Genomic DNA, 227921 nt, shown 5'->3' with positions numbered 1-227921 from the left:
CTCGTCGGCCCCGACGGCCTGCTCACGCTCACCTACAGCGAACTGGTCCACTTCGTCCGGCCCTCCGCCGACCTGCTCTTCGAATCGGTCGCGGGGGCGTACGGGGCGCGTGCCATCGCCTGCGTCCTCACCGGGACCGGGCGGGACGGCGCGATGGGCGTGGACGCGGTGAAGTCGCGCGGCGGCACCGTCATCGTCCAAGATCCGGCGACCGCCGAATTCAGAGGCATGCCGGAGGCAGCTCTGGGTACGGGCACAGTGGACTTCGTGCCACCTCTGGAGGAGATCGCCGCTGTGATCAGCGGGTCGGCCGAGACCAAGAGGCAGTGGCAGGGAAGCGGCGGCAGCAATGGCGGACCGGCAGCCTGACGTGGAGACGGATGAGGAGCTCGAGGAACTCCTCGGTTTCCTCAGGGACGCTCGTGGCTTCGACTTCACCGGGTACAAGAGATCCTCGCTCGGTCGGCGCATCCGCAAGCGCATGGCGGACGCGCAGGTGACCTCATACGCCGACTACCGCGACCGCCTGGAGACGAACGCGGAAGAGTTCGACGCCCTGTTCAACACCATCCTGATCAACGTCACGTCCTTCTTCCGTGACATGGAGGCCTGGACCTTCCTCCAGCGCGAGGTGCTGCCCGAGCTCCTCGCGCAGAGCGGTGCCGACGAGGAGATCAGGGTGTGGAGCGCGGGCTGTTCCAGTGGCGAGGAGGCCTACTCGCTCGCGATCATGTTCGCCGAGTCGCTCGGCCTGGACGAGACCCTGGAGCGGGCGGGTCAAGATCTACGGCACGGACGTCGACGACGAGGCGCTGCGCGACGCCCGCACCGGCCTGTACCCGGCCAAGACCCTCGCGCCGCTCGCCCCCGAGCTGCGCGACAGGTACTTCGAGCAGAACGGCTCCCGCTTCGGCTTCCGCTCCGACCTGCGCCGCCGGGTCATCTTCGGCCGCCACGACATCACCCGCGACGCCCCCATCTCCCGTCTCGACCTGCTGACCTGCCGCAACACGCTGATGTACTTCAACGTCGAGGCGCAGACCCACATCATCGACCGGTTCCACTTCGCGTTGCGCGAGGGCGGATTCCTGTTCCTCGGCAAGGCCGAGATGCTGCTCAACGACGCCGACCGGTTCGAGGTCCTGAGCATGCGGCAGCGGATCTTCCGGCGGCGACCGGGCGAGGCCGCTTCGCCGTACCAGCCCTCACTCGTGAAGACCAGGGTGGGCATGGCCTCCGAACTGCAGACCGTGGCCCGGCACCGGCAGCTGCGCGATCTCATCCTCGACGCGACGCCCGGCGCGGCCCTGGCCGTCGACTCCGACGGCACGGTCATCCTCGTCAACAGCCACGCGCGCGTGCAGTTCGGCCTTGGCGCGAACGACATCGGGCGCCCCTTCCAGGACCTGGAGATCTCCTACCGGCCGGTCGAACTGCGTTCCCTGATCGAGCAGGCCAACCACGAACGGCGCACCCTGCGGGTCAACGGCGTCGAGCGCCGGGTAGGCGAGGACGTCCAGTTCTTCGACATCCTCATCCAGCCGCTCTACGGCACCGACGGTTTCGCGGTCGCCACCAACATCACCCTCACCGACGTCACCGTCGCCACCCAGCTCAAGTCGGAGGTCGAGCGCGTCCGCGAGGACCTGGAGACCGCGTACGAGGAATTCCAGTCCACGAACGAGGAGTTGGAGACGACGAACGAGGAACTCCAGTCCACCAACGAGGAGCTGGAGACGACCAACGAGGAACTCCAGTCCGGCAACGAGGACCTGGAGACCATGAACGAGGAGATGCGGGTCCGCACCGAGGAACTCGACGAGGCCCGCACCTTCCTGGAGGCCGTACTGACCTCCATCGCCGCCGGAGTCGTGGTCCTCGACCAGGGCCTGAAGGTCAAGAGCTGGAACCGAGGCGCCGTCGACCTGTGGGGCCTGCGCCCCGACGAGGTCCTCGACCAGCCCTTCTACGGCCTCGACTTCGGGCTGCCCGCCGAGAAGCTGCGCGAGACCATCCAGCGCTGCGTCGAGACCGGCAGGCGGGCCGACCCGCTGCCCGTGTCGGCCGTCAACCGCCTGGGCAGGTCGATCACCTGCCTGGTGCAGTGCAGCCCTTTCGACGGGCACAACGGCGGGGTCGTCCTGCTCATGGAAGAAGGCCGGACAAACGGTTCCGAGTAACCGGGCGGGGCGTACGCTTCCGGTATGCCCGCCGGGAATGGGGCCGAGGAGGCCACGGCATCCGCGGGGCGGAATGCCGCTGTGGCGCGTGCCCGCGCGGCATGCGAGATCACGTGTGCCGAGCACCACGAGAAGCTCGCCGGGGAGACGGCCGCCGAGGTGGTCCAGGATATGCACCTGCGGATCGCCTCCGTCCACCGCTCGACGGCGTCCTGCCACCTGACCGCGGCCCGGCTCCAGCAGACCTACGCGGCCCGGCTCACCACCTGGTCGGGGAATCGCGGTGCCCCGCGCCCCCTGTTCATGACCGGCGTCGCGGAGGCCTGCGGCACCGACAGCGCGGCCCTGACCCTGGTCGGGGGGACCCTCGACCAACTCGCGCTGGCCGCCTCGGACGAACCGGCCCGGGCCGCCCAGGAACTGGAGTTCCTGCTCAGTGAGGGCCCGGCCAGGGATGCGACCCACCTGATCCTGCCGGTGTCGGCGGCCGGTCCCGGGCTGCGCGACCGCTGGCCCGGATACGGTCCAGCGGTGGGCGAACTCGGCATCGGAGCGGTGGCCGCCGTACCGCTCAGTCTCTCGGGGACCTGCGTCGGGGCCCTCGCGGTCTTCGACCCCGCTCCCGGCATCGCCGACTCGCCCGCCTTCGCCGAGATCGCCGAGGCCATCACCCGCTCCATGATCCTGGGCGCGGACGGTGACTCCGGCCTGTACGACGACCTCGACCTGCGGGCACTCGTGCATCAGGCGGCCGGCATGGTCTCCGTACAGCTCGACTGTTCGGTGACCGACGCACTGGAAATGATCAAGGCGCACGCCTTCGCCGAGGGCATCTCCGCACAGTCTGTTGCGGACCGCATCGTGCGGGGTCGGCTGAGCCTCGGCTGAGCGTCGGTGGAGACAGAGGTGAAGGGGAGCTCATGACCAAGCCCGTGTCACAGCGGCGGCTGGCGAAGGCGTTCGTCGACCTTGCCGCGAGCGCGGTCACGGACGCCGACGACCCGACCGGGCTCCTCCAGGCCCTCGCGAACCAGGGCTCCGAGCTGCTCGACGGCTGCGCGGTCATCGTCCTGTACGCCCCGGACGAGCGCACCCCGGCCCAGGTGGCCGGCACCGGCGAGGAGCTGATGGGCCTGGCCCACGACGCCCTCGCCTGGGACGAGGGACCCGGACCGGAGGCTCGCCGCAGCGGCCGGGCCGTACCCGACACTCCCCTCGACGGCGAGCGGGCCCGGCGGGACTGGCCGCGCTACACCCCGCGGGCACTGGCCCTCGGCTACGGCCGGGCCGCCGCCCTGCCGCTGCACGCCGACCAGGACACCGTGGGCGCCCTGGTGCTGCTGGGCCGGGGCACCGCACCACTGCCCGCCGAGCTGCTGGAGCTGGGCCAGTCCCTCACCGACGCGGCCGGCTGGAACCTGGCCCAGGACCGGCTGCTACGGGAGAGCCGCGCCCTCGCCGACCAGCTGGGCCAGGCCCTGACCAGCCGTATCGTCATCGAACAGGCCAAGGGCTCGCTCGCGGCCCGGCACTCCATCTCGGTCGACGAGGCCTTCCACCTGCTGCGCTCCCACGCCCGCTCCCAGCGCCGCCGACTGACGGAGGTGGCCCGCGAGGTGGTGGAGCGGCGGCTGGAACTGCGGGTGAAGTAGCGGGTCCGCGCCGGAGGCCTCTCCCGTCGTCGCGCCGTTCGACTCCAGGGCGGCGAAAAAGGAGATGCACACCGAGTGATCGCGTCCGTACTCTGGACACACGTTGCGGAGCCGCCCACCACCGGTTACGGCAGGACAGGCATCGCCTGCCGGACTCGGGGCTACTCTCTACGCACCGACGGGCGGACGCTCATCCCCCAGCGCCCCGTCGGGATGCTCGAAAACCACCGCTCGTACACACCCACGCCCACGGAGGCCCGTCATGGGCACCATCTTGATATCCGGGACCGTCGTCCTGGCCCTCCTAGGATTCGGAAACCACGTCTGGTGGCTGGCCGCGGCCGGCGTCCTCTTCCTGTACCTGCAGTACGGGCGGGACGGCTCCGCCTCGCGGTCCTCGTCTTCCGGGGGATCCTCGTCGTCCTCGTCGGGGTCCATGCCCGCGTCGTACCAGGCCTACCGCAAGCGCCGTGACCAGCAGGCGAAGTGGGAGCGCCGGTACCGCCGCGAGCGCCCCCTGGAGACCCGCCGCCAGGAGCGCGAGAAGAGCAAGTAGGACAAACAGGACAAGCAGGCCTACAGGCCGGGGGCGCCCCATACCGGGAACCACCGGCTGAGGTCCTGCTCCAGCTTCAGGTCGCCGGCGAGAGCCGCCTTCACCTGTAGTTCCAGCGCGTTGTCGCGCCGCTGTCCCTCACCGGGCAGCGGCGCGAACGGATAGAACGTGCCGCGTTTGTAGAGATAGACCAGCGCGAGCCGCCGCCCGCCCTCGCCCTCGAACCCGGCCAGCGAGCACAGCAGCTGAGGTCCAAAACCATTGACCTCCATCGAACTGTTCACCGCGTGCAGGTCGTTGACCAGGTCGGACAGCTGCTCGGGGGAGCGGCGGGAGACCAGCCAGGAGTACCCGAAGGTGTCCTGGCTGAGCTCGACCGGGGGGCCGTCCCGGTCGGCGTCCGCGTCCAGCAGGGCCTGGACCTCCCGGTGCGTCTGCTCGAAGGCGGCGCCCTCGACCGTGGCGAAGCACACCGCCCCCGTGCCGGTCGGTGTGAAACCGGCCGCGGCCTCCAGGGTCACGGCCGCCGACGGCAGTCCGAAGAGCTGGTCCAGATCGGGCAGCGCCGGCTTGGTACGGCCGAGCAGGATGTCCAAGAGCCCCATGCATCACGCCTTTCCGGGGTTTTCCGGGGTTGCCGCCTCACCCAACTCGGCGGAGATCCGGCCCAGTTGGTCGAGGCGCTGTTCGAGAGTCGGGTGGGTCGAGAAGTACCGCTCGACGCCGGGCTCCTTGCCGGTGGCCGGCGTGAAGTAGAACGCGTTGAAGGCCTGCGCGGTACGCAGGTCCTTGGTCGGGATCCGGGCGATGTCGCCGGAGACCTTGGTCAGCGCGGAGGCGAGCGCCGAGGGGCGCCCGGTGAGCAGCGCGGCGGCCCGGTCGGCGGCCAGCTCCCGGTACCGGGACAGGGCCCTGATCAGCAGGAAGCTGATGGCGTAGACGGCCGCGGACACGCCCATCACGGCGGCGAAGACCACCGCGGTGTTCTGGTCCCGCCGGCCCCCGCCGAAGAGCTGCGAGTAGAAGGCGAACCGCACGATCAGGCCCGCGATCACCCCGAGGAACGAGGCGATGGTGATCACGGCGACGTCCTTGTGCGCCACGTGCGACAGCTCGTGCGCGAGCACGCCCTCCAGCTCGGCCGGCTCCAGCCGGCGCAGCAGCCCCGTGGTCACGCACACCACCGCGTGATCCGCGTTCCGCCCGGTGGCGAACGCGTTCGGCATGTCCATCTCGGACACGGCGACCACCGGCTTCGGCATGTCGGCGATGGCACACAGCCGGTCCACCACCGCATGCAGCTCGGGATACTCCTCGCGCTCCACGACCCGCCCGCGCATGGCGAACATCGCGATCCGGTCGGAGAACCAGAACTGCGCGACGAACATCGCCGCCATCAGTACGACGACCAGCAGCCAGGACTTCAGCAACACGATCAGCGCGGCCACGAAGGCCACGTAAAGCAACCCGAGCAGGAACATCGTGACCGTCATCCGCACGGTCAACCGCCGGTCGCTCCGGAAGCGGCTCTGCATCTGCCATCACCCCGCAGTCAGGCACTCGTCCCGCTGTCCAGTGTGCACCAGGCCACCCCCATGAAGTGGTCCCGATCGGCCCTAGTAGCAGCAAAAGGTCCTAGTGAGGTCCCTAGTAGGGAGCCCTGAAATTGCTGTACCCGAGCAGCAGGATGATCGCCGCGACGCTCCCCAGCACGATCGCCGTGGACACCCACGACGACCGCCCCGCCCGCACCGGCTCCGGATCGGCCCGGAACGGCTGTGGCTCAGGCGGGTTCCGCTTCCACCGGGCGGCCAGCATCCGCGCCCGCGCCGACGGCTCCTGGTGCTCGGCCCCGTCGGCCCACTTGATGTCGAACTCCCGCTCGTCATCGTCCTGTTGGGACATCCCCGTGTCTCCCCGTCACCCCGTGCGGTCCCTGTCGAACAGCAGTGCCAGAAACCATACGACGGCACCCCCGGCCCGGGAAACCGGAACGGGGGCGCCGTCGACAGACCGTGAACTACAGGTCGATCACACGTCGAAGTAGAGCTCGAACTCGTGCGGGTGCGGACGCAGCTGCAGCGGGGCGATCTCGTTCGTGCGCTTGAAGTCGATCCACGTCTCGATCAGGTCGGCCGTGAAGACGTCACCGGCGAGCAGGAACTCGTGGTCGCGCTCCAGGGAGTCGAGGACGGCCGGGAGCGAGGTCGGGACCTGGGCGACGCCCGCGTGCTCCTCGGGAGCCAGCTCGTAGAGGTCCTTGTCGATCGGCTCGGCCGGCTCGATCTTGTTCTTGATGCCGTCCAGACCCGCGAGGAGCAGGGCGGAGAAGGCGAGGTACGGGTTGCCGGAGGAGTCGGGCGCGCGGAACTCGACGCGCTTGGCCTTCGGGTTGGAGCCCGTGATCGGGATACGCATGGCCGCGGAGCGGTTGCGCTGCGAGTACACCAGGTTGATCGGCGCCTCGAAGCCCGGCACCAGACGGTGGTACGAGTTCACCGTCGGGTTGGTGAAGGCGAGCAGCGACGGGGCGTGCTTGAGGATGCCGCCGATGTAGTAGCGGGCGGTGTCCGACAGGCCCGCGTAACCGGCCTCGTCGTAGAAGAGCGGGGAGCCGCCGGCCCACAGGGACTGGTGGACGTGCATGCCCGAGCCGTTGTCACCGAAGATCGGCTTCGGCATGAAGGTCGCGGTCTTGCCGTTGCGCCAGGCCACGTTCTTCACGATGTACTTGAAGAGCTGGAGGTCGTCGGCCGCGGCGAGCAGCGTGTTGAACTTGTAGTTGATCTCGGCCTGGCCGGCGGTGCCCACCTCGTGGTGCTGGCGCTCGACCTGGAGGCCGGACTTGGCCAGCTCCAGGGAGATCTCCGCACGCAGGTCGGCGAAGTGGTCGACCGGCGGGGTCGGGAAGTAGCCGCCCTTGTAGCGGACCTTGTAGCCGCGGTTGTTCTCCACCGCACCGGTGTTCCAGGCGCCGGCCTCGGAGTCGATGTGGTAGAAGGACTCGTTCGACGAGGTGGCGAACCGCACGCTGTCGAACACGTAGAACTCGGCCTCGGGGCCGAAGTACGCGGTGTCGGCGATACCGGTGGAGGCGAGGTAGGCCTCGGCCTTCTTCGCCACGTTCCGCGGGTCACGGCTGTACTGCTCGCCGGTGATCGGGTCGTGGATGAAGAAGTTGATGTTCAGCGTCTTGTCGCGGCGGAAGGAGTCGACCCGGGCGGTCGACAGGTCCGCGCGCAGCGCCATGTCGGACTCGTGGATGGCCTGGAAACCGCGGATCGACGAGCCGTCGAACGCCAGCTCCTCGTCCGGGTCGAACGCCTCGACGGGCAGCGTGAAGTGCTGCATGACGCCCGGCAGGTCGCAGAAACGGACGTCGACGAACTTGACGTCCTCGTCCGCGATGAACTTCTTGGCCTCGTCGGCGTTCTGGAACATCCAGCTCCTCCTACTCCCGACCGTTCCCGTGCCGGGGTGGTAGTTCGTTGTGCGGCCAGTGCGGTGGCACACGCTGACCTCGACCCTAGGGACGCGTGATTTCTCGGGCGTGACCCATTTGTTTCGCACAAGTTAACCGGACCCGGCCCGGTTGACCCCACCTGTCCGTATCCCGAAACGGTGGCAGTACGGTGGACGGGTGGACAAGAGGGAAGCAGTTGGGTCGTGGCTCTCGGGCCCGCGCGCGGCCGCGGAAGAAGCCGGTGTCGACTTCGGATACCGCGGGGAGCGGCTGGGGCTGCCGGAGGAGGGACCCGGCTCGATCGCCCGCCCGGGCCGACGGTTCGCGGCCCTGGCCGTCGACTGGGGCCTGTGCCTCTTGATCGCATACGGCCTCATCACGCACGGCTACGACCAGGCGACCGGCAACTGGGCCCTGCTCCTCTTCTTCGTGCTCGGCGTCCTGACCGTCGGCACGATCGGCTTCACCCCGGGCAAGCGCCTCTTCGGCCTGCGCGTGGTCGCCCTGGCCACCGGCCGCCCGAGCCCCCTGCGTGCCCTGCTGCGCACGGCCCTGCTGTGCATCGCCATCCCCGCCCTCGTCTGGGACCGCGACGGCCGCGGCCTGCACGACCAGCTGGCCCGCACGGTCGAACTCCGCGGCTGAACCCCCGTACACAGGACGAAGGGGCGCCCGGATCACCGGGCGCCCCTTATTTCGTACGAGGATTCAGCGGGATTTCGTACGAGGATTCAGCGGGCCTTTCCGCCGCCCTTGGGCAGCTTCATGCCCTTCGGCATCGGCCCCTTCGGCAGCGGCATGTTGCTCATCAGGTCGCCGAGTGCGCGCAGCCGGTCGTTGGTGGCCGTCACCTGCGGGCCGGTCAGGACCCGCGGCAGCTTCAGCATGGTGGTGCGCACCTTCTTCAGCTCCACCTGGCCCTCGCCCGTGCCGACGATGATGTCGTGCACCGGCACGTCCGCGACGATGCGGGTCATCTTCTTCTTCTCGGCGGCCACCAGGGTCTTCACCCGGTTCGGGTTGCCCTCGGCGACCAGGACGATGCCGGCCTTGCCGACGGCCCGGTGCACCACGTCCTGGCTGCGGTTCATCGCCACCGCCGGAGTCGTGGTCCAGCCCCGGCCGATGTTGTCGAGCACGGCCGCGGCGGCGCCCGGCTGGCCCTCCATCTGCCCGAAGGCCGCCCGCTCGGCCCGGCGCCCGAACACGATCGCCGTCGCGAGGAAGGCGAGGAACAGGCCCAGGATGCCGAGATAGATGGGGTGACCGATCAAGAAACCGATCGCGAGAAAGACACCCAAGGTGATGATGCCGACAGCCGCGAGTACAAGACCGATCTTCTTGTCGGCCTTGCGGGTCATCTTGTACGTCAGGGCGATCTGCTTCAGTCGCCCGGGGTTAGCGGCGTCCGCCGCGTTGTCCTTCCTCGCCATGCCCCGCAGTCTACGTGGCCCCGGGAGTGCCGACGACGGCAGTGCCCGACGGGGATGGGGAGGGGCCGGTCAGTGGCGGACGGTGGTGACCTGCTCGAGGACGCGCTGCGCCTCGACCCGGTCCTTGGCGCGGCGGCGGTCCTCCAGGACGGAGGTCCAGGCGTTGCGGCGAGCGGTGCGCTGGCCGCCGCTCATGAGCAGCGACTCGACTGCACGCAGTGCATCGGTGAACGACGGGATGGCGGTGGCGCGAACGGGCGCGGCCTGCATAGTGGGGGTCCCCCCTCGGGACGGCTCTGGACGGGAGTGCACGTGGTGTGATTCCAGGGTCACTGTTTGGTGTTACCAGGGCGTGACCGACCGGTCAAACACCAATGAAACCTTGATACGAGGGCCGGAAACGCTGACGCGGCCCTGATGTCCGCCCTCATCTGCGAGGACGTTCAGGACCGCGTCGAACTGGCCGTTACCGGCCGGTAGTTACTTGTGCTCGGATTCACACGCACCGGGTGGCACTGCGTGCCATCAGACGGCCTGCGAGGCGACGTAGGTTCCTCCCCGCTGCGGAGCAGCTGATTGGCGCAGCTCGATGGCCATCTGGTAGAGTCGGCCGGCCCGGTACGAGGACCGGACCAGCGGGCCGGACATCACGCCGGAGAAGCCGATCTGCTCGGCCTCCTCCTTCAGCTCCACGAACTCGTGCGGCTTCACCCAGCGTTCGACGGGGTGGTGGCGCACGGACGGGCGCAGGTACTGCGTGATGGTGACCAGCTCGCAGCCGGCCTCGTGCAGCTGCCGCAGCGCGTCGCTGACCTCCTCGCGGGTCTCGCCCATGCCGAGGATGAGGTTCGACTTGGTGACGAGGCCGTAGTCGCGGGCGGCCGTGATGACCTTCAGCGAACGGTCGTAGCGGAAGCCGGGGCGGATGCGCTTGAAGATCCGCGGCACCGTCTCGACGTTGTGCGCGAAGACCTCGGGGCGGGAGGAGAAGACCTCTTCGAGCTGCTCGGGAACGGCGTTGAAGTCGGGGGCGAGCAGCTCCACCTTCGTACGGCCGGCCTCGCGCTCCGCCGTCTGCTGGTGGATCTGACGGACCGTCTCCGCGTACAGCCAGGCGCCGCCGTCCGCCAGGTCGTCGCGGGCGACGCCGGTGATGGTGGCGTAGTTCAGGTCCATGGTGACCACGGACTCGCCGACCCGGCGCGGCTCGTCACGGTCGAGCGCCTCGGGCTTGCCGGTGTCGATCTGGCAGAAGTCGCAGCGCCGGGTGCACTGGTCGCCGCCGATGAGGAAGGTTGCCTCGCGGTCCTCCCAGCACTCGTAGATGTTCGGGCAGCCGGCTTCCTGGCAGACCGTGTGCAGGCCCTCGCTCTTCACGAGGTTCTGCATCTTCGTGTACTCGGGGCCCATTTTCGCCCGCGTCTTGATCCACTCGGGCTTGCGCTCGATGGGGGTCTGAGCGTTGCGGACCTCCAGGCGCAGCATCTTGCGTCCGTCGGGTGCGACTGCGGACACGACCGGCTCCCTAGCGATTGATTCTTCGGCGTGCTCAAGGGTACGCCCGTGGATTTGAAAGCCTGCGGCGGTGTTCAGGCCGCCGGTGTCTTCTCGATCACCCTCGGCCGGAGGTCCGCGTTCTCGAGTACGTCCGTCAGGTGCCGCTCCACCACCGGCAGCACCTCGGCGATCGTCACGTCCCGGCCCAGCTCGTCGGCGAGCGAGGCGACGCCCGCGTCGCGGATGCCGCACGGGATGATGCGGTCGAACCACTTGTTGTCCGGGTTCACGTTCAGCGCGAAGCCGTGCATCGTGACGCCCTTGGCCACCCGGATGCCGATCGCCGCGATCTTCCGGTCCTCACGGCGCTGGCCGGCGTTGGACGGGGCGTACTCCGGGCCGTTCATCCGCGGGTCGAACTCCTCGTCGTGCAGACGGGGGTCGAAGTCGAGGGAGAGACCGCCGAGCGACGGACGCTGCTCGACCGGATCGCCGAGGATCCACACCCCGCTGCGGCCCTCGACCCGGGTGGTCTCCACGCCGAACTCCGCGCAGGTGCGGATCAGCGCCTCCTCCAGGCGTCGTACGTGCGCGACGACGTCCACCGGACGCGGGAGCTGCTGGATCGGGTAGCCCACCAGCTGGCCCGGGCCGTGCCAGGTGATCTTGCCGCCGCGGTCCACGTCGATGACCGGGGTGCCGTCCAGGGGCCGCTCGCTGTCCGCCGTGCGCCGTCCGGCCGTATACACCGGAGGGTGTTCCAGGAGCAGCACGGTGTCCGGGATCTCGTCCGCGAAGCGCGCCGCGTGCACCCGGCGCTGCTCGTCCCACGCCACCTGGTAGTCCACGGCCTCGGCACCGAATCCCATACGGACGAACCGCAGCTCACTCACGGCAAGCGCCTCCCTAGAAGGTCGTAAGGCACGAAACGTGCCTACGCCACTGTACGACTGCCCCGCTGGCGTCAGCCTCGCGGGCAATCCTCACACGATCGGATGAACGAGCGTCGAAGTGTGCGATCGACTGCTCACTCTCCGCTACATTCGCGCCGTTCACAGAGGCCATAAGGGCTGCTCACAGGCAATCCGGGCGCCAGGAGGCCGGCTCGGCCCCAGGACGGCCCGAAAGGCAGGAGACCGCACCGCAGATGACGGAACGACCCGCGCAGCGCACTCCCAACCGCCAGCTCGCCGCGCTCATCGCAGAAGCGGGGTTCTCCAACGCGGGGCTCGCCCGTCGCGTGGACCAACTCGGTCTCGAACACGGGCTTGATCTGAGATACGACAAGACCTCCGTGACCCGCTGGCTGCGTGGTCAGCAGCCGCGCGGCACCACCCCCGCCCTCATCGCCGAGGTCTTCACGCGGCGCCTCGGCCGCCGCCTCACCGCCCAGGACCTGGGGCTCGACGCCTGCGCCCCGGTGTACGCCGGGCTGGAGTTCGCCGCCACCCCGGAGGAGGCCGTCGACATCGTCGGCGGGCTGTGGCGCAAGGACTCCGGCAGCCACGCCGAGCTCCGCAAGATCGCGTTCACCCCGGCCGGGCTCGTGGTGCCCAGCCGGGACTGGCTGATCGGCCGCGCCGACGACAAGGTGGCCCGCGGCGACCAGCCAGTGAAGGTCCCGGCCCAGGGCCGCCCGGTGGTCCCGCGCCAGCGTGGGGGCAGCGAGCGCGGACCCGGCCAGAAGGTCACCGGCGGCGACATCGCCGCGCTGCGCTCGGTCGGCGAGCTGTTCCGCACCCTCGACAACATGTACGGCGGCGGCCACGCCCGCCAGGCCCTGGTGCGCTACCTGGAGCACGAGTGCGAGCCGATGCTGCGCGGCACCTACGGCGAGCAGACCGGCCGCAAGCTGTTCGCCGCGGCCGCCGACCTGACCAGGCTCGCCGGCTGGACGTCGTACGACATCGCGGCGCACGGCCTCGCGCAGCGGTACTTCGTGCAGGCGCTGCGGCTCTCGCAGGCCGCCGGCGACCGGGCCTACGGCTCCTATGTGCTCGTCACCATGAGCCGGCAGGCCGTCTATCTCGGCCACGGGCGGGAGGCCGTGCAGCTCGCGCGGGTGGCACAGCAGGGGGTGGGGACCAACGCGCCGCCGGTCGTGCAGGCGCTGCTGCACTCGGCCGAGGCGCGCGGGCACGGGGTGCTCGGGGAGGTGCGCAACTGCACGGGCTCGCTGGTGCGGGCGGAGCGCGCCCTGGAGGCGGCGCGCTCCGGGGACGAGGTCCCGCACTGGGCGCGGTTCTTCGACGAGGCGCAGCTGGCCGACGAGTTCGGGCACGCGCACCGGGATCTTCAGCAGTTCCGGGCGGCCGCGCAGCATGCGGAGCGGTCGCTTCAGTTGCGTGCGCCGGCGTACGCGCGCAGTCGGTTGTTCTGCCGGGTTGTGCTGGCCTCCGCCCGGCTGGGGCTGGGGGAGTTGGATCAGGCCTGTGCGCTTGGGGCGGAGGCGGCGGGGGCGGCTGCGGAGATGCGGTCGGTGCGGGCTGTCGAGTATGTGCGGGATTTTGAGCGGCGGTTGGAGCCGTACAAGGATTCGGCGCCGGTGAGGGGGTATCGGGACAAGGTGGCGGCGTTGGGGTAGGGGCGAACCTCTACGCGGCCTGCGTTGTCGGGACAGGGTCCGCGCTGTGCATCGAGCCGGACGCCTCCAAGTCCGTCAGGATCGCTGACGCCGCCCGGTGGGCCGAATGCAGCGCTCCCTGGACCGTGCTGGTGTCCCGGTGGTCGCCGCAGACGTACAGGCCCGCCAGGAGGCGTACCGGGCGGCGGAGGTCGTGCGGTGGGCGCATGGCTGGGACCGCCTCCGGGGTGTGGTGGACGGCCAGGGTCTCCCAGCGGGTCGTCGACGTGCCGTAGAGGCGGGACAGGTGGATGCGGACGGCGGTGTCCAGTTCCGGTGGCGGCGGGCCGAGGATCGTCGAGGAGATCAGGGCGCGGCCCTCGGGGGCGCGGGTCGGGTCGACCCCGCTGATCACCGCGGTGTGGGCCACCGGGCCGCCCCGGTCGGCGTCCAGGAGCAGGGCCGCCCCCGTCTGAGGCGGCTCGTCGGTGGTGTGGTGGACCACCGTCAGCCGGTGGAAGTCCGGGACGCGCAGGCCGGGCAGCAGGGCCGCCGCGGCCCGGGCGTCGGTCGCCAGCAGCACGGCCCGGCAGCCGATCTCGCCGTGCTCCGCCGTCGTCACCGAGTTGGTCGAGACCGAGGTGACGCGGACGCCGGTGTGCACCGTGCCCGGCGGCAGCGTGCGGGCCAGCAGCTCCGGCACTGCCTCGGCGCCGCCCTCCGGCAGGCACAGCCGCCCGCCCGCGAAGGCGCGCAGCGCGAGGTCCGCGCACCGGCTGGACGTCGTCAGCTCGGGGTCGCAGAGCAGCGCGGCGAGGAGCGGGCGCAGGAAGCCGTCGACGGTACGGGCGGGGACTCCGCGTGCGGCGAGCGCCTGTCCGGCGGGCAACTCCGGCCGGGCCAGCAGCCGTTCGACCGGCATCCCTGCGAGCCGGGCCAGCGCCGCGCCGAGCCGGGCCTGGTCGACGGCGCTGCCGAGCGGGGCGCTCGCCCGGGGCGCGTTCTTCGCGGGGGCGCTCGCCAGGGCGCGTACGGCGTGGAGTGCGCCCCTCGCGCTCCCCGCGCCCTGGGCGCCCGCCCGGTGGTGCCGCCCGTCGCTGTGCAGCAGGACGCCGGGGGAGAAGGGGCGTAGTGACAGCCCTTCGAGGCCTGGTGTCAGGCGTTGGTCCGGATACTCCATGAAAGGCGCTGTGAGGAGCTGCCCGATGCGGTCGAGCCGGAATCCGTCGACCTTCTCCGTCGACATCCGGCCCCCGACCCAAGGGGCGGCCTCCAGGACCATGGTTGTCACTCCTGCGCTGGTCAGCCGATGCGCCGCCGACAGGCCGGCCACCCCGGCCCCCACGACGACCACTTCCGCCTGGTACGCGGGCTCAAGCACGTGCCCCTCCTCGAGGTTGCGCGGCCGGTGGAGACGTCATGCCCCCAACAGGCTCCGGGGATACCCGAGTTCGGGTCGAGGTTAGGGCCGTGATCGGTCAAGAACAGTCGCGCATGCACAGAGCACGGTCGCACAACGGTCGCATACGGTCGTTGGTACGTCCGGCTCTTGACGCCCGGCGTCAGGCCTCCGCGCCCGGGGCCACCGCTACGCCGCCCGGATCGCCGCCTCGATGTCCGGGAACGCGAACGTGAACCCGGACTCCAGCAGCCGCTTCGGCACCACCCGCGCGCTGCCCAGCACATCCCCGGCCATCTCGCCGAGCACCGTCCGCAGCACCGGCGCCGGCACCGTGAACAGCGTCGGCCGGTGCAGCACGCGCCCCATCGCCGCGGTGATCTCACGGTTCGTCAGCGGGGTCGGCGCGGTCACGTTGAACGGCCCGGACAGCCCGTCGGTGTCGATGAGATGCCGGATCGCGGCCACCTCGTCGTGCAGCGAGACATACGACCAGTACTGGCATCCGTCGCCCATCCGCCCCCCGAGCCCGGCCTTGAACAGCGGGAACAGCTTCCCCCAGGCGCCGCCCCCGCGGGCGACCACGAGCCCCGTGCGCACGAACGCGGTCCGTACGCCCGCCGCCTGCGCGGGCGCCGCCGCGCCCTCCCACTCGACGCACACCTCGGGCAGGAAGCCGCTGCCGGCCGGCGCGTCCTCGTCGACGACCCGGTCGCCGGTCTCGCCGTAGTACCCCATCGCGCTGCCGTTCACGAACACCCGCGGCCTCTCGTCCAGGGCGGCGATCGCCTCGGCCAGGGCCGTGGTGCCGAGCACCCGGCTGGAGCGGATCCGCGCCTTGTAGGTGTCCGTCCAGCGGCGGTCGCCGACGCCCGCGCCCGCGAGGTTGACCACGGCGTCGCAGCCGGCCAGCCCGGCCGCGTCCACCCGCTTGCCCTCCGGGTCCCAGCGGACCTCGTTCTTCGACCGGGGCTCGTGGCGCACCAGGCGCACCACCTCGTGCCCGTCGCCGGTCAGGGACCGCACCAGGGCGCCGCCGATCAGTCCGGACGCACCGGCCACCGCGATTCGGGATCGTTCCATGCGGGTCATTCTGCTCCGTACCTGCGTAAAAACGCCGTCGGGTACCGGCCGCGCGCCCCTTAGGCTGGCGCTCATGCAAGCTCCGCACATACGTCACGCCGGCCTCGACGACGAGGAGGCGCTGGGCCGCCTCGACCGCGTCACCTGGTCCCCGCTGCACTCCGTACAGCCGCGGCCCCAGCCGCCGTACGAGCCCTTCTACAACGAGCGGTTCGGGCCCCGGGACCACATGGTCGCCGAGCTCGACGGTGCGGTCGTCGGCTACATCCGGCTGGGCTATCCGACGCCGCTCGTCTGCAACGCCCATGTCCGGCAGATCCAGGGGCTCGTCGTCGCCGAGGAGGCGCGTGGCGCCGGGGTCGGGCGGGCGCTGCTGCGGGCCGTGCGGGACGAGGCCCGCCGCCAGGGCGCACGCCGGCTCACCCTGCGCGTCCTGGGCCACAACACCCCGGCCCGGCGGCTCTACGAGGCCGAGGGGTTCGTGGTGGAGGGCATCCTGCCCGGCGAGTTCCTGCTGGAGGGCGAGTACGTGGACGACGTCCTCATGGGGTGCAGCCTCTGACCCGCCCGGCGGGGCCTACGACGTGACCAGATCGCCCGTGTCCACCGCCGCCGTGGCGTTCGCCGCGCGGGTGGCGTCGGAGGAGACCTCGGCGGCGGTCAGGACGTAACCGGTCTCGTTGTCGGAGGTCGAGCGGGCGAAGACGACGCCGTAGACCTTGCCGGAGGTGGTGAGGAGCGGGCCGCCGGAGTTGCCGGGGCGGACCGTGGAGCGGATCGAGTAGATCTCGCGGGTCACCGTGGAGTCGCTGTAGATGTTCTGGCCGTTCGCCCGGACCCGGTTGGCGACGGTCGCCGCCTGGAGGTTGAGGTCGCCGTCCTGCGGATAGCCGGCGACCACCGCGGAGTCGCCGCGCTCGGCGCTGCCGTCGAACTTCAGGATCGGCGCGTCAAGGCCGGGCACGTACAGCACGGCCACGTCCTTGTCCGGGTCGAAGAGCACCACCCGTGCCTCGTACGACCGTCCGACCCCGCCGATGCGCACGGTGGGGGCGTCGATGCCGGCCACCACGTGCGCGTTGGTCATCACATGCTCGCGCGCGTACACGAACCCGCTGCCCTCGCGGCCCTGGTTGCCCGAGACGCCCTCGATCTTCACGGTGCTCAGCTTGGCGGCGTTCGTCGCCCTCGCGGTGACGCTGTCGCCGGTGGGCTTGGCGACCTCGGCCGTCGACTCGTTCTCGAACGGGTTGAAGACCTGCGGGAAGCCCGCCTGGGTGAGCGCGGAGGTGGCCCGCGAGAACCAGGTCGGTGTGGTGTCCGGCATGAGGTTCTGCACGGAGCGCAGCAGCGTCGAGTCCTGGATGGAGTTGGTCACCAGCGGGGACGAGGAGGCGCCGAGGACGCTCGCGGCGACCCAGGCCACGATCAGCACGGCGATCGAGTTGGCCGCGGCCCCGCCGATGCCGTCGGCGACCCTGAGCGGTCCCTGGTCCAGCTCCCGCCGCAGCCTGAGCGCCAGCCGCCCGGCCAGCTCGTGCCCCACCACCGCCGGGACCAGCACGGTCAGCACCGCGGTGACCGTCGCGCTCGTGGTGCCCGCCGTCACCAGGTCCATCATCCAGGGCAGCACCCACACACCGATGACCGCGCCGCCCACGAACCCGGCGAGCGAGACACACCCGGCGACCAGTCCGCGCCGGTAGCCGGATGCCGCGTAGGCCAGAACCACCAGCATCAGCAGGATGTCGAGCAGGTCCACGGAGCCGCCTCTCTCTCAGATCCCCTAATACGCGTGGGACGGGCCCAGTGATCAGCCACGCGCGCGTGGTTTCCACCGGAGCGGGCCACGCGTGCGTGCACCCGGAAAAACGTCTCGGACCAGGACGATGGTTCCACCGGGTGGCACAGCACACATCGCGGGCGGAGGGGATACGGCCGAGAGTGGAGCCATGCGTGTCCGAAGAGTGCGGGGGGCACGAAGACGGAGTGCGGCGCGAATACGGCGGCGCGCGGGGCTGGTGCCCCGTGCGGTGCGGATACGGCGGGCCGGGCGCCGCCCGCGTCCACGGCGGCCGGTGCCCCGTGCCGTGCGGGTGCTGGTCGCCTGTCTGCCGGGGCTCGCCGCAGTCGTCGGCCTGGTGCTGTGCGTGGACGGGGTCGAGCACTCCACCGCTTCCCGGGCCGCCGCGCCGGCCGTCGTGGCCCGGCCCGCGGTCGCCCGGCACGCCGCCACCAAGCCCCGTATCGTGCCCCGCTCGGTCTGGCTGGACGACCTCGCCCGGCACGTCCAGCCGCCACCGCGCTACGACGACAAGGTCGTCGCGGTCTTCGTCCACCACACCGACTCGCCCAACGGGTACGCCTGCGCCGACGCGCCCCGCATCATCCGCTACCTCTACGCCGGCCAGACCGGCGCCCGGAACTGGGACGACATCGGCTACAACTTCCTCGTCGACAGGTGCGGCACCATCTACGAGGGCCGGGCCGGCGGCGTCGACCGCCCCGTCACCGGCGCCCACACCCAGGGCTTCAACCACCGCACGGCCGGCATCGCCGCCCTCGGCACCTTCACGGCGGGCGTCCCGGTCCCCAAGGCGATGACCGACGCGATCGCCGCGCTGGCCGCCTGGAAGCTGGGCCTGGCCGACGTCGACCCGCGCACCAAGGTCCGCCTGACCTCCAGCAACAACCTCAGCCGCTACCACTCCGGCACGACGGCGACCCTGCCCGCCCTGGCCGGCCACAACGACGGCTACATGACCAGCTGCCCGGGCGCCGCCCTCACGGCCCGCCTGCCGGAGATCAGGGAACTGGCGGCGCGGCTCCAGGGCAGGACCCCGTGACCGCGGGCGTCCTCACCTGCGCCCGAGATAGATCCCCAACGCCCGCTGAAGCGTCTTCCCCTGGCTGCCCACCGGCCGTTCCCACTCGCCGAGGTACTCCACCGCCCGGCCGCCCGCCCCCGTCTTGAAGGTCAGCCGCCCCAGCAGCCGGGCCTCGGTGAGATGGGGCGTGATCGAGCGCAGGTCGTAGGTGTCGGCGCCGGACGACCGCGCGTCGCACAGCATCCGCCACAACAGGGCGCTGCTGGGCCGCAGTTCACGCCCCCGGCGGCCGGAGGCGGCGTACGAGTGCCAGGACCGGTTGCCGACGTTGATCATGAGCGCGGCGGAGAGGACCTCGCCGTCGTGCTCGGCGAGATACAGCCGCAGCCGGTCGTCGTCCTCCGCGTTCAGCGCCCGCCACATGCGCTGGAAGTAGTCCAGCGGACGGGCCTTGAAGCCGTCGCGGGCGGCGGTCGCGGTGTAGAGGCGGTGGAAGTCGGGGAGGTCGGCGCCCGAGCCCCAGCCGACCCGCACCCCCGACATCTCGGACGTCCGCAACGCCTTCTCCCAGTGCGGCGCGAGGCCGTCGCTCAGGTCGTCCACCGACCGCCCGGCCAGCGGTACATGACACCCGTACCGCGGCTGCCCCAGCCCGAACCCGCTGTCCTCCTCGTCCTCCGCACACCGCCGCCACCCGAGCCGCCCCAGCCGCTCGGCCGCGTCCAGCGCGTACCCGTCGAGGCCGTCGGTGGCCAGATCGTGCAGATGGCGTACGTCGGGGTCGGCGATCCCCGCCGTCACGGTCGCCGCCTCCCAGTGCCGGACCACCAGCGGCGGCCCGATCCGCAGCGAGAACGCCCCGCGCTCCTCCACGTGCGCGACGAGCGGATCCAGCCACCGCTCGAGGCGCGGCGCCCGCCAGTCGATCGCGGGCCCGTCCGGGACGTAGGCCAGATGGCGCCGGGTGCCGGGCAGTTGCCGGTACAGCACCAGCGCCACCGCGAGCAGCAGCTTCCCCTCGAACCAGCCGACGCTCTCCGCCCGCCAGCCCGGCTTCACATCGGCCCACTCGGGTATCTGGAGATGGCTCGCGTCCGGATACAGCCGCAGCTGGGCCAGATGTTCCTCGCGCGTGATCTCCTGTACGGACAGGCTGGTCATGGGCAGGGTGCTCCTGTTCGGGGCGGCCACCGTAAGCCGGGGATCTCGGGGCCGGTCAAGAGTCCACGGCTGTGAACTGCACCCACGCCTGCGCCCAGGTGAACGCCCGCCGACGCGCGGGCGGCTTTCGTCCCCCGGTGCACCCTTCCGGGTGCGCCGACCGTGCCCCGTACCTCTGCTTCCGTGAGCCCCCGAACGGCGCACACGTGCCGGACCGCGCGCGGCCGGTCGGCCGTCATCCTTGAGCCCATGACGACCGATTCGCGCGGTTCCGCGGCATTCCTCATCGACGAGTCACTCGGTTTCCTCTTCCCGGCCGCGCTGCGGGCGGCGGCGGCCGTCGGGGTCGCGGACCACCTCGCCGACGGCCCCCGCTCACCCCGCGAACTGGCCGCCGCCACCGGCACGGACGCGCGCAACCTGCACCGGGTGCTACGGCTGCTCGCCACCCGCGGGGTCTTCGAGGAGGACGGGGAGGGCCGCTTCGGTCTGACGGCGGCCGGCGACGCGCTGCGCACCGACGCCCCGTTCTCGGTGCGTTCGGCGGTCCTCATGAACACCGACCGCACCATGTGGTGGCCGGCCGCCGAGATGGCCCGCTGCCTGACCGAGGGGACCTCGGCCTTCGAGGGCATCTTCGGGGTGCCGTTCTTCGACCACTTCGCCCGGGACGAGGAGACCGCGGCCGTCTTCCACAACGGCATGGCCGCGATGTCCGACCCGGAGAACGAACCCGTCGCCGCCGCCTGCGAACTCCCCGCCACCGGCACCGTCGTCGACGTCGGCGGCGGCCACGGCGGCCTGCTCCTCGAAGTGCTGCGCCGGCACCCGGGCCTGAAGGGCGTCCTGTACGACCAGCCGCACGTCCTCGCCGGACACCGCCTCGACACCGACGACACCACCGGCCGCTGGAGCCTCGCCGAGGGCGACTTCTTCACCGGCGCGCCCGCCGGGGACGCCTACCTCCTCAAGCGCATCCTGCACGACTGGGAGGACGACCGGTGCGTCACGATCCTGGACCACTGCCGACGGGCCATGGCACCGGGCGGCCGGATCCTGGTCGTCGACGCGGTGGTGCCCCGGGACAACGCACCCCACCAGGCCAAGACGCTCGACCTGCTGCTGATGGCCTCCCTGGTGGGCCGCGAGCGCACCGAGGCCGACTTCACGGACCTGTTCACCGCGGCCGGCCTGCGCCTCACCCACGTGCTGCCGACGCCGACCGTACTGTCGGTGGTCGAGGCGGTGACCGCGTGAGCGGTTGATCCGCGCTCACAGGTTTCTCGTAGGCGCCTCACCGGACTCCCCTTGGTCGCCTCCCTATCGTCATGCACACGCACTGACTGGAGGTGGGGAAGATGAACAGCAGTCACACCAACACCACGGAGAAGCAGACCGGTTGGGTCCGCACGACCTACGGCCCCTGGGCGGCTCTCTGCGCGGCAGCCGCGGTCGTCCTGGGCCCGGCCGCGGTCACCGCGACCGCCCTCGACCAGGCCAACGCGGCACCGATGCACCACGCGGTGAAGGCCGACCAGACGCAGGCGTACATCCCGTCGGACCAGACCCGCAGGCGTACGGCAGCGGCCTGAGCGTCAGTCCCTGAACCGTTCCCACAGCTTGGGATACCGCTCGGCCAGCGCCCCGTCGTTCTCGAAGTCGACCGGGGTGCCCTCCGGTTCGGAGGCGGCCGGGGGGATGCCCAGGTCGGGGGCGACGGCGCCGGTGAGCTGTTCGTAGGCCTCGTCGGCGGAGTAGCCCAGCTCCTCGCCGTCGCCGTCCAGCTCCTCGTCGAAGTCGTCGAGCAGGTCGGCCAGCGTGTCCGGCTGGTGCACCGCACCCTCGTACACCTCACGCCCCTGCCCGATCAGCCAGCACCGGAAGAAGTCGAAGGCGTCGTCGCTGGCCCCGTCGAGCAGCACCCAGGCGGCGCCCCACAGGTCCCAGGTGTACGCGCGGTTGTAGCGGGCCTCGAAGTGACGGGCGAAGTCGAGCACCATGTCCGGGTCCAGCTGAAGCAGCCGGTCCACGAGCAGGTCGGCCTGCTCCTCGGGGTCGCCCTCGGCGGCCTCGCGGGTGGCGTCCACCAGCTCCCAGAACTCCGTCTCGTCCATCACGGGTCCAGCATCGGCCCTGGGCGGGTGGGGCGCACGTGGAGTGCGGCGGATTGTTATGTCCCGTACAGGCGGCCCAGTCGTATCGCGTCCTCGGCGAAACGCGCCCGCAGGCTCTCCGGAGCCAGCACCTCCACTTCGGGGCCGAGCCCCGCGAGCTGCGAGTGGGCGACCTTCTCGGACTCCACCGGAAGTGTCAGGGTCAGCCACCCGTCCCCGTCCGGCTCGTCCGCCACTGCCAGCGCCTCCCGGGCGGACGCCGGATCGACGGCGTACGGCAGTCTCCGCACCCCGTCCTCGGAGAGCCGCACCACGACCTCGGCCTGCAGGATCGACCGCGCGAACTGCTCGGCCCGCTCCTCCCAGAAACCGGGCAGGTCGAACTCCTCGTCCCGTACGAACCGGTCGGCGGAGGCCTCCACCGCCGTGAACCGGTCGATCCGGTACACCCGGAAGGAACCGCCCTCGACGACCCGCGCGCACACGTACCAGACGCCCGCCTTGAGCACGAGCCCGTACGGCTCCAGCTCCCGCTCCACCTCGGCCTCCCGGCTCCGGTAGCGCGCGGTGACCCGGCGGTCGTCCCACACCGCGTCCGCGACGGCGGGCAGCAGCTCGGGTGCCTTGGGTTCCGTGAACCAGTTGGGCGCGTCCAGATGGAAGCGCTGGGCCGCCGTACGGGAGGCGTCCCGCAGGGACGGCAGAAGCGCCGCCGACACCTTCAGCCGGGCGGCCGAGGCGGCATCCTCCAGCCCCATCTCGCGCAGCGCCCCCGGCACCCCGCTCAGGAACAACGCCTCGGCCTCACCGCGCGCCAGCCCCGTCAGCCGGGTCCGATACCCGCCGACCAGCCGATACCCCCCGGCCCGCCCCCGATCCGCGTACACCGGAACCCCCGCCTCCGACAACGCCTGCGCATCCCGGGTGACGGTCCGCTCGGACACCTCCAACTCCCCGGCCAGCTCGGCGGCGGTCATGGAGGGCCGGGACTGGAGCAGGAGCACCATCTTGATGAGGCGGGCAGCGCGCATACGGCCATGATGCCGGGGCCCACTGACAACGCGAGGGCTACGGCATACCGGTGGCCATCTCCCGGCAGACCTGCTCGGCGCGCGCCCGCAGTGAGGCCGTGCCCGCGCGCTGCCAGTCCCTGTCCTCGCCGACGCACAGATCGACGATCACCGAGGTCAGATCGTCGTCCGGGCCCAGTTTCCAGCTTGCCCACCGGATGACAGGCAGCGACCCCTGACTGCAGTCCCTGATACAGGCACCCGTCTGCCGACCGGAGACCTGGATCGCGGCCCCCGTGACGGTGTCCCGCGGACAGGATCGGTAGCCCAGCCCGCGGAATGCCCCGCTGCGCATGTCGAGTTCATATCGAAACGTGAATACGCGCCCCGGGATCTGCCGCACCACGACCACGACGTAGGTCTCGAACCGTCTGACCCGGTCCGTGCCGAGGCGGCTGCGGCCGTGGGCGCCGTAGTCGATTCCATGGACCCGAAAGGTTTCCGGGACCGGAACCGCATCGGCCTGCGAACCCCGGCGCACGGGCGGAGCGGCTGTCGCGAGGACGGCGTCGAGCGACTGCTCCAGCCAGCGGTCCAGCTGCCTCTCGACGGCCGGCCGGGTCCAGCGTCGCAGTGCGAGATCGTGGGTGCAGGTGGCGAAGGCGCTCAACGCGACCGGCAGCCCCAGCCAGCCGGCCAAGGCGAGCAGCGGGTTGAGCCACAAGGGGAGGCTGCCCCAGGTGAACATCAGAGAGGCGATGACCGCGCCGCTGAAGAAGAAGCTGCCGACCACCGGTCGCGTGATCGCAAGCCTGTAGCGCACCGCCGGCGACGTGAAGTACCGCGCCACGACGTACCGCCGTCGCCTCGTCTCGGACGCCCACACGGCCTGCCCCCGTCCACAGGTCCCCGACCCAGTGCAGCACAGCGCGGCCCGCCGGCCCATACGCCGAACGGCCCGGTCGGTGGATGTCCACCGACCGGGCCGTTCGGGCGAGCGTCGGGCCTACAGGCCGTACTTCTCCCGCGCCTCCTTCACCGCCGTCGCCTTGACCTCGCCGCGGCGGGCCAGCTGGGCCAAGGCAGCCACGACGATCGACTGGGCGTCGACGCCGAAGTGGCGGCGGGCCGCCTCGCGGGTGTCGGAGAGGCCGAAGCCGTCGGCGCCCAGGGAGGAGTAGTCCTGCTCGACCCACTGCGCGATCTGGTCGGGGACCTGGCGCATGTAGTCGGAGACCGCGAGCACCGGGCCCTCGGCGCCGTGCAGCGCCTGGCGGACGTACGGCACCCGCTCCTCGCCGCGCAGCAGGGCCGCGTCGGCGTCCAGGGCGTCCCGGCGCAGCTCCGTCCAGGAGGTCGCCGACCAGACGTCGGCGGCCACGCCCCACTCCTCGGCGAGCAGCCGCTGCGCCTCGATCGTCCAGTGGATCGCCGTGCCGGAGCCCAGCAGCTGGATGCGCGGGGCGTTGGCGGCGGCCACGTTCAGGCCCGCCGACTCCGCCGTGCTGAAGCGGTACAGGCCCTTGACGATGCCCTCGTCGATGCCGAGGCCGGTGGGCTTCGCGGGCTGCGGGAGCGGCTCGTTGTAGACGGTGAGGTAGTAGAAGACGTTCGGGTCCTCGCCCGGCGCCGCCTCGCCGTACATACGGCGCAGACCGTCCTTGACGATCGTCGCCACTTCGTACGCGAACGCGGGGTCGTACGTCAGCGCCGCCGGGTTGGTCGCGGCGATGACGGGGGAGTGGCCGTCGGCGTGCTGGAGGCCCTCACCGGTGAGGGTCGTACGACCGGCCGTCGCGCCCACCAGGAAGCCGCGGCCCAGCTGGTCGCCGAGCTGCCACATCTGGTCGGCCGTGCGCTGCCAGCCGAACATCGAGTAGAAGATGTAGAACGGGATCATCGCTTCGCCGTGCGTGGAGTACGCGGTCGACACGGCGATGAAGTCGGCCATCGAACCGGCCTCGGTGATCCCCTCGTTGAGGATCTGGCCGTTCTTGGCCTCCTTGTAGTACATCAGCTGGTCGCGGTCGACCGGCTCGTACGTCTGGCCCTTGGGGGAGTAGATCCCGAGGGACGGGAAGAGCGACTCCATGCCGAAGGTGCGCGCCTCGTCGGGGACGATCGGCACCCAGCGCTTCCCCGTCTCCTTGTCGCGGACCAGGTCCTTGACCAGGCGGACGAAGGCCATGGTGGTGGCCAGGTTCTGGGTGCCCGAGCCCTTGTCGAAGGACGCGAACGTCTTGTCGGCCGGGGCGGGGAGGGGCGCCAGGGCGTGCGTCCGGCGCGCGGGGGCCGGGCCGCCGAGGGCCGCGCGGCGCTCCTGGAGGTAGCGGACCTCGGGGGAGTCGGCGCCCGGGTGGCCGTAGGGGACCACGCCGTCGACGAAGTCGCTGTCCTTGATGGGGAGTTCGAGCAGGTCACGCATCTGCTTGAACTCGTCCGTCGTCAGCTTCTTCATCTGGTGGTTGGCGTTCTTCGACGCGAAGCCCTCACCCAGCGTGAAGCCCTTGACGGTCTGCGCCAGGATCACGGTCGGGGCGCCCTTGTGGTCGAGCGCGGCCTTGTAGGCGGCGTACACCTTGCGCGCCTCGTGACCACCGCGGGAGAGGTGGAAGCACTCGAGGATCTTGTCGTCGCTCAGCAGCTTCGCCATCTCGGCCAGCGCGGGGTCGGCCCCGAAGAAGTCCTGGCGGATGTAGGCCGCGTCGCGCGTCTGGTACGTCTGCACCTGGGCGTCCGGCACCTGGCGCAGCCGTCGTACCAGCGCACCCGTGGTGTCGAGCTGGAACAGCTCGTCCCACGCCGTACCCCACAGCGACTTCACGACGTTCCAGCCGGCGCCGCGGAACTGGGCCTCCAGCTCCTGCACGATCTTGAAGTTCGCGCGGACCGGGCCGTCGAGGCGCTGGAGGTTGCAGTTGATGACGAAGGTGAGGTTGTCGAGGCCCTCGCGGCTCGCGAGTGCGAGTGCGGCCGTCGACTCCGGCTCGTCCATCTCGCCGTCGCCCAGGAAGGCCCAGACGTGGGAGGACGAGACGTCCTTGATGTTGCGCGCCGTGAGATAGCGGTTGAAACGCGCCTGGTAGATCGCCGACAGCGGGCCGAGGCCCATGCTCACCGTCGGGAACTCCCACAGCCAGGGCAGCCGCCGCGGGTGCGGGTACGACGGGAGGCCGCCCCCGCCCGCCTCCTGGCGGAAGTTGTCGAGGTGCGCCTCGGTCAGGCGGCCGTCGAGGAAGGCGCGGGCGTAGATGCCGGGGGAGGCGTGGCCCTGGATGTAGAGCTGGTCGCCGGACCCGTCGGCCTCCTTGCCCTTGAAGAAGTGGTTGAAGCCGGTCTCGTAGAGCCAGGCCGCGGAGGCGAAGGTGGCGATGTGGCCGCCGACGCCGTGTTTGCTGCCCCGGGAGACCATCGCGGCCGCGTTCCAGCGGTTCCACGCGGTGATCCGGCGCTCCATCTCCTCGTCACCGGGCACGCCCGGCTCGGCGGCGGTGGGGATGGTGTTGACGTAGTTGGTCTCGAGGAGCTTCGGCAGCGCGATGCCGTTGCCCTCCGCCCTCTCCAGCGTGCGGCGCATCAGGTACGCGGCACGGTGCGGGCCGGCCGCCTTGGCGACCGCGTCCAGGGAGGCCTGCCATTCGGCGGTCTCCTCGGGGTCCCGGTCGGGGAGCTGGTCGAGCTCGCTCGGCTGGATGGCGATGGGGTCGGTCATGTCGCCGCCTTCCTCAGTCGAAGGGGGTTCCCTCAATCAGGCAGGGTTTCGGGGTTGCCCTTTGTCTTTGGCAGGACAGGGCGGAGGGCCCGGGTGCAGGCCCGTCGGCGACAATAACTCGCTGATCGATGATCGATCAAAGGGTTCAAGGGCAAAACTTCTCGATTACGAGAAAGTAGGCACGGGGTGTCTTTCGGGCAGGCACCCGGTGCCGCGTTTTCCGCGGGTTTCCGCAGGTGAGCGAGGTTGCGCTCAGGCTCGCGGCGCGCAGCCCAGGACGTGCGCCTTCACCAGTTCCGGGATCCTCGGGTCCCGCCTGCGGAACGCCTGCACCAGCTCCTCGTGCTCCTCCGCGTACGACTGCTGAACGGTCCCCAGCCAGCGGATCGACAGTGCCGTGAAGACCTCGATGCCCAGGCCCTCCCAGGTGTGCAGCAGCACGGAGTTGCCCGCGGCCCGCACCAGTTCGCGGTGGAAGCCGACGGTGTGCCGCACCTGGCCCGTGCCGTCCGCCGCGCGGTCGGCCTCGTACAGGGCGGCGACATGCGGCTCCAGCGCCGAGCAGTCCTGCGCGAGCCGCTCGGCCGCCAGCTCGGCGGCGATGGCCTCGAGCCCGGCCCGGACCGGGTAGCTCTCCTCCAGGTCGGCCGCGGTCAGGTTCCGCACCCGCACGCCCTTGTTCGGCGCGGACTCGATCAGCCGTAGCGACTCCAGCTCGCGCAACGCCTCCCGCACCGGCGTCTGGCTGACCTCCAGCTCGGTCGCGATCCGCCGCTCCACGATCCGCTCGCCCGGCTTCCAGCGCCCGCTGACGATCCCCTCCACGATGTGCTCGCGGATCTGTTCGCGCAGCGAGTGGACGACGGGCGCGGTCATGAGAGCTCCTTAAGGGCGTTTGACGTTTAGACAATAAGGCCGCGGGCCCGTCCAGGAGGGGCGCACGGGGGCGCTTTCATGCAGGTGAGACGAGACTTACACGCCCTGCAGATCCGGGCCCCCTGTAAAGACCCGTACCGGGTACGGCCCGGAGGCGTCACCGCCGTGTCACAGGGAGAACCCGTTGCCCTGCCCCTGCCGTCGGGGTCGGCAGGAAGTTCCCGAGCGGGGAGCTTCTGCAACGCCAGGGGGATGGCATGAACACTCGGCAGCGGAGCAACCAGCGGGCCTGGATGATCTCGACGGTGGTGATCGGCGCGGGCGTCGGCCTGGCCCTGGCGCTCGCGGGGTGCGACCCGAAGATGCCGTGGTCGGCGGGCGACGACGGCAAACCGACGGTCACCGCGAGCCCGGCCACCGACACGGAGACGAACACCGGCACGGAGACGAACACCGGCACGGAGACCAACAGCGGTACGGAGATCAAGGGCATGTCCGGCGCGCTCACGTCCGCCGCCAGGCAGCCCGCCGGCCCCGGCGGCGCCTGCGTCTTCGTCAAGCCGGACGGCGCGCAGAAGTTCGGCCACGTGGGCTGGGGCTTCCGGATCACGGGGACGAACAAGTGGGTGTACGGCGCCGTCGAGAACCCCTCAAACAAGCTCTACACCCCGCCCGGCGGCTACATCGGCGCCTGGCACGCGCAGGGGTCGTACGACCGCATGCTCAGCGAGATGTCCCGGGACGCGCACTACCCCGGCAAGTCGACGCACCCGTACAGCCGTTACCGCTGTGTCTCGTCCTCGACCAGTGACGTGAACAACGCCTGGAAGATGATCCGCACCGTCGAGAACCGCGGCTTCCTGGTCGGCGTCGACCCGAAGACCGGCGACCTCACCTCCCGCGACTGCCTCGACGCCACCTACGACGTCCTGCACGCCTACCGCACCCGCCACCTGACGTACGCACCCCACCTGGACATCCCGAACGTGTGGGTGGAGACGCTGTGGGCGTGGAGCGACCACACGCTCAGGCCGCACTGACCGACCCGTCGTACGACTGCGCCCCCGTCCGGAAGTTCCGGACGGGGGCGCATCGTTACGAGCCCTACGGGTCGTTACGAGTCCTACAGGCCGAGCTCGACCTCGAACTCGCCCGCCTCCAGGATCGCCTTGACCGCCGTCAGGTAACGGGCCGCGTCGGCGCCGTCCACCAGCCGGTGGTCGTAGGAGAGGGTCAGGTAGGTCATGTCGCGAACGGCGATGACCGTGCCCTCTTCCGTCTCCAGGACGGCCGGGCGCTTGACCGTGGCGCCGATGCCGAGGATCGCGACCTGGCCCGGCGGCACGATGATCGTGTCGAAGAGCGCACCGCGCGATCCGGTGTTGGAGATGGTGAAGGTCGCGCCGGACAGCTCGTCCGGCGTGATCTTGTTGGCGCGGACCTTGCCGGCCAGCTCCGCCGTGGCCTTCGCGATGCCGGCGAGGTTGAGGTCGCCCGCGTGCTTGATGACCGGGGTCATCAGGCCCTTCTCGGAGTCCACCGCGATACCGATGTTCTCGGTGTCGAAGTAGGTGATCGTGCCTTCGCCCTCGTTGATCTTGGCGTTGATCGGCGCGTGCGCCTTCAGCGCCTGGGCCGCGGCCTTGACGAAGAACGGCATCGGGGAGAGCTTGACGCCCTCACGGGACGCGAACGCGTCCTTGGCCCGGGCACGCAGCTTCATCAGACGCGTGACGTCGACCTCGACGACCGAGGACAGCTGCGCCTGCTCGTGCAGCGCCTTGACCATGTTGTCGCCGATGACCTTGCGGATGCGCGGCATCTTGACGGTCTGGCCACGGAGGGGGGAGGCCTCCAGGGTCGGCGCCTTCTTCGCGGCCGGGGCGGCAGCGGCGGCCGCGGGGCCGGAGCCGCGGCGGCGGCCTTCGCGGCCTCGGCGGCGGCGATGACGTCCTGCTTGCGGACGCGGCCGCCGACGCCGGTGCCCTTGACGGTGGACAGGTCGACGCCGTTCTCGGCGGCGAGCTTGCGCACCAGCGGGGTGACGTAGGCGCCCTCGTCGGTGGCACCCGCGGCGGGAGCGGCCGGGGCGACCGGAGCCGGGGCGACCGGCGCGGGGGCCGGGGCGGCGGCGACCGGGGCGGGCGCGGCGACCGGAGCGGCAGGCGCCGGAGCCGGGGCCGGCGGCGCCACGGGGGCGGCCGGAGCCGGGGCAGCGGCGGCGGGCGCCGGAGCCGCGGGGGCCGGAGCCGGAGCGGCCGGGGCCGGGGCAGCCGCCGGAGCGGCACCCGGGGCGCCGATGACGGCGAGCTTGGCGCCGACCTCGGCGGTCTCGTCCTCGCCGACCACGATCTCCAGCAGGACACCGGCGACGGGCGCCGGGATCTCGGTGTCGACCTTGTCCGTGGAGACCTCGAGCAGGGGCTCGTCCTCGGAGACCTCCTCGCCGACCTGCTTCAGCCAGCGGGTCACGGTGCCCTCGGTGACGGACTCGCCGAGCGCCGGGAGGACCACGTCGGTGCCGGACGCGCCACCGGCCGGGGCCGCGGCGGGGGCGGCCGGAGCCGCAGGGGCGGGGGCCGGGGCGGCCGGGGCCTCGGCGACCGGTGCCGGGGCAGCGGCCGGAGCCGGCTCGGCAGCAGGGGCCGGAGCGGCAGCGGGCGCGCCCGTGCCGTCGTCGATGACGGCCAGCTCGGCGCCGACCTCAACGGTCTCGTCCTCGGCGACCTTGATGGACGCGAGGACACCGGCGGCGGGCGAGGGGATCTCGGTGTCGACCTTGTCGGTCGAAACCTCGAGCAGCGGCTCGTCGGCCTCGACGCGCTCTCCCTCGGCCTTCAGCCAGCGGGTGACAGTGCCCTCGGTGACGCTCTCGCCGAGCGCCGGAAGGGTTACGGAAACCGCCATGGTTTCGGTTGCTCCTTACGAATTGCGGAAGTCTGTGTCGTCGCGAAGTAGCGAACGGGGTCGCTTCGTCGACCGAGGGTCAGTCGTGCGAGTGCAGCGGCTTGCCGGCCAGGGCCAGGTGGGCCTCGCCCATCGCCTCGTTCTGCGTCGGGTGGGCGTGGATGAGCTGGGCGACCTCGGCGGGCAGCGCCTCCCAGTTGTAGATCAGCTGGGCTTCGCCAACCTGCTCGCCCATGCGGTCGCCGACCATGTGGACGCCGACCACGGCACCGTCCTTGACCTGGACGAGCTTGATCTCGCCCGCGGTGTTCAGGATCTTGCTCTTGCCGTTGCCCGCGAGGTTGTACTTCAGCGCGACGACCTTGTCCGCACCGTAGATCTCCTTGGCCTTGGCCTCGGTGATACCGACGGAGGCGACCTCCGGGTGGCAGTAGGTCACGCGGGGGACACCGTCGTAGTCGATCGGGACGGTCTTGAGACCGGCCAGTCGCTCCGCCACCAGGATGCCCTCGGCGAAGCCGACGTGCGCGAGCTGGAGGGTCGGGACGAGGTCGCCGACGGCGGAGATGGTGGGCACGTTGGTGCGCATGTACTCGTCGACCAGGACGTAGCCGCGGTCCATCGCGACGCCCTGCTCCTCGTAGCCGAGACCGGCGGAGACGGGTCCGCGGCCCACCGCGACCAGCAGGAGCTCGGCCTCGAACTCCTTGCCGTCGACGAGGGTGACCTTGACGCCGTCGGCGGTGTACTCGGCCTTCTGGAAGAAGGTGCCCAGGTTGAACTTGATGCCGCGCTTGCGGAAGGCGCGCTCAAGAAGCTTGGAGGAGTTCTCGTCCTCGAGGGGGGCCAGGTGCTTGAGGCCCTCGATGATCGTGATGTCGGTCCCGAAGGACTTCCAGGCGGAGGCGAACTCGACGCCGATGACACCGCCGCCGAGGACGATCGCCGACTTCGGCACGCGGTCCAGGACGAGGGCGTGGTCCGAGGAGATGATGCGGTTGCCGTCGATCTCCAGGCCCGGCAGCGACTTCGGCACCGAGCCGGTCGCCAGCAGGACGTGGCGGCCCTGGACGCGCTGGCCGTTCACGTCGACGGAGGTGGGGGAGGACAGCCGGCCCTCACCCTCGATGTACGTCACCTTGCGGGAGGCGATGAGACCCTGCAGGCCCTTGTACAGGCCGGCGATCACACCGTCCTTGTACTTGTGGACCGCGGGTACGTCGATGCCCTCGAAGGTGGCCTTCACACCGAACTGCTCGCTCTCGCGGGCCTGGTCGGCGATCTCGCCCGCGTGCAGCAGGGCCTTGGTGGGGATGCACCCGCGGTGCAGGCAGGTACCGCCGACCTTGTCCTTCTCGATCAGGGCGACGTCCAGGCCCAGCTGGGCCCCGCGCAGCGCCGCGGCGTAACCACCGCTACCACCGCCGAGGATCACTAGGTCGAAAACGGTGCTGGCGTCGTTCGCCACGTCACGTCCTCCATGCATGTGCGCCTACGCCGGACCCCTTTGTCCCCTACGGGAGGTTGACCGGTCGGTCGGCTGGTGTCCGGCCGCTCTTTCTCGGCCCTGTGGTGGGGGCCCTGTCCTGCCGTGCCCCATCTTCGCACTTGTCGGGGGTGAACGAGACGCCGGGCCGGTGTGTGAGACGTCCCACGTTCAGTCGAGCGGACACGGCGGCGGACATGGCGGACATGGCAGAGGGGGCTCCGCCCTACCCGCGCGCGGAGCCCCCTCCTACTCAGGGCGATATCAGCCCAGGTCGCCCGCCGCGGTCAGCTCGGCCAGCCGCACCAGCGTCCGTACCGCCGTACCCGTACCGCCCTTGGGGGTGTACCCGAAGGGGCCGCCCTCGTTGAAGGCCGGTCCGGCGATGTCCAGGTGGGCCCAGGTGATGCCCTCCCCGACGAACTCCTTCAGGAACAGGCCGGCGACCAGGCCGCCGCCCATCCGCTCGCCCATGTTGGCGATGTCGGCGGTGGGGGAGTCCATGCCCTTGCGCAGGTGGTCCGGGAGCGGCATCGGCCAGGCCGGCTCGCCGACCTCCTCGGCGGCCTCGTGCACGGCCGTGCGGAAGGCGTCGTCGTTGGCCATGATCCCGAAGGTCCGGCTGCCCAGCGCCAGCATCATCGCGCCGGTGAGGGTCGCCACGTCGACGATGGCGTCCGGCTTCTCCTGGGAGGCGGCCCACAGGGCGTCGGCCAGGACCAGCCGGCCCTCGGCGTCGGTGTTGAGCACCTCGACCGTCTTGCCGCTGTACATGCGCAGCACGTCACCGGGACGGGTCGCGGAGCCGGACGGCATGTTCTCGGCGAGCGCCAGCCAGCCGGTGACGTTCACCTCCAGGCCGAGGCGCGCGGCGGCGACCACGGCGGCGAAGACGGCGGCCGCCCCGCTCATGTCGCACTTCATCGTCTCGTTGTGACCGGCCGGCTTGAGCGAGATGCCGCCCGAGTCGTAGGTGATGCCCTTGCCGACGAGGGCGAGGTGCTTCTTCGCCTTCGAGGAGGTGTACGACAGCTTCACCAGCCGCGGTCCGGCCGCGGAGCCCGCGCCGACGCCGAGGATGCCGCCGTAGCCGCCCTTCTCCAGCGCCTTCTCGTCGAGCACCTGCACCTTGATGCCGTGCTCCTTGGCCGCGGCCGTCGCGACGGCGGCGAAGGCCTCCGGGTCGAGGTCGTTCGGCGGGGTGTTGATCAGGTCGCGGGCGCGGTTGAGCTCCTCGGCGACGGCGGTGGCGCGCTCGACGGCCGCCTTGTGCTCCTTGTCGCGGGGCTTGGCGCCGAGCAGCGCGGCCTCGGCGAGCGGGGCCTTGCCGTTCTTGGCCTTGTCGGCGCTCGTCGCGGGCGCGTTGTTCTTGTAGGCGTCGAAGGAGTACGCGCCCAGGAGCACGCCCTCGCCGATCGCGCCGACGTCCGAGGCGTCCACGACCGGCAGGGCGAAGGCGGCCTTCTTGGCGCCGGCGAGGGCGCGGGCCGCGGCGCCGGCGGCCCTGCGGAGGGCTTCCGCGTCGTAGCCGGAGTCCTCCTTGGGCTCGGCGCCGAGGCCGACCGCCAGTACCAGCGGGGTCTTGAAGCCGGACGGGGCCGGCAGCTTCGTCACCTCGCCCTCGGCGCCCGCGGCACCGAGGGTTTCCAGGACGCCGGCGAGGTTGCCGCCGTAGGCCTTGTCGACGGCCTCGGCGCCGGGGGCGACTACCGGGCCCTTGGCGCCCTTGGCGACACCGACGACGATCGCGTCGGCCCGCAGGCCGGGCGCCGCGGCGGTGCTGAGAGTGAGAGCAGTCACGGTGGTGAAATCTCGCTTCCGATGTGAAGTTCCAGTGGTCGATCGGTGTGGGTCGACCGGGCCCGACGGCCGACCCTAAGTCGAACCTCTGGCGGCGGTTCCAGCGGGGCCTTCCCCGGTACGGCGAACACTCCGGCTGAGCCTACGCGCGCGCGTGCCCCGGCTCATTCCCACTGCCATTCACCTGTGAGTTGCGCCATGGCCATGCGGATATCCCGACGGGGCCTTGCCGGACGGTGCCCGGCATCGGAGATCATCCTGGGAGAACCCTGTACGACACCCTGGAGCTCACCCCTTGAAACGCCCCGCCCTGCTGCTCGTCGCCCTCGCCCTCCTGCTGGCGGGATGCAGCTCCGTGTCCGACTCCGGGTCGTCCGGCAAGCGCTGGCAGCCGCGCCCCGGCGTCGCCTGGCAGTGGCAGCTCAGCGGCAAGAAGGTCGACACCTCCGTCGACGTGCCGGTCTACGACATCGACGGCTTCGACCAGCCCAGGTCGACGGTGACCGCGCTGCACCGCAAGGGCCGCAAGGTCATCTGCTACCTCTCGACCGGCGCCTACGAGGACTGGCGGCCGGACGCGAAGAAGTTCCCCAGGTCGGTGATCGGCAAGGGCAACGGCTGGGAAGGCGAGAGCTGGCTGGACATCCGGAAGACGAGCGTCCTGGCACCCCTGATGGCGGCCCGCTTCGACATGTGCCGCAAGAAGGGCTTCGACGCGGTGGAGCCGGACAACATGGACGGCTACAAGAACACCACCGGCTTCCCGCTCACCGCCGCCGACCAGCTCCGCTACAACCGCCTGATCGCCAAGCTGGCCCACGACCGGGGCATGGCCGTCGGCCTGAAGAACGACCTCGACCAAATCCCGGACCTGGTGGGGGACTTCGACTTCGCGGTCAACGAACAGTGCGCCCAGTACGACGAGTGCGCGGCCATGAAGCCGTTCATCAGGGCGGACAAGGCCGTCTTCCACGTCGAGTACGAGCTGCCGACGAGCCGCTTCTGCCCGGAGGTCCGGCGCCTGAAGTTCAGCTCGATGCTCAAGAAGTACGAACTGGGGGCATGGCGCCGGGCGTGCTGACGCCGAGCCCGGTGACCGTCGTACCGGCGACCCGGTCGGCGAGCGAGCGGCGGGTGGGGGCGAGCACCGGCAGCGCGTTGAACAGGAAGACGAACACCGCCAGCGCCCACACCAGCACCGACAGCAGGAACTGCCGCTCGACCAGCAGCACGCAGGCGACGGCGTAGACGGCGATGTCGGCGGCCGTGGTGACCAGCGCACGCACGGCGGCCCGTCGAGGCGCGCTCGGGGTGACCTTCAGGCCGAGCAGACCCTTGCCGATGGTGCGGCCGGCGAAGGTGAGGCAGCCCCACTGGTAGAGGAAGGTGGCCACGACCAGCGCGCCGATGGCCTCCTCGGTGGCGCGGACCGCCGTGCGCCACATCGAGAGCCCGAGGTCCGCCGAGGCGCCGATCACGTCACCGTGCGAGAACAGCAGGTCGAGGCCGCCACGGGTGGCGATCTCGGGCATGTCGGTGACGAGCCCGGCTATCCGGTGGAAGGTGAGCACGGCCAGCCCGGCGGCCAGCGTCAGCACCAGCGCGAAGTCGATGAACCAGGCCATGGCACGACGCAGCTTCGGCACGAACATCCCCCGATCGACCAACACTTGTCCGTGTACGGTGAACGAGACTAGTGCCCCAGGGACAACACCAGCAGCGAAACCGTCGCAGCCGTCTCGGCGAGCCCGCCGAACACATCGCCGGTGACCCCGCCGAACCGGCGGGTGCAGTGCCGCAGGAGGAGTTCGGCGACCCCCGCCGACACGACGACCGCGAGCGCCGTACGGACGATGTCGTACGACGACACGAGCGCCCCCGCGCCCGCCGCCACCGCGGTCACCACCACGGCCGCGGCCACCGCGCCCCGTACCGGCACCACCCCCGCGACCGCCGCCCCCAGCCCCTCGGGGCGTGCGGCCGGCACACCCGCCCTGGCCGCCAGGGTGAGCGCCAGCCGGGCCGCGGTCGCCGAGACCACGGCCGCCAGCGCGCCCCGGCCCCACGAGCCGCCGTAGGCCTGGGCGAGCGCGGCCACTTGGGCGAACAGCACGAAGACGAGGGTGATGACCCCGAACGGCCCGATGTCCGACTGCTTCATGATCCGCAGCGCGTCCTCGGCGGGCTTCCCGCTGCCGAGCCCGTCCGCGGTGTCCGCGAGCCCGTCCAGGTGCAGACCCCGGGTGAGCGCGGCGGGTACGGCCACGGAGGCGACGGCGGCGAGCAGCGGGCCCGCGCCGAGAGCCAGCAGGAGTACGCCGAGCAGGGCCGCGGAGCCGCCCACGACCAGCCCGGCCAGCGGGGCGCAGAGCATGCCGCCGCGGGCCGCGTCCCGGTCCCAGCGGGTCACCTTCACCGGCAGCACGGTGAGCGTGCCGAAGGCGAAACGGAGGCCGTCCGGCCAGGGGGTCTTGGAGGGTTCGGGCACCGGCGCAGGTTACCCGGCGGTCCGCGGGAGGCACGCGGCGGCCGTGGATACAGTGCGCATATGGGACATTGGCTACAGCGCAACATCATCGAGCCCGGCAAGCTGCCGCTGCTCCTCGCCCTCACCGCGTTCGTGCTGACGTTCCTGATCACCCGGGTCATCACCCGTCTCATCCGGGCGGGCAAGGGGCCCTTCGGCAACGTCAAGGCGGGCGGGCTGCACATCCATCACGTGGTGCCGGGCGTCATCCTGACCGTCGTCGGCGGCTTCGGGGCGGTGGCCAGCGGCCGGCACGGCTTCGGCGCGGCCGTCTGCGCGGTGATCTTCGGGGTCGGCGCCGGTCTGGTCCTCGACGAGTTCGCGCTGATCCTGCACCTCGACGACGTCTACTGGACCGAGGAGGGCCGCAAGAGCGTCGAGGTCGTGGTGCTGACGGCGGCTCTGGTCGGCCTGATGCTCGCCGGCTTCTCGCCGTTCGGCGTCAACGACATGAGTGCGGAGGAACTCCAGGACCGCGGCAGCGTGATCTCGACCGTCGCGATCAACTTCCTCTTCTCCCTGGTCGTCCTGAGCAAGGGCAAGGCCCGGATGGCGATCTTCAGCGTGATCGTCCCGCTGGTCGGCCTGATCGGCATGGTCCGGCTGGCCCGGCCCGCCTCCCCGTGGGCCCGCCGCTTCTACGGCCGCCGCCCGCGCGCCCGCGCCAAGTCCATCCTGCGCGCCTACCACCACGACCGCCGCTGGGCCGGACCCCGCCGCAGGATTCAGGACCTGATCGGCGGAAAGCCGGACCCCGACCCCGTCCTGGAGCGCCGGTGACGGTGCCGCAGCGCCGAGATCCCGATCAGCAGCACCACCGCCCCGATCGCCGCCAGGTGCTCCTTGCCGGCGAGGTTCCCCTTCAGCATCACCTCGACCACCATCGCCGCGGCCACCACACCCGCCGTGACGTGGGCGCCGTACCGCCATCCGACGAAGACGGCCAGGCCCACCACGGCCGCCGACGGGCCGGTGTCCACGACCAGGGCGTCCGAGGCGGGCAGGCCGAGGAGGTTGTCGAAGCCGAGCCGGATGCCCACGCGCGCGTACAGCGTCCCGGCGAGGGTGGCGGTGTACGCGATGACGAGGGTGCGCCACTGGCCGAGGCAGATCTCCGCGATACCGAACACGAACAGGATCTGTGCGAGGGCGCCCCAGACCGGCAGGTCGAGGGCGGGCACGAACAGCGACACGGGAGTACGGAGCAGGGCCGACCACAGCGGATCCTCGGCCCGCACTCCCCCCACGTCCTGCACGAACCGGTAGCCCCATGACTGGTTCTGCACGAGCTGTATGGCCGCCGTCAGCGCCACCGCCGCGAGCGTCATCGGGATCGCCCGCCACCGCCGCTTGACCAGCGGTTCGCGCACCGTGACGTACAGGAGCCCCCATTCGGCACGGGCCCAGCGGGCGAGGGTGTTCATCCGGCGGTCCTCGTCTGTGCGGTTCCGGGTCCTGTGCCGACTGCTCTAGCGGTGCGTCTCGAGGTGCTTGCGGTGCAGCCACTTGGGCAGGCCGGGCGCCTCCAGGAAGCCCTCCGCGCGGGCCGACGCGATGCCGATGCGCGGGAGGTCCGCGCTCTTCTCGAAGAGCAGGAACCGCGGCTCCCAGATGGGCCGGTACTTGGCGTTGGCGCGGTACAGCGACTCGATCTGCCACCAGCGCGAGAAGAAGCTCAGCAGCGAGCGCCACAGCCGCAGCACCGGCCCGGCGCCGAGCCGGGCACCGCGTTCGAAGACCGAGCGGAACATGGCGAAGTTGAGCGAGACCTGGGTGATGCCGATCTCCCCGGCGCGGCGCAGGAGTTCGAGCACCATGAACTCCATCAGCCCGTTGTCGGAGTCCCGGTCGCGCCGCATGAGGTCGAGGGAGAGCCCGTGCGGCCCCCAGGGCACGAAGGACAGCACGGCCTTCAACTCGCCCTGCCCGTCCGAGCATTCGAGCATCACGCACTGCCCGTCCTCGGGGTCCCCGAGCCGCCCGAGTGCCATGCTGAAACCGCGCTCGGTCGCCCCGTCCCGCCAGTCGTCGGCCCGCTTGAGCAGATACGCCATCTCGTCCGCCGGGATGTCCTCGTGCCGCCGGATCCGCACCGTGTACCCGGCCCGCTTCACCCGGTTGTAGGCCTGCCGCACGGTCCGCATGGCCCGCCCCTCCAGGGTGAACTCGGCGACCTCCACCAGGGCTTCGTCGCCGAGCTCCAGCGCGTCCAGACCATGCCGCGCGTACACGGTCCCGGCCTCCTCGCTCGCGCCCATCACCGCCGGGATCCACCCGTGCGCCCGCGCCTCGGCCAGCCACGGGTCGATGGCACCCGGCCAGGCCTCCGGATCGCCGATCGGATCGCCGGAGGCCAGCGAGACGCCGCCCACCACCCGGTAGGCGACGGCGGCCTTCCCGGTCGGCGACCACACCACGCTCTTCTCCCGGCGCAGCGAGAAGTAGCCGAGGGAGTCCCGCTCGCCGTTCCTGTCGAGCAGCACCCGCAGCCGCTTCTCGTCGTCCTCGGTGATCGGGTCGACGGCGCGCCGGGAGCGGAAGGCGGCGTAGAAGACGGCGAGGACGAGGGCGGTGCTGAGCGCGTTGATGGCGACGTTGACCCAGTTCGGCGCGTCGACGCCGGGGAAGCGGGACTCGTCCACGGCGACCGACACCAGCCGGAAGGTGCCGTAGCGCCAGCGCTCCAGGAAGGTCGAACTCGCCGCGTCCGGCGCCTGGTTGGTGACGGTCACCAGCAGGCCGGCCAGCAGCGAGGCGACCAGTGTGCCGCCGACCGCGACGGCGGCGGCGAGTCTCGGGTTGGAGCGGTCGCCCTTGGCGTAGAACTCCCTGCGACCGACGAGCAGCGCGGCCACGAAGGCGGCGGTGAGGGCCAGCGAGATCCAGTTCTGGGCGTACTGCCGGATCTCCGGGAAGGACAGGGCGAAGCCGAACAGGGCGAGGAAGGGGCCGGCCAGCGCGAGGTTGAGGATCCACGCGGCCCGTTTGCGGCGCCTCATGGTGATGGCGAGGAACGCCGTGAACACGCCGGAGGCGAAGCCCGCGGTCAGCAGGTACGGCGTGAAGAAGTTCTCCTGGTTGTGCCGGCGCACGTCCTGCCCCAGGGAGAGCCATACGGCACTGAGGAAGTTGACGAACGCGACGGCCCGCAGGTACCAGACGGCGAAAGCGGCGGCCCGCCGCGAGGCGGTGGTGGACCGGCGGGCCCGCTCGCCCGGCCTGGCCGGGACACGTTCCTGCGGTACGTCAATTCGGGCATCTCCCATGAGAAGGGATCATATGGTGGATGCCCCGGCCAACCCCTCCATCTTTCGGCTGGGGTCGGTCGACTTCCGGCTCTTCTCAGACCGGGTCGGTCTCTTCTTTCTCCGGTTCCTCGGAAACCGCAGGCTCTTCGTCGACCGTCGGCTTCTCCGGCAGCTCCGCGGCCAGCGCCGCCGCGGCCTGTACGAGGGGCAGCGCCAGCAGCGCCCCCGCGCCCTCGCCCACCGTCACGCCGTGCGACAGCAGCGGTTCCAGCGCCATCCGGTCCAGGGCCTTCGCCTGCCCCGGCTCCCCGCTGTCGTGCGCCGCCAGCCACCAGTCCGGCGCCCGGAACGCGATCCGCTGCGCCACCAGCGCACACGCGGCCGCGACGACGCCGTCCAGAATCACCGGCGTCTTGCGCACCGCGCTCTGGAGCAGGAACCCGGTCATCGCCGTGAGGTCGGCCCCGCCCACGGTCGCGAGCAGCTGCAACTGGTCCCCGAGCACCGGCCGGGCCCGCCGCAGCGCGTCCCGGATCGCCGCGCACTTGCGCATCCACGCCAGGTCGTCGATCGCGAGCCCGCCCCGCCCGGTCACCACCGACGCGTCGGTCCCGCACAGCGCGGCGACCAGCACACCGGCCGCCGTCGTCCCGCCCACGCTCACATCGCCGAGCACCACCAGATCCGTACCGGCGTCGGCCTCCTCGTCGGCCACCGTGACCCCGGCCCGGAACGCCGCCTCGGCCTCCTCGGCCGTCAGCGCGTCCTCGACGTCGATACGGCCGCTGCCGCGCCGCACCCGGTGCCGTACCACCTCGTCGGGCAGCGAGTCCGGGTCGCAGTCCAGGGCCAGGTCGACGATCCGCACCGGGACGCCGAGCCGGCGGGCCAGCACCGAGACCGGACGGCCGCCCTCCAGGATCTCCCGCACGAGCTCGCCGGCGCTGCCCGCGGGCCGTGCCGAGACGCCCAGTTCGGCGATGCCGTGGTCGCCGGCGAAGAGCACCACCCGGGGCTGTTCGATCGGCCGTACCGGCACCGAGGCCTGTGCCGCGGACAGCCACTCACCCAGGTCGTCGAGGCGGCCCAGCGATCCGGGCGGCACGATCTGACGCTCCCGGCGCGCCTCCGCGTCGCGGCGCACCCCGCCGTCGGGGCGCTCGATCAGATCGGTGAAGTCGTCGAGATTAAGCGAGCTCATTCGCCGAACAGTACCGGCACCGATCGAACGTCATCGCGCCACATCGCCACCACGCGCCCCGGACGTCGTTGCTCCCAAGATCAAGATCCCATACTTTCCGTTTTGCAGTGGATTGTCCTACGTCCCCGGGAGCCGTCCATGAACTCCGTGAACCGTCTGCGCACCCGCGTCCGCGACCTCGACCGACAACGCCGCCACCGCTCAACCGCCCGCGCGGTCCTGAGAGTTCTCCCCGAACCGGAGAGCTGGCTGGACGTCGGCACGGGCGACGCGCACTTCCCCGAGACCGCCCGCGAGCTCTTCCCGTACACGTCCTTCGACGGCACGGACACCACCACCCGCGTGACACGGGCCCGCGAGGCCGAACGCATCGAGGAGGCCCACGTCGGCACCCTCGCGGACCTGGCGACGGCCCTGCGCGCCCGCTACGACGTCGTCACCCTGCTCCGCCCCCCGGCCACCGCCGAGGAACTCGACGCGGCCGTGGCGGCCCTGCGCCCCGCCGGCATCCTGCTTCTGGAGTTCCCCCAGTCCCACGCGGACGCCCTCCGCACCGAGCTGGACCCCCGCCCCTGCACGATCCTCACCACGACCCGCCTAGTCCTCGACCGCTTCGCCACCAACACCCACCGCGTCGTCGCGCGCCGGGACCCCTCACCCTCGTAGCACCGAGGCCTGACCCGCCACCACCAGCACCACCTGCTCGCACTCGTCCGCGAACGCGGCGTTCAGCCGCCCGAGTTCGTCCCGGTACCGCCGCCCCGACACCGTGGCCGGCACGATCCCCGACCCCACCTCGTTCGATACGGCGACCACGGTCCGCCGGGACGCGCGCACCGCCTCCGTCAGCTCGCGCACCCGGTCCCGCAGAGCCCGTTCGCCGCCGTCCGCCCACACCGCGTCGTCCCACGCCCCGACGGAGTCCATCGCGTCCGTCAGCCACAGGGAGAGACAGTCGATCAGCAACGGCGCCCCGTCCTCGGCCAGCAGCGGTACGAGGTCGCAGGTCTCCGTCGTACGCCAGGAGCCCGGTCGCCGCTCGCGGTGCGCGGCGACCCGCGTGGCCCACTCGGTGTCGCCGCCGCGCCGACCGCCGGTCGCCACGTACAGCACGTCCGGGAAGGCCTCCAGGCGGCGCTCGGCCTCCACCGACTTCCCGGACCGCGCCCCGCCGAGCACCAGTGTCCGCCGCGGCACGTCGGGCACGTCCTCGTAGACGCCCACGGTCAGCGTCGCCCCGTCCGGCACGGCCCGCGCCCCGGCCGCCGCGAGCCGCCGCCGCAACTCGGCACCCGGCGGCACGTCATGGTCCAGATGTACGGCGATGACATCGGTGGTCGGCCCGACGGCACCGGACGCTCGCAGCTTGGCGAGGGCGTCCGGGCGGCCTACTACGTCGGATAGTAGTATGTCACATACCATTGAGCCGTTGGTCTCCAGCCCGGCCGGCGCCGCCCCCGGCGGCAGATACAGCAGCCGCTGCCCGTTCGGGCCGGTCACCGCGTACCCCGTGCCCGGCGCGTCCATCGCCACCGCCCGGACCCGATGCCCCGTCAGCAGCGCCAGCTCCCGCCCGTCCGGCACCCGCCCCGGCTGCGGCAGCCCGGCCGGCACCTCCACGGCCGGTCCATCGTGCGGATGGGTCAGCAGCACCTGCCGTACACCGCCCAGCGAATGGCCCGCCCGCGCGGCCGCGAACGCCGCGCCCGGCGTCAGGTCCAGCAGCAGGGTCCCGTCCACCAGCAGCGCGGTCGCCGCGCGCGCGTCCTGGCCGAGCGCGACCGCGCACGCCGCGCAGGGGCAGTCGGGGCGGGGGAGTCCCGCGGGGGCACCGGTACCGAGCAGAGTCACTTCCACAGGAATGATTTTCGCCGCTCACCTTTGGTACTGCGCCACGGGATACGCCCTAAGGGGCGCGGGACGTATCGATATGCGGCCACCGCCGCGGGTGCGCGACCAACCCCCACCGGCCGGTACGCGATCAACTACCGTAGGTTGCTCACGGCTCAACTCAGCGGAGGCGACATGGCGGCATGGACGTGGCGGTTCGAGAAGGCCGACGGCGGGGAGGTCCAGCCCGCGGTGCAGCCCGAGGAGTTCACCACGCAGGGCGATGCCGAGTCGTGGATCGGGGAGCACTGGAAGGCCCTCCTCGAAGGCGGCGCCGAGCAGGTGCGGCTGTTCGAGGACGCCGCGGAGATCTACGGGCCGATGAGCCTGCGTTCCGCGGAGGCGTAGGACGCCAAGGGGGCGGCCCGACTGCTCGCAGGCCGCCCCCCGCCTCACTGCTCGCCCAGCGTCACGTCGGTCTTCTTCTCGTCCCCGTTGCGGGTGTACGTCACCGACGTCCTGTCACCGGGCTTGTCCGCCGCCAGCGCCTCGGACAGGGACGTGATGGTGGTGATGTCCGTGTCACCGAGCCGGGTGATGACGTCCCCGGCCTCGATCCCGGCCTGGTCGGCCGCCCCGCCGCTCTTCACCTCGACCACCGCGACGCCGGCGGCCTTGAATTCGTCGTCCACGACCGTACGGCCCGTGATGCCGAGCGCGGCCCGGCCCGAGTCGGTGACCTTGCCGTCCTTGATGATCTGGTCGGCGACCGTCCGCACCATCGACGCCGGGATCGCGAACCCGATGCCGGGCGCGGCGCTGTTGCCCATGTTGGGGTCGATGGCGGCGAGCGTCGGGATGCCGATGACCTGCCCGTCCAGGTCGACCAGGGCGCCGCCGCTGTTGCCGGGGTTGATGGCCGCGGAGGTCTGGATCATGTTCGGGATCGTCGCCCCCGTGCTCCCGTCCGAGCCGCCCTCGCTCACCGTCCGCCCGGTGGCCGACACGATTCCCTGCGTCACGCTGGACGACAGCCCCAGCGGCGAGCCCATCGCCAGCACGATCTGCCCGACCTGGACCTTCGCGGAGTCCCCGAACATGGCCGCCTTCAGCCCGTCCGGCACCTTGTCCAGCTTGATGACGGCGAGGTCCTGCTCCGGGTACGAGTAGACGAGCTTCGCGGTCAGCGTGTCCTCGCTGTTGGCGGTCGTCACCTCGAAGGTCTTCTCGTCCCCGACGACGTGCGCGTTGGTGACGATGTGCCCCTTGTCGTCATACACGACCCCCGACCCGAGATCACTGCTCGCCTGGATCTGCACGACCGACGGCAGAACGTCCTTGATCACCTTCTGGTAGTCGCTCTGCAGATCGTTGCCCGACGCGGGTACGGCGGCCTGCGCGGCCTGCTTGGTCGACGCGTCCGACTTCCCGGCGGAACCGGAGTCCGAGCAGGCGGTCAGCAGCGCGAGCGCGGCGAGGGGAGCGAGCAGACGGAGGGCACGGGTGCGGGAGACGTCCATGCCCCGAGTCTCACTTCGGGGTGATCGTCCGGCTTGTACTGCTCCCCCGAACGAGCGCATCCGCGGATGCCCCGGGCCGCTAGCCGCGCACTCCGCACAGGTGCAGCAGTGCCGCCACCGACCGGTACGGATCCGTCCGCCCGGCCCGCTCCTCCGCCGCCAGCAGTGTCTCCACGTCGGCCGGGGCCTCCGCGTCGTCCGTCGCCGTGTCCGTGAACACCCGCACCCCGTACCAGGCGTGCAGCGGCGCGCCGATGCCGGCGAGCGCGTTCGTCAGCGTCTCCAGCCGGTCGGCCCGGACATCGAGGCCCAGCCGGTTCGTGTACGACACGGTGTCGAAGGAGGCCAGGGCGCCGGCCCAGTCGCCGTACAGCCCGGGCCGCATCGCGAGCGCGTCCGCGTTGCGCACCAGCAGCGACAGCAGGCCCCCGGGGCCAGCATCCGCGCCAGCCCCGCCAGCAGGGCGTCCGGCTCCTCGACGTACATGAGCACGCCGTGGCAGAGCACCACGTCGAAGCTGCCCGGCAGGAAGTGCACCCCGGTGTCCCGGCCGTCGCCCTGCACGATCCGCACCCGCTCCCGGATGCCCTCGGGCTCGGCCGCCAGGGCCTCCCGCGCGGCCGCGACCATGGTGGCGTCCTGCTCGACGCCGGTCACCTGGTGTCCGGCCCGGGCCAGCCGCAGTGCCTGCGTGCCCTGGCCCATCCCCACGTCGAGCACCCGCAGCCGCTGCCCGACCGGGTACCGCCCGGCTATCTGCTCGTCGAGCTGCCGGGCCACCAACTCCTGCCGTACGGCGTTCCGCAGCCCACCCAGCTTCGCCAGCCAGGATTCCGCCGCGCCCCCGGAGAACGACGTAGTGCTCAGGGCCGCTCTCCGCGCTTGACCTGCGGCTTCGGCAGCCGGAGCCGACGCATCTGGAGCGAGCGCATCAGGGCGTACCGAGTCGCGCCCTTGGTGCTCTGGCCGGGGAAGCGCGCGGCGAGCGCCTTGCGCAGCCGGAAGACGCTGACGATCGCGTCGACCACGATCAGCACGATCACGACCAGCCACAGCAGCAGCGCGATGTTCTGCAGCGAGGCCACCCGCACCACGCTCAGCACCAGGATGACCACGGCCATCGGCAGGAAGAACTCCGCCACGTTCAACCGCGAGTCGACCCAGTCGCGGGCGAACTTGCGCACCGGGCCCTTGTCGCGGGCGGGCAGATACCGCTCGTCACCGCCGGCCAGCGCCTGGCGCTGCCGCTCCAGGGCGGCACGGCGGTCCTCGCGCTGCCGCTTGGCCGCGTCCTTGCGCGTCAGCGAGGTGTTGGCCACGCTGCGGCGCTGGGACTGGGCCTCACTGCGCTTGGGCGTGGGGCGGCCCTTGGGGGCCTGCGGGTCACGGGTCTGCTTGGAGTCGGTCAAGCCCGCCTTGTCGGCGGGGGCCTTCTCTTCCTTGGCACGGCTACGGAACACAAAACCCAAGGGTAAGGGGTCCCGGGGTTGGACCCCAGCCCCGCGGGGAACGATCCGGCAACACCAGTCGTCATGTAAGGGACAGAGGGGGCGGTTTTCCAGGGGGATCCCGGCAGGGATCTCTGCAAGACACCTGGGGGGCCACCTACTCCCTACGCCGGAGCGGCAGCGCGTGCAGTCGTCCTTGGGGATGAGCGCATCCGTCCCGGAACAGTGCGTCAATGGATGCAGGGCCCGTACTGTGGGTTCTGTCGCAGAGCTGGAGCTGGAAGTCCGTCAGAAGGGGGCGCGCGAAGCCCATGAGCGGTGTCATGAAGCGTATGGGGATGATCTTCCGCGCGAAGGCGAACAAGGCCCTTGACCGGGCCGAGGACCCGCGCGAAACCCTCGATTACTCGTACCAGAAGCAGCTGGAGCTGCTCCAGAAGGTGCGCCGCGGAGTGGCCGACGTGGCCACCTCCCGCAAGCGTCTGGAACTGCAGCTCAACCAGCTCCAGTCCCAGTCCTCCAAGCTGGAGGACCAGGGCCGCAAGGCGCTCGCGCTGGGCCGCGAGGACCTGGCCCGCGAGGCGCTCTCCCGCCGCGCCGCGCTCCAGCAGCAGGTCACCGACCTCGAGACGCAGCACGCGACGCTCCAGGGCGAGGAGGAGAAGCTCACCCTTGCGGCCCAGCGGCTCCAGGCCAAGGTCGACGCCTTCCGCACCAAGAAGGAGACGATCAAGGCCACGTACACCGCGGCGCAGGCCCAGACCCGCATCGGCGAGGCCTTCTCCGGCATCTCGGATGAGATGGGCGACGTCGGTCTCGCGATCCAGCGTGCCGAGGACAAGACGGCGCAGCTCCAGGCCCGCGCCGGCGCGATCGACGAGCTGCTCGCCTCGGGCGCCCTGGACGACCAGTCCGGCATGCACAAGGACGAGATCCAGGCCGAGCTGGACCGGATCTCCGGCGGTTCGGACGTGGAGCTGGAACTGCAGCGCATGAAGGCGGAGCTGGCCGGCGGCTCGCCCCAGCAGGCGATCGAGGGCGGCACAGGGCAGGCTCAGTCCCAGCAGCAGCCGCAGGACACCCCGCGCTTCGACAAGCAGTGACGAACGCCGGGGGCCACGCCTAGGAGGGCCGACATGGGCGACATGGTCGTACGGATCATGGGGGAGGGGCAGGTGAGGCTGGCCGACAGCCACCTCACCGAACTCAACAAGCTGGACGACGAACTCCTGAGGGAGATGGAGAAAGGCGACGGCCCGGGCTTCCGCCGCACCCTCGCCGCCCTCCTGACCAAGGTCCGCGAACTGGGCACCCCCCTCCCGGACGACGCCCTCGAACCCTCCGACCTGATCCTCCCGTCCCCGGACGCGACCCTCCAGGAGGTCCGCGACCTGCTCAGCGACGACGGCCTGATCCCGGGCTGACGGTTTTTTGGGGCGGCAGCCCCCAAGGGCGGCAAGGCAAGGTACGGCTACCAGCAGTTCCGGCCCACACCGACGCCCCGTAATGTTCAAACGTGAGCGGCACCCTGGAACGCAGCAGACGGCACCTGAAGGCGCACCCCCTCGCCCTGGACGCGACCCTCGCGGCCGGCGTCCTCGTCTGCATGGTGGCCGGCTCCTTCGTGGACCCGCACGGCGCCGACGGCGTCACCTGGGGCGTCCGCACCCCCGACCCCCTCGCCCTGGTGCTCATGACCCTCGGCGCCCTCGCCCTGGTCTTCCGCCGCCGCGCCCCCAGAACCGTCCTCGCCCTCACCGGCACCGTCTCCGTCGTCGAATGCGTGATCGGCGACCCCCGCGCCCCCGTCGCCATGTCGGCCGTCATCGCCCTCTTCACCGTCGCCGCCAGCACCGACCGCCCCACCACCTGGCGCCTCGGCCTGCTCACGATGACCGTCCTGACCGGCGCCGCGATGCTCGGCGGCCCCCTCCCGTGGTACGCCCAGGAGAACCTCGCGATCTTCGCCTGGACCGGCATCGGCGCCACCGCGGGCGATGCCGTACGAAGCCGTAGAGCCGTCGTACAGGCCATCCGCGAGCGGGCCGAACGAGCCGAGCGCACCCGCGAGGAGGAGGCCCGGCGCCGGGTCGCCGAGGAACGCCTCCGCATCGCCCGCGACCTGCACGACGTCGTCGCCCATCACATCGCCCTCGTCAACGTCCAGGCCGGAGTCGCCGCGCACGTCATGGACAAGCGCCCCGACCAGGCCAAGGAAGCCCTCGCCCACGTCCGAGAGGCCAGCCGCTCCGCGCTCAACGAACTCCGGGCCACCGTCGGCCTGCTCCGACAGTCCGGCGACCCCGAGGCCCCCACCGAACCCGCCCCGGGCCTCAGCCGCCTCGACGAACTCGTCGGCACCTTCCGCAGTGCGGGCCTGCACGTTGAGGTCGCCCGCGCCGACCATGGCACCACCCTCCCCGCCGCCGTCGACCTGGCCGCCTACCGCGTCATCCAGGAAGCCCTCACCAACGTCCAGAAACACGCGGGTACGGAGGCGAAGGCCGAGGTCAGCGTCGTACGCGTCGGCCCGAACGTCGAGATCACCGTCCTGGACAACGGCGCCGGCGAGGACGACGACCCCGACAGCGGCGGCGGTCACGGCCTGCTCGGCATGCGCGAGCGCGTCACCGCCCTGCGCGGCACCCTCACCACCGGCCCCCGCTACGGCGGCGGCTTCCGCGTCCATGCGATCCTGCCCGTCAAGACCCGTACGGCCACCACCGGGGGAAGCGTATGACCATCCGTGTCCTGCTCGCCGACGACCAGGCCCTGCTGCGCAGCGCCTTCCGCGTCCTGGTCGACTCCGAGCCCGACATGGAGGTGGTGGGCGAGGCCTCCGACGGCGCCGAGGCGGTACGGCTGGCCAAGCAGGAGCGGGCCGACGTCGTCCTCATGGACATCCGGATGCCGGGCACGGACGGCCTCGCCGCCACCCGCATGATCAGCACCGACCCCACCCTGGCGCATGTCCGGATCGTCATCCTCACCACCTTCGAGGTCGACGACTACGTCGTGCAGTCCCTGCGGGCCGGCGCCTCCGGCTTCCTCGGCAAGGGCAGCGAACCGGACGAGCTGCTCAACGCCATCCGGGTCGCGGCCGGCGGCGAGGCGCTGCTCTCGCCGACCGCCACCAAGGGCCTGATCGCCCGCTTCCTCGCCCAGGGCGACGCCTCCGACGACGACCGTGACCCCGGCCGCGCCGAACGCCTCGAAGCGCTCACCGTCCGCGAGCGCGAGGTCCTCGTCCAGGTGGCCGGCGGCCACTCCAACGACGAGATCGCCGAGCGCCTGGAGGTCAGCCCGCTGACCGTGAAGACGCACGTCAACCGGGCCATGGCCAAGCTGGGCGCCCGCGACCGGGCGCAGCTGGTGGTGATCGCTTACGAGTCCGGGCTGGTACGTCCGAGGGTGGAGTGAGCTCAACCCGTCCGTACTGCGCCGGGAGTAGGCGCCGTATAAGGAAATGGACCTGGGGGCTACGGATCGCCTCACATGGATGGCACAGGGTTTAGGGGCCACCGCTTCTGCCGCTCACAGAGACGAGAACCCTCACCCATGTCCTGGCTGTCCCGATTCAGCCTCGCGCAACGGGCCCTGATCGGCCTGATGTCCGTCATCGCACTCGCCTTCGGGGCGATCGCGATACCCCAGCTGAAACAGCAACTCCTGCCCACCATCGAACTGCCCGTGGTCTCCGTCCTCGCGCCCTACCAGGGCGCGTCCCCGGACGTCGTGGAGAAGCAGGTCGTCGAGCCCATCGAGGACAACCTCGAAGCCGTCGACGGCATTTCGGGCGTCACCTCCACGGCGAGCGAGGGCAACGCCGTGATCATGGCGTCCTTCGACTACGGCCCCGACACCAAGCAGCTGGTCGCCGACGTCCAGCAGGCCGTCAACCGGGCCCGCGCCCAGCTCCCGGACGCCGTCGACCCGCAGGTCGTCGCCGGTTCCACGGACGACATGCCGACGGTCACCCTCGCCGTCACCTCCGACAAGGACCAGCAGGCCCTCGCCGACCAGCTCGACCGGACGGTCGTACCGGCCCTGAAGGACATCGACGGCACCGGCCAGGTCACCGTCAACGGTGTCCGTGACCTCCAGGTCGCCGTCACGCCGGACGAGAAGAGGCTGGCACAGGCGGGCCTCACCAGTGCTTCGCTGAGCCAGGCCCTGCAGGCGGGCGGCGCGACCGTCCCGGCGGGCTCCTTCGACGAGGACGGCAACAACCGTACGGTCCAAGTGGGCGGCGGATTCACCTCGTTGAAGCAGATCCAGGACCTGATGGTCACGGCCCAGGGCACTTCGGCGAAGAAGCCGGTACGGCTGTCGGATGTGGCGTCCGTCGAGCAGGAGCAGGCCCCCGCCGACTCCATCACCCGCACCGACGGCAAGCCCTCCCTCGCCGTGACGGTCACCATGGACCACGACGGCTCCGCGGTCGCCATCTCCAACGCGGTCGAGGACGAACTCCCGGCGCTGCGCAAGGACTTGGGCTCCGGCGCGACGATCACCGTCGTCAGCGACCAGGGCCCGGCGGTCTCGAAGTCCATCAGCGGCCTGACCACGGAGGGCGGCCTCGGCCTGCTCTTCGCGGTCCTGGTCATCCTGGTCTTCCTGGCGTCGGTCCGCTCCACGCTCGTCACGGCGGTGTCCATCCCGCTCTCGATCGTGCTGGCCCTGATCGTCCTGTGGACCCGCGACCTCTCGCTCAACATGCTCACGCTCGGCGCGCTGACCATCGCCATCGGCCGGGTCGTCGACGACTCGATCGTGGTCCTGGAGAACATCAAACGGCACCTGGGCTACGGCGAGGAACGTCAGGAGGCCATCCTCAAGGCGGTCCGCGAGGTCGCGGGCGCGGTCACCTCCTCGACCCTCACCACGGTCGCCGTCTTCCTGCCGGTCGGCCTGGTCGGCGGCATGGTGGGCCAGCTGTTCGGCCCGTTCAGCCTGACGGTGACGGCGGCCCTGCTGGCCTCGCTCCTGGTGTCGCTGACGGTCGTACCGGTCCTGTCGTACTGGTTCCTGCGCGCCCCCAAGAACACGCCCGAGGACGCTGAGGAAGCCCGCCGCCAGGCCGAGGAGAAGGAGGCGAGCAGCCGCCTCCAGCGCCTCTACGTCCCCGTCCTCCGCTTCGCGACCCGCCGCCGGCTTACGAGCGTCCTGCTGGCGGCCGTGATCCTCATCGGCACCTTCGGCATGGCGCCCCTCCTGAAGACCAACTTCTTCGACCAGGGCGACCAGGAAGTCCTCACCGTCAAGCAGGAGTTGAAGCCGGGCACCAGCCTGGCGGCCACCGACGAGCAGGCGAAGAAGGTCGAGAACCTGCTCGCCGGGGTCAAGGGCGTCAAGGACTACCAGGTGACCGTCGGCTCGTCCGGTTTCATGGCGGCCTTCGGCGGCGGTACGGACACCAACCAGGCGTCGTATCAAGTGATGTTGAAGGACGACGCGTCCTCCGACGACGTGACCGACGCCATCGAGGCGGGACTGAAGAAGCTCTCCGGGATCGGCACGACCACCGTGTCCGCCGGTGACGGCTTCGGCAGCCAGGACCTGAGCGTGGTCGTGAAGTCGGCCGACGCGGGCGTCCTGCGCACGGCCTCGGAGCAGGTGCGGGCCGCGGTGGCGAGCCTCGACGACGTCACGGACGTGACCAGCGACCTCTCGCAGAGCGTGCCGCGCATCACGGTGAGGGCCAACTCCAAGGCGGCCGCGGCCGGTTACGACGACCAGACGCTCGGCGCGGTGGTGGCCGAGGCGGTCAAGGGCACGACGGCGGCGAAGGCGACCCTGGACGACACGGAACGCGACGTCGTCATCAAGTCGCCGAAGCCGGCGCAAACCCTCGGCCGGCTCCGTGACTTGAACCTCGGCCGGGTCAAGCTGGGTGACATCGCCACCGTCCAACTGGTCGACGGCCCGGTCGCGATGACCCGCATCGACGGCCAACGCGCCGCTACCATCACGGCGAAGCCGACCGGCGACAACACGGGAGCGGTGAGCAACGCCCTCACCTCGAAGCTCGACTCCCTGAAGCTCCCGGCAGGCGCCACGGCGCAGATCGGCGGCGTCACCTCCGACCAGGACAGCGCGTTCAAGAACCTCGGTCTGGCGATGCTGGCGGCGATCGCGATCGTCTTCATGCTCCTGGTGGCGACCTTCCGCTCCCTGGCCCAGCCCCTGATCCTCCTGGTCTCCATCCCGTTCGCGGCGACGGGAGCGATCGGCCTCCTGGTGCTGACGGGCACCCCGATGGGCGTCCCCGCGATGATCGGCATGCTGATGCTGATCGGCATCGTGGTGACGAACGCGATCGTCCTGATCGACCTGATCAACCAGTACAGGCAGCAGGGTTACGGCGTAGTGGAGGCCGTGGTGGAGGGTGGCCGCCACCGTCTGCGCCCCATCCTGATGACCGCACTGGCGACCATCTTCGCCCTGCTGCCCATGGCCCTGGGTGTCACGGGAGAGGGCGGCTTCATCGCCCAGCCGCTCGCGGTGGTGGTGATCGGCGGCCTGATCACGTCGACACTGCTGACACTGCTGCTCGTACCGACGCTGTACGCGATGCTCGAACTCCGCAAGGAGCGGCGGGCGAGGAAGCGGGCGGCGAGGAAGGGCGGGCTGCCTTCGCAGCAGCCGACCCCGGCCGCCGAAGAAGAACCGGAGCCGGCCGGAGTCTGACCGCACTGATTCCCACCATGCCCGTCCCGGGAGAAGTCCCGGGGCGGGCACGGCTGTTGTGCCCATTGGGCGGAACGGGCCCTGGAACGTGGGCTTGTGCGTGCATAGGCTGCATGTCCGGGTGATCATGACTTGAGTTGGCGGTGCGGGAGGTCAATGAGGCCGGCGGGATCGAGGGACGGCCACTCGAACTGTTGGTCCGGGACACCGCGGCCGACCCGGACCGGGCCGCGGCGGCCGTGGAGGAGTTGGCCGGCCTGGGCGTGGCCGCGCTGGCGGGGGAGTACCACAGCGTGGTCGCGCGCGCCGCCACCGCGAGGGCGGACGCCCTCGGCGTTCCCTTCCTCTGCTCATCGGCGGTGCTGGACGAGCTCACCGACCAGCCGACGAACTGGGTCGCGCGCATAGCTCCAGCACAATCCCGTGGCTGGCGGCTCTACGCCGACTTCCTCCTCGGCGCGGGTCACCCCCACATCGCCGTAGCAACCCAACCGAGCGTCTACTGGGCCTCCGGAACCCGCGTCCTCCGCGACCACCTCGCGCCACACGGCGGCACGGTCACCGAACTCGACATGCGCACGCTCACCCCCAAGACCCTCTGCGACGAACTGGCCGCCAACGGCGCGACAGCCCTCCTCCTCCTGGTCGGTCACCCGGAGCCGACGGTGCCGATCGTGAAGTCCGTCCGCGGTGACGAGCGCCTCGCCGAGGTCCTGATCGGCGCACCGGCGGGACAGCCGGAGTTCGCGGAATGGGCGGCGCTGCTGGGTGCGGACGGCACCCTCCTTCGTCGCCTTCGAGGGCTACGACACGGTCACCGCCCTGGCCGAAGCACTGCGCGCCGGCGGCGCGGACCGGGCGCGAACTGCCGGATCCTGGCCGCGCGTTGAGGTCGAGGGCACCCGCGGACAGATCCGGTTCTCCCGCACGCCGGGCATCGGCGTCCGGCAGTGGGCCTGGCCGCCGGTCCAGGTCGTGGATCGAGATCCGGCAAATCCCGATCGCTTTCGAATCCTTCACGTCGGCTGAGAATTGGCGCAACGGTTTGACGAATCAGGGCAAACTGCGATGTCTATATGTCCTGCACCATGTGCAGCCCATCCAGCGTGGAGGCGGCGTATACGACTGGTGGATCGGGCGCTTGCTCATCGCCCCATCGAGTTGTAGTCGCAGCCGGCTCGCCATCGGTCTCAGCAGACTCTCCACCCGCACCCACCTCCCCCGTCACCCTCGTTACATATGCTGACCCCTCGAACAGCCGCGCGCAGAGAGGGGATTCGGGCGTGCCCTTGCACAAGGACGACCCGAAGTCGGTCGGCGGGTACCGGCTGGTCGATCGGCTGGGGGCCGGTGGGATGGGGATCGTGTACCGGGGGCGGGCCCGCTCCGGGCGTGAGGTCGCCGTCAAGGTGGTGCATGCGCAGTACGCCGAGGACCAGGTCTTCCGCGCTCGGTTCCGGCAGGAGATCGACGCCGTCCGCAAAGTGAGCGGCGCCTTCACCGCACCCGTCGTCGACGCCGACCCGGAGGCCGTACGGCCCTGGATGGCCACCCAGTACGTGCCGGCACGCTCCCTCGCCGAGCAGATACGCGAGTTCGGGGCCCTCCGCCCGGCCCAACTGCGGCAACTGGCCCTCGGATTGGTCGAGGCCCTGCGCGACATCCACCGGGCCGGCGTCGTGCACCGGGACCTCAAGCCGGCCAATGTACTCATGGCCGAGGACGGCCCCCGCGTCATCGACTTCGGCATCTCCCGCGCCGCCGAGAGCGGCAACGGCAACACCCTCACCGAGACAGGGCAGTTGATCGGCACCCCGCCCTTCATGTCCCCGGAGCAGTTCACCGACGCCCGCTCCGTCGGCCCCGCCTCCGACGTCTTCTCGCTCGGCGCGCTGCTCGTGTTCTCGGCCACCGGGAGCGGCCCGTTCGACGCCGACAGTCCCTATATGACCGCCTTCCGGGTCGTGCACGAAGCGCCCGTACTGGACGGCGTGGCCCAGCCGCTCCGCGCGATCCTGGAGCGCTGTCTCACCAAGGACGTCACCGACCGGCCCGGACTCGACGTACTGGCAAAGGAGTTCGCCGACGCCCTGCCCGAACCGGACCCCGCCGACCCGCCCACCATGACCCTCCGCTCGGACGGGCTGCTCGGCGCGGGCACGTTCCCCGGCAACGCCACCGACCGCACGGCAGCGACCGGTTCGGGCCGCAGGGGCGGCGGCCGCGCAGGATCGGGTACGAGCGGATCGGGTGCGAGCGGATCGGGTACGGCCGGATCGGGCCGCCGTGGCCTGGCCCGCCCCCTCTGGGCGGCCGTCGGGACCGTCGGCGCGGTGGGGCTCGGACTGCTCGCCTACATCACCTACGGCCCCGGCTTCCCGCAGAGCTGGAGCGGCGGATCGAGCCCCGCGCCCGCCTCCTCCCGCTGGGCCGCCGTGCCCACCGGCTGGACGCCCTGGCGGACCACGGTGTTCAAGGAGGCGCGGTGGGGCGAGGTCAACGCGCTCGGCGCGGCCGACGGTCCGCCGTCGGGCAGCCAGTCGGAGTGTCTGAGCCAGGGGGACGCCGTCTACTGCGGAGGCGACGGCGTGCTGCCGGTGCGGCTGGACGGGCGGACCGGGAAGACGGTCTGGCGCGCCGCTCTCGCCGCACCGGGCGACGACCCCACCGGGTACAACTCCTCGGTCGTCGGTGTGTACGACGGAGTGGTCCTCGTCCGGCAGGCCGTCGCCAAGGAGGGCTCCGCGACCAACCCGACCGCGGTCGTCGCCCTCGACGCGAAGGACGGCAACGAGCTGTGGCAGCGCAAGGTCGACGGCGACGTCGACCCGGTCATGTCCGGCAGCCTGGTCCTGACGCCCGAGACCGGCGGCCGTACCATGACCGCCCGCAACCCCCGTACCGGCGCGGCCCGTTGGGTGATGCAGCTGCCCGCCCGCGACTACTGCACCTTCCTGTCCGCCGGCAGCGGCCTGTACGCCCAGTGCTACCCGACGGAGCAGAACGCGAAGTACTCCGCGCTCCTGGAGGTGAACACCGGCGACGGAACCGTCACCGCTCGCCAGCAGGTCCCCTTCGAGAGCGGTCTCATCGGAGTCGTGGACAGCCACCCGGCGCTGCTCCTGGCCGAGGGCGAGAGCGGCTCGGTGTCCCTGGAGGACTCCACGTTCGGCAGGATCCTGCTGACCGACCCGACGACCGGGGGCCAGGTGACGACGAAGCTTGCGAAGACGTACGACGGCTCCGCGACGCTGGCGGTCGGCACCCTGTGGATCACGGGCTCGAACGGCCAGGTGACCGCGGTGTCCGCGCTGACCGGCAAGGCCCTCTGGCAGACCCGCACCAGCGTGGAGTACTCCGGCCCGCCGACCTACGACTCCCGCACCCACACCCTCTACCTGGCCAGCCCCAGCGGCCGGGTGGCGGCCCTGGACACCCGCAAGGGCACCCTCCTGTGGGAGACCGCCGCCCGGACCGACGGAGGATCGCCGGACGACGCGGCCAGTCCCAAGGTCCTCCTGTACGGCGGCGCCGTGACCGTCATGACCCCCGACGGCACCCTCTTCAGCCTCGACCCCGCCCACCCCGACCGGACGTCCGAGTCGGGGTGAGACGAGGCCCTGCGGCTACGGCAGCGCCAGCATCCGCTCCAGCGCCAGCTTCGCGAACGCCTCGGTCTCCCGGTCGACCTCGATGCGGTTGACCAGCTTGCCCTCCGCAAGGGTCTCCAGGGCCCAGACCAGGTGCGGGAGGTCGATGCGGTTCATCGTCGAGCAGAAGCAGACCGTCTTGTCGAGGAAGACGATCTCCTTGCCCTCCGGCGCGAAACGGTTCGCGAGGCGGCGGACCAGGTTCAGCTCCGTGCCGATGGCCCACTTGGAGCCGGCCGGGGCCGCCTCCAGCGCCTTGATGATGTACTCCGTCGAGCCGACGTAGTCCGCCGCGGCCACGACCTCGTGCCGGCACTCGGGGTGCACCAGGACGTTCACCCCGGGGATACGGGCGCGGACGTCCTCGACCGATTCGAGGGAGAAGCGGCCGTGCACCGAGCAGTGGCCGCGCCACAGGATCATCTTCGCGTCCCGCAGCTGCTCGGCGGTCAGGCCGCCGTTCGGCTTGTGCGGGTTGTAGAGGACGCAGTCCTCCAGGGACATGCCCATGTCGCGGACGGCGGTGTTGCGGCCCAGGTGCTGGTCGGGCAGGAAGAGCACCTTGTCGCCCTGCTCGAAGGCCCACTCCAGGGCCCGCTGGGCGTTGGAGGAGGTGCAGATCGTGCCGCCGTGCTTGCCGGTGAACGCCTTGATGTCCGCGGACGAGTTCATGTACGAGACGGGCACGACCTGCTCGGCTATGCCGGCCTCGGTCAGCACGTCCCAGCACTCGGCGACCTGCTCGGCCGTCGCCATGTCGGCCATCGAGCAGCCGGCGGCGAGGTCGGGCAGGACCACCTTCTGGTCGTCCGACGTCAGGATGTCGGCGGACTCGGCCATGAAGTGCACACCGCAGAAGACGATGTACTCGGCCTCCGGGCGGGCGGCCGCGTCCCGGGCCAGCTTGAAGGAGTCGCCCGTGACGTCCGCGAACTGGATGACCTCGTCGCGCTGGTAGTGGTGGCCGAGCACGAACACCTTGTCGCCGAGCTTCGCCTTGGCGGCACGGGCGCGCTCGACCAGGTCCGGGTCGGAGGGCGAGGGCAGGTCGCCGGGGCACTCGACACCCCGCTCACTCCTCGGGTCGGCCTCGCGGCCGAGCAGCAGCAGGGCGAGCGGAGACGGCTGTACGTCGAGCTCCGGGGTCTGGGCGGTGGTCACGACACGCACCCTTTCTTTTCGTCGAACTGACGTTATCTATCATAACCCGCTTCACGTCACCTTGACGATGGTCATTGCGTCGATGTGACGTGAATCCCGCCATCGTGCCGCCGGGCCCCATTGGGCCGCTGTTCGCTTCGGCTCGCGTGTGCGAGCATGAAAGGCAGGCGAAAGACAAAGACAAGTGCTCGGCCCGGAATGAATCCGCGGCCCCGGCGGTTGGAACCGTCGGCAAGCAGTCTCCGTACAACCCGGGAGAGATGTAGATGTCCGTATCGGACGAGACCAGCACCGTCACCGACGGCATCATCCTGTCCGACGCCGCCGCGGCGAAGGTCAAGGCCCTGCTCGACCAGGAAGGCCGTGACGACCTGGCCCTGCGTGTCGCCGTCCAGCCCGGTGGCTGCTCCGGCCTGCGCTACCAGCTCTTCTTCGACGAGCGTTCCCTCGACGGCGACGTGGTCAAGGACTTCGGCGGCGTCAAGGTCGTCACCGACCGCATGAGCGCCCCGTACCTGGGCGGCGCGTCCATCGACTTCGTCGACACCATCGAGAAGCAGGGCTTCACGATCGACAACCCGAACGCGACGGGCTCCTGCGCCTGCGGCGACAGCTTCAGCTAAGCCCCGCAGTCCTGAACACGCCGAAGGCGGCGGCCCCCTCCGACAGGGCCGCCGCCTTCGCGCACGTCCGGGGCTGCTGCGGGTTACTGCACCTCGGCCGTCGTCCGCGGCAGCCGCGCCCCCGGCTTCACCTGCGGAATCTCCTTGCCGTCCGAGCCGACGACCGTCCGGTCGCCGAGCGGCTCGTCCAGCTGCACCGTCTTCGTCATCTCCTTGGCGATCATGATGCAGACCTTGCCCTGCCAGGGCGTCTCGGTCACCGTCACGGTCACCTGGGCCGAGCCCTCGGTCGCCTTCGCGTCGTAGTCGCCGCAGACCCCGCCCGTGAAGGTGACGGTCAGCGCGTTGCCGTCGGCCGTGTAGCCGTCCACCTTGATGTCCCGGGTGGCCGGCGCCGAGGTCGGCTGGTCGCTCGGGCCGGTCGCCGACGGGGTGGGCTCACCGGAGGGTGTGTTCGAGGCCAGGTACTTCGGGTCGATCGCGGGATACGTCACCGTGAAGGGGTCCTGCGCGCCCGACGCCCGCACCTCGAACAGCCAGGACGGCACCAGCGCGGCCCGCCCGCCGACGGTGTGCGAGGCCAGCCCGAACACCGCCTTCTCGACGGTGACCGTGTTCTGCGCGGGCGTCGCCGTCGCCGTCGCGGCCGAGGTCCCCTGACCGCACGGCTGCTCGAGACGGTCCTTCAGCGGTACGGGGGTGGCGCAGCCGCCGATGCCCATGCGGTGGTCGACGGTCGGCGCCGCGTTCAGCAGCTCCAGCGTCTTCTTCGCGCCCAGCACAGGGTACGTGTCGCCCTTCACCGGCGCCTTCAACTGCCCGCTGCCGCCGACCACTTCGCCCTGCGCGCTCACGGTCAGCCCGGTCGTCCAGCCGTAAGTGGGCAGTCCGCCCACCACCGGATCGGCGTTCACGGCCCGCTGCGCGCCCATGACCTGGCTCGCGTCGACCTTCGCGTCGTCCTGACCCACCGCCTTGAGAACCGGCGCGGCGGCCTTCTTGGCTGCCTCCTCGCTGACGGTGTCGCCGGCCGGGTTGGCCGGATCCTTCTGGCACACGATCGTGCTCTGACAGGCGTCGGTCCCGGCGGCGTACCGGTGGAAGGTCCAGGCCCCCGGCGCCTGCTTGTTCACGACGAGACTCGGCCCGGATCCGTCCTTGCTCGGCCCCACCTGCCAGGCCTGCCCCTGAGCCACGGGCGTCCCGTCCAGCCCGAGCGCCTTGGCCAGCCGCGCGACCTCGTCCTTGGTGACCTCGCCGGAGGCCTTGTAGACGGCCGCCGACGAGGGCCCACCGGGAAGACCGCCGTCTGCCTCGTACGTCACCCCGTACGGATTCGGCTCCCCGGGCGCGACGCCGTTGCCCCCGCTGTATCCGTCGAGCGCGAGCGGCGGGGGAGTCCCGTCATCCCCGGACGCCCCGGAACTCGTACCCCCACCGGACCCGCCGGAAGCGGAGGCGGCGAGGTACGCACCCCCACCACCGACGAGGAGCACGGCGGCGGCGACGGAGGCGATGAGCGCGGGGGAGCGCCGCCGGGGCGGGCGGGGGGTGTCGGCGGGAGTTTCATGGGGGCCGGGGACTTCGGCGGGGGCGACCTCCGGAGACCCGGCCGCTTCGGCAGCGCCCGCCTGAGCGGCTTCCGGCTCTTCGACAGCGGTGGCTTCGGCGGCGGACTTCGCGAGGGCCGATGCCTCCGGGCGGAGGCTCTCGGTGTCGGTGTCGGTGTCGGTGTCGGTGTCGGCGGTGGCGGCCTCGTCGGCGGCACCAGCCCCTCCGGCGGCACCGTCCCGCGCGGCTCCGGGCTTGTCCATCGGAGTGAGCTCGGCCGTCTCGGCGTCGGTCGTCGTGGCCTGCGCCGCACCGGCCTCCTCGGCGTCAGCCGCGGTGGCCTCCGTCGCATCGGCCGTCTCGGCGTCAGCCGCCGTGGCCTCCGCCGCGCCCGCCCTCTCGCCGTCGCCCTCCGTCTCCGCGCTCACCCGGCCCGCGTCGGCCTCCGCGTCCGCGGCCCGCTCAGGAGCGCCTGCGTCGGCCTCCGTACCCTCGGGAGTCCCCGCGCCCGTGGCGCGCCGCTCCTCCCCGTCGCCCCGCTCCTCGGCGGAGCCGGCGGCGTCGTTGTCGGGTCGCTCGGTGTTCACCGCATCGCTCCTTCACGTGCACAGCTGTCCATGACCCTGACCCGACCCTGTCAAAACGGGCGGAGTGGGGTCGTATCGCGCATCCCCTTTCCGGGGGACGGCGATGGGACGCACCGGGGGAGCGCACGGTTCCCTCGCACGCGCCGATACGGGCCACGGACGCCGTTCCGGCCGCCGTGGCCCGGTACCGGGCGGTGGCGGCGCCGTCAGTCGCCGTAGTCCGACATCGCGTCCAGGAGCCTCGCCGACCTCGGCGGCACGGTCACGCCGTGGATGAGCGACGGGGAGACCGGCCGGGCGGTGATCCGGTCGGGCACGGCCCAGTGGGGAACCATCCGGGCGCAGTCGCCCCGCAGCGACGCGAGGTCGCCTTCGAGGTCGACCGGGGCCGGAACGGGGACCTTCAGCTTCGTCATGACGGAACCGTATGCACGCCGAACCCCGCGAAGAAAGATCTACTATCGGGTAGTTTTGGCCACTTCCGCGTCCCACCACGGCTCCGCCCCGACCGCTTCAGCCTGCCGCCTACGACCGGGTAGCGTGAACTGTCAATCCGTCTCCCCACAGGAGAGTCCTCGCCGTGCGCATCGCAGTCACCGGCTCCATCGCCACCGACCACCTCATGACCTTCCCCGGCCGCTTCGCCGACCAGCTCGTAGCGGACCAACTGCACACGGTCTCGCTCTCCTTCCTGGTCGACAACCTCGACGTACGCCGTGGCGGCGTCGGCGCGAACATCGCCTTCGGCATGGGCCAGCTCGGCACCCAGCCGATCCTGGTCGGCGCGGCCGGCTTCGACTTCGACGAGTACCGCGCCTGGCTGGAGCGGCACGGCGTCGACACCGACTCGGTCCGTATCTCGGAGACCCTGCACACCGCCCGCTTCGTGTGCACCACCGACGCCGACCACAACCAGATCGGCTCCTTCTACACGGGCGCGATGAGCGAGGCCCGCCAGATCGAGCTGAAGACGGTCGCCGACCGGGTGGGCGGCCTCGACCTGGTCCTGATCGGCGCCGACGACCCGGAGGCGATGCTCCGCCACACCGAGGAGTGCCGCTCCCGGTCCATTCCCTTCGCCGCCGACTTCTCCCAGCAGATCGCCCGGATGAACGGCGACGAGATCCGGATACTGCTGGAGGGTGCCACGTACCTCTTCTCGAACGAGTACGAGAAGGGGCTCATCGAGTCCAAGACCGGCTGGAGCGACGCCGAGATCCTCGCGAAGGTCGGCCACCGCGTCACCACCCTCGGCTCGCAGGGCGTCCGGATCGAGCGGGTCGGCGAGGACCCGATCGAGGTCGGCTGCGCGGAGGAGGAGCGCAAGGCCGACCCCACCGGCGTCGGCGACGCCTTCCGCGCCGGGTTCCTGTCGGGGCTGGCCTGGGGCGTCTCCCTGGAGCGCGCGGCCCAGGTCGGCTGCATGCTCGCGACCCTCGTCATCGAGACGGTCGGCACCCAGGAGTACCAGCTCCGCCGGGTCCACTTCATGGACCGCTTCACCAAGGCGTACGGCGACGAGGCCGCCGCCGAGGTCCAGAAGCACCTGGTCTAGTCAGGAGACCCGGCGGACCACATAGGCAGAGCCGTGGTCCGCCGGCTCCTCACCGACGTACTCCTGTCCCCGCATCTCGCACCACGCCGGAATGTCCAGCCGCGCCGCCTCGTCGTCGGCCAGCACCCGTACCGTCCCGCCCACCGGCACGTCCCCGATCACCTTCGCCAGCTCGATGACGGGCAGCGGGCACAGCTTCCCCAGCGCGTCCACGACCAGCGCGTCCTCCTGCCGCACCGTCACGGGAACCGGCGCCCCCAGCTTCTCCCGCACCCCCGCCACGGCCCCCGGCAGTACCTCCAGGAACCGCTCGACATCGGCCTCGGGCGTCCCCGGCGGCAGAGAAACCCGCACATTCCCCTCACTCAGCACCCCCATCGCCTTGAGCACATGGCTGGGCGTCAGAGTGCTGCTGGTGCAGGACGATCCGGAGGAAACGGAGAAACCCTGCCGATCCAGCTCGTGCAGCAGGGTCTCCCCGTCGACATAGAGACAGGAGAAGGTGACGGTCCCCGGCAGCCGCCGCTCGGCATCGCCCACCACCTCCACGTCCGGCACCAGCCGCGGCACCCGTACCCGGATCCGCTCCGTCAGCTCCCGCAGCCGTACCGCCTCTTGCTCCGCCTCGGCCCGCACGGCCCGCAGCGAAGCCGCGGCGGCGACGATCCCCGGCAGGTTCTCGAACCCGGCCGCCCGCCCGGACTCCCGCTCGTCGGCGGGCCCTTGCGCGGCGAATCGCACCCCTTTCCGTACGACGAGCACCCCGACCCCGGCGGGCCCGCCCCACTTGTGCGCACTGCCGGTGAGCAACGACCAGTCCCCGTCGACCGGCCCCCACCCCAGCGATTGAGCCGCGTCCACCAGCAACGGCACCCCGGCCGCCCGGCACGCGTCGGCCACGGCGGCCACCGGCTGCTCGGTCCCCACCTCGTGATTGGCCGACTGGAGACAGGCGAGAGCGGTGTCCTCCCGGAGGGTGGCCGCGTAGCCCGACGCATCCACCGCGCCCGATCGGCCCACACCCACTTGGGTGACTGTTCCGCCCCCGGCCTCATGCGCGTCGGCGGCATGCAGCACCGAGGAATGTTCGACGGCAGACACGATCAGGTGACGCCCGACGCGCCGCCGCCCGGCCAACGCGCCCGCAACACCGGTGTGTACGGCCGCGGTCCCGGAGGAGGTGAAGCTCAGCTCGTCCGCCCGACACCCCACGGCCTCGGCAGCGGCCTCCCGGGCGGCGTCCAGCAGCATCCGGGCCCGCCGCCCCTCGCGATACAGGCGGGAAGGGTCGGCCCACCCTTCGTCCAGGGAGGCCAACAGCGCCTGACGGGCTACGGGATGGAGGGGAGCACTGGACGCAGCGTCGAAGTAAGACACAGGTCAACGCTAACGCCGCAGGGGCGCGGGGAACTGCGCGACCAGCCACAACCCACCCGCAGCCGCCAATCCAGCGAACCCCCACCCCACTAGGCCCCCCTCCCCGCGAACCCCCGGAGGGCGTCGGCTAGGGTTTGGTCCGCATAAACATCCAAACCCCTGCCCGACGCAGGACGGCGACCGACCACCGAGAAGGCCAGGCCGCAGCCATACCGCGCGGGCGAGACTCTCGGGAAGGCGCTACGTGAGTCCCAACGGCTCCGACCGCTCGCCGCGGCGCCCGATGCGGCGGAAGCTGCTGCAGGCAATGACCGCGGGCCTGGTCCTGGCGACCGCCACCGGTTGCACATACAAGGACTTCCCCCGCCTTGGTATGCCCACCCCCACCACCGAAGAGGCTCCGCGGATCCTCTCGTTGTGGCAGGGCTCCTGGGCTGCCGCGCTGGCCACCGGCGTGCTGGTGTGGGGCCTGATCATCTGGAGCACGATCTTCCACCGGCGCAGCCGCACCAAGGTCGAGGTACCTCCGCAGACCCGGTACAACATGCCGATCGAGGCGCTGTACACGGTCGTTCCGCTCGTCATCGTCTCGGTGCTCTTCTACTTCACGGCCCGCGACGAGTCGAAGCTCCTCAGCCTCACGGACAAGAAGCCGGACGTCACGGTGAACGTCGTGGGCTTCCAGTGGAGCTGGGGCTTCAACTACATCACGCCCGTCGAGGGCGTGACCGGCGACGCGAAGACCGACAAGAACCTGGACGCCATTCCGGACCGGTTCAAGAACGCGTTCCCGGCGAACGCCGGCGGTGTCTACGACGTCGGCACGCCCGGCACGAAGAACCCGCAGACCGGCAACCCGGGTCCGACGCTGTGGCTGCCCAAGGGCAAGACGGTCCGCTTCGTCCTCACCTCGCGTGACGTCATCCACTCCTTCTGGGTGGTGCCGTTCCTGATGAAGATGGACGTCATCCCCGGCCACACCAACTCCTTCCAGGTGACTCCCAACAAGGAAGGCACCTTCCTTGGCAAGTGCGCCGAGCTGTGCGGCACGGACCACTCCCGGATGCTGTTCAACGTGAAGGTCGTCTCCGAGGCCCGCTACGAGGCGCACCTCAAGGAACTGGCCAAGAAGGGGCAGACCGGTTACGTTCCCGCCGGCATCGCGCAGACGAGCCACGAGAAGAACCGGGAGACGAACAACCTGTGAGCATCCTCAACGAACCCCAGGGTGCCGCGGCAGCAGGGTCCCACTACGCGGACGAGCTGCCGGTCAGGCGCAAGCAGCCCGGCAACGTCGTGATCAAGTGGCTGACGACCACTGACCACAAGACGATCGGGACGCTGTACCTCGTCACGTCGTTCGCGTTCTTCCTGATCGGCGGCGTCATGGCGCTGCTGATGCGCGCCGAGCTCGCCCGCCCTGGTCTGCAGATCATGTCGAACGAGCAGTTCAACCAGGCGTTCACGATGCACGGCACGATCATGCTGCTGATGTTCGCGACGCCGCTGTTCGCCGGCTTCACGAACTGGATCATGCCGCTCCAGATCGGCGCGCCGGACGTGGCCTTCCCGCGGCTGAACATGTTCGCCTACTGGCTCTACCTGTTCGGCTCCACCATCGCGGTCGGCGGCTTCCTCACCCCGCAGGGTGCGGCCGACTTCGGCTGGTTCGCCTACAGCCCGCTGTCGGACGCGGTCCGCTCGCCGGGCATCGGCGCCGACATGTGGATCATGGGTCTGGCCTTCTCCGGCTTCGGCACGATCCTCGGTGCGGTCAACTTCATCACCACCATCATCTGCATGCGCGCGCCGGGCATGACCATGTTCCGCATGCCGATCTTCGTGTGGAACGTGCTGCTGACGGCCGTGCTGGTCCTGCTCGCCTTCCCCGTCCTCGCCGCCGCGCTGTTCGCGCTGGAGGCGGATCGGAAATTCGGGGCACATGTCTTCGACTCGGCCAACGGCGGAGCGTTGCTGTGGCAACACCTCTTCTGGTTCTTCGGCCATCCAGAGGTGTACATCATCGCGCTGCCGTTCTTCGGCATCATCTCCGAGGTCATCCCGGTCTTCTCCCGCAAGCCGATGTTCGGCTACATGGGCCTGATCGGCGCGACCATCGCGATCGCGGGTCTGTCCGTGACGGTGTGGGCGCACCACATGTACGTCACCGGCGGTGTGCTGCTGCCGTTCTTCTCCTTCATGACGTTCCTCATCGCCGTACCGACCGGCGTGAAGTTCTTCAACTGGATCGGAACGATGTGGAAGGGGTCGTTGTCCTTCGAGACACCGATGCTCTGGGCGACCGGCTTCCTCGTCACCTTCACCTTCGGTGGTCTGACCGGCGTCATCCTGGCCTCGCCGCCGCTGGACTTCCACGTCTCCGACTCGTACTTCGTGGTGGCGCACTTCCACTACGTCGTCTTCGGCACCGTGGTGTTCGCGATGTTCTCCGGCTTCCACTTCTGGTGGCCGAAGATGACCGGCAAGATGCTCGACGAGCGGCTCGGGAAGATCACCTTCTGGACGCTGTTCATCGGCTTCCACACCACGTTCCTGGTGCAGCACTGGCTGGGTGCCGAGGGCATGCCGCGTCGTTACGCGGACTACCTCGCGGCCGACGGCTTCACCGCGCTGAACACGGTCTCGACGATCGGTTCCTTCCTGCTCGGCCTGTCGATCCTGCCGTTCCTCTACAACGTGTGGAAGACGGCCAAGTACGGCAAGCCGGTCGGCGTCGACGACCCGTGGGGCTACGGCCGCTCGCTCGAGTGGGCGACGTCCTGCCCGCCGCCGCGGCACAACTTCCTCACCCTGCCGCGGATCCGCAGCGAATCCCCGGCGTTCGACCTGCATCACCCTGAGATCGCGGCCCTCGACCAGCTCGAGAACGCGCCTCACGGTGAGAAGGCTCTGGCTGGTGGCAAGGAGGCCGGCAAGTGAAGGTTCAGGGCAAGATGTTCATGTGGCTGAGCGTCTTCGTCCTCGCCATGGCTGTCGTCTATGGCGTGTGGTCGAAGGAGGCGGCCGGTACCACGGCGCTCTTCATGGCCTTCGGTCTGTGCATCATGATCGGCTTCTACCTGGGCTTCACCGCCCGGCGGGTCGACGCGGGCGCGCAGGACAACAAGGAGGCCGACGTCGCGGACGACGCCGGCGAGGTCGGGTTCTTCAGCCCGCACAGCTGGCAGCCGCTCGCCCTCGGCGTCGGTGGCGCGCTGGCCTTCCTGGCCATCGCCATCGGCTGGTGGCTGCTGTACTTCTCGGCGCCGATCATCATGATCGGCCTGTACGGCTGGGTCTTCGAGTACTACCGCGGTGAGAACCGCACCCAGTAGCACACGCTGAGCTCACAGGAGCCCGGACACTCCGTCAGGAGGGTCCGGGCTCCTGCTTTTGCACCAGCACGGGTCGCTCGTACGAGTTACTCCGCGCGCCGTCCTTGACGAACGTCCATAGCGTGATGGTCATGAACCACACTCCGCGCACCCGCACCGTCGTCAGCTGCACGCTGCTGGTGATCGCCCTCGGCGCGGGCGGCACCGCTTGCGGCAGCGGCGGCAACCCGCTGACCGCCAAGCCGTACGACGCGTCGGACCAGATCTCCTTCAACGGCCCCTCGGGCAACGGGAAGAAGGCCGACCCGGACAAGCCCCTGGAGGTCACCGCCGAGGACGACGACGGCCGCATCACGGACGTCACCGCCACGGACGCCACAGGCCGCTATGTGACGGGCGAACTCAACGCCGACGGCACCCGGTGGCACAGCACCTCCCCGCTCGCCGCCAACGCCCACTACACGGTGCGGGTGAGCACCGAGGACGAGGACGGGGCGCCCGGCCGCAAGACGCTCGCCTTCGACACCAGCAGGCCCACCGCCAAGAAGCCCCTGAAGGTGACGTTCGGGCCCAAGTCCGGCACCTACGGCGTCGGTCAGCCCATCACCGCCGAGCTGAACAAGCCGGTCAAGGACAAGGCGCAGCGCGCCATCATCGAGCGGGGCCTCAGGGTCGACTCGGTGCCCGCCGTGGACGGCGCCTGGCACTGGGTGGACGACAAGGAGCTCCACTACCGGCCCAAGGACTACTGGCCCGCCCACGCCACCGTCACGGTCCACAGCAACCTGGACGGCGTCAAGATCAGCGACCGTCTGTGGGGCGCCGAGTCCAAGCCCCTGAAGATCGGCATCGGCGACCGGGTCATCGCCCTCACCGACGCCTCCTCGCACTCCATGACGGTCTACAAGAACGGCGAGGAGATCAACGAGATCCCCGTCACCACCGGCAAGCCCGGCTTCGAGACCCGCAACGGCGTCAAAGTGGTGCTGGGCAAGGAGTACTTCGTACGCATGCGCGGCACCACGGTCGGCATCTCCGAGGGTTCCGCGGACTCGTACGACCTCCCGGTCTACTACGCCACCCGCGTCACCTGGAGCGGCGAGTACGTGCACGCCGCGCCCTGGTCGGTCGGCTCACAGGGCTACGAGAACGTCAGCCACGGCTGCACCGGTATGAGCACCTCCAACGCCGAGTGGTTCTTCGACCACATCAACGAGGGCGACGTGGTGAAGGTCGTCAACTCCTACGGCGACACCATGGAGACCTTCGGCAACGGCTTCGGCGACTGGAACATGGGCTGGAAGAAGTGGCGCACGGGCAGTGCGCTGGTCGCCGGGACACCCGACGGCCCGAGCCCCGCCCAGGTGGCGAGGCTCAGGCCGGAAAGCGTCTAGGCGCTTTGCTGAAGCCGCTTCTGCCGCAGCAGGGAGGCCAGGGCCGAGGCGAACTCCACCGGGTCCACCGGATGGGTCACCGCCGCGTCCGCACGGCTCCAGGTCGCGAGCCACGCGTCCTGGGGCCGGCCGATCAGCAGCAGCACCGGCGGGCAGTTGAAGACCTCGTCCTTGATCTGCCGGCACACACCCATGCCGCCCATGGGCACGGCCTCGCCGTCCAGGACGCAGACGTCGATACCTCCCTTGTCCAGCTCCTTGAGTACGGCGGCGGGTGTCGCGCACTCCACGAACTCGACGACGGGGACGTCCGGCGCAGGCCTGCGTCCGGTCGCCAGCCGGACCTGTTCGCGGGTGTTGGAGTCATCGCTGTAGACCAGCACCGTGGCGGTCGCCTGCATCGTTCCTCCGCATCGTTGGTCGGGAACATCGGTTGCCGATGGGGCGGATGCTACTCCCATGAACACCGCGTCAACACCTGTTGGAACACGGCTTCGATGGGCCATCCGGGCAGTACACACGGTGCGGACACTCCGAACGGCACCCCCCGGAGTGAGGGCGGGATAAGCGACCGACATAATGTCGGTCGTGGCGACAGCAACGACAGTAGAAACCGGGCACGCGCACCCGTCGGTCAACCGGCCGAACCTCACCAGCGTCGGAACCATCATCTGGCTGAGTTCCGAGCTGATGTTCTTCGCGGCCCTCTTCGCGATGTACTTCACCCTGCGATCGGTGACCGGTCCGGATCACTGGAAGGAAATGGCGAGCAGCCTCAACCTTCCGTTCTCCGCGACCAACACCACGATCCTGGTGCTCTCCTCCCTCACCTGCCAGCTCGGCGTCTTCGCCGCCGAGCGCGGGGACGTGAAGAAGCTCCGGGGCTGGTTCATCGTCACCTTCGTGATGGGTGCGATCTTCATCGGCGGTCAGATCTTCGAGTACACGGAGCTGGTGAAGAAGGACGGGCTCTCCCTGTCCTCCGACCCGTACGGCTCGGTGTTCTACCTGACCACCGGCTTCCACGGCATGCACGTGACGGGCGGCCTCATCGCCTTCCTGTTCGTTCTCGGCCGCACCTACGCGGCCAAGAGGTTCACTCACGAGCAGGCGACCGCGGCCATCGTCGTGTCCTACTACTGGCACTTCGTCGATGTCGTGTGGATCGGCCTCTTCGCCACGATCTACCTGATCAAGTAGCCGGGCCCGTTCCCGCGTGCGCCTGGCGGGCGCACATCCCAGAAGCATCGACGCTGAAGATCCTGACACCGGGGTAATCCGTGAAAAAGCTCTCCGCACGACGACGCCATCCGCTGGCGGCGGTCGTCGTCCTACTCCTCGCGCTGGCGGCCACTGGGGGGCTGTACGCCGCGTTCGCGCCCGCGAGCAAGGCGCAGGCCGATGAAACCTCCCAGTCTCTCGCCATCGACGAGGGCAAGAAGCTCTATTCCGTGGGCTGCGCAACGTGCCACGGAACCGGCGGTCAGGGCACCTCCGACGGTCCGAGCCTCGTGGGCGTGGGCAGCGCGGCCGTCGACTTCCAGGTCGGCACCGGCCGTATGCCGGCCCAGCAGCCGGGCGCGCAGATCCCGAAGAAGAAGGTCATCTACACGCAGGCCGAGATCGACCAGCTCGCGGCGTACATCGCCTCCCTGGGTGCCGGCCCGACCGTCCCCACCAAGGCGCAGTACGGCCCCGACGGTGCCGACATCGCCAAGGGCGGCGAGCTGTTCCGCACCAACTGCGCGCAGTGCCACAACTTCACCGGCAAGGGCGGTGCGCTGACGCACGGCAAGTTCGCGCCGGACCTCGAGGGCGTCGACCCGAAGCACGTCTACGAGGCCATGCTGACCGGCCCGCAGAACATGCCGTCGTTCCCCGACACCACGCTGTCGGAGCAGAACAAGAAGGACATCATCGCGTACCTGAACGCGGTCAACGGTGACGACACCGAGAGCCCCGGCGGCCTTGAGCTGGGCGGTCTCGGCCCGGTCTCCGAGGGCCTGTTCGCCTGGATCTTCGGACTCGGCGCGCTGATCGCGGTCGCCGTCTGGGTCGCCGCTCGGACCGCAAAGGCCAAGAAGTCATGAGTAGCCAAGACATTCCAGAAGAGAACCTGCCCGCTGAGCAGGACGCGCACGGCGCCGTAAGCGTCGCGGACGAGCAGGACCCGTTCGCCGACCCCGGACTGCCGCCCCACGAGCACCGGGTGCAGGACATCGACGAGCGGGCCGCCAAGCGGTCCGAGCGTGTGGTGGCCATGCTGTTCACGGTCTCGATGCTGGCCACGGTCGGCTTCATCGCCTCCTACGTGGCGATCCCGCACGACAAGGCGATCTACGTCTTCCCGATCGGGCACATCAACGCGCTGAACTTCGCGCTGGGCCTGACCCTCGGTCTGGCACTGTTCGCGATCGGCGCGGGCGCGGTCCACTGGGCCCGCACCCTGATGTCCGACGAGGAGATCGCCGACGAGCGTCACCCGATCGAGGCGTCGCCCGAGGTCAAGGCCAAGGTCATGGCCGACTTCAAGCAGGGCGCCAAGGAGTCCGCGCTCGGCCGCCGCAAGCTCATCCGCAACACCATGTTCGGTGCGCTGGCCCTGTTCCCGCTCTCCGGCGTCATGCTGCTGCGCGACCTCGGTCCGCTGCCGGGCACCAAGCTCCGCCACACGCTGTGGTCCAAGGGCAAGCTGCTCGTCAACATGAACACGAACGAGCCGCTGCGTCCCTCCGACGTCGCGGTCGGCTCGCTCACCTTCGCCAAGCCCGAGGGCCTGGAGGAGCACGACGAGGACTTCCAGACCGAGATCGCCAAGGCGGCCCTGATGATCGTCCGGTTGCAGCCGGACAACATCAAGGACAAGCGCGAGCTCGAGTGGTCGCACGAGGGCATCGTCGCCTTCTCGAAGATCTGCACCCACGTCGGTTGCCCGATCTCGCTGTACGAGCAGCAGACGCACCACGTGCTGTGCCCTTGCCACCAGTCCACCTTCGACCTCTCCGACGGTGCCCGAGTGATCTTCGGCCCCGCCGGTCACGCCCTGCCGCAGCTGCGGATCAGCGTGAACGACGAGGGCTACCTCGAGGCGCTCGGCGACTTCGAAGAGCCCGTCGGTCCTGCATTCTGGGAGCGCGGATGAGCACCAACACCAGCACCGAGGCCCGGCGCGGCAAAGCGCCGGCCGGCGAGCGCGTCGCCGACTGGGCGGACGGGCGGCTGGGGATCTACTCCCTGGCCAAGAGCAACATGCGCAAGATCTTCCCCGACCACTGGTCGTTCATGTTGGGTGAAGTGTGCCTGTACAGCTTCATCATCCTCATCCTCACGGGTGTGTACCTGACGCTGTTCTTCCACCCGTCGATGAACGAGGTGGAGTACCACGGCAGCTACATCCCGCTGCAGGGCCAGATGATGTCCGAGGCCTTCAGCTCGACCCTGCACATCTCCTTCGACGTGCGCGGTGGTCTGCTGATCCGGCAGATCCACCACTGGGCCGCGCTGATCTTCCTCGCGGGCATGTTCGTGCACATGATGCGCGTGTTCTTCACGGGCGCGTTCCGCAAGCCGCGTGAGGTCAACTGGCTGTTCGGCTTCCTGCTGCTCGTCCTGGGCATGTTCACCGGCTTCACCGGCTACTCGCTCCCGGACGACCTGCTCTCCGGCACCGGTGTCCGCTTCATGGAGGGCGCGGTCCTGTCCGTGCCGGTCGTCGGCACGTACCTGTCGATGTTCCTCTTCGGCGGCGAGTTCCCGGGCGGCGACTTCGTGGCCCGGTTCTACTCGGTCCACATCCTGCTGCTGCCGGGCATCATGCTCGGTCTGCTGGTGGGCCACCTGATCCTGGTCTTCTACCACAAGCACACGCAGTTCGCGGGCCCCGGAAAGACCAACAACAACGTCGTCGGCATGCCGCTGCTGCCCGTGTACATGGCGAAGGCCGGAGGCTTCTTCTTCCTGGTCTTCGGCGTCATCGCGGCCATCGCGGCGATCGCCTCGATCAACCCGATCTGGGCCATGGGCCCCTACCGACCGGACCAGGTGTCGACCGGCGCCCAGCCCGACTGGTACATGGGCTTCTCCGAGGGCCTGATCCGTACGATGCCGGGCTGGGAGATCAACCTCTGGGGCCACACGCTCGTCCTGGGCGTGTTCATCCCGCTGGTGATCTTCCCGCTGGTCCTGGTCGCGATCGCGGTCTACCCGTTCATCGAGTCCTGGGTCACCGGCGACAAGCGCGAGCACCACATCCTGGACCGTCCGCGCAACGCCCCGACGCGTACCGCGTTCGGTGCCGCGTGGATCTCCTGGTACTTCGTGCTGATGATCGGTGGCGGCAACGACCTGTGGGCCACGCACTTCCACCTGTCGATCAACGCGATCACCTGGTTCGTGCGTGTCGCCTTCTTCGTGATGCCGGTCCTGGTCTTCATCGCCACCAAGCGGATCTGCCTCGGCCTGCAGCGCCGCGACAAGGACAAGGTGCTGCACGGCCGCGAGTCCGGCATCATCAAGCGCCTGCCGCACGGTGAGTTCATCGAGGTGCACGAGCCGCTCAGCCAGGACGCGCTGCACACCCTCACCGCGCACGAGCAGTACAAGCCGGCCGAGATCGGCCCGACGGTCGACGAGAACGGCGTCGAGCGCAAGGTCAAGGGCTCCGAGAAGCTGCGCGCCAAGCTCAGCGAGGCGTACTACGGCGAGGAGTCGCAGATCGCCAAGCCGACCGTCGAGGAGTACAAGGAGATCACGAGCGGCCACGGCCACCACTGATCACTGCTTGTCATTGCGCTCGCCACAGCGCACCAGAAGGGCCCCGTCCGGTGTTCGGACGGGGCCCTTCTGCATGCCCTGAGCTGGATAGGGTGGGGGCATCTGTTGAACCATGTCTTACGACCCTCAGGAGCGGCCTTATGAGCGCTGTGACCCCCGCAGGAGGCGACACCGCGGCGGGCCGTTCCTGGCCCGGCCTGCTGAACGGTCTGCTCGGCGGCCGTGACCTGAGCACCGACGACACCGCGTGGGCGATGGACCTGATGATGCGCGGCGAGGCGACCGACGCGCAGATCGCCGGGTTCGTGGTGGCCCTCCGGGCCAAGGGCGAGACCGTCGAGGAGATCAACGGCCTGGTCCGCACGATGTACGAGCACGCGAACGTGATCGAGGTGCCCGGCCCGACGGTCGACATCGTCGGCACGGGCGGCGACGGCGCGAAGACCGTCAACATCTCCACGATGTCCTCGATCGTCGTCGCCGGCACCGGCGCCCGGGTCGTCAAGCACGGCAACCGGGCCGCGTCCTCCGCGTCCGGGGCGTCCGACGTCCTGGAGAAGCTGGGCGTCAACCTGGAGTTGCCCGTGCAGCGGGTGCCCGAGGTGGCCCAGGAGGCCGGGATCACCTTCTGCTTCGCGATCAAGTTCCATCCGGCGCTGCGTCATGTGGGCGCCGCACGCGGCCAGTTGGGCATCCGTACGGTGTTCAACGCGCTCGGCCCGCTGACCAACCCCGCGAAGGTGCGGGCGCAGGCGGTGGGTGTAGCGGACCCGCGCATGGCGCCGATCGTGGCCGGCGTCTTCGCGGACCGCGGCAACTCCTCCCTGGTCTTCCGCGGCGACGACGGCCTCGACGAGCTGACGACCACGGCGACCTCCCGCGTCTGGATCGTCCGGGACGGCAAGGTCACGGAGGAGACCTTCGACCCGCGTGACGTCGGCATCGAGCTGGTCCCGGTGGAGGCGCTGCGGGGCGCTGACCCGGCGTACAACGCCGACGTCGCCCGTCGCCTGCTCGACGGCGAGACGGGCCCGGTCCGTGACGCCGTACTCCTGAACTCGGCGGCGGCCCTCGTGGCTCTCGATCCGGGCACCGGGACCCTGGCCGAGCAGATCGGGGCCGGGATGGCGAAGGCGGCCGAGTCGATCGACTCCGGGTCGGCCAAGCGGGCGCTGGAGCGCTGGGTGGCGGCCAGCAACGCGTAGCAGGGGTGCGCGGTCCCGTAATTCGGACACGAGTTGCGGGACCGCGATCACCTCGCGTACGTTCCTGTACCAGGTCATGAGTGACAGTCATGAGGCCCCGGCCGACTGTCCGGCAACCCTCCGTCCGTGGCGGGGTGCCCCGGGTGAGGACCAGGCCGTGAACAGCAAGGTTCACGGCAAGCGCGGTCGTCTGAGGAGTTCCCCATGAGCAAGCGAATGCGATAGGGCCGCTGAGCCCCGCCTCTGCGTACCCCTTCTCACCTTCTTTCTTGCCTTCCCCGGGAGCTCCCCCATGTCTGTCTCCACCGCTGCCTCCGCCCAGGCCATTTGCACCCCGCTGCCCGTTCTGGGCCGAGATGTCACCGTCCCGCTCGTCACCGGCGGCGAGGTCACCTACGCGGCCCTCGACTACGCGGCCAGCGCCCCCGCCCTCCAGCGCGTCTGGGACGACGTCGCGGCCTACGCGCCCTACTACGGCAGCGTCCACCGCGGGGCCGGCTACCTCTCCCAGCTCTCCACCGACCTCTTCGAGAACGCCCGCAAGACGGTCACCGAGTTCCTGGACTGCCGTGCCGACGACCAGCTGATCTTCACCCGGTCCACGACCGACTCGCTCAACCTCCTCGCCGCGGCCCTCCCCGCCGACTGCCAGGTCTTCGTCTTCGAGACAGAGCACCACGCCAGCCTGCTGCCCTGGAAGGATGCCCGGGTCACCTACCTCAACGCCCCGCGCACCCCGCGCCAGGCCGTCGAGACCCTGGAGCAGGCCCTCGCCGACCGGGACCCGTACGGCCCGGCCCTGGTCTGCGTCACCGGTGCCTCGAACGTCACCGGCGAGCTGTGGCCGGTCCGCGAGCTGGCCGCCGCCGCCCACGCGCACGGCGCCCGCATCGTCCTGGACGCCGCCCAGCTCGCCCCGCACCACCCGGTCTCCGTGCAGGACCTCGACGTCGACTGGGTCGCCTTCTCCGGCCACAAGCTCTACGCCCCCTTCGGCTCCGGCGTCCTGGCCGGCCGCGCCGACTGGCTCCGGGCCGCCGACCCCTACCTGGCGGGCGGCGGCGCCAGCCGCAAGGTCACCCGGCGGGAGGACGGGGGAGTCGACGTGGAGTGGCACGACAGCGCCGCCCGGCACGAGGCCGGCTCCCCGAACGTCATCGGCGCCTACTCCATCGCCTCCGCCTGCAAGGCCCTCACCGAGGCCGGCTTCGACACCCTGGTCGCCCGCGAGCAGCACCTGATCGAGAAGGTGCGCACGGGCCTCGCCGAGGTTCCCGAGGTCCGCGTCCTCTCCCTCTTCGGCGACGACGCCCCCCGCGTCGGCGTGATCTCCTTCGTCGTCGAGGGCTGGAACAGCTCGCACTTCGCCGCCGCCCTCTCCGCCGAGTACGGCATCGGCGTCCGCGACGGCCTCTTCTGCGCCCACCCCCTCGTCCGCACCCTGCTGGGCAGCGACCCGCAGACCCAGGGCGAGTGCGGCGCCCCCGAGGCCGCGCCCGGCGAGAAGTCCCTCAACGCGATCCGCGTGAGCTTCGGCGCGGGCACCCCGGACGAGCACGTGGAGCGGTTCGTGAACGCCGTCAGGGAACTCGTGACGGTCGGCGCGAAGTGGCAGTACCGCACCGAGGACGGCCGCTGCGTGCCGGCCGTCTGAGGCGTCGTACGACGTCCGACGTATACGCTCCTCCTCAAGCAGCAGGACGCTGACAGGGGGAGCACAGGGTGGAAGCGCTGCGCGCGAACGATCCGCGACGGATCGGACCGTACGAGGTGCTGGGCAGGCTCGGCGCGGGCGGTATGGGAGAGGTGTACCTCGCCGAGGGGCGGGGCGGGCTGCGGCTGGCCGTGAAGGTGGTGCGGGCCGAGCACGCGGAGGACCGCACCTTCCGGGCCCGGTTCCGGCAGGAGGTGCGGGCCGCGCAGACCATCGGCGGCGCGGGGACGTACACAGCGCGGGTCGTCGACGCCGACACCGAGGCCGAACGGCCTTGGATGGCAACGGAGTTCGTCGAAGGGCCGAACCTCCGGGACGCCGTGCTCGACCACGGCGCGCTGCCCGAGGAGGCGGTACGGCTGCTCGGCGCCGCGCTCGGCGAGGCCCTTTCCGCGATCCACGCCAAGGGGATGGTCCACCGGGACCTGAAGCCCTCCAACATCCTGCTCTCGCCGGACGGCCCCCGGGTCATCGACTTCGGGATCGTACGGGCCCTGGAGGCGACCGCGCTGACCAACACCGGGGCCGTCGTCGGCTCGGTCGGCTATGTCTCGCCCGAGCAGATCCGCAACGGCGCCGAAGTCGGCCCGCCGAGCGACGTGTTCTCGCTGGGCGCGGTGCTCGCGTACGCGGCCGCCGGTCGGGAACCCTTCGGCGAGGGGCAGGACTCGGTGATCCTGCTGCGCATCCTGACCCGCGACTTCGACCTCTCCGGTGTCCCGGACGCGCTCCGCCCGCTGGTCGAGTCCTGCCTGGCCGAGGACCCGGCGACCCGGCTCGCCCCGGCCGGGCTGCCCGCGGCGGTCGGCCACACCGCCGACTCCCTGGGCAGGGGCCTGCGCGCCGGCTGGTACCTGCCCCCGGCGGACCCGGCTCCCTCCATCGGCGACACCGAACGCTGGCTTCCGGAACGGGACTCGGGGGAGCGGGAGAGCCGGGTCGAGTACGTCGCCCCGATGACGGTCACCGAGGTGACGGACCTACCGGATGTACCGGACGTGACTGCCGACACGGGCGCGCCGATCGCCGAACGCCCTTCCCGGCGCGGCATGTTGAGAGTGCTGGTCGGTGGGGCCGTGGTCGCCGCCGGGGCCGGGACCGGCGGTTGGCTCTGGCTGCGGGACCGGGGTGGTGAGGACCCGTCGGGATCCGGAGACGGAGTTCCCGGTACGTCCGTGTCCAGCGACCGGTCGGCGGGTGCCACGCTGCCCGCCGGGGTGAGCTGGACTTACGACGTCGGTGGGCTCGGCGGCCGTGCGGGCGGGCGGCATGGGGCGTGCGTCGCGGTGTCACCCGCCGGCGACCGGTTGTACGTCGGGGGCGCGGACGGTTCCCTGCACGCGCTGACCCCCGCCGGGAAGAAGCTGTGGGCCGTCGACCTGGGCGGTCCCGTGATGCCGCCGGTGGCGACCGCGGACGGCGCGTACTGCCTGCTGGAGGACGGCGGCGAGGGCGCGTCGAAGCTGTGTGCGGTCGCGCCGGACGGCCGGGTCCGCTGGACGAAGAAGATCGACGGGGGCGGCAGCCAGTTCCCCGTGGTCGCCGGTGACTTCGTGCTGGTCACGACCGGTGCCACGTCGGAGGAGGGCGGTGTCCGTGCCTACAGCTCGGGCGGCGGTGTCGTCTGGGAGCGGCGGACCGACGGGGCGCCCACCAGCGAGCCGACGGTGGGGAACGGCCTGGTCCACGTCGGCACCTTCGGGAACTTCGTGCAGGCCCTCGGTCTGATGGACGGGAACCTGCGCTGGTCGGCACCGGCGGGGATCGACCCGGGGCGGCCCACCCTGGTCGGCAGCACCCTGATGGTGGGGTCCGGAGGTACCGAGGCCCTGCACGGCATCAGCACCGGCGGCAAGGTCCTGTGGAGCGTCGAGAACGACGACGCGGGCGGCGGCCGCTACTTCACCTCGGTCCGCCTCGGCGGCCTCGCGGTCACCACCGACCAGGGGAGCCTCGCGGCCATCGACCCCGCGACCGGGAAGACCAGGTGGGTCTTCGACGCCCCGCAGGGCGGCGCGGACCACAGCGATCCCACTGTCGTCGGGAGTTCCGTCTACGTCTGCCTGGACGGCGCCCTCCACGTCGTGGACGCGAACGGCAAGCAGCGCCGAAAACTGCCCTTCGCCGACCCCGAGCCCGACGGCGGGGTCCACAGCCCCGTGATCAAAGGCAGCCGCGCCTACGTGGCGACCGCGAAGGGAATCGCCGCCCTGGAGCTGTAGTCCTAGCTGTCCAGCCCGATCGCGAACGCCGCCTCCAGGTCGTGCTGGGAGTACGTGCGGAAGGCGACGTGGGTGTCCGTGGCCTCGACGCCGGGGATCTTGCTGATGCTGCCGGGGATGACCTCGGCCAGGTCCTCGTGCTGCTTGACCCGGACCATCGCGATCAGGTCGTACGTGCCGGTGACCGAGAAGACCTCGCTGACGGAGTCCAGCGCGGCGATCCGCTCCGCGATCTCGGGGATCCGGTCCACGCTGGTCTTGATGAGGACGATCGCGGTGATCACGGCTGGTTCTCTCCCTCGGGGGCCGGAGCTGGGGCGGACTTCACTCTAGTCGTACGGCGGAAACGGGCCCACGCGTACAGGAAGCCCAGGCCGAAGCCCACCATGTGCGCCAGATACGCCACCCCGGGGCCCTGGGGCGCCCGGCCCGCCGCCAGCCACTGGAGGGACGCCCAGAAGGGCAGGACGACCCAGGCCGGGAAGCGCAGCGGGAGGAAGAAGAGGAACGGGAGCAGACTGGTGACCCTGGCCCCGGGGAACAGGTACAGAAACGCCCCGAGGACCGCCGAGATCGCCCCGGAAGCGCCGACCAGGGACTGCTCGGACGCGGAGTTGGCCGCTGCGTACCCCAGCAGGGCCAGGTAGCCGCAGCCGACGTAGAAGAGGGTGAACTGGACGCGGCCCATGCGTTCCTCGGTCATGACCCCGAAGACGTAGAGGAAGAGCATGTTGCCCAGCAGGTGCACCCAGCTGCCGTGCACGAACAGGGCCGTGGCCGGGGTCAGGGCGGCCCGCGCCGAGCCCTCGAACAGCTCGGCCGGGACCACGCCCCAGCGGTGGAAGTAGGCGCGCTGGGCGGCGAGCAGCGCGTCCCCGGAGCCGTAGGCCGGATTCAGCCCCCGGCGGGACCGACCACGAAGGCCAGACAGCACACGGCGATCAGCCCGTACGTGACCGGTGCCGAGGGTCTCCGGACCGTTCTGAGCGCCCTGCCGGCCGTACCGCTCCAGTTGCTGATCATGACCACAGAGCATGACGTAACAGGGCGCAGCCGCCCAGACCGCCTCGCCGCCGTGGACGGACCAGCGGCGAGTTGCCGCCAGGCCGTAGGGTTACGGCCACACGCTCCAGGGAAGCTGGCGCGTCACGGAGACTAGAAGGAAAGCGAACAGTCACGATGACGGTTCCCCTGCCCACCGCCGCGACGCGGTGGCGTTGCACCCTCTGCGGCAACCTCACGCGGTTCGACGTGACCCGCTCGTCGAAGGTCGTCGAGTACGTCCACCTCGACCTGGCCGGAGAGCCGAAGGTCGAGGAGCGCGAGGTGGTCAGTGAGACCATCGAGTCGGTGCGCTGTCGCTGGTGCAACGCGGTGGATCAGGTGGAACTCGTGGACAGGCCGGGCGCCGGCTCCTGACAGGGAGCGGCCCCGCACAGTAAATGGGGTGTGACGGATGGTGGAGACACAAGGCGGGGGGCCGGGCGACGGCGCCGCTGAGGTGCTCGACCGTCCGCTGCCCGACGGGGTGCGCCGGAAGGTCGTCCAGATCGTCTCGGACGGCTTCGGCGGGCTGACCGTCGGTGAACTGCCCGCGCAGCTGCGGCAGTACGCCCGGTTCGCCCCCAACCGGCGGGCCAAGTTCGCCGGGAACGCGATGGCGGCCGCGCTGGAGACCGATCCGCTGTTCCGCCAGCGCATCGGGGAGAAGCTGAGAGAGGCCCAGCCGGAACTCACCGGCGCCCTCGACTCCGGCTCGCCGCCCCCGGCCGCGGATCCGCTCGACGTGGCGGCCGCGGCCTATGTGCTACGGCCCACGGGCTGGGTGAAGCTGGTGACCGCGGCCGGCGAGGAGGCCCAGCGGGCCGACGCCGAGCGGGCCGGCGAGGAGAGCCGGGCCGAGCTGGAGCGGCTGCGCGAGGAACTCGCCGCCGCCCGGGACCTCACCCGCGCCGAGACCGAGCGGCTGCGCGCGGAGCTGGAGTCGGCGAAGAAGGAAGCCGAATCGCTTCACCGCAAGCTGCGCGCGGCCCTCAGCGACGTCAAGCGCGGCGAGGCCGCCCTGCGCAAGATCCACGCCGAGATGGAGGCCTCGCGGACCGAGGGGCAGACCCAGGTGTCCGCCGCCGAGAGCGAGGCGCGGCGGCTGAAGGCGCGGCTCGGGGAGGCCGAGGCGGCCCTGGAGGCCACGCGCAAAGCAGCGCGGGAGGGGCGCAGTGTCGAGGACATGCGCGTCCGTCTGCTTCTTGACACCGTTCTGGACGCGGCCCAAGGGCTGCGCCGGGAACTGGCGTTGCCGCCCGTGTCGGTACGGCCCGCGGAGACCGTGGACGCGGTCGAACCGGGACGAATGACCCCGAAGGACATCGCCGCGCGCGCCCTGTCCGAGCATGATCCGGCCATCCTCGACCAGCTGCTCGCCCTGCCCCAGGCGCACTTGGTGGTCGACGGCTACAACGTCACCAAGACCGGCTATCCCCAGATGCCCCTGGAGAAGCAGCGTCTGAGGCTCCTCGGCCAGCTCTCGCAGCTGGCCGCGCAGACCGGCGCCGAGGTCACCTGTGTCTTCGACGGGGCCGAGCTGGCCGCGCCGGTGCTGCTGGCGCCGCCGCGGGGCGTGCGGGTGCTGTTCTCGAAACCCGGCGTCACCGCCGACGAGTTGATCCGCCAGCTGGTCCGCGCCGAGCCGCCGGGGCGGCCCGTCATCGTCGCCTCCACCGACCGCGAGGTGGCCGACGGCGTCGCCAAGGCCGGTGCCCGACCGGTCGCTTCTGCGATGCTTCTGAAGCGCCTGTCCTGAAGGCCGAACTTCCCTCCTGGGTGCCGAGGTTGAGGCTGGGGCTTTGCCTGGGTCTGCCGCGCATGTCCGTGTCGGTCGCGTGGTCCGACCTGTCTTTCTGCTGGGGGTCCGGGGGTTATCCCCCGGGAAGATGTGGCAATGCCCGAATTCGCGGGATCTGTCACGCAACGTAGTGTCAGGCGGGGATCACGGCACGTGAGTTGTGTGTAAAGAATGCATGGCGTGACAGGATTTTGCTCCTGAGGATTTGAACTGATCACAGGAAGGTCACTAGGGTCTGGGCTCGAACCTCCGAACGGGTGATCACTCAAAAGAAGGAGTTCACCTCCGTGGCGTCCCATCGTCGACCCAAGCAGCCGAGCCGTGCACGCGTGACCGTGCTCACCACCGCAGCTGCTGCCGCCGTAGCCATCAGCGCCCAGGCCGCGAACGCCGCGCCGAGCGAGAAGCCGTCCAAGGACGAGGTCAAGGCGAAGGTCGACAAGCTCTACGAGCAGGCCGAGCAGGCCACCGAGAAGCTCAACGGCGCCAAGGAGAAGCAGGGGAAGCTCCAGAAGGAGATCTCCACCATCCAGGACAACGTCGCCCGCGGCCAGGAGGAGCTCAACGAGCTCCGTGACTCCATAGGCCTGGCGGCAGCGGCCCAGTACCGCACCGGCTCCATCGACTCCTCCCTCCAGCTCTTCCTCTCGTCGAACCCCGACGACTACCTGGACAAGGCCTCCACGGCCGACCAGTTGAGCGCCCAGCAGGTCGATGCGCTGAAGAAGATCCAGGAGAAGCAGCGGGCCCTCGCCCAGGAGCGGGCCGAGGCCTCCGACAAGCTCAAGGATCTCGCCGACACCCGCGCCGCGTTCCTCGCTCAGAAGAAGGCGGTCCAGGCCAAGCTCGCCGAGGCGCAGAAGCTGCTCAACACGCTGACGGCCGCCGAGAAGGCCGCCCTCGCCGCCGCGGACGCCCGCGCCAGCCGCTCCGCCAGCTCCCGCGTGGACCTCGGTGACGACACCGCCGCCTCCAGCCGCGCCGCAGCCGCCTTCGCCGCCGGCCAGAGCAAGATCGGCTCGCCCTACTCCTGGGGCGCCACCGGCCCGAACGCCTTCGACTGCTCCGGCTTCACCTCCTGGGCCTACGCGCAGGCCGGCGTCTCCATCCCGCGCACCTCCGAGGCCCAGGCCAACGCCGGCACCCGCATCTACAGCGAGAGCCAGCTCAAGGTCGGCGACCTGGTCATCTTCTACGGCGACTACCACCACGTCGGCCTCTACGCGGGCAACGGCCAGGTGCTGCACGCCCCGCGCACCGGCACGGTCGTGCGCTACGAGTCGATCAGCAACATGCCGTTCCAGTTCGGCGTCCGGATCTGAGCCCGTACCCGTTCCAACCGGGCACAACACGACCCCCGAACGAGCGAATTACGACAACTTCAGCTGACCCCGCGCCCCGCCGATGACCTGCGTCAGAGGCGGGGCGTCACTGTGTGTGCCCGCCGAGGTCTTTGGTCGAGCCCCTGCCGCAGGGCTACTGTCTGCCGCGTTTCCCCGCTGCGCCGGGGAGGCAGTCCCTGTCGCCAACGGAAGGAGCGCGGCTTCCCGTGGGGTCACATCGCCGCCTTGCACCGTCCTCCGGTTTCAACCGGGGCGCGGGCGCCGCCCTGTGCGCCTTGTCCGCCGCTGCCGCCGCCCTCGGAGCCGTACCGGCGAACGCCGCACCGCACGACGACACCAAGGCCGAGGTGGACCGGCTCTACCAGGAGGCCGAGAAGGCGACCGAGGCCTACAACAAGGCCGACGAGACCGCGGGGACGCTGCGCCGCGAGGTGGGCCAGGCCCAGGACCGGATCGCCCGGCAGCAGGAGCGCATCAACTCCATGCGGGAGTCGCTCGGTTCGCTGGCCGGCGCCCAGTACCGCTCCGGCGGCATCGACCCGTCCATCGCCCTGCTCTTCTCCGACGACCCGGCCGACTACCTCGACAAGGCCTCGGTCCTCGACCGGATCGGCGCCCACCAGGCCGGTGAACTCAGGGAACTCCAGTCCGTCATGCGTGAACTGGCCCAGGAGCGCGCCGAGGCGGCCGGCAAGCTCGCCGAGCTGGACCGCAGCCGCAAGGCCGTGGTCACCCACAAGAAGACCGTCGAACGCAAGCTCGCCAAGGCCCGGCAGTTGCTCAACGCCCTGCCCTACGCGGAGCGCGCCGCCTTCGACCGCGCCTCCCGCGACGGCGACGTCCCCGACCTCACCGGCGTGGTCCCGCCGGACGCCCGCGCGGGCGCCGCCATCGCCGCCGCCCGCTCCGCGCTCGGCAAGCCGTACGTCTGGGGCGCCACCGGCCCCTCCGGCTTCGACTGCTCGGGCCTGATGCAGTGGTCGTACGCGCAGGCCGGCGTCCATCTCCCGCGCACCTCGCAGGAGCAGCGGTACGCCGGACACCAGGTCCCGCTCTCCCAGGCGCAACCCGGTGACCTGGTCGTCTACCGGTCCGACGCCAGCCATGTCGCGATGTACGTGGGCAACGGCCAGGTGATCCACGCGCCCTACCCCGGCGCGCCGGTGCGCTACGACCCGGTCAACATGATGCCGGTGTCGTCGGTCACCAGGGTCTGACCGGCCGGGCTGATCGGCCGTACGATCCTGAAGTGGCTGGTCGTAGGCGGGCGCCGAGGTCCGCGGTGGTGGTTCTCGTTCTGCTGCTCGTCTCCCTGGTGGCGTGCGGCGGGCAGTCCGCGGGCGACGGCGGCAAGGGCGACCTCCAGCGGGTCCTGGACCGGCGGTCAACGGCGATCATGGACCGCGACCGGGCGGCCTTCGTGGCGACGGGCGCGCCCGGCTGGTTCGAGAACGTGCGCGGGATCCCGCTGCACTCCTGGTCGTACCGCGTCACCGCCCTGCACCGCACCGGCGACCGGACCACCGCCGACGCCGAGCTGCGCTACGAGGTCGAGGGCTACGACAAGGCCCCCGTCACCGTCGGCCGCACACTCACCCTGACCCGCGACCCGGACGGCGACTGGTACGTGCTCTCCGACGCGCCCGCCAAGAAGTCGGCCCAACAGCTGTGGGACCAGGGCTCGGTGACCGCCGTCCGCGGCAAGGAGAGCCTCGTCCTGGGCGTCGGCCAGACCAGCGAGCTGCTGCACGGTTACGCGGACCTCGCGGACGCCGCCGTACCGGCCGTCTCCGGGGCCTGGGGCACCGACTGGACCCGGCACGTCGTCGTCCTCGTACCGAAGTCGCTGGAGGGCATGGCGGGGCTGCTCGGCTCGCCCGCCTCCCAGTACCGCGGGATCGCCGCGGTCACCACCGGCGAGGTGGGCGGCCCGCCGACCGCGCCCGCGGACCGGATCATCGTCAACCCGGACGCGTACGGCGTCCTCGGCACCCTCGGCAAGCAGGTCGTCCTCACCCACGAGACCACCCATGTCGCCACCCGTGCCCACACCACGGCGGCCACCCCGCTGTGGCTCTCCGAGGGGTACGCCGACTGGATCGGCTACCTCGGCACCGGCCGCACCGCCGGCCAGGCCGCGCCCGAGCTGGCGCGGGCGGTGGCGGACGGGCGGGCGCCGGCCCAGCTGCCGACCGACAAGGACTTCGGGTTCAGCGGCGACGCGACGAAGCTCGCGCAGGCCTACGAGGGCGGCTGGCTGGCCTGCCGGATGATCGCCGACCGCTGGGGCGCGGCGCGGCTCGGCGAGTTCTACCGGGCCGTCGGCGACCACAGGACCCGGGCCGGGTCGGTCGCGGGCGCGCTGAAGCAGGTGCTCGGGACGACGCCGGACAAGTTCACCGCGCAGTGGCGGGAGTATCTGCGGGACGAACTGGGCTGACCGGACCTCAACCCGCGCGCTCCAGCCGCTCGACGGCCTCCTTGAGCCACGCCCGCTCGGCCTCGCCGGTCGCCCGCGCCACCCGCAGCATGCCCTCCCGGAAGAGATCGCCGCTCGCCTCCGCCCGCACGGGCTTCCCGCCGTCGTAGAAGAAGCTCGACGGCGTCTCCAGGAACTCCAGCCGCCGCCTGAGCACCGCGGCCTGCTCCTGGCGGTCCGGCAGGTGCCGCAGGAACGCCAGGACGGTGTTGAAGCGGACGTGGTCGGTGATCTCCGCCCGCTTCGGGTGCCGGAGCCGCTCCAGCAGGTCCTCGCGGCCCGTGTCGGTGAGGGACAGGATCCGGCGGGGGGCCGCGCTCGCGCCGGGCTCGGTGTGCTGGTCGAGTTTTCCGGCGGTGACCAGGCGTGTGATGGCCGGGTAGAGGGCGCCGTCGCTGACCGGGCGGACATGACCGCTGAGCGCCTTGATGCGTTCCTTCAACTCGTAGCCGTGCAGCGGTTGTTCGGCCAGGAAGCCGAGGATCGACAGCTCCAGCACGCCTTTTCCCTCCTTGCGGACTTCTCCTTGTGGACTCCGGTGACACCATGGTACCTCTTATCGAGCTACCTCGTTTCGATGTAGCTCGATAAGAGGGGTGTACTCCATGAACGCTCACCGCAAGCAGCTCGTCTCGCTCGCCCACCCCGTCTACTTCTCGCTCCTGGCCACCGTGGCCGCCGGGATCATCAACACCGTCTGGGTCTCCCGGCTCGGCGGCGCCGCCGTGGCCGCGGTGGCCGTGGCGACGAACACCGAGAACGTGCTGCTCGGCGTCTCGCTGGTCTTCGCCTCCGGCACGACGGTGCTGGTCGCGCATGCCAGGGGCGCGCGGGATCCCGGGGCCGTCCGGGCGGCCGTGCGCGGTGGCTGGGCGCTGTGCGCGCTGGTCACGCCCGTGGTGGTGGCGGGCGGGCTGCTGCTGCGCGAGCCGCTGGCCCGGCTGGTGCTGGGCGGGGGCGACGGTACGGCCGTCCCGCTCGCCGTCGCCTACTTCGCGATCTCCCTCCCCGGCATCGCCGTCTTCTTCGCGCAGAACCTCGTCGACGGCATCCTCAAGGGCGCCGGCGACACCCGCACCCCGATGCGCCTCGCCCTGCTCGCCAACGGGCTGATCCTGGTCTGCGACCCGTTCCTGATCCACCTGTACGGCGTGCGGGGCGCCGCCGCCTCGACGGTGCTGTGCCGGTGCGTGGCGCTCGGGGTGGGGCTGCGGGTGCTGCGGCGGAACGCCCTGCTGCGGACGGCGGTCGCCGCGCGGCCCGCCGAGGGGACCGGCGCGGCGCTGCGGCGGACGCTGACGACCGGGCTGCCCATGTCCGCCGACTTCACCGTGCGGCAGGGCGGGGCGCTGGTCCTGGTCGCCGTGGTGGCACGGCTCGGGGTGACGGCGGTGGCCGCGTACGCGATCGCGTACAAGGTCATGTACGTCGCGACGATGGCGTTCTACTCGGTACGGCAGGCCGCCTCGATCCACACCGCGCACACCCGGGGCACGGGCCGGGACGAGCGGCGCGCCATCGGACGGCAGGCGATGCTGGTGTCCGGCACGGTCGGGCTTGCCGCGACCGTCCTGCTCGCCGTCACGGCCCCCTGGATCATGGCCGCCTTCGGCGCCGGTCCCGGCATCGCCCACGCCGGCGTGCTGTTCTTGCGCTGCGTCGGGCCCTACCTGCTGCTGATGGCCGGCTTCATCGCGCTGGGCGGTGTCTTCGAGGGCAGCGGGGGAGCGTCGGCGCTGCTACGGGTGACGCTGCTCGGCACGGCGGTCCAACTCCCGCTGGCGTACGCCCTGTCGGGCCTCGGCCTGCCGGGCATCTGCCTGGCGCTGGCGCTCGCCATGGCCGTGCAGTGCGCGGCGGTGGCCCTGCTGTTCCGCCGCGCCCGGCGTCAGGAGGACGCCGAGGTCTCCCTGGTGCGGGCCGCCTGAGCGGGCAGGGGCGGGACCGGCTCGCGGGAGACCGTCGACTGCCACAGCTCCAGGGCCGCGAGGACGGCGGCGACCACCAGGAGGCCGTTGCGGAGGACCAGGAGGGAGACGCCGAGCAGGTCGCTCGTGACCACGTGCGCGAACCAGATCGGGAACTCCAGGACCGTCACGAAGCAGGCCGCCAGCACCAGCCCGGCCGGCAGGCCCATCCGGCTGCTGCGGAAGCAGACGCAGACGGCCGCCGTGCCGATCAGCCACACCATGTACTGCGGGCTGATCACCCGGCTGGTGGCCGTGAACATCAGCACTCCGGTGAAGGCCGCGTCCGCGAGCGTGCCCGGCAGGAACCGGGTGGCCATCAGCCGCCACAGCAGCAGCCAGCCGAACGCGACCCCGGTCAGGAACAGGGCGGCCGAGCTGACGACGTTCACCCAGGGTCCGAGGAACTCCACCGAGCCGTAGTTGAGCAGCACCTGCCCGTTCCAGCCGAACTGCCGGGCCACATGGAAGACCAGCGAGCCCAGCGACTCCACCTCGGTGCCCCGGTTGCGCTGGAAGGTCAGGAAGGAGAAGGCGCCCGGCATCGACACCGCGAACAGGACCGCGATCGCGCCGACCGTCCCCGCCGCCCACGCCCAGGCGCCCTTCTTGCGGGCCCCGACCAGCAGCAGCACCGGCCACACCTTGAGCATCGCCCCGAAGCCCACGAGCAGGCCCATCACCCGGGGATGCCGGGCCCCGGCGAGCAGCGCGGCCACCGCCACCGCGGTCACCATCACGTCGTACCGGGCGTACACGGTCGGCCCGAGCAGCGGCACGCCCACCACCCACACCCAGGCCCCGCGCAGCGACTTGCCGGGGCGCAGGCCCGCGTACAGGAGCAGTGCGAGGACCGCGAAGTCCGCCACGAAGGCCAGCACGAAGAAGGCCGACGCGTACTGGAGGAAGGGCAGCAGCGCGGGGGAGAGGATCGCGAGGGACGCGGCGGGCGGGTACTGCCAGGTGACGTCGTCCAGCGGGAAGGTGCCGGTGCGCAGCACCTCGTACCAGCCCTGGTAGATCACCGAGACGTCGCTGGTCACGTCCGGGCCCGGGAAGACCCACACCTTGAAGACGAACAGAAGCAGTACGAGCCTGGTCAGGCCCCAGGTCGTCAGCAGTCCCGCGAGAGACCGCCTCGCACCCGCAATGTCCACCTGAGCCCCTGTCCGTGTCGCCCCGCCGTCTTCGGCTTGAGGGGAACATGATGTCCTGCCCACCTGTGTACTTGCCATAAACGTGGCCGAGCGCACTCGCGCGGACGGGCCCGGTAGGGTCGGCGGCGATGCACAAGACCCTGATCGTGACGAACGACTTCCCGCCCCGCCCCGGTGGCATCCAGGCGTTCCTGCACAACATGGCGCTGCGCCTCGACCCCGAGCGGCTCGTCGTCTACGCCTCCACGTGGAAGCGGAGCAAGGAGGGCGTGGAGGCGACCGCCGCCTTCGACGCCGAGCAGCCCTTCACCGTCGTACGCGACCGTACGACGATGCTGCTGCCGACGCCCGCGGCGACGCGTACGGCGGTCGGACTGCTGCGGGAGCACGGCTGTACGTCGGTGTGGTTCGGGGCGGCGGCGCCGCTCGGGCTGATGGCCCCGGCGCTGCGGAAGGCGGGCGCCGAGCGGCTGGTGGCCACCACCCACGGGCACGAGGCGGGGTGGGCCCAGCTGCCCGCCGCGCGGCAGCTGCTGCGGCGGATCGGGGAGTCGACGGACACGATCACCTACCTCGGCGAGTACACGCGCTCGCGGATCGCCACCGCGCTGACTGCTCAAGCCGCTGAGCGGATGGTGCAGCTGCCGCCGGGGGTCGACGAGAAGACCTTCCACCCCGGGTCGGGTGGTGACGCGATCCGCGCGCGGCTGGGGCTGACGGACCGGCCGGTGGTCGTGTGCGTGTCCCGGCTGGTGCCGCGCAAGGGGCAGGACACGCTCATCCTCGCGATGCCGCGCATCCTGGCCGCCGAGCCGGACGCGGTACTGCTGATCGTCGGCGGCGGCCCGTACGAGAAGGAGCTGCGCAGGCTGGCCCACGAGACCGGCGTCGCCGACTCGGTCCGCTTCACCGGCGCCGTGCCCTGGTCCGAGCTGCCCGCGCACTACGGCGCCGGCGACGTCTTCGCCATGCCGTGCCGGACGCGCCGGGGCGGCCTCGACGTCGAGGGGCTCGGCATCGTCTACCTGGAGGCCTCGGCGACCGGACTGCCGGTGGTCGCGGGTGACTCCGGGGGCGCTCCCGACGCCGTACTGGACGGCGAGACGGGCTGGGTGGTGCGCGGCGGCTCCCCGGAGGAGGCCGCCGACCGGATCACCGTCCTGCTCGCCGACGCGGAACTGCGGAGCCGCATGGGGGAGCGGGGACGTGAGTGGGTCGAAGAGAAATGGCGCTGGGACTTGTTGGCAGAAAAGTTGAAGGCGTTGCTATAGCCGGAAGCGCATAATCCGCAGATGCTGCGCACATGACAGCAAAACTGATGCAGCGTCAGCTGAGTAGACGTCAGATCCTGGGCATGGTAGCCCTCCAGACCGCGGCCGCCGCGGGTCTCACCCGCATCGGTCTCCAGTCGGCCCAGGCCGCCGAGGAGGCCGCCGCCGTCGACAACGCCCCCGCCATCGTGATCGGTTCGGGTTACGGCGGTGCCGTCGCCGCCCTCCGGCTCGGTCAGGCCGGCATCCGTACCCTCGTCCTCGAAATGGGCCGGCTCTGGAACACCGCCGGCTCCGACGGCAAGGTCTTCTGCAACACCGCCAACCCGGACCAGCGTTCCATGTGGTTCCGGACGCGCACGGAGGCGCCGCTGGCCACCTTCCTGTGGCTGGACGTCGTCAACAAGGACATCACCGCCTACCCCGGCGTCCTGGACCGCGTGCACTTCGACAACATGTCCGTGTACGTCGGGCGTGGTGTCGGGGGAGGGTCCCTGGTCAACGGGTCCATGGCGGTCACGCCTCTCAAGTCGTACTTCGCCGAGCAGTTCCCCTCCGTCGACGCCGACGAGATGTACGGCACGTACTTCCCGCGCGCCAACTCCATGCTCGGCGTCAACACCGTCGACCCCACCTGGTTCGAGTCGACCGAGTGGTACCAGTTCACCCGCGTCTCCCGGAAGCACGCTCAGAACACCGGCCTGAAGACCACCTTCGTGCCCAGCGTCTACGACTTCGCCTACATGCAGAAGGAGGCGGCCGGCACGGCCACCAAATCCGCGCTCGGGCAGGAGGTCATCTACGGCAACAACTACGGCAAGAAGAGCCTCGACAAGACGTACCTGGCCGCCGCGCTCGGCACCGGCAAGGTCACCATCAACACCCTGGAGAAGGTCAGGTCCATCACCCGTGCGAGCGACGGGAGTTGGCTGCTCACCGCCGACCGCATCGACGTCACCGGCGCGGTCGTCGAGACCAAGCAGTACAGCTGCACGTACCTGTTCCTGGGCGGCGGCAGCCTCGGCACCACCGAACTCCTCGTCCGGGCCCGGGACACGGGTGCGCTGCCCGCGCTGAACTCCAGCGTCGGGGCCGGCTGGGGGACCAACGGCAACACCATGGTGGGCCGCGCCAACTACCTCTGGGACACGACCGGCGCCAACCAGTCGACCATGCCGGTCATGGGCATCGACGACTGGGCCAACACCGACAACCCGGTCTTCGCCGAGATCGCCCCGCTGCCCACGGGTCTGGAGACGTGGGTCAGCCTTTATCTGGCGATCACCAAGAACCCGGAGCGGGCGTCGTTCACGTACGACTCCTCGACGGGTGGGGTGAAGCTCGGCTGGACCGCCGCGCAGAGCGCCGTGTCCGTCGCCATGGCCAAGAAGCTGTTCGACCGGATCAACTCGGCCAACTCGACGATCTACCGCTACGACCTGTTCGGTTCGACCAGCAAGGTCTTCGCCGACGACTTCTGCTACCACCCGCTGGGCGGCTGCGTGCTGGGCAAGGCGACCGACAACTACGGCCGGGTGAAGGGCTATTCGAAGCTCTACGTCACCGACGGCTCGCTGGTGCCGGGCAACATCGGCGTGAACCCGTTCGTCACCATCACCGCGCTCGCGGAACGGACGATGACCCGGGTCCTCGCCGAAGACACCTGACCCGACTCGCCTTCTACTTCTGGTAGATGGCCTCGATCTCGTCCGCGTAGTCCTTCGCCACCACGTTGCGCTTGAGCTTCAGCGAGGGCGTCAGGTGGCCCGACTCCTCCGTGAACTGGGAGGACAGAATGCGGAACTTCCGCACCGATTCCGCTTTCGACACCGCGGCGTTGCCGTCGTCGACCGCGCCCTGGATCGCAGCGATCAGATCCGGGTCATCGCGCAGCGACGCCGCGGTCACACCCTCGGGCTTGCCGTGCTCGGCGGCCCAACGGCCCAGGAACTCCTCGTCGATGGTGACCAGCGCGCCCACGAACGGCCGCCCGTCGCCCACCACCATGCACTCCGCGACCAGCGCGTGCGCGCGGATACGGTCCTCGATCACGGCCGGGGCGACGTTCTTGCCGCCCGCGGTGACGATGATCTCCTTCTTGCGACCGGTGATCCTGAGGTAGCCGTCCTCGTCGAGGGTGCCGATGTCACCGGTGTGGAACCAGCCGTCGGTGAGCGCCTCGGCCGTCGCGGCCTCGTTGTTCCAGTAGCCCTTGAACAGGTGCTCGCCGTGCAGCAGCACCTCGCCGTCGTCCGCGATCCGGATCACCGAGCCCGGCAGCGGCTGCCCGACCGTGCCGATCTTCGTACGGTCCCAGGGGTTGAAGGCGGTGGCCGCGCAGGACTCGGTCAGGCCGTAGCCCTCCAGGACCGTGAACCCGATGCCGCGGAAGAAGTGGCCGAGCCGCTCGCCCAGCGGGGCACCGCCGGAGATGGCGTACTCGCCCCGGCCGCCCAGCACCGCGCGCAGCTTGCTGTAGACCAGCTTGTCGAAGGTCTTGTACTTGATCTTCAGACCGAGCGAGGGGCCGGACGGGGTGTCCAGGGCCTGGCTGTACGCGATCGCGGTGTCGGCCGCCTTGTCGAAGATCTTGCCCTTGCCGTCCGCCTGCGCCTTGGCACGCGCCGAGTTGTAGACCTTCTCGAAGACGCGCGGGACGCCCAGGATCAGCGTCGGCCGGAAGGAGGCCAGCTCGTCGGTGAGGTTCTTGATGTCCGGGACCATGCCCAGCTTGATCGGCGCCATCATCGGCGCGATCTGCACCAGCCGGCCGAAGACGTGGGCCAGCGGCAGGAACAGCAGCACGGAGCAGTCGCCGGTGCGGAACAGCGGACGCAGGCGCTCGACGATGTTGCCGCACTCGGCGAAGAAGGCGCGGTGGGTCAGCACACAGCCCTTGGGGCGGCCGGTCGTGCCGGACGTGTAGACGATCGTCGCCGGGTCGTCCGCCCGCGCCAGCGAGCTGCGGTCCTCGACCATCGCGTCGGTGACGTCCTTGCCGAGGCGCCCGAGCTCCTCGATCGCGCCGGCGTCGATCTGCCAGACGTGCTTCAGCGCCGGCAGGTGGTCGCGTACGGCCTCGACGGCGGCGACGTGGTTGTCCAGCTCCACGACGATCGCGGTGGCCCCGGAGTCGCTCAGGATCCACTGCACCTGCTCCGGCGAGCTGGTCTCGTACACCGGCACGGTCACCGCGCCCGCGCTCCAGATCGCGAAGTCGAGGAGCGTCCACTCGTAGCGGGTGCGGGACATCAGGCCGACCCGGTCGCCGGGCTGTACGCCGGAGGCGATGAGACCCTTGGCGGCCGCGTGCACCTCGGCCAGGAAGGCCGTCGCCGACACGTCCTGCCACTCGCCGCCCACCTTGCGGGCGATGACGGCGACGTCCGGATGCTGCGCGGCGTTTCTGCGGACGATGTCGGTCAGGTTGCCGTCCGCAGGGACCTCGTACAAAGCCGGAAGGCTGAACTCGCGCAAGACTGCTGCTCCTAATAAGGCGCCGGCGCCACGACGTTGTGTGATGCGACGGTGGGTCCAAGGCTCGGGCAGGTACTCAGGTGATCCTTTGTTGAAATCCTGAGCACGACTGGACTGCCCGGACGTTACCCGCCGGTATGGCTTCTTCGACAGGGGGTCCCGGCGAGATGTTCGCTGCGTCACACGGATTGCTGTTCCTTTGCGTACGGTAGTCCACCCGCTAACTGACTGGCCAGTAACCGCAGGTCCCGCCGCCACTGTTCACGTATGCCGCACACGCTTACCCTTGATCGCCATGGCATCCACACCAGCCGGAAACCGCAGGACGCGTGTGCACGTGGTCAGCGACGTGCACGGCAACGCCCGTGACCTGGCCCGCGCCGGCGAGGGCGCCGATGCCCTGATATGTCTCGGTGACCTGGTGCTCTTCCTCGACTACGCCGACCACTCGCGCGGCATCTTCCCCGACCTGTTCGGGGCGGAGAACGCCGACCGCCTCGTCGAGCTGCGCACCGCCCGTCGTTTCGAGGAGGCGCGGGAGTTCGGGGCCCGGCTGTGGGCCGGCATCGGCGCGGACCGGGCGGCGGCGATCGAGAAGGCGGTGCGCAGGCAGTACGCCGAGATGTTCGCCGCCTTTCCGACACCGACGTACGCCACGTACGGCAATGTCGATATGCCGCCTCTCTGGCCGGAGTACGCCGGACCGGGCACCACCGTGCTCGACGGCGAGCGGGTCGAGATCGGAGGCCGGACCTTCGGCTTCGTCGGCGGGGGCCTGCGCACGCCCATGCGCACGCCGTACGAGATCAGCGACGAGGAGTACGCGGCGAAGATCGAGGCGGTCGGCGAGGTGGACGTGCTCTGCACGCACATCCCGCCGGAGGTCCCGGAGCTGGTCTACGACACGGTGGCCCGCCGCTTCGAGCGGGGCAGCGCCGCCCTGCTGTCCGCGATCCACCGCACCCGCCCCCGGTACGCCCTGTTCGGCCACGTCCACCAGCCACTGGTCCGCCGGATGCGGATCGGCACGACCGAGTGCGTGAACGTGGGGCACTTCGCGGGGTCCGGGAAGCCGTGGGCTCTTGAATGGTGAGTGAACGCAGGTGGGGGTGAAGTCGGGTGGTCACGTGCGCGGTAGCCTTCACGCTGCACACACGTGCGCAGGACGACCTCATTACCGGCCCGCATCTGGAGGAGCCACGGCGATGGCGGAACACACCAGCTCGAGCATCACGATCGAGGCGGCACCGGCCGACGTCATGGGGGTGATCGCCGACTTCGCCCGGTATCCGGACTGGACCGGCGAGGTGAAGGAGGCGGAGGTCCTCTCCACCGACGCGCAGGGGCGGGCCGAGCAGGTGCGGCTCGTCATGGACGCGGGGGCGATCAAGGACGACCAGGTGCTGGGGTACACCTGGACCGGGGAGAACGAGGTCTCCTGGACGCTGGTGAAGTCCCAGATGCTGCGGTCGCTGGACGGGGCGTACATCCTGAAGGCCGCCGGGGACGGGGCGACCGAGGTCGTCTACCAGCTGACCGTGGACGTCAAGATCCCGATGCTGGGGATGATCAAGCGGAAGGCCGAGAAGGTCATCATCGACCGGGCGCTGGCGGGTCTTAAGAAGCGGGTGGAGTCGGGGGAGAAGTAGGCTCGTTCTTGGGTGCGGGTGCGTTGTGGCTGGTCGCGCCCCGCGGCGCAGCCGCTGATGTAACAGCCCCGCGCCCCTTAGGGCGTCTCCGTTACCGTTGCCCATCATGCGCACCATCCTGATCACCGGGTCTGGCGGAGTCGGTCGTACGACTGTTGCTGCCGCTACGGCCCTTGCGGCTGCCCGTGAGGGGACCCGCACCCTCGTTCTCAGCGCCGACCGTGCCGACAGCCTCGGTGTGGTCCTCGGCACGACGACCGGCCCGGCGCCCGTCTCCGTCGCCCCGAACCTCACGGCATGGCGGCCTGACGCCGCCGCCGGTTTCCGGGACGATCTCACTGCCTTCCAGGAGCGTGCCGCCAACGTTCTCGACCTTCTCGGCGCCTCCCGGCTCGACGCCGAAGAGGTCACCCCGCTCCCCGGGGCCGAGGAGCTCACCATCCTCCGGGCCCTTCGCGACGCCGTGCTGTCGGAGCGGTTCGAGTTGCTGGTCGTCGATCTGCCGGCCATTCCGCAGGCCCTCGCGCTGCTCTCCCTCCCCGAGGAACTCCGCCGGTACCTTCGGCGGCTGCTGCCCGCCGAGCGGCAGGCCGCGCGGGCGTTGCGGCCCATCCTCGGGCGGCTGGCCGGGGTGCCCATGCCGTCCGAGTGGTTGTACGAGACCGCCGCTCGGTGGGACACGGAGCTGGCGGCCGTGGAGGCGGTGCTCGCCGATCGGGACACCGTCCTGCGACTGGTCGCCGAGCCCGGGCCCGCCGGTGCCGATGCCGTGCGTGAGGCCGCGCTCGCCCTGGCCCTGCGGGGGCTGCAGCCCGACGTTCTCGTCGCGAGCCGGGTCGTGTCCGAGGAGTGGCCCGGCGGTCTCGTCGCCCAGCAGCGCAAGGTGCTGGAGGAGTGGCGGGAGTCGTACGACGTACGGACCGTTCCGCATCTCGGCCATGACCCGCGTGGCACCGACGACCTCGCCGCGCTACCCGTTCCCGGCGTCAACGACACGACCTCCACCGTCGAGTGGCCCGTCGTCGACCGGATCGGCGAGGACGGGGTACTCGTGTGGCACATCCCGCTTCCCGGGGCGATACGCGACGACCTGGACCTCGTCCGGCGCGGTGACGAACTCGTCGTCACGGCGGGGCGGTTCCGTCGGATCGTGGCGCTGCCGTCGGCGCTGCGGCGGTGCACCGTCGCCGGGGCCTCGCTGCGCGAGGGCGAGCTGCGGATCCGGTTCGCGCCGGACCCGGATCTCTGGCCGGAGAGGCAGTGAACGACGTACGCCCATTCGGGTAACGTCGTAGGGACGAACCGTAGTCAGGAGTCCGTCATGAGCGAAGAGCTCCCCCCGTCGGATGCCGGTGCGAAGGATGCCGTCGACGAGGTGCGGGCCACCGACGCCGACGCCTGGGCGACGGCGGTCGCCGAGGACCTCGCCGCGGAGAAGGCCCGCCGCCGTGCCGAGTACGGCCAGCCGCCGGTCTCGGCCGCCGAGGAACTGCGCAAGCTGGTCGACGCCGTCTCGGAGAAGCTGTCGTCGATCCAGTCGCCGCTGTTCGGCGCGGTCGCCGGGCCCGCCGCCCAGCAGGTGGTGAAGCAGGTCGTCCAGCAGGCCAAGGCCGCCGTCGAGCCCGTCATCGAGCGCAACCCGGATGTCTTCGATCACCTGGCGGCCGCGGGCGGTGAGCTCCTGGCCGCCTACCGCTCCGCGGTCCAGGCCCAGGAACAGCGCTGGACGCGGCCGACCGACCTGCACAAGGACCTGGACGAGAACAACCGGGACGACGGCGAGGGCACGGGGCCCGGGCAGCGCATCGACCTGGACTGACGGGTCCCTCTCGGGCCCGCCTGCCCGGCGGGTGGACGACGAGTCCCTGACCGCAGGGCCTCGGGTACGGTTGGCCGTAGCGGGGCTCGACCGAAACTGAGGGATTCATGGGACTCACCATCGGCGTCGACATCGGCGGCACCAAGATCGCGGCCGGTGTGGTCGACGAGGAAGGCAACATCCTCTCGACCCACAAGGTGCCGACCCCGGGCACGCCCGAGGGCATCGTGGACGCCATCGCCGCTGCGGTGGACGGCGCACGCGCCGGGCACGAGATCGTCGGCGTGGGTATCGGTGCCGCCGGCTACGTCAACCGCCAGCGCTCGGAGGTCTACTTCGCGCCCAACATCCACTGGCGCAACGAGCCGCTGAAGCAGAAGGTCGAGGCCCGCGTCGGCCTCCCGGTCGTCGTGGAGAACGACGCCAACGCGGCCGCGTGGGGCGAGTACAAGTTCGGCGCAGGCAAGGGCCACCGCAACGTCATCTGCATCACCCTCGGCACCGGCCTCGGCGGCGGCATCATCATCGGCAACAAGCTGCGCCGTGGACACTTCGGAGTGGCGGCCGAGTTCGGGCACATCCGGATGGTCCCGGACGGACTGCTGTGCGGCTGCGGCTCACAGGGGTGCTGGGAGCAGTACGCCTCCGGACGCGCCCTGGTGAGGTACGCCAAGCAGCGCGCCAACGCGACCCCCGAGAACGCCGAGATCCTGCTCGGCCTCGGTGACGGCAGCCCCGAGGGCATCGAGGGCAAGCACATCTCCATGGCCGCCCGCCAGGGCGACCCGGTGGCCGTCGACTCCTACCGCGAACTGGCCCGCTGGGCCGGCGCCGGCCTGGCCGACCTGGCCTCCCTCTTCGACCCCTCGGCCTTCATCGTCGGCGGCGGCCTCTCCGACGAGGGCGAACTGGTCCTGGACCCCATCCGCAAGTCCTACAAACGCTGGCTGGTGGGCGGCAACTGGCGCCCGGTGGCCGAGGTCATCGCGGCCCAACTGGGCAACGAGGCGGGCCTGGTGGGAGCGGCCGACCTGGCAAGAGAACCCGACCCGATCATGTAATCAGGCGCCAGGGAAATGTCTTTCAGGGGCGCGGGGCTGTGACATCAGCGGCTCCGCCGCGGGGCGCGACAAGCCACGACGAACCGGCACTCGCGCACGCTCCCCGCGCCCCTCCCCCTTGGGCGTACATTGATCCACATGGCAGTCGTCAAAGTCCTGAGCTACAACATCCGCTCGATGCGCGACGACACCGCCGCGCTGGCCCGCGTCATCACCGCCTGCGACCCGGATCTAGTCCTCGTCCAAGAAGCCCCACGCTTCTTCCGCTGGCGCAAGAAACTCGCAAGGCTCGCGTCGGCCTCGGACCAGGTCATCCTCACCGGCGGAGGAACCGCGGCCGGCCCCGCCATCCTCTGCAACCTCCGCGTCACGGTCGAACGCACCGAGGACGTCCTCCTCCCCCTCACCCCCGGCCGGCACCGCCGCGGCTTCGCGACCGCGGTCGTCCGCATCGCCGACGCCCGCCTCGGCGTCCTGAGCTGCCACCTGAGCCTCGACAACGACGAGCGCCACGACCAGGCAGGCCTGCTCCTCGACCGCCTCGCCGGCATGGGCGTGGACCACGCCGTCGCGGGCGGCGACCTCAACGACCGCCCTGAAGGCCGTACTTTCCGCCGCCTGGCCGAGAACCTACAGGACTGCCGGGCCGTCAAGCCCCGGGGCGGCGAGCACACCTGGACCCGCGACGAGCCACACCGCCGTATCGACGCGATCTTCGCCACCAAGGGCGTCGAAGTACTCGGCTGCGGTGTCCCCACCGACCTCCCCGGCGTCACCGACACGGACCTGAGGGCGGCCACGGACCATCTCCCGGTCCTGGCCACCCTCGGCATCCCCGCCGCCTAGGGGCGTTCCTTCACCCGGTCCACCACCGCCCAGCTGTCGAGATACGAGAGCTGGGTGTACGTCTTCATGGCGGCGCCGTCCCCCGAGGTCCGCTGGTCGCGGAAGCCGAGGAACTCGTACGTCACCGGGTCGAAGATGAAGTACCCGCCGAAGCTCCGCGAGCCCTTCGGGAGTGTCGGGTCGACGTACGTGATCGCCACCCCGGTACGCCCCTTCGCGTCCTTCTGGTCCGGCACGACCTTCACCCCCGGGACCATGCCGAGCGCCTCGTAGGCCGCGGGCCGCAGCCCCTCCGGCATCACCGGGACCAGCTTCAGCAGCCCGGCGAGGCTGAAGTGGATCTGCGACCAGTCCTCGTCGCTCAGGTCGTCGAGGGAGGTGGTGTGGCCGCCGTACTCGTTCTTGAGCGAAAGGATCAGCTGCTTCGGGTCGGTCGGCAGCTTCCGCAACGTGCCCCAGTCCTGCGGCGGCCACACGCTCTCGCCCTTCTTCAGCGGCGGCGACCACCAACCGTGCCCGATCTCCATGATCCAGGACCGCTGGGAGCCGTCCACGGAACGCCAGTTCTCGTCGACATAGCTCTTCGTGACCCCGGTCTTCTGGTTCGTCTCCTTGATGATCTCCTTGGTGTAGATGAACTGGTCGTCCCGCGGGCTCGCCGTCCGCGCGTGCGCACGCTCGTACGCGGCGGCCCCCTTGAGTACCGTCTGCGCGCTCACGTTCCGCATGGCGGGCGCGCTGGTGGCCGGCGGTTTCGCCGTGCGGTGCGTGGTGGTGCCGTCGTCATGGCGTACGGCGACCAGCACACCGGCCGCGACCGCGGCGGCGAGCCCGGCCGTCAGGGCGATGCGCAGGACGGGGCGGCGGGGCCGTACCCGCGCGGCGGGCCCGTCGATCGCCGCGAGCAGCCGGGCCCGGGCCCGCTGCCTGGTCGCGTCGTCGAGCGGGGGAGCCCCCGTGTCGAAGTCCCTCAGTTCACGCAGTTCGTCGATGTCACGCATGGGCGTCTGCCTCTCGGAAAGCCGTCGGATCGCTTCCGCCCAGTGCTTCGCGCAGTCTGCTGCGAGCCCGGTGCAGCCGCGATCTGACGGTGCCGACCGGCACGCCGAGCGCCTCGGCGGCCTCCTCGTAGTCGAGGCCGGCCCAGGCCACCAGCAGGACGACGTCGCGCTGCCGGGCGGACAACCCGCTCAGCGCGGCCGCCAGTTCCCGGCGCACCCCCGTGGCACCGGCCCTGGCGACCGCGCGCTCCGCGACCGGCTCCTCGTGCTCCACCGGCTCCGGCAGCCGGGACAGCGCCTTGAAGCGGCGTGCCTCGGCCCGGCGGTGCCGGCCCACGAGGTTGGTCGCGATGCCGAACAGCCACGGGCGGGCGTCGGCACGCGTGAGGTCGTACGTATGGCGTCGCTGGAAGGCGGTGACGAAGGTCTCCGCCATCAGATCCTCCGCCGTCTCCGGACCCAGCCGCCGGGCCGCATAGCGGTGCACGGCGTCGGCATGCCGGTCGAAGAGCGCGGCGAACCGCTCGGGCTCGTCCCGGGACCGTGCGATCACCCGGGCGTCGCTGTCCTCGCGATCCTCGTCGCGGGTGCCGGTGCCCGGTGGTCCGACGGTCATCGGGGCTCCTTTCGTTCCTCTGAACGCCTCGAAGGCTTGGGCTTGTTGAGCTCGTTCACCTGTCCTTCGCCGTTCGGCGCGATCGAGTTCCCTTTTCGGGGCGGAGACGCCCGAGGGCCCGTCCGGAGTGTCTCCGGACGGGCCCTCGGCCCAAGAAGTGCGCGTCAGACGACGGCGCCGCGGCCCGGGTCGTCGTCCTCCTCGTCGTCCGTGCGCATCCGCATCACCAGCGTCGCGAACCCGCCCAGGAAGCCGCCGATGCCGACCGTGGCCAGCCACCAGGTCATGTCCCAGCCGAACAGCACGGCGAGCAGCAGCAGGATCGGACCGCCGACCACGCCCAGCCAGGCGAACTTCGCGGTGGTGTCGGCGGCGGGCAGCGGAGGCGGCTCCGGCGGTACGAAGTGGCCCTCGTCGTCCTCTTCGAAGTCGTCCTCGGACGGCTCGGGCGACGTGTAGTCGCGCGGGCCGACGCCGGGTGCGAAGGAGACCGAGCCGCCCAGGGGCTTGGCCGGCTTCTCCTCCCCCTTCGTCTCCGTCGGCTCCTTCTTCTCCTTCGGCGTCTCGGTCCCGGAGCCGTCGTTCGTCTCCGGTTCGAGCAGCGCGAGGTCCTCGATCGACTTGAAGGGCTTGGTGCCCGGCGGGTCCTTCGGTTCCTCGCCGTACCCGGCGACGATCGCGGCCCATGCGGCGTCCTCGTCGAAGGGGACGCCTTGCTCTTCCGGTTCGCGGTCCTCGCGATCCGAACCGTGCTCAGCCACCAGCGGCCGTCCCTTCCTTGCCGACACCGGTTGCGAGCCGGCCGATGAACGCGAGGCTCTCCTCGAAGATCCGGTCCGCGTCATGGTCCAACGTCGCGACGTGGTAGCTCTGTTCCAGCAGGATCTCGCGCACGTCCCGGGACGAGACCCGGCCCAGGATGCGCGCCGAGTCGGCGGGCGGGACCACATGGTCCTGCGGGCTGTGCAGAAGCAGCAGCGGCTGGGTGACCTGCGGCAGCTCGCGGTCGACCAGCTGGAAGAACTTCCGCAGCGAGTGGGCCGCGTGCAACGGCACCCGGTCGTACCCCAGCTCCGCGCTGCCCTCCTTCGCGATGTCGCTGGCGATGCCCGGCGTCGTCCGGACGAGATGCCGGGCCACCGGAAGGGCGTACGCGGCGAGGCCGTGCACCTTGTTCGCCGGGTTGACGACCATGACGCCGGAGACCGCGTCCCCGTGCTTGGCGGCGAGCCGCAGGGCCAGCGCGCCGCCCATCGACAGCCCGGCCACGAACACCTGCGAGCAGCGCTCGGTGAGGGCGCGCAGCTCGCGGTCCACCTCCGCGTACCAGTCCTGCCAACCGGTGAGCTGCATGTCCTCCCAGCGGGTGCCGTGCCCGGGCAGCAGGGGCAGCGCGACCGTGAAGCCGCGCTCGGCGAGGTACTCCGCCCAGGGGCGCAGGGACTGGGGCGAACCGGTGAAGCCGTGGCAGAGGAGGACGCCGACCTCGCCGCCCTCGTGGCGGAACGGCTCGGCTCCAGGGAGGACCGGCACCATCGGTCTCCTGTTCATGAGAGTGGGTGTTCATGAGAGTGACGTGAGTCCAGGTGTGCTTCACCGTACGCGACGGCACTGACACCGACCAGGGCCGTCGGCGCCTTTGACGGCGGGCCGGGTTAAGGTCTGACCGACGGAAACAGGAGGCACACGGGTGTTGTACGGCACGATGAAGGTCGCCATCGGCGGACCGCTGAAGGTCGCCTTCCGACCCTGGGTGGAGGGCCTGGAGAACATTCCGGCCGAGGGGGCCGCGATCCTGGCGAGCAACCACCTTTCCTTCTCCGACTCGTTCTTCCTGCCCGCGGTCCTCGACCGCAAGGTGACCTTCATCGCGAAGGCGGAGTACTTCACCACGCCCGGCGTGAAGGGCCGCCTCACGGCCGCCTTCTTCAAGGGCGCGGGGCAGCTCCCGGTGGACCGCTCGGGCGCGCGCGGCGCCGGCGAGGCGGCCGTCAAGGCCGGCATCGAGGTCCTGGAGCGCGGTGAGCTGTTCGGGATCTACCCGGAGGGCACCCGCTCGCCCGACGGCCGCCTCTACCGCGGCAAGCCCGGCGGCCTCGCGCGCGTGGCGCTGGCCACCGGCGCGCCCGTCATCCCGGTCGCCATGATCGACACGGAGAAGATCCAGCCGCCGGGCAAGGTCATGCCCAAGCTGATGCGCCCGGGCATCCGCATCGGCAAGCCCCTGGACTTCACCCGCTACCAGGGCATGGAGCACGACCGCTTCGTCCTGCGCGCGGTCACCGACGAGGTCATGTACGAGATCATGAAGCTCTCCGGCCAGGAGTACGTCGACATGTACGCGACCGCCGCCAAGCGGCAGATCGCGGACGCGGCGAAGGCCGACAAGGAGCAGGCCAGGGAACTGGCCAGGGAACAGGCCAAGAAGGAGAAGTCCGGGGCCTAGGCTGGCGGTCGGTGCGGTCTATGGGGTGGGGGACGTGGCCAGACGTGAGCGGGTCATGAGGATGTCGGTCGAGCAGCCGCTGTGGCGTGCCCTGACCGGGTACCGGGTGCTCACCATGCTGTACGCGGTCGGCCTGTTCGCCACCGCCTACGACGAGTTCGACCACGCGGGCATCGCCGTCGCGTACTACTGCGTCCTGTTCGTCTGGACGCTCGCCACCCTGCCCCGGGTCCAGAACGCGGCCGCCTGCACCAAGCGCTTCCTCGCCGTCGACCTCGCCATCGCCCTCACCGGCATCCTGCTGACCCCGCTGGCCGCCAACGACGAGCACATCCACAGCGGCGGCCCCACCCTGCCGTCGATATGGACCGCCGGCTCGGTCCTCGCGTACGCCATCAAGGGTGGCTGGCGCTGGGCCGCCTTCGCCTCCACGCCGGTCGCCGCCGCCAACCTCATCGAGCGCGGCGCCCCGGCCCGCGACACCGTCCACAACGTGATCCTGGTCTGGGTCGCCTCCATCGCCATCGGTTACGTCGTCGAGGTCGCCCGCGCCTCCGAGCGCACCCTCGCCCGCGCCCTGGAGATCGAGGCCGCGACCAGGGAGCGGGAGCGGCTCGCCCGGGACATCCACGACGGCGTGCTTCAGGTGCTGGCCATGGTGCAGCGGCGCGGTGCGGTCATCGGCGGCGAGGCGGGCGAGCTGGGCCGGATGGCCGGGGAGCAGGAGGTCGCCCTGCGCACCCTGGTCTCCGGCGGCCTGGTCCCCGTGTCCCGGGCTTCGGAGAACGCGGCCGAGGGCGCGGTCGTAAGGGTCGTCGACGAGCCCTCCTACGACGAGGACGCCCCGGTCGACCTGCGCGCCCTGCTCGCCCCGTACGCCGCCGCGAAGGTCAGCTTCGCCGAGCCCGGCGCCCCGGTGCTGCTGCCCGCGCCCGCCGCGAAGGAGCTGGCCGCGGCCGTCGGCGCCGCCCTGGACAACGTGCACAAGCACGCAGGCGAGGACGCGCGCGCGTGGATCCTCGTCGAGGACGAGCCCGGCGAGGTCGTGGTGACCGTCCGGGACGACGGACCCGGCATCCCCGAGGGGCGGCTCGCGCAGGCCGAGGGGGAGGGGCGGCTCGGCGTCGCCCTGTCGATCCGGGGCCGGCTGCGCGAGCTGGGCGGCAGCGCCGAGCTGATCTCGATTCCCGGGCAGGGCACGGAGGTCGAGCTGAAGGTGCCCAAGGACGCGGAAGACGTGAAGGTGAGGAACCGATGAGCGAGCAGCAGGGCCCGATCAAGGTCATGGTGGTCGACGACCACCCGATGTGGCGCGACGCCGTCGCCCGCGACCTGACCGCGTCCGGCTTCGACGTGGTGGCCACCGCGGGCGACGGCGACCAGGCCGTGCGCCGCGCCAAGGCCGCCGGGCCCGACGTGCTCGTCCTCGACCTCAACCTGCCGCTGAAGCCCGGCGTCCAGGTCTGCAAGGAACTCGTCGGCCACAACCCGGCGTTGCGGGTCCTGGTCCTCTCCGCGAGCGGCGAGCACGCCGACGTGCTGGAGGCCGTGAAGTCGGGCGCGACCGGCTACCTGCTGAAGTCGGCGTCCACCGAGGAACTCCTGGACGCGGTGCGCCGTACCGCCGTCGGCGACCCGGTGTTCACGCCGGGCCTGGCCGGACTGGTCCTCGGCGAGTACCGCCGCCTCGCCTCCGACCCCGCGCCCTCCTCGGACCCCGACGAGCCGAAGGCCCCGCAGCTCACCGACCGGGAGACCGAGGTGCTGCGGCTGGTCGCCAAGGGGCTGAGCTACAAGCAGATCGCCGAGCGCCTGGTCATCTCGCACCGCACGGTCCAGAACCACGTCCAGAACACCCTCGGCAAGCTCCAGCTGCACAACAGGGTCGAGCTGGTGAGGTACGCGATAGAGCGCGGGCTTGACGACGAGTAAACCAACATCCCGCTGATTCACCGGAATTGCCCTTCCCGCCCATCCCTCTGTGACCTGGATCACCATTAGCGTGGCTGTATCCAGGCAACCGCGGCGAAGGGACATTTCCATGCGGGTCGGAGTACTGACCGGAGGCGGCGACTGCCCCGGGCTCAACGCCGTCATCCGGGGCATCGTCCGCAAGGGCGTGCAGGAGTACGGCTACGACTTCGTCGGCTTCCGGGACGGCTGGCGCGGACCCCTCGAAGGCGACACCGTCCGCCTCGACATCCCCGCCGTGCGCGGCATCCTGCCCCGCGGCGGCACCATCCTCGGCTCCTCGCGCACCAACCCCCTCAAGCAGGAGAACGGCATCCGCCGGATCAAGGAGAACCTCGCCAAGCTGGAGGTCGAGGCGCTCATCGCGATCGGCGGCGAGGACACCCTGGGTGTCGCGGCCCGCCTCACCGACGAGTACGGCGTCCCCGTCGTCGGCGTACCCAAGACCATCGACAACGACCTCTCCGCCACCGACTACACCTTCGGCTTCGACACCGCGGTCGGCATCGCCACCGAGGCCATCGACCGCCTGCACACCACCGCCGAGTCGCACATGCGCGTCCTGGTCTGCGAGGTGATGGGCCGGCACGCCGGCTGGATCGCCATCCACTCCGGGCTGGCCGGCGGCGCCAACGTCATCCTCATCCCCGAGCAGCGCTTCGACGTCGACCAGGTGTGCGCCTGGATCACCTCCCGCTTCAAGGCCTCGTACGCCCCGATCGTGGTCGTCGCCGAGGGCGCCATGCCCAAGGACGGCGACATGGTGCTCAAGGACGAGTCGCTCGACTCCTTCGGGCACGTCCGCCTCTCCGGCGTCGGCGAGTGGCTGGCCAAGGAGATCGAGAAGCGCACGGGCAAGGAGGCCCGGACGACCGTCCTCGGGCACATCCAGCGCGGCGGCACACCGAGCGCCTTCGACCGCTGGCTGGCCACCCGCTTCGGCCTGCACGCCATCGAGGCCGTCCGCGACGGCGACTTCGGCAAGATGGTCGCCCTGCGCGGCACCGACATCGTCCGCGTCCCGATCGCGGAGGCCACGGCGAAGCTGAAGACGGTCGACCCGAAGCTGTACGAGGAGGTCGGGGTCTTCTTCGGCTGACCCGAATCCGACCCCGACAGGCGCCTAGACGGTCGTGTTCCGCAGCTGACCGATCAGCTCCCGCACGACCGTGGCGCCGTCCAGCGTCAGGATCGACTCCGGGTGGAACTGCACGCCGGCGAACCCGGGGCCGCGTACGGCATGCACCTCGCCATTGTCGGCCCGGCTCAACTCGACGCCGTGGGCGGCGAGTTCACTGAGCGCCTCGTCGTCGCAGCGCGCCACGAAGCTGTTGTAGAAGCCGACGGTCTCGGCCTGTCCGAACAGGTCGATCGTCGTCTGCGCGCCCTGGTACGGGACTTCCTTCCGTACGATCTCCAGGCCCAGCTCGGCCGCGATCAGCTCGTGGCCCAGGCAGACGCCCAGCACACCGTGCCGGTGACCGCGGATCACCTCGGCGGTCAGCTCCCGCAGGAACCGCATCTTCGGGTCGTCCAGGTCGGACGGGTCACCGGGACCGGGGCCGAGCACCAGCGGCCCCTCATGGGCGAGAACAGCCTCCTTCAGGCCCGGCTCGTCATAGCGCCGCACGGTCACCTCAAGACCGCCCGACCGCAGCACATGCGCGAGCATCGCCGTGAAGGTGTCCTCCGCGTCGACGACCAGGGCGTGTCCGGCGAGTTCCGCGGACCGCTCCTGCATCCGCAGCCAGAACGGCGCGAGCGAGGCCCGGCGCCCGTCCAGCGCGGCACGCACGCGTGGGTCGTCGGCGAGACGTACGCGCGCGTGCCGCTCACGCGGGCGGGACGGCCGTACACCCAGAGCCGCCAGTACGCCCGCGGCCTTCGCGTGCGTCTCGGCGACCTCGCTCGCCGGGTCGGAGCCGCGGACCAGGGTGGCGCCCACCGGGACCCGAAGGCGGCCGTCGGCGTCGATGTCGGCGGTGCGGATCAGGATGGGGGAGTCGAGGGTCTGGGCGCCGCCGGAGTCCCGGCCGAGCAGCGCGAGCGCGCCGGCGTAGTAGCCACGTCCGCCGGTCTCGTGCCGCTCGATGACCCGGCAGGCGTTCTGCACGGGGGAGCCCGTGACGGTGGCCGCGAACATGGTCTCCTTGAGGACCTCGCGGACATCCAGTGACGACTTGCCGCGCAACTCGTACTCCGTGTGCGCGAGATGGGCCATCTCCTTCAGGCGCGGGCCGACCACGACCCCGCCCATGTCGCCGACCGTGCACATCATCTTGAGCTCCTCGTCGACGACCATCGACAGCTCCTCGATCTCCTTGCCGTCGGCGAGGAAGCCGAGCAGGTGCTCGGGACTGGGGCCTTCGGCGGGGTAGCGGTACGTCCCGCTGATCGGGTTCATGACGACGGTCCCGCCGGACATCCGCACGTGCACCTCGGGACTGGCGCCGACGAGCGTCCGGTCGCCGGTGTGCACGACGAAGGTCCAGTACGCGCCCCGCTCGCCCTCGAGGAGCCGCCGGAACAGGGCGAGGGCGTCGGCGCGTCCGAAGCCCGGAATCTCACCCTCGTACGTCCGCCGGATCACGAAGTTGGCACCCTCGCCGCGGCCGATCTCCTCGTGCAGGACGCGGCCGACGATCCCGGCGTACTCCTCGTCGGCGACGTCGAAGGTGCCGTTCTCGACGCGGACGTCGTGGGCGGGGAGCTGGGCGAGCGCCTCGGCCAGTGGAATGTGACATAGCACTGTAGGGGTGAGGGCCAGCAACGGCGTCCCGTCGTCCCGCACGTCGAAGCCCCGCTCGCGGATCTGCCGGAAGGGGACGAGCGCGAGCCCTTCGTCGGGCAGGTCGGCGAGCCGCTCGTAGGCGCGCACCGGCCCGAGGAACACCTCCACGGTGTCCTCGTCATGACCGGGCGTGCGGCGGCGGAGCAGGGCGAAAGGGCGGTCGTCGTCCAGCAGCTGTGTCAGGTCCATGGTTCCTCTGCCTGGTGAGGGAGGAACGACCCCGGAAACACCGAAGGCCGCCCCTCGGGCGGCCTTCGCGAAGTCTTGCGTACGCGCAGTCAGTGGGCCGCCGGATGAGCGGTCCACCACCAGTTCTGGGTCGAGTGCGCGAACATGCGCCGCACACTACCCCATGTCCGTACCGCGTACCCCGTGTCTCATTTGCTGGGCATGGCGCTGGAGCCAGGACACGACCCCGTAATGTTGTGGCGTGACCGTGAACGCTAAGACCAGCGCCAGCGCTGGCAACACCTGGCGAGACCTGCCCGCGGCGCAGCAGCCCGAGTACCCCGACACCGAGGCTCTGCGCGCAGTCGTTGCGGACCTCGAGTCGTATCCGCCGCTCGTCTTCGCGGGCGAGTGCGACCAGCTGCGCGCCCGGATGGCGGCCGTCGCCAAGGGAGAGGCGTTCCTCCTCCAGGGCGGCGACTGCGCCGAGGCCTTCGACGCGGTGTCGGCCGACCACATCCGCAACAAGCTCAAGACCCTGCTCCAGATGGGCGCCGTGCTGACGTACGCCGCGTCCGTGCCGGTCGTGAAGGTCGGCCGGATCGCCGGCCAGTACTCCAAGCCGCGCTCCAAGGGCACCGAGACCCGCGACGGCGTGACCCTGCCGACGTACCGCGGTGACTCGGTGAACGGCTTCGCCTTCGACGAGAAGTCCCGCATCCCGGACCCCGAGCGCCTGAAGCGGATGTACAACGCCTCCGCCTCCACGCTCAACCTGGTGCGCGCCTTCACCACCGGCGGCTACGCCGACCTGCGCCAGGTGCACGCCTGGAACCAGGACTTCGTGAAGTCGTCCCCGTCGGGCCAGCGCTACGAGCAGCTCGCGCGGGAGATCGACAACGCGCTGAACTTCATGCGGGCCTGCGGCACCGACCCGGAGGAGTTCAAGACCGTCGAGTTCTACTCCTCGCACGAGGCGCTGCTGCTCGACTACGAGGCGGCGCTCACCCGCGTCGACTCGCGCACCGGTCAGCTCTACGACGTCTCCGGGCACATGGTGTGGATCGGTGAGCGCACCCGGCAGCTGGACGGCGCGCACATCGAGTTCGCCTCGCGGATCCGTAACCCGATCGGCATCAAGCTCGGCCCGACCACCACGGCCGAGGACGCGCTCCAGTACATCGAGCGCCTCGACCCCGACCGGGAGCCCGGCCGGCTGACCTTCATCGTCCGCATGGGCGCCGACAAGGTCCGCGACAGGCTGCCCGAGCTGGTCGAGAAGGTCACCGCCTCCGGCGCGACCGTGGCCTGGGTGACCGACCCGATGCACGGCAACACCTTCGAGGCGGCCTCCGGTCACAAGACCCGCCGCTTCGACGACGTGCTCGACGAGGTCAAGGGCTTCTTCGAGGTCCACAAGGGCCTCGGCACCCACCCGGGCGGCATCCACGTCGAGCTCACCGGTGACGACGTCACCGAGTGCGTGGGCGGCGGCGACGAGATCTTCGTCGACGACCTGCACCAGCGCTACGAGACGGCCTGCGACCCCCGCCTGAACCGCAGCCAGTCGCTCGACCTGGCGTTCCTGGTGGCGGAGATGTACAGGGACCAGTGACGGGAGCACCTGTTACCGGCATATGAGTGGGGCGCGGATCACATACGATCCGCGCCCCACTCCACTTTTGCGGCCACTGCACGGCGGGTAAGGTTAGGTTAGCCTCACCGATCAACGGGGATGGCGCCACGATCCCGCCGGGAGGTGAACCGCGTGTTCGTCTGCAGCTGCTTCGGCATCACGGAGCAACAGGTCAAGAAGCACGCGGAGGACGGTGCCTGCACCCCCGCCAGATAGCCTCCGCCTGCAAGGCGGGCACGGACTGCGGTTCGTGCGTACGTCGCATTCAGGCGCTGCTCGGCAGGGGTGCGTGTCCGCGTCGGGAGCTGGCCGATCAGGGCCAGCCGGTGCTCTCCGAGATCGCGGACCTCGAGGAAGCCGCCTAGCTCTCTCAGCTCTCCGGCTGCTCGATCAGCTGTGCGATGTAGAGCGCCTCGCCGAGCTTCTCGACCAGTTCCAGCTGGGTGTCGAGGTAGTCGATGTGGTGCTCCTCGTCCTCGAGGATCGACTCGAAGATGTTCGCGGAAGTGACGTCGCCCTTCTCGCGCATCACCTTGATGCCCCGCTTGAGCCGGTCGATCGCCTCGACCTCGATCTGCCGGTCCGCCTCGAACATCTCCTTGACCGTCTGCCCCACGCGCACGTGGAAGAGGCGCTGGTAGTTCGGCAGCCCCTCCAGGAAGAGGATCCGGTCGGTGAGCACCTCGGCGTGCTTCATCTCGTCGAACGACTCGTGACGGGTGTACTTCGCGAGCTTCGTCCAACCGAAGTTCTCCTGCATCTTGGCGTGCAGGAAGTACTGGTTGATCGCGGTCAGCTCGCCGGTGAGCTGCTCGTTGAGGAATTCGATGACCTCGGGGTCGCCCTGCATCGCAGAGGCTCCTTCCGACCGTGGGAACTGGCAGGTTGCGCCGCATGATTGCACTGGCGACGAAGATCGTCCAGTAAGTCTTCACTTAGTAAGTAAGTCCATGCTTAGTCGCGATTGCCCGCCTTTGGGTGGTCGCGGTCGGATGCACCCTTCCCGGTCTGTCAGGATGGAGTCATGGGTCAGCCGGCGGAGCGCGAATCGGGAGAGCGCGATTCAGGAGAAGCGGGTCAGCCCGAGCTTCCGCCGGGACAGCGCCTCCAGCGCGGCTGGCCGGTGACCCACTACGGGCCGGTCCCCAAGTTCCGTTCCGAGCGCTGGGAGTTCAGGGTCTTCGGCGCCACCGCGGACGGCGAGAAGCACTGCTGGAACCACGAGGAGTTCACGGCCCTGCCGTACACCGGCGTCGTCGCCGACCTGCACTGCGTCACGAAGTTCAGCATGCTGGGCGCCGAATGGGGCGGCATTCAGGCCCGTACGATCCTGGAGTCCGCGCCGCCCGCGCCCACCGTCACCCATGTGATGGTGTGGGCCGAGTACGGCTTCAGTTCGAATCTCCGGCTGGCGGACTTCGCGTCCGAACGGACCATTTTCGCCACCCACAAGGACGGCGAGCTGCTGACCGCGGAACACGGCTTCCCGCTCCGGCTCGTCGTCCCGCACCTGTACGCCTGGAAGGGCCCCAAGTGGGTCCGCGGCGTGGAGTACATGACCGCCGACCGCCGCGGCTTCTGGGAGGAGCGCGGCTACCACAACGTCGGCGACCCCTGGAAGGAGCAGCGCTACTCCTACCAGGAAGAGCCCGGGGACGGCCCCGAGCTCTGACTCCCGGCGTCCTTCGCGCACGTCAGTGGTACTGGTGCACCACCGCGTGCCCCTTGCCCCGCCCGATCATCCACTTGTTGACGGGCGTGGTGACCAGGAAGGCGAGCACCAGCGAGATCGCCAGCGAGCCCCAGAACAGCAGGTCGGCGAGGCCGGCGTCCATCGCGTCCGGCCACAGCACGATCACGCCGTTGTCGATCAGCTCCATCACGGCGATCGACAGGGTGTCCGCGGCCAGCGCCACCCGGAACGCGGCGCGGAAGCCGAGGCCCGCCTTCAGCACCCCGCGCAGGGTGAGCGAGTAGCCGAAGAAGAACGCGAGCACGATCGCCAGGATCGTCGTCGACAGGTTCCCCCAGCCCAGCGCGGTGCCGATCACCATGCCCAGCACCTCGCCGATGGCGCATCCGGTGAGGCAGTGCAGGGTGGCCTGGGCGGCCATGGCCCAGGTGGCGGCGGCCGGGTGGTGGTGCGCGTGGGTCTCGTGCTCGTGTGCGTGTGCCTCGTGCTGCATGGGTGCCCCCAACGTCGGACAACGGTTCCTGCACCTGACAGGAACCGTATACCCCCCAGGGGTATTCCGCGAGGCTCGTACGACTACGAGTCCCGGAGCTTCTTCAGCCGCTCCACGTCCGCCGCATGCCCTTCCTTGCCGCCGGGCGTCTCGATGACCAGCGGTACGCCCTCGGTCGCGGGGTGGGTCATCAGCGCCCGGAACGGGTCCTCGCCGATGTGGCCCGAGCCGATGTTCTCGTGCCGGTCCTTGTGCGCGCCGACCACGTCCTTGGAGTCGTTGGCGTGGATCAGCTTCAGCCGGCCCTCGCCGACGGTGTCCACCAGCAGGTCGAGCGTCTGGTGCATACCGCTCGGGCCGGTCAGGTCGTGCCCCGCGGCGAAGATGTGGCAGGTGTCCAGACAGACGCCCAGCTTCGGATGGGCGTCCAGCGCCTCGAAGTACGGCCCGAAGTCCCAGGTCCGGGAACAGAGCGAGGCACCTTGCCCGGCGGTCGACTCCAGGAGCAGGAAGGGGTCGTCGTCGTGCGTCAGCTCGTCCAGCAGCGGCAGCATGTGCTCGCGCACCTGCTTCAGCGCCACGGACCGCTCCCGCCCGCCCGTCGCACTGCCGGTGTGCACCACCACACCCAGCGCCCCGATCTCCCGCCCGCGCCGCAGCGAGTGCCGCAGCGACTCCACCGACTTCTCGACGGTGGCCTCGGTGTGCGAACCGAAGTTGATCAGATACGGCGCATGGACGTACGCCGGGATCGACCCGTCCGCGCAGGCCGCGCGGAACTCCTCGTCCTGACGCGGGTTCCCGACGGGCGTGGCCCAGCCGCGCGGGTTGGCGACGAAGACCTGCACGGTCTCGGCCTTCAGCTCACGGGCGTAGGCGAGGCCGACCGAGTTCAGGCCACCGGCCACGGGGACATGACCGCCGACGGGGTTGCGGGACTGCTGCTTCTTCACCCACTCAGGGTGTCATGCGGTACGAGCCGTTCCGTCACCGGATCTTGATGGTGATCGTCGACCCCTTGGGTGCCGTCTGGCCGCCCTCCACGGACTGGCTCTTGACGGTGTCGCCGAACAGGCCCAGCAGACCCCGGTCCTCGTCGACCTGGAAGCCCGCGTCCTCCAGCGCCTTCTTCGCGTCGTCCACGCTGTCGCCGGTGACGTCCGGGACCTCGATCATCTCGGGGCCCTTGGACAGGGTCAGGGTCACCGTGTCGCCCTCGGCGGCCTGGCCGTCGCCCGCCGGGGTCTGCGTGGCGACCTGCCCCTTGTCGTACTCGGAGTTGACCTGCTGGGCGGCGACCTTCACGTTCAGGCCCGCGTCCTCCAGGTCGGCCTTCGCGTCCGCGAGGTCCTCGCCGGTGACGTCCGGGACGTCGACGGCGCTGCCCTTGCTCACGGTCAGCGCGATCGCCGAGCCCGCGTGCCGCTCGATGCCCTCGTCCGGGTCGGTGGAGATCACGAAGCCCTTGGGGACGTCGTCGCTGAACTCCCGGGTGACCATGCCCGGTTCGAGCCCGTCCTTCTTCAGCAGGGCGCGTGCCTTGTCCAGCCGGTAGCCCTCGAGCGAGGGCACCTTCACGGTCTCCGGACCGTCGGAGATGGTGAGCGTCACCCTGGAGTTGTCGCGGATACGGCTGCCGGGCTCGGGGTCCGAGCTGATGACCGTGCCCCGCTTCACCGTGTCGCTGTAGGCGTGCTTGACCGTGCCGAGGTCGAGCCCGGCGTCGCTCAGCTGCTTGCTCGCCTGGGTCTGCGTCTTCGCCAGCACCAGCGGGACCTTGGTGAACTGGCCGGAGTTGATGTACCAGACGCCCGTGCCGACGCCGAGGATCAGCAGGACGGCGACGACGATCGCCAGCGGTCCGCGCCGCGAGCGCGCGCCACGGCCGCGGGGCGGCAGCGGCGGGGGAGCCGCCAGCACGCTGGTGCGGTGGACGCCGGACTCGTCCTCGTTCACCGGCAGCGGGCGTGGCACCGTCAGCGAGCGCGGGATGACGCTCGTACGGTCCTCCGCGATGTTCCGGTCCGAGGTGACCGCCTGCGGCGGCACCAGGTCAAGCTGGTCCGGGCTGAGCGAAGCACGCACCTCACGGGTCTGCGCGAGCAGCGCCACCGCGTCGTACGGGCGGATGTCGGGGGTGCGGGCGGTGGCCGAGGCGACCAACTCGTCCAGCGCGTACGGCAGTCCGGGCACGACCGCCGACGGGGGCGGGACGTCCTCGTGGAGGTGCTTGTAGAGCACTATCGCGGGGGAGTCGCCCTCGTGCGGGCGGTCGCCGGTGAGCATCTCGTAGAGGACGACACCGCACGCGTACACGTCGACCCTGGGGTCGGCCGTGCCGTTGTCGATCTGCTCCGGCGCGAGGTAGGAGACGGTGCCGAGGACGGTCCCGGTCGTGTTGGTCACCGTGTCCACGGACCGGACGAGCCCGAAGTCGGCGACCTTGACCCGGCCGTCGTCCCCTATCAGCACGTTCTCCGGCTTCATGTCCCGGTGCACGAACCCGGCCCGGTGCGCGGCGCCGAGCGCGGCGAGCACCGGCTCCAGGATGTCCAGGGCGGCGCGCGGCTGGAGCGCCCCGCGCTCGCGCAGCACGTCACGCAGGGTGCAGCCGGCGACGTACTCCATGGCGAGGTAGACGTACGACCCGTCGGCGCCCTGGTCGAAGACCTGCACCACGTTCGGGTGCGCCAGCCGCGCGACCGACTTCGCCTCCCGGATGAACCGCTCGACGAAGGTGCCGTCGGCCGCGAGGCCCGGGTGCATCACCTTCAGCGCGAGCACGCGGTCGAGGCGGGTGTCCAGGGCCCGGTAGACCGTGGCCATCCCGCCGACCGCGATCCGCGCGTCCACGCGATAGCGGCCGTCGAGCACCTGCCCGACCAGAGGGTCCTGAAGGGTCGTATCCACGCAGGTGAGTGTACGAGCCGTCACTGACAGGGCCCCGGGTTCGGGTGAGATCGGGGCGGTACTGCAGCCGAGCTGTGACGGACATCGCACCGCCGTCCGGATCTGCTCGAACATATGTTCAGGGAAGTCGGCTCCGGATCCAGCAGTACCGGTTCAGAAGGCAGGCCGTTCCGGATCCAGCCGTGCCAGCCCCTCCGTCGGCGAGGACGCCTCCGCGAAGTGGCGCCGTGGGATCCGACCCGCCCGCCGGGCCAGCCGCCCCGCCTCCACCGCGTGCCGCATCGCCTCGGCCATCAGCTGCGGCTCCTGCGCCCGGGTCACCGCCGAGGCGAGCATCACACCCGCGCACCCCAGCTCCATCGCGAGCGCCGCGTCCGAGGCCGTACCGGCGCCCGCGTCGAGAATCACGGGTACGCGCGCGTGCTCGACGATCAGCTGGAAGTTGTGCGGGTTGCGGATGCCGAGCCCGGAGCCGATCGGCGAGCCCAGCGGCATGATCGCCGCGCAGCCGACGTCCTCCAGCTTGCGGGCGAGCACCGGGTCGTCGTTCGTGTACGGCAGCACCGTGAAGCCGTCGTCCACCAGGGTCTCGGCCGCCTCCAGGAGCTCGATCGGGTCGGGCAGCAGGGTGCGCTCGTCGGCGATGACCTCGACCTTGATCAGATCGGTGCCGAGGGCCTCGCGGGCGAGCCGGGCGGTGAGGACGGCCTCCCCGGCCGTGAAGCAGCCGGCCGTGTTCGGCAGCACCTGGATGCCGAGCTTCCGCAGGACGGACAGGACGGAGCCGTGCACCGAGGGGTCCACGCGGCGCATCGCGACCGTCGTCAGCTCCGTGCCGGAGGCGACCAGCGCGCGCTCCAGGACGTCGAGGCTGGGGGCCCCGCCGGTGCCCATGATCAGGCGGGACGTGAAGGACGTACCGCCGATGACAAGGGGATCGTCGGCCATGGGTCAGCCTCCTTGGACGGCGGTGAGGACCTCGACGCGGTCCCCCTCGGCGAGGGATGTCGACGGCCACTCGGTGCGCGGGACGACGGTTTCGTTCAGGGCGGCGGCGACTCCGGACGGGGCCGGGGTGAGTGCGCGTACGACGGTGTCGAGGGCCGTGCCGGGGGCGAACCGGCGCGGCTCTCCGTTGACGGAGATGTTCATGCGGGCTGCTCCACGCGCGCGAAGCGCCTCGGGGTGAACGGGCGGGCCTCGTCCGGGAGTTCACCGGTGGCCAGGGCGTGTGCCAGGGCGTCGCCGGTGACCGGCGTGAGCAGCACGCCGTTGCGGTAGTGGCCGGTGGCCAGCAGGAGTCCGGGCAGCTGCGTCGGGCCGAGCAGCGGGGCGTTGTCGGGGGAGCCGGGGCGCAGGCCCGCGCGGGTCTCCGTCAGGGGCAGCTCGGTGATGCCGGGGACCAGCTCGTGAGCGTCCCGCAGCAGCTCGTAGACCCCGCCCGCGGTGACCGTGGTGTCCCAGCCGAGCTCCTCGCTGGTCGCGCCGACCACCAGCTCGCCGTTCTCGCGCGGCACCAGGTAGACGCTGCTGCCGCGCACCACCGCGCGCACGGTGCGGCTCAGGAACGGTGCGTAGCGCTTCGGCACGGTCAGCCGCAGCACCTGGCCCTTCACGGGGCGCACGGGCGGCAGCACGTCGTCCGGGAGGCCCGGAAGCCGTCCGCTGAGGCTGCCGGCGGCCAGCACCACCTGGCCCGCGCCCAACTCGGTGCCGTCGGTCGTGGTGACGCCGGCGGCCCGGTCCCGTACGACCTCGAAGCGCTCCGCCCAGGTGCGGTGGAAGACCACGCCCGCGTGCTCGCAGGCGGCCACCAGCGCGCGTGCCAGTCGCCGCGGGTCGATCTGGTGGTCGCCGTCCACCCTGAGCCCCCCGCGCACGCCCGGCGCGAGCATCGGCTCCAGGCGCCGGCAGTCACGCCCCGACAGCCATTCGGACTCCAGGCCCGACTGCCGTTGCAGGGTGTGCAGTTCGCGCAGGTGGGCGCGGTCGTCGGCGTCCAGCGCGACGGCGAGGGTGCCGCAGCGGCGGTAGCCGAGGTCGTGGCCGGTGAGGTCGGCGAGCTCGGCCGCGAAGTCCGGGTAGCGGCGGGCCGAGGCCAGATTGAGGCCGAGCAGGGTCTGCTCGCCGTAGTGCAGCTCCGTGACCGCGGCCAGCATCCCGGCGGCCACCTGGGCGGCCCCGCCGCCCGGCTCGGGATCCACCACGGCCGTGGCGAACCCGCGCTGCGCGGCCCGCCAGGCCGTGACCAGGCCGATGATTCCGCCCCCGATGACGAGGACGTCTGACGTACGTGACGACATGGGCGTCCAGCCCCTCCCTTCGCCGGCATGACCCGGATCAGGTTCGTACGGTCGGAGGCCGCCAGCCTCCCTCTCAGCCCGGTGCGTCCGGGCTCCCGCGAGTGCTTGTACGTTGGCCACCCTAGCCCGACCCGCCGAGCCTCTGTAAGGGAGCCTCCCGCCATGCACCGCTCGCTGGACGGCCTCGTCCTCGCCCCGGTCGCCGACCAGGCCCCAGGTCAGGTGGGTACGCGCACGCGGTTCACCTACCACGAGAAGGACGGCGAGATCTGGGCCGAGTACGCGGGCGGCGACGTCGTGCGCGGACACCTCGTGGGTACTCGGTCAGGTGACCGGCTGGACTTCCGGTACGTCCAGCTCAAGCGAGACGGGACGACGTCCTCGGGGCACTGTGTGTCGACGGTGGTGGAGTTGCCGGACGGGCGGGTGCGGCTGGACGAGACCTGGGAGTGGGAGTCGCAGGCCGGCAGTGGGACGAGCGTTGTGGAGCAGGTCACTGAGTGAGCGCGACTGCTGACTGACAATTTGTCAGTTGGCTAGGGTGATCAGGTGAGCGAGCAGACGACGCAGTCGCAGCGGAGGGTGGTCGTGGTCGGCGCGGGCATGGCTGGCGTCCAGACCGCCGTCGCCCTGCGCGAACAGGGCTTCACCGGCACCGTCACGCTGATCGGCGCCGAGCCCCACCAGCCCTACGACCGGCCGCCGCTGTCCAAGGCGGTGCTGCTCGGCAAGTCCGAGGGCTCCGCCTTCGACGTCGACTTCGAGGCGCTCGGCATCGAGCTGCGGCTGGGCCGCGAGGTCCTGGGCGTGCGCCCCGGCGAGCACGAACTGGACACCGAGGTGGGCCCGGTGCCGTACGACGTCCTGGTCCTCGCCACCGGCGCCGAACCGATCATGCTGCCGGGCACCGAGGGCGTGCCCGGGGTGCATCTGCTGCGCACCCTGGACGACGCCGAGCGGCTGCGGCCGGTGCTCGCGCGGCAACACGACATCGTGGTCGTCGGAGCGGGCTGGATCGGCGCCGAGTTCGCCACCGCCGCGCGCGAGGCGGGCTGTGCGGTGACCGTCGTCGAGGCCGCCGACCGGCCGCTCGCGGGCGCGCTGCCCGCCGAGGTGGCCGCACCGATGGCCGGCTGGTACGCCGACGCGGGCGCCGTCCTGCGTACGCACGCGCGCGTGGAGCGCATCGAGCCCGGCGCGGTCGTCCTCGACGACCACACGCGCGTGCCCGCGGGCGCGGTCGTCGTCGGCATCGGCGCCCGCCCCGCCACCGCCTGGCTGACCGGCTCCGGCGTCGAGCTCGGCGTCCACCGCGAGGTCGTCGCCGACGTCCACCTGCGCACCTCGGCACCGGACGTCTACGCCGTCGGCGACTGCGCGTCCTTCCCCTCCGGGCGGTACGGCGAGCGCCTGCTGGTCCACCACTGGGACAACGCCCTCCAGGGCCCGCGCACGGTGGCCGCGAACATCATCGGCGAGGCCACCGGGGAGCCCGCGTCGGTCTACGACCCCGTGCCGTACTTCTGGTCCGAGCAGTTCGGCCGCTTCGTCCAGTACGCCGGCCACCACACCGCCGCCGACGCGACCCTGTGGCGCGGCGACCCGTCCGGCCGGGCCTGGTCGGTGTGCTGGCTGCGCGAGAACCGCCTGGTCGCCCTGCTGGCGGTGGGCCGCCCGCGGGACCTGGCGCAGGGGAGGCGGCTGATCGAGGCGGGCACGCTCATGGACCCGGAGCTGCTGGCGGATCCGGCGAAACCGCTGAAAGCGGCCACGGCCTAACCGGAAACCCCAGGTCGGACGGGTCCGGCTTCCGACTGTCAGTGCGGGATGGCAGGCTTGTGTCCGTGACCGAGATTGACGCAAAGATCGATGCTCTCGTCCCCGCCTGGCTCACCCTCCCCGACATCGCAGAGATGCTCGATGTCGAGGTGACGCGTGTGCGACAGCTGGTCAAGGAGGGCCAGCTCATCGCCGTACGCCGTGGTGAGAACCGCGCGCTGCACGTCCCCGCCGCCTTCATCGACGGGGCCGAGCAGAAGGTCGTCAAGGGCCTCACCGGGACCCTGACGCTCCTGCGGGACGACGGCTTCTCCGACGAAGAGATGCTGGAGTGGCTCTTCACCCCCGACGAGAGCCTGCCGGGCACCCCGGCGCAGGCCCTCAGCGAGAATCGCGGCACGGAGGTGAAGCGCCGGGCCCAGGCGCTCGCCGTCTGACCCGAGCACGCTGATCCGAACACCGTCGGCGTACGGGCCGGGGTCCGCGCGGGCCACGGCCACGCATCAGTGCGGCCTGCGGCCCGTACGCCGCCGACATCGAACGACACCCAGGGGGACCCTCGTATGTCCGACACCGCAGCCACCGCCCGCGCCGAGCTCGCCGACGCCCGCGTCTACCTGTGCACGGACGCCCGCAGGCGCCAGGGCGACCTGCCCGAGTTCCTGGACGCGGTCCTGGCCGGCGGTGTCGACATCGTGCAGCTGCGCGACAAGGGCATGGAGGCCGCCGAGGAGCTGGAGCACCTGGCCGTCTTCGCCGAGGCCTGCGCCCGGCACGGCAGACTCCTCGCGGTGAACGACCGGGCGGATGTCGCCCACGCGGCCGCCGCCGACGTACTCCACCTCGGCCAGGGCGACCTCCCGGTCCCCGCCGCCCGCGCGATCCTCGGCGGGGACGTCCTCATCGGCCGCTCCACGCACGCCGAGTCCGAGGCCGCGGCCGCCGCCGTCCAGGAGGGCGTCGACTACTTCTGCACCGGCCCCTGCTGGCCGACCCCCACCAAGCCCGGCCGCCACGCCCCCGGCCTCGACCTGGTCCGGTACACCGCCGGCCTCGGCGCCGACCGCCCCTGGTTCGCCATCGGCGGCATCGACCTCGACAACCTCGACGAGGTGCTGGCGGCCGGCGCCCGCCGGGTCGTGGCCGTCCGCGCGATCACCGAGGCGGACGACCCGGGCGCCGCGGCGGCGGAGTTCGCGAAGCGACTGCGGCAGGCCTAGGTCCTGGGCCCAGCGCCCGGTCCCGGATCGTCCGTCGTGCCGCGAGGGTGTCTCATGTTTGTCCAAGGGATGGACAACATGCCGACAATTCCGGCAAATCTCAGAGATCCGGTTGGGTGACCGCCGCCCCCTGACTAACCTGCGGGTATGGCCCTCGGAACCGCATCCACCAGGACTGATCGCGCACGCACCGTGCGTGACATGCTCGCCACGGGCAAGACGACGTACTCCTTCGAGTTCTCGGCACCCAAGACGCCCAAGGGCGAGCGGAACCTGTGGAGTGCGCTGCGCAGGGTCGAGGCGGTCGCCCCCGACTTCGTCTCCGTGACCTACGGCGCCGGCGGCTCCACCCGCGCGGGCACGGTCAAGGAGACCGAGCAGATCGTCGCGGACACCACGCTCACGCCGGTCGCCCACCTCACCGCGGTCAACCACTCCATCGCCGAGCTGCGCAACATCATCGGCCAGTACGCCGACGCCGGGATCCGCAACATCCTCGCGGTGCGCGGCGACCCGCCCGGCGACCCGATGGGCGACTGGGTCGCGCATCCCAAGGGCCTGACCTACGCCGCCGAACTCGTCCACCTCATCAAGGAGGCGGGCGACTTCTGCGTAGGCGTCGCGGCCTTCCCGGAGATGCACCCGCGCTCCGCGGACTGGGACACCGACGTCGCCCGCTTCGTCGACAAGTGCCGGGCCGGCGCCGACTACGCCATCACGCAGATGTTCTTCCAGCCGGAGTCCTATCTGCGACTGCGTGACCGGGTCGCCGCGGCCGGCTGCGCGACCCCCGTTATCCCCGAGGTCATGCCGGTGACCAGCGTGAAGATGCTCGAGCGGCTCCCGCAGCTCAGCAACGCGCAGATCCCCGCGGCCCTGAAAGAGCGGATCCTCACAGCCAAAGACGATCCGGCCGCTGTACGCTCCATTGGCATTGACTTCGCCACGGAGTTCTGCGCGCGGCTGCTGGCCGAGGGAGTGCCCGGACTGCACTTCATCACGCTCAACAACTCCACGGCGACGCTGGAAATCTACGAAAACCTGGGCCTGCACCACCCGCCGCAGGCCTAGACCGGCCGCACGGGTATACGACACACTGCGTAGCGGCGACTGGGAGAGGGGCGTACATGGGCTATACGGTCCTCTACATCGCGTTCGGAATCGTCGCGCTGTGGCTGCTCGGTGAAGTGCTGCTGCAGTACAAGGCGCGGCTGCGCTGGCGGCTGCTCGCCTTCGCCGGCTTCCTCGGCGTCGTGGCCGGGGTGCTGATCTCACAGGTTGTCGTCATCGGGCTCGGCGCGGCCGCGTTCGCGGTCGGCCAGACATACGTCACGCTCTCCTTCCGCCGCGGCTTCTCGGCCGGCTGGGCGGTCAAGCGCCCGGACGCCGAAGCCGACGCCGAGCTCGTGGGCGGCGGCAGCAGCAAGCGCCGGCGCGGCAAGGCGGACCGCCAGGACCCGACGCTGGAGGTCTCCGACCTGGAGCCGGCCGACGGCGGCTACGGCGACGCCCGCTCCTTCGGCCAGGACGGCGCCTCCTACGGCGCCGAGGAGGACTACGACCGCGACGACGTCTTCACCCCGGCCCGCGCCGCACAGCCCACGGCCGCCGAGACCACGTCCGTCTACGAGCCGCAGCCCATGCCCGACGACACCGGCTCGTACGGCGTCTACAACGACTCCGCGTACGCCGCCGCCGACCAGTCCTACGCGAACGCCGGCCAGACCCAGGACCAGTACGCGGCGGCCGCCCAGGGCGCCGACCAGAACTACGGGTACGACTACTCCGGCTACAACCAGCAGCAGTACGGCTACGACGCGGGCGGCCAGCAGCAGTACGCCGCCTACTCCGACCCGTACATCGGCACCCAGACCTACGGCGGCGGCTACGACGCCACGTATGGTCAGTACGACCAGCAGGGCTACGGCCAGGACCAGTACGCCACCGGCCAGTACGGCGGCGGCGAGACCACCCCGGCCGGCGGGGTCTGGGTCCCGCAGCAGCGCTCGGACGAGACCTACGGCGGCGAACTCCCGCCGGAACAGCAGTACCCGTACCAGGGCAACGGCCAGCAGCAGTCCCAGGGCAACGGCTACGACGAGCAGCAGTACCGCTTCTGAGGATTCCTCGGCTTCACCGAGGGCCGGAAGCTCACTGCGAGCCCTTGAACTCCAGTCCCTCCACGATCAGGCCGGCCACCAGCGCACCCGACATCCCGGCGTGCGGGAGGCCACCGCCGGGATGGGACCAGCCGCCCGCGGTGAACAGGCCGGGGACCGCGGTGGTGTTCGCGGGATGCAGCAGGCGCCCGTCGGCCGCGGCGAGCGAAGGCGCCGGTACGGCTCCGTCCGGCGCGCCGGTCGCCTCGGCGATGTGGGCCGGGGTGCGTACCTCGTGCCAGAGAAGGCGCTCGCGCAGATCCGGTACGGCACGTTCGGCGGCGGCGATCAGCTGTTCGGCGTGCCGCTCGACGGACTCCGGCTCCGCCTGGCTCCCCTCGGGCCGCGCGGGCACCACCGAGGTGAGGGCGACCGCCTCATGACCGGAGTCCGGGACCAGCTGTGGATCGTCCGGTCGCAGAACGGTGAGCGTGGGACGTCCGTCGAACCCGGCGGGGGCACCGAACAGCAGGTCCAGCTCCCGCTCACGGTCCTCCGCATGCACGACCGTCCGATGCGCCACCCCCTCCGGGCGCCCGCCGCGCAGCGCCAGCAACACTGTCATCCGGCTCGGCAGCCGGCGCTGCGGCGGGACCTCGCCGACATCCCGCACCGCCGACCCGCGCACACAGCGGCTCAGTACCTCGGGCGCGACTCCGGCGACCACGAAGTCCGCCTCCGCGACCGCACCGTCGGCCAGCTCCACGCCCGCCGCCCGGCCGTCCTTCTCCAGCACCCCGGTCACCTCGGCGCCGAAGCGGAACTCCACCCTGCGGGCCACGCACCGCTCGTACACCGCCCGAGCCAACTCCCGTGTCCCACCCCGCACATACCAGGTCCCGAAGGCGTGCTCCATGTACGGCAGCACGGCCGCGCTCGCCGGTGCGGTCCGGGGATCGAGGCCGTATGCGAGCGCCTGGCTCTCCAGGAGTGCCGCGAGCCGCTCGTCCCGCAGCTCCCAGGCGGCGACCTCGGCGAGCGTGGCCGCCCGGCGCGTGCGCAGCAGCCGCTTGTGCGGGACCGACGGATACGGCTCCTGTTCCGCCAGCACCGACCAGTTCGGCCACAGAGGCTCCTCGAGGAGGGGTCTGCGGGTACGGTCCCAGGCCTCGCGGGCCCGCACCAGGAAGTCGCCCCAGCGCTCCCCGGCCCCCGCCCCGAGCGCCTCGTCCAGAGCCGCGACCACGCCCGCGCGCGAGGCGTTCGGCAGCGACACCTCCGTGCCGTCCGCGAAAACGTGCCGCGAGGACGGGTCGACCTGGACCAGTTCGACGCAGTCCTCCAGCGGCTCCTTGCCGGTCTTGACGAACAGATCGCGCCAGACCGCGGGGAGCGTCAGCAGCCCGGGACCGGTGTCGAAGCCGAACCCGTCCCGCTCGAACCGGCGCACCGCACCGCCGTACGTCTCCGCACGCTCGTACACCGTCACCCGATGGCCCGCGACGGCCAGCCGGGCGGCAGCCGCCATCGCACCCAAGCCGGCGCCGATCACCGCAATCCGTCCCATGCCTGCGACTTTATCGGCCGCCACTGACAGTCCGGTCCGGCGGCCGTCAGCCGGGCGGCCGTCCCACCTGCGCCGCGAGCCGGCGCTCCTCCCGGCGCTGGGCCCGGCGGCGCCAGAAGCGCCGGATCCGGGAGATCAGGAACACCAGCACGATCAGGCCGGTCGCCAGCAGCACCGCCGCGACGACCGCCGCGGCCAGCGGGTGGAACATCGCGAAGGACACGATCCCGGCGACCCCGAGATCCTCGGCGAAGCTCAGCACGATGTTGCTGAACGGCTCCGGCGAGGTGTTCACCGCCATCCGCGTCCCGGCCTTGACGGTGTGGCTGGCCAGCGCCGTCGAACCGCCGACCAGGCCGGCCACCACGTCGTTGAGGGAACCACTGTGCCCGGCGAGCAGCGCCCCGACCCAGGCGCCCGCCACCGGCCGGATCACGGTGTGCACCGAGTCCCACACCGAGTCGACGTACGGGATCTTGTCGGCGACCGCCTCGCAGAGGAAGAGCACGCCCGCTGTGACGAGCACCTCAGGGCGTTGCAGGGCCGCCGGGACGTCGTCGCTCACGCCGGTCGCGCCGAAGACGCCGAGCAGCAGCACCACGGCGTAGGCGTTGACACCGCTGGCCCAGCCGCTGGTGAAGACCAAAGGGAGTACGGACACGGGGGCGATCGTAACCAGTCGGCAACAGAGCGTCCTGGGGGTGAGTGCGCACGGCTGAGTATCCGTACCTAGTGGGTGAGTTGAGTACGCGCGCGGATGGGGCCCGACCTGCGCGAACGAGAGAGTGGAGACACGGAAAGGGGCACGGCTCCGGCACCGGCGACACGGGGCGCCGGAACGGGGCCGCCCACGATCCGCTCCTTCCGCCGGCAGTCGTCGGCGGGAGCGAGGCACGGGGGAACCCGGGGGAACGACCGATACGGGGGTCCCAACGGGGGGACACGGGGGAAAAGAGAAAACGGGGGAGCACGAGAAGGCGCCGGTTCGAGGTGGCCCGCGGGGGACGCGGCCACAACGGACCGGCGCTTTCGTGTGCGGTCACGCGTGTGCGGTCACGCGTGTGCTCAGCGGTTGCCGCGCCCGCTCACACGCCCCTGGAGCAGCCGGGACAGCGCCGCGTGCACGTCGTCCAGGGAGCGCTCGGGCTGGAAGGACTGCCAGTCCAGGGCGGCCACCAGGACCATGCCGACCAGTGCCGAAGCGGTCAGCGGGACGTCGATCTCGTCGCTGAACTCGCCGTTCTCGATGCCCTCGCGCAGCACGTCCTCGACGACCGCCACCGCCTGCTGACGGACCACCATCAACGTGGACTGCCAGGCCCTGTTGGTGCGCCACAGCTCGGCCACGTACAGCTGTGTGAAGGCCGGGTAGCGGTCGATGAAGACGAGACCCGCGCGGATCATCGCGTCCAGGGCGTCGACCTTGCTGCCCCCGTCCCGTGCCGTCTTCTCCGCCGCCTCCCGCAGAGAGGCGGTGAGGAGTCCCACACCGTGCCGCAGCAGCTCCTCGAAGAGGACGGACTTGCTCGCGAAGTTGTAGTACACCGTGCCCTTGGCGACCCCGGCCCGTTCGGCGATCTCGTCCACGGTGGTGGCGGAGAAGCCCTGCTCGGCGATGAGCGTGACGGCGGCCTCGTAGAGCTTCTGCCGGGTGGCCTCGCGGCGGGTGCTGCCGCCCGGCGTGGTGCTGCTGCTTTCCATGGTCCCGATTGTCACAGGAGCCGTACCTCCACAGGTCCTGACCGGGCTTTTCACAGGCTCAGCTCCGGGTGAAGCCGATCGAGCGTCCACACCTGCCGCCGGCGGGCCGACAGCGCGGTCAGCGCGAGCGCGCCCGCGGTGAACGCGACGAGCACCACGCACGCGTGCCACACGGGTCCCAGCCCACCGCCCGTGATGAGCCTCCTGAGGGCCCCCACGACGTAACTCATCGGCAGGAAGGGGTGGAGCGCGTTGAAGAAGCCCGGGCTGGTCTGCACGGGGTAGGTGCCGCCCGCGGACGTCAACTGGAGCATCAGCAGGGCGAGTACGAGGATCCGTCCCGCCGCCCCGAAGCGCGCGTTCAGCCACTGCACGATCGCCGCGAAGCACGCCGTCACCAGGAACAGGAAGCCGACCGTCCCGGCCGCGCGGGCCATCTCCAGGCCGATCGCCCAGTGCAGCACCGACATCAGCGCCACCGTCTGAAGCACGCCGATCGCCACCACCGGAAGCCAGCCCGCCAGCGCGATCCGCCACCCGGGGGCGCCCGTGGCGAGCGCGCGCCGGTTCATCGGCGCGATCAGCATGTACGCCACCATGGCGCCCACCCACAGGGACAGCGGGATGAAGTACGGGGCGAACCCGGTGCCGTAATTGGGCGCCTTGTGCAGGTCCTTGGAGACCAGCCGGACCGGATCCGCCATCACCTCGGTGCGCCGGTCGCGGTCCTTCTTGTCGTAGTCGGGGATCTTGCCGGCCCCGTCGTGCAGTCCGCCCGCGAGCTTCCCGGAGCCGTCGACGAGCTTGAACATGCCGCCGTTGAGGTCCTCGGCGCCCGTCTTCAGCTTGCCGACGCCCGTGTCGAGTTCGGCCGCGCCGGTGGTGGCGGTGCCGAGCCCCGAGTGCAGCTTCCTGGCGCCCGCGGCGACCTTCCCGGCACCCGCGTTCAACTTGTTGACCTTGGTGACGGCGTCCTGGAGGTCCTCGGAGAGATGCGGGGCGCGGTCGGCGAGCGCCTGGGCCTGCTTCTGGAGGGTGGCGAGGTCGGCGTCGAGCCTCTTCAGGTCGCCGTGCTGGTCGCCGATCAGCGTGTTCAGGTCGTCGGCGACCACCGCCACGTCCGCGGCCGCGACCTTGGCCCTCTTGAGGTCGGCACAGGCCGGGTCCGGCAGTACGGCGTTCTCGCAGCGCGCTCCATAGACGTCGTTCAACACCTTGGAGGCCGCGTGCGCGCCCTTGGCGGCCGTCGGGGCCGACTTCACCAGGATGTCGAGGTTGTCGCGGATGGCCTTCGAGGAGTCGGCCACCAACTGGGCGGTGTCCCCAATGGTCTTCTCGTTGCCCTTGATGAACGGGCCCACCTTGTCGTCGACCGCGTTGACCTTGTCGGCCAGCGTCTGCGTGCCGTCGGCGACCTGCCGCGAACCGTCCTCCAGGTCGCCCGCGCCCGTGTTGAGCTTCTTCAACCCCTTGGACAGCGCGCCGCTGCCGTCCTTGGCGTCCTTGAGCCCGTCCGCGAGGTCCTTCGAACCCTTCTCGGCCTTCCCGATGCCGCCCTTGAGCCGGTCGGCGCCGTCGGCGGCCTTCACGGTCGCGCCGTGGATGTCGGAGAACGAGATGAAGATCCGGTCCAGGAAGGACCGCGACGCCTTGGTGGACGCGGCCGTCCGCACCTCGCTGAAGACGGTCCGCGAGATCTGCCCGACGATGTAGTTGTTCGCGTCGTTCGTACGCACCTGGAGTGCGCCCGTCTCCGGAGAGCCGCCCGCGCTGGAGGCGATCCGCCGGCTGAAGTCGGCCGGCATGGTGAGCGACAGGTAGTACCTGCCGTCCTCCACGCCCGCGCGTGCCTCGCTCGCACTCACCTCGTGCCAGTCGAAGACATCGCTCTCGCGCAGCCCCTCGGTGATGTCGTCACCGGCCGCGATCTCCTTGCCGTCGGCGGTCGCCCCCTTGTCGTCGTTGACGAGCGCCACGGGGATCCGGTCCAGTCGGCCGTACGGGTCCCAGAACGACCACAGGTAGAGCGCGCCGTACAGCAGCGGCAGCACCAGGAGCGCGACGAGCGCGGCCCTCGGCAACTTCCCCCGGCCGAAGCGCCTGAGCTCAAGAGCGGCCAGCTTGGGCGAGCGCATCGGCCCTCTCCTTCTCCGCGGTGCTTACGACGACGGTGTCCTCCGGTGCCTCGCTGCACACCGCCACGACGGTGGTCCCGGACTCGGCGATCGACCTCAACAGCGCCCACACCTCGGCCCGTTCGGCGTCCGAGAGCTTCAGGTCGGTGTCGTCGACGCCGAGGAGCCGGGGACGGCCGAGCAGGGCGAGCGCGATGGACAGACGTACCGCCTCAAGGCGTTCCAGGTCTCTTACGGCGGTCCGGGAGCCCTTGGGCAGGGCCGCCCGGTCGAGCCCGGCGGCGGTCAGCGCGGTGTCGATCCGCAGTTTCGCCTCGGCCGTGCGCTCGGCACGCGGCTTCAGCAGCCCCCGCAGGGAGTCGCCGAACCGCCGTTGCAACAGGGCCCGTTCGTGCAGGTGCTCGCCGACGGTCAGCGCCGGTTCGAGGTCGGTGACCCCGGCGACGTGCGCGAGCCCGCTCACCCGGCGTACGGCCGCCAACTGCTTGGGCAGCTTCCACTCGCCCACCTCGGCCGCGCCCTCGGTGGCCTTCATGCGGCCCGTGAGCGCGAGCAGCAGGCAGGTACGGCCGGACCCGGAAGGTCCCTCGACCGCGATCAGCGAGCCGGGCTCCGCGGCGAACGTGACGTCGCGGAAGGCCCAGCCGCGCGGGCCCCTGAGCCCGAGGCCGTGGGCCGTGACACCGGTTCCGGGCACGGTTCCCCCCATCCCCTGGATATGAGACTGAATTTGAACTGACTGGTCAGTGCAAAAACTACTCCGAACCTTAGATCGAAGCAAAACCGCAGGTCAGAACGGATTGTCAGTGCCATACCGCACGATGGGGACATACGGCTACCCGAATGCGGGCATGCCGTCACGCAGAGACAGGAGGTTCGTCATGGCCAGCTATCACGCAGCAGCCGCGCGCCGGCGCCGTGCCACCGGCCCTGCCCCCTCACTGACCGGCCCGGCGAGCGACGTCCACCCCGTGCTGCGCCGGGCCGCCGCGCCGCCCGCCGCCCTCGACCTGCTCGCCCAGGCCCGCGCCGGCCTGGACGAGGCCGCCGTCCTCGAAACGCCCAACGAGCGCTATGCCACCGCCCACCTCGCCGCCCTGCGCACCGCCGCCGCCGTGCTTGCCGCGCGAGGGCGCCCGGAGACCTCCGAGCGACGCCGCGCACGCATCCGGAGCGCCTGGGAAGTGCTCCCCGAAATAGCGCCCGAACTCGCCGAGTGGAGCGTGCTGTTCGCCTCCGGGGCCCGGCGCCGCGCCCGGGCCGAGGCAGGTATCCAGGGCGCGGCCAGCCGCCGGGACGCCGACGACCTGATGCGCGACGTGGCGATGTTCCTGCGCCTCGTCGAGCGCATGCTCGTCCTCCAGCCGGTCCTGCCGCAGCCCCGCCACGACCCCGACCACCCGCAGCCCGGCCCGGAACCGGACCGCGACTTACCGGACACGGGCTGAACCACCTGCTCGACCTCTGGTCCCGTCCGCGGTACGAGACGTTCCGCGGGCCGCGGCACCGGAGTGACCAGGTGCGGTGGCGCAGGCAATAGGGTGGAGGGCGCCTGAAGCCTCTCCTCCCGCACCCCGGGCCGGGGGAGGCAGCCCGTTCGCTCCGCCGTGCAACAGGCGGTGCCGCGCCGAGGAGTCAACTGCCGTGTCGGACCCGATGCGACCCCGCGCCTCCCTTCGTACCGCCGTCGTCTGGGAGGTCCTCCAGGACGCCCTCGACCGACGGGTCAAGGCCACGGGACGCCAGGCGCTGGACGTCCTCGACGCCGGAGGCGGCAGCGGCAACTTCGCGGTGCCGCTCGCCCGCCTCGGCCACCAGGTCACCGTCGTCGACCCCAGCCCGAACGCGCTGTTCGCGCTGGAGCGCCGCGCCGCCGAGGCCGGTGTCGCCGACCGCGTCCGGGGCGTCCAGGGCGACGCCCACGGCCTCTTCGACGTGGTCGAGCGGGGCGCCCACGACGTGGTGCTGTGCCACGGCGTCCTGGAGTACGTCGACGACCCGGCCGAGGGCGTGCGCAACGTGGTGGCCGCCCTGCGCCCCGAGGGCGTCCTCAGCCTGCTCGCCGCGGGCCTCGGCGGCGCCGTCCTCGCGCGGGCGCTGGCCGGCCACTTCAAGGAGGCCCGGCAGGCGCTCGGCGACCCGGACGGCCGCTGGGGCGACGGCGACCCCGTGCCGCGCCGTTTCACCGCCGAGCAGCTCACCGCGCTGGTCGAGGGCGCCGGCCTGCGGGTCGGCGCCGTGCACGGCGTGCGGGTCTTCGCCGACCTCGTCCCGGGCGTGCTCGTCGACACCGAGCCCGGCGCCCTGGAAGCGCTGCTGAAACTGGAGGAGGCGGCGGCCGAGCTGCCCGCGTTCCACTCCGTCGCCACCCAGCTCCACGTGCTCGGTGAGACCCAGGGGGCCGCCGAGGCCTGAGCGGCCTCCCGAGGCGAGCCGCTGATCAGCGCGTTGGCTGCGGATGGAGTACGCCACAGGCCCCCCGAACGGGGGCTCGGCGCCGTATGATCGAAGGAGATCACCCGGCATGACGGGTCGGCCGCTGGGGAATGGAAGATTCAGCGGGCCGGGACGTCCATGGCGGATTCCGGTTGGCCAATTGGCGCAGAGGGGCGGGTTTCACGGGGGCGATTCCCTGCCTATCCTGAAGGGACCCCCCGGGTCGCCCCCGGCGACTGCACGAATGAGGAGGACTCCGTGCCGCTCTCTGAGCACGAGCAGCGCATGCTCGAGCAGATGGAGCGAGCGCTGTACGCCGAAGATCCCAAGTTCGCGACAGCGCTTGAGGGAAGCGGGCTGCGTACGTACACCCGGCGGCGGGTGTATCAGGCGGTCGCCGGCTTTCTCGTGGGTATCGCGCTCCTCATGGCTGGAATGGTCGCCAAGCAGGTCTGGCTCAGTGTGGTGGGTTTCCTCGTCATGCTGGGGTGTGCGGTGCTCGCCGTCACCGGCTGGCGCAAGGCACCCAAGCCGGGCGAGCAGCCCGCCGGTGGTGCCGCTCCGCACGCGCGCCGTCAGGCACGGCAGAAGCGCTCCATGATGGACCGTATCGAGCAGCGCTGGCAGCGCCGCCGAGACGAACAGCAGGGCGGCCAGTAGCCGCCCCGGCTCCCACAGCGGTTGAGGGGGTGACCACCCGGGTGGTCACCCCCTCACGTATGCCCTGAAGACGGCGCCGCTCTGCAGCTGGGGCCGCTCTGAGGCCGGGCCCGCTCTGAGGCCGGGCCCGCTCTGAGGCCGGGCCCGCTCTGAGGCCGGGCCCGCCCCCTTCAAGGAGGCGGGCCCGGTCCGTCAGCCGCTCTGGCTCTGCTCGCCGGCCGGTCGCCGCAGCCGCGTCAGTGTCGCTGCCCAGCGCTCGGCGGCGCCGGCCTTGACGGCCGTCCAGCGGTCCATGAGGTCCCAGACCGCGCGGACGGCCGAGCGGGGCGCCACCACCGCACGGACCCGGGTGGCCCAGCTGACCTGGGACCGCAGCGCCGCCCGCATCCTGCGGACCTCGTCGGCCAGCCCTGGCACGGCGTGCGGCCGCGGCGAGAACAGCACCTGCTCCACCGCGCTCGCCACCCGGTGCACCGACTCCGCGGTGGCCGGGTCCAGTTGCCCCAGCCGCACGATCCGCGCCGCCGCCTTGCGCGGGGTGAGCGCGTCGTCCGGTGTGATGCCGTAGTCCCAGGCGGTGTCGGTGAGCTCCCGCCAGACGGCCAGGACGTGCCCGGCGGCCACCTCGGCGGCGTACCGCTCGTCCGCCTCCACCGCCATCGGCGGGGACTCCATGTCGACGTCCGTGGACCCTCGGCCGGGGCCCCGGGCCCGGCCCGCTCCGGCCGGCGTCCGGCCGGCCGAGGCGTGCTGGGCCGAGGCCAGCCGTACCGAACGCCGGCGCAGCCGCCACAGCATGGGCAGCAGCGGTGCGGCGACCACCAGGAGGCCGAGCAGCACCCAGCCGGTGATCTGGTACCACGGCGGGCCGCTGTCACCCGGCTTGCCCGTGTCCAGCGGCAGGGCCTCGCTGCACGCCTCCAGCTTCCGGTCCTGCGACGAGCAGCTGGTGCTCGCCGACGGGGCCGCCGAGGCCGACGAACCGGCCGACGTGGAGGGCTGCGTGACGTCCGGGAGGGTGCTGCCCGTGCTGTCCGACTGCGTGTACGAAGGGGCCACACCCCGGGTCGGGGTCGGCTCGAAGCGGGTCCAGCCCACGCCCTCGAAGTACAGCTCGGGCCAGGCGTGGGCGTCCTTCAGGCCCACCGTGATCGATTTGTCGGCCTGCGGGGAACCGGGCGCGAAGCCCACCGCGACCCGGGCCGGTATGCCCAGGCTGCGGGCCATCGCCGCCATCGCGAAGGAGAAGTGGACGCAGAAGCCCTCCTTGTCCTTCAGGAACTTGGCGATCGCGTTCGGGCCGGTGCCCACCTGCACCTGGGTGCTGTACTGGAAGCCGCCGGTCGAGGCGAAGTACTCCTGGAGCTTGACCGCCTGCTCGTAGTGGTTGGTGGCGCCCTCGGTGACCTGGCGGGCGGTCTTCGCCACCACGGCCGGCACCGAACTCGGCAGACGGGTGTACTCCCGCCTCATGGCGGCGGACGGCTCCGGCGCGTCGGCCAACTGCTCCGCCGTCGGCTGCACGTCGAGGCTCTTGACCAGGTACGTCTTGCCGCGCGTGGTCTCGCCGTGGTCGCCGACCAGCGTCATGCCCACCGGTTCGTAGCGCCACTTGCCGCTGACGTTCACATCGCTGGGCGGGTACGGCATCGGCAGCCAGTCCTGGGCGTACCAGTCGGCGGCGGAGATACGGGTCTCGATCTCCGCGCGCTTGACGTCGGGGCCGAGACCCGTCGGGGTCGGGAGTTTGTCGGGCACGGAGGTGATGTGCCGCTTGGACGGCTTCCAGGTGCTGCCGTCGAAGTCGTCCAGGGAGACGATCCGCAGATACAGGTCCGAGATGTCGTTCGTGTTGGTCTTCAGGGTCAGGACCTGGCGGTCCTGGTCCACGTTCAGACTGTCGCGCAGCGACACCAGTGGGTTCACCGCGGAGATCGTGCCCCCGCTGCCGTTGCCCGAGCCCACGCCCGTGCCGGCGCCGTCCAGCAGCCCGCCGTTCATCGCGGGCAGCGCGACCGGCACGACGAGGGCGATGCCCAGCGCGAGCACGCCGATGCGCCGCCCGGTGCGGACCGGCGCCACCGGTCCCGGCTCCCCGCCGGGCGTGCGTGGCGCCCCGCCGAAGACGCGGCCCCACTGGGAGAGCCGGTCCCGGCCCTCGGCGAGCAGCAGCATCAGATAGCCGCCCGCCGCGACCAGGAACCACAGCCAGTCGGCGCCGCCGTCGGAGAGCCCCGCGGCGACCGAGTACAGCGCGAGCAGGGGCAGTCCGGCCGGGGCCGCGCTGCGGAAGGTCACCGCGAGGGTGTCCACCGCGAGCCCGATGATCAGGACCCCGCCGAGCAGCATCAGCCGTATGCCGTCGGATTCCAGGGGTGCCGGGATCGCGTACCGGGCGATGTCGTCGCTTCCCTGCTGGAGCAGGTCGGCGAAGTGCTGGAAGGCCTCGGGGCCCGGGACGATCCCGAGGAAGGCCTGCTGCCGGGCGAAGGCCAGGGTCAGGATCAGCAGGGTGACCAGCGCCTGTGCCGCCACCGTCAGCGGCCGGGCCAGCGGCACCCGCCGGGTCAGCGCGCCCACGGCCGACTGCACGCCCAGCAGGAAGGCCGCCTGAAGGATCCAGGTGGCCGGGGAGACCAGCGGCAGCAGGGCGCAGGCCGCCATCAGCGTGGCCGCCCAGGCGCCCAGCGCCAGTCGTGCCCGCCCGCTCATGACCCCGCCCCCTCACCGCTCGTACCGCTCGCGGCGGTCGTCCCGCCCGTCGCGGCCAGGCCCGCGCGCTCGCGGTCCGCCTGCCGCCACAGCTCGCTCAGCGAGGCGCCGCGCGGCACGCTCAGGGCCGTCCAGCCCGCCTCCCGCAGCATCCGCAGCCGCTCCTCACGCCTGTCCAACGGGCCGGGCACATCGGTCGGTTCCCGCACCCACGCGCCGCTGTCCAGCAGGAACGCGACCGCGCCCCCGCTGCGCTGGCGCATCTTGGCGGCCACCGTGGCCTGTTCCTCGTCGAGGTCGCCGAAGAAGGCGACCAGCAGCCCCTCGTTCCCGCCGCGCAGCACGTCGTACGCACGGGACAGGCCCGCGCCGTCGGAGTGGTCGACCACCGCGAGGGTGTCCATCATCAGCCCGGCCGAGTCGGCCGTCTCCTGGCTCGCGCCCGCGAAACCGTCCGCGCCCTCGCCGGGCACCGAGCTGCCGGTGTCCGTCAACAGCCGGACGGAGAAGCCGCGTTCGAGCATGTGCACCAGCACGGACGCCGCGCCGGACACCGACCATTCGAAGGCCGAGTCGGGGCCCGCGCCCTGGAAGGCGATGCCGCGGGTGTCCAGCAGCACCGTGCAGCGGGCCCGCTGGGGCTGCTCCTCACGGCGCACCATCAGCTCGCCGTAGCGGGCGGTCAGGCGCCAGTGGACCCGGCGCAGGTCGTCGCCGTAGCGGTACCCGCGGGGGATCACGTCGTCCTCGCCGGCCAGGGCGAGCGAACGCTGCCGGCCGTCGCCGTACCCCTTCGACTCCCCGCTCAGCCGCACCGGCGGCAGTGCCTCCACACGCGGGATCACCGTGAGGGTGTCGTACGAGGAGAAGGACCGGGTCAGCTCGCACATGCCGAACGGGTCGGTCAGGCGCAGCTGGAGCGGGCCCAGCGGATAGCGGCCGCGCAGGTCGGAGCGGACACGGTAGGAGACCTCGCGGCGGCCGCCCGGCTCGACCCGGTCGAGGACGAAACGGGGCCGGGGGCCGAGGACGTACGGCACTCGGTCCTGGAGCATCAGCAGGCCCGTGGGCAGCCGCGAGACGTTGTCCATCCGCAGATGGACGCGGGCCTCGCTGCCCGCGGGCACGCGCGCGGGGGAGAGACGGCGGCTGCCGGCCACCCGGTAGCGCGTGCGGTACAGGAACAGCGCGCACACCAGGGGCAGCACGGCGAGCAGCAGGCCGACCCTGAGCAGGTCGCTCTGCCCGAGGACGTAGGCGCAGATGGCGGCCGCGATGCCGGCCGCCAGGAAGGAGCGACCGCGGGTGGTCAGGCCCGCCAGAGCCGTCCGGACGCCGCCCTTCTCGCCGCGGTCGGCGTCCGCCTGCCCGGTCGCCCCGGAGGTCATCACAGCCTCCGCGGCGGCTGCTGGCCGTATGCCGGCGTGCCGTGACCGAGGCCGCCGAAGCCGCTCTGCTGCTGGGGCGCCGCGGGCACCGCGGTGCGCTGGAGGATCTCCTGCACGACCTGCTCCGAGGTGCGCCGGTTCAGCTGGGCCTGCGCGGTGGGCAGCAGGCGGTGTGCCAGGACGGCCACGGCAAGCGCTTGCACGTCGTCCGGCAGGGCGTACTCCCGGCCGCTCAGGGCCGCCGACGCCTTCGCCGCGCGCAGCAGGTGCAGCGTCGCGCGCGGGGAGGCGCCGAGTCTGAGGTCCGGGTGGCTGCGCGTGGCCGCGACCAGGTCCACCGCGTACCGCCGGACCGAGTCGGCGACATGCACGCCCCGCACGGCCTCGACCAGCTTCACGATGTCGTGCGCGTGCGCCACCGGCTGGAGGTCGTCCAGCGGGTTCACCCCGCCGTGGATGTCGAGCATCTGAAGCTCGGCCTCCGCGCTGGGGTAGCCGATGGAGACCCGGGCCATGAAGCGGTCCCGCTGCGCCTCGGGCAGCGGATAGGTGCCCTCCATCTCGACCGGGTTCTGCGTGGCCACCACCATGAAGGGGCTGGGCAGCTCATAGGTGTGCCCGTCGATGGTGACCTGCCGCTCCTCCATGGACTCCAGCAGCGCGGACTGGGTCTTCGGCGAGGCGCGGTTGATCTCGTCGCCGATCACGATCTGCGCGAAGATCGCGCCCGGTTTGAACTCGAACTCCCGCCGCTGCTGGTCCCAGATGGACACACCTGTGATGTCCGAGGGCAGCAGGTCCGGGGTGAACTGAATGCGCCGCACCGAACAGTCGATGGACTTCGCCAGCGCCTTGGCGAGCATGGTCTTGCCCACGCCCGGAACGTCCTCGATCAGAAGATGTCCCTCGGCGAGCAGTACGGTCAGCGAAAGCCGCACGACCTCGGGCTTGCCCTCGATCACTCCTTCCACCGAACTGCGGACCCGCTCCACAGTGGCAGTCAGATCTGTAAGGCTCGCTCGATCGTCATAGGTCGTCACCCGGCCCTCCTCGGCCCGTTCTTTCTCCGGGCCGACGCTTGCTGTGCGGACCGGCCCACCCCGAATCACGGACACCACGCGTGAAAAGTTCCGCGTGACGCCACACCCGCATTCTTGCTGCCGTTACCGTTTCGTGTCACTCGACTGTGGACAACTGGCTGCGCTATGTCGGGTTTTACGGTGCTTGGGCTCCAGCATGCGCGGGATTTGCGAAAAACGAGAAGGGCCGGGGCGGGTTACGCGACCCGGTTACGCCGGGTCGATCTCGCGCAGCAGGCCCGTCCGCACGTCGAAGACGAAGCCGCGCACGTCGTCGGCGTGCAGCAGGAACGGCGAGGTGCGCACCCGCTGCATGGACTGGCGTACGTCCTGGTCGACGTCCCGGAAGGCCTCCACCGCCCAGGCGGGGCGCTGGCCGACCTCCATCTCCAGCTCGGTGCGGAAGTCCTCGGTGATCGCCTCCAGGCCGCAGCCCGTGTGGTGGATGAGGACGATGCTGCGGGTGCCGAGCTTGCGCTGGCTGATGGTGAGCGAGCGGATCACGTCGTCGGTGACCACACCGCCCGCGTTGCGGATGGTGTGGCAGTCGCCCAGCTCCAGGCCGAGCGCCGCGTGCAGGTCGAGACGGGCGTCCATGCAGGCCACGACCGCGACATGCAGGACGGGACGGGCGTCCATCCCGGGGTCGGTGAACTCGGCGGCATATCGTCCGTTGGCATCGACGAGACGGTCGGTGACGGTGCCGCCGCGTATGGCGCCTTCGGACTCGGTGGGTACGGATGCAGAAGTCGTCATAGCTATGACGTTACTGGTCACATGCGATCCGGTCTGCCTGTGAGAGCGGGAAAAGAGCGTCATCACGGTCCTCTTGTGAGGTAACCCACATAGGTGGCGGAGGTGGAGCCGTCAGGGTGATTTTCCCTGGTTTGCCGCTTCGCACGCACGCCGGGGCGCGACGCGCAGGCCGGTTGATTGACCGCGAGACACCGTGGACTAAAGTGACGCGAAGCGGGAGGCGAGGCTGTTCCTGCTGGACTGAAATCCCCAGGAGACCCCGGCCGCTGCGCCGGAATCTCCCCGCGGGCGGGGACCCCGGCGGTGCGGGCCCGCCGGATCTGAGAGGGCCCCTTGAGCCAGAGTCGACACGTCCCGGTGATGCTCCAGCGGTGCCTGGACCTGTTGGCCCCCGCCCTCGAGCGGCCCGGATCGGTGGTCGTCGACTGCACGCTCGGCCTCGGCGGCCACAGCGAGGCCCTGCTCCAGCAGTTCCCCGAGGCCCACCTGGTCGCCCTCGACCGCGACAAGGAGGCGCTGCGCCTGTCCGGCGAGCGACTCGCGCCCTTCGGTGAGCGGGCCACCCTGGTGCACGCCGTCTACGACGAGCTCCCGGACGTACTCGACCGGCTCGGCATCGCGCGCGTGCAGGGTGTCCTGTTCGACCTCGGTGTCTCCTCCATGCAGCTCGACGAGGCCGACCGCGGCTTCGCCTACGCCCAGGACGCGCCGCTCGACATGCGGATGGACCAGACGACCGGCATCAGCGCCGCCGAGGTCCTCAACACCTACCCGGCCGGCGAGCTCGTCCGCATCCTGCGCGCGTACGGCGAGGAGAAGCAGGCCAAGCGGATCGTCGCCGCCGTCGTGCGCGAGCGGGACAAGGAGCCGTTCGGCAACAGCGCGCGGCTCGTCGAGCTGATCCGGGACTCGCTGCCGCAGGCCGCCAAGCGCACCGGCGGCAACCCGGCCAAGCGCACCTTCCAGGCCCTGCGTATCGAGGTCAACGGCGAGCTGTCCGTCCTGGAGCGGGCGATCCCGGCCGCGGTGAAGGCGCTCGCCGTCGGCGGACGGATCGCCGTGCTGTCGTACCACTCGCTGGAGGACCGCCTGGTCAAGCAGGTGTTCGCGGCCGGCGCCGCCAACACCGCGCCCCCAGGGCTGCCGATCGTGCCCGAGCAGTACCAGCCCCGGCTCAAGCTGCTCACGCGTGGTGCCGAACTTCCCACCGAGGACGAGGTCGCCGAGAACCGGCGGGCGGCACCGGCGCGACTGCGCGGGGCCGAGCGCATCAGGGAGGACGTGAGTGAGTGATGCGGGCAGCGAGCGGGTTGGGAAACCGGACTCACTGGAGGTCCGGTGAGTAGGAAACCCGAACTGAGGGGGCGCGCGGCCCGTCTCGCGCGCCTCTTCCCGGGCCCGTCGGGCTCCGGCCCGCAGGCGGCCCGCACTCCCTTCGTCCTCCTCGTCGTGCTCCTCCTGGGCGGCGGCCTGATCGGGCTCCTGGTACTGAACTCCGCGCTCAGCGAAGGCTCGTTCAAGCTCGACGACCTCCAGAAGGACACCAAGAACCTCACCGACGAGGAACAGGCGCTCCAGCGGGACATCGACTCCTACTCCGCGCCGGACGCCCTCCAGCGCCGCGCCCGCGAGCTCGGCATGGTCCCCGGCGGCGACCCCGCCTTCCTGAACCCGAACGGCACCGTGAAGGGCGTCCCCTCGGCCGCCGCCCAGCAGTCCGCCGTGCAGATCCCGCTGGCCCTGCGCCCGCCGGAGACCATCACCCACAGCCCGGCCGCCGCCCCCACGCCCACCCCCGCGGTCACGCCCACGCCCACTCCGACCACGACCCCCGGCAGGTGACGGAAGTGTCCGACAGGGAACCGCCGCGCCGCCGGGTGCCCGGCCCCGCGCGCCCCGCCCGCCCCGCCGCCGGTCAGCGGCGCCCGGGCCCCGGCGCCCGTCCGCCGGCCCGCCGCCCGGCAGCGGCCCGTCCCGCCGCCCCGAACCTCCTGCGCCTGGGCAGCCCCCGCCCCCGGCTGCGCATGGTCAGCCTCGCGCTGACCCTGGTGCTGATCGCCTTCGTCGTACGGCTGCTCCAGGTGCAGGCCGTCGACGCGAGCACCTACGCCGCCCAGGCCGAGCAGAACCGGTACGTCGTGCACACCCTGGCCGCCGAGCGCGGCGGCATCACCGACCGCGACGGCGTGGCCCTCGCGGCCAGCGTGGACGCGTACGACATCACCGCCGACCCCACAATGTTCACCAGCAAGCAGCTGAAGGTCGACGACGGGCCCGAGCAGGCGGCGGCGCTGCTCGCCCCGATCCTCGGCGTCGACCAGGACTCGATCGTCAAGAAGCTCCGGCCGGCGAACAAGGCGCTGCGCTACGTGCTGCTCGCCCGCCGCCAGACCCCCCAGGTCTGGACGCAGATCAAGGACCTCAAGTCCGCGCTCAACACGAAGGCGGACACCGACAAGTCCACCGTCAACGCCCTCGCCGGCGTCTTCGCCGACCCCAGCAGCAAGCGCGTGTACCCCAACGGCGACCTCGCCGCCGGGATACTGGGCTGGGTCAACGACGACGGCAAGGGCGGCGGCGGCATCGAGCAGGAGCTCAACTCGGAGCTCACCGGCAAGGACGGCAAGATCCGCTACGCCCAGTCCGGCGGCCGCCTGATCCCCACCGCGGGCTCCACCGAGACGCCCGCGGTGCCCGGCAGCGACGTCGAGCTCACCATCAACCGCGACATCCAGTGGGCCGCGCAGAACGCGATCACCGAGCAGGTGAAGGAGTCCAAGGCCGATCGCGGGTACGTGATAGTGCAGGACACCCGCACCGGCGAGATCCTCGCCATGGCCAACTCGCCCGGCTTCGACCCGGGCGACCTGTCCGAGGCGGACCCCGATGCCCTGCACAACTGGGCCGTCGAGGACGCCTACGAGCCCGGCTCCACCGCGAAGGTGATGTCGATGGCCGCCGTACTGGAGGAGAACGTCGCCACGCCGCTGACGCATGTCGTCGTGCCGAACCGGCTGCACCGCGGCGACCGGCTCTTCAAGGACGACATCGACCACGCCACCTGGAACCTCACGCTCAACGGCGTGCTCGCCAAGTCCAGCAACATCGGCACCATCGAGGCCACCGGCCAGCTCGGCAAGACCCAGGCGCAGGCCAACAAGGTCCTCTACAAGTACCTGCGCAAATTCGGCCTCGGCAGCTACAGCGGGCTCGACTTCCCGGGCGAGACCAAGGGCATCCTCGCGCCGCCCGACAAGTGGTCGACCTCGCAGCAGTACACGATTCCTTTCGGCCAGGGCGTGTCGATCAACGCGATCCAGGCGGCGTCCGTCTACTCGACGATCGCCAACGGCGGCGTGCGCGTCGAACCCACGCTCGTGCGCGGCACCAAGGGACCCGACGGGCGCTTCACACCGGCCGCGACGCCCAAGAAGACAAGGGTCGTCAGCGCCAAGACGGCGAAGGAGCTCGCCCAGATGCTGGAGTCGGTCGTGGACGACCAGGAGGGCACCGGCACCAAGGCGCGCATCCCCGGCTACCGGGTCGCGGGCAAGACGGGTACGGCCAACCGCGTGGATCCGGCCACCGGCAAGTACCGCGGATACACCTCGTCGTTCGCCGGATTCGCGCCCGCGGACAACCCCCGGATCACCGTCTACTGCGCCATCCAGAACGCCACCAGCGGCAGTTACTTCGGCGGCCAGATCTGCGGACCCATCTACAAGCAGGTGATGGAGTTCGCCCTGAAGACCCTCCAGGTCCCGCCCACCGGGGCGAAGGCCGCGAACCTGCCCGTCAGCTTCACGCCCTGATCAGCGCAACCAGCCAGGAACGCTCCGTGACCATGATCACTTCCGACTCCGCCAACCCGGACGCGCCCCGCCCCTCACTTCGCCCGCAGGCGGGTGCGCCCGGTACGCTCACCGCCGTGCCACACGCTGATCAGTCCCAAACCACCCAGAAGGGCGTTTCCGTGACATATCCGGGGCCGCCACGACCGGTTCAGGTCTCCGCAACACCCCTCGCGGAGCTCGCCGATCAGCTGGGTGCCGCCGCGCCGGAAAGTCCCGCCGAGGTCACGGGCATCACCCATGACTCGCGCGCCGTCCGCCCCGGAGACCTGTACGCCGCCCTCCCGGGCGCCCGCCTGCACGGCGCCGACTTCGTCACGCAGGCCGCGGGTCTGGGCGCGGTCGCCGTGCTGACCGACCCGACCGGCGCCTCGCGCGCCGCGGCGACGGGGCTTCCGGTCCTGGTGGTCGACGACCCGCGCGGGCGGATGGGCGAGCTGGCGGCCACGATCTACGGCCATCCGGGCCGCGAGCTGCTCCAGATCGGCATCACCGGCACCTCCGGCAAGACCACCACCGCCTACCTCGTCGAGGGTGGCCTCAAGACCAAGAGCAACACCGGCCTGATCGGCACGGTCGAGACGCGCATCGGCGACGAGCGCATCAAGTCCGAGCGGACCACCCCCGAAGCGACCGATCTCCAGGCCCTGTTCGCGGTCATGCGCGAGCGCGGGGTCGAGGCGGTGGCCATGGAGGTCTCCAGCCACGCGCTGGTCCTCGGCCGGGTCGACGGCTGTGTCTTCGACATCGGCGTCTTCACCAACCTCAGCCCGGAACACATGGAGTTCCACTCCGACATGGAGGACTACTTCCGGGCCAAGGCACAGCTGTTCACGCCGGAACGCAGCCGGCTCGGCGTGGTCAACGCCGATGACGAGTACGGCCGCCGGCTCGCCAAGGAGGCCACCGTCCCGGTCGTCACCTTCTCCGCCGAGGGCCACCCGGACGCCGACTGGCGCGCCGAGGACGTCGAGATCGGCCAACTGGACTCGACGTTCACCGTGATCGGCCCCCAGGGCGAGCGGATCGAGGCCAGGGCGCCGCTGCCGGGCCCCTTCAACGTGGCCAACACCCTCGCCGCGATCGTCGCCCTGGCCGCCGCGGGCCTCGACCCGCAGACCGCCGCCGACGGCATCGCCGCCGTGCCGGGCGTGCCGGGGCGCCTGGAGCGGGTGGACGCCGGGCAGCCGTATCTCGCGGTCGTCGACTACGCCCACAAGACGGACGCCGTCGAATCGGTCCTGCGCGCCCTGCGCAAGGTCACCGAGGGCGAGTTGCACGTCGTGCTCGGCTGCGGTGGCGACCGGGACAGGACCAAGCGGGCGCCGATGGGCGCCGCCGCGGCCCGGCTCGCCGACACCGCCGTACTGACCTCCGACAACCCACGCTCCGAGGACCCCCTCGCGATCCTTGCAACCATGCTCGAGGGCGCGGCGTCCGTACCAGCACACGAGCGCGGCGAGGTCCAGGTCTTCGAGGACCGGGCCGCCGCGATCGCCGCCGCCGTCGCCCGAGCACGGCCCGGAGACACCGTGCTGGTCGCGGGCAAGGGGCATGAGCAGGGCCAGGACATCGCCGGGGTGGTCCGTCCCTTCGACGACCGCCAGGTGCTTCGAGAAGCCATCCAGAAGACCCAGGGATGAACTTGTGATCGCCCTCTCTCTCGCCGAGATCGCCTCAGTCGTCGGCGGGCAGACGCACGACATACCGGATCCGTCCGTCCAGGTCACCGCTCCGGTCGTCCGGGACTCCCGCGAGGTGCTGCCCGGCAGCCTCTTCGTCGCCTTCGTCGGCGAGCGCGTGGACGGCCACGACTTCGCCGCGCAGGTCGTCGAGGCGGGCGCGGTCGCCGTACTGGCGTCGCGCCCCGTCGGCGTGCCCGCGATCGTCGTCGAGGACGTCCAGACGGCCCTCGGCGCCCTCGCGCGTCATGTCGTACGACGCCTCGGCGCGACCCTCGTGGCCCTCACCGGCTCCGCGGGCAAGACCAGCACCAAGGACCTGATCGCCCAGGTGCTCCGGAGCAAGGCACCGACGGTGTTCACGCCCGGCTCGCTCAACAACGAGATCGGGCTGCCGCTCACCGCGCTCAACGCCACCGAGGAGACCAGGTTCCTCGTGCTGGAGATGGGCGCCCGGGGCATCGGCCACATTCGTTACCTGACCGAGCTGACACCGCCGAGGATCGGCCTCGTCCTGAACGTCGGGACCGCCCACATCGGCGAGTTCGGCGGCCGCGAGCAGATCGCGCAGGCCAAGGGGGAGTTGGTCGAGGCCCTTCCCTCGGCGGAAGAGGGCGGCGCCGCGATCCTCAACGCGGACGACCCCCTCGTACGAGCCATGGCAGGCCGTACGAAGGCCAAGGTGCTCCTTTTCGGAGAGGGCGACGAAGCGGACGTACGCGCCGAGAACGTGCGACTCACGGACAGCGGACAGCCCGCCTTCAGGCTCTGCACACCCTCCGGTGCAAGCGACGTGACCATGCGCCTGTACGGTGAGCACCACGTGTCGAACGCGCTCGCCGCGGCCGCCGTCGCCCATGAGCTGGGCATGTCCGCGGAAGAGATCGCCACCGCGCTCTCCGAGGCGGGCTCCCTCTCCCGCTGGCGCATGGAGGTCACCGAGCGACCGGACGGCGTGACCATCGTCAACGACGCCTACAACGCGAACCCCGAGTCCATGCGAGCCGCCCTGCGCGCGCTCGCGGCCATGGGCCGGGGGCGGCGGACCTGGGCGGTGCTCGGCAAGATGGCCGAGCTCGGGGACGAGGCGCTCGCCGAGCACGACGCGGTCGGACGGCTCGCCGTCCGGCTCAATGTCGGCAAGCTCGTCGCGGTCGGGGGCAGGGAAGCGTCCTGGCTGCAACTGGGCGCATATAACGAGGGTTCGTGGGGTGAGGAGTCGGTGCACGTGTCCGACGCACAGGCGGCGGTCGACCTGTTGCGCAGCGAGTTGCGCCCGGGGGACGTCGTGCTCGTGAAGGCGTCCCGGTCGGTCGGTCTGGAGAGCGTTGCCCAGGCGCTCCTGGAGACCGGTGCCGAGGGTGAGGTTGCCGCCCGATGATGAAGCAGATCCTGTTCTCAGGAGTCATTGGTCTGTTCCTCACCCTGGTGGGCACCCCGCTGCTGATCAAGCTGCTGGCCCGCAAGGGCTACGGCCAGTACATCCGTGACGACGGCCCGCGCGAGCACGCCAGCAAGCGCGGTACGCCGACGATGGGCGGTATCGCCTTCATCTTCGCGACGGTCGCCGCGTACTTCCTGTCCAAGGTCATCACCGGCTACCCGCCGACCTATTCGGGCCTGTTGGTCCTCGGTCTGATGGTCGGCATGGGCCTGGTCGGCTTCCTCGACGACTACATCAAGATCGTCAAGCGGCGTTCGCTGGGTCTGCGGGCCAAGGCGAAGATGGCTGGCCAGCTGATCGTCGGCATCAGCTTCGCGGTGCTCGCGCTCCAGTTCCAGGACGCCCGCGGCAACGCCCCGGCCTCGACGAAGCTGTCGTTCATCACGGACTTCGGCTGGTCGATCGGCCCGGTGCTGTTCGTGGTCTGGGCGCTGTTCATGATCCTGGCGATGTCGAACGGCGTGAACCTGACGGACGGTCTGGACGGCCTCGCCACCGGCGCCTCCGTGCTGGTCTTCGGCGCCTACACCTTCATCGGCGTCTGGCAGTTCCAGGAGTCCTGCGCCAACGCGACGACCCTGACCAACCCGGGCGCCTGCTACGAGGTGCGCGACCCGCTCGACCTCGCGGTCATCGCCTCGGCGCTGATGGGTGCCTGCCTCGGCTTCCTGTGGTGGAACACCTCGCCGGCCAAGATCTTCATGGGTGACACCGGTTCGCTCGCGCTCGGCGGTGTCCTCACGGGCCTGGCGATCCTCTCCCGCACCGAGCTCCTCGTGGCCATCATGGGCGGCCTGTTCGTCCTCATCACCATGTCGGTGGTCATCCAGGTCGGCTCCTTCCGGCTCACCGGCCGGCGCGTCTTCCGGATGGCGCCGCTCCAGCACCACTTCGAACTCAAGGGCTGGTCCGAGGTCCTTGTGGTGGTCCGCTTCTGGATCATCCAGGGCATCTGTGTGATCGTCGGACTGGGCCTCTTCTACGCGGGATGGGCAGCGGACAAGTGACCGACTGGCAGGTGCTCTCCCTGGAGGGCAAGCGCGTCACCGTCGCCGGGCTCGGAGTCTCCGGCGTCCCGGCGGCCAAGGCGCTGCACGCGCGTGGAGCGCTCGTCACGGTCGTCAACGACGGCGACGACGCGCGCGCGCGTGAACAGGCCGAGGAACTGGAGGCGCTGGGCATCACCGTGCGCCTCGGCCACGGCGCGACCCTGCCCGAGGGCACCGAACTCGTCGTCACCGCGCCCGGCTGGAAGCCCGACAAGCCCCTCTTCGTGGCGGCCCGCGCGGCCGGCGTCGACATCTGGGGCGACGTAGAGCTCGCCTGGCGCCTGCGCGGCCCGGACGCCGCCCCCTGGCTGGCCGTCACCGGCACCAACGGCAAGACCACCACCGTCCAGATGCTGGCGTCGATCCTGACGGCCGCGGGCCTGCGTACGGCCGCCGTCGGCAACGTCGGCGTCTCCGTGCTGGACGCGGTGCTCGGCGAGCAGGAGTACGACGTACTCGCCGTGGAGCTGTCCAGCTACCAGCTCCACTGGGCGCCCTCCCTGCGCCCGCACTCCGCCGCCGTGCTGAACCTGGCGCCGGACCACCTCGACTGGCACGGCTCCATGGAGGCGTACGCCGCCGACAAGGGTCGTATCTACGAGGGCAATCGGGTCGCCTGCGTCTACAACGTCGCCGACAAGGCCACCGAGGACCTGGTGCGCGAGGCCGACGTCGAGGAGGGCTGCCGGGCCGTCGGCTTCACCCTCGGCACGCCGGGCCCCTCCCAACTCGGGGTCGTCGAAGGCATCCTGGTCGACCGCGCCTTCGTGGAGAACCGGCAGCAGAACGCCCAGGAGCTCGCCGAGGTCTCCGACGTCAACCCGCCCGCCCCGCACAACATCGCCAACGCCCTTGCGGCGGCGGCCCTCGCGCGTGCGTTCGGGGTGCCCGCGGCGGCCGTACGGGACGGGCTCAGGAACTTCACGCCGGACGCGCACCGCATCGCGCACGTGGCCGACGTGGACGGGGTCGCGTACATCGACGACTCCAAGGCCACCAACACGCATGCGGCGGAAGCCTCGTTGGCGGCGTACGACTCGATCGTCTGGATCGCGGGCGGGCTCGCCAAGGGCGCGACCTTCGACGAGCTGGTCGCCAAGTCGGCAAAGCGACTTCGCGGGGCCGTGCTCATCGGCCGGGACCGCGCCCTGATCCGCGAAGCCCTCGCGCGACACGCGCCGGAAGTACCCGTCGTCGACCTCGACCGGACCGACACTGGGGCGATGCTCGCGGCTGTCCAGGAGGCCCGGCGGCTCGCGGCCGCGGGCGACACGGTGCTGCTGGCCCCGGCCTGCGCCTCCATGGACATGTTCGCCAACTACAACAAGCGCGGCGACGCGTTCGCGGAGGCGGTTCGCGAACTCGGCGTCTGACCGACGTAGCGGAGGCGTCTGATGCCCAGTAGCCGTACCGGACGGCCGCCCGTACAGCGGGCGGTCAGACGCCCCGCCGTTCCCCGGTCGCCCCGCGACAACCCCGTGCGGCGGCTGTACCTCAACGCCAAGCGGGCCTGGGACCGGCCGCTGACCGCGTACTACCTGATCGCCGGCGGCAGTCTGCTGATCATCGTGCTCGGTCTGGTGATGGTCTACTCGGCCTCCCAGATCACCGCGCTCCAGATGTCGCTGCCGGGCTCGTACTTCTTCCGCAAGCAGCTGCTGGCCGCGGTGATCGGCGGGGTGCTGCTGCTGGTCGCCTCGCGGATGCCGGTGAAGCTGCACCGGGCGCTGGCCTACCCGATCCTCGCCGGTGCCGTGTTCCTGATGGCTCTGGTGCAGGTGCCGGGGATAGGGATGTCGGTCAACGGCAACCAGAACTGGATCTCGCTCGGCGGCTCCTTCCAGATCCAGCCCAGCGAGTTCGGCAAGCTCGCCCTGGTCCTGTGGAGCGCCGACCTGCTCGCCCGCAAGCAGGACAGGAACCTGCTGAACCAGTGGAAGCACATGCTGGTGCCGCTCGTCCCGGTCGCCTTCATGCTGCTCGGCCTGATCATGCTCGGCGGCGACATGGGTACGGCGATCATCCTCACGGCGATCCTGTTCGGGCTGCTGTGGCTGGCCGGGGCGCCCACGCGGCTCTTCGTCGGGGTCCTGTCCATCGCCGCCACCCTCGGTGTGATCCTCATCAAGACCAGCCCCAACCGCATGGCCCGCCTCTCCTGCATCGGCGCCACCTCACCGCAGTCCGGACCGGTCGACTGCTGGCAGGCCGTGCACGGCATCTACGCCCTCGCATCCGGCGGAATCTTCGGCTCCGGGCTCGGCGCGAGTGTGGAAAAATGGGGTCAACTCCCCGAAGCGCACACGGACTTCATCTTCGCCGTCACCGGTGAGGAACTGGGCCTCGCGGGGACGCTGTCGGTGCTCGCCCTCTTCGCGGCTCTAGGCTATGCGGGTATCCGCGTGGCCGGCCGTACGGAGGACCCCTTCGTCAGGTATGCCGCGGGAGGCGTGACCACCTGGATCACGGCCCAGGCCGTGATCAACATCGGTGCGGTGCTCGGCCTGCTGCCGATCGCCGGTGTCCCGCTCCCGCTGTTCTCCTACGGAGGATCCGCCCTGCTGCCGACCATGTTCGCCATCGGGCTGCTCATCGCGTTCGCGCGGGACGACCCCGCTGCGCGGGCGGCGCTTTCGATGCGGCAACCTCGCTTTGGTAGAAAGCGGGCGGGAGGCGCCGGATCGGGACGGGGGCCTCGGAGATGGAACACGATGCGACGGCGTGCGCCTGCGGCGCGGCCGTCCGGAGAGCGGTGAATTTCGGTGCATGTCGTACTCGCCGGTGGGGGGACCGCCGGCCACATCGAGCCCGCGCTCGCCCTCGCGGACGCCCTGCGCAGGCAGGACCCCACCGTGGGGATCACGGCCCTGGGCACGGAGCGCGGCCTTGAGACCACGCTCGTACCGCAGCGGGGCTACGAGCTCGCGCTGATCCCGGCCGTGCCGCTGCCCCGCAAGCCCACGCCCGAGCTGATCACCGTCCCGGGCCGGCTGCGCGGCACGATCAAGGCGACCGAGCAGATCCTGGAGCGCACCAAGGCCGACGCGGTCGTCGGCTTCGGCGGCTATGTCGCGCTGCCCGGCTACCTCGCCGCCAAGCGCCTCGGCGTGCCGATCGTGATCCACGAGGCCAACGCCCGCCCGGGCCTGGCCAACAAGATCGGTTCCCGGTACGCCGCCCAGGTCGCCGTCGCCACGCCCGACAGCAAGCTGCGCAACTCCCGCTACATCGGCATCCCGCTGCGCCACACCATCGCCACCCTGGACCGGGCCGCCGCCCGCCCCGAGGCCCGCGCGATGTTCGGCCTCGACCCCAACCTGCCGACCCTGCTGGTCTCCGGCGGCTCGCAGGGCGCCCGCCGCCTCAACGAGGTCGTCCAGCAGGTCGCGCCCTGGCTCCAGCAGGCCGGCATCCAGATCCTGCACGCGGTCGGCCCGAAGAACGAACTGCCGCACGTACAGCAGATGCCGGGGATGCCCCCCTACATCCCGGTAAGTTACCTGGACCGGATGGACCTCGCGTACGCCGCGGCCGACATGATGCTCTGCCGTGCGGGCGCGATGACCGTCGCCGAACTCTCCGCCGTCGGACTGCCGGCCGCCTATGTCCCGCTGCCCATCGGCAACGGTGAACAGCGGCTGAACGCCCAGCCGGTGGTCAAGGCCGGCGGCGGACTGCTGGTCGACGACGCGGAACTGACGCCGGACTGGGTCCGGGGCAACGTCCTGCCCGTGCTCGCCGACCCGCACCGGCTGTACGAGATGTCCCGCGCCGCCGCCGAGTTCGGCCGCCGGGACGCCGACGACCTGCTCGTCGGCATGGTGTACGAGGCGATCGCCGCCAACCGTGCACGCCCGTAGGAACGGCATGTAGCTGTGTGAACGAAGGGCAGGGAGCGTGGCCGGACCGACCACCGCCGAGCGCGGTGAACGTCAGCAGGAGTCGTCCGGCCCGCCTCTCGCCCGGCGGTTGAGGCGACTGGGGCCGCCGCGACTTCGTACGATCATCGTTCTTGCCATCGCGCTGGTCCTCCTCGGAGCCGGTGCCGTCTGGCTGTTGTACGGATCCCAGTGGCTCCGCGTTGAACGCGTATCGGTTTCCGGTACCCGGGTTCTGACGCCCGAACAGGTTCGGACCGCCGCCGAAGTCCCCGTCGGGGCACCGCTGATTTCCGTCGACACCGATGCGATCGAGACGCGACTGCGCGCGAAACTGCCCCGAATTGACACGGTTGACGTGGTCCGTTCCTGGCCTCATGGAATCGGCCTGAAAGTGGTTGAGCGCACTCCGGTTCTGATTGTCCAAAAGGGCGGAAACTTCGTCGAAGTGGACCATGAAGGTGTCCGTTTCGCCACGGTTTCCCAGGCCCCGAAAGCCGTTCCCGAACTGGAATTGAAGCTGTCCTCCACCGGCTCGGCCGGCGCGAGTCTGCGCCGTTTCGGCGAGCAGCGGCTGGTGCGGGAGGCGGTGCGGGTCGCCGGTTCCCTTCCCGACGGGGTGGCCCGGGTCGCCCGGACCGTCAAGGTGCGTTCCTACGACGACATCTCGCTGGAGTTGAACGGCGGACGGACGGTCGCCTGGGGGAGTTCCGAGCGGGCCGCCCTGAAGGCGCGTACGCTCACCGCTCTCATGAAAGCGGCGCCGGACGCGCGGCACTTCGACGTCTCGGTTCCCACCGCCCCTGCGTCATCAGGGAGTTGACGCACATCCGCGCAGGCCAGCACCCTGGTTGGGCACTGCTACGGCTGATCACATAGGGTGAAAAGAAAAACGGGAGGTTCGGCGTGTTCGTTGAACGTGCGCCACTTGTCGACTTAGTGTCCTGTTCGGAAGAGTCCAGCGAACAGTCACACTGGTAACCCTAAACTTCAACGTTAGGGTTCGGGTCGGCTTGACGGACCGTCCCATTCGGCATCAGTCGCCAGATCGCATCCCCTGCGAAGCGGCGACACGTAACTCGAGGCGAGAGGCCTTCGACGTGGCAGCACCGCAGAACTACCTCGCAGTCATCAAAGTCATCGGTGTCGGCGGCGGTGGTGTCAATGCCATCAACCGGATGATCGAGGTCGGTCTCAAGGGCGTCGAGTTCATCGCCATCAACACCGACGCGCAGGCGCTGTTGATGAGCGACGCAGACGTCAAACTCGACGTCGGCCGCGAACTCACCCGCGGACTCGGCGCCGGAGCCAACCCGGCCGTCGGCCGCAAGGCCGCCGAGGACCACCGCGAGGAGATCGAGGAGGTCCTCAAGGGGGCCGACATGGTCTTCGTGACCGCCGGTGAGGGCGGCGGCACCGGCACCGGCGGCGCGCCGGTCGTGGCCAACATCGCGCGCTCCCTGGGCGCCCTCACCATCGGCGTGGTCACCCGCCCGTTCACCTTCGAGGGCCGGCGCCGCGCCAACCAGGCCGAGGACGGCATCGCCGAACTCCGCGAAGAGGTCGACACCCTCATCGTCATCCCGAACGACCGGCTGCTGTCCATCTCGGACCGCCAGGTCTCCGTCCTCGACGCCTTCAAGTCGGCCGACCAGGTCCTGCTCTCCGGTGTCCAGGGCATCACCGACCTGATCACCACGCCCGGTCTGATCAACCTCGACTTCGCCGACGTCAAGTCCGTGATGTCCGAGGCCGGTTCGGCCCTGATGGGCATCGGCTCGGCCCGCGGCGACGACCGCGCGGTGGCCGCGGCCGAGATGGCGATCTCCTCGCCGCTCCTGGAGGCGTCCATCGACGGCGCCCGTGGTGTGCTGCTCTCCATCTCCGGCGGCTCCGACCTCGGCCTGTTCGAGATCAACGAGGCGGCCCAGCTGGTCAGCGAGGCCGCCCACCCCGAGGCCAACATCATCTTCGGCGCGGTCATCGACGACGCCCTCGGCGACGAGGTCCGGGTCACGGTCATCGCGGCCGGCTTCGACGGGGGCCAGCCCCCGACCCGCCGGGACAACGTCCTCGGTTCGACCTCGACCTCGGCCCGCCGCGAGGAGCCGACTCCGGTACGGCAGACCGAGTCCCGCCCGTCCTTCGGTTCGCTCGGCAGCGTCACGCCGAAGGAGGACCTGGAGCCCGCGCCCGAGCCGGCCGCCGACCTCCCGGTCTCCCCGCCGGTCCCGCCGTCCCGGTCCTACACGGACAGCGCGGCCGAGGAACTGGACGTACCGGACTTCCTGAAGTGATAGGACAGCGCTCCGGAACGGGCACTGTGAACGGCGCGCACTTCGCTTTCACCGACAGGTGGGGCGGGGTGAGCGCCGTTCCGTACGAGGAGCTCAACCTCGGCGGAGCGGTCGGCGACGACCCGGACGCCGTACGGGCCAATCGTGAACTGGCCGCCAAGTCGCTGGGTCTTGACCCGGCCGACGTGGTCTGGATGAACCAGGTGCACGGCAACGACGTCGCCGTGGTCGACGGACCGTGGGGCGACCGGCCCGTGCCCGAGGTCGACGCGGTCGTCACGGCACGGCGGGGTCTCGCGCTCGCCGTCCTCACCGCCGACTGCACGCCGGTCCTGCTCGCCGACCCGGTCGCCGGGGTCGTCGCCGCGGCCCACGCGGGCCGGCCCGGCATGGTCGCCGGCGTCGTCCCGGCCGCGCTACGCGCGATGACCGAACTCGGCGCCGACCCCGCCCGGATCGTCGCCCGCACCGGGCCGGCGGTCTGCGGCCGGTGCTACGAGGTGCCGGCGGAGATGCGGGCCGACGTGGCCGCCGTCGAACCGGCGGCGTACTCCGAGACGAGTTGGGGTACACCCGCGGTCGACGTGACCGCCGGAGTGCATGCCCAGCTGGAACGGCTCGGGGTGCGCGACCGGGAGCAGTCTCCGGTGTGCACGCTGGAGTCGGCCGATCACTTCTCGTACCGCCGCGATCGCACCACGGGGCGACTCGCGGGATATGTCTGGCTGGACTGAGGGGCATGACGGACCGTAAGGACGAACTCGCCGAAAACCTGGCGAAGGTGGAGCGTCGTATCGCCGATGCGTGCGCGGCCGCCGGGCGGGGGCGCGAGGAGGTGACCCTGATCGTGGTCACCAAGACCTATCCCGCGAGCGATGTGCGGATCCTGTCGGAGCTCGGTGTGCGGCACGTGGCCGAGAACAAGGACCAGGACGCGGCCCCCAAGGCCGCCGAATGCTCGGATCTGCCGCTGACTTGGCACTTCGTGGGGCAGCTGCAGACCAACAAGGCTCGTTCGGTGGCCGGTTATGCGGATATGGTGCAGTCCGTCGACCGGGCCCGGCTGGTCACGGCGCTCTCCAAGGAAGCGGAGCGGCAGGGGCGCGAGCTCGGCTGTCTGGTCCAGGTCGCACTCGACGCGGAGGCGAGCGGGCGCGGGGAGCGCGGGGGCGTGGGACCCGGCGGAATCGAGGAGTTGGCCGAACTCGTGGCCGCGGCACCGGGGCTGCGGCTGGCGGGTCTGATGACCGTCGCGCCGCTCACCGGCGAGTACGCGGGACGCGAACTGGCGGCGTTCGAGCGGTTGATGGATTTGTCGACCGACCTGCGCCGAATCCATCCGGCTGCGAACATGGTCTCGGCAGGAATGAGTGCGGACCTCGAACAGGCCGTGGCGGCCGGAGCGACACATGTGCGCGTCGGCACCGCGGTACTCGGAGTCCGCCCGAGGCTCGGGTAACGTCGCCAAGAAGTCGGACCACAGCAGAAAATATGGTCAATGCCGCCGGAAGGCGGGCGTAACGACCTCGTGGATCGCGGGCACTTGGCAGTCGTCAGCCGATCCACCACAGAGCGGAGGACTCAGAGCATGGCCGGCGCGATGCGCAAGATGGCGGTCTACCTCGGCCTCGTGGAGGACGATGGGTACGACGGCCGGGGTTTCGACCCCGATGACGACTTCGAGCCCGAACTCGACCCTGAGCCGGAGCGCGACCACCGACGGCACGAGCCGTCGCACCAGGCGCACGTCGCACATCAGTCCCAAAGGGACGAAGAGGTACGAGTCGTGCAACCGCCCGCGCCGCGCGAACCGGTCGCCCGTTCCGCTTCGCTACCCGCGGAATCCGGCCGTCCGGCGCGCATTGCGCCCGTGGCGTCCATCACACAAGAACGCGCAAGCCTGGAGAAGAACGCACCGGTGATCATGCCCAAGGTCGTGTCCGAACGAGAGCCTTACCGGATCACCACACTTCACCCGCGGACCTACAACGAGGCCCGTACCATCGGGGAACACTTCCGTGAGGGCACCCCGGTGATCATGAATCTGACTGAGATGGATGACACAGACGCCAAGCGACTTGTCGACTTTGCGGCCGGTTTGGTGTTTGGTCTTCACGGCAGCATCGAGCGGGTGACGCAGAAGGTGTTCCTGTTGTCGCCTGCTAACGTCGATGTCACGGCGGAGGACAAGGCCCGTATCGCAGAGGGCGGGTTCTTCAACCAGAGCTGAGAAGTACAACCGGAACGAAGCGTGAAACAGGGGAGAGGGAAGCACAGTCCATGAGCGTGTTCGCGCAGGTGCTCTACATCGCGCTGATGGTTTTTCTCGTCGTGCTGATCTTCCGGCTCGTCATGGACTACGTGTTCCAGTTCGCCCGCTCGTGGCAACCCGGCAAGGCGATGGTGGTCGTACTGGAGGCCACCTACACTGTCACCGACCCACCGCTCAAGCTTCTGCGGCGGTTCATCCCGCCGCTGCGCCTCGGGGGCGTGGCGCTCGACCTGTCCTTCTTCGTACTGATGATCATCGTCTACATCCTCATCACTATCACGCAGAACTTCGTGGGGTGAATGTGGACGATACGGTCTTGCCGACTGCCGATGACTACGTTGAGGTGAAGAGATGCCGTTGACCCCCGAGGACGTGCGGAACAAGCAGTTCACGACCGTCCGCCTCCGAGAAGGCTATGACGAGGACGAGGTCGATGCCTTCCTCGACGAGGTCGAAGCCGAACTGACCCGCCTGCTCCGGGAGAACGAGGACCTGCGCGCCAAACTGGCCGCGGCGACGCGTGCTGCTGCCCAGAACCAGCAGAACATGCGCAAGCCCCCGGAGGGCCCCGGCGGTCCCGGTCCGCAGGACCAGGGACAGGGCATGCCCCAGGGCGGTATGCCGCAGCAGGGGATGCCCCAGCAGGGCATGCGCGGTCCGGGTGCCCCTGTGCCGGCCGGGATATCGGGCCCGCCGCAGCAGCAGATGGGCGGCCCCATGGGTGGCCCGCCCCAGCTGCCGAGCGGTGCGCCGCAGCTGCCCGCCGGTCCCGGTGGACAGGGCGGCCCGCAGGGTCCCGGCCCGATGGGCCAGGGTCCGATGGGTCCCGGCCCCATGCAGCAGATGGGCGGCCCCATGGGTGGCCCGCCGCAGATGCAGCAGCAGATGGGCGGCCCGATGGGTGGCCCCATGGGCGGTCCGATGGGCGGCCCCGGCCAGGGTCCCGGTGGCGACAGCGCCGCGCGCGTCCTCTCGCTGGCCCAGCAGACCGCCGACCAGGCGATCGCCGAGGCCCGTTCCGAGGCCAACAAGATCGTGGGCGAGGCGCGTTCGCGTGCCGAGGGCCTCGAGCGTGACGCCCGTGCCAAGGCCGACGCCCTGGAGCGGGACGCGCAGGAGAAGCACCGCGTCGCGATGGGCTCCCTGGAGTCCGCCCGCGCCACGCTGGAGCGCAAGGTCGAGGACCTGCGTGGCTTCGAGCGCGAGTACCGGACCCGGCTGAAGTCCTACCTGGAGTCGCAGCTGCGTCAGCTGGAGACCCAGGCCGACGACTCGCTGGCTCCGCCGCGCACCCCGGCCACGGCTTCCCTGCCGCCGTCCCCGGCGCCTTCGATGGCCCCGGCCGGCGCGAGCGCCCCGTCCTACGGCGGCCCCCAGGGAATGGGTGCGCCGAGCCCCGCTGCCCCGTCCTACGGCGGCCAGCAGCAGATGTCCCCGGCCATGACCCAGCCCATGGCTCCGGTCCGTCCGCAGGGCCCCGGCCCGATGGGCCAGGCTCCCTCGCCGATGCGCGGGTTCCTGATCGACGAGGACGACAACTGACGGCCGCGGCACGGTAGGTAGTACGCCGTAGGCGTCGGCAGCGTTCAAAGGGGCGAGCCCCGGACTTCGGTCCGGGGCTCGCCCCTTTTACGCGGGTTGAGTCAGCCAAGCTGAACGGGCGTGGGGAACTGTGCGACCAGCCCCCACGCCCCCGCAGTCGCCAATGGCGAGGATCACACCTTCCGAAGGCGGAAGGTGAGCGACAGCCCCTCGTCGGTGAAGGCGGAGCCGTACGTGTCGTCCGCCTCGCCCTGGGCGAAGTCCGTCGCCAGGACCTCGTCGGCGATCAGACCCGTGTGCTCGGTCAGGGCCGCGATGACCGCCGGGTCCGTGGACGTCCAGCGCAGGGCGATCCGGTCCGCCACGTCCAGCCCGCTGTTCTTGCGGGCCTCCTGGATCAGACGGATCGCGTCACGGGCGAGGCCCGCCTGCCGCAGCTCCTCCGTGATCTCCAGGTCCAGCGCCACCGTCGCACCGGAGTCGGAGGCCACCGACCACCCCTCACGCGGGGTCTCTGTGATGATCACCTCATCCGGAGCGAGAGAGACCGTCTCACCGTCGACCTCCACCGACGCCGTGCCTTCCCGGAGCGCCAGCGACAGCGCCGCCGCGTCGGCGTTCGCGACCGCCTTGGCCACGTCCTGCACGCGCTTGCCGAAACGCTTGCCCAGGGCGCGGAAGTTGGCCTTCGCCGTGGTGTCGACCAGCGAGCCGCCGACCTCGGAGAGGGACGCGAGCGAGCTCACGTTCAGCTCCTCCGTGATCTGCGCGTGCAGTTCACGGTCGAGGGTGTCGAAGCCGGTCGCCGCGACGAGCGCGCGGGACAGCGGCTGACGCGTCTTCACGCCCGACTCCGCGCGCGTGGCACGGCCCAGTTCGACGAGCCGGCGGACGAGGACCACCTGCCGCGACAGCTCCGGGTCGATGGCGGAGAGGTCCGCCGCCGGCCAGGTCGCCAGGTGCACCGACTCCGGGGCGCCCGGGGTGACCGGCACGACCAGGTCCTGCCAGACCCGCTCGGTGATGAACGGGGTCAGCGGGGCCATCAGCTTGGTGACCGTCTCCACGACCTCGTGCAGGGTGCGCAGCGCCGCCTTGTCGCCCTGCCAGAAGCGGCGACGGGAGCGGCGGACGTACCAGTTGGAGAGGTCGTCGACGAACGCCGACAGGAGCTTGCCGGCGCGCTGGGTGTCGTACGCCTCCAGAGCCTGTGTCACCTGGTCGGTGAGGGCGTGGAGTTCGGAGAGGAGCCAGCGGTCCAGGACCGGGCGGTCGGCCGGGGCCGGGTCCGCCGCGGACGGCGCCCAGTTGGACGTGCGGGCGTACAGCGCCTGGAAGGCGACTGTGTTCCAGTACGTGAGGAGCGTCTTGCGGACGACCTCCTGGATGGCGCCGTGGCCCACCCTGCGGGCCGCCCACGGGGAGCCGCCGGCCGCCATGAACCAGCGCACCGAGTCCGCGCCGTGGCGGTCCATCAGCGGGATCGGCTCCAGGGTGTTGCCCAGGTGCTTGGACATCTTGCGGCCGTCCTCGGCGAGGATGTGGCCGAGGCAGACCACGTTCTCGTAGGAGGACCTGTCGAAGACCAGGGTGCCGACGGCCATCAGCGTGTAGAACCAGCCGCGGGTCTGGTCGATCGCCTCGGAGATGAACTGCGCCGGGTAGCGGCTCTCGAACAACTCCTTGTTCTTGTGCGGGTAGCCCCACTGCGCGAACGGCATCGAACCCGAGTCGTACCAGGCGTCGATGACCTCCGGCACGCGCGTGGCCGTCTTGGCGCATTTCGGGCAGGCGAAGGTGACCTCGTCGATGTACGGGCGGTGCGGGTCGAGTTCGGACTGGTCGGTGCCGGTCAGCTCGGTGAGCTCCGCGCGGGAGCCTGCCACGGTGAGGTGGTCGTCCTCGCAGCGCCAGATCGGCAGCGGGGTGCCCCAGTAGCGGTTGCGGGACAGCGCCCAGTCGATGTTGTTGTTCAGCCAGTCGCCGTACCGGCCGTGCTTGACCGTGTCCGGGAACCAGTTGGTGTTCTCGTTCTCCTGGAGGAGGCGGTCCTTGACGGCCGTGGTGCGGATGTACCAGGAGGGCTGCGCGTAGTAGAGGAGCGCGGTGTGGCAGCGCCAGCAGTGCGGGTAGCTGTGCTCGTACGGGATGTGCTTGAAGAGGAGGCCGCGCTGCTGGAGGTCCTCGGTGAGCTTTTCGTCCGCCTTCTTGAAGAAGACGCCGCCGACCAGCGGGACGTCCTCCTCGAAGGTGCCGTCCGGGCGGACCGGGTTCACCACCGGCAGGCCGTAGGCGCGGCAGACCTTGAGGTCGTCCTCGCCGAAGGCGGGGGACTGGTGGACCAGACCCGTACCGTCCTCGGTCGTGACGTATTCGGCGTTGACGACGAAATGCGCCGGTTCCGGGAACTCGACGAGCTCGAACGGACGTTGATAGGTCCAGCGCTCCATTTCGGCGCCGGTGAAGGACTGGCCGGTGGGCTCCCAGCCCTCGCCGAGGGACTTGGCGACGAGCGGCTCGGCGACGACGAGCTTCTCCGCACCGTTCGTCACCACGACGTAGGTGACGTCGGGGTGCGCGGCGACCGCCGTGTTGGAGACCAGCGTCCAGGGGGTCGTCGTCCAGACCAGGAGCGCGGCTTCGCCGGCCAGCGGACCGGAGGTGAGGGGGAAACGGACGTACACGGACGGGTCGACGACCGTCTCGTAGCCCTGCGCCAGCTCGTGGTCGGAGAGGCCGGTGCCGCAGCGCGGGCACCAGGGGGCGACGCGGTGGTCCTGGACCAGCAGGCCCTTGTCGAAGATCGTCTTCAGCGACCACCAGACCGACTCGATGTACTCGGGGTCCATCGTGCGGTACGCGTCGTCGAGGTCGGTCCAGTAACCCATGCGGGTCGTGAGCGCCTCGAAGGCGTCCGTGTGGCGGGTCACCGACTCCCGGCACTTCGCGTTGAACTCCGCGATGCCGTACGCCTCGATGTCCTGCTTGCCGCTGAAGCCGAGCTCCTTCTCGACCGCCAGCTCCACCGGGAGGCCGTGGCAGTCCCAGCCGGCCTTGCGGGCCACGTGGTAGCCGCGCATGGTGCGGAAGCGGGGGAAGACGTCCTTGAAGACGCGTGCCTCGATGTGGTGGGCGCCCGGCATGCCGTTGGCGGTGGGCGGGCCCTCGTAGAACACCCACTCGGGGCGGCCCTCGGACTGCTCCAGGGTCTTGGCGAAGATCTTCTGCTCGCGCCAGAAGTCGAGCACCGCGTGCTCGAGCGCGGGCAGGTCGACCTGGGCGGGCACCTGGCGGTACGTCGGCGTTGTCATCAGCGAGCTTCCTCCGGCGGACTTGCTGCCTTCCGTCCGGAGGGACGAGAGTCCGTGCGCCGGTTTCGGCGCGCTCCCGCGGTACCACCCTCCTTGGCCCGCCGACACCTGGTGTGCGTCGGTGAGCCCCCTCATTGGGGTCGCGATGCCGGGTCTACGGGCTCTTGCGGGCCTTCTTCCGGCGGCTCCGGGGTGATCTTCACGTCGCGCTCGCCCCCGGGCTTCCACCGTCCCCGGGTCGCTCTGGGCTGCGTACGCCGCTACTCGTCCCCATCCACGCTTCTCGCTCCGCCCAGTGTACGGCGCCGCGCGGACAGCGGCCGACCGGTTTTCGGGTACCGGGGGCCGGGCCGCCGTACGGCCGGGGATGACCCGAATGGAGCGGTACGCGTGTTCGGATTCTGGGACGGGCGGTCCGGCGGATTACCCCGCGGGGAGCTGGGCACAACGCATGCAGGCTTGCGGAGCGGCATGCGCGAGCCGGGCGAATCGGGCGGTGCGCCCCGTTGCCGCGGGGCTCAAGTCGATTTATCGTCCCAGCACGATTCGCGTGCAAGATCACAATATGTGAAGGGGCCGCGGCCATGGTGGCGAAGAAGACCGCCGTACAGCACTCGGCGACGGGCAGGTCCACGCAGGCATCGGGCGGTGCGGCCAAGGACGTGAGCGGGAAGAAGAGCGCCCAGGGAGGCCCGTCGGCACAGGGGGCGAAGACAGCCGGAGCCGTGAAGCGGGTGCGGGGAGCCCAGGAGGAGGACGGGCCGGAGAGACCGGCCGGCACGAAGAAGGCCGCGGCCGGCAAGAAGGCGGCGGCCAAGAAGGCGGCGGCCAAGAAGGTGGCTGCGAAGAAGACGGCGGCCAAGGGGACGGTCCCGAGGAGGACGGCCGCGAAGAAGACCGTGGCGGCCGAGGAGACGGCGGCGGTGACGGCCCCGGTCAAGAAGGCGGTGGCCAAGAAAGCGGCCGCCAAGAAGGTGGTCGCGAAGAAGACGGCCACCAAAGAGGTGGTCGCGAAGAGGACGGCCACCAAGGAGGCGGTCGCGAAGAAGGCGGCCGTCGAAGGGGCCCCGGTCGGGAAGAGCGCGGCCAAGAAGAGCAAGAGCACGGCCAAGAAGGCGGGCGCGGCGCAGGCCGCGGAGCAGACGGGAGCCACGACGGTGGTTGCGAAGAAGACTCCTGGCACGGCCACGGCGGCGAAGACCGCCGTACCCAAGGCTCGCGTCGCCGCGGCGGTGGAGCCGGGCGAACTTGCCGTGCGCCCCGGTGAGGACCCCTGGACCCCGGAGGAGGTCGAGGAGGCGCGGGCCGAGCTGCAGTCGGAGGCGCTGCGGCTGCGCGCCGAGATCACGTCCTCCGAGGACGCGCTCCAGGGCCTGATGCGGGACTCCGGGGACGGCGCCGGCGACGACCAGGCGGACACCGGCACCAAGAACATCACGCGCGAGCACGAGCTCGCCCTCGCGGCCAACGCGCGCGAGATGCTCACCCAGACCGAGCACGCCCTGGTGCGGCTCGACGAGGGCACGTACGGTCTCTGCGAGAACTGCGGCAACGCGATCGGCAAGGCCAGGATGCAGGCGTTCCCGCGGGCCACCCTGTGCGTCGAGTGCAAGCAGAAGCAGGAACGCCGGTACTGAGGGTCCCCGGAGGCGTGCCGTACCCTCGTGCTCAGTCAGGTACCTAGGTTGAGGGACTCACGTGGCAGAGGCGGAGCGCATCATCGGTACGCCGGATACCCCAGAGGCGGCGGGGGCCGAGCCGGAGCAGGATGCGGCGGTACAGCCCAGGGGCAGGCGTCGGATCGCCGTGCTGTTCGCGGTGGCCACGTTCGCGTACCTGCTCGACCTGGGCAGCAAGCTGCTCGTGGTCGCCAAGCTGGAGCACCACGCGCCGATCGAGATCATCGGGGACTGGCTGAGGTTCGAGGCGATCCGCAACGCGGGCGCGGCCTTCGGCTTCGGGGAGGCCTTCACCGTGATCTTCACGGTGATCGCGGCGGCCGTGATCGTGGTGATCGCGCGCCTCGCCCGCAAGCTGTACAGCCTGCCCTGGGCGATCGCGCTCGGTCTGCTGCTCGGCGGTGCGCTGGGCAACCTCACCGACCGGATCTTCCGCTCGCCGGGCGTCTTCGAGGGCGCGGTGGTCGACTTCATCGCCCCGAAGGGCTTCGCGGTCTTCAACCTTGCCGACTCGGCGATCGTGTGCGGCGGCATCCTGATCGTGCTGCTGTCCTTCAAGGGACTGGACCCGGACGGGACCGTCCACAAGGACTGAGCCTCCGGTTCCGGCCGGTCCGGGGTTTTCCACAGGCTCGTTCGGGGGCGTCGGTGCTGTCCGGCATACTCGACGGGTGAGCACAGTTCCCGAGATCCGTACCCTGCCCGTGCCCGACGGCCTGGAGGGCGAGCGCGTCGACGCCGCCATCTCCCGCATGTTCGGCTTCTCCCGTACGAAGGCCGCGGAGCTCGCCGCGTCGGGGAAGGTCACGGTCGACGGCTCGGTGGTCGGGAAGTCCGAGCGGGTGCACGGCGGAGCCTGGCTCGAGGTCGAGATGCCGCAGGCGCCCGCGCCCGTGCAGATCGTCGCGGAGCCGGTCGAGGGCATGGAGATCGTGTACGACGACGATGACGTGCTCGTGATCGTCAAGCCGGTGGGCGTGGCCGCGCACCCGTCGCCGGGCTGGACCGGGCCGACGGTCATCGGGGGCCTCGCCGCCGCCGGGTACCGGATCTCCACCTCCGGGGCCGCCGAGCGCCAGGGCATCGTGCACCGGCTCGACGTCGGCACCTCCGGGCTGATGACGGTCGCCAAGTCCGAGCGCGCGTACACCTCCCTCAAGCGGCAGTTCAAGGAGCGCACGGTCGACAAGCGCTACCACACGCTGGTGCAGGGCCACCCGGACCCGACCAGCGGCACCATCGACGCGCCCATCGGCCGCCACCCCAACCACGACTACAAGTGGGCGGTCACCGCCGAGGGCAAGCCCTCCGTCACGCACTACGACCTCATCGAGGCCTTCCGCGCCGCCTCCCTGCTCGACGTGAAGCTGGAGACCGGCCGCACCCACCAGATCCGCGTCCACATGGCCGCCCACCGCCACCCCTGCGTCGGCGACCTCACCTACGGCGCCGACCCGACCCTCGCCAAGCGGCTGCACCTGACCCGGCAGTGGCTGCACGCCGTGCGGCTGGGCTTCGAGCACCCCGGGGACGGACAGTGGGTGGAGTTCGAGAGCGACTACCCGGCCGACCTCCAGAAGGCGCTGGACCAGGTCCGCGAGGAGACCTACGGATGAGCACGCGCGCGTACGCGGTGCGCGTCGCCGAGGAACCGGCCGACCTGGAGGCCTGCTTCGCCGTACGCAAGGAGGTCTTCGTCGGCGAGCAGGGGGTGCCCGAGGATCTGGAGTACGACGAGTACGACGCCGTGGCGGTGCATGTGCTGGCCGTGCGGGAGGACGGGACGCCGCTCGGGACCGGGCGGCTGCTGCACGGCGCGTCGGCCGCGGCGAAGGTCGGCGGTGACCTGACGGTGGGGTCGCTCGGGCGGCTCGCGGTCGCCCAGGAGGCGCGCGGGCTGGGTGTCGGCGTGGCGCTGGTGCGGGCCATCGAGGACGCGGCACGCGCGCGTGGGCTCGCGGCGGTGGACCTGCACGCGCAGACGCATGCGCTGGGGTTCTACGAGCGGCTGGGGTACGAGGCGTACGGGCCGGAGTACCCGGAGGCGGGGATACCGCACCGGGCGATGCGGCGCGCTCTGTAGCCGGGGTTCCGAAAGCGCTGGTGGGATCGGTGGCGTGGCAGGCTTGAGGCCTGCCCGTCGTACGTCGATCTGCTCGGAGTGCTGACCGTGGATCAGTTGGCCCTGCTGTTCGTGCTGTTGCTCGGGGCCGTGGTGAGCGTCCCAGTGGGGGACCGGTTCGGGTTGCCGGCACCGGTGCTGATGACCCTGCTCGGGATCGCGCTCGCGGTGGCCGACTTCGTGCCGAACGTCAACATCCCGCCGGACCTGATCCTGCCCCTGCTGCTGCCGCCCCTGCTGTACGCGGCCGTGCGACGGACCTCCTGGCGGCAGTTCGCGGCCAACGTCCGGCCGATCTTCCTGCTGGCGGTGGCACTGGTCTTCGTCACCACACTCTGCGTGGCCGTCACGGCGAACGCGATCGTGCCCGGTCTGCCCGTCGCCGCCGCGGTGGCGCTCGGCGCGCTGGTCGCCCCGCCCGACCCGGTCGCCGCGACCGCCGTCGCGGGCCAACTCGGGCTGCCCCGCCGACTGGTGTCCATCCTGGAGGGGGAGGGCCTCTTCAACGACGTGACGGCCATCGTGCTGTACCACGTCGCCGTCGCGGCGGCCGTCAGCGGCGAGTTCCATCCGGGGCGGGCCGCGCTCGACCTGGTGCTGTCCGCCGTCGTCGCGGTCGCCGTGGGCGTCGTCCTGGGCTGGGGCGCCAACAAGCTGCTCGACCTGCTGGGCGACGCGACCCTCCAGGTCGGCCTGACCCTGCTGGTGCCGTACGCCTCGTACGTCCTCGCGGAGGAGCTGCACGGCTCCGGGGTGCTCGCCGTGCTCACCACCGCACTGTTCCTCGCCGAGTACGCCACCGACCCCGACGACGTGCTGACCCGGCTCGCCGGACACACCTTCTGGGACATCGTCGACACCCTCGTCACCGGCGTCGCCTTCGGGCTGATCGGTCTGGAGCTGCACAACGCGATCCGTACGGCGTCCGGGCGGTGGGGCGAGATGCTCGGCTGGTCCGCGGCCGTCCTGGGGGTGGTCGTCCTCGTACGCCTGGTCTGGCTGCTGCCGGCGACCTGGCTCACCAAGCGGCTGCACGCCAGGCGGGACCACGACGAGGACATCCCGATGAGCTGGCGGGAGACCGTCGTCATGTGGTGGTCGGGGATGCGGGGCGTGGCCTCGGTGGCGCTGGCGCTGGCGATTCCGCTGAAGACGGACGACGGCTCGGCCTTTCCCGACCGGGACGAGATCGTGTTCGTCGCGTTCGGCGTGATCATGGGCACCCTGGTGTTGCAGGGGCTGACCCTGCCGTGGCTGGTCAGGAAGCTCGGGGTGCAGGCCGACACGGAGCGCGAGAAGCAGTTCGAGCGGGAACTCGCGGTGCGCGCGGCCAAGGCCGCCAAGCGCAGGCTCCGGGAGATCGAGGAGGTCGAGGAGCTGCCGGAGGAGCTGTCCGAGCAGATGCTGCGGCGGGCTTTCGAGATCGGGGTGCGGATCAGTCCGGACATGGGGGAGGAGGAGCGGCGGGAGGCGCACGACATGCGGGTACGGCGGCTCAAGCGGATGCGGCGGATCCAGGGGGAGCTGCTGAGCGCGGCGCGGCATGAGGTGCTGGCGGCGCGGAGTGAGGCGGGGGCCGACCCCGAGATCGTGGACCGGGTGCTGCGGCATCTTGATGTGCGTAGTCTGAGGTGATCTCCCACCCGCGCACCGCCTGTTTCCAGTTGGCTGAGAAGTGGGCCTCTCCGGTGGGGGTTGATCGCCGTCGGCGGCTGCGGGTGCCTAGGGTTGAATCATGGCTCGCAATGTGGTGATCAGCGGTGGTGGTACGGGGATCGGGCTCGCGGCGGCGCAGGTGTTCGCCGCGGACGGGGATCGGGTTCTGTTGCTGGGGCGACGGGCCGAAGTGCTGGAGAAGGCCGGGGTGCCGGGGGCGTTGACGTATGCCGCCGATCTGAGTGAGCCGGCCGGTGTACGGGGGGTCGTCGAGCTCGTCGCCCGGGAGTTCGGGGCCGTGGACGTGCTGATCCACAGTGCCGGTGGGGCCGGGCATCTGGAGGCGCCGGCGGCGAGCGAGGATCCGCTCGACCGGGTGCTGCACAACTGGACCGTCAACTTCCGGATCAACACCCTCACCGCGGCCCTGCTGACCGAGGGGTTGAAGGACCGGCTCGCCTCGCCGGGCGGCCGGGTGCTGTTCGTCAGCTCGATCGCCGCGTACCGGGGGTCCGGGAGCGGGGCGTACGCGGGGGCGAAGGCCGCGCTGCATCCGTACGCCCATGATCTGGCGCGGGAGTTGGGGCCGCGCGGGATCACCGCGAACGTGGTGGCGCCGGGCTACATCGAGGAGACCGAGTTCTTCGGGCCCGCGATCGACCCGGCCCGGCGCGAGCGGCTGATCGGCGACACTCTGAACCGGCGCGCCGGCACTCCCGGCGACGTGGCGGCGACCCTGCACTGGCTCGCCTCACCGGGGGCGGGGCACGTCACCTCGCAGGTCGTCCAGGTCAACGGGGGCGCCGAGCGCGGGCATTGAGTCCCGTACCGAGCGGCGTACCGTCTCAGCCGCGTCCCGTCCGCGGTGGTTCGTGGGCGCGGCGGGCCACCACGCCGTCCGGATCGGGACGGGGCACCCGGCCGTCCGTTGAGGCGGTGGGGGCCGGCCAACCCGGGGGCAGGGCCGCGTCGGCCGTGTTGACGCGGGGAAGGGCGTACGGGTGCTCCTCGCAGAGCCAGCCGATCATCCGCTCGCGCACCGTGACCCGTACCGTCCAGACGTCGTCCGCGTCCTTGGCCGTCACCAGGGCGCGGACCTGGATGGTGTTCGGCGTCGCGTCGGTGACCGCGATGCCGTAGTCGCGGCCGTCCCAGGCCGGGCACTCCCGCAGGATGTCGCGGAGCTGCTCGCGCATCGCCTCGATCGGCGCCGAGTGGTCCAGGTGCCAGAAGACGATGCCGGTCATCTGCGGGGTGCCCCGCGACCAGTTCTCGAAGGGCTTCGAGGTGAAGTACGACACCGGCATGGTGATCCGGCGCTCGTCCCAGGTCCGCACGGTCAGGAACGTCAGGGTGATCTCCTCGACCGTGCCCCACTCGCCGTCCACCACCACGGTGTCGCCGATCCGCACCATGTCGCCGAAGGCGATCTGCAGCCCGGCGAACATGTTGGCGAGGGTGGACTGCGCGGCGACACCGGCGACGATGCCCAGGATGCCGGCCGAGGCCAGCAGCGAGGCACCGGCCGCGCGCATCGCCGGGAAGGTCAGCAGCATCGCGGCGACCGCCACCACGCCGACGATCGCCGTCACCACGCGCATGATCAGCGTCACCTGGGTGCGCACCCGGCGGACCCGGGCGGCGTCCTGGTGCACGCGCGCGTAACGGGTGTACGTCGACTCGACGACCGCGGCCGCGATGCTCACCACCAGCCAGGCCGTGGCCCCGATCAGCACCAGCGTCAGTGCCTGGCCGACGGCGGCGCTGTGCTCCCGCGTCAGCTTCGCCTGGTCGTAGGAGCCTCTGAGCATCGCCGAGCACAGCACCAGTTGGTACGGCACCCGGCCGCGGCGCAGCAGACCCCACAGCGGGGTCTCGCCGTGCCGCCCGTCGGCCTTGCGCAGCAGCAGATCGGTGACCCAGCCGATGAGCAGCGTGAGCACCACCGAGCCACCGATCACGATCAGTGGGCGGAGTACGTTCTCCATGCCTTCGAACCTAACCGGCGGCGGGCGGTCATGAACATGGGGGCCGGTGGACCGGGCTCCGGGCGTTGTCGGTACCGGCTGGCACCATGGCCTCATGAACATCATGCTCTTTCACTCGACCTATGGGCTCAGGCCCGCGGTGCGCCAGGCCGCGGACCGGCTGCGCGCCGCCGGGCACGAGGTGTGGACCCCGGACCTCTTCGACGGGCGTACGTTCGAGACGGTCGAGGAGGGCATGGCCGCCAAGGACGGGATCGGCAAGGACGAGCTGCTGAAGAGAGCCGTGCTGGCCGCCGCGCCGTACTCGGAGCGAGGACTCGTGTACGCCGGGTTCTCGCTCGGCGCCTCCGTCGCGCAGACCCTCGCGCTCGGCGACGAGCGGGCCCGCGGTGTGCTGCTCCTGCACGGCACGTCGGACATCGCGGCCAGTGCCTCGGTGGACGAGCTGCCGGTGCAGCTGCACGTGGCCGAGCCGGACCCGTTCGAGACGGACGACTGGCTGAGCGCCTGGTATCTCCAGATGGGCAGAGCGGGCGCGGACGTGGAGATCTACCGGTACGCCGGTGCCGGGCACCTGTACACCGACCCCGAGCTGCCGGACTACGACGAGGAGGCCGCCGAGGCCACCTGGCGGGTGGCGCTCGGCTTCCTGGAATCCCTCTAGACGGTGGTCAGCACGCCTTGGGCGGGTTGACCTGCGACGGGAAGTGCCCGGACCACACCCAGGCGACCGGCTGGGAGTCGTAGATCCGGAACCACCGCTCCCCCGAGGGGGTGTTGGTGGTCGAGCACGCGATCTTCAGGGTCGTGCCCCGCGGCTCCGTGCGGTACTTCGTCGAGGACGAAGTGGGCTTCGCGTATATCGGCGAGGCCTCGGCGGTGGTCAGGTTGACGAACGCCGGGGCCGCCGAGGCCGCCTGCGCCTGGACGGTGGCGGTGAGCCCGGCGAGGGCCAGGGCGGCGCCGAGCACCGCGGACTTCCTCAGGACACTCTGGGGGGTGGCCATGTGACTCCAATCGTGAACAGAACCGACGGGCCGCCAACGCAGCGGCCCGCCAGACTGTTTGACGGCGCCAAGATCGTCCGGGTTGCCCGGAGGCCCGGATTTCTCACACCGGGTCGTACGTCCGCTCGACCTTCTGGGTGCCGGTGCGGGTGCGGTACGAGCGCTCCCAGGACGAGGTCGCGTTCTTGTCCGCGCGGTCGGACAGGACGTAGTAGTCCATCTGCGCCCGGTCGGCGGTGATGTCCAGGACGCCGTAGCCGTGCCGGTCGGTGTCGACCCAGTGGACGTGCCGGTTGGCGGCCCTGATGATCGGCGAGGCGATCGCGGAGACCGTGCCCTCGGGGACCTTCACGATGTCGTCGAGGTTGTCGGAGGTCACCGAGGTGATGACGAACTCCGTGGCGGCGGACGCCGACAGCGGGTAGGTCCCGGCGTCCACCGGCACGTCGTTGGCCCAGGACATGTGGATGTCGCCGGTCAGGAAGACGGTGTTGCCGATGGCGTTCGAGCGCAGGTGGGCCAGGAGTTCGCGCCGGTCGTCGGTGTAGCCGTCCCACTGGTCGGTGTTGAGGGCGAGGCCGTCCTGCGGCAGCCCGAGCAGCTTGGCGAGCGGCTTGAGCAGGTCCGCGGAGAGCGAGCCGATGGCGAACGGCGAGATCATCACCGAGTTGCCGACCAGCCGCCAGGTGGTGTCGGACGCCTTCAACCCGGCCTTCAGCCAGTCGAGTTGGGCGCGCCCGGTGATCGTACGGTCCGGGTCGTCGACCGTGCCGGACCCGGTGGACGCCTGTTGCGAGCGGAAGGACCGCAGGTCGAGCAGCGACAGGTCGGCGAGTTTGCCGAAGCGCAGCCGACGGTAGGTGGTGCCCGCGATCGCCGGGCGGACCGGCATCCACTCGAAGTAGGCCTGCTTGGCGGCCGCCTTGCGGTCGGTCCAGGTGCCCTCGGCGCCCTCGGTGTGGTTGACCGCGCCGCCGGACCAGGCGTTGTCGGCGAACTCGTGGTCGTCCCAGATCGCCACGACCGGCGCCTTGTGGTGCAGGGCCTGGAGGTCGGGGTCGGTCTTGTACTTGCCGTGCCGGGTGCGGTAGTCGGCGAGCGTGATGATCTCGTTCGCCGGCGCGTGCGGGCGGACCACCGTGCTGCGGGCCGCGTACTCGCCGGACTTGTACTCGTAGATGTAGTCGCCGAGGTGCAGCCAGGCGTCCAGGTCGTTACGGGCCGCGAGATGGCGGTACGAGGCGAAGTAGCCGGCCTCCCAGTTGGCGCAGGTGACCACGCCGAAGCGCAGGCCGGACACCGCGGCCTCCGCCGCCGGCGCGGTGCGGGTGCGCGCCACCGGGGAGTCCGTGGAGCCGGCCGAGAAGCGGAACCAGTAGTCGGTGGCCGGGGTGAGGCCCCGTATGTCCGCCTTGACGGTGTGGTCGGCGGCGGCGGTCGCCGTGGTGGAGCCCTTGGCGACGATGTTCGTGAGTGCCTTGTCCTTGGCGACGACCCAGCTCACCTCGGTGTCCGGGCCGAGCCCGGAGCCGGGCACCGCCTCGGCGGTGGGCGTCACCCGGGTCCACAGCAGGACGCCGTCGGGCAGCGGGTCGCCGGAGGCGACGCCGTGCAGGAAGGCGGGGGCCTCCGCGGCGGCGCGGGCCGGCAGCGCGGCGGCCAGCGGGCCGGCCAGCACGGCGGTCGCCGCCGCGGCCTTGACGACCGTACGGCGGCGGGGAGAAAGCGAGTTGGCGCCCTCGGACGGCGAGGCGGCGCTCCCGGGTGCTTTGTATCGACTGGTCACGAGCGCTTAGGTTACTGACCAGTAAGCGCTTGAGCGGGCGAACTCACAAAAGTTCGCCCGCTCTTCCACTGAAGGTCGATCTTCTACCGACGGTCGACCTTCTACTGAAGGCCGGTTCAGGCCTTGAGCGCCGCGTCGACCACCTTGGTGAAGTCGGCCACCGTCAGCAGCGGGGTGCCGCCGTTGAGCTGCTTGCCGTCCATCACGAAGCCCGGGGTGCCGGTCACGCCGTCCTTGTTGTCGTCGAACTGCTTCGACATGGCCATCGCCCAGGCGTCGTAGGTGCCGTTCTTCACCGCGTTCTGGAACTTGGTGTTGTCCTTCAGCGCGGGGACGGTCTGCGCGACCTTGATGAGGTAGCTGTCGTCCTTGAACTTGTCGGTGGTCTCGTCCGGGTGCCACTTGGTCGAGTACAGCGCCGTCTTGTACGCCATGAACGCGTCGTCGCTGACGTTCAGCGCGGCACCCAGGGCGCTCAGCGCGTTCTTGGAGCCCTCGCCGTTGTCCTTGTTGTCGATGAAGGTGGCGCCGACGTACTGGAACTTGAACTTGCCGTCGGCGAGGTCCTTCTTGAAGGTCGAGCCGACGGTCTGCTCGAACTGGGCGCACACCGGGCAGCGCGGGTCCTCGTACACCTTGAGGGTCTTCTTGGCGCTGGCCTCGCCGATGACGACGGTGGTGCCGTTCTTGCCGGTGGTGTTGGCCGGGGCGACGACCTTGTCGCTCTTCACGGCCTCCCAGTGGGTGGGCTTGTTGGCCTGGACGACCGCGTAGCCTATGCCGCCGGCCGCGGCGAGGACCGCGACGACCGAACAGGCCACGATGATCTGCCGCTTGGCCTTGGCCCGCTTGGCCTGGCGCTCGCGCTCGGCCCGCAGCCGCTCTCGGGCCGCCGTCTTCGCCGCCGCGCTGTTCCGCTTGCTCATGTTGGTGATCTCCATATGGGACGCGCACACGTCGTACGCGGGATACGTGTGGGGGACTGCTTGTGCTCAGGGGTCGTTCAGGCGAAGGCGACCGAGCAGGGCGGGCCACGCCGTCCCAGGGAGTGCACGAAGAGCAGGTCGCGGACGACCGAGGTGCGCGGGCCGGTGTGCCGTACCCGCCGGGCCGCCGGAGCCGTCCGTACGGTCACCGCGGCGACCGCGAGCAGCAGTGGCCGGAACGTCGTCGCGGTCACCGCCCGCAGCAGCTGGGCCAGCGCCCGCTCGCCACGGCGCAGCCAGGCGGCGGCGAGGAGGCCGACGCCGACGTGCGCGCCGAGCAGCAGCCAGGCGGTGGCCGGGTCGGCGTGCGCCAGCAGGGCCGCGAGGCGGTCGGTGCCGGTGTCCGTCACGCCCGTCACCCGGGCCAGCGGGGTGCCGACCTGCGCGTTGCTTCCGCACAGCAGGTCCCAGCCGACGGAGCGCAGCGGCCCGGCGACCGGGCCGCCCGCGGCGCCGTAACAGACGTGCTGGCCGGTGGTGAAGACCGTGTCGGCGGCCAGCTCCAGCGGGATCAGCAGGCCCGCGATGGGCCCGAAGCCGCGCTCGCGGCCGGCCAGTGCGTAGGCGAGCAGGAACACGGCGGCGGCGACCGCGGCCACCGTGTTCAACGGCAGCGGGACCCGCGACAGCAGCACGTGCGACGCGGTGCTGAGCGTCACGACCAGCGTCGTGAACAGCGCCGCGCGCAGCGCTCTGATACGGGTCCCGGATATGTCCATGGCGTGGAGAGTCTGTCACGCGGTCCTGTAAGAGACCCCTAAAACCTCCCTGTGAGATTACGGACTGTTAGAGACCCGGAATCCGGCCGTTGCGGAACAGGTCGACGAAGATCTGGTGGTCGCCACGCGCGCGTGTGCCGTAGTCGTGCGCGAAGTCGACCAGGAGGTCGGCGAAGCCGGCCTCGTCGGCGGCGATCGCCGCGTCGATGGCCCGCTCGGTGGAGAACGGCACCAGGGACTCGCCGGACTGGTCGTCGGCCGCCGCGTGCATGGTGGCGGTGGCCCGGCCGAGGTCGGCGACCACGGCCGCGATCTCCTCCGGGTCGTCGATGTCGCTCCAGTCCAGGTCCACCGCGTACGGCGACACCTCGGCGACCAGCTGGCCCGTCCCGCCCAGCTCGGTCCAGCCCAGCCACGGGTCGGCGTGCGCCTGGAGGGCACGCTGCGAGATCACCGTGCGGTGCCCCTCGTGCTGGAAGTACCCGGCGATCGCCGGGTCGGTGATGTGCCGGGAGACGGCCGGGGTCTGGGCCTGCTTGATGTAGATCACCACATCGTTCTCCAGGGCGTCGCTGTGCCCTTCGAGAAGGATGTTGTACGACGGCAGCCCGGCCGAGCCGATGCCGATGCCCCGGCGTCCGACGACGTCCTTCACGCGGTACGAGTCGGGGCGGGCCAGGGACGAGTCCGGCAGCGTCTCCAGGTAGCCGTCGAAGGCCGCGAGGACCTTGTAGCGGGTGGCCGCGTCCAGCTCGATGGAGCCGCCGCCCGGCGCGAAGCGGCGCTCGAAGTCGCGGATCTCCGTCATCGAGTCCAGGAGCTCGAAGCGGGTCAGCGAGCGGGCGGCGCGCAGCGCGCCGAGCAGCGGTCCCTCGGCGGTGTCCAGCGTGAACGGCGGCACCTCGTCGCTCTTGGCGCCGGTGGCCAGCGCGTGCACCCGCTCGCGGTACGCGCCCGCGTACACCCGCACCAGCTCGCCGATCTGCTCGTCGCTGAGCGCCTTCGCGTACCCGATGAGCGCGACGGAGGCGGAGAAGCGCTTCAGGTCCCAGGTGAAGGGGCCGACGTAGGCCTCGTCGAAGTCGTTGACGTTGAAGACCAGGCGGCCGTTGGAGTCCATGTACGTGCCGAAGTTCTCCGCGTGCAGGTCGCCGTGGATCCACACCCGCGAGGTGCGCTCGTCCAGGTACGGGCCGCCCCGCTTGTCGGCGTCCAGGTCGTGGTAGAAGAGGCACGCCGTGCCCCGGTAGAACGCGAACGCGGAGGCCGCCATCTTGCGGAACTTCACGCGGAACGCGGCCGGGTCGGCGGCCAGGAGCCGGCCGAAGGCGGTGTCGAAGACGGCGAGGATCTCCTCGCCGCGCTGCTCGTCATTGAGCTGGGGTACCGACATCGCGGGGTGCCTCCTGGTGCATGGATGTGTACGACAGCGTTTCTGTCGCTTCCAACGTGCGGCGGGTCGCGGAAGTGCCCGCGATCCCGCAGTGAAGGTACGCGGGGCCGCCCTCGGATTGTCAGTCCCCGGGCATAGACTTCGACGCTGACCCCAGGACTGTCTTCCAGCCCGTCGCCACGCGTTTCCCTTGGAGGCCCGACCGTGTCAAAGCCGCCGTTCACGCACCTGCACGTCCACACCCAGTACTCGCTGCTGGACGGTGCCGCGCGGCTCAAGGACATGTTCAACGCGTGCAACGAGATGGGCATGACCCACATCGCCATGTCCGACCACGGCAACCTGCACGGGGCGTACGACTTCTTCCACACCGCGAAGAAGTCCGGGGTCACCCCGATCATCGGGATCGAGGCGTACGTCGCGCCCGAGTCCCGGCGCAACAAGCGCAAGATCCAGTGGGGCCAACCGCACCAGAAGCGGGACGACGTCTCCGGTTCCGGTGGTTACACCCACAAGACGATGTGGGCCGTGAACTCGACGGGCCTGCACAACCTGTTCCGGCTCTCCTCGGACGCGTACGCCGAGGGCTGGCTCCAGAAGTGGCCCCGGATGGACAAGGAGACGATCTCCCAGTGGTCCGAGGGGATCGTCGCCTCCACCGGCTGCCCCTCCGGCGAGCTCCAGACCCGGCTGCGCCTCGGTCAGTACGACGAGGCCCTGAAGGCGGCCGCCGACTACCAGGACATCTTCGGCAAGGACCGCTACTTCCTGGAACTGATGGACCACGGCATCGAGATCGAGCACCGGGTCCGCGACGGACTCCTGGAGATCGGCAAGAAGCTCGGCATCCCCCCGCTGGTCACCAACGACTCGCACTACACGTACGCGCACGAGGCGACCGCCCACGACGCCCTGCTGTGCATCCAGACCGGCAAGAACCTCTCCGACCCGGACCGCTTCAAGTTCGACGGCACCGGCTACTACCTGAAGTCCACGGACGAGATGTACGCCGTCGACTCCTCGGACGCCTGGCAGGAGGGCTGCGCCAACACGCTCCTGGTGGCCGAGATGGTCGACACCGCCGGCATGTTCGAGGCCAAGAACCTCATGCCGAAGTTCGACATCCCCGAGGGCTACACCGAGGTCACCTGGTTCCGCGAGGAGACCATGCGCGGCATGGAGCGCCGCTTCCCGGGCGGGATCCCGGACGACCGCATGAAGCAGGTCGAGTACGAGATGGACACCATCATCTCGATGGGCTTCCCCGGCTACTTCCTCGTGGTCGCCGACTTCATCATGTGGGCCAAGAGCCAGGGCATCGCGGTCGGCCCCGGCCGAGGCTCCGCCGCCGGTTCGATCGTCGCGTACGCCATGGGCATCACCGACCTCGACCCGATCCCGCACGGCCTGATCTTCGAGCGGTTCCTGAACCCCGAGCGCATCTCGATGCCCGACGTCGACATCGACTTCGACGAGCGCAGGCGCGTCGAGGTGATCAGGTACGTGACGGAGAAATACGGCGCCGACAAGGTCGCCATGATCGGCACCTACGGCAAGATCAAGGCGAAGAACGCCATCAAGGACTCCGCGCGCGTGCTGGGCTACCCGTACGCGATGGGCGACCGCCTCACCAAGGCGATGCCGGCCGACGTCCTCGGCAAGGGCATCGACCTCGACGGCATCACCAACCCCTCCCACCCGCGCTACAACGAGGCGGGCGAGATCCGGGGGATGTACGAGAACGAGCCGGACGTCAAGAAGGTCATCGACACCGCCAAGGGCGTCGAGGGCCTGGTCCGGCAGATGGGTGTGCACGCGGCCGGCGTGATCATGTCCAGCGAGCCCATCGTCGACCACGCCCCGATCTGGGTGCGGCACACCGACGGCGTGACCATCACGCAGTGGGACTACCCGCAGTGCGAGTCGCTCGGCCTGCTGAAGATGGACTTCCTGGGTCTGCGCAACCTCACGATCATGGACGACGCCGTCAAGATGGTGAAGTCCAACAAGGGCATCGACCTCGACCTGCTGGCCCTGCCGCTCGACGACCCCAAGACCTTCGAACTCCTCCAGCGCGGTGAGACCCTGGGCGTCTTCCAGTTCGACGGCGGCCCCATGCGCTCGCTGCTGCGCCTGATGAAGCCCGACAACTTCGAAGACATCTCCGCCGTTTCGGCCCTGTACCGTCCCGGCCCGATGGGCATGGACTCGCACACCAACTACGCGCTGCGCAAGAACAAGCTCCAGGAGATCACCCCGATCCACAAGGAGCTGGAGGAGCCCCTGGAAGAGGTCCTGGCCGTCACCTACGGCCTGATCGTCTACCAGGAGCAGGTGCAGAAGGCCGCCCAGATCATCGCCGGCTACTCGCTCGGCGAGGCCGACATCCTGCGCCGCGTGATGGGTAAGAAGAAGCCCGACGAACTCGCCAAGAACTTCGTCCTCTTCCAGGCCGGCGCCCAGAAGAAGGGCTTCAGCGACGAGGCGATCCAGGCCCTGTGGGACGTGCTGGTCCCCTTCGCCGGCTACGCGTTCAACAAGGCGCACTCCGCCGCGTACGGCCTGGTCTCGTACTGGACCGCCTACCTCAAGGCGAACCACCCCGCCGAGTACATGGCCGGGCTGCTCACCTCGGTCAAGGACGACAAGGACAAGTCGGCCGTCTACCTCAACGAGTGCCGGCGCATGGGCATCAAGGTGCTCCCGCCGAACGTCAACGAGTCGGTGCACAACTTCGCCGCCCAGGGCGACGACGTGATCCTCTTCGGCCTCGAAGCGGTCCGCAACGTCGGCACCAACGTGGTGGAGTCGATCATCAGGAGCCGCAAGGCCAAGGGGAAGTACGCCTCCTTCCCCGACTACCTCGACAAGGTCGAGGCGGTCGCCTGCAACAAGCGCACCACCGAGTCGCTGATCAAGGCGGGCGCCTTCGACTCCCTCGGGCACACCCGCAAGGGCCTCACCGCGCACTTCGACCCGATGATCGACAACGTGGTCGCGGTCAAGCGCAAGGAGGCCGAGGGCCAGTTCGACCTCTTCGGCGGGATGGGCGAGGAGGACAGCAGCGAGCCCGGCTTCGGACTGGACGTGGAGTTCACGACCGACGAGTGGGAGAAGACGTATCTGCTCGCCCAGGAGCGGGAGATGCTCGGTCTCTACGTCTCCGACCACCCGCTCTTCGGCCTGGAGCACGTGCTGTCCGACAAGGCCGACGCGGGCATCGCCCAGCTCACCGGCGGTGAGCACGCGGACGGCGCGGTCGTCACCATCGGCGGCATCATCTCGGGCCTCCAGCGCAAGATGACCAAGCAGGGCAACGCCTGGGCGATCGCCACCGTCGAGGACCTCGCCGGCTCCATCGAGTGCATGTTCTTCCCGGCGACCTACCAGCTGGTCTCGACCCAACTCGTCGAGGACGCCGTGGTGTTCGTCAAGGGCCGCCTCGACAAGCGCGAGGACGTGCCGCGCCTGGTCGCGATGGAGCTCCAGGTCCCGGACCTGTCCAACGCGGGCACCAACGCGCCCGTGATCCTCACCATCCCGGCGCTGAAGGTCACCCCGCCGATGGTCAGCAGGCTCGGTGAGATCCTCAGCCACCACAAGGGTGAGAGCGAGGTCCGCATCAGGCTCCAGGGGCCGAGCAAGACGACGGTCCTGCGGCTGGACCGACACCGGGTGAAGCCGGACCCGGCCCTGTTCGGCGACCTGAAGGTGCTGCTCGGCCCGTCCTGCCTGGCCGGTTAGGCGTGACAGTGAGAGGGCGCGTCCGTGCACGGACGCGCCCTCTCGGTGTGCCTGGGTCTCAACAACCCGTTATGCAGATGTCAGTTGTGACCGAAGCTCTTCTGCCGGCCCTTGCGAGCCATGTCGCCCGGCGTGACCTGCGTGGCACGCTGCTCGGCCTGCGCCTCCATGGAGGTCTGCTCGGCCTGCTGCTGACCACGCTCGGACTGCGGCTGCTTACGGTTCTGCTTCTTGTTCTTGGCCATGGTGATCTGCCTCCTGAGGGGGATCTAGGGGCCAGGGCCGGGACCAGATTCACATAGGCTGACAACGAGCGCATTTCGGATAATTACCGTCTGTTACATGGCTTGTCGGAGCGCGAAGGTTCCCGGCGCACCCCGAAACGCCACGCCGAAGATCGAGTTCGGGCCGTTAACCCCTGCGTAGTCGGGCAGACTCGAAGGAAGCCCGAAGCAAACCTCCCGGGAAGAGGGTGAGTCGTGTGGACCGCTGCATCGTCCTGGTGGACGCCGGGTATCTGCTGGGGGCCGCCGCCAGTCTCCTTGCCGGGGAGCCCTCGCGATCCCGGATCACCGTCGACCACGCCGCCCTGATCCAGGGCCTGCGCGACCGCGCCGAGACCGACACGGAACGGCCCCTGCTGCGCATCTACTGGTTCGACGGCGCCCCCGACCGCGTCCCCCAGCCCGAGCACCGCCGGCTGCGGGTGATGCCCCGGGTCACCGTCCGGCTCGGCGCCCTGACCCGCAGCGACGGACGCTGGGCCCAGAAGGGCGTGGACGCGGCCATGCACGCCGAGCTCACCGAGCTGGCCAGAAACCGCGCCTGCTCCGACATCGTCCTGGTGACCGGCGACGGCGATCTGCTGCCGGGCATGATGGCCGCCAAGGAGCACGGCGTCGCCGTACACCTGTGGGCCGTGCAGGCGGCCGACGGGGACTACAACCAGTCCGAGGACCTGGTCGCCGAGGCGGACGAGCGGCGAGTGCTCGACCGTACGTGGATCACCAAGGCCGTACGGGCGAAGGAGCTCGGCGGGATCTGTGCGCCGCCGCCCGCGCCGCGGCCCGAGATCGCCGCGATCCTCTCGGCGCCGCTGCCGGAGTCCGCGCTCGCCGCGGCGGCCGAGCGGCCCGTGGACGAGGGCGAGCACGCCACTGCCGGCGTCTCGGAGAACGGCACGCAGGAGCGGGTGCCCGCGCCCAAGGGCGTGCCCACGCCGAAGGACCTCGCCGCCCTGCGCGCGCCCGGCGTGCAGCCCGCGCCGCAGCCGGCGAACGCGACGCTGCGCTGGTCCTCCGACAAGGGCTGGGTCGACCGGCCCGCGGCCGAGCCGCCGGAGATCGCCTCGATGCCGACGCTGGCCCAGCTGACCACGGCCGAGCAGCGCTGGGCCGACCGGGAGGAGGACATCACCACGGTCGGCGGCGACCCGTACGAGGTCGGACAGGTCTTCGCGCGGCGCTGGATGGAGCGGCTGGGCGACCAGATCCACCTGCAGAAGCTGTCCGGGATGTATCCGCGCGTCCCGCACCGCATCGACGGCGAGCTGCTGCGCTACGCGGCCCGGTTCGGTCTGCTGGCCCACAAGGACGACCAGATCGACGAGCACGACCGTTACGCCATCCGGGCCGGGTTCTGGCGCGAGATCGACGTCCGGACGGCCGCGGAGCACGCGCCTGCCGCTGAGTAGTTCTTTACCAGTGGATTTGCCGTTATGGGCCAACCCGGGAGCGGCCCGTGCCCGGCGACCCCGTACTCTCGTCCTTTGTGAGTACGCGCGTGGCACAGGCACTTCGGCAGGGTGGGGATGTCGTGTGCGCCGTGCGCGGGCTGACCAAGACCTATCCGGCCGTGCGCGGGCGGCGCGGCGCGCCGGGGACGCCCGCGGTGCGGGCCACGGACGATGTACGCCTGGACATCCGCCGGGGTGAGATCTTCGGGCTGCTCGGGCCGAACGGGGCAGGCAAGACCACCCTCGTCCGGCAGCTGACCGGCCTGATGCGGCCCGACTCCGGGCGAGTGGAGATCCTCGGGCACGACATCGTGCGCCACCCCGAGCGGGCCGCGCGGATCCTCGCCTACCTCGGCCAGGAGTCCAGCGCCCTCGACGAGCTGACCGTGTCGCTGGCCGCCGAGACGACCGGGCGGCTGCGCGGGCTGGAAGCCCGGGAAGCGCGGGCCGAGCGGGACGCCGTACTCGAAGAACTCGGCCTGACGGCCCTCGGCGGGCGGGCGCTCAAGAAACTGTCCGGCGGGCAGCGGCGGCTGGCGTGTCTCGCCGCCGCGCTGGTCGGGGAGCGGCCGCTGCTGGTGCTGGACGAGCCGACCACCGGGATGGATCCGGTGGCGCGGCGGGCCGTGTGGGCGGCCGTGGACCGGCGGCGGGCCGAGCGCGGGGCGACGGTGCTGCTCGTCACCCACAACGTCATCGAGGCCGAGACCGTGCTCGACCGGGTCGCCGTCCTCGACCAGGGCAGGGTGATCGCCTGCGACACCCCCGCCCGGCTCAAGGAACAGGTCGCCGGCGAGGTCCGGGTCGAGCTGGTGTGGCGGGAGGCCGCGCCGCTGCACGTGCCCGAGGTGGCCGTGCTGCGCGAGCGGGCCGTCGAGTCCGGGCGCCGCTGGACGCTGCGGCTGGCGCCCGAGGAGGCGCGTACCGTCGTGGCCACCGTCACCGGCGGCAGCGCCTTCGCGGCACTGGACGACTTCACGCTGGCCACGCCCAGCCTGGAGGACGTGTACCTGGCGCTGGGCGGCGCCGCGCAGCAGGGGTTGGTGAAGACGTGAGTCACATCGTGAGCGCGCGGGCGGTCTTGTTCGTATGGTCCCTGAGGGAGACTCGCGCAGTGAGTCCGAGCACGAAGGGGAGCAGCGCGACGTGAGTGTCGTACCCGCCGATGTCCTGCCGGGCGGTGTCCTGGCCGTGGAGGAGGCCGACAGCGGCGCGGCCGAGCTCGGGCCGCGGGCGCGGATGTGGCCGTCGCTGGTGGCCGTGTACCGGGCGCAGCTGTCGCGGGCCCGGGTCGCGCGGATCCCGCTGCTGTTCGTGGCGACCTTCCAGTCGATCGGCATCATGATCCTGATGCGCGGGGTCGTGGACGGCGGCGGCGAGGCCGAGTCGGTGGTGGCCGGGGCCTCGGTGCTCGTGGTCGCCTTCGTCGCGCTGAACCTGCTCGCGCAGTACTTCGGGCAGCTGCGGGCCAGCGGCGGGCTCGACCACTACGCGACCCTGCCGGTGCCGCCGGCCGCCGTGGTGCTGGGCGCGGCGGGCGCGTACGCGTCCTTCACCGTGCCCGGGACCGTGGTGACCGCCGTCTTCGGATGTGTCCTGTTCGGGCTGCCGCTGGCGCATCTGTGGGTGCTCGTGGCCGTGATCCCGCTCGCGGGGGCTGCCCTGTCCGGCCTCGGCGCCGCGCTCGGGCTGCTCGCGCCGCGGCCCGAACTGGCCACACTGCTCGGCCAGTTGGGCATGTCCGCGGCGCTGCTGCTCGGCGTGCTGCCGGCCGACCGGATGCCGGAGGCCGTGCGGTTCGCGCGCGACCTGCTGCCCTCGACCTACGGCGTCGAGGCCTTCGCGCGGACCTTCGGGGACCACCCCGACTGGGCGTTCGTCCTCGGTGACCTCGCCGTCTGCGGAGTGGTCGGGGTCGTCTCGCTCGCCGTGGCCACCTGGGCCTACCGCCGGGCGGCCGTCCGGTGACGCGCCGCACAGACGCGCCTGGCACGATGTCAGGGTGACCGCACCGTTGACTCCGCCTCCGCCGCCGCACGAACAGTCCCCGAACGACGCGTGGCAGCCCCCGGCCGCCGGGTACGCGGCTCCCGCGCCCCATGACGCGGTGTGGGACGGCACGTACGGACAGGACGGGCCCGGAATGAAGACCGAAGTGCGCGAGGCCGCCGTGGTCACGGTGGCGGTGGCGCTCGGCGGGGTGCTGCTCGGGCTGCTGTGGTGGTGGCTGGCGCCGCACGTACCGCTCGTCGGGGACGTGGTCGACAAGAGCTGGGTCGTCTATCTCTCGGACAGCGAGGGCGAGCAGGCGATCGGCGTGGACGGAACGTTCACGCTGCTGGCGCTGGCCCTCGGTGCCGTGAGCGCGCTGGCCGTCTTCTTCTGGCGCAGGCGCGGGGGAGTGCCGCTGGTGGTGGCGCTCGGCGTCGGCGGGCTGCTCGGGTCGCTGCTGGCCTGGCGGCTCGGCATCTGGCTCGGGCCCGCGCAGGACGTGATCGCCCACGCCAAGCAGGTGGGCAAGGGCGTCACCTTCTCGGCGCCGCTGAAGCTGGGCGCGAAGGGCGCGCTGCTGGCCTGGTCGCTGGCCGCGCTGCTGGTCCACCTCGGGCTGACGGCGCTGTTCGGGCCGCGTGACCCGGAGCCGTACGAGCAGGGCCCCGCGCAGAAGGATCCGTACGGGGCCCCGCTGTCCTGAAGCCTGTTCGGGCTACGCCGGACGGTGGCCGTGGTTGGAGCGGCCCTTCTTGATGCGCCACTTGCGTTTCCGCGTTTTCTTCGACATGTCCCTCGTACTTAGCCGAGGGATCACCGGTCGTCGAGGGGGCACGCAGGCCAAAGGTGCCGGGGCAGGGCAGGCCAAAGGCGTCGGGGCAGGCGCGCCAAGGGCGCCCGGTCACGCCCGCCCGACGGGTGCCACGACGGCTTCCGTGAGCTTCGCCAGGTCCTCGGGGGCGAGTTCGACCTCCAGGCCCCGGCGGCCCGCCGAGACGCAGATGGTGGCATGCGCGGAGGCCGAGGCGTCCAGGACCGTGGGCAGCTTCTTGCGCTGGCCCAGCGGGGAGATGCCGCCCCGGACGTAGCCCGTGGTGCGCTCGGCCAGCGCCGGGTCGGCCATCGCGGCGCGCTTGCCGCCGACCGCGGTCGCCAGCGCCTTGAGGTCCAGGGAGCCCGCCACCGGGACGACGGCCACCGTCAGGCTGCCGTCGACGTCCGCCACCAGCGTCTTGAAGACGCGGTCCGGAGACACGCCCATCGCCTCGGCCGCCTCCTCGCCGTAGGACGGGTGGGAAGGGTCGTGGTCGTAGGAGTGGACGGTGTACGCCACTCCCGCGGAGGTCAGCGCCACCGTCGCCGGTGTGCCGCCCGACTGCTGCTGTTTCTTCGGCTTCTTCGCCATACCGGCCTTCGCGGTCCCGTCAGTTGAGGCTCGTCCGGCCGCGCGTCAGGTCCGACGCCGGCAGTGACGGCAGGCTACGGATGATCGCCGTCTCGGCGCGCAGGAGTTTCAGTTCGTCGCGCAGCCGGGACGCGGTGTCCGGGGCCTGGAGCAGGCGCTGCTTGGTGGGGGTGTCGAGCATCATCGCCGCGGCCACCAGGTAGGAGACGACCGAGGGTTCGTCGGGCAGGTCGGCGCCCGTCGACAGGGACCTCTCCCGTGCCCCCGCCAGGCGCTTCTGGTACTGCCGGAAGGCGCGCAGGACGCCCTCGGCCAGCGCGCCGGCCTCGTCGCCGGGCTCCTCCGGGAGCTCCTCCAGTTCGGCCGTCAGGAAGGCCCCCGACGTGTCGACCGACACCAGGCGCATCCGGGTCGTCCCGGTCGCCAGCACCTCGAAGGTGCCGTCCTCCCGTTCCCGGATCGTCGCCGCGTCGGCCACACAGCCCACGCCGTGGAAGGACTTCGCGGGGTCGGTGCCGAAGCCCGCGGCGGGGCCCCGGTCGGGCAGCGCGGTCGGATCGGGCATGCCGGGGGCGCTCGGGGCCACCTCGTGGCCGTCGCGGATCGCCACGACGGCGAACCGGCGCGGTTCCTCCTCGGGGGTCTTGAGCAACTCGCGCATCATGGCGCGATAGCGCTCTTCGAAGACGTTCAGCGGAAGCACCAGCCCCGGGAACAGCACCGAGTTCAGGGGGAAGAGCGGTAGACGGACGGTGGTCACGGCGCAAGAGCCTAATGGTCGCCGGAGCGGACGCGACCGCCGCGCTCACTCCGTGGATTCCCGGCCGCGCCCGCGGGGTCCGCGACACGGGCCAGGATCTCGGCCCGCGTGCGCAGGAAAAGGGCCAGCGGATCGTCCGACAGATGGTCCCAGGGGAACGACGTGGCGTACGGACCGATCAGCCGCAGCTGGTCGAGCGCCTCCGGAAAACGCTCCAGGCGTACGAGGACGTACATCAGTTTGTTACGCAGCTCCGCCGCCCACGGATCCGCCGCCGGGAAGCGCGCCGAGAGCCCGATGGCCCGGTCGGCCGCCGCGTCCAGCCGCTCCAGCGGTACGTCGGCGCCGCAGCCGTCGGTCAGATACGCCAGGGCCGCCCGCGCCGGCAGCGCCTGGACCAGGGAGTCGGGCGGGGCGTCCTGGGCGGCCCGGTCGGCGAAGTCGAAGCACTCCGGGTGCGAGCCGTGCCAGGAGGCGGCGAGATAGCGCAGGGCGGCGACATGGCAGCCGTAGTGGTGCGGGGCGCGGCGCAGGGCCGCCTCCCACAGCTCGCCGAAGTACTTGTGGCCGGCGCGTGCCCCGCGCGCGTGGTCCAGCGCGATCCGCCACGGCACCGGGTCGCGGTCGTCGGTGCGGGCCGCGGCCGTGATGAGGGGGCTCACCTCGCGCAGCAGCTCGGTGCGGGCCGGGGAGCCCCAGGCGCGGTCCACGGCGAGCTGGGCGCCGAGCACCAGCACGTCCGGGTCGCGGGGCGCGGCGGCCGTCCACAGCTCAAGCCACTCGGCGCGCGAGCCGGCGAAGGCGGCGAGCCGTCTGGTGTACCGGTCCCGCAGCTCCCAGTCGCCGCGCGCGCGTGTGCCGAGGAGCAGTTCGGCCGCCGGCCGGTGGTCGCCGCGCGCGGCCGCGACCAGCACCGGGGCGAGCAGTTCGTCGGGCGCGTCGAGCAGCACCTCGTCGTCGGCGGGCAGCCCGGAGGGGCCGACGGCGGGGGAGTCGGCCTGGCGCGGCGTGGTCCGGGGGGTCCGGGCGGCGCGGCTGAAGGGGGGCAGCAGAGCCATGGTGTCGACCATTGAAAGACCGCAGGTCAGCCGAGCGCCAGTCGGAAGGGACAACTCATGGAAAGTTGTATGGAGGCCGGTCAAGGACCTGTAAAGGTCACATGTTCAACGACTGTATGAACTGTGTACGTTCGGTGATGATCAGTTACGGCGCAGCAGTCGCGTCGCCCCCGCGGCCACCGTCGTCGCCAGGATCCAGCCCAGCAGGATCAGCGCCGCGGCCAGCCACTGCCAGCCCCCGCTCAGCCGCCAGACCCCGACCTGGCCCAGGTCGATGACCGGCAGCAGCAGGTCCAGGGCGAACAGCGCCGGGTTCCACGGCGGATGCCCACCGGGCTGCACCGGCGGATGGCTCGCGTGCGCGAAGGCCAGCGAACTCGCCGCCCACAGCACCGCCATCCACACCGCGGCCCGCCCCGGCCGGTATCCGTAGGCCACCGTCCAGTCCTGCACGTACCCCCAGCACTTGGCGGCCAGCGGCAGGCTCTGCCGGCGCCTGCGCTGCTTGGCCAGCAGCACCTCGCGCGCGTCCTCGTCCTCGCCGCCCTCCCGCAGCACGGCGGCCAGGCGTTCGTACGGCTCCGGGTTGTACTCGGCGGTCGCCGCGGACACCCAGCCCAGCCGCTCCTCCAGCGGGAAGGGCCCCTGCGGTACGAGGTTCTCGTACTGGAAACCGCCCATGTGCAGGTTGCCCGGTCCCGGCCAGGCGCTCGTCCGGTCGACCAGGTTGACCACCCGGGCGCCGGACAGCACCACCGTGCCGCGCTGCGGCCGCTCGCCCAGGAAGCGCAGCTCGGGGGTCTGGACGCGGCGCAGGGACAGCTCCTGGTCGTCGGTGAAGGTGAACCGGGCCCGCTCCAGGTCGACCGCGTCCTCGAACCGCCCGTCGTCCAGCCGCACCCCGCCCTGGCACTCGAAGCGCTGGATCCGCGTCCCGCGCGCGGGCGTCGCGCCGCTGCGCATCGAGGCGCCGACGCCGGCCGGAGTCAGGTACAGCGTGCGTCCGACGGTCAGCTGGGGCGCGTTCAGCGCGAGGCGGCCGTACGGGTTGGCGAGCCGGGCACCGCGCAGGCTCAGCGAGACGCCGACCTTCGCGCTGCGCAGGCTCAGCTCGCCGTGCGACTCCAGGAGCTCGGCCTGGAGGTCCTGGCCCACGGTCATGCCGTCGGCGGCGATCGAGCGGCCGCTGCGGTCGCGGTAGACGATCGCCTGGTTGAGCAGCAGATCCGTGCCGATGTGCGCGTCGGTGAGCCGTACCCCGTTGTGGAACCGGCAGCGGGGGAGGTGCAGATCGCCCTCGGTGTGCACCCGGGCGGCCTCCAGGCGGGGCACCGAGCAGTCCACCATGCGCATGGTCGTGAACCGGGCCTCCGGCAGCAGCACCTCCCGCTCGAAGCGGCAGCCGCGCAGCTCGACGTACGGCGTGACGGTGCCACCCGCGAGGTCCATCGTGCCGCTGATCTGCACCCCGCGGAGCTTCAGCGACGACACCCGGCCGGCCAGCGCGGGCGGGCCGTCGAGCAGCAGCCAGCACACGATCCGCGCCCGCACGGTCCGTTCGGGGCCCCACGGGTGCCCGCCGTGCGGATCGTCGACGGTGGTGTCACCGCTGCTCAGGTCGTACACGCTGCCGTTGCGGAAGGCCTGCCACATGCCGGCCTCGGCGGCGGTCAGATCGTCCGGCAGGTCTCCGGCGCGGAGCCCGGCCCCCTCGGTCACTGCTCCTCACTCCTCCAGTCCCGTGTTCGCACAACCGTTCATGCCCGCTGTGTGACGCCCCGAACGCTAGACGTGAAGGCGATCTTCCGGGTTCCGGGTGAGTTCTGTATCAGCCATTGATACGCGCGGACGACGCCGGATCCCGGTCTGAGAGAATTGACGGCGTGATCTCCCGAATCGATCTGCGCGGCGACGCCCTCCCCGAAGGGCCCGCCCTGCGCGACCTGCTGCCCCGAGCCGACTTCGACGTTCAGGCCGCCCTGGAGAAGGTGCGTCCGATCTGCGAGGCCGTGCATCATCGGGGCGACGCGGCGCTGATCGACTTCGCGGAGAAGTTCGACGGGGTCCGCCTTGAGCAGGTGCGAGTGCCTGCCGAGGCGCTCACGAAGGCCCTGGAAGAGCTCGACCCGGCCGTGCGCGCGGCCCTGGAGGAGTCCATCCGGCGAGCCCGTCTCGTCCACCGCGAGCAGCGCCGTACCACCCACACCACACAGGTCGTGCCCGGCGGTTCCGTCACCGAGAAGTGGGTGCCGGTGGAGCGGGTGGGGCTGTACGCGCCCGGCGGGCGGTCGGTGTACCCGTCCTCCGTGGTCATGAACGTCGTCCCGGCCCAGGAGGCCGGCGTCCCGTCGATCGCCCTCGCCTCCCCGGCGCAGGCCCCCGCTTTTGAAAATGATCCAGCCGGCGGGCTGCCGCACCCGACGATCCTCGCGGCGTGCGCGCTGCTCGGCGTCGACGAGGTGTACGCGGCCGGCGGCGCCACCGCCGTCGCGATGTTCGCGCACGGCACCGAGTCCTGCCCGCCCGCCAACATGGTCACCGGCCCCGGCAACATCTGGGTCGCCGCCGCCAAGCGCTACTTCACCGGCAAGATCGGCATCGACGCCGAGGCCGGCCCGACCGAGATCGCGATCCTCGCCGACTCCTCCGCCGATCCGGTGCACGTGGCGTCCGACCTGATCAGCCAGGCCGAGCACGACCCGCTGGCCGCCGCGGTCCTGGTCACCGACTCCGTCGAACTCGCGGACGCGGTCGAGAAGGAGCTGGAGCCGCAGGTCGCGGCCACCAAGCACGTCGAGGACCGGATCGTGCCCGCCCTGAAGGGCCGCCAGTCCGCGATCGTCCTGGTCGACGGCGTCGACGAGGGCCTGAGGGTCGTCGACGCGTACGGCGCCGAGCACCTGGAGATCCAGACGGCCGACGCGGCCGCCGTGGCCGACCGGGTCCGCAACGCCGGCGCGATCTTCATCGGTCCCTGGGCGCCGGTCTCGCTCGGCGACTACGCGGCCGGGTCCAACCACGTGCTTCCCACCGGCGGTTGCGCCTGCCACTCCTCCGGCCTGTCCGTCCAGTCCTTCCTGCGCGGCATCCACATCGTCGACTACACGAAGGACGCGCTGGCCGAGGTCGCGCATCACGTGGTCACGCTGGCGGAGGCGGAGGACCTGCCCGCGCACGGCGCGGCGGTCAAGGCGAGGTTCGGATGGAAGGTTCCCCAGAGCAAGTGACCGACAACACCTCCATGTCCCCTTGGGACGAGCTCCCCGTCCGGGACGAACTGCGCGGCAAGTCCCCTTATGGCGCGCCCCAGTTGGACGTCCCCGTACGGCTGAACACCAACGAGAACCCCTATCGGCTGCCCGAGCCGCTGGTCGAGCGCATCGCCGAGCGCGTCCGCGAGGCCGCCCGCGACCTCAACCGCTACCCGGACCGGGACGCGGTCGAGCTGCGCACCCAGCTCGCCAAGTACCTCAGCGACACCTCCGGCCACCAGGTCGGCCTGGCCAACGTCTGGGCCGCCAACGGCTCCAACGAGGTCATCCAGCAGCTGCTCCAGACCTTCGGCGGACCCGGCCGTACGGCCATCGGCTTCGAGCCGTCGTACTCGATGCACGCGCTCATCTCGCGCGGCACCGGCACCGGTTGGATCTCCGGTCCGCGCAACGAGGACTTCACGATCGACCTGGCCGCCGCCGAGCGGGCGATCGCCGAGCACCGGCCGGACGTCGTCTTCATCACCACCCCCAACAACCCCACGGGCAACGCGGTGCCGCGCGAGACGGTCCTCGCGCTGTACGAGGCCGCGCAGGCGGCGAAGCCGTCGATGGTCGTGGTCGACGAGGCGTACATCGAGTTCAGCCACGGCGACTCGCTGCTGCCGCTGATCGAGGGTCGGCCGAATCTCGTCGTCTCCCGGACCATGTCCAAGGCGTTCGGGGCGGCCGGCCTGCGCCTCGGCTACCTCGCCGCGCACCCGGCCGTCGTCGACGCCGTCCAGCTCGTACGGCTGCCGTACCACCTGTCGGCGATCACCCAGGCGACCGCGCTGGCCGCGCTGGAGCACACCGACACGCTGCTGAAGTACGTCGAGCAGCTGAAGGGCGAGCGGGACCGGCTGGTGAGCGAGCTGCGCGCGATCGGCTACGAAGTGGTCGAGTCCGACGCGAACTTCGTGCAGTTCGGGCGGTTCGAGGACGAGGGTGGCTCGCACGCCGCCTGGCAGCGGATCCTCGACCAGGGCGTGCTGGTCCGGGACAACGGCATTCCCGGGTGGCTGCGCGTCAGCGCGGGAACCCCGGCGGAGAACGACGCGTTCCTCGACGCGGTACGTGAACTGAAGAAGGAGCAGAGCGCATGAGCCGCGTAGGACGCGTGGAACGAGTCACCAAGGAGACGTCGGTGCTCGTCGAGATCGATCTCGACGGCAGCGGCAAGGTCGAGGTGTCGACCGGTGTCGGCTTCTACGACCACATGCTCGACCAGCTCGGCCGGCACGGTCTGTTCGACCTGACCGTGAAGACCGAGGGCGACCTGCACATCGACTCGCACCACACCATCGAGGACACCGCCCTCGCGCTCGGCGCCGCCTTCAAGCAGGCGCTCGGCGACAAGGTGGGGATCTACCGCTTCGGGAACTGCACGGTCCCGCTGGACGAGTCCCTCGCCCAGGTCACCGTCGACCTGTCCGGCCGCCCCTACCTCGTGCACACCGAGCCCGAGAACATGGCGCCGATGATCGGCGAGTACGACACGACGATGACCCGGCACATCCTGGAGTCCTTCGTCGCCCAGGCCCAGATCGCGCTGCACGTGCACGTGCCGTACGGTCGAAACGCCCACCACATCGTGGAGTGCCAGTTCAAGGCGCTGGCGAGGGCCCTGCGGTACGCGAGCGAGCGCGACCCGCGTGCGGCCGGCATCCTTCCCTCCACGAAGGGTGCGCTGTAAGCCATGAACGGGCTGTCCACCGTCCTGATCGTCGTCGGCCTCTTCCTCGTCGGCGGCATCATCTCCTTCGTCAAGCAGGGGATGCCGAAGAGCCTGATCGTGCTGCTCTCCATCAGCGCCGCGTTCTGTCTGGCCGCCGGTGTCCTGAGGCTGGAGGTGTGGAGTTGAGCGCACCCAAGAAGGTCGTGGTCTTCGACTACGGCTTCGGGAACGTGCGGTCCGCCGAGCGCGCCCTCGCCCGCACCGGCGCCGAGGTCGAGATAACGCGTGACTTCGACAAGGCCATGAACGCCGACGGGCTGCTGGTGCCGGGCGTCGGCGCCTTCGCCGCCTGTATGCAGGGTCTGAAGGAGGCGCGCGGCGACTGGATCGTCGACCGGCGGCTGTCCGGCGGGCGTCCCGTCATGGGCATCTGCGTCGGCATGCAGATCCTGTTCGCGCGCGGCATCGAGCACGGCGTGGAGACCGAGGGCCTCGACGAGTGGCCCGGCTCGGTCGAGCCGCTCCAGGCCGAGATCGTGCCCCACATGGGCTGGAACACCGTCGAGGCACCGGCCGACTCCGAGCTGTTCGCCGGCCTGGACGCGGACGCGCGCTTCTACTTCGTGCACTCCTACGCCGTACACGACTGGACGCTGGAGGTGCACAACCCCTCCATGCGCGCCCCCAGGGTGACCTGGTCGACGCACGGCAAGCCCTTCGTGGCCGCCGTCGAGAACGGCGCCCTGTGGGCCACCCAGTTCCACCCCGAGAAGTCCGGCGACGCCGGAGCGCAGCTGCTCACCAACTGGATCGGAACCCTGTAGACCATGGCCAAGCTCGAACTCCTCCCCGCCGTCGACGTCCGTGACGGCCAGGCGGTCCGCCTCGTGCACGGCGAGTCCGGGACCGAGACCTCCTACGGCTCCCCGCTGGAGGCCGCCCTCGCCTGGCAGCGCTCCGGCGCCGAGTGGCTGCACCTGGTCGACCTGGACGCCGCGTTCGGCACCGGCGACAACCGCGCGCTGATCGCCGAGGTCGCCAAGGCGATGGACATCAAGGTGGAGCTGTCCGGCGGCATCCGCGACGACGACACCCTCGCCGCCGCCCTCGCCACCGGCTGCACCCGGGTGAACCTCGGCACGGCCGCCCTGGAGACCCCGGAGTGGGTCGCCAAGGTCATCGCCGAGCACGGCGACAAGATCGCGGTGGGCCTGGACGTACGGGGCACCACGCTCCGCGGCCGCGGCTGGACCCGCGACGGCGGCGACCTCTACGAGACGCTGGAGCGCCTCAACAAGGAGGGCTGCGCCCGCTACGTCGTCACCGACATCGCCAAGGACGGCACCCTCCAGGGCCCCAACCTGGAGCTGCTGCGCAACGTGTGCGCGGCGACGGACCGCCCGGTCGTGGCCTCCGGCGGCGTGTCGTCCCTGGACGACCTGCGCGCCATCGCCGAGCTGGTACCCCTCGGTGTCGAGGGCTCCATCGTCGGGAAGGCCCTGTACGCGAAGGCGTTCACGCTGGAAGAGGCCTTGGAGGCGGTAGCCAAGTGAGCGATGTACGACGGGTGACCACGGGTGCGCCCTGGGAGGACGCCTTCGGCTACTCCCGCGCGGTGGAGCTGCCGAACGGCCTGGTCCTGGTCTCCGGCTGCACCTCGATAGTGGACGGCGAGATCGCCGGGGGCGGGCCGTACGAGCAGGCGGTCAACGCCTTCAACGTCGCGCTGGCGGCGCTCGGGCAGCTCGGGCTCGGCCGGGACGACGTCGTGCGTACGCGCATGTACATCACGCACGCCCGGGACGTCGAGGAAGTCGGGCGCGCCCACAAGGAGTTGTTCGACTCCGTCCGGCCCGCCGCGTCGATGATCATCGTGTCCGGTTTCGTGGACCCCAGTCTGGTCGTCGAGGTCGAGGTGGAGGCGTTCCGAGGGGGGCCGCATGAGCCTGGCGGTACGCGTCATCCCCTGCCTGGACGTGGACAACGGCCGGGTCGTCAAGGGCGTCAACTTCCAGAACCTGCGCGACGCGGGCGACCCCGTCGAGATGGCCAAGGTGTACGACGCCGAGGGCGCCGACGAGCTGACCTTCCTGGACATCACCGCCTCGTCGGGCAACCGCGAGACCACGTACGACGTGGTGCGCCGCACCGCCGAGCAGGTGTTCATCCCGCTGACGGTCGGTGGCGGTGTGCGGGCGGCCGAGGACGTGGACAAGCTGCTGCGGGCCGGCGCGGACAAGGTGGGCGTGAACACCGCGGCCATCGCCCGCCCGGAGCTGATCAAGGAGATCGCCGAGCGCTTCGGCCGTCAGGTGCTGGTCCTGTCCGTGGACGCGCGGCGCACCGAGTCGGGCTCCTTCGAGGTGACGACCCACGGCGGCCGCCGTGGCACCGGCATCGACGCGGTCGAGTGGGCGCACCGGGCCGCGGAGCTGGGCGCGGGCGAGATCCTGCTCAACTCCATGGACGCGGACGGCACGAAGGACGGTTACGACCTGGAGATGATCGCCGCGGTCCGCAAGCACGTGACGGTCCCGGTCATCGCCTCCGGTGGCGCCGGGAAACTGGCCGACTTCCCGCCGGCCGTCGAGGCGGGCGCGGACGCGGTGCTGGCGGCGTCGGTGTTCCACTTCGGGGATCTGCGGATCGGGGAAGTGAAGCGGGCGCTGAAGGATGCGGGGCATCCGGTGCGGTGACGTCCTTGGTGATGTTGTAAGCCCCGGCCACCTGGTGGCCGGGGCTTACTGCTGAGCGAATACAAAAGAGAAGTTGCGCAAAATATGTTGTGCAACTTTTCTTTCGTATCTAGGGTGAGGGCATGGCAAGCAAGGAGAACCGTCGCATCACCGATGTGGGCACGCTCAAGGCGCTCGCTCATCCGCTGCGCATGAAGCTCTACCGGCTGCTGTTCGTGGCCGAGGCCGCGACCGCCTCGCAGCTCGCCGAGCAGGTGGACGAGGCCGTGTCCCTGGTCAGCTACCACCTGCGCAAGCTTGCCGAGCACGGCCTGGTGGAGGAGGCCGAGCCGCGCAGCGCCGACGCCCGGGAGCGCTGGTGGCAACCCGCCTCGGAGGGAGTCAGCGTCCGGGACGAGGACTTCCAGGACGCGCCGGAGAAGGTGGCCGCCCACCTGGCGGCGTCCCGGCTCTTCCAGGACCAGCGCTCCGAGATGTACCGCACCTACCTCGACGAACGGGCCCACTGGGGTGCGGAGTGGAACGGGGCCGCGCACGACTCGGAGTCGCTGCTGCGCCTTACGGCGGGCGAACTGGCCGAGTTGAAGAAGGAACTGCTCGACGTGCTCAAGAGGTACGACGAGCAGGGACGCGCGCGTGAGGCCGCCGGCGAGACCGGGGGCCGCGAGCACGTGGCACTGCACCTGTACGGATTCCCGTTCCGAGTCTGAGAGAGGCCGCCGCCGTGACCGTCATGTCCGCGATATCCGTCCCGTCGACCGAGGGAGCCGGGGTGCCCGCCCACCGCGACGGCAATGTGCTGCGCTGGCTCGCCGCCTACACCTCGTCCATGGTCGGCGACAGCGTCTACTACATCGCCCTCTCCTGGGCCGCCGTACAGGCGGGTACGCCCGCGCAGGCCGGGCTGGTCATGTCGGTCAGCGCGGTGCCGCGGGCGCTGCTGATGCTGGGCGGGGGAGTCGTCGCCGACCGGCTCGGGCCGCGGCGCGTCGTCATCGGCAGCGACACCGCGCGCTGCGTGGCCGTCTTCGCGGTGGCGGCTCTGCTCCTCCTCGCCGGCCCCGGCCTGTGGGCGCTTGCGCTGCTCGCCCTGGTCTTCGGCACCGTCGACGCCGTGTTCATGCCGGCGGTGGGCGCGCTCCCCGCGCGCGTGACGACCCGCGACCAGCTCGCGCGCGTACAGGGCATGCGGGGCCTCGCGATCCGCTTCGCAAGCGTCGTGGGGGCCCCGCTGGGCGGCCTCGGCGTGGCCCTGGGCGGCGCGGCGACGGCGTTCGGGCTGGCGGGGGTGCTGATCGCGGTGTCGGTGCCGCTGCTGGTGTCTGTGCGGGTGCGGGAGCTGCCGGGGGACGACGCGGTTGTCGGTGACGGTGCCGCGGTGGACCGCGGCGAGTCCGCTTGGCACGACCTCGTCAGCGGCCTGCGTTACATCCGCCGGCACCGCGTGCTCGCGCCCCTGATGTTCGCCATAGCCCTGGGGGATCTGGGCTTCGTCGGGCCGCTCAACGTCGGGCTGACGCTGCTGGCCGACCAGCGTGGCTGGGGTGCCTCGGGGATGGGGGCCGTGCTGGCCGGGTTCGGCGTCGGCGCGGGGGTGGCGTCGCTGCTGCTGACCGTGCGGGGGCGGCTGCCGCGTGCCGGGCTGGTGGCGGCGTGCACGATCCTCGCCGGGTCCGTCGCCATCGGCGGCCTGGCCTTCGCCCCGACGCTCGTCACGGCCGTCGGCACGGCCCTGCTCGTCGGCCTGCTCGCCGGGCTCAGCGGCGCCATGTGCGGCGCGCTGCTGCAGACCCAGGCCGACCCGGCGTACCTGGGCCGCGTCACCGCCGTCGCCGGCCTGGTCAGCCTCGGGATCGCGCCGTTGAGCATGCCGGTGTCGGCGGCCGCCATCGGGACCTGGGGCACCGGTCCCGTCTTCGTGACCAGCGCCGTCGTGTGCGGGCTGGGCGGCGTGGTCGCGCTGAGCGTGCGCGACCTGCGCCGCGCGGAACTGCCCCGCTGACCTCGGCCCCCGCCGCCCGCCCGTCGCCTCTCAGATGCCCAGCTGCTTGGCCTCGTGCAGCTTGGCGACCGCGTCCTTGTCGCCGTCCAGCTCCACGTCGGCGGAGCTCTGGCGGCCGTACGAGAAGAGCAGCAGCTCGGACGGTTCGCCGGTCACCGTCACCACGGGCGTGCCACGGTGCGCGACCGCCGTCTGGCCGTCGGGGCGGCGCAGCACCAGGCCGGTCGGGGCGCTGCGGCCCATCAGGCGCGCGGAGCGCTCCAGGCGGGACCACAGGGCGTCCTGGAAGACCTGGTCGAGCTCGCGCGGCGCCCAGTCCGGCTGCGCCCGGCGGACGTCCTCCGTGTGGACGTAGAACTCGACGGTGTTGGACATCTCGTCGACCTGCTTGAGCTGGAACGGCGAGAACCGCGGCGGGCCGGTACGGAGGAGCTGGATCAGCTCCTCGTACGGCTTCGCGGCGAACTCCGCCATCACCCGTTCGAGGCGCGGCGCGAGCTGCTTGATCAGGATGCCGCCGGCGGCATCGGGGCGGCGCTCGCGCACCACCACGTGCGCGGCGAGGTCACGGGTCCGCCAGCCCTCGCAGAGGGTCGGGGCGTCCGGGCCCTCGGCCTCCAACAGATCGGCCAGCAGAAGTCGTTCACGCTTGGCGAAAGTCGACATGCAGTCAGCCTACGACCACCCTGGGGACAGGCCCAGTGGACACTCCCCGGGTCCGCCCACTGGACACAGGACCGTCACTGTCAGTGGCGCGCGGCACAATGGCACCCATGACCAGCACGACCGGTACGCCCCGGCCCAGCAGCCTCGACCCCGAGATCGCCGCGCGTCTGAAGCGCAGCGCCGACGGGCTCGTCCCCGCCATCGCCCAGCAGTACGACACCGGTGAGGTGCTCATGCTCGGCTGGATGGACGACGAGGCGCTGCACCGGACACTGACCACCGGCCGCTGCACCTACTGGTCGCGCAGCCGGCAGGAGTACTGGGTGAAGGGCGGCACCTCCGGTCACTTCCAGTGGGTGAAGTCGGTCGCGCTCGACTGCGACGCCGACACCGTGCTGGTCAAGGTCGACCAGGTCGGCGCCGCCTGCCACACCGGCGCGCGCACCTGCTTCGACGTGGACGTGCTCCTCAAGGACGGCGCCGGTTCCGGCGCCCTCGCCTCGGATCAGTAAGGTCTGCCGCCATGGACCTCGAGACCTTCCGCAAGCTCGCCACCGACCGGCGTGTCATCCCGGTCACGCGCAAGCTCCTCGCCGACGGCGACACGCCCGTCGCGCTCTACCGCAAGCTCGCCGCCGAGCGCCCCGGCACCTTCCTGCTGGAGTCCGCGGAGAACGGCCGCACAGCGTTTCAATGGTCCCGCTACTCCTTCGTGGGCGTCCGCAGCTCCGCCACCCTCACCGCCCGCGACGGCCAGGCCCACTGGCTCGGCGCCCCGCCGGTCGGAGTCCCCGTCGACGGCGACCCGCTCGCCGCCCTGCGCGCCACCATCGAGGCCCTGCACACGCCCCACCAGGAGGGCCTGCCACCCTTCACCGGCGGCATGGTCGGCTATCTCGGCTACGACATCGTGCGCCGCCTGGAGAAGATCGGCCCCGGCGAGCGGGACGACCTCAAGCTCCCCGAGCTGACCATGCTCCTGACCAGCGATCTCGCCGTGATGGACCACTGGGAGGGCTCGGTCCTGCTGATCGCCAACGCGATCAACCACAACGACCTCGACACGGGCGTCGACGAGGCCCACGCGGACGCCGTCGCGCGGCTCGACGCGATGGAGGCGGACCTCTCCCGTGCCGTCGCCCAGCCGCCCGCCGTCCTCCCGCCCTCCGAGCTCCCCGAGTACACCGCGCTCTGGGGCGGCCCCGACTTCCAGGAGGCCGTCGAGGACATCAAGGAGCGCATCCGGGCCGGCGAGGCCTTCCAGGTCGTCCCCTCCCAGCGCTTCGAAACACCGTGCACGGCGAGCGCATTGGACGTGTACCGGGTCCTCAGGGCCACCAACCCCTCCCCGTACATGTACCTCTTCCGCTTCGACGGCTTCGACGTCGTGGGATCCAGCCCGGAGGCCCTGGTCAAGGTCGAGGACGGGCAGGCCATGGTCCACCCCATCGCCGGCACCCGCTGGCGCGGGGCGACCCCGCAGGAGGACCAGGCGCTCGCCGACGAGCTGCTCGCCGACCCCAAGGAGCGCGCCGAGCACCTGATGCTGGTCGACCTCGGGCGCAACGACCTGGGGCGGGTCTGCGAGCCCGGCTCGGTCGAGGTCGTCGACTTCATGTCCGTCGAGCGGTACTCGCACGTGATGCACATCGTCTCGACCGTCACCGGCAAGGTCGCCGAGGGCCGCACCGCCTTCGACGTCCTCACGGCCTGCTTCCCGGCCGGCACGCTCTCCGGCGCGCCCAAGCCGCGCGCGATGCAGATCATCGACGAACTCGAGCCGTCCAGAAGGGGGTTGTACGGCGGCTGCGTCGGCTACCTCGACTTCGCGGGCGACTCCGACACGGCGATCGCCATCCGTACGGCCCTGCTCCGGGACGGCACGGCGTACGTCCAGGCGGGCGCCGGCATCGTCGCCGACTCCGACCCGGTCGCCGAGGACCAGGAGTGCCGTAACAAGGCGGCGGCGGTGCTCCGCGCGGTCCACACGGCCAACCGGCTGGGCAAGTAGGGCGAGTGTCACGTGAACCCCGGGTGACCGTTCGCCCGGGGTTCGGGCGATAGTGGAGTACGTGACTGCTGTTCCTCACCCCCGTTCCGAAGCCGCCGGACCCGCCCGGGCCGGCCGCCTCAGTCTTGCCGTGGCCCTGCTGGCCGGTGCGCTCGGCGCCGCCGTGGTGCTGCTGTCCACCCGGCAGCGCTGGTCGGAGGGCACGGCGACGGTGGCCGGGGCCCCGTTCTCGCTGACCGCCAAGGGCAGCGACGTGACGGGGGTCCCCGCGGCCCTCGCCATAGTGGGCCTCGCCGCGCTGGTCGCCGTCTTCGCCGTCCGCAAGGCGGGCCGTCTGCTGGTCGCGGGGCTGCTCGCGCTGTGCGGCGGCGGCACGATCGCCGCGGCGCTGCTGGGCGTGTCCGACAGTTCCGCGCTGGATGACAAGGCCGCGCAGGCTGCGGGTGACACGTCGGCGACGGTTGCTGCGCTGAGCCATACCGCCTGGCCGTATGTGGCTGCCGTGGGCGGTGCGCTGCTGCTGCTCGCCGGGTTGCTGGCCCTGCGGTACGGGCGGTCCTGGCCTGCGATGTCCGGGCGGTACGAGCGGGACGGGGCCGTCCGGCCGCGGCGGCGGGCCGTTGTCGATCCTGACCGGCCCGAGGAGATCTGGAAGGCCATTGACCGGGGAGAGGACCCGACCAGCGCGTAGCGCTCCGCGGGGAGGCCGACTTCATGGTGCGGGCCGTCTGTGGCTGGTCGCGCAGTTCCCCGCGCCCCTTGGGCCGGCCGGCTCATCCGGCGTCGACGCGCGAGGGGCGACCCCCGGACAACGAACGCGCGAGCGTGCGGGACAATGTCGTCGAGCGTCCGGCTCAGACACGTAATCAGCAATGAGGAGCAAGTCATGGCGGGCAGCAGCCACGGTCACACCCCGGCCGCCTGGACCGGTGTCACTATCGCCTTCATCGGTTTCTGCGTTTCCGGTGCCTTCATGGTGATGGCCCAGCCCGCGGGCTTCTGGGCCGGCATGGTGGTCGTGGCCATCGGCGGTGTCGTCGGCTGGGTCATGAGCGCGATGGGCATGGGGCAGCCGAAGGACGCGCACGACAGCTTCCAGGCGGCGCTCGCCGAGAGCCAGTCGGCGCACGCCAAGGGCTGAGCGCCCACGGCTTCTCCGCGTACGACGTGAGGGGCGGTCCTGGAAACCGGGCCGCCCCTCACGCGTGCGTGGCGGCCGTACGGGGGGAGAATGCGAGACGTGAACGCCCAGAGCCAGCCCGTCACGCCGTCCCGCGCCGAACCCACCGTGGCGGCGCGGCTCGCCGTCCCCGCCAGCATCATGGCGGCCGTCGCCGGGGCCTTCGCGTACGTGGGGACCGTGGACCCGAACCAGCCCGGCCACTACCCCGTCTGCCCCCTCTACCGCTTCACCGGCCTCTACTGCCCCGGCTGCGGCGGACTGCGCAGCGCGCACGAGTTCATCCACGGGGACTTCCTGGGGGCGCTCCACGACAACGCCCTGGCCGCGATCGGCTATCCGCTCTTCGCCGTGCTGTGGACCGTATGGGTGGTCCGTGCGGCCCGCGGACGGTCCCTCGGGTTCCGGCTAGGGTCGGCGCACCTGTGGGCGCTGGGCACATTGCTGCTGGTCTTCACGGTTGTCCGGAACCTGCCGTTCGGTGGCTGGCTGCATCCTTGATCAAATGACGAATGTCCAGGTAGTGGGACCGGCGTCAACCGGATGCGAGGGCTACGCCTTCCTCCGGATACCATCGATATGACCACTGGTTTTCTCCCGTCGGTCAAACGCTTCAAAAAGTCAACCGTCTGGAAGGGGGCCGCTCGCGTGAGTGTGCTCGACGAGATCATCGACGGAGTCCGTGCCGACCTCGCGGAGCGGCAGGCGCGCGTCAGCCTCGACGAGCTCAAGGAGCGCGCGGCGAAGGCTCCCGCGGCCAAGGACGGTTTCGCCGCGCTGAAGGGCGACGGCGTCAAGGTCATCTGCGAGGTCAAGCGCTCCAGCCCCTCCAAGGGCGCGCTGGCCGCGATCGCCGACCCGGCGGGCCTCGCCGCGGACTACGAGGCGGGCGGCGCGGCCGTCATCTCCGTCCTCACCGAACAGCGCCGCTTCGGCGGCTCGCTGGCCGACCTGGAGGCCGTCCGCGCCCGGGTGGACATCCCGGTGCTGCGCAAGGACTTCATCGTCACCTCGTACCAGCTGTGGGAGGCCCGGGCATACGGCGCCGACCTCGCGCTGCTGATCGTCGCCGCCCTGGAGCAGCCCGCCCTGGAGTCCCTCATCGAGCGCGCCGTCTCCATCGGCCTCACCCCGCTCGTCGAGGTGCACGACGAGGACGAGGTCGAGCGCGCGGTGGACGCGGGCGCCAAGGTCATCGGCGTCAACGCCCGCAACCTCAAGACCCTCGAGGTCGACCGCTCCACCTTCGAGCGCGTCGCCCCCGAGATCCCCGACGACCTGGTCAAGGTCGCCGAGTCCGGCGTCCGTGGCCCCCACGACCTCATCGCCTACGCCAACGCGGGCGCCGACGCGGTCCTGGTCGGCGAGTCCCTGGTGACGGGCCGCGACCCCAGGTCGGCGGTCTCCGACCTGGTGGCAGCGGGCGAGCATCCGGCTCTGCGGCACGGGCGCGGCTGATCACCCGCTAGGCTGCCTCCGATGACTCTCACTGCGACAACCCTGGACCGGTACGCCCGCCTCGCGCGCGGCTGCCGCCCTCGGGGTTGCCGCGCGCCCGCCCGCCGGGTACACGGCCGCCGGGTGCGGTACGTCATCGGTGACGAACCTGGGCAGGTAAACGGCCGTCGATGGCAGCGCGCCCCTCAGGGGCGCGGGGAACTGCGCGACCAGCCACGCATGGCCTGAGGTCGTACGACAAGCCCCGCCCCCACGGCGATTAGGTATTTCCCAAACTCACCGTGAGGTTCAGCCATGCCCAGCGAGTTCTTCATTCCCGACCCCGACGGCCAAGTCCCGTCAGCCGAAGGCTACTTCGGCAACTTCGGCGGCAAGTTCATCCCGGAGGCCCTCGTCGCCGCCGTGGACGAGGTCGCCGTCGAGTACGACAAGGCCAAGCACGACCCCGAGTTCGCCCGCGAGCTCGACGACCTGCTGGTCCACTACACCGGCCGCCCCAGCTCCCTCACCGAGGTGCCGAGGTTCGCCGAACACGCCGGTGGCGCACGGATCTTCCTGAAGCGGGAAGACCTCAACCACACCGGCTCCCACAAGATCAACAACGTGCTCGGCCAGGCCCTGCTCACCAAGCGCATGGGCAAGACCCGCGTCATCGCCGAGACCGGCGCCGGCCAGCACGGCGTGGCGACGGCCACCGCCTGCGCGCTGTTCGGCCTCGAGTGCACGATCTACATGGGTGAGATCGACACCAGGCGCCAGGCCCTCAACGTGGCCCGGATGCGCATGCTCGGCGCCGAGGTCATCGCCGTGAAGTCCGGCAGCCGTACGCTCAAGGACGCCATCAACGAAGCCTTCCGCGACTGGGTCGCCAACGTCGACCACACCCACTACCTCTTCGGTACGGTCGCCGGCCCGCACCCCTTCCCGGCCATGGTCCGCGACTTCCACCGCGTGATCGGCGTGGAGGCCCGGCGCCAGCTCCTGGAGCAGGCCGGCCGCCTGCCCGACGCCGCCGTCGCCTGTGTCGGTGGCGGCTCCAACGCGATCGGTCTCTTCCACGCCTTCATCCCGGACGCCGGCGTACGCCTCATCGGCTGCGAGCCGGCCGGCCACGGTGTCGAGACCGGAGAGCACGCGGCCACGCTCACCGCGGGCGAGCCCGGCATCCTGCACGGCTCCCGTTCCTACGTCCTCCAGGACGAGGAGGGCCAGATCACCGAGCCGTACTCCATCTCGGCCGGTCTGGACTACCCGGGCATCGGCCCGGAGCACTCGTACCTCAAGGACTCCGGCCGCGGCGAGTACCGCGCGGTCACCGACGACGCGGCGATGCAGGCCCTGCGCCTGCTCTCGCGCACCGAGGGCATCATCCCGGCCATCGAGAGCGCGCACGCGCTGGCCGGTGCCCTGGAGGTCGGCAAGGAGCTGGGCAAGGACGGCCTGATCGTCGTCAACCTGTCCGGCCGCGGCGACAAGGACATGGACACCGCGGCCCGGTACTTCGGGCTGTACGACACCGACGCCGAGGTCGCGGCCAATGCCGCCGACACTGCCGAGATCGAGGGGGACGCCAAGTGAGCGGGAACATTCAGCTGCTGTCCGACACCCTCGCCGGTGCGAAGGCCGAGGGCCGGGCCGCGCTCATCGCCTACCTCCCGGCCGGGTTCCCGACCGTGGACGGCGGCATCGAGGCGATCAAGGCCGTGTTCGACGGCGGCGCGGACGTCGTCGAGGTGGGCCTGCCGCACAGCGACCCGGTCCTCGACGGCCCGGTCATCCAGACCGCCGACGACATCGCCCTGCGCGGCGGCGTCAAGATCGCGCACGTCATGCGCACGGTCAGGGAGGCCCACCAGGCCTCCGGCAAGCCGGTCCTGGTCATGACGTACTGGAACCCCATCGACCGCTACGGCGTCGAGCGGTTCACCGCCGAGCTCGCCGAGGCCGGTGGCGCGGGCTGCATCCTGCCCGACCTGCCGGTGCAGGAGGCGGGACTGTGGAGGGAGCACGCCGAGAAGCACGGGCTCGCCACGGTCTTCGTCGTCGCGCCCAGCAGCAAGGACGAGCGGCTCGCGCAGATCACCGCGGCGGGCAGCGGTTTCGTGTACGCCGCCTCGCTCATGGGCGTCACCGGCACCCGTGAGTCGGTGGGCGCACAGGCCCAGGACCTGGTCGAGCGCACCCGCGCGACCGGCACCGGCCTGCCCGTCTGCGTCGGGCTCGGCGTCTCCGACGCGGTCCAGGCCGCCGAGGTCGCCGGGTTCGCCGACGGCGTGATCGTCGGCTCGGCCTTCGTGAAGCGGATGCTGGACGCGCCGGACGACAAGGCCGGCGTCGAGGCGGTCCGCGAGCTCGCGGGCGAGCTGGCGAAGGGCGTGCGCGGACAGGCGTAATCCCTCGTCTTCGGACACCGCGGAACATTCGGTCACTCGAACGGGTGGACCTGGGACCGGGGAGGCGCACTGCGCCTCCCCGGTTCGTTCTGGGGGTGTGAGCGAGAAGAATCGTGATGGAAAGCGCACCGCCCGCGAGCGGCTGGCGGTCGAGCGTGAGAAGCAGAAGTCCGCGGAGAAGCGGCGGCGGACGCTGATCGTCGGCGCGAGCGTCGTCTGCGTCCTGGGCCTCGCGGCCGTGATCGGCGTGGTCGCCGCCAACGCCGGCAAGGACAAGGGCAGCAAGAGCGCGGGCCCGGTCGTGGCACCGTCCGGGGCGCAGGGCAAGGACAGCCTGGCGATCCCGGTGGGCAAGGACAGCGCCAAGTCGACGCTCACCGTCTGGGAGGACTTCCGCTGCCCGGCCTGCCAGGCCTTCGAGACGACATACCGCTCGACGCTCCACGAGCTGACCGACTCCGGGCAGCTCAGAGTCGAATACCACCTGGTCAGACTGATCGACGGCAATCTCGGCGGCACCGGCTCGCTGCGCGCGGGGAACGCGGCGGCCTGCGCCCAGGACGCCGGAAAGTTCCGCGACTACCACGACGTGCTGTACGAGAACCAGCCGAAGGAGACCGACGACGCCTTCGGCAGCAACAGCAAGCTGATCGAGCTGGCGGGCAAGGTGAGCGGGCTGGACACGGCCACGTTCCGCACCTGTGTCAACAAGGGCAACCACGACAGCTGGGTCGACAAGTCGAACGCGGCCTTCAAGGCGGGCGGTTTCAGCGGCACACCGACCGTGCTGTTCAACGGCAAGAACATCTACGCGGACCAGACGATGACCCCGGCGAAGCTGAAGCAGCTGGTGCAGCAGGCCGACAAGGGGTAAGGGGCGCGGGGCCATTCTCACCGGCCCGTTATGGACCCGTAGCCGGGCTGCTTGCCGTCGGCCCGGCTCGGCACGGTAGCGTCGACCCTGCCATGGAAGAACTTGCCTATATTCCCAGTCCGTCGCACGGGGTGTGGTACCTCGGCCCCATTCCGCTGCGCGGCTATGCGTTCTGCATCATCATCGGCGTCTTCGTCGCGGTCTGGCTCGGCAACCGCCGGTGGATCGCCCGCGGCGGACGGGCCGGCACGGTGGCCGACATCGCTGTCTGGGCGGTGCCGTTCGGCCTCGTCGGCGGCCGGCTCTACCACGTGATCACGGACTACGAGCTGTACTTCAGCGCGGGCCGTGACTGGGTCGACGCCTTCAAGGTGTGGCAGGGCGGCCTCGGTATCTGGGGCGCGATCGCGCTGGGCGCGGTCGGCGCGTGGATCGGCTGCCGACGCCGGGGCATCCCGCTGCCCGCCTACGCCGACGCCATCGCCCCCGGCATCGCCTTCGCACAGGCGATCGGGCGCTGGGGCAACTGGTTCAACCAGGAGCTGTACGGCAAGGAGACCAAGGTCCCCTGGGCGCTGCACATCACCTCGTCCGCGGACGGCCGGGTGCCGGGTTACTACCACCCGACCTTCCTCTACGAGTCCCTGTGGTGCATCGGCGTCGCGCTGCTCGTGATCTGGGCCGACCGGCGCTTCAAGCTGGGGCACGGCCGAGCGTTCGCGCTGTATGTCGCGGCGTACTGCGTGGGCCGGGCGTGGATCGAGTACATGCGGGTCGACGACGCGCACCACATCCTGGGGCTGCGGCTGAACGACTGGACCGCGTTGGTCGTGTTCCTGCTCGCGGTCACGTACATCGTGGTGTCGGCGAAGAAGCGGCCGGGACGCGAGACCGTGGTCGAGCCGGATGTCTCCGACGGTGGGACCGAGGCCGACGGCGAGGCCGACACCGAGGTGAAGGAAGCGGAGTCCGCTGAGGACGCCGTGAAGGACGACGCCGACGAACCGGCCGAGGCCAAGGACAAGGACGAGGCCGAATCGGCCAAGAAGGGCTGACGGTTCGATCCTCAGCGGCGGTTGGCGAGTGACAGCGTGCGTTGCGCCGCTGTCACCACCGCCGCGTCGATGAAGGTTCCGTCCGGCAGGGCCTGGGCGCCGTGTTCCGTGGTTGCCGCCTTCACGACGGTTTCCGCCTCCTCGATCTCGCGGTCCGTGGGGAGGTAGGCCCGCTCGATGACGGGCAGTTGGCGGGGGTGGATCGCGGCCCGGCCCAGGAAGCCCAGGGCGCGGCCGTGGGCGCAGGAAGCGGCGAGGCCCTCCAGGTCGCGGATGTCGGGGTGGACCGACTGCGGTGGTGGCGGCAGGGCGGCCGCCCGCGCGGCGACGATCACCCGGGAGCGCGACCAGTCCAGGCCCGCGTCCTCGCGTACGCCCAGGTCGGCCCGTAGATCCGTCTCTCCCAGCGAGATGCCGTGCAGGGACGGGTGGGCGGTGGCGATCGCGTAGGCGTGTTCGATGCCGAGGGCGGACTCCAGGAGGGCGAACAGGGCGGGCGCGCCGCCGGCCGCGGGGGCCGTCCCCTCCGCGATGCGGGTGATCTGGGCCGGGGACGTCACCTTCGGCAGGCGCAGGCCGGCGAGGCCCGGGAGGGCGGCCACCGACTTGAGGTCCTTCGCTGCCAAGGGGCCGTCCAGGGCGTTCACGCGGACGTGCACCGGGATCGGCGGGCGCTCCGAGAGGAGCTCGGCAGTCGCCTCGCGGGCGTAGTCCTTGCGCTCGGGTGCGACCGCGTCCTCCAGGTCGACGATCACGACGTCCGCGCCCGCGGCCAGCGCCTTGGCCACCACATGCGGGCGGTCCCCGGGGGCGTACAACCAGGTCAGGGGTGTGGTGGTCATACGGCGCCCTCCTCGCGCAGGGACGTCAACTCGGCCTCCGTCAGGCCCAGTTCGGTGAGGACGGTGTCCGTGTCCGCGCCGTGCGGGCGGCCCGTCCAGCGGATCGCGCCGGGGGTCGCGGAGAGGCGGAACAGGACGTTCTGCATGCGGAGGGGGCCGAGGTCGGGGTCGTCGAGGGTCGTGATCGTGTCGAGGGCCTGGTACTGCGGGTCCGCAAGGACGTCCCGTACGTCCTGGATCGGTGCCACCGCCGCCTCCGCCTTCTCGAAGGCCGCGAGGACCTCGGTGCGGGTGCGGGCGGCGATCCAGGTGCCGACCGCCTCGTCGAGGACGTCGGCGTGCGCGGCCCGGTCGACGCCGGTCGCGAACCAGGGTTCGTCGATCAGCTCCGGGCGGCCGACCAGGTGCATCACACGCTCCGCGATCGACTGGGCGGAGGTGGAGACGGCGACCCACTTGCCGTCGGCGGTGAGGTAGGTGCCGCGCGGGGCGTTGTTGGCGGAGCGGTTGCCGGTGCGCCGCTGGACGTAACCGAGTTGGTCGTACCAGGTCGGCTGGGGGCCGAGCACGGTCAGGATCGGCTCGATGATCGCCATGTCCACCACCTGACCCTCGCCGGTGCGGTCGCGGGCCGCGAGTGCCGTCATCACGGCGTACGCCGTGGCCAGGCCGGCGATCGAGTCGGCGAGGCCGAAGGGCGGGAGCGTCGGCGGGGCGTCCGGCTCGCCGGTGATCGCGGCGAAGCCGCTCATCGCCTCGGCGAGGGTGCCGAAGCCGGGACGGCGGGAGTAGGGGCCGAACTGGCCGAAGCCGGTGACGCGGGCGAGGACCAGGCGGGGGTTGGCGGCGGACAGCTCGGGCCAGCCGAGGTCCCACTTCTCCAGGGTGCCGGGGCGGAAGTTCTCGATCAACACGTCGGCGGTGGCGGCCAGTTGGAGGAGGGTGGCGCGGCCGCCGGGCCGGGACAGGTCGAGGGTGATCGTGCGCTTGTTGCGGCCGAGGAGCTTCCACCACAGGCCGATGCCGTCCTTGGCCGGACCGTGGCCGCGGGACGGATCGGGTTTCGTGGGGTGCTCGACCTTGATGACCTCCGCGCCGAAGTCGCCGAGCATGGTGGCGGCGAGGGGGCCGGCGAAGAGGGTGGCCAGGTCGAGGACGCGCAGACCGGTGAGCGGGGGAGTGCCGGGGGACTGGGGGTGCCGGGGGGCTGGGCGGCGGTGGTCATGAGTGGTACTGCGCCTCGATCTCGGAGCGGTATGGCATCGACGCGGAGGCGCCGGGGCGTTGGACGGAGCGGGCGGCCGCGGCGGCGGCCCAGGTCAGGGCCTCGCGGATGGGGCGTTCCTCGCCCAGGGCCACGGCCAGGGCGCCGACGAAGGTGTCGCCCGCGCCGGTGGAGTCCACGGCGGTGACCTGCGGGGCCGCGACGGCGAGGGGTTCGGCGCCGCGGGCCAGGTAGAGGCTGCCCGCCGCGCCGAGGGTGACGACCACGGCCGGGACGCTCTCCAGCAGGGCGGTGGCCGCGTCGACCACGTCGGTGCGGCCGGTGAGGGTGATCGCCTCGTACTCGTTGGGCACCAACAGGTCGGTGGCGGCGAGGAGTTCGGGCGGGAGCGGCTGGGCGGGCGCCGGGGTGAGGATCGTACGGACGCCGTGCGCGCGGGCGGCCTGCGCGCCCGCGACGACCGCCGGCATCGGGATCTCCAGCTGGAGCAGCAGGGTGTCGGCCGAGGCGATCAGGCCCTCGTCGCCGGGGGCGAGGTGGTCGACGGTGCCGTTCGCGGCGGGGATCACCACGATCGCGTTGCCGCCCTCGTCGTCGACGACGATGTGGGCGGTGCCGGAGGGGCCCTCGATCGTGCGGAGCAGGTCCGTGTCGACGCCGGAGTGTTCGAGTGTGGACCGGAGTCGGGGACCGTAAGCGTCGGTGCCGACTGCGCCGATCATCGACACGGTGGCGCCGGCGCGGGCCGCGGCGATCGCCTGGTTGGCGCCCTTGCCGCCGGGGATCGTACGGAACTCCCGTCCCGTCACCGTCTCTCCGCGCTGCGGTGCCTTCGCCACATACGCGACCAGATCCATGTTCGTGCTGCCCAGTACGACGATGTGGGTCATGGGCGGGATGCCTCCCGGTGGGTGAGGTGGGCGAGGGTGTCGAAGCCGACGCCGTTGAAGTCGCCGACGGAGGTGGCCAGTTGGTTCTTCAGAGGGGTGGTCCAGTGGTCGGGCAGGGCGGTGGGGGTGCCGGCGAGGAGGGCGGCGATGCTCCCTGCCGTGGCACCGTTGGAGTCGGTGTCCCAACCGCCGCCCACCGCGCGGGAGATGGAGCCGGTGAAGTCGCCGTGCGCGTGGGTGAGGGCGGCGGCGATCAGGGCTGTGTTGGGGATGGCGTGGACCCAGTGGTGGGTGTCGGCGTAGGTGGCGTGCAGTTGGTCCACGACCGTGTCGAAGTCCCGGTGTTCGTGCGCCAGTTGGATGGCGTGATGGATCGCCGCGGCCAGGCGGGAGCGGGGTGGGATCACCTTGAGGCCGGTGCTGAGACAGGTGTGGATGTCGTGGGTGCCGGTCGCCGCGGTGGCGATGGCGGCGGCCGTGAACATCGCCGCGTAGACGCCGTTCGCGGTGTGGGTGAGGGTGGCGTCCCGGTGGGCCTGTTCCGCCGCGGCGGCGGGGTTGCCGGGGTTGGTCCAGCCGTGGATGTCGGCGCGGATCAGGGCGCCGATCCATTCGCGGAAGGGGTTGCGGTGGCGGGCGGTGTGCGGGGGTTCGATGCCGGTGAGGAGGTTGCGGTAGGCGATGCGCTCGGCGGTGAAGGTGCGGCCGGCGGGGAGTTCGTCGAGCCAGAGTTTCGCCACGTCGGTGGGGGTGAAGTCCCTGCCGTGGCGTTGGAGCAGGAGGAGGTTGAGGAGGGGGTAGTTGAGGTCGTCGTCCTCGGGCATGCCGTCGATGTTCTCGGCGAGGGAGGTGGGGGCGGAGCGGCGGTTCCAGGGGTGGGCGGAGAGGAGGTCCGGGGGGACTCCCTTGGCGGTGAAGTATGTGGTGAGGGGCCAGTTGCCGGTGGACTCGGCGAGGCTGCGGATGGCTTGGAGGGGGAGTTTTTCGACCGGTTTGCCCAGGAGGCATCCGACGGCGCGTCCGAGCCAGGCCGCTTCCAGGCGGGGCTGGGTGGGGGGTGCTGTGGGGGGCGTTTCGCTTGAATGGCTGGGCCAGTTCGGGCAGCCGGCCCTGATCTTGGTGAGGTCCGTCGGTTCTTGATCCGCCAACCTGCTTGGGAGGTCGGCCAGTTCGTCCAACAGATCCTCGGCCAGCAGTCGCAGATATCTCGACGCCGGTTCCTGGGACGCGCCTGCTCTCGGTGGGGCCTCTCTGCCGCCCGCCGCCCTCCACCTCGCGGCGATCATCGAGGCCTCTCGGCCGTCCAGGGCCGCCTGTCCGAGCTCGTGGCCCACCAGGTCCTCCGGTTGGACCCAGGTCAGTCGGAGCATCTTGGGTCTCCGAGGTGGGCGAAGGCCGATTCGTGGGTTCTGCGGCGGCGTACGTCCTGTTCGAAGATCTCCCGGGTTACGGCGGTGAGGGTCGTCGCCGGTTCCCAGAGGTCCAGGCGGCTGGCCTCGGAGACCGTTTTGGACCAGGTCTCCGGGACGGGGGAGCCCAGGGCGCCGGACAGGGCGCCTGCCATCGTGGCGATCGAGTCGCAGTCGCGGCCGTAGTTCACCGAACCCAGGACCGCTTGGTGGTAGTCGCCGCCGGTCAGCAGCAACATGCCCAGGGCGATGGGGAGTTCCTCGATGGAGTGGAGGCGGGAGGGGCGGCGGGCACCCAGGGAGGGGGCGCGGTAGTCGGGGCCGACCGTGTCGAAGGGGACGACTGCCGCGCGGAGCGGTTCGAGGGCCGACTCGAAGTCCGTGTGGCAGGACGCCACTTCGCAGACCTGCTCGATCGCCGTGCGGGTGGCGTCCTTGGCCAGGGCGAGGGTGGTCCTGATGATCGAGGCCGGGGTCGCGCCGGGGGTCGCCGCCGCTGCCACCGCCGCTGCGAAGACGGCCGCCGCCTCTCGGCCGTACGACGACTGGTGGGCTCCCGCGATGTCCAGGGCCTCGGCGTAGGCGGCCCTGGGATTGGCCGCGTTGACCAGGCCGACCGGTGCCATGTACATCGCCGCGCCGCAGTTGACGATGTTGCCGACGCCGGCCTCCCGGGGGTCTGCGTGGGCGTAGTGGAGGCGGGTGACCAGCCATTTCTCGGCCAGGAAGATGCGGTGGAGGGGGAGGGCCTCCGCTTCGAGTTCCGGGATCCAGCGGGGGTTGGTCATGAGGTCGGGGACCAGGTGGTCGGCGATCGCGTAGGCGTCCAGGTGGTCGCGGACGGTCGCGTAGACCCGTACCAGCGCATGGGTCATCAAGGTGTCGTCGGTGACGTGGCCGTCGCCCTTGTGGTACGGCGCCAGGGGGCGGGCGGTGCGCCAGGCGTCGCCGTTCCAGGGGCCGACGATGCCGTGGACGCGGCCGCCGTGGCGTTCGAGGATCTGGGCGGGGGAGTAGCCCTCGACCGGGCCGCCCAGGGCGTCACCGACCGCTGCGCCCACGAGGGCGCCGGTGATGCGATCCTCGAGGCTCATTTCTGTTAGTTCGGGCTTCATGTCCCGAATCATCCACCCGGCGGGGCCGGTTGCGTGGCTTCCAGGAGTTCGGCGAGTTCCACCAGGTCGGTGCCGGTGAGGCGGGGGAGGGCACAGCCGGAGAGGGTGCGGCAGGCGTTCCGCCAGGACGGGGGGATCGCGTCGCCGCCGCCGAGTGCGCCGGTGAGGGCGCCGGCCAGGGCGGGGGCCGAGTCGGCCACTCGGGAGAGGCAGGCCGCGGCGGGTACGGCTTCCGCGATACGGCCCCTGGAGGCCGTGGCGAGGGCCAGGGCCACCGGGACTGTTTCGGCGGCCGCGATGCCGTAGCTGTAGACGTGGTCGACGATTTGGTGTTCGAGGAGGGGGATCAGGGCGAAGGCGGAGTCGGATTCCTGGGCCAGGTGCAGGGCGTGGCGGGAGTTGCGGCCGATCTCGGTGGATTCGGGGAGTTCGGTGAGGGCCGCGGCTACGCAGGTGTGTACGTCGGCGCCGGTCAGGGCGAGGGAGACGGCGGCGGCCATCGCTCTCGCGCCGTGGACTCCGTCGCCGTCCTGGGTGTAGCGGGCGTCGAACTCGGCCAGGTCTGCGGCGAGTCGGGGGTTTCCGGGGTGGGCTACGGCGAGGACGCAGGCGCGGATGCAGGCGGCGTCGTCGAAGTAGTGGGGGTTGTCGTGGCCGGTGGCGGGTGGGCGGAGGCCGGTGGCGAGGTTGCCGAGGCCGGCTCGGACGGAGATGCGGGCGCGGAGGGGGAGGACGGCGGATTCGATCTCGGGTGCGCGGTCTGCCGCGGCGGCGACTTCTGCGGCGAGGGCGTTCCAGGTGAGGTCGATTGCGGCTCTGGTGCGGCGTTCCTTGGTGAGGTCGCCGAGGGCTGTGTCGTCGCCGGCTCTGAGGAGGGCTTCTGCGGCGAAGGCTGCCCATTCTGCGTCGTCGGAGGGGCCCAGGCGGAGGGGTTCGGGGGGTTGGTTGAGGGCGATGGGGACGGGGAGGGTGGTGGTTGCGTTGTGTTCGGCGAAGGTGTCGAGTTCGCGGGTGAGGCGGCGGGTCCATTCGGGCATGCGGGTTGCGCGGTGGCGGGCGGCGGGCCAGCCTGCGGCGTCGCCTGCGGCGAGGCCCAGCAGTAGGCCGACGGTCCTACGGGCCTCGGCGGATCCCTGCGGGTGCGGTGCGGCGCCAACCGCCTCGGCTTCGCCTTCGGCGGGTTCGCTCCCACCCGCACCGCCCGTGCGACTTTCGTCGTCGGGTGCCGGTGGCCCCTGTGGGGCGAAATCGCCGTCGGCGGCTGCCGGTTCGTACGGCTTCGCCGCGACCGCCGGTTCGATCAGTTCCGCCACGGCCTTCGGCCCGGCCGGCTCCCTCACCGTTCCCTCGTCCCACGGGCTCGGCGGTGTCATGAGGCGGTCCCCATGGTTCCCGACGCCAGCGGGTCCGCCGTCTCCGCCGTCCTTGGCGTCAGCGGGTCCGCCACCCTCGCCGTCCTTGGCGTCAGTGGGTCCGCCACCTCCGTCGCCCCTGGCGTCAGTGGGTCCGCCACCTCCGTCGCCCCCGGCACCAACAAATCCGCCACCTCCAGCACATGATGGCCTGCCATCGCCGGGAGGCAGGTGCCCCGTGCAGGGGCGATTGCCGATGCCCACTCCGGGGGGATCGACGACGCTCCCCGCGTCGCGCCCGCCAACGCCCCCGCCACCGCTGCCGTCGTGTCCGCGTCTCGGCCCATGTTCACCGCCGTGAGGACCGCTTCGCGGAAGTCGCCGTCGGCTGCCGCGTATGCGCCGAAGGCCAGGGCCACCGCCTCGGGGGCCAGGTCCGTCCAGGGGTAGCCGCCGATGACGACCGCCGAGCGGACCGCTCGCTCGCCTCGGTGGGCCACCGCCACCGCTCGGCGCAGGGAGCGGGCCGTCCAGGAGTCGTCCGGGATGACGGCGAGGGCGGAGGCGACCACCGCGATGGTCGGAGCGCCTGCCATCGCCGCCGCCACTCCCGCCGCCACCGCCTGGCCGCCGTAGATGCCCTCGCCCTCGTGGCTCACCGAGCCGTCGATCGCCGCCAGACGGGCCGCTTCGGCGGGGCGGCCCGCGGCGAAGACGCCGAAGGGGGCCGCCCGCATCGCCAGGCCGTCGCTCCAGGCGTGGCGGTGCTGGGCGGAGATGGGGGCCGCCAGGCCGCGGCGGAGGTTCTCCAGGGTGCCGCGTTCGCTGAAGCCGGCGCCCCGGAAGGGGCCCTCGTCGCGGTCGGCGATCCATTCGTGCCAGGCCGCCTCCACGTGCGAGGCGGTGAGGGCCGAGCCGTGGCGGGCGAGGAGCAGGCCCGAGAAGATCGCGTACTCGGTGTCGTCCGTGCCGGCCGGGGTGTCCGTGACGTAGCCCGTGATGCGGCCCCAGCGGGAGCGGATCTCCGACGGCTTCATGTTCTCGGCGGGGGCTCCCAGGGCGTCGCCGACCGCCAGGCCCAGGAGCGCGCCGCGGGCCCGGTCGCGAAGTTCGGCGGTGTTCCCGGACGACGGAACCGTGGGGATGCAGGTGATCGATGACATGGGCGGCCTCTCCGGAGACGTTCCCGGATGTTTCCCACCATCGGCGGTTGACCTCAGCCTCGGAGGGCTTCATGTCACCCGGTCGACATATGGGCGGCAGGAGGTTCGGATGAGCGTTCGGCGGTAAAACCGCAGGTTAGCCCAGGCTTTCCTTGCTGGCGGGCGGGAATGTGGCGACGTATCTTCGGTGTTGTAGAGAATTAGAACTTGTCTAAAGTTAGCTTTGGCTTAGCTTTCCTGGGGGCCCGAAACATGGCGATCATCGAGACCGAGGCCGCGCTGCATGAGGCGCACCGTGACAACCACACTCACCGCGATGTCAACGGAGGGTGGCTGCGGCCTGCCGTCTTCGGTGCCATGGACGGGCTCGTGTCCAACCTGGCCCTGATGACCGGCGTCGCGGGCGGGGCCGTCGGTCAGCACACCATCGTGCTGACCGGGCTCGCGGGGCTTGCCGCCGGTGCCTTCTCGATGGCCGCCGGGGAGTACACCTCCGTCGCCTCGCAGCGCGAGCTCGTCGAGGCCGAGCTGGACGTGGAGCGGCGGGAGCTGCGGAAGCATCCGCTGGATGAAGAGGCCGAGCTTGCTGCGCTGTATGCGGGGCGGGGTGTCGAGCCGGGGCTGGCGCGGGAAGTGGCCCGGCAGCTGTCGCGGGATCCCGAGCAGGCGCTGGAGATCCACGCCCGTGAGGAGCTCGGCATCGACCCGAGCGATCTGCCCTCGCCGCTGGTGGCCGCCGTGTCGTCCTTCGGGGCCTTCGCGCTGGGCGCGCTGCTGCCCGTACTGCCGTATCTGCTCGGCGCGACCGTGCTGTGGCCGGCCCTGCTGCTCGCGCTGGTCGGGCTGTTCGCCTGTGGTGCGGTGGTGGCCAAGGTGACCGCGCGGACCTGGTGGTTCAGCGGCTTGCGGCAGCTCGCGCTGGGTGGTGCGGCGGCCGGTGTGACGTACGCCCTGGGCAGTTTGTTCGGAACGGCCGTAGGATGAGTCGGCTGCAAGTTATGCGTTGGGCCGCATAAGTAGCCGTTACCCGCTGGTTTCGGATGCATGACCACGGGGCATGAGCCGTAAGCGCCGTGGGCAATGAGGCCTGACGCGCACCTCGGGAAGAGCGACGTAGCCCTTCCCGTCTTCCGGACCGGCGGACATCGATCTGTCCCGCTCGGTCCCCATATAGCTTCCACCGCAGGCGCGGCACCCGCGCTGCAGCCGCGCGGTGTCCGCATGTTGGAACGGAATATCCCGGTTCCCGAGAACCGCTCCATCATGTAACCTGCACGAAATTTTGCACTCAGCAGAGGGCCAACGTCGTCCCTCGGCAATCTGCATATGCCAATAGAGACGACGACGGGAGAGCCGATGCGTACGCCGCGCCAGCCGTCCCAGCACTCCGCGAATGGCCAGAACTGGTCCTTCATGGATGCTCGCCCTGCTGCGCAGGGTATGTACGACCCCCGCAACGAACGCGACGCGTGCGGCGTCGGTTTCGTCGCCACCCTCACCGGCGAGGCGTCCCACACCCTGGTTGAGCAGGCACTCACGGTGCTGCGCAACCTCGAGCACCGCGGTGCCACCGGCTCCGAGCCCGACTCCGGCGACGGCGCCGGAATCCTCTCCCAGGTACCCGACGCGTTCTTCCGCGAGGTGGCCGGATTCGAGCTGCCCGAGGCGGGCGGTTACGCGGTCGGTATCGCCTTCCTGCCGGAGGACGGGACGGCGGACGCCGTCTCACAGATCGAGACGATCGCGGGCGACGAGGGCCTCACGGTTCTCGGCTGGCGCGAGGTTCCGGTCGCTCCCGAACTGCTCGGCGCCACCGCGCGTTCGACGATGCCCGCCTTCCGGCAGATCTTCGTCACGGACAGTGTCAGCAAGGACATCGCGCTCGACCGCAAGGCCTTCGCGCTGCGCAAGCGCGCCGAGCGTGAGGTCGGTGTCTACTTCCCGTCGCTCTCCGCGCGCACCATCGTCTACAAGGGCATGCTGACCACCGGCCAGCTGGAGCCCTTCTTCCCGGACCTCTCCGACCGCCGCTTCGGCTCGGCCGTCGCCCTGGTCCACTCGCGCTTCTCCACGAACACCTTCCCGTCGTGGCCGCTCGCGCACCCGTACCGCTTCGTCGCGCACAACGGTGAGATCAACACCGTCAAGGGCAACCGCAACTGGATGGTCGCCCGCGAGTCGCAGCTGGTATCCGAGTTGTTCGGGGAGAAGGGCCTGGAGCGGGTCTTCCCGATCTGTACGCCGGACGCCTCCGACTCGGCGTCCTTCGACGAGGTGCTCGAACTCCTGCACCTGGGCGGGCGTTCGCTGCCGCACTCCGTGCTGATGATGATCCCGGAGGCGTGGGAGAACCACGACTCCATGGACCCGGCCCGCCGCGCCTTCTACAACTTCCACTCCACGATGATGGAGCCCTGGGACGGCCCGGCCTGCGTCACCTTCACCGACGGCAAGCAGGTCGGCGCGGTCCTCGACCGCAACGGCCTTCGCCCCGGCCGCTACTGGGTCACCGACGACGGCCTGGTCGTCCTCGGCTCCGAGGTCGGCGTCCTCGACATCGACCCCGCCAAGGTCGTCCGCAAGGGCCGCCTTCAGCCCGGCAAGATGTTCCTCGTCGACACGGTCGAGCACCGCATCATCGAGGACGACGAGATCAAGGCGGGCCTCGCCGCCGAGCACCCCTACGCGGAGTGGATCGAGGCCGGCGAGATCGAGCTGGGCGACCTGCCCGAGCGCGAGCACATCGTGCACACGCACGCCTCGGTCACCCGCCGCCAGCAGACCTTCGGTTACACCGAGGAGGAGCTGCGCGTCATCCTGGCGCCGATGGCCAAGGCCGGTGCCGAGCCGATCGGTTCGATGGGTACGGACTCGCCGATCGCCGCGCTGTCCAGCCGCCCGCGGCTGCTCTTCGACTACTTCACCCAGCTGTTCGCACAGGTCACCAACCCGCCGCTGGACGCGATCCGCGAGGAGCTCGTCACCTCGCTGCGTTCCTCGCTGGGCCCGCAGGGCAACCTGCTCGACCCGACGGCCGCTTCCTGCCGCTCCGTCGTGCTGCCCTTCCCGGTGATCGACAACGACGAGCTGGCCAAGCTCATCCACATCAACGCCGACGGCGACATGCCCGGCTTCAAGGCCGCGACGCTGTCCGGCCTGTACCGGGTCTCCGGCGGTGGGGACTCCCTCGCGGCCCGTATCGACGAGATCTGCGCCGAGGCCGACGCGGCCATCGACAACGGCGCCCGGCTGATCGTCCTCTCGGACCGCCACTCGGACGCCGAGCACGCGCCGATCCCGTCGCTGCTGCTCACCGCGGCCGTCCACCACCACCTCATCCGCACCAAGCAGCGCACCCACGTGGGCCTGCTGGTCGAGGCCGGTGACGTCCGCGAGGTCCACCACGTCGCCCTGCTGATCGGCTTCGGCGCCGCGGCCGTCAACCCGTACCTGGCGATGGAGTCCGTCGAGGACCTGGTCCGCGCGGGCACCTTCCTCTCGGACATCGAGGCCGAGCAGGCCATCCGCAACCTGATCTACGCCCTCGGCAAGGGCGTTCTGAAGGTCATGTCCAAGATGGGCATCTCGACCGTGGCCTCCTACCGCGGCGCCCAGGTCTTCGAGGCCGTCGGCCTGGACGAGACCTTCGTCGAGAAGTACTTCAACGGCACCGCCACCAAGATCGGCGGCGTCGGCATCGACGTCGTCGCCAAGGAGGTCGCCGCCCGGCACGCGAAGGCGTACCCGGCCTCCGGCATCGCGCCGGCCCACCGCGCCCTCGAGATAGGCGGCGAGTACCAGTGGCGCCGCGAGGGCGAGCCGCACCTGTTCGACCCGGAGACGGTCTTCCGCCTCCAGCACTCCACGCGCACCGGTCGCTACGACATCTTCAAGATGTACACCGAGCGCGTGAACGAGCAGTCCGAGCGCCTGATGACGCTCCGCGGGCTCTTCGGCTTCAAGTCCGACCGCCCCTCGATCTCCATCGACGAGGTCGAGCCGGTCTCCGAGATCGTCAAGCGCTTCTCCACCGGTGCCATGTCGTACGGCTCCATCTCGCGCGAGGCGCACGAGACGCTGGCCATCGCCATGAACCAGCTGGGCGGCAAGTCCAACACCGGTGAGGGCGGCGAGGACCCGGACCGTCTCTACGACCCGGCCCGGCGCAGCGCCATCAAGCAGGTGGCCTCCGGCCGCTTCGGTGTGACGAGCGAGTACCTGGTCAACGCGGACGACATCCAGATCAAGATGGCCCAGGGCGCCAAGCCCGGCGAGGGCGGCCAGCTGCCCGGCCACAAGGTCTACCCGTGGGTCGCGAAGACCCGGCACTCGACCCCGGGTGTCGGTCTGATCTCCCCGCCGCCGCACCACGACATCTACTCGATCGAGGACCTGGCCCAGCTGATCCACGACCTGAAGAACGCGAACCCGCAGGCGCGGATTCACGTGAAGCTGGTGTCGGAGGTCGGCGTCGGCACGGTCGCGGCCGGTGTGTCGAAGGCGCACGCGGACGTCGTCCTCATCTCCGGCCACGACGGCGGTACGGGTGCCTCGCCCCTCACCTCCCTCAAGCACGCCGGTGGACCCTGGGAGCTGGGCCTCGCCGAGACCCAGCAGACCCTGCTGCTCAACGGCCTGCGCGACCGCATCGTCGTTCAGACCGACGGCCAGCTGAAGACCGGCCGTGACGTCGTCATCGCCGCGCTGCTCGGCGCCGAGGAGTTCGGTTTCGCGACCGCGCCGCTCGTCGTCTCCGGCTGCGTCATGATGCGCGTCTGCCACCTGGACACCTGCCCGGTCGGCATCGCCACCCAGAACCCGACCCTGCGGGACCGGTTCTCCGGCAAGGCCGAGTACGTCGTCAACTTCTTCCAGTACATCGCCGAAGAGGTCCGCGAGATCCTCGCCGAGCTGGGCTTCCGCACCATCGAGGAGGCCGTCGGCCAGGCCGGGACGCTCGACGTGACCCGCGCGGTCGACCACTGGAAGGCCCAGGGCCTCAACCTGGAGCCGCTGTTCCACGTGCCGGCGCTGCCCGAGGGCGCGGTCCGCCACCAGGTCATCGAGCAGGACCACGGCCTGGAGAAGGCGCTCGACAACGAGCTGATCAAGCTCGCCGCCGACGCCCTCGCCGCCGACTCGGCGACCGACGCCCAGCCGGTGCGCGCCCAGGTCGCGATCCGCAACATCAACCGCACGGTCGGCACCATGCTCGGCCACGAGGTGACCAAGAAGTTCGGCGGTGCCGGTCTGCCCGACGACACCATCGACATCACCTTCACCGGTTCCGCGGGCCAGTCCTTCGGCGCCTTCCTCCCTCGCGGTGTCACGCTGCGCCTGGAGGGCGACGCCAACGACTACGTCGGCAAGGGCCTCTCCGGCGGCCGCGTGATCGTCCGTCCCGACCGGGGCGCCGACCACCTCGCCGAGTACTCGACGATCGGCGGCAACACCATCGCGTACGGCGCCACCGGTGGCGAGCTGTACCTGCGCGGTCGTACCGGCGAGCGGTTCTGTGTCCGCAACTCCGGTGCCACGGTCGTCTCCGAGGGCGTGGGCGACCACGGCTGCGAGTACATGACCGGTGGCCGCGCGGTGGTCCTGGGCGAGACGGGCCGTAACTTCGCGGCCGGTATGTCCGGTGGCATCGCGTACGTGATCGACCTGAACGTCGACAACGTCAACGTCGGCAACGTCGGCGCCATCGAGGCCCTCGACGACACCGACCGGCAGTGGCTGCACGACGTGGTGCGCCGTCACCAGGAGGAGACCGGCTCCACGGTCGCCGAGAAGCTGCTCGCCGAGTGGGACACCGCGGTCGAGCGCTTCACCAAGATCATCCCCAGCACGTACAAGGCAGTGCTCGCCGCCAAGGACGCCGCCGAGCAGGCGGGACTCTCCGAGTCCGAGATCACCGAGAAGATGATGGAGGCGGCGATCAATGGCTGACCCGAAGGGCTTCCTGAACCACGGCCGTGAGGTCGCCAAGTCCCGTCCCGTCGGCGAGCGCCTGAAGGACTGGAACGAGGTCTACGTCCCCGGCTCCCTGCTGCCGATCATCAGCAAGCAGGCCAGCCGCTGCATGGACTGCGGCATCCCGTTCTGCCACAACGGCTGTCCGCTGGGGAACCTGATCCCCGAGTGGAACGACTACGCCTACCGCGAGGACTGGTCGGCGGCGTCGGAGCGCCTCCACGCCACGAACAACTTCCCGGAGTTCACCGGTCGGTTGTGCCCGGCTCCCTGCGAGTCGGCGTGCGTGCTCGGCATCAACCAGCCGGCCGTCACCATCAAGAACGTCGAGGTCTCGATCATCGACAAGGCGTGGGAGACCGGCGACGTCGCGCCCCAGATCCCGGAGCGCCTGTCGGGCAAGACGGTCGCGGTCATCGGCTCGGGCCCCGCGGGCCTGGCCGCCGCCCAGCAGCTCACCCGGGCCGGCCACACCGTCGCCGTCTACGAGCGCGCCGACCGCATCGGCGGCCTGCTCCGCTACGGCATCCCCGAGTTCAAGATGGAGAAGCGGCACATCAACCGCCGTATCGAGCAGATGCGCGCGGAGGGCACCCGTTTCCGTACCGGGATCGAGATCGGCCGCGACCTCAAGGCGACCGACCTGAAGAAGCGGTACGACGCGATCGTCATCGCCGCCGGTGCGACGACCGCCCGTGATCTCCCCGTCCCCGGGCGGGAGTTGAAGGGCATCTACCAGGCGATGGAGTACCTGCCCCTGTCGAACAAGGTCCAGGAGGGCGACTACGTCACCTCCCCGATCTCGGCCGAGGGCAAGCACGTCGTGGTCATCGGCGGTGGCGACACCGGCGCCGACTGCGTGGGCACCGCCCACCGCCAGGGCGCGGCCTCCGTCACGCAGCTGGAGATCATGCCCCGCCCGAACGAGGAGCGGAACGCCGCCTCCCAGCCGTGGCCGACGTTCCCGATGCTCTACAAGGTGACGTCCGCGCACGAGGAGGGCGGCGAGCGGGTCTACTCCGTCTCGACCACCCACTTCGAGGGCGACGAGGACGGCAACGTCCAGTGGCTGCACCTCAGCGAGGTCGAGTTCATCGACGGCAAGCTGACCCCGAAGCCGGGCTCGGAGCGCAAGATCCCCGCCCAGCTGGTGACGCTGGCCATGGGCTTCACGGGCACCGACCGCGACAACGGCCTGGTCGAGCAGTTCGGTCTCGACCTCGACGCGCGCGGCAACATCGCCCGCGACGCCGAGTTCCAGACCAACGTGCCGGGCGTCTTCGTCGCCGGTGACGCGGGCCGCGGCCAGTCGCTCATCGTGTGGGCGATCGCCGAGGGCCGCTCGGCCGCCCGCGGCACGGACCGCTTCCTGACCGGCGCGAGCGACCTGCCGGCCCCGATCAGGCCGACGGACCGCTCGCTGATGGTCTGACGGTCACAACAGGGACCTGACGGTCCCTCAAACAGCGTCCCGTACAAAGGCGTACGGAACACTGACGGCGCCTGCCCTCAAGTCCCCGACCGGACGACGGGCAGGCGCCGTTGCCTTTTCGGCCCGGACTCGGCCGCTCACACCGTCAGTTCCGCGACCTTCGCCATCGTCACGATGACCAGCAGCGCCAGCAGGGCGACGCACGCGCCCGCCTGGACGAAGGGGCGGCGCTTGTCGCGGGGGGCGTAGGCGTACGCCACGGTCACCACGGCGCCGGACAGCAGGCCGCCGAGGTGGCCCTGCCAGGACGTGGCGATCGCGGAGATCACCAGCCACAGCAGCAGACCGGCCATGAAGCGGTTGACCTGGTCCATGTCGGCGCCGAGCCGGCGGGCCATGACGTAGTACGCGGCCCCCAGCCCGAAGATCGCGCCGGACGCGCCGACCGTCGGGGTGTCCGGCGCGAGCAGCAGTACGAGCACCGAACCGCCCAGTGCCGAGAGGAAGTAGAGGGCGAGGTAGCGGATCCGGCCGAGCTGGGACTCGACCACGCGGCCGATGTTCCACAGCGACAGCATGTTCATCACGATGTGCAGGATCCCGAACGTCCCACCGGTGGGCGGCAGATGCAGGAACGCGCCGGTGAGCAGCCGGTACCACTCGCCGTCCACGACACCTTCGAGGTGGTAGTAGGAGGAGTAGCCGGCCTCCCACATGTAGTGGCCGCCGTTCTCCCCCTTCAGCCCGCGGCCCAGCATCTCGAAGCGGTCCACGATCCCCGGCCGTACCAACTCGCCCGCATAGGCGAGCACGTTGAGCGCGATCAGCGTGTACGTCACCACGGGTACGGTCGAGATCCGGCCGCCGAAGGCCGTACGTGCCTGCCGCACCGACCGTGCGCCCTCCTTCACGCACTCCACGCACTGGTGGCCCACGGCCGCCTCCCGCATGCAGTCGGGGCAGATGTACCGGTCGCAGCGGGTGCAGCGGAGATGGGACTCCACCTTGGGATGGCGGTAGCAGGTGGTGACGGTGGACTCGGAATCCACGGCCGGCTCCTCGGGGGTGGGAAGTGGGGCGGACGGTGAGCCGGTGGGGGCGGCGGCGAACAAAATAACGAACACCGGTGACTGGTGGGAAAGTAGGGGCCATGGTTGCGATCAGTCTCAAGAAGGTCGAGGAGACCGCGCCCGCGCTGGTCAGCCTCTACAAGAGCGCCGGGGCCTCGCTCGGCAGGCACGGGCTGGACGGTCTGCGGGCCGCGGTGTACCTCGTGGTCGACTACTCGGGGTCGATGAAGCCGTACTACCAGGACGGTTCGGTGCAGGCCCTTGCCGACCGGGTGCTGGGTCTGTCCGCGCACCTCGACGACGACGGCCGGGTGCCGGTGGTCTTCTTCTCGACCGACGTCGACGCGGAGACCGACATCCAGCTGGCCGAGCACGAGGGCCGCATCGAGAAGATCGTGGCCGGGCTCGGGCACATGGGCAAGACCAGCTACCACCTGGCCATGGACGCGGTCATCGACCACTACCTGGACAGCGGCTCGAAGGAGCCCGCCCTGGTCGTGTTCCAGACCGACGGCGGCCCGATCAACAAGCTCGCGGCGGAACGGTATCTGTGCAAGGCGGCGAAGCTCCCGCTGTTCTGGCAGTTCGTGGGCTTCGGCGACCCCGGCAGCAAGCAGTTCGACTTCCTGCGCAAGCTCGACGAGCTGGCCGTACCGCACAAGCGGGTCGTGGACAACGCCGGCTTCTTCCACGCCGGCGCGGACCCGCGCAAGGTGCCCGACGCCGAGTTGTACGACCGCCTGGTGGGGGAGTTCCCGAAGTGGCTGGTGGCCGCGCGGGCGGAAGGGATCGTACGGCCCTGACCGGAGCCCGCGGCCTCGCGAGCCGGTGTCACTCGCACGGCCGCACGCACCGTTGGCTTGGCCGGGGCATCGTGTCACCCTGAGGTTGATCCGGCGGGAGGCGACGAACGTATGGACGGCGCACGAACGGGGAACGAGGCGGCCGGCTCCGCACGCAGGGAGCCGCCGGGCACGGGCGAGAAACTCGCCGGCTGGGCCGACGGGCGACTCGGCCTGTACTCGCTGGCCAAGGCCAACATGCGCAAGGTCTTTCCGGACCACTGGTCCTTCATGCTCGGCGAGATCTGCCTCTACAGCTTCATCATCCTGATCCTCACCGGGATCTACCTCACCCTGTTCTTCGAGCCGAGCGGCGTCGAGGTGATCTACCACGGCTCGTACGTGCCGCTCAACGGTGTCAGCATGACCAGGGCGTACGAGTCCACCCTCGACATCAGCTTCGACGTGCGCGGCGGGCTGCTGATCCGGCAGATCCACCACTGGGCGGCGCTGGTCTTCGTCACCGGCATGCTGGTGCACATGATGCGGGTGTTCTTCACCGGCGCCTTCCGCAAGCCCCGCGAGGTCAACTGGCTGTTCGGCTGGACCCTGCTGATGCTCGGCATCATCACCGGCCTGACCGGCTACTCGCTCCCCGACGACCTGCTGTCCGGTACCGGCATCCGGTTCGCCGACGGCGCCATCCTGTCGCTCCCGATCGTCGGGACGTACCTGTCGATGTTCCTGTTCGGCGGGGAGTTCCCGGGCCACGACATCATCTCGCGGCTCTTCCCGATCCACGTCCTGCTGCTGCCCGGGATCATGCTGGGCCTGGTGGTCGCCCATCTGATCCTGGTCTTCTACCACAAGCACACCCAGTACCCGGGGCCCGGCCGCGACCAGAGGACGGTCGTCGGCATGCCCTTCCTGCCGGTCTACATGGCCAAGGCGGGCGGCTTCTTCTTCCTCGTCTTCGGCGTGCTCGCGATCATGGGCGGCATCGCCAGCATCAACCCCGTGTGGGCCTTCGGGCCGTACCGCCCCGACCTGGTGACGACCGGCGCCCAGCCCGACTGGTACCTCGGCTTCTCCGAGGGCCTGATCCGGGTGATGCCGGGATGGGAGATCAACCTCTGGGGCCACACCCTGGAGCCCGGCGTCTTCATCCCCTTCTCACTCTTCCCGCTGATCCTGCTCGCCCTCGGCGTCTACCCGTTCATCGAGGCCTGGGTCACCGGCGACAAACGCGAGCACCACATCCTGGACCGGCCGCGCAACGTGCCCGTGCGCACCGGCCTCGGCGTGGCCTGGCTGGCCCTGTACGCCGTCCTGTTGATCGGTGGCGGCAACGACATCGTGGCCACGCATCTGCATCTGTCCATCAACTCGATCACCTGGTTCGTGCGAATCTCCGTCTTCGTGATGCCGGTGGCGGCCTTCCTCGTCACCAAGCGGGTCTGTATGGGCCTGCAGCGGCGGGACCGGGACAAGGTGCTGCACGGCAGGGAGACCGGTCTCATCCGGCGGCTGCCGAACGGGGAGTTCGTCGAGGTCCACGAGCCGCTCGGGCAGGGGCAGTTGCACACGCTCACGCAGCACGAGCAGAGCCCGCCGTACGAGCTCGGGCCGCTCGTCGACAAGAACGGGGTGCGCCGGCCGGTGACGGTCTCCGAGCGGGTGCGGGCCCAGCTGGCGCGGGCGATGTTCGGGGCCGACGCGCAGATCGCGAAGCCGACGAAGGAGGAGTACCGGGAGCTCACCAGCGGCGACCACCACCACTGACCACGACGGCCCGGCACTCCCGCGGGCCGCCCCAGGCGGTGCGCAGGGCACGGGCCTTGGTGAGCCAGAGCGACAGCTCGTACTCCGCCGTGTACCCGATCGCGCCGTGCAACTGAAGCGCGGTCCGCGCGGTGGTGTACGCCGCCTCGCAGGCCGTGACCTTGGCCGCGGCGACGTCGGCCGGGTCCATCGTGAGCGCGGCGCCGAACAGCAGCGGACGCGCGAACTCCAGGGCGATCTTCGCGTCGGCGAGCCGGTGCTTGACGGCCTGGAAGGACCCGATGGCGACGCCGAACTGGGTGCGCTGCTTGACGTGGGCGACGGTTCTGTCGAGGAGCGCGAGACCTACGCCGAGGGCCTGGGCGGCGGTGGCCAGGCGGGCGTGGGCGAGGGCGCGCTCGACGGGTGGATCGGGCGTGAGGAGTTCACCGCCCGGTGCGAGGGGGGTGAGGCGGCGGGCGGGGTCGAGGGAGGGGCGGACCGGGCCGTGGCCGGGGGCGAGGCGGAGACCGTCGGCCGCGAGGGCCAGGCGGGTGGTCGCCGCGTCGCCGTCGAGGGCGAGTCGAGTGGCCGTCGTCGCGTCGCCGGCCAGGGTCGGGCGGGTGGCCGCCATCTCGCCGGCCAGGGTCGGGCGGGCGGTCGCCACGTCGCCGGCCAGGGCATACGGCGACTCCTGGGCCACGGTGGCCATCGCCTCGCCGGAGGCCAGAGGCGGCAGCAGGCGCTTGGCGGCGGGCTCGGCCTCGGCCTCGGAGAGCAGCGCCGCCGCCATGACCGTCTCCACCAGGGGCCCTGGCACCGCGTACCGCCCCAACTCGACGAAGCCGACGGCCAGTTCGACGGGCCGGACGCCCAGTCCGCCGTACTCCTCCGGTACGGCCAGCCCGAAGGCGCCCGCCTCGGCGATACGGCCCCACAGCGCGCGCCCGCTCGCGTGCTCGCCGCGGCTCCAGTCCCGTACGACCGAAGGCGTGTCCGCGGCCGCCAGCATCGCGCCCAACGAGTCGGCGAACGCCCGCTGTTCGGTGTCGAGCAGGAAGCGCATCACCGGCGTCCCTTCGGGAGGCCGAGCAGGCGCTCGGCGATGATGTCGCGCTGGATCTCGTTCGCCCCCGCGTAGATGGGGCCGGCGAGGGAGAAGACGTAGCCCTCGGACCAGTCGGTGTCGGCCAACTCGCCTTCCCCGCCCAGCAGATCCAGCGCCGTCTCGTGCAGCGCGATGTCGTACTCGGACCAGAAGACCTTGTTCATGCTGGACTCGGGGCCGAGGGCGGCGCCCTCCAGGACGCGGGAGGCGGCCGCGTAGGTGAAGAGGCGGTAGGCGCGGGCGCCTGTCAGGGCGTCGGCCACTCGGTCCTGCGTGTGCTGCGGGCTGCCCCGCTCCTCCCAGAGCCTGGCCAGTCTGTCCGCCGCCGCGAGGAAGCGGCCGGGGGAGCGCAGCATCAGGCCCCGTTCGTTCCCCGCCGTCGACATCGCGATCCGCCAGCCCTCGCCCGGCTCCCCTATGACGTCCGTGTCCGGCACGAACACCTCGTCCAGGAAGAGCTCGGCGAAGGCCGGCTTGCCGTCGAGGCGGCCGATCGGGCGGACCGTGACGCCGGGTGCGCGCAGGTCGAACATCAGGTAGGTCAGGCCCTGGTGGGGTTTCGGGGTGTCCGGGGCGGTGCGGAACAGGCCGAAGGCGCGGTCGGCGAAGGCGGCCCGGGACGACCACGTCTTCTGGCCGCCGAGCAGCCAACCCCCCTCCGTGCGCACGGCCTTCGACTTCAGGGACGCCAGGTCGGAACCGGCCTCCGGCTCCGACCAGGCCTGCGCCCACACCACCTCGCCGGTGGCCATCGGCGGCAGCACCCGCGCCCGCTGCTCCTCCGTGCCGTGATCGAAGAGCGTCGGCGCGAGCAGGCTGATGCCGTTCTGTCCGACCCGGCCCGGCGCGCCCGCCGCCCAGTACTCCTCCTCGAACACCAGCCAGGAGATCAGCCCGGCCCCTCTCCCGCCGTACTCCACCGGCCAGTTGACGACCGACCAGCGGTCCGCGGCCAGCTCCGCCTCCCATGCGCGGTGCGCCGCGAAGCCCTCCTCGGTCTCCAGCGACGGCAGGGGCACCTCCGGCACATGCGCCGCCAGCCAGGCCCGGGCCTCGGCGCGGAAGGCCTCCTCTTCCTGCGTGAAGGCGAGATCCATGGAGCGCCGTCCCTTCGGCAGACCTTCCCTAACAAGTGTTTGGTAGGTTAGCGTGGCCCCATGACAGGCGTCGAGGGTCCTGTGTACGAGCCGGGGCACGGGCTGCTGAAGGGGCGCACCGCCGTCATCACCGCGGCGGCGGGCGCCGGCATCGGCGGTGCGACCGCGCGGCGCTTCCTGGAGGAGGGCGCGCGCGTGGTCATCAGCGACGCGCATGTGCGGCGGCTCAAGGAGTACGAGGCGTCGCTGGCCGGGGAGTTCGGCGCGGAGTCGGTCGTGGCGGTGGCGTGCGACGTGACCGACGAAGGGCAGGTCGGCGCGCTCTTCGAGGCGGCCGTGCAGGAGCACGGGCGGCTGGACGTCGTCGTCAACAACGCGGGGCTCGGCGGCACTTCGGACCTCGTCGACATGACCGACGAGCAGTGGTCACGGGTGCTGGACGTGACGCTGAACGGCACGTTCCGGTGCACCCGGGCGGCCCTGCGGCTGCTGCGGGACGGCGGACGCGGCGGCGTGATCGTCAACAACGCCTCCGTGGTCGGCTGGCGCGCCCAGGCCGGGCAGGCCCACTACGCCGCCGCGAAGGCCGGAGTGATGGCGCTGACCAGGTGCGCGGCGATCGAGGCGGCCGGATTCGGGGTGCGGGTCAACGCGGTCTCGCCGAGCCTCGCCATGCACCCGCACCTGGCGAAGGTGACCACGCCCGAACTGCTGGAGGAACTCACCGCGCGCGAGGCCTTAGGGCGGTACGCGGAGCCCTGGGAGGTGGCCAACGTGATCGTGTTCCTGGCCTCCGGCTACTCCTCGTACATGACCGGAGAGGCCGTCTCCGTCAGCAGCCAGCACCCGTAGGACGAGAATGGGACCGTGCCGACCAAGAAGAAGCCCCAGGTGACCGCCGCACCCGCGCGGCGGCGCGAACTCCTCGACACCGCCGCCGAGGTCTTCGCCGAGCAGGGCTACAACGCCACCACCGTACGCAAGATCGCGGACCACGCGGGCATGCTCGCGGGCAGCCTCTACTACCACTTCGACTCCAAGGAATCGATGCTGGAGGAGATCCTGCGCACCTTCCTCGACGAGCTCTGGGACGGTTACGACGCCGTCCTGGACGCCGAGTCAGGTCCGCGCGAGACCCTCGAAGCGCTGGTCACCGAGTCGTTCCGGGAGATCGACCGGCACCGGGCCGCCGTCGCGATCTACCAGAAGGAGAGCCGGCAGCTGGCCGTGCAGGAGCGGTTCGCGTTCCTCGCCGAGTCGCAGCGCAGGTTCGAGAAGGCGTGGCTGTCCACGCTGGAGCGCGGGGTCGCCGCCGAGGTGTTCCGGGCCGACCTGGACGTCCGCCTCACCTACCGGTTCGTGCGCGACACCGTGTGGGTGGCCGCGTCCTGGTACCGGCCGGGCGGACAGCACAGCCCGGAGGAGATCGCCCGGCAGTACCTGTCGATGGTGCTGGACGGGATCGCCGTACGCATCTAACTCATAGCGGAGTCAGGGGAGTCGCCATGGCCGAGGCATACATCGTCGACGCGGTCCGTACGCCCGTCGGGCGGCGCGGGGGAGGGCTGAGCGGGGTCCATCCCGCGGACCTCGGCGCGCACGTGCTGAAGGAACTGGTGGCCCGCTCGGGCGTGGACCCGGCCGCCGTCGAGGACGTCGTCTTCGGCTGTCTGGACGCGGTGGGGCCGCAGGCCGGGGACATCGCACGGACCTGCTGGCTGGCGGCCGGGCTGCCCGAGGAGGTGCCGGGCGTGACGGTCGACCGGCAGTGCGGGTCCTCGCAGCAGGCCGTGCACTTCGCGGCGCAGGGGGTGCTGTCCGGCACGCAGGACCTGGTGGTCGCGGGCGGTGTGCAGAACATGTCGATGATCCCGATCGCCTTCGCGACCCGGCAGGCCGCCGAGCCACTGGGCCTGACCGGCGGTCCCTTCGCGGGGAGCGAGGGCTGGCGGGCGCGGTACGGGGACCAGCCGGTGAACCAGTTCGTGGGCGCCGAGATGATCGCCTCGAAGTGGGGGATCAGCCGCCAGGACCAGGAGGAGTTCGCGCTGCGCTCGCACCGCCGGGCGCTGCGGGCCATCGACGAGGGGCGCTTCGAACGCGAGACCGTGGCCTACGGCGAGGTCGCCGTCGACGAGGGCCCGCGCCGGGACACCTCGCCGGCGAAAATGGCCGGCCTCAAGCCCGTCCTCGACGGCGGCACCATCACCGCGGCCTGCTCCTCGCAGGTCTCCGACGGCGCGGCGGCGATGCTGCTCGCCTCGGAACGGGCGGTACGCGAACACGGGTTGCGGCCCCGCGCCCGCGTCCACCACCTCTCCGTCCGTGGCGAGGACCCCATCCGCATGCTCTCCGCGCCGATACCGGCCACCGCCCACGCCCTGAAGAAGACCGGCCTGACCATCGACGAGATCGACCTCGTCGAGATCAACGAGGCCTTCGCGCCGGTCGTCCTGGCCTGGCTGAAGGAGACCGGCGCGGACCCGGAAAGGGTCAACGTCAACGGCGGCGCGATCGCCCTCGGCCACCCCTTGGGCGCCACCGGCGTCAAGCTGATGACGACCCTGCTGCACGAACTGGAGCGCACCGGCGGCCGGTTCGGGCTACAGACCATGTGCGAGGGCGGCGGTCAGGCGAACGTGACGATCATCGAGCGGATCTGACTGCTCAGCGGCCGAGCGAGAACCCCAGCAGCACGCCCGCCGACACCTCCACCATGCCCGGTGCGAGGTCGCCCGCCGAGTTGCCGCCGCCACCTCCGTGGCCGCGGTACTGGTGGAACTCGTACGACTCGGAGTCCACGTCCTGGATGTGCACCACCGGCCCCAGCGGCACCCCGGTCGCCTCCGTGTACACCTCGGCCTTGCGCCGGGCGGCCGCCACCGCCTTGCGCCGGGCCTCGTCCCGCAGCGCGGGCTTGTCGTGTACGTCGAAGTCGACGCTGTCGATCTGGTGCGCCCCGGCGTCGACCGCGTCCACGATCAGCTGCTGGAGGTCGTCGAGCGCCTCGGTCTCGATGACGTACGAGGCCGTGCACCGGTAGCCGAGGAACTTCCGCTCGGCGCCGTAACCGGCGTAGTCCGAGCTGAGCTTGAGCCGGGAGCCCGACACCGACGCGTCGGCTATCCCGTGCCCGCGCAGCACCTCCCGCAGCCGCGCCACCGCAGCGCCCGCCCCCTGAAACGCCTTGTCCGGCAAGGGTTCCAGCACATCGACCGACAACTTGACCCGCACCAGCTGCGGTTCCACCCGAACGCTGCCCGCCCCGAACACACTGAGCCCCCAGGGCTCCCCGATCGTCTCCGTCATGCGCGCATTGAAGCACCGCCCTTCGCCAACTCGCCGATGATTTCCTCCACTTGGGCCATCACCCCGGCCACCAGCTCCGCGCAGGACGGCAGGTCCTCGATCACCCCGGCCACCTGACCGCTCGCCATCACCCCGAGGTCCGTACGCCCGTCCACCATCGCCGACTTCAGCAGCATCGGCGTGTTCGCGGCGAGCAGCACCTGACTCCAGGACAGCTCCTTGCCGTGCTTGAGGGCGAGCCCGTCGCGCACCATCTGCCGCCAGGTGAGCCCGGACAGCTTCCGGAACCCGGCCGCCCGGCGCACCGCGTGCAGCAGAGCCCTCGCGCGGCCGGAGTTCTCCAGCCCGTCCACCAGCTCGGTGCGCAGCATCCGGTGCGGCAGCCCGTCCACCGCCGTGGTCACCGTGACGTCCTTGACCGTCGCCGCCAGATACCTCGCCTTCACCGCGTCCGGCACCGTCGAGTCGGAGGTCAGCAGGAACCGCGTGCCCATCGCGACCCCCGCCGCCCCGTACGCCAGCGCCGCCACCAGCCCCCGTCCGTCGAAGAAGCCCCCCGCGGCCACGACCGGTATCCGCACCGCGTCCACCACCTGCGGCAGCAGCACGGTCGTCGCCACCTCACCGGTGTGCCCGCCACCCTCCCCGCCCTGCACGATCACCGCGTCCGCACCCCACGCCGCGACCTTCTCGGCATGCCGCCGGGCGCCGATGGACGGGATCACGACCAGCCCGGCCTCCTTCAGCTCCGCGATCAGCTCGGGGGAGGGCGCGAGGGCGAAGGACGCCACCCGCACCCCTTCCTCGATCATGATCCGCACCCGGTCGCCGGCATCCGACGCGTCGGCCCGCAGATTGACCCCGAACGGCGCGTCCGTACGGGACCTGACCTCCCGTATCGCCTCCCGCAGCCGGTCGGTCGTCATCGTCGCGGAGGCCAGGATGCCCAGCGCCCCCGCGTTCGCCGTCGCCGAGACCAGCCGCGGGCCCGCCACCCACCCCATCCCGGTCTGCACGATCGGATGCCGGACCCCGACCAGCCGGGTGAGCGCCGTCTCCATCACGAACCGACCTCCCGGGAGCGGGAGTTCGCCGGGTCGATGACCTCCCGGATGAGCCGCAGCTCGTCGGGGCCGGGTTCCCGGGTCGGCGGCACCTGGTCCGGGACCGTCAGCTCGAAGGCGGTCGCCTCTCGCACCTGCTCCACCGTGACCCCCGGGTGCAGCGAGGCCAGCCGCATCGAGTGGTCCGGGGTCGCGAAGTCGAAGACGCCCAGGTCGGAGACGACCCGCGGGATACGGTGGAAGCGGGCGCCGGCCGCATGGTCGTACCCGACCCCGCACACCACGTCGACCTTCTCGACGAACACCCGCCGGGAGTGCCTCGGCACCCAGTAACTGGTCGGGTTGTTCAGCGTGTTGACCGGCGCGCCCCGCATCCCGAGCAGCTGCCGCTTCGGCCGCTCCCAGTCGCCGATGCACGAGATGTTCTGGTTGCCGAACCGGTCGATCTGGCTCGCCCCCATCATCACGTGTCGCCGCCCGGTCGTGACCAGGTCCAGATGGGCGCGGTACGGCAGCCAGCCCTCGACCGTGCCGTCGAGACCGACCAGCAGCGCCTCGCCGTCGGTCAGCAACAGGTCCGGCGCGAAGGTCCGCTTGGCGAGCCGCGCCCCCACCGAGGGGATCAGCCCCATCGGGCTCGCGAGGATCTCACCCGCGTCCCGCCAGGCGTCGGCGCAGGCGATCACGCAGTACTCGGCGCGGGTGACGGTGGTCATGACCCCTCCCTGACGGCGGACCGGTACGCCTGCTCGTCCCCGGCCAGGTACCTGGCCGCGAACTCCGGCCACGGCGTGGTCGCGTACGTCTTCTGAAGAGCCTCGTCCCGCCCGTAGTCGGGTACGCAGGACGTGAAGTGCGCTCCGTTCGGCGCCTCCACGACCCCCGTCACGGTGTGGCGCTTCACCAGCAAGGTCTGCGGCGCTGCCTCCTTCGTCAACTCGGCCGTGTCGACGACCCGTTCGCACGACAGGTACGCCGCGTCCGCCGCCTCGCAGAACAGGTCGTCGAAGTACGGGTCCGGGCCCAGATACTGCCCGTTGCCCAGCCGGTCGGCCCGGTTGACGTGCACCAGGGCCGCGTCCAGCCGCAGCGCGGGCATCGCCACGAACGTCTCGCCGTCCTCGTACGGCGAAGTCACCGTCCGCAGAGCCGGGTTGACCCGCAGCACGTCCGAGCCGAGTCCCGCCCGGATCGGCAGGAAGGGCAGCCGGTGGGAGGCGGCGCGCAGTCCGGCCAGGAACATCGCCTCGTCGACCTCCATCAGCTCGAAGGCGCCGCGCTCACGCGCCGCGCGGTAGTGCGGTTCGAGCGGGATCGAGTCCAGGGTGACGAAGGCGGCGACCAGTTTCCGTATCCGGCCGGCCGCGGCCAGCATCCCGACGTCCGGGCCGCCGTACGACACCACGGTCAGATCGGTGATCCCCGACCTGAGCAACGCCCGCACCAGGGCCATCGGTTTGCGGCGCGAACCCCAGCCGCCGATGCCGAGGGTCATGCCGCTCTCCAGCCGGGAGACGACCTCCTCGGCGGTCATCGTCTTGTCACTCACGCCTGCGCCCCCTTCTGCTCCCCACCGAAGGTGTCCCGACCGAAGGTGTCCCGGACCCGGTCGGCCACCCCGACCGTGCTCGCCTCGTACGTGAAGCCCTGCTCGAAGCGGTAGCTGCGGCGCACGTCGACCGGATCGATGCCGTTGATGGCAGCCTTCGCCAGCCGCAGCAGCTCCCCGTCCTTGGCGGCGATCTCGCGCGCCAACTCCAGCGCCGCCGCGCGCAGTTCGGTACGCGGCACCACGCGCCACACCGAGCCGTGCGCGTGCAGCTCGGCCGCGGTCGCCGTGCGCGAGGTGTAGTACAGCGCGCGCATCAGGTGCTGCGGGACCAGCCGGGCCAGATGCGTGGCCGCGCCCAGGGCGCCGCGGTCCAGCTCGGGCAGCCCGAAGGCGGCGTCCTCGCTCGCCACGATCACGTCCGCGTTCCCCACCAGGCCGATGCCGCCGCCCAGGCAGAAGCCGTGTACCGCCGCCACCACCGGGACCTCGCACTCGTACACCGCCGCGAAGGCCTCGAAACAGCCGCGGTTGGCGCCCACCAGCGCGCTCGACCCCTGCGCCTGTATCTCCTTGATGTCCACGCCCGCGTTGAACCCGCGCCCCTCCGCGGCCAGGACCACGCACCGCACCCGCGGGTCGCGGCCCGCCGCGCGCACCGCGTCGGCCAGTGCGTACCAGCCGCGCACCGGCAGCGCGTTCACCGGCGGGAAGTCGACCGTGACGACGGCGATTCCCTCTTCGTCGGACCCCTTTTCCGGGTACGAGGTGGAGACACCCATGGCCGCATCAGCTACCTTTCCACCAAACGTTTGTTAGGTGGAGGGTAGCCGCCAATGGAGCTGAACGGGAAGGTCGCCGTCGTCACCGGCGGCACCCGGGGCGTCGGCGCCGGGATCGCGCAGGCCTTCGCCGAGGCCGGTGCGGAGGTGGTCGTGTGTGCGCGTCGACCGCCCGAAGTCCCGCTCAAGGGCGTCGAGTTCGCGCCCGTGGACCTGCGCGACCCCTCCGCCGTACGCGCCTTCTTCGGCGCCCTGACCCGGCTCGACGTCCTCGTCAACAACGCGGGCGGCGGGCCCTACCGCCGGCTGGCCGACGCGGACGCCGAACGGCACGCACGCGTCGTCGAGTTGAACCTCCTCGCCCCGCTGACGGCTTCGCTCGCCGCGTACGAACACCTCAGGCGCGCGAAAGGCTCCGTCGTGATGATCGGCAGCGTCAGCGGCAGCCGGCCCTCGCCCGGCTCGGCGGCGTACGGGGCGGCCAAGGCCGGGCTGGAGAACCTCGCCCGCTCGATGGCCGTGGAGTGGGCGCCGGACGTCCGCGTCAACACGCTCGTCGTCGGCATGGTCCGTACC

The 227921-nt window shown here is 70.9% G+C and carries 207 protein-coding genes, 7 pseudogenes and 2 riboswitches (2 of these 216 cut by a window edge); of the genes and pseudogenes, 125 read left to right on the top strand and 89 right to left on the bottom strand.

Features of this window, described 5'->3' with window-relative positions; all coding sequences use genetic code 11:
• The 6 genes and pseudogenes from ACQEWB_RS13640 to ACQEWB_RS13615 all read left to right on the top strand — a co-directional run.
• On the top strand, positions 1–369 hold the 3' portion of the coding sequence (locus tag ACQEWB_RS13640; RefSeq protein ID WP_432830534.1) for a chemotaxis protein CheB. Its footprint begins 270 nt before the window's first position; the window shows 369 of its 639 coding nt (coding positions 271–639); the start codon falls outside the window, past its left edge; the stop codon is at positions 367–369.
• A pseudogene (locus tag ACQEWB_RS13635) lies at positions 350–688 on the top strand (CheR family methyltransferase); the annotation flags it as partial. The gene ACQEWB_RS13640 and the pseudogene ACQEWB_RS13635, both read left to right, overlap by 20 nt.
• A gap of 13 nt (positions 689–701) precedes the next feature.
• Positions 702–2180 (top strand): CheR family methyltransferase, encoded by a 1479-nt coding sequence (locus tag ACQEWB_RS13630; protein ID WP_432830532.1) that lies wholly within the window; start codon positions 702–704, stop codon positions 2178–2180.
• 24 nt (positions 2181–2204) lie between these two features.
• Positions 2205–3068 (top strand): ANTAR domain-containing protein, encoded by an 864-nt coding sequence (locus tag ACQEWB_RS13625; protein ID WP_432830530.1) that lies wholly within the window; start codon positions 2205–2207, stop codon positions 3066–3068.
• Between the two features lie 32 nt (positions 3069–3100).
• On the top strand, positions 3101–3832 hold the full coding sequence (locus tag ACQEWB_RS13620; protein WP_432830528.1) for an ANTAR domain-containing protein: 732 nt from the start codon (positions 3101–3103) through the stop codon (positions 3830–3832).
• A gap of 262 nt (positions 3833–4094) precedes the next feature.
• Positions 4095–4388, top strand: a complete 294-nt coding sequence (locus ACQEWB_RS13615) for a hypothetical protein (protein WP_432830526.1) — start codon at positions 4095–4097, stop codon at positions 4386–4388.
• A 20-nt stretch (positions 4389–4408) separates the two neighbouring features.
• On the opposite strand, the gene pspAB is transcribed toward ACQEWB_RS13615, so the two are convergent.
• From pspAB to glnA, 4 genes are all read right to left on the bottom strand, one after another.
• Positions 4409–4993 (bottom strand): PspA-associated protein PspAB, encoded by a 585-nt coding sequence (gene pspAB / locus ACQEWB_RS13610; protein WP_432830524.1) that lies wholly within the window; start codon positions 4991–4993, stop codon positions 4409–4411.
• 3 nt (positions 4994–4996) lie between these two features.
• Positions 4997–5923 (bottom strand): zinc metalloprotease HtpX, encoded by a 927-nt coding sequence (gene htpX, locus ACQEWB_RS13605; protein WP_432830522.1) that lies wholly within the window; start codon positions 5921–5923, stop codon positions 4997–4999.
• A 112-nt stretch (positions 5924–6035) separates the two neighbouring features.
• Positions 6036–6293: a hypothetical protein gene (locus tag ACQEWB_RS13600; protein WP_432830520.1), complete on the bottom strand. Its 258-nt coding sequence runs from the start codon at positions 6291–6293 to the stop codon at positions 6036–6038.
• A gap of 126 nt (positions 6294–6419) precedes the next feature.
• Positions 6420–7829, bottom strand: a complete 1410-nt coding sequence (gene glnA, locus ACQEWB_RS13595) for a type I glutamate--ammonia ligase (protein ID WP_432830518.1) — start codon at positions 7827–7829, stop codon at positions 6420–6422.
• Between the two features lie 199 nt (positions 7830–8028).
• On the opposite strand from glnA, the gene ACQEWB_RS13590 reads away from it, so the two are divergent.
• Complete coding sequence (locus ACQEWB_RS13590; RefSeq protein WP_432830516.1) at positions 8029–8496, top strand: RDD family protein; 468 nt, start codon at positions 8029–8031, stop codon at positions 8494–8496.
• Between the two features lie 86 nt (positions 8497–8582).
• Here the strand turns inward: ACQEWB_RS13590 and ACQEWB_RS13585 are convergent, their stop codons facing one another.
• The 4 genes from ACQEWB_RS13585 to lipB all read right to left on the bottom strand — a co-directional run bounded on the left by ACQEWB_RS13585 (position 8583) and on the right by lipB (position 11674).
• On the bottom strand, positions 8583–9284 hold the full coding sequence (locus ACQEWB_RS13585; RefSeq protein ID WP_432830514.1) for a DUF4191 domain-containing protein: 702 nt from the start codon (positions 9282–9284) through the stop codon (positions 8583–8585).
• Positions 9285–9353: 69 nt separating this feature from the next.
• Positions 9354–9554, bottom strand: a complete 201-nt coding sequence (locus ACQEWB_RS13580) for an SCO2195 family GlnR-regulated protein (protein ID WP_432830512.1) — start codon at positions 9552–9554, stop codon at positions 9354–9356.
• A gap of 255 nt (positions 9555–9809) precedes the next feature.
• Positions 9810–10799, bottom strand: coding sequence for a lipoyl synthase (lipA, locus tag ACQEWB_RS13575; protein ID WP_432830510.1), 990 nt, complete (start codon positions 10797–10799; stop codon positions 9810–9812).
• 74 nt (positions 10800–10873) lie between these two features.
• Positions 10874–11674: a lipoyl(octanoyl) transferase LipB gene (gene lipB, locus ACQEWB_RS13570; RefSeq protein ID WP_432830508.1), complete on the bottom strand. Its 801-nt coding sequence runs from the start codon at positions 11672–11674 to the stop codon at positions 10874–10876.
• A 254-nt stretch (positions 11675–11928) separates the two neighbouring features.
• Between lipB and ACQEWB_RS13565 the strand changes: the two genes are divergently transcribed.
• Entirely contained in the window at positions 11929–13365 is a 1437-nt protein-coding gene (locus tag ACQEWB_RS13565; RefSeq protein ID WP_432830506.1) for a regulator, read from the top strand.
• A gap of 10 nt (positions 13366–13375) precedes the next feature.
• Here the strand turns inward: ACQEWB_RS13565 and ACQEWB_RS13560 are convergent, their stop codons facing one another.
• A complete protein-coding gene (locus tag ACQEWB_RS13560) occupies positions 13376–14725 on the bottom strand; it encodes an NAD(P)/FAD-dependent oxidoreductase (protein ID WP_432830504.1) in 1350 nt (449 codons plus the stop codon).
• A 207-nt stretch (positions 14726–14932) separates the two neighbouring features.
• A complete protein-coding gene (locus tag ACQEWB_RS13555; protein ID WP_432830502.1) occupies positions 14933–15826 on the bottom strand; it encodes a TIGR01777 family oxidoreductase in 894 nt (297 codons plus the stop codon).
• 73 nt (positions 15827–15899) lie between these two features.
• On the opposite strand from ACQEWB_RS13555, the gene ACQEWB_RS13550 reads away from it, so the two are divergent.
• Entirely contained in the window at positions 15900–16388 is a 489-nt protein-coding gene (locus ACQEWB_RS13550; RefSeq protein ID WP_432830500.1) for an N-acetyltransferase family protein, read from the top strand.
• 15 nt (positions 16389–16403) lie between these two features.
• On the opposite strand, the gene ACQEWB_RS13545 is transcribed toward ACQEWB_RS13550, so the two are convergent.
• A complete protein-coding gene (locus ACQEWB_RS13545; RefSeq protein ID WP_432830498.1) occupies positions 16404–17588 on the bottom strand; it encodes a MarP family serine protease in 1185 nt (394 codons plus the stop codon).
• A gap of 334 nt (positions 17589–17922) precedes the next feature.
• Here ACQEWB_RS13545 and ACQEWB_RS13540 point away from each other — a divergent pair, with 334 nt between their 5' ends.
• Positions 17923–18672, top strand: a complete 750-nt coding sequence (locus tag ACQEWB_RS13540) for a peptidoglycan recognition protein family protein (RefSeq protein ID WP_432843797.1) — start codon at positions 17923–17925, stop codon at positions 18670–18672.
• A 12-nt stretch (positions 18673–18684) separates the two neighbouring features.
• Here the strand turns inward: ACQEWB_RS13540 and ACQEWB_RS13535 are convergent, their stop codons facing one another.
• Positions 18685–19815: a lipid II:glycine glycyltransferase FemX gene (locus tag ACQEWB_RS13535; protein WP_432830496.1), complete on the bottom strand. Its 1131-nt coding sequence runs from the start codon at positions 19813–19815 to the stop codon at positions 18685–18687.
• A gap of 249 nt (positions 19816–20064) precedes the next feature.
• Between ACQEWB_RS13535 and ACQEWB_RS13530 the strand changes: the two genes are divergently transcribed.
• Both ACQEWB_RS13530 and ACQEWB_RS13525 read left to right on the top strand, forming a co-directional pair.
• Positions 20065–21072: a methyltransferase gene (locus ACQEWB_RS13530; RefSeq protein ID WP_432830494.1), complete on the top strand. Its 1008-nt coding sequence runs from the start codon at positions 20065–20067 to the stop codon at positions 21070–21072.
• A gap of 101 nt (positions 21073–21173) precedes the next feature.
• Entirely contained in the window at positions 21174–21407 is a 234-nt protein-coding gene (locus ACQEWB_RS13525) for a hypothetical protein (RefSeq protein WP_432830492.1), read from the top strand.
• Between the two features lie 3 nt (positions 21408–21410).
• On the opposite strand, the gene ACQEWB_RS13520 is transcribed toward ACQEWB_RS13525, so the two are convergent.
• From ACQEWB_RS13520 to ACQEWB_RS13500, 5 genes are all read right to left on the bottom strand, one after another.
• A complete protein-coding gene (locus ACQEWB_RS13520) occupies positions 21411–21929 on the bottom strand; it encodes a DUF4240 domain-containing protein (RefSeq protein ID WP_432843795.1) in 519 nt (172 codons plus the stop codon).
• 56 nt (positions 21930–21985) lie between these two features.
• On the bottom strand, positions 21986–22960 hold the full coding sequence (locus ACQEWB_RS13515; RefSeq protein WP_432830490.1) for a helix-turn-helix transcriptional regulator: 975 nt from the start codon (positions 22958–22960) through the stop codon (positions 21986–21988).
• Between the two features lie 37 nt (positions 22961–22997).
• Positions 22998–23789, bottom strand: a complete 792-nt coding sequence (locus ACQEWB_RS13510) for a hypothetical protein (RefSeq protein WP_432830488.1) — start codon at positions 23787–23789, stop codon at positions 22998–23000.
• A gap of 156 nt (positions 23790–23945) precedes the next feature.
• Entirely contained in the window at positions 23946–26651 is a 2706-nt protein-coding gene (aceE, locus tag ACQEWB_RS13505; RefSeq protein ID WP_432830486.1) for a pyruvate dehydrogenase (acetyl-transferring), homodimeric type, read from the bottom strand.
• Positions 26652–26903: 252 nt separating this feature from the next.
• On the bottom strand, positions 26904–27527 hold the full coding sequence (locus ACQEWB_RS13500) for a GntR family transcriptional regulator (protein WP_432830484.1): 624 nt from the start codon (positions 27525–27527) through the stop codon (positions 26904–26906).
• A gap of 257 nt (positions 27528–27784) precedes the next feature.
• On the opposite strand from ACQEWB_RS13500, the gene ACQEWB_RS13495 reads away from it, so the two are divergent.
• The gene (locus tag ACQEWB_RS13495) at positions 27785–28567 is read left to right on the top strand and encodes a hypothetical protein (RefSeq protein ID WP_432830481.1); all 783 of its coding nucleotides are present in this window, start codon (positions 27785–27787) and stop codon (positions 28565–28567) included.
• A gap of 83 nt (positions 28568–28650) precedes the next feature.
• On the opposite strand, the pseudogene sucB reads toward ACQEWB_RS13495, so the two are convergent.
• The 3 genes and pseudogenes from sucB to ACQEWB_RS13480 form a co-directional block, all read right to left on the bottom strand.
• A pseudogene (gene sucB / locus ACQEWB_RS13490) lies at positions 28651–30434 on the bottom strand (2-oxoglutarate dehydrogenase, E2 component, dihydrolipoamide succinyltransferase).
• 79 nt (positions 30435–30513) lie between these two features.
• Positions 30514–31902 carry a dihydrolipoyl dehydrogenase gene (gene lpdA / locus ACQEWB_RS13485; protein ID WP_432830479.1) on the bottom strand — a complete coding sequence of 463 codons (1389 nt, stop codon included), beginning with the start codon at positions 31900–31902 and terminating at the stop codon, positions 30514–30516.
• A gap of 282 nt (positions 31903–32184) precedes the next feature.
• Positions 32185–33720 (bottom strand): leucyl aminopeptidase, encoded by a 1536-nt coding sequence (locus ACQEWB_RS13480; RefSeq protein WP_432830477.1) that lies wholly within the window; start codon positions 33718–33720, stop codon positions 32185–32187.
• Positions 33721–34015: 295 nt separating this feature from the next.
• On the opposite strand from ACQEWB_RS13480, the gene ACQEWB_RS13475 reads away from it, so the two are divergent.
• Positions 34016–34801 carry an endo alpha-1,4 polygalactosaminidase gene (locus ACQEWB_RS13475; RefSeq protein WP_432830475.1) on the top strand — a complete coding sequence of 262 codons (786 nt, stop codon included), beginning with the start codon at positions 34016–34018 and terminating at the stop codon, positions 34799–34801.
• Here the strand turns inward: ACQEWB_RS13475 and ACQEWB_RS13470 are convergent.
• Together ACQEWB_RS13470 and ACQEWB_RS13465 are read right to left on the bottom strand one after the other, a co-directional pair.
• Complete coding sequence (locus ACQEWB_RS13470) at positions 34761–35366, bottom strand: RDD family protein (protein ID WP_432830473.1); 606 nt, start codon at positions 35364–35366, stop codon at positions 34761–34763. The genes ACQEWB_RS13475 and ACQEWB_RS13470 overlap by 41 nt on opposite strands.
• Before the next feature lie 47 nt (positions 35367–35413).
• A complete protein-coding gene (locus tag ACQEWB_RS13465; RefSeq protein ID WP_432830471.1) occupies positions 35414–36208 on the bottom strand; it encodes an adenosylcobinamide-GDP ribazoletransferase in 795 nt (264 codons plus the stop codon).
• Between the two features lie 60 nt (positions 36209–36268).
• Between ACQEWB_RS13465 and ACQEWB_RS13460 the strand changes: the two genes are divergently transcribed.
• Positions 36269–37027, top strand: a complete 759-nt coding sequence (locus tag ACQEWB_RS13460) for a hypothetical protein (protein ID WP_432830469.1) — start codon at positions 36269–36271, stop codon at positions 37025–37027.
• On the opposite strand, the gene ACQEWB_RS13455 is transcribed toward ACQEWB_RS13460, so the two are convergent.
• The 3 genes from ACQEWB_RS13455 to cobT all read right to left on the bottom strand — a co-directional run bounded on the left by ACQEWB_RS13455 (position 36973) and on the right by cobT (position 40696).
• Positions 36973–37671 carry a hypothetical protein gene (locus tag ACQEWB_RS13455; protein WP_432830467.1) on the bottom strand — a complete coding sequence of 233 codons (699 nt, stop codon included), beginning with the start codon at positions 37669–37671 and terminating at the stop codon, positions 36973–36975. The two genes, ACQEWB_RS13460 and ACQEWB_RS13455, sit on opposite strands and share 55 nt — an antisense overlap.
• 45 nt (positions 37672–37716) lie before the next feature.
• On the bottom strand, positions 37717–39513 hold the full coding sequence (locus ACQEWB_RS13450; protein WP_432830465.1) for a phosphatidylglycerol lysyltransferase domain-containing protein: 1797 nt from the start codon (positions 39511–39513) through the stop codon (positions 37717–37719).
• Positions 39514–39589: 76 nt separating this feature from the next.
• Complete coding sequence (gene cobT, locus ACQEWB_RS13445; protein ID WP_432830463.1) at positions 39590–40696, bottom strand: nicotinate-nucleotide--dimethylbenzimidazole phosphoribosyltransferase; 1107 nt, start codon at positions 40694–40696, stop codon at positions 39590–39592.
• Between the two features lie 138 nt (positions 40697–40834).
• Between cobT and ACQEWB_RS13440 the strand changes: the two genes are divergently transcribed.
• Entirely contained in the window at positions 40835–41362 is a 528-nt protein-coding gene (locus ACQEWB_RS13440; protein ID WP_432830461.1) for a methyltransferase domain-containing protein, read from the top strand.
• Here ACQEWB_RS13440 and ACQEWB_RS13435 read toward each other — a convergent pair.
• A complete protein-coding gene (locus ACQEWB_RS13435) occupies positions 41351–42553 on the bottom strand; it encodes a bifunctional adenosylcobinamide kinase/adenosylcobinamide-phosphate guanylyltransferase (protein WP_432830459.1) in 1203 nt (400 codons plus the stop codon). The genes ACQEWB_RS13440 and ACQEWB_RS13435 overlap by 12 nt on opposite strands.
• Before the next feature lie 168 nt (positions 42554–42721).
• On the opposite strand from ACQEWB_RS13435, the gene ACQEWB_RS13430 reads away from it, so the two are divergent.
• Positions 42722–42934, top strand: coding sequence for a hypothetical protein (locus tag ACQEWB_RS13430; protein WP_432830457.1), 213 nt, complete (start codon positions 42722–42724; stop codon positions 42932–42934).
• A gap of 44 nt (positions 42935–42978) precedes the next feature.
• Here ACQEWB_RS13430 and ACQEWB_RS13425 read toward each other — a convergent pair whose 3' ends face one another.
• The 3 genes and pseudogenes from ACQEWB_RS13425 to ACQEWB_RS13415 form a co-directional block, all read right to left on the bottom strand.
• Positions 42979–44046 carry a S1C family serine protease gene (locus ACQEWB_RS13425; protein ID WP_432830455.1) on the bottom strand — a complete coding sequence of 356 codons (1068 nt, stop codon included), beginning with the start codon at positions 44044–44046 and terminating at the stop codon, positions 42979–42981.
• A gap of 79 nt (positions 44047–44125) precedes the next feature.
• A pseudogene (locus tag ACQEWB_RS13420) lies at positions 44126–44826 on the bottom strand (class I SAM-dependent methyltransferase).
• Positions 44827–44909: 83 nt separating this feature from the next.
• Entirely contained in the window at positions 44910–45506 is a 597-nt protein-coding gene (locus ACQEWB_RS13415) for a DUF3043 domain-containing protein (RefSeq protein WP_432830453.1), read from the bottom strand.
• 326 nt (positions 45507–45832) lie between these two features.
• On the opposite strand from ACQEWB_RS13415, the gene ACQEWB_RS13410 reads away from it, so the two are divergent.
• The 7 genes and pseudogenes from ACQEWB_RS13410 (at position 45833) to ACQEWB_RS13380 (ending at position 55795) form a co-directional block, all read left to right on the top strand.
• Positions 45833–46597: a PspA/IM30 family protein gene (locus tag ACQEWB_RS13410; RefSeq protein WP_432843793.1), complete on the top strand. Its 765-nt coding sequence runs from the start codon at positions 45833–45835 to the stop codon at positions 46595–46597.
• 42 nt (positions 46598–46639) lie between these two features.
• Positions 46640–46918 carry a PspA-associated protein PspAA gene (pspAA, locus tag ACQEWB_RS13405; RefSeq protein WP_432843791.1) on the top strand — a complete coding sequence of 93 codons (279 nt, stop codon included), beginning with the start codon at positions 46640–46642 and terminating at the stop codon, positions 46916–46918.
• 92 nt (positions 46919–47010) lie between these two features.
• A complete protein-coding gene (locus ACQEWB_RS13400) occupies positions 47011–48234 on the top strand; it encodes a sensor histidine kinase (RefSeq protein ID WP_432830451.1) in 1224 nt (407 codons plus the stop codon).
• Positions 48231–48914 carry a response regulator gene (locus tag ACQEWB_RS13395; protein WP_432830449.1) on the top strand — a complete coding sequence of 228 codons (684 nt, stop codon included), beginning with the start codon at positions 48231–48233 and terminating at the stop codon, positions 48912–48914. Before ACQEWB_RS13400 ends, ACQEWB_RS13395 begins: the two co-directional genes overlap by 4 nt.
• Positions 48915–49052: 138 nt before the next feature.
• Positions 49053–52184, top strand: coding sequence for an efflux RND transporter permease subunit (locus ACQEWB_RS13390; RefSeq protein WP_432830447.1), 3132 nt, complete (start codon positions 49053–49055; stop codon positions 52182–52184).
• 137 nt (positions 52185–52321) lie between these two features.
• Positions 52322–53213: pseudogene (locus ACQEWB_RS13385) on the top strand (ABC transporter substrate-binding protein).
• 254 nt (positions 53214–53467) lie between these two features.
• The gene (locus tag ACQEWB_RS13380; RefSeq protein WP_432830445.1) at positions 53468–55795 is read left to right on the top strand and encodes a protein kinase domain-containing protein; all 2328 of its coding nucleotides are present in this window, start codon (positions 53468–53470) and stop codon (positions 55793–55795) included.
• A 15-nt stretch (positions 55796–55810) separates the two neighbouring features.
• Here the strand turns inward: ACQEWB_RS13380 and nadA are convergent, their stop codons facing one another.
• On the bottom strand, positions 55811–56995 hold the full coding sequence (gene nadA / locus ACQEWB_RS13375) for a quinolinate synthase NadA (protein WP_432830443.1): 1185 nt from the start codon (positions 56993–56995) through the stop codon (positions 55811–55813).
• Positions 56996–57261: 266 nt separating this feature from the next.
• On the opposite strand from nadA, the gene ACQEWB_RS13370 reads away from it, so the two are divergent.
• On the top strand, positions 57262–57618 hold the full coding sequence (locus tag ACQEWB_RS13370) for an iron-sulfur cluster assembly accessory protein (protein ID WP_030582488.1): 357 nt from the start codon (positions 57262–57264) through the stop codon (positions 57616–57618).
• A gap of 83 nt (positions 57619–57701) precedes the next feature.
• Here the strand turns inward: ACQEWB_RS13370 and ACQEWB_RS13365 are convergent, their stop codons facing one another.
• Both ACQEWB_RS13365 and ACQEWB_RS13360 read right to left on the bottom strand, forming a co-directional pair.
• Positions 57702–59756, bottom strand: coding sequence for a hypothetical protein (locus ACQEWB_RS13365; protein WP_432830441.1), 2055 nt, complete (start codon positions 59754–59756; stop codon positions 57702–57704).
• A 206-nt stretch (positions 59757–59962) separates the two neighbouring features.
• Positions 59963–60172, bottom strand: a complete 210-nt coding sequence (locus ACQEWB_RS13360) for a hypothetical protein (RefSeq protein ID WP_432830439.1) — start codon at positions 60170–60172, stop codon at positions 59963–59965.
• Positions 60173–60336: 164 nt separating this feature from the next.
• Between ACQEWB_RS13360 and ACQEWB_RS13355 the strand changes: the two genes are divergently transcribed.
• Complete coding sequence (locus tag ACQEWB_RS13355; RefSeq protein ID WP_432830437.1) at positions 60337–61311, top strand: carbohydrate kinase family protein; 975 nt, start codon at positions 60337–60339, stop codon at positions 61309–61311.
• On the opposite strand, the gene ACQEWB_RS13350 is transcribed toward ACQEWB_RS13355, so the two are convergent.
• The gene (locus ACQEWB_RS13350; RefSeq protein ID WP_432830435.1) at positions 61312–62688 is read right to left on the bottom strand and encodes a cysteine desulfurase/sulfurtransferase TusA family protein; all 1377 of its coding nucleotides are present in this window, start codon (positions 62686–62688) and stop codon (positions 61312–61314) included.
• Between the two features lie 244 nt (positions 62689–62932).
• On the opposite strand from ACQEWB_RS13350, the gene ctaC reads away from it, so the two are divergent.
• From ctaC to ACQEWB_RS13330, 4 genes are all read left to right on the top strand, one after another.
• Positions 62933–63895: an aa3-type cytochrome oxidase subunit II gene (gene ctaC, locus ACQEWB_RS13345; RefSeq protein WP_432830433.1), complete on the top strand. Its 963-nt coding sequence runs from the start codon at positions 62933–62935 to the stop codon at positions 63893–63895.
• Entirely contained in the window at positions 63892–65628 is a 1737-nt protein-coding gene (ctaD, locus tag ACQEWB_RS13340) for an aa3-type cytochrome oxidase subunit I (protein ID WP_432830431.1), read from the top strand. Before ctaC ends, ctaD begins: the two co-directional genes overlap by 4 nt.
• Entirely contained in the window at positions 65625–66023 is a 399-nt protein-coding gene (locus ACQEWB_RS13335) for a cytochrome c oxidase subunit 4 (protein ID WP_432830429.1), read from the top strand. The genes ctaD and ACQEWB_RS13335 overlap by 4 nt, the downstream gene beginning before the upstream one ends.
• Before the next feature lie 131 nt (positions 66024–66154).
• A complete protein-coding gene (locus ACQEWB_RS13330) occupies positions 66155–67417 on the top strand; it encodes an Ig-like domain-containing protein (protein WP_432830427.1) in 1263 nt (420 codons plus the stop codon).
• Here ACQEWB_RS13330 and ACQEWB_RS13325 read toward each other — a convergent pair.
• Entirely contained in the window at positions 67414–67818 is a 405-nt protein-coding gene (locus ACQEWB_RS13325) for a hypothetical protein (protein WP_432830425.1), read from the bottom strand. The two genes, ACQEWB_RS13330 and ACQEWB_RS13325, sit on opposite strands and share 4 nt — an antisense overlap.
• Before the next feature lie 178 nt (positions 67819–67996).
• Between ACQEWB_RS13325 and ctaE the strand changes: the two genes are divergently transcribed.
• From ctaE to ACQEWB_RS13290, 7 genes are all read left to right on the top strand, one after another.
• Entirely contained in the window at positions 67997–68617 is a 621-nt protein-coding gene (ctaE, locus tag ACQEWB_RS13320; RefSeq protein ID WP_432830423.1) for an aa3-type cytochrome oxidase subunit III, read from the top strand.
• A gap of 80 nt (positions 68618–68697) precedes the next feature.
• Positions 68698–69507, top strand: a complete 810-nt coding sequence (qcrC, locus tag ACQEWB_RS13315; RefSeq protein WP_432830421.1) for a cytochrome bc1 complex diheme cytochrome c subunit — start codon at positions 68698–68700, stop codon at positions 69505–69507.
• On the top strand, positions 69504–70559 hold the full coding sequence (gene qcrA / locus ACQEWB_RS13310) for a cytochrome bc1 complex Rieske iron-sulfur subunit (protein WP_432830419.1): 1056 nt from the start codon (positions 69504–69506) through the stop codon (positions 70557–70559). The genes qcrC and qcrA overlap by 4 nt, the downstream gene beginning before the upstream one ends.
• On the top strand, positions 70556–72190 hold the full coding sequence (qcrB, locus tag ACQEWB_RS13305; protein ID WP_432830417.1) for a cytochrome bc1 complex cytochrome b subunit: 1635 nt from the start codon (positions 70556–70558) through the stop codon (positions 72188–72190). The genes qcrA and qcrB (ACQEWB_RS13305) overlap by 4 nt, the downstream gene beginning before the upstream one ends.
• A 140-nt stretch (positions 72191–72330) precedes the next feature.
• Complete coding sequence (gene trpD, locus ACQEWB_RS13300; RefSeq protein WP_432830415.1) at positions 72331–73395, top strand: anthranilate phosphoribosyltransferase; 1065 nt, start codon at positions 72331–72333, stop codon at positions 73393–73395.
• Between the two features lie 72 nt (positions 73396–73467).
• Positions 73468–73584, top strand: a riboswitch (SAM riboswitch).
• Between the two features lie 103 nt (positions 73585–73687).
• Complete coding sequence (locus ACQEWB_RS13295; protein WP_432830413.1) at positions 73688–75049, top strand: aminotransferase class V-fold PLP-dependent enzyme; 1362 nt, start codon at positions 73688–73690, stop codon at positions 75047–75049.
• 68 nt (positions 75050–75117) lie between these two features.
• On the top strand, positions 75118–77331 hold the full coding sequence (locus ACQEWB_RS13290) for a protein kinase domain-containing protein (protein WP_432830411.1): 2214 nt from the start codon (positions 75118–75120) through the stop codon (positions 77329–77331).
• A gap of 2 nt (positions 77332–77333) precedes the next feature.
• Here the strand turns inward: ACQEWB_RS13290 and ACQEWB_RS13285 are convergent, their stop codons facing one another.
• Both ACQEWB_RS13285 and ACQEWB_RS13280 read right to left on the bottom strand, forming a co-directional pair.
• Complete coding sequence (locus tag ACQEWB_RS13285) at positions 77334–77615, bottom strand: Lrp/AsnC family transcriptional regulator (RefSeq protein ID WP_089101146.1); 282 nt, start codon at positions 77613–77615, stop codon at positions 77334–77336.
• Positions 77612–78354 (bottom strand): annotated as a pseudogene (locus ACQEWB_RS13280) (rhomboid family intramembrane serine protease). Before ACQEWB_RS13280 ends, ACQEWB_RS13285 begins: the two are co-directional and overlap by 4 nt.
• 156 nt (positions 78355–78510) lie before the next feature.
• Here ACQEWB_RS13280 and ACQEWB_RS13275 point away from each other — a divergent pair.
• The 5 genes from ACQEWB_RS13275 to ACQEWB_RS13255 all read left to right on the top strand — a co-directional run bounded on the left by ACQEWB_RS13275 (position 78511) and on the right by ACQEWB_RS13255 (position 83956).
• Positions 78511–78750: a hypothetical protein gene (locus tag ACQEWB_RS13275; protein ID WP_020129990.1), complete on the top strand. Its 240-nt coding sequence runs from the start codon at positions 78511–78513 to the stop codon at positions 78748–78750.
• 37 nt (positions 78751–78787) lie between these two features.
• The gene (locus ACQEWB_RS13270; protein WP_432830408.1) at positions 78788–80131 is read left to right on the top strand and encodes an NYN domain-containing protein; all 1344 of its coding nucleotides are present in this window, start codon (positions 78788–78790) and stop codon (positions 80129–80131) included.
• Between the two features lie 329 nt (positions 80132–80460).
• A complete protein-coding gene (locus tag ACQEWB_RS13265; RefSeq protein ID WP_432830406.1) occupies positions 80461–81495 on the top strand; it encodes an NlpC/P60 family protein in 1035 nt (344 codons plus the stop codon).
• A gap of 227 nt (positions 81496–81722) precedes the next feature.
• Complete coding sequence (locus tag ACQEWB_RS13260) at positions 81723–82733, top strand: NlpC/P60 family protein (protein WP_432830404.1); 1011 nt, start codon at positions 81723–81725, stop codon at positions 82731–82733.
• 32 nt (positions 82734–82765) lie between these two features.
• Positions 82766–83956: a hypothetical protein gene (locus tag ACQEWB_RS13255; RefSeq protein ID WP_432830402.1), complete on the top strand. Its 1191-nt coding sequence runs from the start codon at positions 82766–82768 to the stop codon at positions 83954–83956.
• Between the two features lie 7 nt (positions 83957–83963).
• On the opposite strand, the gene ACQEWB_RS13250 is transcribed toward ACQEWB_RS13255, so the two are convergent.
• Positions 83964–84494, bottom strand: coding sequence for a PadR family transcriptional regulator (locus tag ACQEWB_RS13250; protein ID WP_432830400.1), 531 nt, complete (start codon positions 84492–84494; stop codon positions 83964–83966).
• 106 nt (positions 84495–84600) lie between these two features.
• Between ACQEWB_RS13250 and ACQEWB_RS13245 the strand changes: the two genes are divergently transcribed.
• The gene (locus ACQEWB_RS13245) at positions 84601–85923 is read left to right on the top strand and encodes an MATE family efflux transporter (protein ID WP_432830398.1); all 1323 of its coding nucleotides are present in this window, start codon (positions 84601–84603) and stop codon (positions 85921–85923) included.
• Here the strand turns inward: ACQEWB_RS13245 and ACQEWB_RS13240 are convergent.
• Positions 85884–87119, bottom strand: a complete 1236-nt coding sequence (locus ACQEWB_RS13240) for a glycosyltransferase 87 family protein (RefSeq protein WP_432830396.1) — start codon at positions 87117–87119, stop codon at positions 85884–85886. The two genes, ACQEWB_RS13245 and ACQEWB_RS13240, sit on opposite strands and share 40 nt — an antisense overlap.
• Positions 87120–87247: 128 nt before the next feature.
• On the opposite strand from ACQEWB_RS13240, the gene ACQEWB_RS13235 reads away from it, so the two are divergent.
• On the top strand, positions 87248–88390 hold the full coding sequence (locus tag ACQEWB_RS13235) for a glycosyltransferase family 4 protein (protein WP_432830394.1): 1143 nt from the start codon (positions 87248–87250) through the stop codon (positions 88388–88390).
• Positions 88391–88422: 32 nt separating this feature from the next.
• A complete protein-coding gene (locus ACQEWB_RS13230) occupies positions 88423–90057 on the top strand; it encodes a GMC oxidoreductase (protein WP_432830392.1) in 1635 nt (544 codons plus the stop codon).
• Between the two features lie 13 nt (positions 90058–90070).
• Here the strand turns inward: ACQEWB_RS13230 and ACQEWB_RS13225 are convergent, their stop codons facing one another.
• The gene (locus tag ACQEWB_RS13225) at positions 90071–91867 is read right to left on the bottom strand and encodes an AMP-dependent synthetase/ligase (RefSeq protein ID WP_432830390.1); all 1797 of its coding nucleotides are present in this window, start codon (positions 91865–91867) and stop codon (positions 90071–90073) included.
• Positions 91868–92162: 295 nt separating this feature from the next.
• Between ACQEWB_RS13225 and ACQEWB_RS13220 the strand changes: the two genes are divergently transcribed.
• The 6 genes from ACQEWB_RS13220 (at position 92163) to ACQEWB_RS13195 (ending at position 97242) form a co-directional block, all read left to right on the top strand.
• Positions 92163–92960, top strand: coding sequence for a metallophosphoesterase family protein (locus ACQEWB_RS13220; protein WP_432830388.1), 798 nt, complete (start codon positions 92163–92165; stop codon positions 92958–92960).
• 112 nt (positions 92961–93072) lie between these two features.
• The gene (locus ACQEWB_RS13215; RefSeq protein WP_432830386.1) at positions 93073–93516 is read left to right on the top strand and encodes an SRPBCC family protein; all 444 of its coding nucleotides are present in this window, start codon (positions 93073–93075) and stop codon (positions 93514–93516) included.
• A gap of 106 nt (positions 93517–93622) precedes the next feature.
• Positions 93623–94780 (top strand): ArsA family ATPase, encoded by a 1158-nt coding sequence (locus tag ACQEWB_RS13210; RefSeq protein ID WP_432830384.1) that lies wholly within the window; start codon positions 93623–93625, stop codon positions 94778–94780.
• Positions 94781–94837: 57 nt separating this feature from the next.
• The gene (locus ACQEWB_RS13205; protein ID WP_432830382.1) at positions 94838–95335 is read left to right on the top strand and encodes a DUF5304 domain-containing protein; all 498 of its coding nucleotides are present in this window, start codon (positions 94838–94840) and stop codon (positions 95333–95335) included.
• A 107-nt stretch (positions 95336–95442) separates the two neighbouring features.
• Entirely contained in the window at positions 95443–96396 is a 954-nt protein-coding gene (locus tag ACQEWB_RS13200) for an ROK family glucokinase (protein WP_432830380.1), read from the top strand.
• A 138-nt stretch (positions 96397–96534) separates the two neighbouring features.
• Positions 96535–97242 (top strand): endonuclease/exonuclease/phosphatase family protein, encoded by a 708-nt coding sequence (locus tag ACQEWB_RS13195; RefSeq protein ID WP_432830378.1) that lies wholly within the window; start codon positions 96535–96537, stop codon positions 97240–97242.
• On the opposite strand, the gene ACQEWB_RS13190 is transcribed toward ACQEWB_RS13195, so the two are convergent.
• The 4 genes from ACQEWB_RS13190 to ACQEWB_RS13175 all read right to left on the bottom strand — a co-directional run bounded on the left by ACQEWB_RS13190 (position 97239) and on the right by ACQEWB_RS13175 (position 100392).
• Positions 97239–98243 carry a CU044_5270 family protein gene (locus tag ACQEWB_RS13190; protein ID WP_432830376.1) on the bottom strand — a complete coding sequence of 335 codons (1005 nt, stop codon included), beginning with the start codon at positions 98241–98243 and terminating at the stop codon, positions 97239–97241. The two genes, ACQEWB_RS13195 and ACQEWB_RS13190, sit on opposite strands and share 4 nt — an antisense overlap.
• Positions 98236–98859 carry an RNA polymerase sigma factor gene (locus ACQEWB_RS13185; protein ID WP_432830374.1) on the bottom strand — a complete coding sequence of 208 codons (624 nt, stop codon included), beginning with the start codon at positions 98857–98859 and terminating at the stop codon, positions 98236–98238. Before ACQEWB_RS13185 ends, ACQEWB_RS13190 begins: the two co-directional genes overlap by 8 nt.
• Before the next feature lie 164 nt (positions 98860–99023).
• Positions 99024–99620, bottom strand: coding sequence for a hypothetical protein (locus ACQEWB_RS13180; RefSeq protein WP_432830372.1), 597 nt, complete (start codon positions 99618–99620; stop codon positions 99024–99026).
• Positions 99613–100392, bottom strand: a complete 780-nt coding sequence (locus tag ACQEWB_RS13175; RefSeq protein WP_432843789.1) for an alpha/beta hydrolase — start codon at positions 100390–100392, stop codon at positions 99613–99615. The genes ACQEWB_RS13180 and ACQEWB_RS13175 overlap by 8 nt, the downstream gene beginning before the upstream one ends.
• Positions 100393–100552: 160 nt before the next feature.
• On the opposite strand from ACQEWB_RS13175, the gene ACQEWB_RS13170 reads away from it, so the two are divergent.
• The 4 genes from ACQEWB_RS13170 to ACQEWB_RS13155 all read left to right on the top strand — a co-directional run bounded on the left by ACQEWB_RS13170 (position 100553) and on the right by ACQEWB_RS13155 (position 104375).
• A complete protein-coding gene (locus ACQEWB_RS13170; RefSeq protein ID WP_432843787.1) occupies positions 100553–101305 on the top strand; it encodes a lysophospholipid acyltransferase family protein in 753 nt (250 codons plus the stop codon).
• A 34-nt stretch (positions 101306–101339) separates the two neighbouring features.
• A complete protein-coding gene (gene macS / locus ACQEWB_RS13165; RefSeq protein ID WP_432830370.1) occupies positions 101340–102563 on the top strand; it encodes a MacS family sensor histidine kinase in 1224 nt (407 codons plus the stop codon).
• Positions 102560–103237, top strand: a complete 678-nt coding sequence (locus tag ACQEWB_RS13160) for a response regulator (protein ID WP_432830368.1) — start codon at positions 102560–102562, stop codon at positions 103235–103237. The genes macS and ACQEWB_RS13160 overlap by 4 nt, the downstream gene beginning before the upstream one ends.
• Before the next feature lie 109 nt (positions 103238–103346).
• The gene (locus ACQEWB_RS13155) at positions 103347–104375 is read left to right on the top strand and encodes a 6-phosphofructokinase (protein WP_432830366.1); all 1029 of its coding nucleotides are present in this window, start codon (positions 103347–103349) and stop codon (positions 104373–104375) included.
• Between the two features lie 24 nt (positions 104376–104399).
• Here ACQEWB_RS13155 and ACQEWB_RS13150 read toward each other — a convergent pair whose 3' ends face one another.
• Together ACQEWB_RS13150 and ACQEWB_RS13145 are read right to left on the bottom strand one after the other, a co-directional pair.
• Positions 104400–106256 (bottom strand): anthranilate synthase family protein, encoded by a 1857-nt coding sequence (locus ACQEWB_RS13150; RefSeq protein ID WP_432830364.1) that lies wholly within the window; start codon positions 106254–106256, stop codon positions 104400–104402.
• 89 nt (positions 106257–106345) lie between these two features.
• The gene (locus ACQEWB_RS13145; RefSeq protein WP_071528813.1) at positions 106346–106402 is read right to left on the bottom strand and encodes a trp operon leader peptide; all 57 of its coding nucleotides are present in this window, start codon (positions 106400–106402) and stop codon (positions 106346–106348) included.
• A gap of 95 nt (positions 106403–106497) precedes the next feature.
• Here ACQEWB_RS13145 and ACQEWB_RS13140 point away from each other — a divergent pair, with 95 nt between their 5' ends.
• Both ACQEWB_RS13140 and ACQEWB_RS13135 read left to right on the top strand, forming a co-directional pair.
• The gene (locus tag ACQEWB_RS13140; protein ID WP_432830362.1) at positions 106498–107850 is read left to right on the top strand and encodes a class II 3-deoxy-7-phosphoheptulonate synthase; all 1353 of its coding nucleotides are present in this window, start codon (positions 106498–106500) and stop codon (positions 107848–107850) included.
• 120 nt (positions 107851–107970) lie between these two features.
• Positions 107971–108236: pseudogene (locus ACQEWB_RS13135) on the top strand ((2Fe-2S)-binding protein).
• A 5-nt stretch (positions 108237–108241) separates the two neighbouring features.
• On the opposite strand, the gene bfr reads toward ACQEWB_RS13135, so the two are convergent.
• On the bottom strand, positions 108242–108721 hold the full coding sequence (gene bfr / locus ACQEWB_RS13130; protein WP_242760906.1) for a bacterioferritin: 480 nt from the start codon (positions 108719–108721) through the stop codon (positions 108242–108244).
• A 174-nt stretch (positions 108722–108895) separates the two neighbouring features.
• Between bfr and ACQEWB_RS13125 the strand changes: the two genes are divergently transcribed.
• Positions 108896–109543, top strand: coding sequence for a sulfite oxidase-like oxidoreductase (locus ACQEWB_RS13125; protein WP_432830360.1), 648 nt, complete (start codon positions 108896–108898; stop codon positions 109541–109543).
• 22 nt (positions 109544–109565) lie between these two features.
• Here ACQEWB_RS13125 and ACQEWB_RS13120 read toward each other — a convergent pair whose 3' ends face one another.
• From ACQEWB_RS13120 to thiO, 6 genes are all read right to left on the bottom strand, one after another.
• Positions 109566–110057 (bottom strand): DUF4396 domain-containing protein, encoded by a 492-nt coding sequence (locus ACQEWB_RS13120; RefSeq protein ID WP_432830358.1) that lies wholly within the window; start codon positions 110055–110057, stop codon positions 109566–109568.
• A gap of 83 nt (positions 110058–110140) precedes the next feature.
• The gene (locus ACQEWB_RS13115) at positions 110141–111010 is read right to left on the bottom strand and encodes a deoxyribonuclease IV (RefSeq protein ID WP_432830356.1); all 870 of its coding nucleotides are present in this window, start codon (positions 111008–111010) and stop codon (positions 110141–110143) included.
• 34 nt (positions 111011–111044) lie between these two features.
• Positions 111045–112967 carry a Stk1 family PASTA domain-containing Ser/Thr kinase gene (pknB, locus tag ACQEWB_RS13110; protein ID WP_432830354.1) on the bottom strand — a complete coding sequence of 641 codons (1923 nt, stop codon included), beginning with the start codon at positions 112965–112967 and terminating at the stop codon, positions 111045–111047.
• Between the two features lie 153 nt (positions 112968–113120).
• Complete coding sequence (locus ACQEWB_RS13105) at positions 113121–113915, bottom strand: thiazole synthase (protein ID WP_432830352.1); 795 nt, start codon at positions 113913–113915, stop codon at positions 113121–113123.
• Between the two features lie 3 nt (positions 113916–113918).
• The gene (thiS, locus tag ACQEWB_RS13100; RefSeq protein ID WP_432830350.1) at positions 113919–114119 is read right to left on the bottom strand and encodes a sulfur carrier protein ThiS; all 201 of its coding nucleotides are present in this window, start codon (positions 114117–114119) and stop codon (positions 113919–113921) included.
• Positions 114116–115270: a glycine oxidase ThiO gene (gene thiO / locus ACQEWB_RS13095; protein WP_432830348.1), complete on the bottom strand. Its 1155-nt coding sequence runs from the start codon at positions 115268–115270 to the stop codon at positions 114116–114118. Before thiO ends, thiS begins: the two co-directional genes overlap by 4 nt.
• Positions 115268–115379, bottom strand: a riboswitch (TPP riboswitch). It overlaps the preceding gene by 3 nt.
• A gap of 53 nt (positions 115380–115432) precedes the next feature.
• On the opposite strand from thiO, the gene ACQEWB_RS13090 reads away from it, so the two are divergent.
• The 6 genes from ACQEWB_RS13090 (at position 115433) to ACQEWB_RS13065 (ending at position 120389) form a co-directional block, all read left to right on the top strand.
• The gene (locus ACQEWB_RS13090) at positions 115433–115774 is read left to right on the top strand and encodes a hypothetical protein (protein ID WP_432830346.1); all 342 of its coding nucleotides are present in this window, start codon (positions 115433–115435) and stop codon (positions 115772–115774) included.
• A gap of 45 nt (positions 115775–115819) precedes the next feature.
• Positions 115820–117049 carry an NAD(P)/FAD-dependent oxidoreductase gene (locus ACQEWB_RS13085; RefSeq protein ID WP_432830344.1) on the top strand — a complete coding sequence of 410 codons (1230 nt, stop codon included), beginning with the start codon at positions 115820–115822 and terminating at the stop codon, positions 117047–117049.
• Positions 117050–117114: 65 nt separating this feature from the next.
• The gene (locus ACQEWB_RS13080; RefSeq protein WP_356016102.1) at positions 117115–117486 is read left to right on the top strand and encodes an Rv2175c family DNA-binding protein; all 372 of its coding nucleotides are present in this window, start codon (positions 117115–117117) and stop codon (positions 117484–117486) included.
• Positions 117487–117612: 126 nt separating this feature from the next.
• Complete coding sequence (thiE, locus tag ACQEWB_RS13075; RefSeq protein WP_432830342.1) at positions 117613–118269, top strand: thiamine phosphate synthase; 657 nt, start codon at positions 117613–117615, stop codon at positions 118267–118269.
• Between the two features lie 147 nt (positions 118270–118416).
• Entirely contained in the window at positions 118417–119340 is a 924-nt protein-coding gene (metF, locus tag ACQEWB_RS13070; RefSeq protein ID WP_432830340.1) for a methylenetetrahydrofolate reductase [NAD(P)H], read from the top strand.
• Positions 119341–119396: 56 nt separating this feature from the next.
• Positions 119397–120389, top strand: coding sequence for a hypothetical protein (locus ACQEWB_RS13065; protein WP_432830338.1), 993 nt, complete (start codon positions 119397–119399; stop codon positions 120387–120389).
• A gap of 31 nt (positions 120390–120420) precedes the next feature.
• On the opposite strand, the gene ACQEWB_RS13060 is transcribed toward ACQEWB_RS13065, so the two are convergent.
• From ACQEWB_RS13060 to ACQEWB_RS13040, 5 genes are all read right to left on the bottom strand, one after another.
• The gene (locus ACQEWB_RS13060; protein ID WP_432830336.1) at positions 120421–121935 is read right to left on the bottom strand and encodes a phytoene desaturase family protein; all 1515 of its coding nucleotides are present in this window, start codon (positions 121933–121935) and stop codon (positions 120421–120423) included.
• A 46-nt stretch (positions 121936–121981) separates the two neighbouring features.
• Positions 121982–122596, bottom strand: a complete 615-nt coding sequence (locus tag ACQEWB_RS13055; RefSeq protein ID WP_432830334.1) for a DUF4126 domain-containing protein — start codon at positions 122594–122596, stop codon at positions 121982–121984.
• 404 nt (positions 122597–123000) lie between these two features.
• Positions 123001–123636, bottom strand: coding sequence for a TetR/AcrR family transcriptional regulator (locus ACQEWB_RS13050; RefSeq protein ID WP_432830332.1), 636 nt, complete (start codon positions 123634–123636; stop codon positions 123001–123003).
• A 50-nt stretch (positions 123637–123686) separates the two neighbouring features.
• Positions 123687–125771, bottom strand: coding sequence for a YhgE/Pip family protein (locus ACQEWB_RS13045; protein WP_432830330.1), 2085 nt, complete (start codon positions 125769–125771; stop codon positions 123687–123689).
• Entirely contained in the window at positions 125743–126480 is a 738-nt protein-coding gene (locus ACQEWB_RS13040) for an ATP-binding cassette domain-containing protein (RefSeq protein WP_432830328.1), read from the bottom strand. Before ACQEWB_RS13040 ends, ACQEWB_RS13045 begins: the two co-directional genes overlap by 29 nt.
• A 172-nt stretch (positions 126481–126652) precedes the next feature.
• Here ACQEWB_RS13040 and ACQEWB_RS13035 point away from each other — a divergent pair, with 172 nt between their 5' ends.
• From ACQEWB_RS13035 to ACQEWB_RS13025, 3 genes are all read left to right on the top strand, one after another.
• Positions 126653–127219 (top strand): SAV_6107 family HEPN domain-containing protein, encoded by a 567-nt coding sequence (locus ACQEWB_RS13035; RefSeq protein ID WP_432830326.1) that lies wholly within the window; start codon positions 126653–126655, stop codon positions 127217–127219.
• A gap of 196 nt (positions 127220–127415) precedes the next feature.
• On the top strand, positions 127416–128186 hold the full coding sequence (locus ACQEWB_RS13030; protein WP_432830324.1) for a methyltransferase: 771 nt from the start codon (positions 127416–127418) through the stop codon (positions 128184–128186).
• A 279-nt stretch (positions 128187–128465) separates the two neighbouring features.
• The gene (locus ACQEWB_RS13025; RefSeq protein WP_432830322.1) at positions 128466–128867 is read left to right on the top strand and encodes a DUF3040 domain-containing protein; all 402 of its coding nucleotides are present in this window, start codon (positions 128466–128468) and stop codon (positions 128865–128867) included.
• Between the two features lie 192 nt (positions 128868–129059).
• On the opposite strand, the gene ACQEWB_RS13020 is transcribed toward ACQEWB_RS13025, so the two are convergent.
• From ACQEWB_RS13020 to ACQEWB_RS13005, 4 genes are all read right to left on the bottom strand, one after another.
• Positions 129060–131579: a transglutaminase TgpA family protein gene (locus ACQEWB_RS13020; RefSeq protein ID WP_432830320.1), complete on the bottom strand. Its 2520-nt coding sequence runs from the start codon at positions 131577–131579 to the stop codon at positions 129060–129062.
• A complete protein-coding gene (locus ACQEWB_RS13015; protein WP_432830318.1) occupies positions 131576–132967 on the bottom strand; it encodes a DUF58 domain-containing protein in 1392 nt (463 codons plus the stop codon). The genes ACQEWB_RS13020 and ACQEWB_RS13015 overlap by 4 nt, the downstream gene beginning before the upstream one ends.
• Positions 132967–134007 (bottom strand): AAA family ATPase, encoded by a 1041-nt coding sequence (locus ACQEWB_RS13010; RefSeq protein WP_432830316.1) that lies wholly within the window; start codon positions 134005–134007, stop codon positions 132967–132969. The genes ACQEWB_RS13015 and ACQEWB_RS13010 overlap by 1 nt, the downstream gene beginning before the upstream one ends.
• Before the next feature lie 249 nt (positions 134008–134256).
• Positions 134257–134865, bottom strand: coding sequence for a beta-class carbonic anhydrase (locus ACQEWB_RS13005; RefSeq protein ID WP_432830314.1), 609 nt, complete (start codon positions 134863–134865; stop codon positions 134257–134259).
• Positions 134866–135135: 270 nt separating this feature from the next.
• Between ACQEWB_RS13005 and rsmH the strand changes: the two genes are divergently transcribed.
• The 16 genes from rsmH (at position 135136) to ACQEWB_RS12925 (ending at position 152817) form a co-directional block, all read left to right on the top strand.
• Positions 135136–136095, top strand: coding sequence for a 16S rRNA (cytosine(1402)-N(4))-methyltransferase RsmH (gene rsmH / locus ACQEWB_RS13000; RefSeq protein ID WP_432830312.1), 960 nt, complete (start codon positions 135136–135138; stop codon positions 136093–136095).
• A gap of 45 nt (positions 136096–136140) precedes the next feature.
• A complete protein-coding gene (locus ACQEWB_RS12995) occupies positions 136141–136644 on the top strand; it encodes a septum formation initiator family protein (protein ID WP_432830310.1) in 504 nt (167 codons plus the stop codon).
• A 5-nt stretch (positions 136645–136649) separates the two neighbouring features.
• Positions 136650–138614 (top strand): peptidoglycan D,D-transpeptidase FtsI family protein, encoded by a 1965-nt coding sequence (locus tag ACQEWB_RS12990; RefSeq protein WP_432830308.1) that lies wholly within the window; start codon positions 136650–136652, stop codon positions 138612–138614.
• Positions 138615–138775: 161 nt separating this feature from the next.
• Positions 138776–140296: a UDP-N-acetylmuramoyl-L-alanyl-D-glutamate--2,6-diaminopimelate ligase gene (locus tag ACQEWB_RS12985; protein WP_432830306.1), complete on the top strand. Its 1521-nt coding sequence runs from the start codon at positions 138776–138778 to the stop codon at positions 140294–140296.
• 4 nt (positions 140297–140300) lie between these two features.
• A complete protein-coding gene (locus tag ACQEWB_RS12980) occupies positions 140301–141716 on the top strand; it encodes a UDP-N-acetylmuramoyl-tripeptide--D-alanyl-D-alanine ligase (protein ID WP_432830304.1) in 1416 nt (471 codons plus the stop codon).
• Entirely contained in the window at positions 141716–142786 is a 1071-nt protein-coding gene (mraY, locus tag ACQEWB_RS12975) for a phospho-N-acetylmuramoyl-pentapeptide-transferase (protein WP_432843784.1), read from the top strand. The genes ACQEWB_RS12980 and mraY overlap by 1 nt, the downstream gene beginning before the upstream one ends.
• Positions 142768–144201 carry a UDP-N-acetylmuramoyl-L-alanine--D-glutamate ligase gene (murD, locus tag ACQEWB_RS12970; protein WP_432830302.1) on the top strand — a complete coding sequence of 478 codons (1434 nt, stop codon included), beginning with the start codon at positions 142768–142770 and terminating at the stop codon, positions 144199–144201. Before mraY ends, murD begins: the two co-directional genes overlap by 19 nt.
• Before the next feature lie 21 nt (positions 144202–144222).
• Positions 144223–145584, top strand: a complete 1362-nt coding sequence (gene ftsW, locus ACQEWB_RS12965) for a putative lipid II flippase FtsW (protein ID WP_432830300.1) — start codon at positions 144223–144225, stop codon at positions 145582–145584.
• 6 nt (positions 145585–145590) lie between these two features.
• The gene (murG, locus tag ACQEWB_RS12960) at positions 145591–146688 is read left to right on the top strand and encodes an undecaprenyldiphospho-muramoylpentapeptide beta-N-acetylglucosaminyltransferase (protein ID WP_432830298.1); all 1098 of its coding nucleotides are present in this window, start codon (positions 145591–145593) and stop codon (positions 146686–146688) included.
• Between the two features lie 37 nt (positions 146689–146725).
• Positions 146726–147529 carry a cell division protein FtsQ/DivIB gene (locus tag ACQEWB_RS12955; protein ID WP_432830296.1) on the top strand — a complete coding sequence of 268 codons (804 nt, stop codon included), beginning with the start codon at positions 146726–146728 and terminating at the stop codon, positions 147527–147529.
• A gap of 277 nt (positions 147530–147806) precedes the next feature.
• Positions 147807–149003, top strand: a complete 1197-nt coding sequence (gene ftsZ, locus ACQEWB_RS12950) for a cell division protein FtsZ (protein ID WP_432830294.1) — start codon at positions 147807–147809, stop codon at positions 149001–149003.
• On the top strand, positions 149000–149737 hold the full coding sequence (gene pgeF, locus ACQEWB_RS12945) for a peptidoglycan editing factor PgeF (RefSeq protein ID WP_432830292.1): 738 nt from the start codon (positions 149000–149002) through the stop codon (positions 149735–149737). Before ftsZ ends, pgeF begins: the two co-directional genes overlap by 4 nt.
• Before the next feature lie 5 nt (positions 149738–149742).
• A complete protein-coding gene (locus tag ACQEWB_RS12940; protein WP_432830290.1) occupies positions 149743–150462 on the top strand; it encodes a YggS family pyridoxal phosphate-dependent enzyme in 720 nt (239 codons plus the stop codon).
• Positions 150463–150591: 129 nt separating this feature from the next.
• Positions 150592–151233 (top strand): cell division protein SepF, encoded by a 642-nt coding sequence (locus ACQEWB_RS12935; RefSeq protein WP_432830288.1) that lies wholly within the window; start codon positions 150592–150594, stop codon positions 151231–151233.
• A gap of 50 nt (positions 151234–151283) precedes the next feature.
• On the top strand, positions 151284–151574 hold the full coding sequence (locus ACQEWB_RS12930; RefSeq protein WP_432830286.1) for a YggT family protein: 291 nt from the start codon (positions 151284–151286) through the stop codon (positions 151572–151574).
• A gap of 52 nt (positions 151575–151626) precedes the next feature.
• Positions 151627–152817: a DivIVA domain-containing protein gene (locus ACQEWB_RS12925; RefSeq protein ID WP_432830284.1), complete on the top strand. Its 1191-nt coding sequence runs from the start codon at positions 151627–151629 to the stop codon at positions 152815–152817.
• Between the two features lie 173 nt (positions 152818–152990).
• On the opposite strand, the gene ileS is transcribed toward ACQEWB_RS12925, so the two are convergent.
• On the bottom strand, positions 152991–156128 hold the full coding sequence (ileS, locus tag ACQEWB_RS12920; protein WP_432830282.1) for an isoleucine--tRNA ligase: 3138 nt from the start codon (positions 156126–156128) through the stop codon (positions 152991–152993).
• A 584-nt stretch (positions 156129–156712) separates the two neighbouring features.
• On the opposite strand from ileS, the gene ACQEWB_RS12915 reads away from it, so the two are divergent.
• The 6 genes from ACQEWB_RS12915 to ACQEWB_RS12890 all read left to right on the top strand — a co-directional run bounded on the left by ACQEWB_RS12915 (position 156713) and on the right by ACQEWB_RS12890 (position 162405).
• Positions 156713–157765 (top strand): TraR/DksA family transcriptional regulator, encoded by a 1053-nt coding sequence (locus ACQEWB_RS12915; protein WP_432830280.1) that lies wholly within the window; start codon positions 156713–156715, stop codon positions 157763–157765.
• A 61-nt stretch (positions 157766–157826) separates the two neighbouring features.
• Positions 157827–158402: a signal peptidase II gene (gene lspA / locus ACQEWB_RS12910; RefSeq protein ID WP_432830278.1), complete on the top strand. Its 576-nt coding sequence runs from the start codon at positions 157827–157829 to the stop codon at positions 158400–158402.
• Positions 158403–158478: 76 nt separating this feature from the next.
• Entirely contained in the window at positions 158479–159423 is a 945-nt protein-coding gene (locus ACQEWB_RS12905; RefSeq protein ID WP_432830276.1) for an RluA family pseudouridine synthase, read from the top strand.
• Positions 159420–159890: a GNAT family N-acetyltransferase gene (locus ACQEWB_RS12900; RefSeq protein ID WP_432830274.1), complete on the top strand. Its 471-nt coding sequence runs from the start codon at positions 159420–159422 to the stop codon at positions 159888–159890. The genes ACQEWB_RS12905 and ACQEWB_RS12900 overlap by 4 nt, the downstream gene beginning before the upstream one ends.
• An 87-nt stretch (positions 159891–159977) precedes the next feature.
• Complete coding sequence (locus tag ACQEWB_RS12895) at positions 159978–161564, top strand: Na+/H+ antiporter (protein ID WP_432830272.1); 1587 nt, start codon at positions 159978–159980, stop codon at positions 161562–161564.
• Between the two features lie 100 nt (positions 161565–161664).
• Positions 161665–162405 (top strand): SDR family NAD(P)-dependent oxidoreductase, encoded by a 741-nt coding sequence (locus tag ACQEWB_RS12890; protein ID WP_432830270.1) that lies wholly within the window; start codon positions 161665–161667, stop codon positions 162403–162405.
• 25 nt (positions 162406–162430) lie between these two features.
• Here ACQEWB_RS12890 and ACQEWB_RS12885 read toward each other — a convergent pair whose 3' ends face one another.
• Positions 162431–163573 (bottom strand): mechanosensitive ion channel family protein, encoded by a 1143-nt coding sequence (locus ACQEWB_RS12885; RefSeq protein WP_432830268.1) that lies wholly within the window; start codon positions 163571–163573, stop codon positions 162431–162433.
• Between the two features lie 94 nt (positions 163574–163667).
• Here ACQEWB_RS12885 and ACQEWB_RS12880 point away from each other — a divergent pair, with 94 nt between their 5' ends.
• Positions 163668–164237 carry a dienelactone hydrolase family protein gene (locus ACQEWB_RS12880; protein WP_432830266.1) on the top strand — a complete coding sequence of 190 codons (570 nt, stop codon included), beginning with the start codon at positions 163668–163670 and terminating at the stop codon, positions 164235–164237.
• A gap of 7 nt (positions 164238–164244) precedes the next feature.
• On the opposite strand, the gene ACQEWB_RS12875 is transcribed toward ACQEWB_RS12880, so the two are convergent.
• From ACQEWB_RS12875 to ACQEWB_RS12855, 5 genes are all read right to left on the bottom strand, one after another.
• Positions 164245–164580, bottom strand: coding sequence for a hypothetical protein (locus ACQEWB_RS12875; protein ID WP_432830264.1), 336 nt, complete (start codon positions 164578–164580; stop codon positions 164245–164247).
• Positions 164581–164683: 103 nt separating this feature from the next.
• Positions 164684–166366, bottom strand: a complete 1683-nt coding sequence (locus ACQEWB_RS12870; protein WP_432830262.1) for an alkaline phosphatase D family protein — start codon at positions 166364–166366, stop codon at positions 164684–164686.
• Positions 166367–166482: 116 nt separating this feature from the next.
• Entirely contained in the window at positions 166483–167292 is an 810-nt protein-coding gene (locus ACQEWB_RS12865) for a thioredoxin domain-containing protein (protein ID WP_432830260.1), read from the bottom strand.
• 77 nt (positions 167293–167369) lie between these two features.
• The gene (locus tag ACQEWB_RS12860) at positions 167370–168071 is read right to left on the bottom strand and encodes a hypothetical protein (protein WP_432830258.1); all 702 of its coding nucleotides are present in this window, start codon (positions 168069–168071) and stop codon (positions 167370–167372) included.
• Positions 168072–168138: 67 nt separating this feature from the next.
• Positions 168139–169464, bottom strand: a complete 1326-nt coding sequence (locus tag ACQEWB_RS12855) for a DUF2252 domain-containing protein (protein ID WP_432830256.1) — start codon at positions 169462–169464, stop codon at positions 168139–168141.
• Between the two features lie 204 nt (positions 169465–169668).
• Here ACQEWB_RS12855 and dnaE point away from each other — a divergent pair, with 204 nt between their 5' ends.
• The gene (dnaE, locus tag ACQEWB_RS12850) at positions 169669–173208 is read left to right on the top strand and encodes a DNA polymerase III subunit alpha (RefSeq protein ID WP_432830254.1); all 3540 of its coding nucleotides are present in this window, start codon (positions 169669–169671) and stop codon (positions 173206–173208) included.
• Between the two features lie 80 nt (positions 173209–173288).
• On the opposite strand, the gene ACQEWB_RS12845 is transcribed toward dnaE, so the two are convergent.
• Positions 173289–173453, bottom strand: a complete 165-nt coding sequence (locus ACQEWB_RS12845; RefSeq protein ID WP_242761045.1) for a hypothetical protein — start codon at positions 173451–173453, stop codon at positions 173289–173291.
• Between the two features lie 236 nt (positions 173454–173689).
• Here ACQEWB_RS12845 and ACQEWB_RS12840 point away from each other — a divergent pair, with 236 nt between their 5' ends.
• The 4 genes from ACQEWB_RS12840 (at position 173690) to ACQEWB_RS12825 (ending at position 177638) form a co-directional block, all read left to right on the top strand.
• On the top strand, positions 173690–174901 hold the full coding sequence (locus tag ACQEWB_RS12840; protein WP_432830252.1) for an NYN domain-containing protein: 1212 nt from the start codon (positions 173690–173692) through the stop codon (positions 174899–174901).
• Between the two features lie 122 nt (positions 174902–175023).
• Entirely contained in the window at positions 175024–175998 is a 975-nt protein-coding gene (locus ACQEWB_RS12835; protein ID WP_432843782.1) for an ABC transporter ATP-binding protein, read from the top strand.
• 91 nt (positions 175999–176089) lie between these two features.
• Complete coding sequence (locus tag ACQEWB_RS12830) at positions 176090–176911, top strand: ABC transporter permease (protein ID WP_432830250.1); 822 nt, start codon at positions 176090–176092, stop codon at positions 176909–176911.
• Between the two features lie 34 nt (positions 176912–176945).
• Positions 176946–177638: an AAA family ATPase gene (locus tag ACQEWB_RS12825; RefSeq protein ID WP_432830248.1), complete on the top strand. Its 693-nt coding sequence runs from the start codon at positions 176946–176948 to the stop codon at positions 177636–177638.
• A gap of 198 nt (positions 177639–177836) precedes the next feature.
• Here ACQEWB_RS12825 and ybaK read toward each other — a convergent pair whose 3' ends face one another.
• The 4 genes from ybaK to ACQEWB_RS12805 form a co-directional block, all read right to left on the bottom strand.
• Complete coding sequence (gene ybaK, locus ACQEWB_RS12820) at positions 177837–178340, bottom strand: Cys-tRNA(Pro) deacylase (RefSeq protein ID WP_432830246.1); 504 nt, start codon at positions 178338–178340, stop codon at positions 177837–177839.
• Between the two features lie 19 nt (positions 178341–178359).
• Complete coding sequence (locus tag ACQEWB_RS12815) at positions 178360–179100, bottom strand: LON peptidase substrate-binding domain-containing protein (protein WP_432830244.1); 741 nt, start codon at positions 179098–179100, stop codon at positions 178360–178362.
• Positions 179101–179111: 11 nt separating this feature from the next.
• Positions 179112–180170 carry a hypothetical protein gene (locus tag ACQEWB_RS12810; protein ID WP_432830242.1) on the bottom strand — a complete coding sequence of 353 codons (1059 nt, stop codon included), beginning with the start codon at positions 180168–180170 and terminating at the stop codon, positions 179112–179114.
• 129 nt (positions 180171–180299) lie between these two features.
• Entirely contained in the window at positions 180300–181877 is a 1578-nt protein-coding gene (locus ACQEWB_RS12805; RefSeq protein WP_432830240.1) for an oxidoreductase, read from the bottom strand.
• A 164-nt stretch (positions 181878–182041) separates the two neighbouring features.
• On the opposite strand from ACQEWB_RS12805, the gene hisD reads away from it, so the two are divergent.
• The 10 genes and pseudogenes from hisD (at position 182042) to ACQEWB_RS12755 (ending at position 189785) form a co-directional block, all read left to right on the top strand.
• Positions 182042–183385, top strand: coding sequence for a histidinol dehydrogenase (hisD, locus tag ACQEWB_RS12800; protein WP_432830238.1), 1344 nt, complete (start codon positions 182042–182044; stop codon positions 183383–183385).
• Positions 183386–183399: 14 nt separating this feature from the next.
• Positions 183400–184515, top strand: coding sequence for a histidinol-phosphate transaminase (locus tag ACQEWB_RS12795; RefSeq protein ID WP_432843780.1), 1116 nt, complete (start codon positions 183400–183402; stop codon positions 184513–184515).
• Positions 184512–185105 (top strand): imidazoleglycerol-phosphate dehydratase HisB, encoded by a 594-nt coding sequence (gene hisB / locus ACQEWB_RS12790; RefSeq protein WP_007381383.1) that lies wholly within the window; start codon positions 184512–184514, stop codon positions 185103–185105. The genes ACQEWB_RS12795 and hisB overlap by 4 nt, the downstream gene beginning before the upstream one ends.
• A 3-nt stretch (positions 185106–185108) precedes the next feature.
• The gene (locus ACQEWB_RS12785) at positions 185109–185273 is read left to right on the top strand and encodes a hypothetical protein (protein WP_432830235.1); all 165 of its coding nucleotides are present in this window, start codon (positions 185109–185111) and stop codon (positions 185271–185273) included.
• Positions 185264–185911, top strand: coding sequence for an imidazole glycerol phosphate synthase subunit HisH (gene hisH / locus ACQEWB_RS12780; RefSeq protein ID WP_432830233.1), 648 nt, complete (start codon positions 185264–185266; stop codon positions 185909–185911). The genes ACQEWB_RS12785 and hisH overlap by 10 nt, the downstream gene beginning before the upstream one ends.
• Before the next feature lie 3 nt (positions 185912–185914).
• Positions 185915–186640 carry a bifunctional 1-(5-phosphoribosyl)-5-((5-phosphoribosylamino)methylideneamino)imidazole-4-carboxamide isomerase/phosphoribosylanthranilate isomerase PriA gene (gene priA / locus ACQEWB_RS12775; RefSeq protein ID WP_432830231.1) on the top strand — a complete coding sequence of 242 codons (726 nt, stop codon included), beginning with the start codon at positions 185915–185917 and terminating at the stop codon, positions 186638–186640.
• Positions 186637–187023 (top strand): annotated as a pseudogene (locus ACQEWB_RS12770) (RidA family protein); the annotation flags it as partial. The gene priA and the pseudogene ACQEWB_RS12770, both read left to right, overlap by 4 nt.
• A 4-nt stretch (positions 187024–187027) precedes the next feature.
• The gene (hisF, locus tag ACQEWB_RS12765; RefSeq protein ID WP_432830229.1) at positions 187028–187783 is read left to right on the top strand and encodes an imidazole glycerol phosphate synthase subunit HisF; all 756 of its coding nucleotides are present in this window, start codon (positions 187028–187030) and stop codon (positions 187781–187783) included.
• 122 nt (positions 187784–187905) lie between these two features.
• On the top strand, positions 187906–188493 hold the full coding sequence (locus ACQEWB_RS12760; protein WP_432830227.1) for an ArsR/SmtB family transcription factor: 588 nt from the start codon (positions 187906–187908) through the stop codon (positions 188491–188493).
• Between the two features lie 23 nt (positions 188494–188516).
• The gene (locus ACQEWB_RS12755; protein WP_432830225.1) at positions 188517–189785 is read left to right on the top strand and encodes an MFS transporter; all 1269 of its coding nucleotides are present in this window, start codon (positions 188517–188519) and stop codon (positions 189783–189785) included.
• 30 nt (positions 189786–189815) lie between these two features.
• Here ACQEWB_RS12755 and ACQEWB_RS12750 read toward each other — a convergent pair whose 3' ends face one another.
• The gene (locus ACQEWB_RS12750; RefSeq protein WP_432830223.1) at positions 189816–190451 is read right to left on the bottom strand and encodes a TIGR03085 family metal-binding protein; all 636 of its coding nucleotides are present in this window, start codon (positions 190449–190451) and stop codon (positions 189816–189818) included.
• Positions 190452–190558: 107 nt separating this feature from the next.
• Here ACQEWB_RS12750 and hisI point away from each other — a divergent pair, with 107 nt between their 5' ends.
• The 11 genes from hisI to lgt all read left to right on the top strand — a co-directional run bounded on the left by hisI (position 190559) and on the right by lgt (position 199422).
• Complete coding sequence (gene hisI / locus ACQEWB_RS12745) at positions 190559–190963, top strand: phosphoribosyl-AMP cyclohydrolase (RefSeq protein ID WP_432830221.1); 405 nt, start codon at positions 190559–190561, stop codon at positions 190961–190963.
• An 11-nt stretch (positions 190964–190974) separates the two neighbouring features.
• Positions 190975–192462, top strand: a complete 1488-nt coding sequence (locus ACQEWB_RS12740) for an anthranilate synthase component I (protein WP_432830219.1) — start codon at positions 190975–190977, stop codon at positions 192460–192462.
• Positions 192463–192514: 52 nt separating this feature from the next.
• Positions 192515–193153, top strand: a complete 639-nt coding sequence (locus ACQEWB_RS12735) for a TIGR02234 family membrane protein (RefSeq protein WP_432830217.1) — start codon at positions 192515–192517, stop codon at positions 193151–193153.
• Positions 193154–193348: 195 nt separating this feature from the next.
• Entirely contained in the window at positions 193349–193603 is a 255-nt protein-coding gene (locus ACQEWB_RS12730; protein ID WP_432830215.1) for an HGxxPAAW family protein, read from the top strand.
• Positions 193604–193693: 90 nt separating this feature from the next.
• The gene (locus ACQEWB_RS12725) at positions 193694–194143 is read left to right on the top strand and encodes a DUF2752 domain-containing protein (RefSeq protein WP_432830213.1); all 450 of its coding nucleotides are present in this window, start codon (positions 193694–193696) and stop codon (positions 194141–194143) included.
• 147 nt (positions 194144–194290) lie between these two features.
• Entirely contained in the window at positions 194291–195100 is an 810-nt protein-coding gene (gene trpC, locus ACQEWB_RS12720) for an indole-3-glycerol phosphate synthase TrpC (protein ID WP_432830211.1), read from the top strand.
• A 21-nt stretch (positions 195101–195121) separates the two neighbouring features.
• Entirely contained in the window at positions 195122–195328 is a 207-nt protein-coding gene (trpM, locus tag ACQEWB_RS12715; protein ID WP_432830208.1) for a tryptophan biosynthesis modulator TrpM, read from the top strand.
• A gap of 66 nt (positions 195329–195394) precedes the next feature.
• A complete protein-coding gene (gene trpB / locus ACQEWB_RS12710) occupies positions 195395–196678 on the top strand; it encodes a tryptophan synthase subunit beta (RefSeq protein ID WP_432830206.1) in 1284 nt (427 codons plus the stop codon).
• Positions 196675–197493 carry a tryptophan synthase subunit alpha gene (trpA, locus tag ACQEWB_RS12705; RefSeq protein WP_432830204.1) on the top strand — a complete coding sequence of 273 codons (819 nt, stop codon included), beginning with the start codon at positions 196675–196677 and terminating at the stop codon, positions 197491–197493. The genes trpB and trpA overlap by 4 nt, the downstream gene beginning before the upstream one ends.
• Positions 197494–197590: 97 nt before the next feature.
• A complete protein-coding gene (locus ACQEWB_RS12700) occupies positions 197591–198367 on the top strand; it encodes a DsbA family protein (RefSeq protein WP_432830202.1) in 777 nt (258 codons plus the stop codon).
• A gap of 92 nt (positions 198368–198459) precedes the next feature.
• Entirely contained in the window at positions 198460–199422 is a 963-nt protein-coding gene (gene lgt / locus ACQEWB_RS12695) for a prolipoprotein diacylglyceryl transferase (RefSeq protein WP_432830200.1), read from the top strand.
• Positions 199423–199433: 11 nt separating this feature from the next.
• Here the strand turns inward: lgt and ACQEWB_RS12690 are convergent, their stop codons facing one another.
• The 7 genes from ACQEWB_RS12690 to ACQEWB_RS12660 are packed head-to-tail and all read right to left on the bottom strand — an operon-like array spanning position 199434 to position 207418.
• Complete coding sequence (locus ACQEWB_RS12690; protein ID WP_432830198.1) at positions 199434–200264, bottom strand: HpcH/HpaI aldolase/citrate lyase family protein; 831 nt, start codon at positions 200262–200264, stop codon at positions 199434–199436.
• Complete coding sequence (locus ACQEWB_RS12685) at positions 200261–201427, bottom strand: CaiB/BaiF CoA transferase family protein (protein ID WP_432843778.1); 1167 nt, start codon at positions 201425–201427, stop codon at positions 200261–200263. The genes ACQEWB_RS12690 and ACQEWB_RS12685 overlap by 4 nt, the downstream gene beginning before the upstream one ends.
• A 58-nt stretch (positions 201428–201485) precedes the next feature.
• On the bottom strand, positions 201486–202379 hold the full coding sequence (gene rbsK / locus ACQEWB_RS12680; RefSeq protein WP_432830196.1) for a ribokinase: 894 nt from the start codon (positions 202377–202379) through the stop codon (positions 201486–201488).
• On the bottom strand, positions 202376–203749 hold the full coding sequence (locus ACQEWB_RS12675; protein ID WP_432830194.1) for an ADP-ribosylglycohydrolase family protein: 1374 nt from the start codon (positions 203747–203749) through the stop codon (positions 202376–202378). The genes rbsK and ACQEWB_RS12675 overlap by 4 nt, the downstream gene beginning before the upstream one ends.
• Positions 203737–204903 carry an ADP-ribosylglycohydrolase family protein gene (locus ACQEWB_RS12670; RefSeq protein ID WP_432830192.1) on the bottom strand — a complete coding sequence of 389 codons (1167 nt, stop codon included), beginning with the start codon at positions 204901–204903 and terminating at the stop codon, positions 203737–203739. The genes ACQEWB_RS12675 and ACQEWB_RS12670 overlap by 13 nt, the downstream gene beginning before the upstream one ends.
• Positions 204904–204911: 8 nt before the next feature.
• Positions 204912–206276 (bottom strand): ADP-ribosylglycohydrolase family protein, encoded by a 1365-nt coding sequence (locus ACQEWB_RS12665; RefSeq protein WP_432830190.1) that lies wholly within the window; start codon positions 206274–206276, stop codon positions 204912–204914.
• A complete protein-coding gene (locus tag ACQEWB_RS12660) occupies positions 206273–207418 on the bottom strand; it encodes an ADP-ribosylglycohydrolase family protein (RefSeq protein ID WP_432830188.1) in 1146 nt (381 codons plus the stop codon). The genes ACQEWB_RS12665 and ACQEWB_RS12660 overlap by 4 nt, the downstream gene beginning before the upstream one ends.
• A gap of 252 nt (positions 207419–207670) precedes the next feature.
• Between ACQEWB_RS12660 and ACQEWB_RS12655 the strand changes: the two genes are divergently transcribed.
• The 3 genes from ACQEWB_RS12655 to ACQEWB_RS12645 all read left to right on the top strand — a co-directional run bounded on the left by ACQEWB_RS12655 (position 207671) and on the right by ACQEWB_RS12645 (position 214823).
• On the top strand, positions 207671–208402 hold the full coding sequence (locus ACQEWB_RS12655) for a VIT1/CCC1 transporter family protein (protein ID WP_432830186.1): 732 nt from the start codon (positions 207671–207673) through the stop codon (positions 208400–208402).
• Between the two features lie 372 nt (positions 208403–208774).
• The gene (gene gltB, locus ACQEWB_RS12650; protein ID WP_432830184.1) at positions 208775–213367 is read left to right on the top strand and encodes a glutamate synthase large subunit; all 4593 of its coding nucleotides are present in this window, start codon (positions 208775–208777) and stop codon (positions 213365–213367) included.
• Entirely contained in the window at positions 213360–214823 is a 1464-nt protein-coding gene (locus ACQEWB_RS12645) for a glutamate synthase subunit beta (RefSeq protein ID WP_432830182.1), read from the top strand. Before gltB ends, ACQEWB_RS12645 begins: the two co-directional genes overlap by 8 nt.
• A gap of 137 nt (positions 214824–214960) precedes the next feature.
• Here the strand turns inward: ACQEWB_RS12645 and ACQEWB_RS12640 are convergent, their stop codons facing one another.
• Positions 214961–215872 (bottom strand): rhomboid family intramembrane serine protease, encoded by a 912-nt coding sequence (locus ACQEWB_RS12640; RefSeq protein ID WP_432830180.1) that lies wholly within the window; start codon positions 215870–215872, stop codon positions 214961–214963.
• A 101-nt stretch (positions 215873–215973) separates the two neighbouring features.
• Here ACQEWB_RS12640 and ACQEWB_RS12635 point away from each other — a divergent pair, with 101 nt between their 5' ends.
• Both ACQEWB_RS12635 and qcrB (ACQEWB_RS12630) read left to right on the top strand, forming a co-directional pair.
• Positions 215974–216696, top strand: a complete 723-nt coding sequence (locus ACQEWB_RS12635; RefSeq protein WP_432830178.1) for a vWA domain-containing protein — start codon at positions 215974–215976, stop codon at positions 216694–216696.
• Positions 216697–216807: 111 nt separating this feature from the next.
• On the top strand, positions 216808–218457 hold the full coding sequence (gene qcrB, locus ACQEWB_RS12630; RefSeq protein ID WP_432830176.1) for a cytochrome bc1 complex cytochrome b subunit: 1650 nt from the start codon (positions 216808–216810) through the stop codon (positions 218455–218457).
• Here qcrB (ACQEWB_RS12630) and ACQEWB_RS12625 read toward each other — a convergent pair.
• Both ACQEWB_RS12625 and ACQEWB_RS12620 read right to left on the bottom strand, forming a co-directional pair.
• The gene (locus ACQEWB_RS12625) at positions 218432–219502 is read right to left on the bottom strand and encodes an acyl-CoA dehydrogenase family protein (RefSeq protein ID WP_432830174.1); all 1071 of its coding nucleotides are present in this window, start codon (positions 219500–219502) and stop codon (positions 218432–218434) included. The two genes, qcrB (ACQEWB_RS12630) and ACQEWB_RS12625, sit on opposite strands and share 26 nt — an antisense overlap.
• Positions 219502–220641 carry an acyl-CoA dehydrogenase family protein gene (locus ACQEWB_RS12620; RefSeq protein ID WP_432830172.1) on the bottom strand — a complete coding sequence of 380 codons (1140 nt, stop codon included), beginning with the start codon at positions 220639–220641 and terminating at the stop codon, positions 219502–219504. Before ACQEWB_RS12620 ends, ACQEWB_RS12625 begins: the two co-directional genes overlap by 1 nt.
• Before the next feature lie 60 nt (positions 220642–220701).
• Between ACQEWB_RS12620 and ACQEWB_RS12615 the strand changes: the two genes are divergently transcribed.
• Genes ACQEWB_RS12615 through ACQEWB_RS12605 form a run of 3 tightly spaced genes read left to right on the top strand, consistent with a single transcriptional unit; the run spans position 220702 to position 223304 of the window.
• Positions 220702–221493 (top strand): SDR family oxidoreductase, encoded by a 792-nt coding sequence (locus ACQEWB_RS12615; protein ID WP_432830170.1) that lies wholly within the window; start codon positions 220702–220704, stop codon positions 221491–221493.
• Positions 221494–221508: 15 nt separating this feature from the next.
• Positions 221509–222120: a TetR/AcrR family transcriptional regulator gene (locus tag ACQEWB_RS12610; RefSeq protein WP_432830168.1), complete on the top strand. Its 612-nt coding sequence runs from the start codon at positions 221509–221511 to the stop codon at positions 222118–222120.
• 26 nt (positions 222121–222146) lie between these two features.
• Positions 222147–223304 carry an acetyl-CoA C-acetyltransferase gene (locus ACQEWB_RS12605; RefSeq protein ID WP_432830166.1) on the top strand — a complete coding sequence of 386 codons (1158 nt, stop codon included), beginning with the start codon at positions 222147–222149 and terminating at the stop codon, positions 223302–223304.
• A 4-nt stretch (positions 223305–223308) separates the two neighbouring features.
• Here ACQEWB_RS12605 and ACQEWB_RS12600 read toward each other — a convergent pair whose 3' ends face one another.
• The 5 genes from ACQEWB_RS12600 to ACQEWB_RS12580 are packed head-to-tail and all read right to left on the bottom strand — an operon-like array spanning position 223309 to position 227345.
• Positions 223309–223950 carry an SIMPL domain-containing protein gene (locus ACQEWB_RS12600; RefSeq protein WP_432830164.1) on the bottom strand — a complete coding sequence of 214 codons (642 nt, stop codon included), beginning with the start codon at positions 223948–223950 and terminating at the stop codon, positions 223309–223311.
• A complete protein-coding gene (locus ACQEWB_RS12595; protein ID WP_432843776.1) occupies positions 223947–225011 on the bottom strand; it encodes an NAD(P)H-dependent flavin oxidoreductase in 1065 nt (354 codons plus the stop codon). The genes ACQEWB_RS12600 and ACQEWB_RS12595 overlap by 4 nt, the downstream gene beginning before the upstream one ends.
• Positions 225011–225730, bottom strand: coding sequence for a CoA-transferase subunit beta (locus tag ACQEWB_RS12590; RefSeq protein WP_432830162.1), 720 nt, complete (start codon positions 225728–225730; stop codon positions 225011–225013). The genes ACQEWB_RS12595 and ACQEWB_RS12590 overlap by 1 nt, the downstream gene beginning before the upstream one ends.
• Complete coding sequence (locus tag ACQEWB_RS12585; RefSeq protein WP_432830160.1) at positions 225727–226563, bottom strand: CoA transferase subunit A; 837 nt, start codon at positions 226561–226563, stop codon at positions 225727–225729. Before ACQEWB_RS12585 ends, ACQEWB_RS12590 begins: the two co-directional genes overlap by 4 nt.
• The gene (locus ACQEWB_RS12580) at positions 226560–227345 is read right to left on the bottom strand and encodes an enoyl-CoA hydratase family protein (protein WP_432830158.1); all 786 of its coding nucleotides are present in this window, start codon (positions 227343–227345) and stop codon (positions 226560–226562) included. Before ACQEWB_RS12580 ends, ACQEWB_RS12585 begins: the two co-directional genes overlap by 4 nt.
• A 54-nt stretch (positions 227346–227399) precedes the next feature.
• Here ACQEWB_RS12580 and ACQEWB_RS12575 point away from each other — a divergent pair, with 54 nt between their 5' ends.
• Positions 227400–227921, top strand: partial view of an SDR family oxidoreductase gene (locus ACQEWB_RS12575; RefSeq protein ID WP_432830156.1) — the 5' portion only. It continues 219 nt past the right edge of the window; only the first 522 of its 741 coding nucleotides appear in the window; it begins with the start codon at positions 227400–227402; its stop codon lies beyond the right edge, outside the window.

Source organism: Streptomyces sp. CA-249302 (assembly GCF_050936785.1).
GTDB lineage: Bacteria > Actinomycetota > Actinomycetes > Streptomycetales > Streptomycetaceae > Streptomyces.
Note: the sequence above shows the minus strand (reverse complement) of the source record. Positions and strands in the feature narration are given on the sequence as shown.

What these genes read in the sequence shown, in the direction of transcription:
- ACQEWB_RS12755 (WP_432830225.1), top strand. Translation starts at nt 188,517, where the DNA reads ATGTCCGCGATATCCGTCCCGTCGACCGAGGGAGCCGGGGTGCCCGCC.
- ACQEWB_RS13515 (WP_432830490.1), bottom strand. Translation starts at nt 22,960, where the DNA reads ATGCGCGCTGCCCGCCTCATCAAGATGGTGCTCCTGCTCCAGTCCCGG.
- bfr (WP_242760906.1), bottom strand. Translation starts at nt 108,721, where the DNA reads ATGCAGGGCGACCCCGAGGTCATCGAATTCCTCAACGAGCAGCTCACC.
- ACQEWB_RS13200 (WP_432830380.1), top strand. Translation starts at nt 95,443, where the DNA reads ATGGGACTCACCATCGGCGTCGACATCGGCGGCACCAAGATCGCGGCC.
- ACQEWB_RS12740 (WP_432830219.1), top strand. Translation starts at nt 190,975, where the DNA reads ATGGACCTCGAGACCTTCCGCAAGCTCGCCACCGACCGGCGTGTCATC.
- ACQEWB_RS13060 (WP_432830336.1), bottom strand. Translation starts at nt 121,935, where the DNA reads ATGGGACGGATTGCGGTGATCGGCGCCGGCTTGGGTGCGATGGCGGCT.
- ACQEWB_RS13500 (WP_432830484.1), bottom strand. Translation starts at nt 27,527, where the DNA reads ATGACCGCGCCCGTCGTCCACTCGCTGCGCGAACAGATCCGCGAGCAC.
- ctaE (WP_432830423.1), top strand. Translation starts at nt 67,997, where the DNA reads ATGTCGGTCGTGGCGACAGCAACGACAGTAGAAACCGGGCACGCGCAC.
- ACQEWB_RS13370 (WP_030582488.1), top strand. Translation starts at nt 57,262, where the DNA reads ATGTCCGTATCGGACGAGACCAGCACCGTCACCGACGGCATCATCCTG.
- ACQEWB_RS12785 (WP_432830235.1), top strand. Translation starts at nt 185,109, where the DNA reads ATGAACGGGCTGTCCACCGTCCTGATCGTCGTCGGCCTCTTCCTCGTC.
- ACQEWB_RS13015 (WP_432830318.1), bottom strand. Translation starts at nt 132,967, where the DNA reads ATGACCTCCGGGGCGACCGGGCAGGCGGACGCCGACCGCGGCGAGAAG.
- ACQEWB_RS13245 (WP_432830398.1), top strand. Translation starts at nt 84,601, where the DNA reads ATGAACGCTCACCGCAAGCAGCTCGTCTCGCTCGCCCACCCCGTCTAC.
- metF (WP_432830340.1), top strand. Translation starts at nt 118,417, where the DNA reads ATGGCCCTCGGAACCGCATCCACCAGGACTGATCGCGCACGCACCGTG.
- ACQEWB_RS12925 (WP_432830284.1), top strand. Translation starts at nt 151,627, where the DNA reads ATGCCGTTGACCCCCGAGGACGTGCGGAACAAGCAGTTCACGACCGTC.
- ACQEWB_RS13190 (WP_432830376.1), bottom strand. Translation starts at nt 98,243, where the DNA reads ATGCGTGACATCGACGAACTGCGTGAACTGAGGGACTTCGACACGGGG.
- aceE (WP_432830486.1), bottom strand. Translation starts at nt 26,651, where the DNA reads ATGACCGACCCCATCGCCATCCAGCCGAGCGAGCTCGACCAGCTCCCC.
- ACQEWB_RS12865 (WP_432830260.1), bottom strand. Translation starts at nt 167,292, where the DNA reads ATGAGCAAGCGGAACAGCGCGGCGGCGAAGACGGCGGCCCGAGAGCGG.
- ACQEWB_RS12580 (WP_432830158.1), bottom strand. Translation starts at nt 227,345, where the DNA reads ATGGGTGTCTCCACCTCGTACCCGGAAAAGGGGTCCGACGAAGAGGGA.
- ACQEWB_RS13050 (WP_432830332.1), bottom strand. Translation starts at nt 123,636, where the DNA reads ATGGAAAGCAGCAGCACCACGCCGGGCGGCAGCACCCGCCGCGAGGCC.
- hisI (WP_432830221.1), top strand. Translation starts at nt 190,559, where the DNA reads ATGACCAGCACGACCGGTACGCCCCGGCCCAGCAGCCTCGACCCCGAG.
- ACQEWB_RS13230 (WP_432830392.1), top strand. Translation starts at nt 88,423, where the DNA reads ATGACAGCAAAACTGATGCAGCGTCAGCTGAGTAGACGTCAGATCCTG.
- ACQEWB_RS12855 (WP_432830256.1), bottom strand. Translation starts at nt 169,464, where the DNA reads ATGTCGGTACCCCAGCTCAATGACGAGCAGCGCGGCGAGGAGATCCTC.
- ACQEWB_RS13330 (WP_432830427.1), top strand. Translation starts at nt 66,155, where the DNA reads ATGAACCACACTCCGCGCACCCGCACCGTCGTCAGCTGCACGCTGCTG.
- hisF (WP_432830229.1), top strand. Translation starts at nt 187,028, where the DNA reads ATGAGCCTGGCGGTACGCGTCATCCCCTGCCTGGACGTGGACAACGGC.
- ACQEWB_RS13295 (WP_432830413.1), top strand. Translation starts at nt 73,688, where the DNA reads ATGTCTGTCTCCACCGCTGCCTCCGCCCAGGCCATTTGCACCCCGCTG.
- ACQEWB_RS13220 (WP_432830388.1), top strand. Translation starts at nt 92,163, where the DNA reads ATGGCATCCACACCAGCCGGAAACCGCAGGACGCGTGTGCACGTGGTC.
- ACQEWB_RS12940 (WP_432830290.1), top strand. Translation starts at nt 149,743, where the DNA reads ATGACGGACCGTAAGGACGAACTCGCCGAAAACCTGGCGAAGGTGGAG.
- ACQEWB_RS12665 (WP_432830190.1), bottom strand. Translation starts at nt 206,276, where the DNA reads ATGACACCGCCGAGCCCGTGGGACGAGGGAACGGTGAGGGAGCCGGCC.
- ACQEWB_RS13520 (WP_432843795.1), bottom strand. Translation starts at nt 21,929, where the DNA reads ATGGACGAGACGGAGTTCTGGGAGCTGGTGGACGCCACCCGCGAGGCC.
- ACQEWB_RS13455 (WP_432830467.1), bottom strand. Translation starts at nt 37,671, where the DNA reads ATGAACACCCTCGCCCGCTGGGCCCGTGCCGAATGGGGGCTCCTGTAC.
- ACQEWB_RS12625 (WP_432830174.1), bottom strand. Translation starts at nt 219,502, where the DNA reads ATGCGCTTCCTGCTCGACACCGAACAGCGGGCGTTCGCCGACTCGTTG.
- gltB (WP_432830184.1), top strand. Translation starts at nt 208,775, where the DNA reads ATGCGTACGCCGCGCCAGCCGTCCCAGCACTCCGCGAATGGCCAGAAC.
- priA (WP_432830231.1), top strand. Translation starts at nt 185,915, where the DNA reads ATGGCCAAGCTCGAACTCCTCCCCGCCGTCGACGTCCGTGACGGCCAG.
- qcrB (WP_432830176.1), top strand. Translation starts at nt 216,808, where the DNA reads ATGGACGGCGCACGAACGGGGAACGAGGCGGCCGGCTCCGCACGCAGG.
- ACQEWB_RS13125 (WP_432830360.1), top strand. Translation starts at nt 108,896, where the DNA reads ATGGGTCAGCCGGCGGAGCGCGAATCGGGAGAGCGCGATTCAGGAGAA.
- ACQEWB_RS13045 (WP_432830330.1), bottom strand. Translation starts at nt 125,771, where the DNA reads ATGCGCTCGCCCAAGCTGGCCGCTCTTGAGCTCAGGCGCTTCGGCCGG.
- thiS (WP_432830350.1), bottom strand. Translation starts at nt 114,119, where the DNA reads ATGAACATCTCCGTCAACGGAGAGCCGCGCCGGTTCGCCCCCGGCACG.
- trpD (WP_432830415.1), top strand. Translation starts at nt 72,331, where the DNA reads ATGAGCGCTGTGACCCCCGCAGGAGGCGACACCGCGGCGGGCCGTTCC.
- mraY (WP_432843784.1), top strand. Translation starts at nt 141,716, where the DNA reads ATGAAGCAGATCCTGTTCTCAGGAGTCATTGGTCTGTTCCTCACCCTG.
- ACQEWB_RS13585 (WP_432830514.1), bottom strand. Translation starts at nt 9,284, where the DNA reads ATGGCGAGGAAGGACAACGCGGCGGACGCCGCTAACCCCGGGCGACTG.
- ACQEWB_RS13565 (WP_432830506.1), top strand. Translation starts at nt 11,929, where the DNA reads ATGACGGAACGACCCGCGCAGCGCACTCCCAACCGCCAGCTCGCCGCG.
- ACQEWB_RS13535 (WP_432830496.1), bottom strand. Translation starts at nt 19,815, where the DNA reads ATGACCAGCCTGTCCGTACAGGAGATCACGCGCGAGGAACATCTGGCC.
- ACQEWB_RS12645 (WP_432830182.1), top strand. Translation starts at nt 213,360, where the DNA reads ATGGCTGACCCGAAGGGCTTCCTGAACCACGGCCGTGAGGTCGCCAAG.
- ACQEWB_RS12615 (WP_432830170.1), top strand. Translation starts at nt 220,702, where the DNA reads ATGACAGGCGTCGAGGGTCCTGTGTACGAGCCGGGGCACGGGCTGCTG.
- ACQEWB_RS13155 (WP_432830366.1), top strand. Translation starts at nt 103,347, where the DNA reads ATGCGGGTCGGAGTACTGACCGGAGGCGGCGACTGCCCCGGGCTCAAC.
- ACQEWB_RS12795 (WP_432843780.1), top strand. Translation starts at nt 183,400, where the DNA reads ATGTCCCCTTGGGACGAGCTCCCCGTCCGGGACGAACTGCGCGGCAAG.
- ACQEWB_RS13600 (WP_432830520.1), bottom strand. Translation starts at nt 6,293, where the DNA reads ATGTCCCAACAGGACGATGACGAGCGGGAGTTCGACATCAAGTGGGCC.
- ACQEWB_RS13580 (WP_432830512.1), bottom strand. Translation starts at nt 9,554, where the DNA reads ATGCAGGCCGCGCCCGTTCGCGCCACCGCCATCCCGTCGTTCACCGAT.
- ACQEWB_RS13555 (WP_432830502.1), bottom strand. Translation starts at nt 15,826, where the DNA reads ATGGAACGATCCCGAATCGCGGTGGCCGGTGCGTCCGGACTGATCGGC.
- ACQEWB_RS13275 (WP_020129990.1), top strand. Translation starts at nt 78,511, where the DNA reads ATGACGGTTCCCCTGCCCACCGCCGCGACGCGGTGGCGTTGCACCCTC.
- ACQEWB_RS13205 (WP_432830382.1), top strand. Translation starts at nt 94,838, where the DNA reads ATGAGCGAAGAGCTCCCCCCGTCGGATGCCGGTGCGAAGGATGCCGTC.
- ACQEWB_RS13495 (WP_432830481.1), top strand. Translation starts at nt 27,785, where the DNA reads ATGAACACTCGGCAGCGGAGCAACCAGCGGGCCTGGATGATCTCGACG.
- ACQEWB_RS12670 (WP_432830192.1), bottom strand. Translation starts at nt 204,903, where the DNA reads ATGAAGCCCGAACTAACAGAAATGAGCCTCGAGGATCGCATCACCGGC.
- ACQEWB_RS12890 (WP_432830270.1), top strand. Translation starts at nt 161,665, where the DNA reads ATGGCTCGCAATGTGGTGATCAGCGGTGGTGGTACGGGGATCGGGCTC.
- ACQEWB_RS13185 (WP_432830374.1), bottom strand. Translation starts at nt 98,859, where the DNA reads ATGACCGTCGGACCACCGGGCACCGGCACCCGCGACGAGGATCGCGAG.
- ftsW (WP_432830300.1), top strand. Translation starts at nt 144,223, where the DNA reads ATGCCCAGTAGCCGTACCGGACGGCCGCCCGTACAGCGGGCGGTCAGA.
- ACQEWB_RS13040 (WP_432830328.1), bottom strand. Translation starts at nt 126,480, where the DNA reads ATGGGGGGAACCGTGCCCGGAACCGGTGTCACGGCCCACGGCCTCGGG.
- ACQEWB_RS13120 (WP_432830358.1), bottom strand. Translation starts at nt 110,057, where the DNA reads ATGCAGCACGAGGCACACGCACACGAGCACGAGACCCACGCGCACCAC.
- ACQEWB_RS13430 (WP_432830457.1), top strand. Translation starts at nt 42,722, where the DNA reads ATGGCGGCATGGACGTGGCGGTTCGAGAAGGCCGACGGCGGGGAGGTC.
- ybaK (WP_432830246.1), bottom strand. Translation starts at nt 178,340, where the DNA reads ATGGCGAAGAAGCCGAAGAAACAGCAGCAGTCGGGCGGCACACCGGCG.
- ACQEWB_RS12595 (WP_432843776.1), bottom strand. Translation starts at nt 225,011, where the DNA reads ATGGAGACGGCGCTCACCCGGCTGGTCGGGGTCCGGCATCCGATCGTG.
- ACQEWB_RS12655 (WP_432830186.1), top strand. Translation starts at nt 207,671, where the DNA reads ATGGCGATCATCGAGACCGAGGCCGCGCTGCATGAGGCGCACCGTGAC.
- ACQEWB_RS13615 (WP_432830526.1), top strand. Translation starts at nt 4,095, where the DNA reads ATGGGCACCATCTTGATATCCGGGACCGTCGTCCTGGCCCTCCTAGGA.
- qcrB (WP_432830417.1), top strand. Translation starts at nt 70,556, where the DNA reads ATGAGCACCAACACCAGCACCGAGGCCCGGCGCGGCAAAGCGCCGGCC.
- ACQEWB_RS12725 (WP_432830213.1), top strand. Translation starts at nt 193,694, where the DNA reads ATGCGAGACGTGAACGCCCAGAGCCAGCCCGTCACGCCGTCCCGCGCC.
- ACQEWB_RS12860 (WP_432830258.1), bottom strand. Translation starts at nt 168,071, where the DNA reads ATGGACATATCCGGGACCCGTATCAGAGCGCTGCGCGCGGCGCTGTTC.
- ACQEWB_RS12880 (WP_432830266.1), top strand. Translation starts at nt 163,668, where the DNA reads ATGAACATCATGCTCTTTCACTCGACCTATGGGCTCAGGCCCGCGGTG.
- thiE (WP_432830342.1), top strand. Translation starts at nt 117,613, where the DNA reads ATGTCCGACACCGCAGCCACCGCCCGCGCCGAGCTCGCCGACGCCCGC.
- qcrA (WP_432830419.1), top strand. Translation starts at nt 69,504, where the DNA reads ATGAGTAGCCAAGACATTCCAGAAGAGAACCTGCCCGCTGAGCAGGAC.
- ACQEWB_RS13425 (WP_432830455.1), bottom strand. Translation starts at nt 44,046, where the DNA reads ATGGACGTCTCCCGCACCCGTGCCCTCCGTCTGCTCGCTCCCCTCGCC.
- ACQEWB_RS13620 (WP_432830528.1), top strand. Translation starts at nt 3,101, where the DNA reads ATGACCAAGCCCGTGTCACAGCGGCGGCTGGCGAAGGCGTTCGTCGAC.
- ACQEWB_RS13160 (WP_432830368.1), top strand. Translation starts at nt 102,560, where the DNA reads ATGAGCGAGCAGCAGGGCCCGATCAAGGTCATGGTGGTCGACGACCAC.
- ACQEWB_RS12635 (WP_432830178.1), top strand. Translation starts at nt 215,974, where the DNA reads ATGGTTGCGATCAGTCTCAAGAAGGTCGAGGAGACCGCGCCCGCGCTG.
- glnA (WP_432830518.1), bottom strand. Translation starts at nt 7,829, where the DNA reads ATGTTCCAGAACGCCGACGAGGCCAAGAAGTTCATCGCGGACGAGGAC.
- ACQEWB_RS13390 (WP_432830447.1), top strand. Translation starts at nt 49,053, where the DNA reads ATGTCCTGGCTGTCCCGATTCAGCCTCGCGCAACGGGCCCTGATCGGC.
- ACQEWB_RS13440 (WP_432830461.1), top strand. Translation starts at nt 40,835, where the DNA reads ATGAACTCCGTGAACCGTCTGCGCACCCGCGTCCGCGACCTCGACCGA.
- ACQEWB_RS13360 (WP_432830439.1), bottom strand. Translation starts at nt 60,172, where the DNA reads ATGACGAAGCTGAAGGTCCCCGTTCCGGCCCCGGTCGACCTCGAAGGC.
- pspAA (WP_432843791.1), top strand. Translation starts at nt 46,640, where the DNA reads ATGGTCGTACGGATCATGGGGGAGGGGCAGGTGAGGCTGGCCGACAGC.
- ACQEWB_RS12885 (WP_432830268.1), bottom strand. Translation starts at nt 163,573, where the DNA reads ATGGAGAACGTACTCCGCCCACTGATCGTGATCGGTGGCTCGGTGGTG.
- ACQEWB_RS12690 (WP_432830198.1), bottom strand. Translation starts at nt 200,264, where the DNA reads ATGACCACCACACCCCTGACCTGGTTGTACGCCCCCGGGGACCGCCCG.
- ACQEWB_RS13530 (WP_432830494.1), top strand. Translation starts at nt 20,065, where the DNA reads ATGACGACCGATTCGCGCGGTTCCGCGGCATTCCTCATCGACGAGTCA.
- ACQEWB_RS13090 (WP_432830346.1), top strand. Translation starts at nt 115,433, where the DNA reads ATGCACCGCTCGCTGGACGGCCTCGTCCTCGCCCCGGTCGCCGACCAG.
- ACQEWB_RS13325 (WP_432830425.1), bottom strand. Translation starts at nt 67,818, where the DNA reads ATGCAGGCGACCGCCACGGTGCTGGTCTACAGCGATGACTCCAACACC.
- ACQEWB_RS12915 (WP_432830280.1), top strand. Translation starts at nt 156,713, where the DNA reads ATGGTGGCGAAGAAGACCGCCGTACAGCACTCGGCGACGGGCAGGTCC.
- ACQEWB_RS13065 (WP_432830338.1), top strand. Translation starts at nt 119,397, where the DNA reads ATGGGCTATACGGTCCTCTACATCGCGTTCGGAATCGTCGCGCTGTGG.
- ACQEWB_RS13020 (WP_432830320.1), bottom strand. Translation starts at nt 131,579, where the DNA reads ATGAGCGGGCGGGCACGACTGGCGCTGGGCGCCTGGGCGGCCACGCTG.
- ACQEWB_RS12845 (WP_242761045.1), bottom strand. Translation starts at nt 173,453, where the DNA reads ATGGCCAAGAACAAGAAGCAGAACCGTAAGCAGCCGCAGTCCGAGCGT.
- ACQEWB_RS12660 (WP_432830188.1), bottom strand. Translation starts at nt 207,418, where the DNA reads ATGTCATCGATCACCTGCATCCCCACGGTTCCGTCGTCCGGGAACACC.
- ACQEWB_RS12675 (WP_432830194.1), bottom strand. Translation starts at nt 203,749, where the DNA reads ATGCTCCGACTGACCTGGGTCCAACCGGAGGACCTGGTGGGCCACGAG.
- ACQEWB_RS13395 (WP_432830449.1), top strand. Translation starts at nt 48,231, where the DNA reads ATGACCATCCGTGTCCTGCTCGCCGACGACCAGGCCCTGCTGCGCAGC.
- ACQEWB_RS13460 (WP_432830469.1), top strand. Translation starts at nt 36,269, where the DNA reads ATGGGACATTGGCTACAGCGCAACATCATCGAGCCCGGCAAGCTGCCG.
- ACQEWB_RS12760 (WP_432830227.1), top strand. Translation starts at nt 187,906, where the DNA reads ATGGCAAGCAAGGAGAACCGTCGCATCACCGATGTGGGCACGCTCAAG.
- cobT (WP_432830463.1), bottom strand. Translation starts at nt 40,696, where the DNA reads ATGAGCTCGCTTAATCTCGACGACTTCACCGATCTGATCGAGCGCCCC.
- pspAB (WP_432830524.1), bottom strand. Translation starts at nt 4,993, where the DNA reads ATGGGGCTCTTGGACATCCTGCTCGGCCGTACCAAGCCGGCGCTGCCC.
- hisB (WP_007381383.1), top strand. Translation starts at nt 184,512, where the DNA reads ATGAGCCGCGTAGGACGCGTGGAACGAGTCACCAAGGAGACGTCGGTG.
- ACQEWB_RS13035 (WP_432830326.1), top strand. Translation starts at nt 126,653, where the DNA reads ATGGCCAGCTATCACGCAGCAGCCGCGCGCCGGCGCCGTGCCACCGGC.
- ACQEWB_RS12600 (WP_432830164.1), bottom strand. Translation starts at nt 223,950, where the DNA reads ATGACGGAGACGATCGGGGAGCCCTGGGGGCTCAGTGTGTTCGGGGCG.
- ileS (WP_432830282.1), bottom strand. Translation starts at nt 156,128, where the DNA reads ATGACAACGCCGACGTACCGCCAGGTGCCCGCCCAGGTCGACCTGCCC.
- ACQEWB_RS12620 (WP_432830172.1), bottom strand. Translation starts at nt 220,641, where the DNA reads ATGGATCTCGCCTTCACGCAGGAAGAGGAGGCCTTCCGCGCCGAGGCC.
- ACQEWB_RS13195 (WP_432830378.1), top strand. Translation starts at nt 96,535, where the DNA reads ATGGCAGTCGTCAAAGTCCTGAGCTACAACATCCGCTCGATGCGCGAC.
- htpX (WP_432830522.1), bottom strand. Translation starts at nt 5,923, where the DNA reads ATGCAGAGCCGCTTCCGGAGCGACCGGCGGTTGACCGTGCGGATGACG.
- ACQEWB_RS12875 (WP_432830264.1), bottom strand. Translation starts at nt 164,580, where the DNA reads ATGGCCACCCCCCAGAGTGTCCTGAGGAAGTCCGCGGTGCTCGGCGCC.
- ACQEWB_RS13150 (WP_432830364.1), bottom strand. Translation starts at nt 106,256, where the DNA reads ATGGACCTGACACAGCTGCTGGACGACGACCGCCCTTTCGCCCTGCTC.
- ACQEWB_RS13550 (WP_432830500.1), top strand. Translation starts at nt 15,900, where the DNA reads ATGCAAGCTCCGCACATACGTCACGCCGGCCTCGACGACGAGGAGGCG.
- ACQEWB_RS12750 (WP_432830223.1), bottom strand. Translation starts at nt 190,451, where the DNA reads ATGTCGACTTTCGCCAAGCGTGAACGACTTCTGCTGGCCGATCTGTTG.
- ACQEWB_RS13210 (WP_432830384.1), top strand. Translation starts at nt 93,623, where the DNA reads ATGCGCACCATCCTGATCACCGGGTCTGGCGGAGTCGGTCGTACGACT.
- ACQEWB_RS13105 (WP_432830352.1), bottom strand. Translation starts at nt 113,915, where the DNA reads ATGGCCGACGATCCCCTTGTCATCGGCGGTACGTCCTTCACGTCCCGC.
- ACQEWB_RS12900 (WP_432830274.1), top strand. Translation starts at nt 159,420, where the DNA reads ATGAGCACGCGCGCGTACGCGGTGCGCGTCGCCGAGGAACCGGCCGAC.
- murD (WP_432830302.1), top strand. Translation starts at nt 142,768, where the DNA reads ATGGGCAGCGGACAAGTGACCGACTGGCAGGTGCTCTCCCTGGAGGGC.
- ACQEWB_RS13450 (WP_432830465.1), bottom strand. Translation starts at nt 39,513, where the DNA reads ATGGGAGATGCCCGAATTGACGTACCGCAGGAACGTGTCCCGGCCAGG.
- thiO (WP_432830348.1), bottom strand. Translation starts at nt 115,270, where the DNA reads ATGTCGTCACGTACGTCAGACGTCCTCGTCATCGGGGGCGGAATCATC.
- ACQEWB_RS12935 (WP_432830288.1), top strand. Translation starts at nt 150,592, where the DNA reads ATGGCCGGCGCGATGCGCAAGATGGCGGTCTACCTCGGCCTCGTGGAG.
- ACQEWB_RS12605 (WP_432830166.1), top strand. Translation starts at nt 222,147, where the DNA reads ATGGCCGAGGCATACATCGTCGACGCGGTCCGTACGCCCGTCGGGCGG.
- ACQEWB_RS13215 (WP_432830386.1), top strand. Translation starts at nt 93,073, where the DNA reads ATGGCGGAACACACCAGCTCGAGCATCACGATCGAGGCGGCACCGGCC.
- lgt (WP_432830200.1), top strand. Translation starts at nt 198,460, where the DNA reads ATGGAAGAACTTGCCTATATTCCCAGTCCGTCGCACGGGGTGTGGTAC.
- ACQEWB_RS13625 (WP_432830530.1), top strand. Translation starts at nt 2,205, where the DNA reads ATGCCCGCCGGGAATGGGGCCGAGGAGGCCACGGCATCCGCGGGGCGG.
- ACQEWB_RS13270 (WP_432830408.1), top strand. Translation starts at nt 78,788, where the DNA reads ATGGTGGAGACACAAGGCGGGGGGCCGGGCGACGGCGCCGCTGAGGTG.
- trpB (WP_432830206.1), top strand. Translation starts at nt 195,395, where the DNA reads ATGCCCAGCGAGTTCTTCATTCCCGACCCCGACGGCCAAGTCCCGTCA.
- trpM (WP_432830208.1), top strand. Translation starts at nt 195,122, where the DNA reads ATGACTCTCACTGCGACAACCCTGGACCGGTACGCCCGCCTCGCGCGC.
- ACQEWB_RS12590 (WP_432830162.1), bottom strand. Translation starts at nt 225,730, where the DNA reads ATGACCACCGTCACCCGCGCCGAGTACTGCGTGATCGCCTGCGCCGAC.
- ACQEWB_RS13005 (WP_432830314.1), bottom strand. Translation starts at nt 134,865, where the DNA reads ATGACGCTCTTTTCCCGCTCTCACAGGCAGACCGGATCGCATGTGACC.
- ACQEWB_RS12730 (WP_432830215.1), top strand. Translation starts at nt 193,349, where the DNA reads ATGGCGGGCAGCAGCCACGGTCACACCCCGGCCGCCTGGACCGGTGTC.
- rbsK (WP_432830196.1), bottom strand. Translation starts at nt 202,379, where the DNA reads ATGACCCACATCGTCGTACTGGGCAGCACGAACATGGATCTGGTCGCG.
- ACQEWB_RS12810 (WP_432830242.1), bottom strand. Translation starts at nt 180,170, where the DNA reads ATGGTCGACACCATGGCTCTGCTGCCCCCCTTCAGCCGCGCCGCCCGG.
- ACQEWB_RS13410 (WP_432843793.1), top strand. Translation starts at nt 45,833, where the DNA reads ATGATCTTCCGCGCGAAGGCGAACAAGGCCCTTGACCGGGCCGAGGAC.
- ACQEWB_RS13525 (WP_432830492.1), top strand. Translation starts at nt 21,174, where the DNA reads ATGAACAGCAGTCACACCAACACCACGGAGAAGCAGACCGGTTGGGTC.
- ACQEWB_RS13235 (WP_432830394.1), top strand. Translation starts at nt 87,248, where the DNA reads ATGCACAAGACCCTGATCGTGACGAACGACTTCCCGCCCCGCCCCGGT.
- ACQEWB_RS12930 (WP_432830286.1), top strand. Translation starts at nt 151,284, where the DNA reads ATGAGCGTGTTCGCGCAGGTGCTCTACATCGCGCTGATGGTTTTTCTC.